This is a genomic window from Serratia sp. Ser99 (genome assembly GCF_024519545.1).
Classification (GTDB): Bacteria; Pseudomonadota; Gammaproteobacteria; order Enterobacterales; family Enterobacteriaceae; genus Serratia; species Serratia liquefaciens.
Genome location: NZ_JALJRT010000003.1, coordinates 137880 through 368565 on the forward strand (window position 1 = coordinate 137880; position 230686 = coordinate 368565).

Consider the following 230686-nt stretch of genomic DNA (forward strand, 5'->3'; position numbering starts at 1 on the left):
ACCAAAGGCAACCGCATCATCAATCACAAAGGTTACGCGTTGTCGCCGACGGTGAAAGAAGGCTACATCCTGCGGGTGGCGGAAGACTTGCTGCGGATTATGGAGATGACCAGCGGTCGTCCGGCGGTGACGTTCCCGATCACCACGCAGGACATTACGCCGTACGGCAATGGGGTGCATCACCTGAACAGTATTCTGCAACCTTCCACCGCGACTTCTGCGCCGGTGGTTGGCGTAGCGATCTGTACCGAGTCGGTGGTGCCGGGCTGCGGTACCGGTGCCAGCCATGAAGTGGATATTGCGCTGACCGTGAAGTTCGCGGTGGAAGTGGCGAAAGAGTTCGGGCGCGGTACCTGCCAGTTTTACCAGGCCGATGAATACGCGCAGCTTCTGGCGTTGTACGGCAGCCTCAGCCACCTGCAAAAAAGGAAATAACCGGATGAATGCCTCATTTGCCACGCTGACTATCGGCCAGGCGCCGCGTAACGACATCATGCCGCTGCTGTCGGCCTTTCTGCCCGCGGATCAGGTGAGGCATGTCGGGCTGTTGGATGGACTGAGCTTCGGCCAGATTGACCAAGGCTACGCTGCCATGGCCGGTGAGAAGGTGCTGGTTTCACGCTTGTTGGACGGTACGCAGGTGAGGCTGGGCGCCTCGCGGGTCGAAAAAGGATTGCAGCAGAAAATCCGTGAGCTGGAAGCCGAGGGCTGTGAAGTGATCCTGCTGCTATGCACCGGAGAATTTGGCCGACTGCACGCCGAACGCGCGCTGTTGCTGGAGCCGGATCGCATTATTCCGCCGCTGATTTCCGCCATTGTCAGCCAGCATCGGGTCGGCATTGTGGTGCCGGTAGCGGAGCAAATCAGCCAGCAAGCAGGCAAATGGCAACGGCTGGCGACGCCGCCCTGTTTCGCCGTGGCCAGTCCCTATCTGGCGGACGACGCGGTGCTGGAACGGGCGGCAAGTGAGTTGCAGCGACAAGGGGCGCAGGTGGTGGTGCTGGATTGCATCGGCTATCACCGCCAGCATCGCGATTTCCTGCAGGCGCGGCTTGAAATACCGGTGCTGCTATCCAACGTGCTGGTCGCCAAGTTAGCGGCTGAGCTAATTAACTGATTTAATATAGAATAAATCCTTAGCCTGGCGAATGACAGCGGCTGTCTGGCGCGTTTTTATCAGCGGATCCAGAGTGGCAGGCTGAGGAGCCATTGCCCAGCAGAATTTTACTCTGCGTCGCGATCGCATTTCGCGTGAAAAACCAGTGACAGATCAACCACAATCCCCCAATATGGATTTCCCATAAAGTTGATTACGCGGGTGCCAGTCTATGCTGAAAGTGAACGAGTATTTTGCCGGAAAAGTGAAGTCTATCGGTTTCGATAGTAGCAGCATCGGCCTTACCAGCGTCGGTGTGATGGAAGAGGGTGAGTACACCTTCACCACCGCACAGCCGGAAGAAATGACCGTGATTACCGGGGCGTTGAAAGTCCTGCTGCCGGGCTCGCCGGACTGGCAGGTGTTTATGCCGGGTGAGAAGTTCTTCGTACCGGGCCACAGTGAGTTCAACCTGCAGGTTGCCGATGCAACCGCTTATCTGTGCCGGTATTTGAGCAAGTAATTCATACCCTTCTTACTTGAAGCTGCTGCGTTGTTGGCTGCATGCGCCCACCCCAGTCACTTACTTGAGTAAGCTCCTGGGGATTCCCGCACTTGCCGCCTAGCTGCAACTCCAATTAATTTGGGTATGCTATCTGTGTTGCGAAGCTACTCATGTGGAACAAAGGCGCAGCGATTTGCGCCTTTGTGTACTTAACGCTGGGCTTCACCACCCAGAGCTTCGATGGTGTTTTTGATTAACGCCGCCAACTCACTGGTCATCAGGATGAAATCGGCATCAAAACGCTGGGCGAAGTCGTCACGATCGATATCGTCATTCTGCTCACGCAGCGTATCGGCGAACTTCAGACGCTTCAACGAGCCGTCATCCGCCAGCACCAGCTGAATGCGCTCTTGCCAGTCCACTGCCAGCTTGGTTACCAGTTTGCCGGCTTCAATATGTACCGCAATTTCATCGCTGATCAGGTTCTGCTTCTTGCAGCGGATCACGCCGCCGTCTTCCAGAATCGCTTTCAGTTCCGCCTCGTCCTGAATAATAAAGCCGGCCGGCAGTTCACCTGAACGCACCCATTCGGTCAGCGTCAGCTCGATCGGGCTTTCCATGGTCAATGGCACTACCGGCAGAGAGCCCAGGCTTTTGCGCAGCAGCGCCAGGGTATCTTCCGCGCGCTTGGCGCTGGCGGCGTCAACCATGATCAGATCGTTAACGGTGTCGATCCACATAAAGGTTTGGTTAAAACGGCTAAAGGCGCGCGGCAGCAGGCTGTGCAGCACTTCGTCTTTCAGCGCGTCTTTTTCGGTTTTCTTCAGTTTACGGTGCTGCTCGCCTTCGAGGCGTTCAATTTTGGCCTGCAGCTCTTGCTTGATGACCGGCGACGGCAGGATTTTTTCTTCCTTACGTGCGCAGATGACGATCTGGCCGTTAACCGCATGCGTCAATGCGTCGCTGTGGGAGCCCATCGGGGAGACCCAGCCGGTTTTCGCCATGTCCTGGCTGCCGCACGGGGTGAAAGCAAAAGCGCTGAGCTGTTTTTCCATTTCATCCGCGTTTAGCGCAACTTCGCGGCTCAAACGGTAAACCATCAAATTCTTAAACCACAGCATAATGTTATCCCTGGCTGGGCGTGCACCTGGCACGCTTATTCATCAAAAGCAGGGCGGCATAATAACGAATCAGAGGCGAAAAATCGCCTCATTCCCTCCGAATTGCGTCGCCGTCCGCGTTTGAACGTCGTGCTCGTTGCAGCGCCAACGCCAGTTGCCGCTGGCTGAAAGGCTTACGCAGCAGTTCAACGTTTGGCAGATTTTCTTCGTGCTGACGGCGGATGTCCTGGCCGCTGATCAGCAGGGCGGTAAGCTGTGGGTTAATCTCTCGCGCCAGTCCAATCACCTGTACGCCGTCCAGTTCGCCCGGCAGCATCAGGTCGCTGATCAGTATGTCTATATCCGGCGTCTGGCGCAGCAGCGCCAAAGCTTCCTGACTGTCCGCGCTGTCCAGCGTCAGGTAGCCGAGCTGGTGCAAGTGTTCGCACAGCGTATGGCGAACGTCATTTTCATCTTCCAGTACCAGCACCAGATTATCCGTGTTCTTGCATTCTTCGAGCTGCGGAGCGGGAACTTCCTCTATCGCCGCCGTAGGCGCTCGCGGGAGCTGCAGGCGCACCAACGTGCCTTTGCCCGGCGCGGTTTCAATTTGTACCCGTCCACCGGACTGGCGGACAAAGCCGTAAACCATCGACAGCCCCAGGCCACTGCCGCTGCCTACCGCCTTGGTGGTGAAGAAGGGTTCGAACACCTGAGCCTTCACCTCTTCCGACATGCCGCAGCCGGTATCAATCACTTCCAGCGCCACCATGTCCTGCTTTTTGCCGCCGCTGCGCACCACCCGTTGGTTGTAGATGCGAATATTCACCACCCCGCTGCGGCCTTCCATCGCATCCCGCGCGTTGACCACCAGGTTGATGAGCGCGTTCTCCAACTGATTGGCATCGATCCAGGCAGGCCAGCCAGGGCGCTGTGCCTCGATGCTCAGCGAGAGCGTGCTGGGCAGTGAATGGCGCAACAGCTCCTGCAAATTTTCCACCAGCGATTGCAGCGTGATGGCCTGCGGGTGCAGCGCCTGTTTTCGGGAAAAGGCCAGCAGCCGCTGGGTAAGCTGTGCGCCGCGTTCGGCGGCCTTCAGTGCCCGAATAATGCGCTGTTCGGTCTGTGCGTCCTGCGTTTGTTGAGTGGTCAGTTCCAGGCTGCCGATAATCACCGCCAGCAGGTTGTTGAAATCATGCGCCAGGCCGCCGGTGAGCTGGCCGACCGCCTTCATTTTCTGGCTGTGCAGCAGCGCTTCTTCCAGCGCTTTGCGCTCGGTGCGTTCCAGCACCACGTTAACCACGCCACGGTTCGGTACCGGACTGAAGCGTAGCTCTACGGTACGGCCATCGCTCAGGCGCAGTTCCTGCGGCTGTGGCAGTTCGCTAGACAGGTTGGCCAGCACCGCTTCCCAACGTTGACCCGCCGGTGGCGTAACCTGTTGCAGTAGCTCGCGGTAGTGCAAGCCGCGGTGCAGCTGGTGTTCGTTAAGCCCCAGCAGCAAGGGGTATTGCGGGTTCCACACCACCAGTTGACCGTCGTTATCAAACAGCGCAAAACCGTCGCGCATCGCCAGAAAGGTGGTTTCCAACTGGGTGCTTTTTTCTTTCAGCAGGCGGGAGGTCTGCTCCAGCGAGGCGGTGTTACGGGCAAAGACGTTAAATGCCCGAGCCAGCTCGCCCAGTTCGTCGCGGCGTTGCAGCGCCGGTACGCTGACGTCACGTTCGCCGCGCGCCAGCCTCGTCATGGCTCCGGCGATCGCCGTCAGGTTGGAACCGAGATTGCGGTAGATATACAGTCCGGCGAAGCCGGTAATCACCAGTGCCAGCAACGCGAACAGGCCGATAAACCAGCTTATGGAACTGAGCTCATGATGGGTCTGGTGGGTGCGCAGCTCCGACTCGTTGGCCACCTTTTGCACGTAAAGGTTGATATCGTCGTTGAGCATCGCGACTAACGCTTTGATATGGTAGGTGTAATAGGCCAGGGCCAGGTCGCTTTGCTCCAGCTCCAGCGTTTCGGGCAGCAGGCGCTGTTCGCTGAGCCGAAACTGCCGCATTTTCTCGTCTACCAGGACATCCGGGCTGTGTTGCGGCCAGTAGGCCATAACGTTGTCGAGCTGCTGGGCTGCGGCCTTGGGAGTAGGGGTCTGTATGGCGATCGCCAGCAACCGGTCGATCTGGCTAAGCAGCGGCTGCGAGGGCTGGTTGAGGTTATTGCGCTGATTGAGGGTGGCGATATGCCGTAGCGTGCTCTGCGACTGATACAGCCCGCTGAGCAGGATATTGCGCTGCAGATGCCGTTGGTGTCCCAGATCCAGCATGCGCGTTACGCTGCTTTCCAGCGCGTTGCTGCGGCTGATGATGCGCTTGACCAGCGCCGGTTCGCTGTGGGCCAACGGGGCGTCTGCCAGCCGGCTGAGTGAGGTTTGCAGCACCAGTTGCGTTTGCTTCAGCCGGGCGGATTCGCTCTGGTATTCCAGCGCACCCACCACTTGCGAGAGCCGAATAGCCGCGGTCGCCACGTTGGAGGTATCCCGGCTAAGCGCCATGCTGCCGTTCATTTCTGCCAGGGTTTGCGCCTGCATCTGTTCCTGCAGCTTGCCCGCATGGTAGAAACCGAAGATCGCCACGCCGCTGACCATCAGCGTCACCGCCACCACCAGCAGATTGAACATCAACAGGCGCCCACGCGCGCCGGCAAGGAAAGGCAGTCTGCGCATCGAATCCCCCGTAACTGACTGTTCGCAGTATAAATCCCCGTCCCATTAACAATATGACAAAGATGAACGGGCGCTGACATTTTGCATTTATTTATGCGTGGTTAACTGCATGCCATCCGAACCGCAACCTGAGGTATGACGATGAGCGCGACCCCGATTCTGGAAATGCACAACATCGCCAAGAGTTTTGGTCAGTTCTATGCGCTGAAAGGCGTCAACCTGACGGTATATCGCGGTGAGATCCACGCGCTAATGGGTGAAAACGGCGCGGGTAAAAGTACCTTAATGAAAATATTGGCCGGCGCTTATATCGCCAGCAGCGGGGAAATCTTTATCGATGGGCAGCCGTTCGCCATCAAGGGGCCAAAAGATGCCCTGGCGGCAGGCATCACGTTGATTTACCAGGAAATGAATTTGGCCCCGAATCTGACGGTGGCGGAAAACATTTTTCTGGGCAACGAGATCCAGCGTGGCGGCCTGGTGAAGCGCGGGCAGATGTTGCTGGAAGCGCAGAAGGTGATCGATCGTTTGGGGGCGCAGTTCAGCGCCGGCGATCGCGTGATGAAATTAACCATCGCCGAGCAGCAACAGGTGGAAATCGCGCGTGCGCTGCACCGTAACAGCCGCATTCTGGTGATGGACGAACCTACAGCGGCGCTTTCTTCACGCGAAACGCATCGACTGTTCGAGCTGATCAAACGGCTACGCGATGAAGGCATGGCAATCATTTATATCAGCCACCGCATGGCGGAGGTGTACGAGCTGTCGGATCGCGTCAGCGTGCTGCGCGACGGTCAGTATGTTGGCAGCCTGATGCGCGACAAGCTGTCCGCCAGCGAGTTGGTGCGCATGATGGTGGGCCGCCCGCTGAGCGACTTGTTCAATAAGGAACAGAGCATCCCGGTGGGGGAACCTCGCCTGACGCTGCACGGCCTGACTGACGGCAAAAAGGTGAAGCCGGTCAGCCTTCAGGTCCGCGCCGGTGAAATTGTCGGCCTTGCCGGGCTGGTGGGCGCCGGTCGTTCCGAACTGGCGCAGCTGATTTTCGGCGTGCGCAAGTCCAGTGGCGGTACGGTGGAAGTCGACGGCAAGCCGGCCAGTATCCACTCGCCGCGCGATGCCATTGCTCTGGGCATCGGCTTTCTCACCGAAAACCGCAAGGAGCAGGGGTTGTTTCTCGATCTGGCCGCGCATGAAAACATCGTGATGGCGACGCTGGAACGTGACGGTCGCTATGGCCTGCTCAATCGCCGCAAGGCGCAGCGTATCTCCAGTGACGCTATCGGCCTGCTGAATATCCGCGTGCCACATGCTCAGGTGCGGGCCGGCGGCCTGTCCGGCGGTAATCAGCAAAAGCTGCTGATTTCACGCTGGGTAGCCATTGGCCCACGGATCCTGATCCTCGATGAACCGACACGCGGTGTGGACGTGGGGGCCAAGAGCGAGATCTATCGCATCATGAGCCAGATGGCACAGCAGGGCGTGGCGATCCTGATGATTTCCAGTGAATTGCCTGAGGTGGTCGGCATGAGCGACCGGGTTTACGTGATGCACGAAGGCAGCATTGTCGGGGAACTGGGCGGCGGTGAGATCAGCCAGGAAAACATCATGACGCTGGCCACCGGCGTTGACACCACCCAACCGCAGGCGACTACCGCATGAATAATTCCATCCCTACGCTCAAGGAGCCGACCATGACTTCGAATCCATTGCCGCCAGGCGCAAAAAATCCGACGCTGAAACGGGCACTGTTGGGCGATATGATGCAAACCGTCGGTATCTTGCCGATATTGATCCTGATTGTCGCGGTTTTCGGCTTTGTTGCCCCGAATTTCTTTACCGATGCCAACCTGCTGAATATCGCCCGGCAGGCGTCGATCAACATCGTGTTGGCGGCGGGCATGACCTTTATCATCCTGACCGGCGGCATCGATCTTTCGGTCGGTTCGATGCTGGGCACCACCGCGGTGGTAGCGATGGCGGTGTCACTGATGCCTGGCATGGCTGGAATGTCGATCCCGCTGGCGCTGTTGGCCGGTTTGGGCATGGGGCTGTTTAATGGTTTTCTGGTGGCCTACGCTGGCCTGCCGCCGTTTATCGTCACCCTCGGTACCTACACCGCACTGCGCGGTGCCGCTTATCTGTTGGCGGACGGCACCACCATCATCAATTCCAATATCAGTTTTGAATGGATCGGCAACGCCTACCTGGGGCCTATCCCCTGGTTGGTGATTATTGCCTTTGCGGTGATTGCCGTGTGCTGGTTCATTCTGCGCCGTACCACGCTGGGGGTTCATATCTACGCGGTAGGCGGCAACATGCAGGCGGCGCGCCTGACCGGGATCAAGGTCGGTGCCGTGCTGCTGTTCGTCTATGGCATGAGCGGCCTGCTGTCCGGGTTGGGTGGGGTGATGAGCGCCTCCCGGCTTTACAGCGCCAACGGCAACCTCGGTATGGGCTATGAGCTGGATGCGATCGCCGCAGTCATTCTTGGCGGCACCAGCTTCGTCGGCGGCATCGGTACCATTACCGGCACGCTGGTAGGGGCGTTGATTATCGCCACCCTGAACAACGGCATGACGTTAATGGGCGTTTCTTATTTTTGGCAGTTGGTGATCAAAGGGGCGGTGATCATCATCGCGGTGTTAATCGACAAGTACCGCACCCGCAATTATCAACACTGATCTACCCGTCCTCTTTCAAGCCGCAGCGTTGTGACTTGCACTCGCTGCCACTGGAAATCCATAGGGCAAGGTTGAGTGAGAAAGAAAGGTTGGTTGGCGCCCACCGGGGCAGGTTTTTCGTATCTCAGAAAATAATGAGGAAAACACTATGCGTTTCAAACCATTGATTACCGCTTTGCTGGTTACCGCCGCGCTCGGCAGTGCTTCGTTGGTGCAGGCGAAAGAGTTGAAATCGATAGGGGTGACGGTGGGCGATCTGGCCAACCCGTTCTTTGTGCAGATCACCAAAGGTGCGGAACTGAAAGCGCGCGAACTGGCCGGTGACAAGGTTAACGTGACGCTGGTGTCGAGTGGTTACGATCTCGGTCAACAGGTGGCGCAGATCGATAACTTTATCGCCGCCAAGGTCGATATGATCATCCTGAACGCCGCAGATTCCAAGGGTATCGGCCCGGCGGTGAAACGCGCCAAGGACGCCGGCATCGTGGTGGTGGCGGTTGACGTAGCGGCCGAAGGTGCCGATGCCACCATCACCTCGGACAACACCCAGGCCGGCGCCATGGCCTGTAAATACATCAGCGATCGCCTGAAAGAGAAAGGCAACGTGGTGATCATCAACGGCCCACCGGTGTCCGCGGTACAGAACCGGGTAGAAGGCTGCATGACCGAACTGAAGAAACACCCGGAGATCAAGCTGCTGTCCTATAACCAGAACGCCAAGGGCAGCCGCGAAGGCGGACTGGAGATCATGACCGCGCTGTTGGCGGCCAATCCGAAGATCGACGGCGTATTCGCGATTAACGATCCTACGGCGATCGGCGCCGATCTGGCCGCCAAGCAGGCGCAGCGCAGCGAGTTCTTCATCGTTGGCGTAGACGGATCGCCGGATGGCGAAGAGGCGCTCAAGCGCGGCAACTCGCTGTTTGTGGCAACCCCTGCACAGGATCCGCAGGTGATGGCGGCCAAGGCGGTCGAGATCGGTTACGAAATTCTGCAGGGTAAACCCGCACCAACCGGGCCGGTGCTGATCCCGGTCACCATGATCGATAAAAACAATATCGGCAGCTACAAAGGCTGGACGGTGAAATAACCTGCTATCGGCGGGGTCTGCTACGCCAGGCCCCTCATTTCATCCCCACTTTCGGAGGCGATATGAACCGTTCCGCCGTGAACCAGATTCTGCAACAAACCCAGCATTTTTTTGCCCGCTTCGACGTCCATCTGCCGCCCTTTGCGCACTTTAGCCCAACCGTTTGGCGTCAGCTCGATCGTCAGCCGTGGCAGGAGGTATTCGACCTGAAGCTGGGTTGGGACGTCACGGCGTTCGGCGGCGAGGATTTTGCTCACAAGGGGCTGACGCTGTTCACGTTGCGAAACGGTTCGCCCGGCGGTCAACCTTATGCCAAATGCTATGCGGAGAAAATCATGCATTGCCGCGAAGCACAGGTGACGCCGATGCATTTCCACTGGCGCAAGCGGGAAGACATCATCAATCGCGGTGGCGGCAACCTGATCGTCGAGCTGCATAACGCCGATCCGCAGGAAGGGCTGGCCGACAGCCCGGTGACCGTGACCCTGGACGGTTGCCGACAGACTCACGCCGCCGGTTCACGCCTGCGGCTGGCGCCGGGGGAAAGCATCTGCCTGACGCCGGGCATCTATCACAGCTTTTGGGGCGAGGAAGGTTTCGGCGACGTGTTGGTGGGTGAGGTTTCGACGGTGAATGACGACGACAACGATAACCGTTTCCTGACGCCGCTCAGCCGCTTTAGCCAGATCGAAGAGGATCAGCCGCCCCAGTGGTTGCTGTGTAACGAATACTTGCGCTTTATCGATTAAGGAGATGCACCATGGCATTGATTTCACTGGCACAGGGGTTAGCGCACGCGCGTCAACACGGCTATGCGCTGGGTGCGTTCAACGTGCTCGACAGCCATTTCCTGCGCGCGTTGTTTGCCGCGGCGCAGGCCGCGCGATCGCCCTTTATCATCAATATTGCCGAAGTCCACTTTAAGTACGTGTCGCTGGAGTCTTTGGTCGCGGCGATCAAAAGTGAGGCGGCGCAGCACGACATTCCGGTGGTGTTGAACCTCGATCACGGTCTGCATTTTGAGGCGGTGGTGCAGGCATTGCGTCTCGGATTCAGCTCGGTGATGTTCGACGGTTCCGGCCTGAGTTATGAAGAAAATGTGCGTCAAACGCAGGAAGTGGTGCGCATGTGCCATGCGGTGGGCGTCTCGGTGGAGGCTGAACTGGGTGCCGTCGGCGGTGACGAAGGCGGTGCTCTGTATGGCGAGGCCGACAGCAATAAATTTACCGACCCGCAGCGGGCACGCGAGTTTGTCGAATTAACCGACATCGATGCACTGGCAGTGGCGATCGGCAACGCGCACGGTAAATACAAGGGCGAACCTAAGCTCGATTTCGAACGTTTGGCGGCTATCCAGCAACAGGCTGGCATTCCTTTGGTGCTGCACGGCGGTTCCGGCATCAGCGATGCAGACTTCAAGCGGGCCATCGGCCTGGGCATTCACAAAATCAACTTCTATACCGGCATGTCGCAAGCGGCGCTGGGGGCGATTGAACAGCGGATGACGCAGCGTCACGCGATTTATGATGAGTTTGCCGAAGTGCTGCTGGCGGTGGAGCGCTCGATCAGCGAAGTGGTGCAGCAGCAGATGCATATTTTCGGCAGCGCCGGGCGGTTGTGATGAGCCGGCGTGGCATTGTTTCTGCCGGTAACATGCTGGTGGATCATGTCCATCAAATTGCGCATTGGCCTCAGCCGGGCTGGCTGGTGGAGATTGAACATAGCCAGCGTGCCACCGGCGGTGCGCCGCTTAATGTATTGCTGACGCTGGCGCGTATGGAAACCGGGTTGCCGCTGGCGGCGCTGGGGCTGATCGGCTGCGATGCCGATGGTGACTATATTTTGCAAATGCTGGCGCAGTACCAAGTCGACAGCGGCCGGGTGCGTCGCAGCGAAACGGCGATGACCTCGATGTCGCAGGTGATGACCGAGCCGGGTGGACAGCGGACCTTTTTCCATGCGCCGGGCGCGAATCGGTTGTTGGACCTCGGCGATTTTGACGCGCTGCACAGCAATCATAAAATTTTCCACCTGGGCTATCTGCTGCTGCTCGACAGCCTGGATTGTCCAGACGAGGAATTCGGCACCCGTAGCGCACGCCTGCTGGCGCAAATGCAGCAGCGCGGTTACCAGACTTCGTTGGATCTGGTGTCGCGCCAGGGCGATCCTCGCTATCGGTCTTTGGTGTTGCCGGCGCTGCGCTGGCTGGACTATCTGGTGATCAACGAGCTGGAAGCCGGTGAGTTTACCGGACTGGCGCTGCGTACGGCTAATGGCTCGTTACAGCAGTCACTGATGGCGCAGGCCGCAGAACAATTATTGCAGGCCGGTGTGCGGCGGCGGGTGGTGATCCATTGCCCGGAAGGGGCTTACGGGCTGGAGAGCGGTGGTGAAGCGCGTTGGCAACCCTCATGGCAGATGAGGGAAGCTGAAATCGTCGGCAGCGTCGGCGCCGGTGATGCGTTCTGCGCCGGCGTGCTGTACGCCAGCCATGAAGACTGGCCTTTGGTGGAGACCCTGCAGCTGGCGCATGCCTGTGCGCGTTTCAACCTGCTGTGCGCCAATGCTATCGACGGTGCTCGGCCGTTGCCGGAACTGCAGGATTTTATCAGGCGGCAGCCACCGGCTGGCTGACGTCGGCGGCAAAGACGTAACCCAGCCCGCGAATGGTGCGGATCAGTTCGGGCTGGTGCGGATTGATTTCGATCTTGCGGCGCAGCCGCATGATCAGCACGTCGATAGTGCGATCGAAGACCTCCAGCGTTTCGCCGTGGGTCAGCTCCAGCAGGCGATCGCGCGTCAGTACTTTACGCGCATGTTGTACCAGCGCCAGCAACAAGCCGTATTCGCCCTGAGTCAGATCGACAGCCTGGCGCTGAGGGTTGTGCAGCGTGCAGCGGTTGGTGTCCAGACACCAGCCGTTGAACTGCCAGCCCTCCGCTCTGGTCTGGCCGACAGCGGCAGGTTCCAACGCCAGCGCACCGGTACGGCGCAAAACCGCCTTGGCGCGAGCGACCACCACGCGTGGATTAAAGGGTTTGGCGATGTAATCGTCGGCGCCCATTTCCAGGCCGACCACCACGTCGGACTCGGCACCGAGACCGGTCAGCATCACCACCGGCAGATCCGGACGCAGGCGGTGGATCTGCTGTAACACCAGCAGGCCGTTGGTGTCCGGCAGGATCAGATCCAGCAGCACCAGCGCAATATCCGGCTGCTGGCTGAGTAGCGTCAGCGCCTCGCTGCCCCGGTGGCAGGCATGTACGGTAAACACGTGCTCATTGAGCACGTCACAAAGCAGATCACAGATAGCGGGATCGTCGTCGACGATCAATATGGCAGGTTTCATCGCTGCTCTCCGAATTTTATGATGCGTAAAAATGTTATCAATAGGTTAACTGATAAAATCCAGTGTACCCGATGGCTAATTAATAAGCGGCAGCCGGTGCGGTTCTGATGCGGAAATTGCCATCGCCGTCACACTCGGCGTTAATGGGGTGATCCCGAAAGCCGGTTACATTAGGCTGTAGCAACGTTGTTGTGCATTGAGGAGAAAAATCGTGCGCATTGGTATCGACCTGGGTGGCACTAAAATTGAAGTGATCGCGTTGGCCAACGACGGACGGGAACTGTTCCGCCATCGTATTGCCACGCCGCGCCATGACTATCAGCAAACGCTGGAGGCCATCACCGGTCTGGTGAAACTGGCGGAAGAAAATACTGGGCAGCAGGGATCGGTCGGGGTGGGCATTCCCGGTACGTTGTCGCCTTATACCGGCTTGGTAAAAAACGCCAACTCGGTGTGGCTCAACGGCCAACCTCTGGACAAAGACCTGTCGGCGATGCTGGCGCGTGAAGTCCGCATCGCCAACGACGCCAACTGCCTGGCGGTTTCGGAAGCTACCGACGGCGCGGCCGCCGGCAAACAAACGGTGTTTGCGGTGATTATTGGCACCGGCTGCGGCGCAGGGGTGGCAATCAACGGCCAGGCGCATTCGGGCGGTAACGGCATCTCTGGCGAATGGGGGCATAACCCGCTGCCGTGGCTGGACGATGACGAACTGCGTTTTCGTGCAGAGGTTCCCTGCTACTGCGGCAAACAGGGCTGTATCGAGACCTTTATCTCCGGCACCGGCTTTGCCACCGATTATGCGCGCCTGAGCGGTAATCCGCTAAAGGGGCATGAGATCATGGCGCTGGTGGCGCAGGGAGATACCCTGGCGGAGCAAGCCATTAGCCGCTATGAGCTGCGGTTGGCCAAATCGCTGGCGCACGTGATCAATATTTTTGATCCGGACGTGGTGGTGTTGGGCGGCGGTATGAGCAATGTGGACCGTCTTTATCAGCGTGTGCCGCAGTTGGTGAAATCCTGGGTTTTCGGTGGCGAGTGTGAAACCCCGATCCGTAAAGCCGTTCACGGTGACTCCAGCGGCGTACGCGGTGCAGCTTGGCTGTGGCCGCAAGTGTAACTGTTGCAAAAAAGCGCGGGCCTGCTCGCGCTTTAATCCATTCACCGTATAAAAACCAGACGCGCTCTATGCTTTAGCTAACTTAGCTGATGAATGAGGCGTCTGCTGCTGGATACCCATGCGCTGCTGTGGTGTCTGACAGACGATGCCTGCCTGGGGAAAAGGCCAGAAAGCAAATCGCCGACCCCGCTAATCTGGTGTTTGTCAGCGCGGCCAGCATTTGGGAGATTTCGATCGCATGCTGCTCGCCCAGGCACAGGCCGAAGGGTTGACGTTGGTTTCCGCCGTACGGCATTCGGGTGTTTGACGCCCGTCGCTAAACCTATCTTGCCTCGCTTTCGCTGCGCACCCGTTCGATATGAATGGTCAGAAACATCATCTCTTCCCGCGTGAGTTGATGCTGATAGTTTTTTTCGATGTGTTGATTGATCTTGCCTGCGCAGGCGAAGGAGTCAGGGTACTTTTCTTTGACCACCAGATAGAGTGAGTCGTCATCGCTGTCGACGTAGTTTTTACCCAGTAGACGCTGGGCGAAGAACTTCAGGTGAGTGATAAAGCGGTGATAGCTCAGGGCTTCTTCGTTGTAGTCAAAACGGAAATGGTATTTGACGATATTCAGGATTTCCTGCATGACGCGAGTGATATGCAGGGTGTTGTGCATTTCATCGTTCAACTGGGCGTTGACCAGGTGCAGGGCAATAAACCCGGCTTCGTCCTCCGGCAGCGTGGTGCCCAGCCGTTCGGCGATCAGCGTCAGTGCCTCCAGCCCGACGGCAAATTCGGCCGGGTAGAGCTTCTTGATTTCCCACAGCAGCACGTTTTTGATGTCCAGCCCCTGGGCATGGCGCTGCAGCGCAAAGTGGATGTGATCGGTCAGCGTGATATAAACGATGTTATGCAGCTTGCCCGGCAAGCGCTGGCGGGCGAGGGTGATGATTTTGTCGGCCGTGGTCACGCAGGCCAGGGGGATCTCCGACAGCAGCGTTTTAAAGCGCTCAGCCATTTCGCTGCCGTTAAGGGTGAAGACCTTCTCGATCAGGTTTTCGTCCAGCAGATCGCCAGCCTTCTTTTTAAAGCCGATACCTTTTCCCATAACCACCGTCTCTTCCTGACGGTCGTCCAGCGTAATCACCACGTTATTATTAAGTATTTTTGCGATCTTCATGGTTTTTCCCGGATGTTTCAGCATGCTGAAAACGAAAAAACCTGACGTCCAGGAGCGATCCCGTGCGTCAGGTTTTGCCTGTATATTTACAGTAACAATCCTGTTATCGATAGCATCATAAACCTTGTCAGCGGCGGCTCAATGTTTTTGACCGGGGAGTGACGCCACGGTCACATTTCCGAGCTCAGGGTCACGTTATTCCAGCCGGAACTGCGGCTCCAGCCGGCTGATACCCAGGCCGTTCACCTTTTTCACCTTAATCTGCACTGGAATACGATCTTTCATGGCTTCAACGTGGCTGATCACGCCGATGGTTTTGCCGGAGGCGTTCAGGCTGTCCAGTGCGTCCAGCGCGGTGTCCAGAGTTTCCGCATCCAGCGTACCGAAGCCCTCGTCAAGGAACAACGAATCGATACTGGTCTTGTGGCTGACCAGATCGGACAGCGCCAGCGCCAGCGCAAGGCTCACCAGGAAGCTTTCACCGCCGGACAGGGTTCGAGTGTCGCGCAGTGCGTCCGCCTGCCAGGTGTCCACCACCTGCAATTCCAGTGCATCACTGGTTTTGCGCTGCAGCAGATAGCGGCCGTGCAACCGGCCCAACTGGTTATTGGCCAGGTACACCAGATGATCGAGCGTCAGTCCTTGGGCAAACTTACGGAATTTATCCCCCTCTTTGGAGCCGATGAGCTGATTGAGGTAGCTCCAGTCGTCGTACTGTTGCTGACTTTGGCTGATTTGCTCAAACAGCGACTGCTGATTGAGACGGCGCGCGGCATCACTTTCCAACTGGTTGCGCACTTCACCCTGTCGGAGCTGCAGAGTTTTGAGCTGCTGTGCCAGCGCGGCCAGATCCTGGCCCAGGGTTTGGGGATCGGCCTGGCTTTCATCCAGCCCTTCCGGACGCTGTTGGCGTTGCTGTTCCAGATTGGCTACGGCCTGGGCCAGCAGGGCGCTGGCTTCAACCTGCCGTTGCTGCAGCTGCTCTTTGCGCCGTTGCAATTGTTGGCGCTGATCGTCATTCAACAGGGCAGCGTTGAAGGCCGCTTCGTCGTCGAATTCGCTGGTGGACAACGCTTGCAGCCAATCTTGCTCCGCCTGTTGCAGCCGTTCGGCCAGGTGCAACAGCTGTTGCTGCAACCCGGTGAGTTGCCCGCCAAGACGATCGCGTTGTTCCTGCGCCTTCTGCCAGTGCTCTGCGGCCAGTTGTATAGCCTGTTCGCAGGCCGTCTGCCGGGCACGCAGCTGTTCACGCACCTGCACGATTTGCTGTTCGCCAAACAGCGCCAGCCGCTGCGTACGTTGTTCGCCCAGAGCTTGCTCTGCTTCTTGACGCTGTTGCTGCAGGCGTTGCTGCTGCGATTGGGCCTCGGCGTGGCTTTTTTCCAGCAGGCTGAAACGCTCGTCCAGCAGTGCCTTTTCTTGCTGCGCTTGTTGCTGCTGTGTCTGCAGTGCGGCCAACCGGTCTTTAGCCTGCTGTACCGCCTGGGCTGCCTGCTCGTGTTGCAGCAGACTGGCCTGAGCCTGACGCTCCTCATTGTCGCAGTCGCTTAACCACTGGCTAAGGCGAGCGGTGTCCTGCAGATCAAAATCAAACGCCAGAGGCGTGCTGAGGGTTTGCCATTGCTGACGATGAGCGGCCAGCTGTTGTTCATCTTGGCCGATAAGATGTTGCTGGCGCTGCAGTTGCTCTTTCAGGCTTTCGCAGCGGGTGCGCAGCTCGGTGCCCTGGGTGTACAAAGCCTCGGTTTTGACGCGCATATCGGCCAGACGCAGTGCTGTCTCAGAGGGTTTTACCGCCTGATACTGTTCGATGGCCGGATGTTCGGCTGAGCCGCACAGTGGACAAGGTTCGCCGGTTTGCAGGCGAGCGCGTTCCGCCTCCAGGCTGACGATGCGTTGCTCCAGCTCAAGGGCTTTCTCTACGTCCGTCTGATGTGCTTTTTGCTGTTTGTACTGCTGGCGTGTTTCTTCAAGCTGCTTTTCAAGCTCGCTGAGCTGGGTCTGACGGGCCGTGAACTCCTTGCGTTGTTGTTCCAGACGTTCGCTGACCTGGCCAAACAGCGAGGAGAGGGTAAATAATTGCTGGCGCACCGGACGCAGCTCGGCCAGTTCGGTCTGACGTTGGCGCAGCGCTGTTAGGGGGGCTTGGGCTTCCAGCGCATTTTGCTGCTGTTGCTGCGCTGCCAGTGCGGCAGTGAGGCCGTTAAGCTGCTCCTGCTGCTGTCCGGCCTGGGCGGTGAGCCGGGCTCGTAAAACCTCAAGTTGTTCCAGCTCCGCTTGTTGCTGAGCGTACTGTTGCGTGGCGGCATTGCAGGCCTGTTGCAGTTCTGTCTGCGTTTTTTGCAACTGGGTTATCTGGTGGTCGAGCGGGACGATCTGCTCGTCGATCAGACGTTGTTGGATCTGCTGGTGTTCGACATGCGCCTGCAGTTGAGCACGTGCTTGTTCCACCGCCTGCTGCAACGGGGTCATCTGGGCAAGCTGTTGCTCCTGTTGCTGCGTCAACTGGGCAATCTGCTGTTGTAGCGCCTGTTGATCGCTGCGGCAGCGGTTGCGTTCGTTGAGCAGTGGGCGCAGTTTCTCTGCCGGCTCGCTGCGCGCCAACTGCTGAAGTTGCGGTTCTGCCTCAGCCTGCTCCTGTTGTACGGCGCTCAACTGACGCTGGTATTCCTGCTGTTTCTGCTGCGTCTGCTGCCATTGCTGTAGCCAGTTTAACGCCCGTTGCTGACGCTGGGTCTGTTCGCTGAGGGCATTTTCCTGCGAACTGAGCTCCACGAGCTGGCTTTCCAGCTGTTGGCGCTGTTCTTCGTTCAGCAACTCAATGCCGCTGGCGCGCTGATGCAACGCGTCCAGATCGGTTTTGGCCTGTTTGTGCTGCTCGAAAACGCGCTCGGAAAGCTGGCCGTAAATCTCGGTGCCGGTCAACTCTTCCAGCAGTTCGGCGCGATCATTGGCATCGGCATTCAGGAAGGCAGCGAACTGCCCCTGAGACAACATCATCGATTTGGTAAAACGACCGAAATCCAGCCCGGTGATCGCGGCGGTAAGATCCAGCTTGTCGCGGACTTTATCGGCCAGGATTTTGCCGTCATCGCGCAGCGCCAGCTCCACCTTCGGCGCCTGCAGGTTGCCGTCCGGGGAGTTTTTGGCACGGCGCTGGCTCCAGAACGCGCGGTAACCGACACCTTTAACCTCAAACTCGACCTCCGCCAGCGACTCGGCGGTGTGGCGGGTCATCAGCTCATTTTGGCTTGGCGTGACATTCAGGCGCGGCGTCTGGTGGTACAGTGCCAGACAGATGGCGTCCAGCAGGGTGGTTTTACCCGCGCCGGTGGGGCCGGTGATGGCAAATAATCCGTTGCTGGCGAAGGGCTCGACGGTGAAGTCTATCTTCCATTCCCCCTGCAGCGAATTGAGGTTTTTTAATCTCAGGCTGAGGATTTTCATTGGTTCGGCTCCTGATCCTGGTGCCGTACGGCTTCGACCACCTGTTGGAACATCTGACTCATTCGCTGTTTGCGCGCTTCGGCCATCTCGGGTTCCTGCGCCAGCCGCCGCTCAAAGACCTCGGTGACGCTCAGTTCGTTGAGCGTTTCTTTGTCTTGCTGTTCAATGGCCTGACGACGCTGCTCCTTACTGCGGCGCAGCAGCACGACCTCTACCGGCAGTTGATCGACCAGCAGCTGAATGCGACGCTGAATGTCGCTAAGGTAATCCTGGGTCGCCACTTCGATATCCAGCCATACCGGTAATTCACCCTGATAATCGGCGAACAGCCGTAATTGTTGCTCGATCTGCGCCAAATCTCCCTTAATGAGCTGCATCGGTTGGAAGCTTGGGATCTCCAACGCGCTGACTTGCTGCAGGGCACCCGCCGCGAAATCCACCATAAACACGCTTTTGGCCTTGCCCAACTCGTCAAAACTGAGCGGGATAGGGGAGCCGCTGTAGCGAATATGTTCAGATTTGGCGACGTTTTGCGCGCGATGAATATGCCCCAGCGCGATGTAATCGGCCGGCGGGAACGCCTGTGCGGGGAAGGCGTCCAGCGTACCAATATAGATGTCGCGCACCGAGTCGGACGTGGTGACGCCGACGGTGGTCAGATGGCCGGTAGCGACGATGGGCAGCGGCAAGCCCAGCGCATCACGGCGCGCACAGGCGGCCTGGTACAGGGTGTGATAGTGGTCGGCGATAGACTCTTGCAGCGCCTGCTGTTTTTGCACCCCGGACTCACCGGCGCGGCTGGTGAGCAGATCGCGCGGGCGCAGAAAAGGAATGGCGCACAATACCGCACCCGGTTGGCCGTCGCGTTGATTCAGCACCAGCACCTGTTGTTCGATTTCGCTCTGCGCATTGGCGATCACGGTGGTATTCAGGCAGGAAAGTAATTCACGCGATTCATTTAAGGTGGCCACGGAGTCGTGATTGCCGCCCAACACCACCAACTGGCAGCCGGTACGCTGCAGTTCCACCACGAAGCGGTTATACAGCTCGCGGGCGTAGCTTGGCGGCGAGCCGGTATCGAACAGATCCCCGGCGACGATCAGCGCGTCCACCTGGTGTTGTTCGATCTGTTCGATCAGCCAGCGCAGAAAGGCCTGATGCTCGGCGGCGCGGCTTTTGGTGAAAAAGTACTGGCCAAGATGCCAGTCAGAGGTGTGGATCAGGCGCATGACACTCCCGGGGCGATAGGGTAATGGCGGTGATTATAAAGGGCGTTGCGGCGGCTGTCGTGACGCAATCATTATGACAACTGAATGATTTTTCTTTGACGTTGGAAATAATCGCTATGCTTACTGCCTATAACAGCCCGCTTTTTTCATAAAAGTGTCACAAAACTGACGCATAATGGCGCCCGCAATCAACTGTGATCGCTAACACATTGGCAGGATTGACGATGGCAAGACGCATACTGGTGGTGGAAGACGAAGCGCCGATCCGTGAGATGGTGTGCTTTGTGTTGGAACAGAATGGTTACCAACCGTTGGAAGCTGAGGATTATGACAGCGCCGTGACGCGCCTGTCTGAGCCGTTCCCTGATTTAGTGTTGCTCGACTGGATGTTACCCGGGGGATCCGGCATTCAGTTTATTAAACATATGAAGCGTGAAGCGCTGACCCGCGATATTCCGGTGATGATGTTGACCGCGCGCGGTGAAGAAGAAGACCGGGTGCGCGGCCTGGAAGTCGGGGCGGATGATTACATCACCAAACCCTTCTCACCGAAGGAACTGGTGGCGCGCATCAAGGCGGTAATGCGCCGTATTTCACCGATGGCGGTGGAAGAAGTGATTGAAATGCAAGGGCTGAGCCTGGACCCTTCCTCACACCGCGTGATGGCTAACGAACAAGCGCTGGATATGGGGCCGACCGAGTTCAAGCTGTTGCACTTCTTTATGACCCATCCTGAACGCGTTTATAGCCGTGAGCAGTTGCTTAATCACGTCTGGGGCACTAACGTTTATGTGGAAGACCGCACCGTTGACGTGCACATCCGTCGGCTCCGTAAGGCGTTAGAGACCAGTGGTCATGACAAAATGGTTCAAACCGTTCGGGGCACCGGCTACCGATTCTCAACGCGCTACTGATCGCGCCGCGCTGGAGAATATGCCGTGTTAGAACGTCTATCCTGGAAGAGGCTGGCCCTGGAGCTGGCCCTTTTCTGCCTGCCTGCCTTACTGTTGGGGCTGATTTTCGGTTATCTGCCCTGGCTGCTGCTGGCCTCCGTGCTGGCGGCGTTGGTATGGAATTTCTACAATCAACTCAAACTTTCCCACTGGCTGTGGGTTGACCGCAGCATGACGCCGCCGCCTGGCCGCTGGAGCTGGGAACCGCTGTTTTACGGCTTGTATCAGATGCAGCAACGGAACCGTCGTCGGCGTCGTGAGCTGGCGCTGTTGATCAAACGCTTCCGTAGCGGAGCGGAATCGCTGCCCGATGCGGTAGTGATGACTACCGTCGAAGGTAATATCTTTTGGTGCAACGGGTTGGCACAGCATTTGCTGGGTTTCCGCTGGCCGGAAGACAATGGCCAGCACATTCTCAACCTGTTGCGTTATCCGGAGTTCAGTCACTATCTGCAACAGCAGGAGTTCTCCCGCCCTTTGACGCTGCAACTGAATAACGAGCATTACGTCGAGTTTCGTGTGATGCCCTACTCCGAAGGGCAATTATTGATGGTAGCCCGCGATGTGACCCAGATGCGTCAACTGGAAGGGGCTCGGCGCAACTTCTTCGCTAACGTCAGCCACGAGCTGCGCACGCCGCTGACGGTATTGCAGGGTTACCTGGAAATGATGAGCGACGAAGAGCTGGATGGTTCGCTGCGCGGTAAGGCGTTGGGCACCATGCAGGAGCAGACTCGCCGCATGGACGGACTGGTCAAGCAACTGCTGACGCTGTCGCGCATCGAGGCGGCGCCTAACGTTGAAATGAACGAGCGGGTTGATATCCCCCTGATGTTGCGGGTGTTACAACGTGAGGCGCAATCGCTGAGCGGCGGCAACCACGAAATCACCTTCCGGGTGAATGAGCAGTTGAAAGTGTTCGGTAACGATGACCAACTTCGCAGTGCGGTGTCGAATCTGGTGTATAACGCCGTCAATCATACGCCGAAAGGCACCAATATTGAGGTCAGCTGGCAGCAGACGCCAAACGGAGCGCAGTTTCAGGTCAGTGATAATGGGCCGGGCATCGCGGCCGAACATATTCCCCGTTTGACCGAACGCTTCTACCGCGTTGACAAAGCTCGTTCACGCCAGACCGGCGGCAGTGGGCTGGGGTTGGCGATCGTCAAGCATGCGCTCAGTCACCACGATGCGCGGCTGGAGATCCTTAGCGAGCAGGGCATCGGCACCCGATTTATCTTTACCTTGCCTAACCGGTTGATTGTTCCCGCAGCTTTGTCAGAGAATGCGGTGAAAAATTAACGCGAGAGGCTGGCATGATCCGAATCACCCGAGGGCTGTTGCTTTGCCTGGCGCTGTTGGCAAGCCGAGGCGCGCTGGCACAGCCGGATGGCATGCTGTCCGGCAACCTGTCTAGCGTCGGCTCCGATACGCTGGCGAACCTGATGGCGCTGTGGGCGCAGGACTTCAGCCAGCATTATCCCAACGTTAATCTGCAAATCCAGGCCGCCGGTTCCTCCACGGCGCCAACCGCATTGGCGGCTGGTGCAGCGCAGCTTGGCCCGATGAGTCGCCCGATGAAGGCCGCGGAAGTCTCTGCATTCGAGCATCGTTACGGTTATGCGCCGTTGGCGGTACCGGTCGCGGTCGATGCGCTGGTGGTGCTGGTGCATCAGGACAATCCGCTGCGCGGTCTTAATCTGCAGCAGCTCGACCGAATTTTCTCCGCGACTCTGCGCTGTGGCGAGAGCCAGCCTTTGACGAGGTGGGGGGAACTGGGGCTGACGGGTGATTGGCAACAGCGTGCGCTGCAACGTTTTGGACGTAATTCGGCCTCCGGCACCTACGGCTATTTCAAACTGCGTGCGCTGTGTGGCGGCGATTTTATGCCGCGCGTCAATGAGCTGCCGGGCTCGGCTTCAGTCGTGCAGGCGGTGGCCGGTTCGCTGAACAGTATCGGGTATGCCAGTATCGGTTTTCGCGCCAGCGGCGTACGGCTGTTGCCGTTAGCGGAGACCGGCCAAAACTATGTGACGCCAAATGACGCCAACGTGCGTAACGGCAGCTATCCGTTGTCGCGCTATCTGTATATTTACATTAATAAAGCGCCCAACCAGCCGCTGGAGCCGCTGACGGCGGCATTTCTCGATCGCGTGCTGTCGGACACCGGGCAAAATCTGGTTAATCACGACGGCTATCTGCCACTGCCGCCACAGACTCTGCAGAAAACCCGCCTGGCGCTGGGCCTGCAATAAGCCTGCCTCTGGGCACCTTGAGTGCCCAACATGAATTTCTTTCATCCCCTGTGAAAATTCTTCCGTTGCCGCCCGTCAGTCGACGTGACAGCATGCTGATTATAAGTCATCTAGACGTCTGGAAGTCTATTTAATAACCCGGCGTAATAGTTCACACTGTAAATCACTGAGGCAAAGGCACGAGCTTTTGCCGGCTAGCGGGAGTCATATTATGTGCGATTGCAATTCTGCCTTTCACGCTGACGTTGTCGGCAGTCTGTTACGCCCTGCGGCGCTGAAAACCGCTCGCCAACAGTTTCTGCAGGGCGAGATTGATGCCCTTCAGTTACGGGAAGTTGAAGACCAACAGATCCGTCTGGCGGTGGCAAAACAGAAAGATCTCGGTTTGGCGGTCGTGACGGATGGAGAGTTTCGTCGAGCGTGGTGGCACTTCGACTTTTTGGAAGGGCTGGACGGCGTGGAAGGTTATGACGCGGAGCAGGGGATCCAGTTTAACGGCGTACAGACGCGGGCGCGCAGTATCAAGGTGGTCGGCAAATTGGGCTTCAACCCGCAGCATCCGATGCTGGAGGACTTTCGTTTTCTGAAGGCCATCGCCGGTGATGCGGTGCCGAAGATGACCATTCCAAGCCCGAGCGTGCTGCACTTTCGCGGTGGGCGTAAGGCCATCGACAGCCAGGTTTATCCGGATCTGAACGCCTATTTTGACGATCTGGCGCAGACCTACCGCGAGGCGATCAAGGCGTTTTATGATGCCGGTTGCCGCTATCTGCAACTGGATGACACCGTGTGGGCCTACCTGTGCTCTGACGATCAACGGCGACAGATCCGCGAGCGTGGAGAGGATCCGGATCTTCTGGCGCGCATTTACGCGGATGTGCTGAATGCGGCGATCGCCGACAAGCCGGAGGATCTGATCATCGGGTTGCACGTTTGCCGCGGTAATTTCCGCTCCACCTGGATCTCCGAGGGCGGCTATGAACCTGTGGCGGAGATCCTGTTTGGTCAGGTGAATATCGACGCTTTCTTCCTGGAATACGACAATGAGCGTTCCGGTGGTTTCGAGCCGCTGCGTTTTATCAAGCCGGGCAAACAGCAGGTGGTGCTGGGCCTGATTACCACCAAAAACGGGGAACTGGAAAACCCCGAGCAGGTGAAACAAAGGCTTGAAGAGGCGGCGCAGTTTGTCGATCGTCGACAGCTTTGCCTCAGCACCCAGTGCGGTTTCGCTTCGACTGAAGAGGGCAACAGCCTGAGTGAGCAGCAGCAGTGGAATAAGCTGCAAAGCGTGGTGAATATTGCCAAGCAGGTTTGGTAGGGCAAAAAATCGGTTCAGACCGCGCGGAAACTGGTGGTTTATTGGCGGTTTCGCGCGGTCATGAGGCATCTTCTTCACGTTTTGTGAATGCGTTGCTCAAAAATGATACAAATCATGTATTGTATATTTATTGATAGCCCCTATGATCGACTGGTGTCGAAAGATAATCTGGTCGATAGCTCTGCTTTTTGTCATGCGACTTGCCTTTCAACGCTATAAACGTTTAACTTAGCCTCCGTTGTCGGACTAAACCTCCATTTATAACTCCTAAAACTCTGCCCATCATCATGAGTGGTCACTTTCGAATAAGGACAAAACGCCGGACGTTATGCGTTTTCTGCTCTTATTGGTCTCGCGATGAAATGGCAAGCCGGCAACCGGATGGGGCTTAACGCTACCTCCATATCGGGCATTTTTTTTCATTTGAACAGGCAACACGACATCGTATGAGTCATCGTTTAACGTCAAAAGATATTATCGCATTGGGTTTTATGACCTTTGCCTTATTCGTCGGCGCCGGGAATATCATTTTCCCGCCGATGGTCGGTTTACAGTCCGGTGAACACGTCTGGACCGCAGCTATCGGCTTTCTGATCACCGCCGTCGGTCTGCCGGTGATGACCGTGATCGCCCTGGCGCGCGTCGGTGGCGGCATTGACGCCCTGAGCTCGCCGATTGGCCGTCGCGCCGGTCTGCTGCTGGCTACCGTCTGCTATCTGGCCGTAGGCCCGCTGTTCGCCACGCCGCGTACCGCGACCGTCTCCTTTGAAGTGGGCATTGCACCGCTGACCGGTGATGGCGCCATGCCGCTGTTTATTTACAGCCTGGTGTACTTCGCGTTGGTGATCGGCATCTCGCTGTATCCGGGCCGCCTGCTTGATACCGTGGGTCACGTGCTGGCACCGTTGAAAATTGTTGCGCTGGGCGCGCTCGGCATCGCCGCGCTGGTTTGGCCGGCAGGTACGCCTATCCCGGCGACCGACATTTATCAGAACGTTCCTTTCTCTTCCGGCTTCGTCAACGGCTATCTGACCATGGATACGCTGGGCGCACTGGTATTCGGCATCGTCATCGTTAATGCTGCGCGTTCCCGCGGCGTCAAAGATGCCGGTTTGCTGACGCGTTACACCATTCTGGCCGGGCTGATTGCCGGTGTGGGCCTGACGCTGGTTTATCTGAGCCTGTTTAAACTGGGCTCCGGCAGCGGCGTGTTGGTACCCGACGCGACCAACGGCGCGGTGATCCTGCATGCTTACGTGCAAAACACCTTCGGTGGGCTGGGCAGCTTCTTCCTGGCGGCGCTGATTTTCATCGCCTGTATGGTGACTGCGGTTGGCCTGACCTGCGCTTGCGCAGAGTTCTTTGCCCAATATCTGCCGTTCTCCTACAAGACGCTGGTGTTTATTCTGGGGCTGTTCTCGATGGTGGTGTCCAACCTGGGCCTGAGCCATCTGATCCAAATCTCCATTCCGGTGCTGACCGCGATTTACCCGCCGTGCATCGTGCTGGTGGTGCTGAGCTTCACCCTGCGTTGGTGGAACAGCGCGCCGCGTATTATCGCGCCGGTGATGTTAGTCAGCCTGTTGTTTGGTATCCTTGACGCGGTGAAAGCGTCCGCCTTCCAGCAAGTGCTGCCGGATTGGACCAATCACCTGCCGCTGGCAGAACAGGGTCTGGCATGGTTGTCGCCTTCGCTGTTGATGCTGGTGCTGGTCGCGATTTATGACCGGGTTTGTACGCGTTCCGAAGTGACCGCGCACTCCTAATCCCCCGGCTAAATTTTGGGCCACGGACTTGTCCGTGGCTTTTTTACGTTTAAAAAACACGGGTTATTTTCATGCAACAACAGTCACCCACCGCTCCCACGCCCAATAAGCTAAAACGCGGTCTTAGCACCCGTCACATTCGCTTTATGGCTTTGGGTTCGGCTATCGGCACCGGCCTGTTCTACGGTTCGGCGGACGCGATTAAAATGGCCGGCCCTAGCGTTTTGCTGGCGTACCTGATCGGCGGCATCGTCGCTTTTATCATCATGCGTGCGCTGGGCGAGATGTCGGTCAACAACCCGCAGGCCAGTTCGTTCTCGCGTTATGCACAGGACTACCTGGGCCCGATGGCCGGATATATCACCGGTTGGACCTACTGTTTTGAAATCCTGATCGTCGCGATTGCCGACGTGACCGCTTTCGGCATCTATATGGGCGTGTGGTTCCCTGAGGTGCCGCACTGGATTTGGGTGCTGAGCGTGGTGCTGGTGATAGGCGCCATCAACCTGATGAGCGTGAAGGTGTTCGGTGAGCTGGAGTTTTGGTTCTCCTTTTTTAAAGTCGCCACCATCATCATCATGATTGCCGCCGGTATCGGTATCATCATCTGGGGGATTGGCAACGGTGGGCAGCCGACCGGCATCCATAACCTGTGGTCTAACGGCGGCTTCTTCAGCAACGGCTTTATCGGCATGATCCTGTCGCTACAGTTGGTGATGTTCGCCTACGGCGGCATCGAGATTATCGGTATCACTGCCGGTGAAGCCAAGGACCCGAAAACCTCCATTCCCAAGGCCATCAACTCGGTACCGTGGCGTATTCTGGTGTTTTACGTCGGTACGCTGTTTGTCATTATGTCTATCTACCCGTGGAATCAGGTGGGTACCAACGGCAGTCCGTTCGTGCTGACTTTCCAGCATATGGGCATTACCGTGGCGGCGGGCATCCTTAACTTTGTGGTGATCACCGCGTCGCTGTCGGCGATTAACAGCGATGTGTTTGGCGTTGGCCGCATGCTGCACGGCATGGCCGAGCAGGGCCATGCGCCGAAGATGTTCAGCAAGGTGTCCAAACGCGGGATCCCGTGGGTCACAGTGGTGGTGATGATGCTGGCGCTGTTGCTGGCGGTGTATCTCAACTACATCATGCCGGAAAACGTGTTCCTGGTGATTGCTTCACTGGCGACCTTCGCCACCGTGTGGGTGTGGATCATGATCCTGTTCTCGCAGATTGCCTTCCGTCGCAGTCTGAGCAAAGAGCAGGTGAAAGGCCTGGCGTTCCCACTGCGCGGCGGGGTGTTTACCTCGGTGGTGGCGATCATCTTCCTGGTGTTTATCATCGGTCTGATTGGTTACTTCCCAACGACTCGCGTATCGCTGTACGCCGGGCTGGTGTGGGTGGCGGTGCTGCTGGCGGGGTATTACTTCAAGGTCAACCGCCAGAAGAAGCTGGCGACGCTGGCGCAGCAACAGGATTGAAGATGAAAACACCGGCCATGAGCCGGTGTTTTTTTAATGCTTTTCCTCAGGTTCGTCGTCACCGGAGGCGCGCGCTTCGATACGCAGGCTGCTGTCGTTCAGCCTTTCCTCTTTCCCCTCGCCGGCACAGCGTGCCAGCACTTCGCGAATATCCTGCATGCTGCTGCTCAGGGCGCTAAGCGACGGTTGCAGAGTACGGCTCATGCGGCTTTCATCCAGCGAAGCGCTGTGCAGACAGCCGATGAACAACAGCGTGGCCAGCAGGGTAAACAGCCGATGTTTTACCTGTTTCAGCAATGGCATCTCTTCTTTCCGGTGGCTGGGTGAGCGTATTAACACCGCTTTAGGTGGGCAAGAAAAGAGGCTGGAGATATCTGCTGGCAATTGGCGGAGAATAATTACCAGCAGAAACAGTTACGTCAGCCTGCGTCAGGAAATGTCTGCCGCCTGACGCAGAGGGTTCAGCATGCTGCGCATGTCGTTACCGGTCGGCGTTTGGTGCACCCGCAAATCGAATTCGTTAATCACCGCCAGGATATGGTCAAAGATATCCGACTGAATGCTCTCGTATTCAGCCCATACCGTGGTGTTGGTGAAAGCGTAAATCTCCAGCGGTAAACCTTCTGGCAGCGGTGCCAACTGGCGCACCATCAGCGTCATATTCTGGTGAATGCCGGGGTGAGCGCGCAGATAGGCCACCAGGTAAGCGCGCAGCGTGCCAAGATTGGTCAGGCGGCGGCCGTTGAGCGGTGAACTGAGATCTACACCAGTCTGTTGATTATGCTGGCTCAGCTCCTGCGTTTTATCGTTCAGGTAGCGTTGCAGCAGCGGGTTACGGTTCAGGCGCTGTTGTTCTTCCTCCGACAGGAAATGCACGCTGGTGGTGTCGATATTGATACTGCGCTTGATGCGACGGCCACCGGACTCCGACATGGATCGCCAGTTTTTGAAGGAGTCGGAGATCAGCGCGTAAGTCGGGATGGTGGTCACGGTATTGTCCCAGTTGCGCACTTTCACCGTGGTCAGGCCAATGTCGGTCACCGCGCCATCGGCGCCGTATTTCGGCATTTCCAGCCAGTCGCCGATGCTCAGCATGTCGTTAGCGGAAAGCTGGATGCCGGCCACCAGGCCGAGGATCGGGTCCTTAAAGACCAGCATCAGCACCGCAGTCATCGCCCCCAGGCCGCTGAGCAGCAGCAAGGGTGATTTTCCCATCAGCAGTGAAACGATCATGATGCCGATCAGGATCGCCGCGACCAGCTTCAGGCCCTGGAAAATACCGCGCAGCGGCAACTGATTGGAGATCGGGCTTTGGCGCAGCATTGCCAGCAGCGTATCCAGTAAGGAAAACAGCGACAGCAGGGCGAAGCCCATGATCCACACCTGAGCGGCGGTGACAATAATCGCCTGGGTCTCACTGCCGGCGTGCAGCCACAGCACCGCCTGCAGATTAATGATCACCCCTTGCAGCAACAGTGCCATGCGCTGGAACAGCTTGTACTGGGTGATCGCCTGCTGCCAGACACGCTGCGACCGTTGGCCACGGCGTTGGATTGCTGCCAACACCACGCGGTGCAACACCAGGTGGATCACTACCGAAATCAGGACGATCAGTCCCAGCACCATCAGCAGGGACATGACTCCGCTAAATTCCAGCCCGAATTTTTCCAGCCACAGGGTTATCTGTTGTTGCATTGCCGCTCCTTTAAAAAATGCGCAAAAAATATCCAATACACTCAAAAGACGTTAGCCTAATGGTTACGGGTCATAATGTGCGGCTGTTTACCCTTTTTTACATAGGGTTAGCGCTGACTGCTTATCTCCACCCCCCGGCTCCTCCCCGAGTTTACCGGCCAGAGAGGAGGGGGACTGACACTCAACGTGGCATTGTTCGTGGCATTGAATAACGTCGTCGATTTCGTTTTGTACAGCTGGAGGAAAGTCATGCTTAACGCCTGGCATCAACCGGTCCCGCCTTTTGTGGTGAAGAAGGGACAACGCCTGGATATCACGCTGTGGTTACAGGGCAATGAACTGCCTGAACAGGTTTTTTTACGCGCCGAGCCGGACAATGAAGAATGGCTGCTGATCATGAAAGGGCAGCAGGTTGGCGGGTTGCAGCGGTACCAGGCCAGCCTGACCCTGAATGAGGGCGAGGCAACCCGTCGTTACTGCTTCAAACTGGTCTGGGCCGACCGCCAGCAATGGTTCGGTCCACAGGGAGAGTCTCTGACGCCGCCGGGACAATTGACGCAATTTGTCGTCGACGTGCCCGACAGCAGCCCGCAATGGGTGGCCGACCAGATTTTCTATCAAATCTTTCCCGATCGCTTTGCCAGCAGCGGCGGCGAACACGGCATTCAGAGCGGCAGCTATCGTCACCATGCCGCCGGCTGCGATGTCGTTCGCTGTGACTGGCAGCAGCCGCTGGAGGACCGACACGCCGCGTCCACCTTCTATGGTGGCGACCTGGATGGCATTAGCCAAAAATTGCCTTACCTGCAGCAACTGGGCGTGACGGCGCTCTATCTGAACCCGATCTTTACCGCACCCAGCGTGCATAAATACGATACCGAAGACTATTATCAGGTCGATCCCTATTTGGGCGGCAACGTCGCCTTGCAACGTTTGCGAGTGAGCACTCACAAGGTGGGGATGAAACTGGTGCTCGACGGGGTGTTTAACCATACCGGCGATTCCCACCCGTGGTTTGATCGTCACCAGCAAGGCGACAGCGGCGCTTGCCACCACCCGGATTCTCCCTATCGTGGCTGGTTTAATTTCTACCCGGATGGCCGTGCGCTTGACTGGAAGGGCAACGCCAGCCTGCCGAAGCTCAACTTTGCCGAACCCCAGGTGGCGGAGGCGATTTATCGCGGTGAGGGCAGCGTAGTGCGCCATTGGTTACGCCCGCCCTACAGCATTGACGGCTGGCGGCTGGACGTGGTGCATATGCTGGGTGAAAACGGCGGGGCCACCGGCAACCTGCGGCATCTGGCAGGCATTTATCACGCGGTTAAGCAGGAAAATCCGCAGGCCTATGTACTGGGCGAGCATTTTGGCGATGCGCGGCGCTGGCTGCATGCCGGCGTTGAAGATGCGGCGATGAACTACATGGGCTTCGCCCTGCCGGTGAGGGGGTTTCTCGCCGGATTGGACGTCGCGCATCACCCGGTGCGGATGTCGGCGGCGGAGTGCGCACAATGGATGGACGGCTACCGTGCAGGCTTGCCGCATGGCCGCCAGTTGATTCAGTTCAATCAACTCGATAGCCACGATACCGCGCGCTTTCTGACGCTATTGCAGGGCAACCGGGCGCGGATGCAGATGGCGGCAGTGTGGCTGATGAGTTGGATCGGTGTGCCCTGTTTATATTATGGCGATGAAATTGGCCTGGATGGCGCCAACGATCCGTTCTGTCGTAAACCCTTCCCGTGGGATGAGAGCCACTGGGATCAGCCCCTGCTGGCTTTGTTCCAGCGAATGGCGGCGCTACGCAAACAGAGCCTGGCGCTGCGTCGCGGTGGCTGTCAGGTGCTGCACGCGGTCGGAGAGACCTTGGTATTTGTGCGTCTCTATCAACAAGAGCAGGTGTTAGTGGCATTGCAGCGTGCTGGCAGCGGTGCAGTGACGTTGCCGTACACGCCGTTGCTGGCCGCAGGCCAATGGCAGCGGCTGGAAGGAAAGGGCGAAATGGAAGAAACGCAGAATGCGATGACGCTGCAGCTGGGTGAAGAGTCCGTGACCCTGTGGCGGCGGCTGGGTTAAGGCAGGAAGGGCCGATATTCTGCAATGCTGTTCACTTAAGCCTGACGGGCATTTTTTATTCGGTCCCTGAAGGCTCAGTGCAGGCGGAATTGCCGTCAATATCCCGCATTTCTCTGCCGCCGCAATGAACGGCAATGGGAGGGGCCGTAGGCGCGGCCCCTCCACCCGCGCCCTCGCTTAACACCCTCTGTCCGCTGCGCGGATACCCTCGCTGCACCCACGTTGTCGGGCGGGTCGGCTACGACAAACCTCCCTGTTAGTCTCGCCTCAACCGGCCTTCCCTGGCCGGTTGCCCCTGACAACGCCGCCTTGCTCGGCAGAGGGTGATGCGCGCCAAGGTCAACACCCGCATCAGCAGCCACCGGGCAACTTATCCCCCTGAGTTTGACGTTGAGTGATGAAAGACAGTGAAAAGGGTGAGATGAGCACGTTGTTGGGTGCACTTGAAGACGTCGAACGCAGGAGCGGCGCATAGGCGAAACCGCCATGGACGGCGGTTTCAGGCGAGACAGGCAGGGACGCCTGTCGTAGCCGGCCGTGATGCGGCGTGATGAAGTGAGAGTCGTTGGCGCAGCCAACCGTCTGATAGGGCAAAGGCGCGGGTTGCAAGGGGCCGCGCCTACGGCCCCTTGCTCGGTCGGAGCTTCAGAACCTCATGGAGCTTTGCCCGTTTATCGACCGAAAAGAACATTGAACTGGCCTAAAAGAACACCTTAAGTGAACGACATTACGGTATCCCGGCCCTTAATTCAGTGAGTGGGCGTTCACACGCCCAATGAGCCGATCAATACCCCACGGCAGAACCGGCTGGGCGGCGAACGTCATTGGCACCGTACAGGTAGCCTTCGCGCACCTTGCCGGACACTGCTGAATCGTTGCCGGAGTTGGCCGGGCTGACTCCCGCGGCACCCGGCAGGCCCACCAGAATCAGCTCGGCCGCGCCCCACGGCGTTTGCTCAACCATCTTGTAACCCATACCGGCAAGGATTTTAAGCGTATCGGCAGAAACGCCGCGCTGCTCGTAGTAAACCTCATCCGGCAACCACTGATGGTGGATACGTGGCGCATCTACCGCCTCTTGCGGCGCCATGCCGTGGTCAATCACGTTGAGCGCGGTCTGCAGGGTGATGGTGATGATGCGGGAGCCGCCCGGCGAGCCGAGTACCATAAAGATTTTATTGTCTTTGGTCACCAGCGTCGGGCTCATCGACGATAGTGGGCGCTTACCGGGGGCAATGCTGTTGGCAGTACCCTGCACCAGGCCATAGAGGTTTTTCTCGCCGACCTTGACGGTGAAGTCATCCATTTCATCATTGAGGAAGAAGCCAGTGCCCGGTGCGATCACCACCGCGCCAAAGCGGCCGTTAACGGTATAGGTGGTGGAGACGGCGTTGCCATCATGATCGACAATCGAGTAATGGGTGGTTTCCGGCTTCTCGTGGGGTTCCATGCCGGGCTGTACGTTTTCCGACGGTGTAGCTTTGTCAGCGACGATTTTCTTGCGGATTTCTTCGGCATAGCTCTTGCTGACCAGCCTGTCGATCGGATTCTTGATGAACTCCGGGTCGCCAAGGTAGGTGTTGCGGTCCATATAGGCGTGGCGCATCGCTTCGGTCATGGTATGGATTGCCGCTGCCGAATTGAAGCCCATGCTTTTCAGGTCATAACCCTCAACCACGTTGAGGATTTCGCACAGCGTCACGCCGCCTGAGCTGGGTGGGGGCGCCGATACAAATTTATAGCCGCGATAGCTACAGGTGATCGGCGGGGTTTCGGTCACTTTGTAGTTGGCGAAATCGGCCGCGGTCAGGATACCGCCACCTTGTTTGGCTGCTGCCTCTACCGCTTGGGGAATTTTGCCTTTGTAGAAGGCGTCTGGCCCCTCTTTGGCGATAGCGGTCAGGGTGTTGGCCAAATCGCTTTGCACCAGGCGATCGCCCGGCTGCAGTGGCGTGCCGTCAGCGCGCAGGAAGATTTTGGCGGATTCCGGATCTTGCTTAAAGCGCGCGATGGTCGTATCGAGAATATCGGTGTCGGCACGGGTCAAGATAAAGCCCTCGCGCGCCAGTTTGATGGCCGGCGCCATGACCTGTTCGCGGCTCAGCTTGCCGTATTTAACGCGCGCAGTTTCCATTCCCAGTACCGTACCCGGCACGCCTGCCGCCAGATAGCCATACAGGCTGGCACCTTTCTTCACGTTGCCCTCGGCATCCAGATACATGTTGGCATTGGCCGCCGCCGGCGCGGTTTCACGGAAATTGATAAAGGTATCGGTGCCGTCAGCCAGGTGCACCGTCATAAAGCCCCCGCCGCCGATGTTGCCGCAGCACGGGTTGACCACCGCCTGCGCGTAACCCACTGCCACGGCTGCGTCTATGGCATTACCGCCCAGCTTCAGGATATCGACGCCGACCTGAGAGGCCAGATGTTGCGATGTTACCACCATGCCGTTTTTGGCTTCGACCGCCGGATTGGATGCGGCATACAGGCTGCTGCTGACCAGCAGCGCCGCCATGGTCAGCGGCTTGCTCCATTTCTGTAAAAACATAGTTATTCCTACCCTGTCAGTTTTCTTATTGTGTTTGGCTTGCCACCGGTGTCGTGCAAAGAGTGGGCCAGCGTTATTGATACTAGCTGCTGATAGGGATACGCGCGGAAAACCGCCGGGGAAATGTGAGCGGAAACAAGGAAATGAAGCACGATAACTGGGCAGTACGCCCTAATTTGGCGCAAAAAAAACCGGCCACAAGGGCCGGTTGATACGCTAATGGGCTGAAATTACAGCTTGGAAGCGTTTTCGGACAGGTATTTAGCAACGCCGTCTGGAGAAGCGCCCATACCTGCTTTGCCTTTTTCCCATTGAGCCGGGCACACTTCGCCGTGCTGCTCGTGGAATTGCAATGCGTCAACGGTACGGATCATTTCGTCGATGTTACGGCCGATTGGCAGGTCGTTAACAACCTGAGCGCGAACCACGCCGTCTTTGTCGATCAGGAAAGAACCACGCAGGGCAACGCCTGCTTCTGGGTGCTCGATGCCGTAAGCTTTCTGAATTTCACGCTTAATGTCAGCAACCATTGCGTATTTCACTTCCCCGATGCCGCCATTTTCGACTGGGGTTTTACGCCATGCGTTGTGGACAAATTCTGAGTCGAATGAAACGCCAACCACTTCAACGCCACGCTTCTGGAACTCTTCATAGCGGTGATCGAAAGCGATCAGCTCAGAAGGACATACGAAGGTGAAGTCCATCGGCCAGAAGAACAGGACGGCCGGTTTGCCGTTCAGGTGCTTCTTGAAGTTGAAGTTTTCAACGATTTCGCCATTGCCGAGTACGGCAGCTGCGGTGAAGTCAGGGGCTTGACGAGTTACCAGGACCATAATTACTCCTGTAATAGGTGTTAAGGGGTTGATGTAAAAACAAGGGCCAGTATAGGGGCCACGACTGGGTGAATAAAGGGTAAAAGACCAATCAATGAGATAGCTTTTACCTATCAAAGTCGTTGATTAAATTTAGCGAGCTTTAAAAATAACCTTTTCCCGTAAAAGGGCAAGGCTTAAAAAGCAATTTCTTGTAAAGCGTCGCATTTTCAATGGGTTTGGTTTGACCTTACAGCTTTTTCTCTTTTGCCTGCTGCATCATCTGGGGGTAAAACTGCCAGAACTGTGTTTCAAGCTGATGATAATTGCGCTCTACGTCGGCGAAAGATCCCGCCAGCGCCGCCAGGCGTGGACGACGGCTGGCCATGCCCGCCAGCACGTTGCCGATAAACGGCAGTTCGGCGTAGCGCTCCAGCCAGCGTTCCGGCCAGAGATAACCGTTCAAATTCTGAAAGCGCGCCGGCGTCAGTGGCAAATGCGGCACGATCTGGCTGCGGGCTTGCTGGGTAAAGCCGTGCAGGCTGAGGGACGGCTCCAGTTGCTGCCAGTGGCGAGCCAGAAAGTGATCCCAGACCACGTCGAGCGTGATTGGCGCTACGCGCCGGTGTTCTGCAGAGAAATAGTCGCGGCAGGCTTTGACCTGCGGCAGGCTGTCGGTCAATACGTCGACGCGGCGGTGCATCATAATGCCGGCCACCACCTCGGGATCGTACTCGCCTGCGGGGTTGCCGCGCACGAAGTCGGCCAACAGATTGCCCAGTAACGAGCTTTCCGCAAGCTGGGCCAAATGGAGATGAGCGAGAAAATTCATCCGGCAACTATACCTGAAGTCATGCAAATCCTCCTTATTTCTTGCCGCTGACCGCCCACAGCTTTAGACTAGGCCGCCTGTTTTTTATGACCAACATACCCGTCGCCTTTCAAGCCGCAGTGTTGTTGGCTGCACTTGCCCACTCCGGTCACTTACTCAAGTAAGCTCCCGGAGATGGGCAAGCTGGCCGCCTAACTGCAACTTGAAATGCATAGGGTATATACAATTGAAGAAGTGAATACCCATGCGCGTCGCCGATTTTTCATTTGAACTTCCCGAGTCCCTGATTGCCCGCTATCCCCAATCTGAGCGTAGCGGTTGCCGCTTGCTGCAGTTGGACGGGCCGAGCGGGGCGCTGACGCACGGCGTATTCACCGATCTGCTGGATAATCTGGAAGCCGGCGATCTGCTGGTGTTCAACAATACCCGGGTGATCCCGGCCCGCATGTTTGGCCGCAAGGTCAGCGGCGGCAAGATTGAAGTCCTGGTTGAACGCGTGCTGGATGACCATCGTGTGTTGGCGCACGTTCGCGCGTCGAAAGCGCCTAAGCCGGGCGCCGACCTGCTGCTGGGCGACGATGAAAGCATCGCCGCCACCATGGTAGCGCGTCACGATACGCTGTTCGAACTGCGTTTCAACGATGAGCGCGACGTGTTCACTATCCTCAATGCCGTCGGCCACATGCCGCTGCCACCTTATATCGATCGCCCGGACGAAGACGCTGACCGCGAGCTTTATCAGACGGTCTACAGCGAGAAGCCGGGTGCCGTCGCTGCGCCGACCGCCGGGCTGCACTTCGACGAGCCGCTGCTGGCCGCGCTGCGTGAGAAGGGCATCGAGATGGCCTTTGTCACGCTGCATGTGGGCGCCGGCACCTTCCAACCGGTGCGGGTGGAAACCATCGAAGAACACGTCATGCACGCCGAATATGCGGAAGTGCCGCAGGACGTGGTTGACGCGGTATTGGCCTGTAAAGCTCGCGGCAAGCGCGTGGTGGCGGTAGGCACGACCTCGGTGCGTTCCCTGGAAAGCGCCGCAAACGCCAGCAAGGAGGCGTTAATTGCCCCGTTCTTCGGCGACACCAGCATCTTTATCTTCCCCGGCTACCATTATCAGGTGGTTGACGCGCTGGTGACCAATTTCCACCTGCCGGAGTCGACGCTGATTATGCTGGTTTCCGCCTTTGCCGGTTATAAAAACACCATGAATGCTTATCAGCAGGCGGTGGCCGAGCAGTACCGATTCTTCAGCTATGGCGATGCGATGTTCATCAGCCGTAACCCGCAGGCGGAGCAAGAGTCCGTCGGCACCTGATTTTCTGGGCTGCGCATCTGGCGCGGCCCTGTTTTAACGACATCAGACTGTTTCTCTGATGCTGGAGGCTTTGTGAAGTACGAATTAGACACTACCGATGGCCGCGCTCGCCGTGGCCGCCTGATCTTTGACCGCGGCGTGGTGGAAACCCCGGCCTTTATGCCTGTCGGCACCTACGGCACGGTAAAAGGCATGACGCCGGAAGAAGTGAAAGAGACTGGCGCGCAGATCCTGCTGGGCAACACCTTCCACCTGTGGCTGCGCCCAGGCCAGGAAATCATGAAGCTGCATGGCGATCTGCATGATTTCATGCAGTGGCATGGCCCGATCCTCACCGACTCCGGCGGCTTCCAGGTGTTCAGCCTGGGCGCAATGCGCAAGATTAAAGAAGAAGGCGTTCATTTCCGTAACCCGATCAACGGCGACAAGGTGTTCCTCAGCCCGGAAAAATCGATGGAAATCCAGTATGACCTGGGTTCCGACATTGTGATGATTTTCGACGAATGTACGCCGTACCCGGCAGATTGGGACTACGCCAAGCGTTCAATGGAAATGTCACTGCGCTGGGCGCAGCGCAGCCGCCAGCGTTTTGACGAACTGAATAATAAAAATGCGTTATTCGGCATTATTCAGGGCGGTGTTTACGAAGATTTACGTGATGTTTCAGTAAAAGGGCTGGTGGATATCGGTTTTGATGGTTACGCTGTGGGCGGCCTGGCGGTCGGTGAGCCAAAAGAGGATATGCACCGCATTCTTGAACATGTTTGCCCGCAAATTCCGGAAGATAAGCCGCGTTACCTGATGGGCGTCGGCAAGCCGGAAGATCTGGTTGAAGGCGTGCGTCGCGGTATCGATATGTTCGACTGCGTGATGCCAACGCGTAATGCCCGTAACGGCCATCTGTTCGTGACTGACGGTGTGGTAAAAATCCGTAATGCCAAGCACAAGGATGATACTTCTCCGCTGGATAAAGACTGTGATTGCTATACGTGTCGCAATTACAGCCGCGCCTACTTGCATCATCTTGATCGTTGCAACGAAATACTGGGTGCCCGATTGAACACCATTCATAACCTGCGTCACTACCAACGCCTGATGGCGGGTTTACGCGAGGCCATTGAACAGGGTAAATTAGAGCTGTTTGTTGCGGATTTCTACGGTCGGATCGGTAAACCGATTCCACCTTTAAACGCTTGAATTAATAATTGATAACTTAATGAGGGAATTTCAATGAGCTTTTTCATTTCTGACGCCGTCGCATCCGCAGGGGCTCCGGCTCAGGGAAGCCCGTACTCTCTGATCATTATGCTGGTGGTGTTCGGTCTGATTTTCTATTTCATGATCCTGCGCCCACAGCAGAAACGCGCTAAAGAGCACAAGAAGCTGATGGACTCGATCGGCAAGGGTGATGAAGTGCTGACCACCGGTGGCCTGATTGGCCGCGTGACCAAAGTGGCTGACACCGGCATTATCGCCATTGCGCTGAACGACACCACGGAAGTGATGATCAAGCGTGACTTCGTGGCGGCCGTTCTGCCGAAAGGTACCATGAAGGCCCTGTAATTTTGTTTTCCCGAAGGGAATTGCCGTGCTAAACCGTTATCCTTTGTGGAAGTATCTGATGCTGATCGTGGTGATCTTCATCGGTCTGCTTTACGCGCTTCCCAACATCTATGGTGAGGATCCGGCTGTACAAATCACTGGCGCGCGCGGTGTCGCCGCCAGTGAAACTACACTGGACCAAGTCCGTACCGTATTAGAAAAAGACAAGATTACGAGCAAGTCGATTGCGCTGGAAAATGGCGCCATCCTGGCTCGCTTTAGCAATCCTGATATTCAGCTGCGTGCCCGTGAAGCCCTGATGGCGGAACTGGGTGACAAGTTCGTGGTTGCGCTGAACCTGGCGCCGGCCACACCAGCCTGGTTGGCCATGCTGGGCGCCGAACCGATGAAACTCGGTCTGGACCTGCGCGGTGGCGTGCACTTCCTGATGGAAGTCGACATGGACACTGCCCTGAGCAAGCTGCAGGAACAGACCATGGATACCCTGCGCAGCGAGCTGCGTGAAAAGGGCATTCCTTATGCGTCTATCCGCAAGCTGGACAACAACGGCGTGGAAGTACGTTTCCGTGACGATGCTGCCCGCGATCAGGCCATCAGCTACCTCAGTCCGCGTCAGCGCGATATGGTGTTCTCTGCCAACGGCAGCAACACCCTGAAAGCCAACTTGACGGATGCCCGTCTGAGCGAAGCGCGCGAATACGCGGTACAGCAGAACATCACTATCCTGCGTAACCGCGTTAACCAGCTCGGCGTTGCCGAACCGCTGGTGCAGCGTCAGGGCTCCGACCGCATCGTGGTCGAGCTGCCTGGCATTCAGGATACCGCTCGCGCCAAAGAGATCCTCGGCGCTACCGCTACGCTGGAATTCCGCCTGGTTAACACCAATGCGGACGTCACGGCTGCGGCAAATGGCCGTGTTCCAGGCGACTCAGAAGTGAAAGACACCCGTGAAGGCCAGCCTGTCGTGCTGTACAAGCGTGTGATCCTGACCGGTGACCATATCACCGACTCCACTTCCAGCACCGACGAATATAACCAACCGCAGGTGAACATCTCGCTGGACAGTGCCGGCGGCACTGCGATGTCCAACTTCACCAAGGACAATATCGGCAAGCCGATGGCGACCCTGTTTGTGGAGTACAAGGACAGCGGCAAGAAAGACGCCAATGGCCGTGCGATTCTGGTGAAACAGGAAGAAGTGATCAACGTGGCGAACATTCAGTCACGTCTGGGCAACAGCTTCCGTATTACCGGTATCGGCAACCCGAACGAAGCACGTCAGCTTTCGCTGCTGCTGCGTGCCGGTGCGCTGATTGCGCCAATCCAGATTGTGGAAGAGCGTACAATCGGCCCGACCCTGGGACAACAGAACATCACCCAAGGTCTGGAAGCCTGCTTGTGGGGCTTGGTGGCATCCATCGTGTTTATGGTGGTTTGGTACCGTAAGTTCGGCATGATCGCCACCACAGCGCTGGTCGCCAACCTGGTGCTGATTGTCGGCGTGATGTCCCTGCTGCCGGGGGCGACGCTGACCATGCCGGGGATTGCCGGTATCGTGCTGACGCTGGCGGTGGCGGTTGACGCCAACGTACTGATTAACGAACGTATCAAGGAAGAGCTGAAGAACGGACGTTCCGTTCAGCAGGCGATCCATGAGGGCTATAAAGGCGCGTTCTCCAGTATCGTTGACGCCAACATCACCACCCTGATCACCGCGATCATTCTGTACGCAGTAGGTACCGGTTCGATCAAGGGCTTTGCGATTACCACCGCAATCGGTGTGGCGACGTCCATGTTCACCGCGATTGTCGGTACTCGTGCCATCGTCAACCTGCTTTACGGCGGCAAACGCATTAACAAGCTGTCTATCTGAGGAGTGCGTTGTGGCACAGGATTATACTGTTGAACAACTCAACTACGGCCGTAGAGTCTATGACTTTATGCGCTGGGATTACGTGGCCTTCGGCATCTCGCTGGTGCTGCTGATCGCGTCAATCGCCGTTATGTCGGTACGTGGTTTTAACTGGGGTCTCGATTTCACCGGCGGTACGGTGATTGAAATCAGCCTGGAAAAACCGGCCAACCTCGATCTGATGCGCGATACGCTGGAAAAAGCCGGGTTCCAGGACCCGGTTATTCAGAACTTTGGCAGCAGCCGTGACGTGATGGTGCGTATGCCACCGGCGACCGGTACCGCTGGCCAGGAACTGGGTAACAAAGTGATCGGCGTGATCAACGATTCGGTCGACAAAAACGCTAGCGTAAAACGCATAGAGTTCGTCGGCCCGAGCGTGGGCACCGAACTGGCGCAAAACGGCGGCATGGCGCTGCTGGTGGCGTTGATCAGTATCCTGATCTACGTCGGTTTCCGCTTCGAATGGCGTTTGGCGCTGGGGGCGGTTATCGCGCTGGCACACGACGTGGTCATCACCTTGGGCGTGCTGTCGCTGTTCCATATCGAGATTGACCTGACCATCGTCGCTTCATTGATGTCGGTTATCGGTTACTCGTTGAACGACAGCATCGTGGTTTCCGACCGTATTCGTGAGAACTTCCGCAAGATCCGCCGCGGGACGCCTTACGAAATCATGAACGTGTCGCTGACCCAGACGCTGAGCCGTACTTTGATGACCTCCGGTACCACCCTGATGGTGGTGCTGATGCTGTACATCTTCGGCGGCGCGATGCTGCACGGCTTCTCTCTGGCTATGTTGATCGGTGTGTCTATCGGTACCGTATCCTCCATCTACGTGGCGTCCGCGCTGGCGTTGAAGCTGGGTATGAAACGTGAACACATGCTGCAGCAGAAAGTGGAGAAAGAGGGCGCAGATCAGCCTTCTCTCTTGCCGTAATCTGTCGGTGAGTTGAAATACGATGCCGGTCCGGTTTATCCCGACCGGCATTTTTTTGCCTGAAAATCGCTAATCCAGACTGGTTAGCGTTAGTCGGTTAAGCGCGTTCACCAGTTCTGCCAGGCTACCCGCCTGCATTTTTTCCATCACTCTGGCCCGATGCACTTCGACGGTGCGTACCGCGATAAAGTGATGTTCGGCGATCTGTTTGTTGGTCATTCCTGCGGCTACCGCACGGGCAATATCGCGTTCGCGCGGTGTCAGCGCGCCGAAAAGCTGTTGCCGTTGGCGTTGCTCAACCTGACGTTGCGAATGGATAATGCCGCGCTCCAGTGCTTCAATCAGCGGCGCGGCGGCGATCGGTTTTTGTAGAAAATCGACGGCTCCAAGCTTCATTTCCTCCACGGCCATGGCTATATCGCCGTGACCGGTGACGATCACCACCGCCAGCGTACTGTTTTGCCGCCGCAGCTGTTGATGAACCTGTTGCCCGTCAATCCCCGGCATCCGGATATCCAGCATGACGACGCCGCATTGATAGGGATCGATGCTGTCGATGAATTTTTGACTGTCGTGCCAGGTTTGTACCCGATAATTCAGCCCTTCGAGTAAAAAGCGGCAGGCGTCGGTAACGGCAAAATCATCATCAACCAGATGTATCAGCGCCATGGCTGGGATCCTTTTGAATGACAGGGAAGTGCAGAATCACGCGCAGCCCCTGTCGTTGTGGGGAAGCTAAGTAATTTTCCAGCGTCAGCTCTGCGCCTTGGCCCTTCAACAGCCGCTGGCAGATCACCAACCCTAAGCCGAGACCTTCCTGTTTGGTACTGCGGAAGGGCACGAACGGCATTGCCAGTTGTTCGGCGTTGAGCCCGCCGCCATCGTCTTCAATAAGCAACCGGTGCTGATGTGCGTCGGCTTCGTGGCGCAGCGTGATTTGTTGGGCACCCGCCTGCAGGCTGTTGCTCAACAGATTGGTGAGCACTTGCTCTAATAACGTCGCCTGGCTGTACAGCTGGCTCTGCGACGGGATGTTAATGGTTAATCGGCACTGCGGATGCTGTTGTTTTATTTGCATCAATTGGATGACGTGTTCCACCAGCGGGCGCAGTAACAGCCATTGTGCATTTTCGTCATGGGGTGTTTTGCTGGCCCAGCGTCGCAAGTTAACGATACTCTCCGCACCACGCTGTGCCTGCTGGCCAATCTGTTCGAGGATTGGCAGCAGTTCATGTTGGTTGTCGCTGCGTTCCAGACGGATACGACACCCTTCCGCATAGTGGCGGATCGCCGCCAGCGGTTGGTTAAGCTCATGGGCAAAACCGGAGGCCATTTCGCCCAGGGCGCTGAGGCGCTGCGCCCGGGCCAGAGCAGTTTCTCTGGCGCGTAGCGTCTGATGCATTTGTTCGAGTTGGCGCCCGCGGCGGCGTACCAGATAACCTACCCACAGATGATTGGCGCCGAGCAATACCATCACCCCGACAATGCCACTGAGCAGCAGCCAATGCTGCTGTGCCCAAAGGTACAGTTCCTGCCAGAGAGAACGCTGCGTCGGGTGGATATTCAGATCCTGCAGCAGCTGATTAACCTGACGTGATGACGCCGGGGCTCCCCAAACCGGCAAGCCGGGGGTGTTCATCTGCAGCAACTGGCGAGTTAATTCGTCTGCCAACCGGTCCGGCACGTGGTTTAAGGCGGCAAAGGACCAGTTAGGGTACAGTTCGGTACTGGTCAGGCAGCGCTGGCCGCTTTGCTTCGCCAGCAGTGCGCGATAATCACCGGCCTGCAGTAGTCCTTCCGCCTGCATTTTTTCCAACAGGCAAACCGGCACAATCACCGCATCCAATGCCCGATCGCGCAATTGATACAGTAGAGCATCCGCCGGGTAACCGCTGAAGTGCAGCTGCAGATCTTTCTCCGGGTTTAGGCCCGCGGAAAGCAGTTCTTTGTAACCCAGCAGGTAGCCGCCAAAAGCATCGGTAGCGACGGCACCAACGTTCTTTCCGGTCAGTTGGCGGGGCGTGGTTATTGGACTGTCGCTGCGCACCAGTATGACGCTGCCGACGACGTTGCTTGAGCCCTGCAGAGGGGGTTGGGCTGAACGCAGTGAAACCAGCCAGCGCAGTGGATAGCGGTTATCCAGTTGAACGTATTGAGCCGGGTTGGTGAGCAGAAAATCGACGCGCTCGCTGCGGACGGCCTCTTTCATACCGCTGAGGCTTACTGGCGACAGTTGGAAATGGTCTGCGGGAAACTGGCGGTTAAGATGATCGAGCAATGGCTGCCATTGGACCAGCGCATGGGCATCGCCACGCAGCGCCAGCACCGCTATCGTCCATTGTTCCGCCCAGGCTGAGCTCAACCAACTGCCCAGCAACAGAAGTAGCGCTGCTCTTATCACATCATCTCCGCTTTTATGATCCCCATCACCGGTCTGAATTGTCCTGGATCAAGCCGTCGACGGTAATGTGGTAAACCACAATATTGGCGACCGGTTGCCCTTTTTACACTCCCTTGTATCAGTTCCCCGGCAGGTACTTATTGGGAGAAATCAATGGACAGTGGGAAACGTCAGTTTTTACAACGGCTAGGTGCGCTCACCGCCGGCGCTGCGCTGGTGCCGCTGGCGCAGTCAGGTTGGCAGTTACAACCGGCCCGTCGCGAAGGCAACGGTGAAAAACGCATGGCGATGCTGATTGATTTGCGTCGCTGCATTGGCTGTCAGGCATGCACGGTCAGTTGCGCGGTGGAAAACCAACTGCCTCAGGGGCAATTTCGCACCAGTGTACTGCAATATCAGGTCACCCTGGAGGGCCAGGCATCGACCACCAACGTGCTGTTGCCACGGCTGTGCAATCACTGCGATAACCCGCCCTGCGTGCCGGTTTGCCCGGTACAGGCCACTTTCCAGCGGCAGGACGGCATTGTGGTGATCGATAACACCCGCTGCGTTGGCTGTGCCTATTGCGTACAGGCCTGCCCTTATGAGGCGCGCTTTATCAACCATGAAACTCAAACCGCGGACAAATGCACGTTCTGTGTGCATCGGCTGGATGCCGGACTGCTACCGGCCTGTGTCGAATCCTGTGTCGGGGGCGCACGGATGATTGGCGATCTTAACGATCGTCAGGGAGTGTTGAGGCGCACTTTGGAACAGCACCAGCCTCAGCTCAAGGTACTCAAGCCTGAGCAGGGCACGCATCCGCAGGTTTTCTATCTGGGGCTGGATGAGGCTTTCGTCAGCCATGTCCGGGGGCAACCGGCGTTGTGGCAGGAGGTGCACGCATGATCCGCGAAATCATGGCCCGTCCGCAGGAGATCGCCTGGCTACCCTGGGCGGTGCAGTATTTCTTCTTCATCGGTTTGGCCTGCGGCAGCGTCGTTATTGCCGTCTGGCTGCGCTGGCGTGAACCCAACAAAACGGTCCGGCTGGAACTGGCCGCCGTCTCGTTGGCAGTCGTGGGCGGCACAGTCGCGCCATTGGCTCTGAGTGCCGATCTGCACCAACCTGCTCGTATCTGGCATTTTTACGCGCACTTTACGCCCTGGTCGTGGATGTCGCTCGGCTCGCTGTTCTTGCCGCTGTTTACCCTGCTAGTGATGGGCTATTTCGCGCTGCTGATGCGTAGTCGGTTGAGAGCGGAAACCTTACCATTCTGGGCGCGTTGGTTGCAGATATTCCCGGCCTGGCGCGAGGAAAAATGGCTACGTTGGGTGGCGCTGGCCACCTTGCTTTCGGCAGCCAGCATCTTGCTCTATACCGGGCGCGAGGTATCCGTCCTCAGGGCGCAGCCGCTGTGGTACAGCCTGTGGTTGCCCTGGTTGCTGTTGCTTACCGCTGTGCAGGCCGTTCCGCCGCTGTTGGCCTGTTGGTTGCGGCACGAACCGCAGTGGCAGCCACGTCTGGCTGGCTATCAGGCAGTGAGTTTGCTGTTGCTGTGCTTCTCTTGCCTTGGCTGGTGGCTGGATGGCAGCACGTCCTCTGCCGCGTTGCATCGCTTGGCAAGTCAAGGCGTGGTTTGGCGTTTGGCCGGCATCGCCGTTGTCGTCTCGATCTTATTGTTGTTGGCGCTGGCCTGGCGAGTTCGCAGCCAAGCGCTGGGGGCAAAAGGGTTGCTGGGCCAGTGCATGGTCGCACTGTTGCTCTGCTGGGGTGTGCGTTGGCTGCTGCTGATGCAAACCCAGACGCTGCCTAAGTTCAACGTATTAGCCAACCCCTATGTGCTACCGCTCGGCAGCGAAGGGCTGTTGGCGATTCTGGGCACTTTGGGTTTGTGGATAGCGTTAATCATTGGGATCCGTGAATTACAGCATCAGTTGATGGAGAAAAAACATTATGGCTAAGTCAACGCGGCGTCAGTGGTTAAAAGGCGGCCTGGCCTTCGGCGGGTTGACGCTGTTCGGCGCCAGCTACAGCGAGATGGTGCAGAAGGTGTTTACCGGGCTGCGCGACGGCAGCAGCGGTAAATTGACGCTGGACAGGATCAGCGCCAACGCCTTGCCAACCGAAGGGCGTCGACACCCCGATGGCTGGCAGGCCAACCCACAGCAGGCAGTATCGATGACCCAGTGTTTTGGCTGCTGGACGCTATGCGGGGTACGGGTCAGGGTGGATCGCCAGAACCACCAGATCTTGCGGATCGCCGGTAATCCTTACCATCCGCTATCTCACGATCGTCACTTTCCCTACGCTTTGCCGGTGGCGGACGCGCTCAACCGTCTGGGGGGCGATGAGGGCCTTGAACAACGCTCGACGGCCTGCGCCAGGGGCGCGACCTTGCTGGAGGGATTAACCAGCCCTTACCGCGTGCTGGAGCCGATGAAGCGGGTAGGGCCACGCGGCGGCGGGCAGTGGCAACGCATCAGCTTTGAACAGCTGATTCAGGAAGTGGTGGAGGGCGGCGATCTGTTTGGCGAAGGGCCGATCGAGGGGCTGCGGGCTATCCGCGATCTCGACACGCCGCTCGATCCGGCTCAGCCTTCGTTGGGCCCCAAGGCCAATCAACTGTTGGTCACCAATGCCGGCGATGAAGGCCGGGACGCGTTCATAAAACGTTTCGCGCAAAACGCCTTCGGGACACGTAACTTCGGTCATCATGGCGCCTATTGTGGATTGGCCTATCGTGCCGGTTCCGGGGCTTTAATGGGCGATTTGGAAACCAATGCCCACGTCAAACCGGACTGGGATAATTTGCGCTTTGGCCTGTTTCTCGGCACTTCACCGGCGCAGTCCGGCAACCCGTTCAAGCGCCAGGGGCGTCAACTGGCCAATGCCCGCATGCGCGACGAGTTTCGTTACGTGGTCGTGGCTCCGGCATTGCCGTTGACCACGACCCTGGCCAACGATCACAACCGTTGGGTGCCGGTGTTGCCCGGTACAGACTCTGCGTTGGTCATGGGGATGATCCGCTGGATTATCGAGCAGGAACGTTATAACGCAGACTATCTGGCGTTGCCAGGCGAGGTGGCAATGCAGGCCGCCGGTGAAAAAAGCTGGACCAATGCCACGCATCTGGTAGTCACCGATGAAGATCACCCCTTGTGCGGACAGTTTTTGTGTCAGGAACATCTGGACGGCAGCACGCCAGGAGAGGCAGAAAGTTCACCTTTGGTATGGGATGAGCAGCGCGGTCAGCCGGTAGCGGCCAACCTGGCGCTGCAGGGGCCGTTGCGGGTGGATCAGCCATTACAGTTGGCTGACGGTTCGCAGGTTCGGGTGCGTTCGAGCTTCCTGTGTCTGCAACAAGCGGCTGAGCGCTTTACGCTGGCTGAATACAGCGCGCGCTGTGGCGTCAGTGCCGAGACCATTGCCGCACTGGCCAAAGAGTTTACCTCTTACCAACGGCAAGCGGCGGTGATTGCCCACGGCGGCATGATGAGCGGCAACGGCTTTTATAACAGTTGGGCGGTGATGATGCTCAACGCGCTGATCGGCAACCTGAACCTTAAGGGCGGTGTTTCGGTGGGCGGCGGCAAATTCAAAGAGTTTGCCGACGGGCCACGCTATAACCTCAAGACGTTTCCCGACATGGTGAAACCGAAAGGATTGGTGCTATCGCGCAGCAAGCAGGCGTATGAACAATCCGACGAATATCGCCGCAAGCTCGAGCAAGGGGAAAAACCTTACCCGGCGCGCGGGCCTTGGTACCCGTTCGTGGCCGGCCAGTTCACCGAACAGTTGGCACCGGCGCTGATGGGATATCCCTACCCGCTAAAAGCCTGGATCAGCCATATGGGCAACCCGTTGTATGGCGTGGCCGGTCTGCGTGAGGTGGTTGAGCGTCGGCTGAAGGACCCTCGGCAGCTACCGCTGTTTATTGCGATCGATGCTTTTATTAACGAAACCAGTGCGCTGGCGGACTATATCGTCCCGGATACGCATAACTTCGAGAGTTGGGGTTTTACCGCCCCCTGGTCCGGTGTGATGGTGCGGGCGAGCACTGCACGTTGGCCGGTGGTGCCGTCACGTACGGCGAAAACGGCCGATGGGCAGCCGGTGGCGCTGGAGAGCTTTGTCATTGCGCTGTCTAAAGCAATGGGTTTACCGGGCTTTGGCGACGGCGCATTGCAGGATCTACAGGGTAACCGCTTCGGGCTGCACAATGCCGAAGATTATTATCTGCGGGCGGCGGCCAACGTGGCCTTTGCCGGTGAACCGCTGCCCGAGGCGACGGAAAGCGAGCTGCGATTGACCGGGGTCGATCGCCTGCAACCGGCGCTGGATAGCGTGTTGAAAGCGGATGAGCGACTGCGTGTGGGCTATCTGCTGGCGCGCGGTGGGCGTTTTGCGCCTTATGAGCAGGCCTGGCGTGGCGATGAAACCGGCCCACAGTGGAAAAAGGGATTGAATATCTGGAACGAAGAGGTGGCCCGCCACCGCCATGCGATGACGGGAGAGCGCTATAGCGGCTGTCCGACCTATTACCCGCCGCGTTTTGCCGACGGCTCTGATGTCGGGGAGCACTATCCGCCAGAGGCATGGCCGTTCCGTTTGATGTCGTTCAAATCGCATCTGATGAGCAGCTCTACGGCACCGATCGACCGCTTGCGTGCGGTGAAACCGGTCAATCTGGTGGCGCTGAATCCGGCCGATGCGCGACGTTATGCGCTGCGGCATGGCGATCGGGTCAGGTTGCAGACCCCGGGGGGCAGCGTCGAAGCCCAGATCAGCCTGCTGGATGGTGTGATGCCTGGCGTAATTGCTATTGAGCATGGTTATGGCCATCGTGAGATGGGCGCGCGGACACACACACTGGATTGTCAACCGTTGGCCGCGGATGCACGCATTGCCGCCGGCATTAATCTCAACGACCTCGGTTTGCCCGATCCGACCCGCGAAATCAGCAATAGCTGGCTGGATTGGGTCAGCGGCGCGGCGGTGCGCCAGGGGTTGCCGGCAAGGCTGCAGCGGTTGAGCTAAGCGGTAGGCCCACGCTCGGTCAAGGCCGGGAGTGGGCATTCAAAAGCTTAGTGCTGAGGGACGGCGGCCGTAGTGGGCTCTACGCTGTGCAGCCGCACATAGCCTAATTGCTCTGGCGTCAGGCCGCTGAAACGCAGCTCAAAGCTGTATTCTGTTTTTGGCAGCAGCGAGTCCGCGGTGGCGATAGGTTGTGAAAGCGCATCGGCCGTCAGCGGTTTACCGGTGGCCGCATCTAGCTGGCCCCATTCCACTACCGCCTTGAACGCAGGCAAGGAGGCTTGTGACAAGGTGCGAACGTGCAACAAGGCCTGGGCGCCGTTAGCCTCGGTTTTTACGTGGCTAAGTGACACGCTCAGTTCGCCGAGATTGCTGTGCAGACGGGCGGCATTATTGGCAGCAGGCACCAGATAGACGCCGCTGGTGGAGTTCTGATTCAGCTGGTTTTGCTGTTCCAGCGCCGTGGCCTGATTGGTCAGGATGGTGAGTTTCTGATTCAGTTCAACCACCTGGTTACGCAGCTTCGGCACTTCGCGAGTTTGTGCGCATCCGGCCAGCAGAACCAGTGCGCTGAGCAGGCAAATTTTGGGGTAACGGGTTGTCATGACGGGTATTTCCTATTCAACATCTCCTGATATCAGCTTAGCCCGGCTGGTGGGGAAAGTCATGTTCGTCGCCTTTTGGGGCGCTATTTCGAAGAGGGGCTCGCAACAAATAACCGGCGGCCTTTGTTGTGACCGCACTTCGGGGTAAACTGTTCTTAACTATAAAAACGTTTATCAGGACGTGTTATGCATTGCCCTTTCTGCGCCGCCGTTGATACCAAAGTCATTGATTCTCGCCTGGTGGGTGATGGTTCGCAGGTGCGCCGTCGCCGCCAATGTCTGGTTTGTAATGAACGTTTCACCACCTTTGAAGTGGCTGAACTGGTGATGCCGCGGGTCATAAAAAGCGATGAAGTTCGCGAGCCCTTCAACGAAGACAAACTGCGTCGCGGCATGCTGAAAGCGTTGGAAAAGCGCCCGGTCAGCTCCGACGACGTGGAAAACGCGATTAACCACATTAAATCCCAACTGCGCGCCACCGGCGAGCGTGAAGTGCCGACTAAACTGGTGGGCAACCTGGTGATGGATGCGCTGAAAAAGCTGGATAAAGTGGCCTATATTCGCTTTGCCTCGGTTTATCGCAGCTTTGAAGATATCCGCGAATTCGGCGAAGAGATCGCCCGTCTGCAGGACTAAGGGAGCTTTGATGCATAACGACGAATTGTATATGGCGCGCGCCTTCGAACTGGCGCGGCTGGGGCGTTTTACTACGGCACCTAACCCTAACGTCGGCTGCGTGATTGTGCGCGATGGCGAAATCGTCGGCGAAGGCTACCATGTGCGCGCCGGTGAACCCCATGCGGAAGTGCATGCGTTGCGCATGGCGGGCGAAAAAGCCCGTGGTGCCACGGCTTACGTCACGTTGGAGCCTTGTAGCCACCATGGCCGCACGCCGCCTTGTGCCGATGCATTGGTCGCCGCCGGTATTACCCGTGTGGTTGCGGCGATGCAAGATCCTAATCCGCAGGTCGCCGGTCGTGGTCTGTATAAGCTGCAGCAGGCCGGGCTGGACGTACGCCACGGTGTGATGCTGGCCGAAGCCGAGGCGGTGAATCTGGGCTTCCTCAAGCGCATGCGCACCGGCTTCCCTTATGTACAACTGAAGCTGGGTGCCTCGCTGGATGGGCGCACGGCAATGGCCTCTGGCGAAAGCCAATGGATCACCTCTGAGCAGGCGCGTCAGGACGTGCAGCGGTTGCGGGCGCAAAGCGCCGCGATTCTCAGCACCAGCGCTACGGTGCTGGCTGATGATCCGTCACTGACGGTTCGTTGGGATGAGCTGGACGCCGAAACTCAAAGCATTTATCCGCGTGAAAACCTGCGCCAGCCGTTGCGCATTATCCTCGATAGCCAAAATCGCGTCACGCCTCAGCATCGGGTGGTTAATCAGCCGGGTGCAACCTGGTTGGCACGCCTGCAGGCGGACGCTCAAACCTGGCCGCAGGACGTCGAGCAACTGACGTTTCCGGCGCACGGCGGCGGAGTCGATCTGGTGGTGATGATGATGCAACTGGCAAAACGCCAGGTGAACTCGATCTGGGTAGAGGCCGGTGCACAGCTCGCCGGTGCCTTGCTGCAGGCGGGGCTGGTCGATGAGCTCATTTTGTACATCGCGCCAAAACTGTTGGGCGATAATGGCCGCGGTCTGTGTCAACTGCCGGGCCTTGAGCGTCTGGCCGATGCGCCGGAGTTTGTTTTCAGCGAAGTACGGCAAATTGGCCCCGATTTGCGGCTGCGGTTGAAGGCAAAATACTGAATTTAATGCCCGCGAGCCGGGGCGGTCAGCGTTTTACAAAACCGCTCGCGCAGGCAGATAAAGAATGTGATAGAATCCGCCCCCCTGCGGGGTATTGAACCCATTTTTAAGGAAAGCCCATGAAAGTTATCGAAGGTGTTGTTGCTACTCCAAATGCCCGTGTGGCGATCGCAATTGCACGTTTTAACAATTTCATCAACGACAGCCTGCTGCAAGGTGCTATCGATGCACTCAAGCGCATTGGCCAGGTTGCTGACGACAACATCACCGTTGTCTGGGTCCCGGGCGCTTACGAGCTGCCGCTGACTGCACGCGTGCTGGCTAACACCGGCAAATACGATGCGGTTATTGCACTGGGCACCGTTATCCGTGGGGGCACCGCGCACTTCGAATATGTCGCGGGCGAAGCCAGCTCCGGCCTGGGCAGTGTTTCTTTGAACACTGAAATCCCGGTTGCCTTTGGCGTGCTGACAACCGAGAGCATCGAACAGGCTATCGAACGTGCCGGCACCAAAGCGGGCAACAAGGGTGCTGAAGCTGCTCTGACCGCACTTGAAATGATTAATGTTATCAAAGCTATTAAAGCCTGAATTTAGTTAAGGGGAATTCCGTGAAACCTGCTGCTCGTCGCCGCGCTCGTGAGTGCGCTGTTCAAGCGCTTTACTCTTGGCAGTTGTCTAAAAATGACATTGCCGATGTTGAACACCAGTTCCTGACGGAGCAAGATGTCAAAGATGTGGACATCGCCTATTTTCGGGAGCTGCTGTCCGGCGTGGCGGTGAATGCAGGTCTGCTGGATGGCCTGATGGCACCTTACCTGTCGCGTCAGCTCGAAGAGCTGGGCCAGGTGGAAAGAGCCGTTCTGCGCATTGCGCTGTTTGAGCTGAAAATGCGTGAGGACGTGCCGTACAAGGTGGCTATCAATGAAGCGATCGAGCTGGCGAAAACCTTCGGCGCTGAAGACAGCCACAAGTTTGTGAATGGCGTGCTGGATAAAGCAGCACCAAGCATCCGCAAGAAAAAATAAAAAATTAAGGCCGGTATCCCCGGCCTTAATTTCTTCTATTGGAACATCGACCATGGCATGTGGCGAATTTGACCTCATTGCCCGCTATTTTGACCGGTTTAAGAGTCTGCGCCGGGACGTACAGTTGGGCATTGGAGATGACTGCGCACTCCTGACAGTGGCAGAAAAACAGCTTTTGGCCGTCAGTACCGATACCCTGGTTTCGGGCGTTCACTTCCTGCCGGACATCGATCCGGCCGATCTCGGCTACAAAGCGTTGGCAGTTAACCTGAGCGATCTGGCGGCTATGGGCGCGGATCCAGCCTGGCTTTCACTGGCATTAACCCTGCCGGAAGTGAATGAGCCCTGGTTGAAGGCGTTCAGCGACAGTCTGTTCGAACAACTTAATTATTACGGCATGCAGTTGATTGGCGGCGATACCACGCGCGGCCCATTGAGCATGACGCTGACGATCCACGGTCTGATCCCGGCCGGCCGGGCGTTGACCCGTGGCGGCGCACGTATTGGCGATTGGATCTACACCACCGGTACGCTGGGTGACAGTGCCGCCGGGTTGGCTGTTTTGCAGGATCGCCTGCAGGTGGCGGACGCTGACGCTCGCGATTACCTGATTGGGCGCCATCTGCGACCCCAGCCGCGGGTGCTGCAAGGGCAGGCGCTGCGCGATCTGGCCAGCTCGGCGATTGATATTTCGGACGGTCTGATTTCCGATCTGAAGCACATATTGAAAGCCTCCGAGTGCGGTGCGCGCATCAATTTGGATGAGCTGCCGCTGTCGCAGGCGCTAAGCAGCCACACCGATGCTGAACAGGCGTTACGCTGGGCGTTGACCGGCGGAGAGGATTACGAGCTGTGCTTCACCGTACCGGAGATCAATCGCGGCGCGTTGGAAGTGGCGTTGAGCCATTTGGGCGCGGATTACACCTGCATTGGTCAGATTGGCCCGCTTTCGGAAGGCATCAAGTTCTATCGCAACGATGAAGCGGTTGAGCTGCCATGGCACGGTTTCGATCATTTCAGCGAAGGGCAGGCGTAACATGGATGAAGCAACACGTCGCTTGCGGATGAGCAATCCGTGGCACCTGTTGGCAACCGGCTTCGGTAGCGGTTTGTCACCGGTGGTACCGGGCACCATGGGGTCGCTGGCGGCGATCCCGTTCTGGTTGTTGTTGATCCAACTGCCGTGGCAACTCTATTCGCTGCTGGTGATGTTCAGCATCTGCATCGGCGTTTATTTGTGCCACCAGACGGCCAAAGATATGAAGGTCCATGATCACGGCAGCATCGTCTGGGACGAATTTGTCGGGATGTGGATCACGCTGATGGCGCTGCCGGTCAACGACTGGCAGTGGGTTGCCGCGGGCTTTGTGATTTTCCGCATTCTGGATATGTGGAAGCCGTGGCCGATCCGTTGGTTCGATCGCAACGTGCACGGTGGCATGGGGATTATGATCGACGACATCGTCGCCGGGGTGATTTCCGCCGGTATCATCTACCTGATTGGTCATCACTGGCCTGCCGGGCTGTTCTGATGACAAGGGCGCAGTTCATCATGCTGCGCCCTTGATACTCACTGTACTATTCAAATCCTGTCACATGATGCGGCACATAAGCCGTTTCCAGCTCGGCTATCTCTTCCGGTGTTAATTCAAGATCGACGGCAGCGACGGCGTCTTCCAGGTGTTCATGACGTGACGCGCCGATGATTGGCGCACTGACGACCGGCTTGCTCAATAGCCATGCCAAAGCGATTTGCGCCCGAGATACGCCGCGTTCTTGCGCAATGCTTGCCACGCGTTCGGCGATGATGGCGTCAATGCCTTCGGTTTCATCGTACAAGTTTTTGCCGACCTGATCGGACACCAGTCGCGCGGTGGTTTCACCCCATGGGCGGGTCAGGCGCCCACGTGCCAGCGGGCTCCAGGGCAGCACCGCGATGCCCTCGGCGGCGCACAGCGGCAGCATCTCTCGCTCTTCTTCCCGCTGGATCAGGTTGTACTGATCCTGCATGCTGACAAAACGCGTCCAGCCGTGCAGATCGGCGGTATAAAGTGCCTTGGCGAACTGCCAGGCGTACATCGAAGACGCGCCGATATAACGCGCCTTGCCGGCTTTCACCACCTCATGCAGCGCTTCCAGCGTTTCTTCCAGCGGCGTTTCATAGTCCCAACGGTGGATCTGCAACAGATCAACGTAGTCGGTGCCCAGTCGCTGCAAGCTATCGTCGATGGACTGCATGATTTTAGCGCGCGATAGCCCAGACTCGAGATTGCTCATCGGGAAATAGACTTTGGTGGCGAGCACTACTTCGTCACGGCGAGCGTAATCGCGCAGCGCCCGGCCGACGATCTCTTCGCTGCTGCCATCTGAGTAACTGTTGGCGGTATCGAAGAAGTTGATGCCGGCATCCAGCGCCTGTTTCAGCAGCGGGCGACTGCTTTCTTCCGGTAGCGTCCAGGCATGGTTGCCACGGTCGGGTTCACCGTAGGTCATGCAGCCGAGGCAGATGCGGGAAACGTTCAGGTCGGTATTGCCCAGTTTCAGATACTTCATGCTTTCCTCCCGGTATCAGCACAGAACTTTAACTGTAGCGGGTTTTCGGGCGACGCAAATGAAAACGCCCCCGCAATGCGGAGGCGTCGGTCAAATCAGGCGCGAAAATTATTGCGCCAGCCAGACCTCAATCTTCTGCTGTATCCCTGCGGCATCCAGACCCAGATCGACACGCACCTCTTCCTGGCTGCCTTGTGAGATAAAGCTGTCCGGCAGGCCGATATTCAGTACCGGGATAGCGCGACGCTTGGCCATTAGCAACTCGTTAACACCGCTACCGGCACCGCCCATAATGGCGTTTTCTTCCAGCGTGACCAGCGCGTCATGGCTGGCTGCCAGCTCCAGCACCAGCTGTTCGTCCAGCGGTTTTACGAAGCGCATATCCACCAGCGTGGCATTGAGCGCTTCCGCCACCTGCGCAGCTTCCGGCAGCAAGGTGCCGAAGTTCAGGATCGCCAGTTTTTCACCTTCACGGCGGACAACGCCTTTGCCGATCGGCAGCGCGCTAAGAGGTTCCAGCGGCGCGCCGGTACCCGTACCGCGAGGGTAACGTACGGCGCTTGGGCCTTCGTTATAGTGATAACCGGTGTAGAGCATTTGGCGGCATTCGTTCTCATCACTTGGCGTCATGATTACCATGGTCGGGATACAGCGCATGAATGACAGATCGAACGCACCCTGGTGAGTCTGGCCGTCAGCGCCGACAATACCGCCGCGATCGATGGCAAACATCACCGGCAAATTTTGAATCGCGACGTCGTGGATCAGTTGATCGTAAGCGCGCTGCAGGAAGGTGGAGTAAATCGCCACCACCGGCTTGTAGCCGCCAATCGCCAACCCGGCAGCGAAGGTCACCGCGTGCTGTTCGGCGATCGCTACGTCAAAATATTGCTGCGGATAGTCGCGGGAGAATTGCACCATGCCCGAGCCTTCACGCATTGCCGGGGTAATCGCCATCAGTGAGCTGTCCTTGGCGGCGGTTTCGCACAGCCAATCGCCAAAGATTTTTGAATAGGTCGGCAGGCCGCCAGCGCTTTTCGGTAGGGTACCGCTGGCCGGATCGAATTTGGGTACCGCGTGGAAGCTGATCGGGTCTTTTTCTGCCGGTGCGTACCCACGGCCTTTTTTGGTCATGATATGCAGCAGTTGCGGGCCTTTCAGGTCACGCATGTTCTTCAAGGTAGCGACCAGTCCCTGAACGTCATGGCCGTCGACCGGGCCAATGTAGTTAAAGCCCAGCTCTTCGAACAGCGTGCCCGGCACGACCATGCCTTTCAGGTGTTCTTCGGTACGCTTGACCAGCTCTTTGATTGGCGGCAGGCCGGACAGCACTTTTTTACCGCCCTCACGCAGGGTGGAGTAAAGCTTGCCGGACAGCAGCTGCGCCAGATGATTGTTCAGCGCACCGACGTTTTCCGAAATCGACATTTCATTGTCGTTAAGCACCACCAGCATATCCGGATCGATGTCACCTGCGTGGTTCATGGCTTCAAATGCCATACCGGCGGTGATGGCGCCATCGCCGATAACGCAAACCGTACGGCGGTTTTTGCCTTCGCGAGCCGCCGCTACCGCCATGCCGAGACCGGCACTGATCGAAGTCGAGGAGTGGCCAACCGACAACACGTCATACTCACTTTCCGCACGCCATGGGAAAGGGTGCAGGCCATTTTTCTGGCGAATGGTAGAAATCTTGTCGCGGCGACCGGTCAAAATTTTATGCGGGTAAGCCTGATGACCCACGTCCCACACCAGATGATCGAAGGGGGTTTGGTACACATAGTGCAACGCCACCGTCAGTTCGACGGTTCCCAGCCCAGATGCAAAGTGGCCGCTGGAACGGCTGACGCTGTCCAGCAGGTATTGCCGAAGTTCATCACACAGTTTCGGCAGGCTCTCTTTCGGCAGCGAACGGAGTTCATCGGGATTTTCCGCTAGCGCCAGGGTCGGGTATTTGGCTATATCAAGACTCATTCGATACTCATATCAGAGGAGTTAACGTCACACGTTAATTGTCGCGTTCAATAATGAAGCTGGCTAACGCTCGCAATGGCGCTGTGTTATAAGATTGTGCTGCCAAAGTGTCTAATGCAGCTAAAGCTTCCTGATAGAGATCCCACGCTTTTGCTTTCGCGCTGTCAAGCCCGAGCAAAGCTGGATAGGTGCTCTTTCCGTGTTGCTGGTCCGCCCCCTGGCGTTTACCGATTTTTTCGGTTTCGCCGACCACGTCCAAAATATCATCCTGCACCTGAAAAGCCAGGCCTATCGCGGCGGCGTATCGGTCAAGCTGCGGCAGCGCTTTGCGGCCGGGTTCACCGGCGGCCAAGGCCCCAAGGCGAACTGCTGCGCGAATTAACGCGCCGGTTTTGTGGCGATGGATCTGTTCCAACGCTTCCAGACCTATCTGTTTATCTTCGGCTTCCAGATCCAGCGATTGCCCACCGCACATGCCGGCAACGCCGCTGGCGGTGGCCAGTTCGGAAACCATCGCCAACCGATCGCGCAGCGCCACATCGGGCATGTCGGCATCGGCCAGAATGGTGAATGCTAGCGTTTGAAGCGCATCTCCGGCCAGAATGGCATTGGCCTCGCCAAATTTGATGTGGCAGGTTGGCTGACCGCGACGCAAATCGTCGTCGTCCATGGCCGGCAAGTCGTCATGAATCAGCGAGTAGGCGTGGATGCATTCTACCGCAGCCGCGGGAGCATCCAAATTATTCAGTGATACGCCAAACATCTGCCCGGTAGTGTACACCAGAAACGGACGCAGGCGTTTCCCGCCCAGCAGTGCACCGTGACGCATTGCCGCCACCATATTGCCCTCGTTGAATGGCAACGGTGCGATAAAATCCAGCAGCGTGCGGTCGGCCCGCTGGCGCAAGGCCTGCAACTGGTCAGAAAAAGCGGTCTGTTGGACAGTTTCGGACATGGTGATTACTCGGCATCCGGTGTGAAAGGCGTCAGCGCAGCATCATCGGCGCTGTCGTTAAGCAAAATTTGTACGCGTTGCTCCGCCTGCTGCAGCTTCTGCTGGCCCTGACGCGCCAACTGCACGCCGCGTTCGAATTCATTCAGCGCGTCTTCCAGCGGTAACTCACCCGATTCCAGACGCGTCACGATGTTTTCCAGCTCGCTGAGGGAGCTCTCAAAGCTGACGTTTTGCTCTGTACTGTCTGATTGTGCAGGTTTTTTCGGCATAATTTTCTTTTTACATCATCATGTGAACAGTGGCGCCAGAGCCTATCCTAGCGGATCTTGATTGGCAAATCATGGCGCGCATGTGTGGTTTTGTGCACCGAGACTCACCAGATAGTGATATACTCTGCGCCGCAAATGCGATTGATAAAACATTCGGCAACCCCGTGGGTTTTATCAATCGCATATACATTGTAAATCCTTTTCCCTCGTAATTCTGACAATAAAGACCGCCATGAAGTTTATCATTAAATTGTTCCCGGAAATCACCATCAAGAGCCAATCTGTGCGCTTGCGCTTTATCAAGATCCTCTCGACCAGTATCCGTAACGTCCTGAAGCAGTATGATGAAACACTGGCGGTCGTCCGTCACTGGGATCATATCGAAGTTCGCGCCAAAGATGAAAACCAGCGGCCGGTAATTGCCGACGCGTTAACGCGCATTCCCGGCATTCATCACATTCTGGAAGTGGAAGACCGCGACTATACCGATATCCACCATATTTTCGAGCAGACGCTGGAAGCCTACCGCGAGCAACTGCAGGGGAAAACTTTCTGCGTGCGCGTAAAGCGCCGCGGCAAGCAGGACTTCAATTCGCAAGACGTTGAGCGTTACGTCGGTGGCGGTCTGAACCAGCACATTGAGAGCGCGCGCGTCAAACTGTCGCACCCGCAGGTGACGGTTAACCTGGAAATCGAAGACGACAAGCTGATGCTGGTCAAAGCCCGTCGTGAAGGCATTGGCGGTTACCCGGTGGGCACTCAGGAAGACGTGCTGTCGCTGATTTCTGGTGGTTTCGATTCGGGCGTTTCCAGCTATATGCTGATGCGCCGTGGTTGCCGCGTGCATTATTGCTTCTTCAATCTGGGCGGGGCCGCGCATGAAATTGGCGTGCGGCAGGTGGCTCACTACCTGTGGAACCGTTTTGCCAGTTCGCACAAGGTGCGCTTTATCGCCATCGATTTTGAACCTGTGGTCGGCGAGATCCTCGAGAAGGTCGAAGACGGTCAAATGGGCGTGGTGCTTAAGCGCATGATGGTGCGCGCCGCTTCACAGATAGCGGAGCGTTATGGCGTGCAGGCTCTGGTGACCGGTGAGGCGCTGGGACAGGTTTCCAGCCAAACATTGACTAACCTGCGTTTGATCGACAACGCATCCGATACGCTGATTCTGCGTCCGCTGATCTCCCACGACAAAGAGCACATCATCAAAGTGGCGCGTGAGATTGGCACCGAAGACTTCGCCAAGACTATGCCGGAATACTGCGGCGTGATCTCGAAAAGCCCGACGGTGAAGGCGGTCAAAGCCAAAATCGAAGAAGAAGAAGCTCACTTTGACTTCAGCATTCTCGATCGCGTGGTCAGCGAAGCCAAGAACGTGGACATTCGCACCATCGCCGAGCAGACGCAGGAACAGGTTACCGAAGTGGAAACCGTGGCGGCGTTTGGCGCTGACGAGGTGATTCTGGATATTCGTTCTAATGACGAGCAGGAAGACAAGCCGCTGAAGCTGGATCAGGTTGAGGTGAAACCGCTGCCGTTCTACAAACTCAGCACCCAGTTTGGCGATTTGGACCAGAGCAAAACCTACCTGCTGTACTGTGAGCGTGGCGTAATGAGCCGCTTGCAGGCGCTGTATTTGCTGGAGCAGGGCTACAACAACGTCAAGGTCTACCGTCCGTAATCAATCCAGGGGCGGGTTAACCGCCCCTGTGATTTAATCGCGAAAGTCGTACATCCCCGGAATCAAGACCAGCTGAGCGGCGATCTCCGCCGCTTTGGCTTTCCCCAGCAGCAAATCAATCAGCTTCAGCGCAAACTCCATCGAAGTTCCCGGCCCCTGGCTGGTGAGCAGGTTAACACGCGCATCGTATACCACACGTCGTTCCATCCATTTATCGGCCGGAATCTGTTCTTTCAGCCCTGGGAAGCCGGTCATATTGCCGACGGGGAACAGATCGTGATGTTGCAGCACCAGCGCGGGTGCGGCACAAATGGCGGCGACGATATTGCCCTGCAGATGCATCTGACGCACTTTCTCCACCAGCAGCGGGCTGTCGCGGAAACACTCGGCACCTTTCAGGCCGCCGGGCAGCACTATCGCGTCGAAGGGATCATCGACAATAGACACCAGCGCCGCATCTGCCAGCAGCTTGACGCCGCGTGAGCAGACAATAGTCAGGTCGCCATCGCCGGCTACGCTGGCTGTAGTGACTTTGATGCCCGCCCGAACCAACAGATCTATCGTGGTGACGGCTTCGATTTCTTCGCTACCAGGTGCCAGGCAGACCAGCGCCGATACGCTCATATTCATTTTCCTTTCGCTTAATCAATTCAAACAGTCGCGCGTTCTCCGGCAGAGTCACGCCGTGGCTGCGTGCGCGACGCAGCAGATAGCCGGTAATGTAGTCGATCTCGGTATGCCGCTGAGTGCGGATATCTTGCAGCATCGAAGAGACGTTGTCCGCAGTGCTCTGGATCACCTCCATCACATACTGCTGTAAGCCTTCGCAGGAGGTATGGTAACCCTCCATCGCCATCACGCCGGCGACTTCACGGCAGATAATCTCAATTTGTTCCGGATAGCGCTGCAAATCGCCATTGCGGCAGTTATACAGGGCCGTTAACGGATTAATCACACAGTTGACCGCAAGTTTGCGCCAGTTCGCCGAGGCAATGTTGTTGTGCCAGGCGACGTCAGGCAGTGCCTGATGCAGCACTTCCGCCAGGTGGCTGAGCGAAGTCGCCGCCGGAGATGTCGGGCCGATATGGGTGGTGCCGCCGGCAACATGGATAATAGTGCTGCCGTCATGGCGTGCCGCATGGGTGGTGGTGCCCTGCAGTATCGGCTGGTTGTTCGGCGGCAGCTCGTCCTGCGTGCCCATGCCGTTATGCAGCAGCAGGATGGCACAACGCGGGTGCAGCTTCGGCAGCAGGGCGCTGACCGCCCCAGAGACTTGCCAGGCTTTTAGCGTGACCAGCAACAGTTCGCTCTGGGCCAGATGTTCAGGATCGTTGGTGGGCAAATTACGGTTGAACGAGAGGCCTTCAGGCTCAATGACGTTCACTGCGCAAAAGGGTTGCGGTACTCGTAACCATCCCTGTACGTCATGGCCCTGCTGATAAAGCCGGGAGAGCCACAGCTGTCCGAGCGCGCCGCAACCAAGAACAGTTATTTTCATCCAGACTCCTTGGGGTAACGGGAAGAACGCCCAGTATCTATCCTATAATTATAGACTTTTCTGCTGCGCGGCGGGGCCGGCAAATTTTGTCTGAGGCGCTAAAGCGGTTATCATGCTCGGCATCGAAATCGCCTATCGCATTAGGCTCTAATTCAGGAGGAAGAAGTATGCCATCTTTCGACATTGTTTCCGAAATTGATATGCAAGAAGTACGTAACGCCGTTGAGAACGCCACGCGCGATCTTGGCACCCGTTGGGATTTCCGTAACGTACCGGCCAGCTTTGAGCTGAACGAAAAAAACGAAAGCATTAAAGTCGCCAGCGAATCTGATTTTCAGGTGCAGCAACTGCTCGATATTCTGCGTGAAAAACTCAGCAAGCGCAGCATTGACGGCGGCGCGCTGGAGATCCCCGAGGAGCTGACCCACAGCGGCAAAACCTACAGTGTGGAAGCCAAGCTAAAGCAGGGTATTGAAGCCGCCCAGGCGAAGAAAATCGTCAAGCTGATCAAAGACAGCAAGCTGAAAGTTCAGGTGCAGATCCAAGGGGATGAAGTACGGGTAACCGGTAAATCACGCGATGACCTGCAGGGCGTGATGGCACTGGTGCGCGGTGCCGATCTGGGGCAGCCTTTCCAGTTCAAAAACTTCCGCGACTGATCCTTTCGCCAAGAACAATATATTGATGGGGCCGGCTTGCCGGCCCTTAGTCTGATGACAAACACCCGAAAAACGTGGTTTTCGGATGTTTGGGGTAAATCAGAAGATATAATCCTTTGTTTTTATTAGCCCCAAGGTCAGGACTTTTAACTGCAAAGGACTTTGTCAGTAATCTGGGGGCCGGCTTGCCGGCCCTTTTCTTTACAGCGAATTCACCAGCGCTTCCAACTGACCGCGGTTGGTTTGCTTGGTATCGACCTTTACGTAGGCGCTGCGCTCTTCCGGCACCACAATCGCTTCTGCTACACCCGGCTGGGCCTTCAGGCGGCTTTCCAACGCCGAGTCTTTCACTGCCAGTTCCGACAGCGTAATACGCAGGCTGCTCACGTACGGCGGTTCCTGCATGGTACTGCTGACCATAAACCAGATGGCGGCTAAAACTGCCCCGGCGATAAAGACCAATCCCGCGCCCTGTAGGCCGTACAGAAATCCTCCCAGGCTGCCGCCAATCGCCACGCCGATAAACTGGCTGGTGGAGTAAACCCCCATGGCCGTGCCTTTATAGCCCGCCGGCGACTCTTTACTGATCAGGGAAGGCAGGATCGCTTCCATCACGTTGAACGCCATAAAGAACAACTGAACGCCGGCAATAATGCCCCAAAGATGCGCGCCAGACAGCCACAGCAGCACTTCAGCACAGAACAATACCGCCACGCAGCCCATAAACACCTGCTTCATGCGGCGCTTCTTTTCGGCATAAATGATAAACGGTACTACGGCGGCGAAAGACACCAGCATGGTGACCAGATAGACAATCCAGTGTTCGCTGGGCGCCAAACCGGCTTTTTCCATCGCTAATGGCAGTGCCACGAAGCTGGACATCAACAAGATATGCAGGCACATGATGCCGAAATTCAGTTTCAGCAGGCGGGAATTGCTCAACACCTTGCTGAAACTGCCACGGACTATACTGGATTCGCGGTTCAGCACGTGGCTGCTGGCGGAAGGCACGACCGCCAGGGTGATGACGATACCGGCCAATGCCAGCACGGCAATCATCCAGAACAGCGCATGCAGACCAAAAGCGTGGGTGACTATCGGGCCGACCACCATGGCGATGGCGAAGGTAATACCGAAGCTGACGCCGATGAATGCCATCGCTTTGGTACGGTTCTGTTCCCGGGTGAGATCAGACAACAGTGCCATCACCGCTGCGGCGATAGCCCCTGAGCCTTGCAATGCCCGGCCGAGGATCACCCCCCAGATGGAGTCGGTGGCGGCGGCGATCACGCTACCCAGCGCGAAGATCAGCAGCCCGCCGACAATCAGCGGCTTGCGGCCGATACGGTCGGAAATCAGGCCGAAGGGAATTTGGAACACCGCTTGCGCCAGGCCGTAAATGCCAATGGCGATACCGATCAGCGTTTCGCTGGCGCCGTTCAACGCCATACCGTAGGTGGTCAGTACCGGCAGCACCATAAACATGCCGAGCATGCGCAGTGAGAATACCGTTCCTAATCCCCAGGTCGCCCGTCGTTCCAGCGGGGTCATTGCATTATCGTTCATTAAAACCTCATTAAAAGCCATTCCGTCAGGTTATCGGTGATAACGCCTGATGGGATAGCTTCTGTTAAAACTGCGTCATTTTAGTGTGAAGGGCAGGGGGGGTAAATCTAATGTTGTTTAGCAGATATTACAGTTCGTCGGTTTTTCTGCGAGACAAATAAAATGGGCCGCTAAGCGGCCCATTCACAGACGATTTGGCTTACCAGACGTAAGTCATCAAGGTTTCCGGCGAGGCCGAAGCGCTGAAGTCGATAGACATCATCACGCTAAGAGAGGTAATGGCAACAATCGAGAACACAAACAGTTTGCGTGCCCAAACGCTGTCATTTTCGGCTTTGTAACCACGCAGCGCCATTCCCAGCCACCAAACGCTCACCGCCGCAGCGACGATCAGGTATTTGTAGCCGGCGTAGCCGCCCAAAGTCAGCATCAGCGTAGCAACCATAAATGCCACGATGTAGACGGTGATGTGGTTCTTCGCCACCGAGATGCCTTTGACGACAGGCAGTACCGGAATGTTGGCCGCCTGGTAATCTTTAAAGCGGAAGATGGCAATCGCATAGGAATGCGGCATCTGCCAGAGGCTAAAGATAGCCAGCAGGATCAACGCACCGGCATCGAACTCGTTGGTGACTGCACAGTAACCGATAACCGGTGGTGCAGCGCCCGACAAGCTGCCGATCAGCGTGCCATATACCGAGTGGCGTTTCATGTACAGGCTGTAGACGCCGACATAAACCACAAAGCCCATCACCGCCAGCCACATGGCCAGCGGGTTGGCGCTAATATACAGCAACGCAAAGCCCGCAATACCCAGGGCGGTAGCGTAAACCAGGCTTACACTCGGCGCGATCAGGCCTTTTACCAGCACCCGATTCTTCGTTCTCTCCATTTTCTTGTCGATGTCGCGGTCAATGTAGTTGTTAAACACACAGCCCGAAGCGACAACCAACGAGACACCCACCAGGGTGGCGAGAAACAGGGGATAGTCGATGCTTCCTTTGGAAGCCAACAGGAATCCCCCGACGACAGAAATTAAATTGCCGAAAATAATTCCTGGTTTAGTTACTTGCAGGTATTGCTTAATCATCACGTGCAGCTCGACTCTTAACTGACCATCATATTGATGTTGAGGTTGTACATAATCCAGAGTGAACCCACAACAACGATACCGATGATCATAGCGGTGAACAGCAATGCCACCAGGTTCCAGCGCTCTTCCGATGAGGTATTCATGTGCAGGAAGTAAATCAGGTGAACGACGACCTGAATCACTGCCATGCCAACAACAACCGCCAGGATGGTTGAGTGAGAGGCGGTACCGCTCATCACCATCGCAAATGGAATCACCGTCAGGATGATCGACAGAATAAAGCCGATCAGATAGGTCTTGACGCTACCGTGGCTTGCGCCGCCGTGAGAAGTTTCATGGGATGAATGACTCATGACATAACCCCCAGCAGGTAAACAACGGTGAAGACGCAGATCCAGACCACGTCCAGGAAGTGCCAGAACAGGCTCAGGCACATCAAACGGGTTTTGTTGGTTGCGGTCAGGCCACGCTTGCTGACCTGAATCATCATGATGATGATCCAAACCAGACCGGTAGTTACGTGCAGACCGTGGGTCGCAACCAGCGCGAAGAAGCTGGACAGGAACGCACTGCGATCCGGGCCATAGCCTTCAACGATCAGGTGATGGAATTCGTAGATTTCCATCGCGACGAAGCCCAGACCGAACAGGAAGGTCAGGAACAGCCAGGTGTTAACGCTGCTAACCTTGCCTTTGTTCATGCCGATCATCGCCATACCGTAGGTGATGGAGCTGAACAACAGCAGGAAGGTTTCAACCAAGACAAACTTCAGATCGAAGATTTCTTTGCCAGTGGGACCGCCAGCGGTCCCGTTCACCAGTACTGCATAAGTCGCGAACAAGCTCGCAAACAAAATACAGTCGCTCATCAGGTAGATCCAGAATCCGAAGACTTTGGTCTCTCCTGCGTCGTGGTGCCCATGCTCTGCATGGGCTGCGTTATGGTTAGTCAGAGTATCAGTTGACATGTTTCACGCCTGCTTTGCTGATTTGTTCATAGTGTTGGTTTTCAATGCGCTCGATCTCATCAACCTGCACATAGTAATCAACATCTTCATCGAAGCTCTTGGCAATCCAGGTCACGATCATACCTACGAAGGCAGCGATCGCCATCCACCAGATCTCCCAGATCATCGCGAAACCAAATACCAGGCTGAAGCCAGCAATAATCACACCGGCACCGGTATTCTTCGGCATATGAATCGGTTCGTATTTAGCCGGTTTCTTATAAGCTACGCCTTTTTCTTTCATGTCCCAGAATTCATCACGGTCATGAATCAGTGGCACTACGGCAAAGTTATAGAACGGCGGTGGAGACGAAGTCGACCACTCCAGCGTACGAGCACCCCATGGGTCACCGGTCAGGTCACGGTTCTGCTCACGGTCACGCACACTGACGAACACCTGAATCACTTGGCACAGGATACCGCAGGCAATCAGAGCCGCGCCGCCAGCCGCTACCAGCAGCAGTGGGTGGAACTCTGGGTTGATGTTCTGGCTGATACGACGAGTCATACCCATAAAGCCCAGAGCATACAGCGGCATAAAGGCAACGAAGAAGCCGATGATCCAGAACCAGAACGCACGGATACCCCATTTTTCGTTCAGCGTGAAGCCGAAGGATTTAGGGAACCAGTAGGTCAGGCCCGCGAAGCAACCGAACACCACACCACCAATGATAACGTTATGGAAGTGGGCAATCAGGAACAGACTGTTGTGCAGCACGAAGTTCGCGCCCGGCACGGCCAACAGAACACCGGTCATACCACCCACGGAGAAGGTGATGATGAAGCCGATGGTCCACAGCATAGCGGAGTTGAGCTGGATGCGGCCTTGGTACATGGTGAACAGCCAGTTGAAGATTTTCACCCCGGTAGGGATGGAAATGATCATGGTGGCAATACCGAAGAAGGCGTTTACGTTCGCGCCGGACCCCATGGTAAAGAAGTGGTGCAGCCATACGATGAACGACAGAACGGTAATCGCGATGGTTGCCCATACCAGTGAGGTATAGCCGAACAGACGTTTTCTCGAGAAGGTCGCGGTGACTTCGGAGAACACACCGAACACCGGCAGAACCAGGATATACACCTCTGGGTGACCCCAGGCCCAAATCAGGTTGATGTACATCATCATGTTGCCGCCCATATCATTGGTAAAGAAATGGGTGCCCAGATAGCGATCCAGGGTCAGCAACGCGATGGTTACGGTCAGAATTGGGAAAGAAACGATGATCAGGACGTTAGTACACAGAGCTGCCCAGGTGAACACCGGCATCTTCATCAGAGGCATGCCAGGAGCACGCATCTTCAGAATGGTGGCGAAGAAGTTCACACCGGTCAACAGGGTACCAATACCGGAAATCTGCAGACTCCAGATCCAGTAGTCGACCCCGACGCCAGGACTGTATTCCTTGCCCGACAGCGGCGGATACGCCAGCCAACCTGTCTGCGCGAACTCACCAACCCCCAGAGAGATGTTGATCAGCACTACGCCCACCACGAAGAACCAGAAGCTCAGGGAGTTCAGGAACGGGAAGGCAACGTCGCGCGCACCGATTTGCAAAGGTACCACTACGTTCATCAGACCGACTACGAAAGGCATCGCCATGAAGAAGATCATGATGACGCCGTGGGCGGTGAAGATTTGGTCGTAGTGGTGCGGCGGCAGGAATCCGGCCTCGCCGGCGGACGCAAGCGCCTGCTGACTACGCATCATGATGGCATCGGCGAAACCACGCAGCAGCATAACCATTGCCACGATGATGTACATGATACCAATTTTTTTATGGTCAACCGAAGTCAACCAATCGCTCCATAGCCATTTCCACTTGCCGAAATAGGTTATCAGCGCCAGCAGTGCCAGGCCCCCAATAACAATTGCAGCAACGGTGACCATGATGATCGGTTCGTGGTACGGAACCGCATCAATCGTTAATTTTCCCAACATCAGTTTATTCCTCGGCTCCGGCGTGAGCATGTTCACCCATGTCCATACCCTGGCTCATGTCCATACCTTCGTGCGCGGTAGCGCCTTTGTGCATGTCCATATCACCCATGAATTTGCCAATAGTTTCTTTGAACAAATTCGGTTTGACACTGGAGAAGTACTCGACCGGGTTGTTTTCACTCGGCTCTGCCAGTTTGTTAAAGTCGCTGGTGGCGTTTAGGTTATTCGACGATGCTTTCACCTTGGCAACCCACTGATCGAAGTCGCCTTCGGTTGGGGTGACAATGGCGGTGAATTTCATGCCGGAGAACCCGCGACCGCTGAAGCTGCTTGAAATACCGTCGTATTTGCCTGCTTCATTGCCGATCAGGTGCAGTTTGGTCTGCATCCCGGCCATCGCATAAATCTGCCCACCTAACTGAGGAATAAAGAACGAGTTCATTACCGAGTTAGAGGTGATCTTGAATTCGACTGGAACATCTTTCGGGAAGGCCAGCTCATTAACCGTCGCGATACCTTGTTCCGGGTAGATAAACAGCCATTTCCAGTCGAGCGACACCACTTCGATCGTCATCGGCTTCTTGTCAGTGACAATCGGCTTGAACGGATCCAGTTCGTGGGTAGTCTTCCAGGTAATGGTGCCCAGGATGGCGATGATAATGATAGGGATGGTCCAGACGACCGCTTCGATCTTGTTGGAATGTGACCAGTTCGGACTGTATTTGGCGTCTTTGTTGGAAGCACGGTACTTCCAGGCAAAGGCGAACGCCATAAAGATAACTGGTATCACCACGATCAACATCAATGCGATTGCAGTGATAATCAGTGTCCGTTGCTCAACACCAATTGCTCCTTTGGGATTCATCAATACCATATTGCAACCACTGAGCATTACAGTGGAGGCAATTAATGACAACATCCCAATACTTTTATTGTATTTCTTAAGTCTCATCTAACGACCTCAATTACAAAGGCTCTATTGTCGTTTCATGTGTGCGGGCATTTTACGGGAAGGTTGCAGTACTGTAAACATGCTTAAGGGAGTGTCAGCGCCTTGTTGACACTTTCTGTTAAGGGTGTCACAGATGTCACGCTACGTGACAATTTACTAATGGCAACAACGCGTTGGCGCGCTGAATCGTTCCGGGTAATTCGTATGTTAAGGAAAACTAAAGGTATGATGAATCTTGCAGGTGAAAACGCTTTTTTGAAATACGAATGAAAGGTTTATTTAATGTAAAATAATTGTGTCTTAAAGGTGAATTTAATTTTATTTCCGAGCGCCGTACTCGGATAAAAAAATAATTTGGACAGGAATTATATTTTTTAACTAAATAAATACATCACTCTGATGCGTTTTTGTCGACCGGCACGATGGCCGGTCGACTCGATCAGGCCAGCCGGGTTCGACGCAGTGCCAGATAGTCCAGCAGGCTCCCCATCGCAATACCTACCAGACTCAGCGCGGCGCCCATCTGCAGTAACCGATCGGCCAGGTTCGGCAAGAGGGTCCAGTCGAGCGCATTGGTGATAAGCAGGAGCAGCCACAGGCCCAGCAAGGAGCAGCCAACCGTCAGCAGGCGCAATGCCCAGCGGTAAAATTGGCGGAATTCGGTACGCGGCATGAAGTTATCTGTACGTTGAGTATATTCCAGCGTCTGACGGCACAGGTGCAACAGCAGCAGACCAGGCACCGCGGCAACGATCGAGAATAAATAGAACAGTGGCCAGCCGTGTGCTTCAACAAACCATCCGGCAATCGGCCCGACGTATACCCGTCCGACGGCAGATAACGCCGACAGCAGGGCAAACTGGGTGGCGGAAAATGACTTGTTGCATAGCGTCATCAGCAGCGCGACAAAGGCCGCAGTGCCCATGCCACCGCACAGGTTTTCCAGGAAGATGGCACTGCCCATGGTCATGATGTTTTTATCGGTGACCGCGAGGATCCAATAGCCGAGATTGGAAACCGCCTGCAGAATGCCGAACAGCATCAGGGCACGGAACAGGCTGAGGCGTTGCATCAGCACGCCGCCGAATAGTGCGCCGACGATGGTGGCGAACAGGCCGAGCGTTTTGTTGACCAAGCCGACTTCACCGGCATCGAAGCCAACGCCACGAATCAGGAAGGTGGTGCTCAGGCTGCCGGCAAAGGCATCGCCCATCTTGTACATCACGATCAGCAGTAAAATCAGCCAGGCATTGTTACGCGCAAAGAAATCACGCAGCGGAGCGACTACCGCCTGCTCCATGGTGCGCGGTGCCGGAATGCTGTCGTCGGGTTCAGGCGCCAGCAGGGTGGCAACAATACCGATCAACATCAAACCGGCCATCAACCAATAGGTCGACTGCCAGCCTAAGTAGCGGTCCGCCAGCCACAGCGCCAACCCACCGGACACCAGCATCGCCAGCCGGTAACCCAATACCGAGACGGCGGCACCGGTGCCGCGCTCTTCTGCGCTCAGCAGATCGGTTTTATAGGCGTCAAAAACAATATCCTGTGACGCAGAACAGAACGCCACCAGTACCGCCAATGCCGCCAGCCACCACAGGTGCTGTGCCGGCTGCATAAAGCCCATCGCCACAATCGACACCACCAGCAACAGCTGGCTGATCAGCAGCCAGCCGCGCCGACGCCCGAGAAAGGGCGGGGTGTAGCGATCCATAAAGGGCGACCAGAGGAATTTGAACACATAGGCCTGGCCGACCAGCGAAAAAATGCCGATGGTTTTCAGATCGATGTTTTCGACGGTCATCCAGGCTTGCAGCGTGCCGGAGGTCAGTGCCAAGGGCAGACCCGACGCGAAGCCCAGCAGCAGGAGGATGGCGGAATTACGCTGGGTGAAGATATTCAGATACTGTTTCGACATGAGTTCCCTGTCTGCACCGCCCGATGGTTCGGGCGGCACAAGGCGTTCGCGGATTAACGCGCGTTTTGCTTGATGAAGTCGTTGACGCTGGTGTCTTGCGCCATATCGGCAATAACGTCGCCCAACACGGTGTTGACCGCGTTAGTGATTTTCTCGTTGGTTGCCGTGAAGGCACCCTGAACGTTATAGGTTGAACGGTAGTTTTTCACCTGCTTGTTGCCGTTTTTGGCCTGGGCGGTAATAGAAATATCGGCCTTGGTGGTGATGTTGTAGCGCAGGTTGCCTTCGGAAACGTCTGCATACAGGTTATTGACCACGATTTGCAGATCAACTGCGCCGTCAGCGCCAATCATGTAGCCGCGTGCGCCCATTTGTTTCTCGAGCACTTCCTGCAGCAAGAAGCGCAGATCGCGTGATGGCGTCAACGTGACCAACTGGCCGTCGCGGTTCACTTTCGCCAGCGCCTGGTCCTGACGCTGATCCGCGCCGTTAATGCTGATGGTCACGCCCTGCAGGGTCGGATCCTGCTGCGGCAGGACGATCTTCGGCGTTACGTTCAGGGTGTTGCTGCTGGTGGCACAGCCGGCCAGCATCAGAGCGGCCAACAGTGGAAGGCAAAGTTTTTTTAACATAGTTACTGTCTCATTCTCGATGGATTTTAAGCCGCCGCAAACTGCCGATATTAACGAAGCGGGTTTGAGCAAGCTTTCTGTAATAATCAGAGCGGGATAGCCAACAACAAATTGTCGACATCATAGCATCGCCGCCGGCCGGAGGAAGCGCAGAACGCAATGGAGTGACAAATTTTTACCTGCCGTTGATAAAAACATGCTTTTTTGGCCGTCTCAATCAGATAAACCTCAAGCGACGGCGGATGTTGACCGTTTTTTGTCCGCAAAAAAGAGAAATTTACCTGAGGAATGGTCTAAAAGGGACGAAAGCGGCTAAGATTGAAATAGATGGGGGCGGTCCTCTGCCGGTGTAGTAAGGAGATCCTATGATTCGCGAGCAAATAGAAGCAAAGTTAAGGGCGGCGTTTGAGCCCGCGTATCTGGAAGTCGTTGATGAAAGTTATCGTCATAACGTTCCGGCGGGTTCAGAAAGCCATTTCAAGGTGGTATTGGTTAGCGATCGCTTCGTTGGCGAACGCTTCCTGACGCGGCATCGTTCGATTTACGGCGTGCTGTCAGAGGAGTTGGCGGATGGCGTACATGCGCTGGCGTTGCACACCTACACCCTGAAAGAGTGGGAAGGGTTGCAGGATACCGTGCCGGCGTCTCCGCCTTGTCGTGGGGCCGGAACCTTGGCCTGACGGCTAAATTTGCGGTATCAGTGGAACTTTGACCACGATTTGGGGTATTACTACAGACGAATTTTGGAACGGCCTGCGGGCCGTTTCTGTTTTTGACGACGACATAGCCGATGTGTAATGCAGCGAAGGCCGGGTCGGCTTCGGCGGCCTTTTGGCGATCAAATCGGCAAAAGTGTGAGTTTTAGCGCGCCGCCGCCGCCTTGCTTTCCTCGACTCGCTCCGCTTGCGCCGCTATAATGTCGCGTCTTATTTTTCCGGAATGGTTTCGGGACGCTTCTGTCATCAGGAAACTCGGTTCTGTAATGTAGCCGTCCTGGTTCTTGGAACGGAGTTGACCGAGCACTGTGATTTTTTTGAGGTAACAAGATGCAAGTTTCAGTAGAAACCACTCAAGGCCTTGGGCGCCGTCTCTCTATTACTGTACCCGCTGATACTATCAAGCAGGCTATTAAAAAAGAGCTGATCAACGCGGCAAAAAGCGTTCGTATCGATGGCTTCCGTAAAGGCCATGTACCGATGAACATCGTTGAGCAACGTTATGGCGCTTCCGTTCGTCAAGATGTGCTGGGCGAAGCGATGCAACGCAGCTTTGTTGATGCGATCATCAAAGAAAAGATCAATCCGGCCGGCGCACCAAACTACGTGCCGGGCGAGTACAAAGAAGGTGAAGATTTCACTTTCGCGGTTGAATTCGAAGTGTATCCGGAAGTTGAGCTGAAAGGCCTGGACAGCATCGAAGTTGAGAAGCCGGTTGTTGAAGTTAACGACGCCGACGTTGACACCATGCTGGACACCCTGCGCAAGCAGCAGGCGACTTGGAAAGACAGCGATCGCGCAGCGCAAGCTGAAGACCGCGTAACCGTAGATTTCTCCGGTTCTATCGATGGCGAAGAGTTTGAAGGCGGCAAAGCCTCTGACTTCGTACTGGCTATGGGCCAGGGCCGCATGATCCCAGGCTTCGAAGAAGGTCTGGTCGGTCATAAAGCCGGTGAAGAATTCACTATCGACGTTAACTTCCCAGAAGATTACCACGCTGAAAACCTGAAGGGCAAAGCGGCTAAATTCGCTATCGTTCTGAAGAAAGTGGAAGAGCGTGAGCTGCCAGAGCTGACTGAAGAATTCATCAAACGTTTCGGCGTGGCTGATGGTTCTATCGAAGGCCTGCGTGCTGAAGTGCGTAAAAACATGGAGCGCGAGCTGAAAGGCGCAGTGCGTAACCGCATCAAGACTCAGGCAATCGACGGCCTGGTCAGCGCTAACGAAATCGACGTTCCTGCTGCGCTGATCGACGGCGAAGTTGACGTTCTGCGCCGTCAGGCTGCACAGCGTTTCGGCGGCAACGAGAAGCAAGCGCTGGAACTGCCACGCGAACTGTTCGAAGAGCAGGCTAAGCGTCGCGTAGTTGTTGGCCTGCTGCTGGGCGAAGTGATCAGCACCAACGATCTGAAAGCTGACGAAGATCGCGTTAAGACGCTGATCGAAGAAATGGCCTCCGCTTACGAAGATCCAAGTGAAGTTGTTGAGTTCTACAGCAAAAACAAAGAGCTGATGAACAACATGCGCAACGTTGCTCTGGAAGAACAAGCGGTTGAAGCCCTGCTGGCAAAAGCGAAAGTGACTGAAAAAGCCACTACCTTCAGCGAGCTGATGAACCAGACTCAACAGGCGTAATGTCTGTACGCCAGGGCGCAATCTAACGCGCCTTCGGGGCTGGCTTGCCGGTCCCGGCGTTAAAAAAGCCCGTAACCTTCGGTTGCGGGCTTTTCTTTTTGCCACGTAGCTGATTAATCTCAGGTTAAGCGTGACAATATGCACTATATTTACCCTGTTGCTCTTGGGACAGTCTGGCATGATGGTCATCGTCGACAATGCTGGCCGCGTTAAAATACGCAGTTGGGCTTGAAATTCTGTCAGCGGCCCCAATCTGTAAAATGTATATATCCTATAGCTTTCAAGTCGCAGTCAGGCGCCCAGCTTGCTCATCCTCAGGCGCTTACTCGAGTAAGTCACTGGGGTGAGCGGCAAATCTGTCGGGAACAGATTTGAACGCGGCTTGCAGCGGCCCCTAAGGGGCAAGACCCACTGAGGAGTCTTGTAATCAGGTAACAACGCTGCGACTTGAAAGATGATGGGTATGGGCTGTTTGCCAGAGTGCGCGGTATGAGAAAAACCGTCGGGTACGTGTGGCGCGGGTCGAATGCTTGAGCATAGTCATCATGACCGTTCTCAAGTAGAATCGGTGTAATAGGGTGTAACCCTGGCCGCCAAGGCAATTTCTATTAGGAGACGGTAATGTCATACAGTGGCGAACGAGATCAATTTGCACCTAACATGGCCCTGGTGCCGATGGTGGTAGAGCAGACTTCACGCGGGGAGCGTTCTTACGACATCTATTCCCGCCTGCTGAAAGAGCGCATTATTTTCCTGACCGGCCAGGTCGAAGATCACATGGCCAACCTGATTGTGGCGCAGATGCTGTTCCTCGAAGCGGAAAGCCCGGAAAAAGACATTTACCTGTACATTAACTCCCCGGGTGGCGTGATCACCGCTGGCATGTCAATCTATGACACCATGAAGTTCATCAAGCCGGACGTCAGCACCATTTGTATGGGCCAGGCGTGCTCGATGGGCTCTTTCCTGCTGACCGCAGGTGCCAAGGGCAAACGCTTTTGCTTGCCGAACTCACGCGTGATGATCCACCAGCCGCTGGGCGGTTATCAGGGCCAGGCGACGGATATTGAAATCCATGCGCGTGAAATCCTGAAGGTGAAGGCACGCATGAACGAGCTGATGGCAGAACATACCGGCCAGTCACTGGAGCAGATCGAACGCGATACCGAGCGCGATCGCTTTATGACCGCGGAAGAAGCGGTAGAATACGGTCTGGTTGACGGCATTCTGACGCACCGCAAGTAAGTACCACGCGGCTGGCGAGGTATATGTGCGAGCCGATAGGCTATAGTAATCAGAGCGGGCGCAGCTCGCTCTGGTGAGCATAATCGGCGTTCCCGGTATGCGTTTTGGGCGCACTGCCGCCGTGATATTCCTGCGGGACAAAGACTAAAGAAGAGGTTTACTGATGACAGATAAGCGCAAAGACGGTTCAGGAAAGCTGCTGTACTGCTCTTTCTGCGGCAAAAGCCAGCATGAAGTGCGTAAGCTGATTGCCGGTCCGTCAGTGTATATCTGCGATGAATGTGTTGACCTGTGTAACGACATTATTCGCGAAGAGATTAAAGAAGTTGCCCCGCATCGTGAGCGCAGTGCGCTGCCGACGCCGCACGAAATTCGCCACCACCTGGATGACTATGTCATTGGCCAGGAGCAGGCGAAAAAAGTGCTGGCGGTAGCGGTGTATAACCACTACAAACGGCTGCGTAACGGCGATACCAGCAACGGTATCGAGTTGGGCAAAAGCAACATTCTGCTGATTGGCCCGACCGGTAGCGGCAAAACTCTGCTGGCAGAAACGCTGGCGCGCTTCCTGGACGTGCCTTTCACCATGGCCGACGCTACCACGCTGACCGAAGCCGGTTATGTGGGTGAGGACGTGGAGAACATCATCCAGAAGCTGCTGCAGAAGTGCGACTACGACGTGCAGAAAGCACAACGCGGCATCGTCTACATCGATGAAATCGACAAGATTTCCCGTAAGTCAGACAATCCGTCCATCACCCGTGACGTGTCGGGTGAAGGCGTGCAGCAGGCCCTGTTGAAGCTGATCGAAGGCACCATTGCCGCGGTTCCGCCGCAGGGTGGCCGTAAGCATCCTCAGCAGGAATTCCTGCAGGTTGATACCTCGAAAATCCTGTTTATCTGCGGCGGCGCATTTGCCGGCCTGGATAAGGTGATTGGTCAGCGCGTCAATACCGGTTCCGGTATCGGCTTCGGCGCGACCGTGAAGGGTGAAGCTGAGAAAGCGACCGAAGGCGAACTGCTGCTGCAGGCTGAGCCGGAAGATCTGATCAAGTTTGGCCTGATTCCTGAGTTCATCGGTCGTCTGCCAGTCGTGGCAACCCTGAGCGAACTGAGCGAAGAAGCGCTGATCCAGATCCTGAAAGAGCCGAAAAATGCCTTAACCAAACAGTATCAGGCATTGTTCAATCTGGAAGGCGTGGAACTGGAATTCCGTGAAGAAGCGCTGAACGCCATCGCCAAGAAGGCCATGACGCGTAAAACCGGTGCACGTGGTCTGCGCTCCATTGTAGAAGGCGCGTTGCTGGACACCATGTATGACCTGCCATCCATGGACAGCGTCGATAAAGTGGTGATCGATGAATCAGTTATCGCCGGCCAGTCCAAGCCTTTGCTGATTTACGGCAAACCGGAAGCACAGGCTTCAGGCGAATAATTCGCCAGTCAAACCAGAAAGTTAATGTCAAAATGGGGGATTTTATCCCCCATTTCTTTTTCCTGCATTCTTGCCGTTGAATGTAAGAGATTCATCCCCATATACTCATTAACCAGATTTTATGAAACGTTTGATGCTTGCGTCTCATGAGATTCCCCTCAACCTGGCGGAAGTTAAACTTAAGAGAGAGCTCTATGAACCCTGAGCGTTCCGAACGCATTGAAATCCCCGTCTTGCCGTTGCGCGACGTGGTGGTTTATCCGCACATGGTGATCCCGTTATTTGTTGGCCGGGAAAAATCGATTCGGTGCCTCGAAGCAGCAATGGATCATGATAAAAAGATCATGCTGGTGGCACAGAAAGAGGCCTCAACGGATGAACCTGGCATTAATGACTTGTTCTCTGTCGGCACCGTAGCGTCGATTTTACAGATGCTAAAACTGCCAGACGGCACGGTAAAAGTGCTGGTAGAAGGCCTACAGCGGGCACGTATTACTACGCTTTCCGATAGCGGGGAGCACTTTGCCGCCCAGGCAGAATATCTTGAGTCACCGGCGATTGACGAACGTGAACAAGAAGTCCTGGTGCGCACCGCAATCAATCAGTTTGAAGGCTACATCAAACTGAACAAAAAAATTCCACCGGAGGTGCTGACGTCATTGAACAGCATCGACGATGCTGCACGCCTGGCGGATACCATCGCCGCGCACATGCCGCTGAAACTCAGCGACAAGCAGTCGGTACTGGAGATGTTCGATATCACCGAACGTCTGGAATACCTGATGGCGATGATGGAATCGGAAATTGACCTGCTTCAGGTTGAAAAACGTATCCGTAACCGCGTCAAAAAGCAGATGGAAAAAAGCCAGCGCGAGTACTATCTGAATGAGCAGATGAAGGCGATTCAGAAAGAACTGGGCGAGATGGACGACGCGCCGGACGAGCATGAAGCGCTGAAGCGCAAGATTGAAGCGGCGAAAATGCCGAAAGACGCGCGTGAAAAAACCGAAGCGGAACTGCAAAAGCTGAAAATGATGTCACCCATGTCTGCGGAAGCGACCGTGGTCCGTGGTTACATCGACTGGATGCTGCAGGTGCCGTGGAATGCGCGCAGCAAGGTTAAAAAAGACCTGGTTAAAGCGCAAGAAGTGCTCGATATCGATCACTATGGCCTGGAGCGAGTCAAGGACCGTATTCTTGAGTATCTCGCAGTACAGAGCCGCGTAAGCAAAATCAAAGGGCCTATCCTGTGTCTGGTGGGGCCTCCTGGCGTAGGTAAAACCTCGTTGGGGCAGTCGATCGCCAAAGCGACCGGTCGCCAGTACGTGCGTATGGCGCTGGGCGGCGTGCGTGACGAAGCGGAAATTCGCGGTCACCGACGTACCTACATCGGTTCGATGCCGGGTAAACTGATCCAGAAAATGGCCAAGGTCGGGGTGAAAAACCCGCTGTTCCTGCTGGACGAAATCGACAAGATGTCTTCCGACATGCGTGGCGATCCGGCTTCTGCCCTGCTTGAGGTGCTGGATCCGGAACAGAACGTGGCGTTTAACGATCACTACCTGGAAGTGGATTACGATCTGTCCGACGTGATGTTCGTTGCTACCTCGAACTCGATGAACATTCCTGCGCCGTTGCTGGACCGTATGGAAGTGATTCGCCTGTCCGGCTACACCGAGGACGAGAAGCTCAATATCGCCAAGCAGCACCTGCTGCCGAAGCAGCTTGAGCGTAACGCCCTGAAAAAAGGTGAGCTGACGGTCGACGACAGCGCCATCATTGGCATTATCCGCTATTACACCCGCGAAGCCGGGGTGCGTAGCCTGGAGCGTGAAATCTCCAAGCTGTGCCGTAAAGCGGTGAAAACGCTGCTGATGGACAAGAAGATCAAGCATATCGAGATCAACGGCGACAACCTGAAAGATTATTTGGGTGTGCAACGCGTTGACTATGGCCGTGCCGATACCGAAAACCGAGTGGGTCAGGTCACCGGCCTGGCGTGGACGGAAGTGGGCGGCGATCTGCTGACTATCGAAACCGCGTGCGTGCCGGGCAAAGGCAAACTGACCTACACCGGTTCTCTCGGTGAAGTGATGCAGGAATCGATTCAGGCTGCGCTGACCGTGGTCCGTGCGCGTGCAGACAAACTGGGTATCAACGCTGATTTCTACGAGAAGCGCGATATTCACGTGCACGTACCGGAAGGTGCGACGCCGAAAGACGGCCCGAGTGCCGGTATCGCTATGTGTACCGCGCTGGTGTCTTGCCTGACCGGTAACCCGGTTCGTGCCGATGTGGCAATGACCGGTGAGATCACCTTGCGTGGTCAGGTACTGCCGATTGGTGGCTTGAAAGAGAAACTGTTGGCTGCGCATCGCGGCGGCATCAAAACCGTGCTGATCCCGTATGAGAACAAGCGCGATTTGGAAGAAATTCCGGACAATGTTATCGCCGATCTGGAGATTCATCCGGTGCAGCGAATCGATGAGGTTTTGAACCTTGCGTTGCAGAATCCGGCCTTCGGCGCACTGCCGGTAGCGGCAAAATAGTGACGAATCGCAAAAACCATTGATAAAACTTATGCTGGCAAGTCATTTCGGACTTGCCAGTCTTTTTTTGTACCGCTAAGTTAGAAAGCTGTCGGCCCGCGTTTTGTCACGCTTTCGGTGGCTTGCCAAGGTTCGATGGGATTGATATAACAGCTGCGCTGTCGCAACCGTAGGGATTTTCCGGTGCGACGATTGAATTCTAGAGGGGATGATAGAGTGAATAAGTCACAACTGATCGACAAAATTGCCGCAGGTGCTGATATTTCCAAAGCGGCAGCTGGGCGTGCTTTAGATGCAGTGATTGCATCTGTTACCGAATCCTTGAAGGAAGGGGATGACGTGGCGCTGGTTGGTTTCGGTTCTTTCACCGTGCGTGAGCGTTCTGCCCGTACTGGCCGTAACCCACAGACCGGTAAAGAGATCAAAATCGCGGCAGCCAAAGTTCCGGCCTTCCGTGCAGGGAAAGCGCTGAAAGACGCAGTAAACTGATTGTTTGCGTCTAACCGTTTAGCGTTGCAGGGTTTAGCAATAAACAATCACCTGACGCAACGGTGCTGGTAAGGTAAGATATAAGGCGCATCAGATTGATGCGCTTTTTTTATTTTTGTCGCAGGGAACGCGCCTGCACAAGGGTGTTTTTAATCCACATCACAGCGGAGTGTTGTCACACTATGATGGACAATTTACGCGCGGCAGCTAATCACGTCGTGCTCAAAATCATCCTGGGCTTGATCATTTTGTCATTTCTTTTGACAGGGGTGGTCAGCTATCAGGGGAGTGCCGGTGATTATGCAGCGAAGGTCAATGGCCAGGTGATCGAGCGTGCTCAGCTGGAACAGGCTTTCCAAAGCGAACGCAGCCGCATGCAGCAACAGTTGGGTGACCAGTTCTCCGTACTGGCGGGCAACGAAGGCTATATGCAGCAGATGCGCCATCAGGCACTGTCACAGCTGATCGACAACATGCTGCTGGACCAATATGCCAAGAAATTAGGCCTGAGCGTCAGCGACGATCAGGTGAAAGAAGCCATCCGTAAAGCGCCTTACTTCCAGACAAACGGCCAGTTCGATAACGCTAAATATCTCGATCTGATTAGCCGCATGGGTTACACCGCCGATAACTTTGCGCAGTCAATGCGTCAGCAGTTGGTTAATCAGCAGGTGATCCAGGCCTTCGGCGAGTCAGGTTTCATCCTGCCAACCGAAGCGCAAGGGATGACGTCACTGGTGCTGCAGCAGCGCGATGTGCGCCTGGCTACGCTGGATCTGAAAGCGTTGCAGGCCAAGCAGACCGTGACCGACGACGAGCTGAAAGACTACTACAGCCAGAACAAGAACAGCTTTATTGCGCCGGAGCAGGTCAAAGTAAGCTACATTCCGATGGACGCCGCCTCTATGCAGGACAAGGTGACGGTAGCCGATGCGGATATCAGCGCCTATTACGACCAGCACAAAAGCAGCTACGGCCAGCCTGAGCGCAAGAATTACAGCGTGATCCAGCTGAAAACCGAGGCGGAAGCCAATGCGGTGCTGGACGAGCTGAAAAAAGGCGGCGATTTCGCCACCCTGGCGAAAGAAAAATCCACCGACATCATCTCACGCCGTACCGGTGGCGAGCTGGGCTGGCTGGAACCGGACACCACGGCAGACGAGCTGAAACAGGCAAACCTGACCGAAAAAGGCCAGCTTTCCGGTGCAGTGAAGTCCTCTGTGGGCTATCTGGTCGTACGTCTGAACGACATCGAGCCGGAAAAAGTGAAGCCGCTTAGCGAAGTGCGTGATGCCATCGCTAAGCAGGTTAAGCAGGAGAAGGCGGTAGACGCCTATTATGCGCTGCAGCAAAAGGTGAGTGAAGCGGCGACCAGCGATAACGAATCTCTGGCCTCAGCCGAAGAAGCCGCCGGTGTGAAAGCGACTCAGACCGATTGGTTCACCCGCGACAACATTCCGGCTGCGCTGAACTTCAAACCTGTCGTCCAGTCGATTTTCGACGGTTCACTGATTGGCGAAGGCGGCTCTCCGGGCAGCAACTCCGATGTAATCACCGTTGATGGCGACCGTGCCTTCGTGATCCGCGTTTCAGGCCACAAGCCAGAAGGCATTGAGCCGTTCGATCAGGTAAAAGATCGCGTGGCGGAATTGGTCAAGCGCAACAAAGCCGAACAGGAAGCGAAACTGCAGGGCGAAAAGCTGTTGGTTGAGCTGAAACAGGGCAAGGGCGACGAAGCGATGAAAGCGGCCGGCCTGAGCTTTGGCAGCGTGCAGAAGATGGCACGCGCGCCGGAAGACAGCCAACTGGTGCAGAGCGTGTTCGCGCTGCCGCACCCGCAGGAAGGCAAACCGGTATACGGCATGTCGCAAGACCGTCAGGACAACGTAGTGCTGATTGCACTTGATGCCGTGACGCCAGGCAGCCTGTCGGCGGAAGAAATGAAAACCTTCGTCAGCAAAATGGAAGAAGGCGCTACCGGCGTCTCCTTTGACTCGCTGCTGGCCAGCTTGCGTAAAGAAGCCAAAATCACCATGGGCGCCGCTGAGCAGCAACAGCCTCAGTAACGCGCCGCAGTTTTCTGCAACGCAATGCAATTCCAAAAGGCCGCTTTCGCGGCCTTTTCCATATCTGTTATCCGCCAATTGCTGAAGTTCACCCGCTGCGGCAAGGTGAGCTTGCTGTTAAACACAAGGAGGATACAGCATGCAACTTGCAGAAATGAAAGCGGTTAATGGATATGGTTTCAGCCTCAAAGTTTTGCTGGCCGCAGCCCTGATAGGTTTGGCCGGGCCATCGATGGCCGCTGAGGAAAAGAGCACGACCGGTCAGCCGGTGTTATCAGCACCGGCGGTGAAAGCAGGGCAAGGCACTGAAGCCGCAGTCGGCATCGACGATGAGGCATCGGTCAGTATCAATCAGGCCGATGCCGAGCAGTTGGCCAGTGTACTGAAGGGGGTGGGTTTGAAGAAAGCGGAAAGCATCGTGCGCTACCGTGAGCAGAATGGTCCTTTTACGCAGATTGAGCAGCTTCAGGAAGTGCCGGGTATTGGGCCCGCCCTGTTTGAACGGAACCGTGCGCGGCTCAAAATGTGATATCTATCACGGCTGCATGGCAAAGTGCCGATGCAGCCCTTTTTCCTCTGCTACATTTTACAGGTCTTACCAGTTTGGCGACTTGACCAAACGGGTGAAGGAGCCATCAGTGGCTCCTTCTTTCTGTAATCACCAGGCAGGAGTGGCCGTTCCCTATGCATCAGACCTTTATCAAAGTCCGTGGTTATCATCTCGATGTTTACCAACATGTTAACAATGCGCGCTATCTCGAATTTCTCGAGGAGGCGCGCTGGGATTGGCTGGAGAACCAGGAGGGCTTCCGTTGGATGACGGAAAACAACATCGCCTTTATCGTGGTTAATATCAATATCAATTACCGCACGCCGGCGGTGCTGGGAGACAAGTTGCGTATCGACAGTCAGATGGTGCAGCTTAACGGTAAAAGCGGCGTGCTGAGCCAAAAGGTGACGCAGGATGCCACGGGCGCGCCGGTCGCGGATGCGATGCTGACCTTTGTCTGCGTCGATTTGAAAACTCAGCGGGCGTTGCCGATTGAAGGGCAACTGCGCGAACACCTTCAGGTGCTCACGCTGTCGGAAGAAGGGTAAAGCAACGAGCGGCAATGTTTGCCGCCGTTATTCACTCAGACCAGGCCGGTCTTCTGTTTCAGGCTCGCCATCACTTCCGCTTTGTTGATTTGGTATTGCGTCAGGCCGTTGGCGCGCAGGTGACAGGCGGCACATTCACCGCAGCCGTCGCCTTTAATACCGCTGTAGCAGGTCAGGGTTTCCTGCCGAACCAGATCCAACTGATGGTAGTAATCTGCCAGTGCCCAGGTCTCAGCCTTGTTCAGCCACATCAGTGGCGTTTCAAAACGGATATCGCGGGCGATGCCCAGTACTATTGCCTGGTTCAGCGCTTTGACAAATTCGTCGCGGCAGTCGGGATAACCGGAAAAATCGGTTTCGCAAACGCCGGTGATCACCGCCTCGGCTTCGACCTGGTAGGCATAAATCGCCGCCAGCGTCAGGAACAGAATATTACGGCCCGGCACGAAAGTGCTCGGCAACCCGTTGGCCTCGGTGCTGCCGTAAGCCGGAACCGGGATATTGTCACGGGTCAGGCTGCTGATCGCCAGTTCATTGAGCAGGCCAACGTCCAGCAGTTTATGCGCCTTGGCCCCAAGGGCCACCGACAGCGCTTGAGCCACCTCAATCTCGGCGCGATGGCGCTGACCGTAATCGAAGGTGACGCAGTGAACTTCGTCGTACTGCTGCAATGCCTGAATCAAGCAGGTCGTGGAATCTTGTCCACCGCTGAAAACGACAACCGCGCGTTTCATAAAATTACCTCAATTTAGTGCTGAGACCCTACCCGATGAACACTCGGGCGGTAGGATAAAAATGCGTTGCGGCAGCAATGGTAGCAGAAATAGCGGGTTACCGCTGGGCCGGGCCCATTAAGTCTGGGGAAAGCGGCTCTGTCGAGTCCAGCGGCGGCGGCAGCCAGGCCTGACAGAAATCGAACCAGCCATGGGCGGTCAGGGTAACCCCATGAATGCGCGGCGGTGCGCTGATCTGATACTGATAGTGAAACAAGGGCGTGATGATCGCCGCCCTCATCAGCTGCTGATAATACTCTTTCAACTGCTCATAACGCGGTTGCTGTACAGGTAACTGTTGGATCTGCTGCAGCGTCTGCTGCTGATGTCGCCAGCGATCGTCGGGCAGAATACCGCGCCACAGCGTATCTTGCCGCAGCCAGCTTTCCAGCGTCGCTTCCGGTGACTCACCGATCAGGTTATCGGCCAGCAGCAGGTCGGCCTGTTCGATTTGTTCGGCGCTTTGCCAGCGTTTACCCGCGTAATAACGCAGTTCCAGCTCGCAGCCGTGGCGTGCCAACAGCTGCTGCAGAGCCACAGTGACCGTTTCCAGTTCTACCGGTGGCCGATACAGCAGCGTCAATTTGGCGGGAAGGGCTATCTCATCATCGACCTGATGCCGAGGGATGGCCCAGCCTGGCAGCATTTCGTGGCTGGGGGTGATGACGCTGTTTGGTACCGGCAGATTGGCCAACAGGCCAGATTGCTGGATCAACATCAGCAGTTTTTGGCCCTGGGCTTCGTTGAGCACGCCGTGTTTCAAATTGACCGCCAGATAGCACCAGCCCAGGCTCATGCTGCGTTGCACCGGCCGTGCCAGCGCCATCTCTTCCTGCTGGCCGATGGTTATGCGCACCGGGTGCTGGCAACTGGTGTAAGCCGCGTCGACCTGTAGCTCCGGAGTGATCCAATACTCGATGCTCTCAAGATAAGGATGCTGCAAATGGTAAAACGGATGCTGTTCCAGCCGTACCAAATGCGCCTCGTTTAGCGTCAGTTTGAAAGGGCCAGCGCCAATGCCTGCGGCCTCCGGGTGGGTCAGCAGGCAAGGCAATTCCGCCAGACGATGCGCCAACCAGTAGTCGGGATGCTGTAAATCAAACTGCAGACACAGCGCATGCGGCAGGCTGATGGCCTTAACGTTGGCCAGGCTGGGGCGACTGCGAGGGTGTCGTTGCAGCTTTTCCAGCGTTTGCAACAGCTGCTGGCCGGTCAGCATTTCACCGTTGTGCCAGCGCAATTGGCTGCGCAGGAAGAACTGCCAGCGCAGGCCGTCATGGCTGATTTGCCAGTGATGGGCCAGATCGGATTGCGGTTCAGGATTGCCGGTAATGAAGCGCGTCAGGCCGGCATGCAGGGTGGCAACCAAATGTTGTTCGGCGCGGCCGGTCAGGGTCAGTGGATCCAGAGATTCCAGCGTGCGGTAATAGGGGATACGCAGCGTTGGGCTGCCTGCTTGCCACTGGCCGCCGAGATGCGGGCTGAGCAACTCCTGCAAATGCTGCGGCGCCAACTGCGCCATTTCCAACGCGCCCTGGTGGTCGCCGTCATGCAGCAAGCGCTGCAAGTGGGCGGCGCGCAGCTCGTCCGGGGTTTTCAAACACTGCAGGCGAGCCCGCTTGCCGCGACCGGGCTGTGACTGCCAGCTTAGCCAGCCCTGATCCTGTAGCTGTTGTACCAGCGTGCGAGCATGGCGCTCGCTGCAATAGAACAGGGCTGCGAGTTCGCCGATGGTGATGGCCACCGGCGCAGCGCCGAGCTGTTGATACAGGCGTTGATACTGGCTGAGACGATGGGTCAGGCGCATGATGGAAATCCGGAACAGTTTTCCAGAATTGTTCACTATTACTTCCGCAAATACCATCTCATACTGCAGGGACTGTAATCGCGTTCACATTCATGAGGTCTTTATGTATCGCCTGGCGGCTTTTGATATGGATGGCACATTGTTGACACCGGATCACCGGGTCGGGCCGGAAACTCTGGCGGTGCTAAAGCAACTGGTTGAACGGGAGATGGTTGTCACCTTTGCTACCGGGCGTCACTACCTGGACGCGCAGCCGATCATGGCGCAACTGGGTCTGCAAGGCTATCTGATTACCGGCAACGGTACGCGGGTTTACGATCATCAGGGGCAACAACTTCACGCCACCGATTTGCCTGCTGACATAGCCGAAGAGGTGCTGCACACCCATTGGCATACGGTTGCCAGCATGCACGTCTTCCGTGACGAAGGCTGGATGACCGAGTTTGCGGTACCGGAAGAAATGTTACGGGCTCATCATCTGAGCGGCTTCCGTTATCAGCTTACCGCAGTGCGTCGTTTACCGGCCTTCGGCAACAGCAAGGTGTGCTTCGTTGGACCACATGTGGAACTGCTTAAGCTACAGATTCAGCTACGAGAACAGTTTGGAACACGCGTTGATCTCTGTTTCTCTGCCTATGAGTGCCTGGAGGTCTTGCCGTTGGGGTGTAACAAAGGCACCGCGCTGGATACGTTGAGCCGCCATCTGGGGCTGAAGATGGCGGACTGCATGGCGTTTGGCGATGCCATGAACGACAGGGAAATGCTGGCGACGGTAGGGCACGGCGTGGTGATGGGCAATGCCCTGCCGCAGCTGAAGTCTTCACTGCCACAACTACAGGTTATCGGCCATTGCGAACAGCAGGCGGTGGCTCACTATTTGCAACATTGGCTGCGTTCACCTTACCTCACCTATTCCCCCGAATTATGAGGCTTTATTGGCAGCCGGCCGGGTATGACTTACCCGGCTTTTTTTCGCCTGCCGGGTGCGATTACAAGTCTGCCAGTTGCGCCAGATACGGGGTCAGATCGCCGATATTGTTTCTCACCCATTCAGGGTTGTAGTAGGTATCCAGATAGCGCTCACCGCTGTCGCATAGCAGGGTGACGATAGAACCCTGTTCGCCATTTTCCCGCATCTGTTTTGCCAATTGCAGCGCGCCCCATACATTAGTACCGGTGGAGGCGCCTACTTTACGGCCCAGTACCGTTTCCAGCCAATGAATGGTAGCAACGCTGGCCGCGTCCGGAACGCGCAGCATGCTGTCGACCACCGACGGGATAAACGAGGGTTCGGCGCGCGGGCGGCCAATACCTTCGATCCTGCTGCCACAGCTGCCGATCAAGGTGCGATCGCGCTGGTGGAAACAATCATAGAATACCGAGTTTTCCGGATCGACGACCGTCAAGCGGGTGTCGTGCCCCTGATAGCGAATATAGCGTCCCAGCGTTGCAGATGTGCCGCCGGTGCCCGCGCTCATCACGATATGTTTAGGGACAGGGAAGGGTTCACGCGCCATCTGGCGGAAGATGCTGTCGGCGATGTTGTTATTGCCACGCCAGTCGGTGGCGCGTTCGGCGTAGGTGAACTGATCCATATAGTGGCCGTTCAGTTCTTGCGCCAACTGCTCGGAGACCGCGTAAATCTGTGCCGCGTGATCGACGAAATGGCAGCGGCCGCCGTAAAACGCAATTTGCTCAACCTTGCGGCGTGCCGTGCAGGAAGGCATCACGGCAATAAACGGCAGGCCAATCAGCCGGGCGAAGTAAGCTTCGGACACGGCGGTGCTACCTGAAGAGGCTTCGATAATCGTGGTGTTTTCGGTTATCCAGCCGTTGCACAGGCCGTACAGGAACAGCGAGCGCGCCAGCCGATGCTTCAGGCTGCCGGTCGGGTGAGTGCTTTCATCTTTCAGGTACAGGCAGATACCGGGAAATTCGGGCAGGTTCAGGCGGATCAGGTGCGTGTCGGCGGAGCGTTGGAAATCCGCTTCTATTTCACCGATAGCATATTTTACCCAAGAGTTTGTCATCGTCTGGCCTCAGAATAGGGGGCTTATTTGCTGCATAATATAGCCTGCTGCCGGGAAAAAAGGATTGCCATTTTTCCTGTTTAATCGCTTAATGAGAGAAAATTTTTCTCCTGGTTGACGAAATGTTAGATAAAACAGACCGTAAGTTACTGTGCATGCTGCAACAGGACTGCACCCAGCCGCTGCAGGCGCTGGCCGATGCGGTCAATCTGACGTCGACGCCTTGCTGGAAAAGGCTGAAACGGCTGGAAGAGGAAGGCTATATCCGTGGGCGGGTCGCGCTGCTGGATAATGAAAAACTCGGGTTGGGCCTGACGGCATTTGTGCTGATCAAAACCCAGCAGCACAGCAGCGAGTGGTATCAGACGTTCGTGCAACTGACCCAGCAGATGCCGGAGGTGCTGGCATTTTACCGCATGGCGGGGGAGTACGATTACCTGATGCAGGTCGAAGTGGCAGATATGAAGAGCTACGACAGCTTTTACAAGCGTTTGGTGAACGGGGTACCTGGGCTGATCGACGTCACCTCCAGCTTCGCGATGGAAAAAATCAAATACACCACCGCCCTGCCGGTTCCTGAGTGAAAAGTTCACCAAATTGGCAAAGTAACGGTGGTATCCTACTCTGCTGAGGCAGATCGAGAGAAAAAACTATTACATCTACATCCTGGAATAAAACTGCGTGAGACTATTTACCCAAATCGGCTGGTACTTCCGCCGCGAGTGGCGCCGCTACCTGGGGGCAGTGGTGCTGTTGATCATCATTGCCATTCTGCAGCTGTTGCCACCCAAGCTGGTGGGGATCATTGTCGACGGTATTACCGAAAAACAGATGTCCAGCGGCGTGCTGATGGCATGGCTGGGGCTGATGCTCGGCACCGCCGTGGTGGTCTACCTGCTGCGCTACGTATGGCGAGTGTTGCTGTTTGGCGCGTCTTATCAGCTTGCCGTCGAACTGCGTGAAAATTTCTACCGCCAGCTTAGCCGCCAGAACCCGGCTTTCTATCTGCGCCACCGTACCGGCGATCTGATGGCACGTGCCACCAATGATGTCGATCGGGTCGTTTTCGCTGCCGGTGAAGGGGTGTTGACGCTGGTCGATTCGCTGGTAATGGGCTTGGCGGTGCTGGTGGTGATGAGCACCCAAATTAGCTGGCAGTTGACGCTGCTGTCGTTGATCCCTATGCCCATCATGGCGATCGTTATCAAGTATTACGGCGATCAGTTGCATCAGCGCTTTAAATCGGCGCAGGCGGCGTTCTCCAGCCTGAACGATCAGGCGCAGGAAAGCATGACCAGCATCCGCATGATTAAGGCGTTTGGTCTGGAGGATCACCAATCCAATCAATTTGCCGAAGTGGCCGCCCAAACCGGCGCCAAAAATATGCACGTAGCGCGGGTAGATGCGCGTTTTGACCCGACGATTTACATCGCTATCGGTACCGCCAATCTGTTGGCTATCGGCGGTGGCAGTTGGATGGTGGTCAATGGCTCTCTGACGCTTGGGCAACTGACCAGCTTCGTGATGTACCTCGGCCTGATGATTTGGCCGATGCTGGCGCTGGCCTGGATGTTCAACATTGTTGAACGCGGCAGTGCGGCATACGGTCGCATTCGCAGCCTGCTGGAGGAAGCGCCGGCAGTGACCGACGGTGAGTATCCATTGCCGGCGGGGCGTGGCAGCCTGGCCGTCGATATCCGATCCTTCCACTATCCTGGCAACCAGCACCCGGCGTTGCACGATGTCACGTTGAAGCTGGAGCCGGGTCAGATGCTTGGCCTGTGTGGCCCGACCGGTGCCGGTAAGTCAACGTTACTGTCGTTGATCCAGCGCCAGTTTGATGTGGATGATGGTCAGATTAGCTATCAGGGATTGCCGCTGACCCAGGTGAAGCTCGACGACTGGCGCTCGCGACTGTCTGTGGTGAGTCAGACGCCATTCTTGTTCTCGGACAGCGTGGCCAACAATATTGCGCTGGGGAATCCGGGCGCGACGCAGGAACAGATTGAGCGTGCGGCCCAGTTGGCCAGCGTGCATGAAGACATTATGCGCCTGCCGCAAGGCTATGAAACTGAAGTGGGTGAGCGTGGCGTGATGCTGTCCGGCGGCCAGAAACAGCGTATTTCTATTGCCCGTGCATTGTTACTGGATGCAGAAATCTTGATCCTCGACGATGCGTTGTCGGCGGTAGATGGTCGAACCGAACACCAAATCCTGCACAATTTGCGCAGTTGGGGACAAAACCGGACGGTGATTATCAGCGCGCACCGGCTTTCGGCACTGACCGAAGCCAGCGAAATTCTGGTGATACAACACGGCGGCGTGGCTCAGCGTGGCGAACATGCGTCCCTGGCGGCCCAACCGGGCTGGTACCGCGATATGTACCGCTATCAGCAACTGGAAGCGGCGCTGGATGAGGCACCGGAAAGCGGCGAGGAGATACTGGCCAATGAATAAGATGCAAAAGCTGTGGCCGACGCTGAAACGGTTGCTGGCTTATGGATCGCCATACCGCAAACCTCTGGGGCTGGCGGTGTTGATGTTGTGGGTTGCGGCGGCAGCGGAAGTCGCCGGACCGATCCTGATCAGTTATTTTATCGATAACTATGTGGCTAAGGGCCAGTTGCCGCTGATGATCGTCTGCGGGCTGGCGGCGGCCTATATTCTGCTGGAGCTGTTAGCGGCGGCGCTGCACTATTTTCAAGCGTTGTTGTTCAACCAGGCCGCGGTCGGGGTGGTTCAACGCCTGCGTACCGACGTGATGGACGCCGCGTTGCGTCAGCCGCTCAGCGCTTTTGATACGCAGCCGGTGGGGCAGTTGATCTCGCGAGTGACCAATGACACCGAGGTGATTAAAGACCTGTACGTCATGGTAGTGTCCACCGTATTGAAAAGCGCTGCGCTGATTGGCGCCATGCTGGTGGCGATGTTCAGCCTGGACTGGCGTATGGCGCTGGTGGCGATCTGCATCTTCCCGGCGGTGTTTGTGGTGATGGGCATTTACCAATACTACAGCATCCCGATTGTGCGCCGGGTGCGCAGCTATCTGGCAGACATCAACGACGGCTTTAACGAAGTGATCAACGGCATGGGCGTGATCCAGCAGTTCCGCCAGCAGATCCGCTTTGGTGAACGCATGAGCGCCGCCAGCCGTTCGCACTACACCGCGCGTATGCAGACTCTGCGGCTGGATGGTTTCCTGTTGCGTCCGCTGCTCAGCCTGTTTTCGGCGCTGGTGCTGTGTGGCCTGCTGATGTTGTTTGGCTTCAGCGGTGAGGGAAGCATTGGCGTGGGCGTGCTCTATGCCTTTATCAACTACCTCGGGCGTCTGAATGAGCCGTTGATTGAGCTGACGTCGCAGCAGTCGATTCTGCAGCAGGCGGTGGTGGCCGGTGAGCGTATTTTCGAACTGATGGATCGCCGTCAACAGAGCTATGGAACGGACGATCGCCCGCTCGAGAGTGGCCGCATTGATATTGAAGACCTGAGCTTTGCCTACCGCGATGACAAAAAGGTGCTGCAGCATATTTCGCTGTCGGTGCCGTCGCGGGGTTTTGTGGCCTTGGTGGGGCATACCGGCAGCGGCAAGAGCACGCTGGCCAACCTGCTGATGGGGTATTACCCGGTCAATCAGGGCGAAGTCCGTCTCGATGGTCGTCCGCTGGCCAGTCTGTCGCACCGTACGTTGCGGCAGGGGGTGGCAATGGTGCAGCAGGATCCGGTGGTGATCGCCGAATCGGTGCTGGCCAACGTTACGCTGGGCCGTAACATCAGTGAAGAGATAGTGTGGCAGGCGCTGGAAACGGTGCAATTGGCTGAGCTGGTACGCAGCTTCCCGCAGGGGATTCACACCCGGCTGGGCGAGCAGGGTAACAACCTGTCGGTGGGCCAGAAACAGCTATTGGCGATGGCCAGGGTGTTGGTGCAGGCGCCGCAGATCCTGATCCTCGACGAAGCGACCGCCAACATCGATTCAGGTACTGAGCAAGCGATTCAGCGTGCACTGCGTTTGATTCGTGAACATACCACGCTGGTGGTGATCGCTCACCGATTGTCGACCATTGTCGATGCCGATTCCATTCTGGTTCTGCACCGGGGTCAGGCGGTCGAGCAGGGCAATCATCAGCAACTGTTGGCTCAGCAGGGGCGTTACTACCAGATGTACCAGCTGCAACTGGTGGGTGAAGAATTGGCCGCTGCCAATCGCGAAGAAACACAACCCGCATGATCTGGGGGCCGTTTTAACGGCCCCTTTCTTTTGTCGCCACGCACCACAAACAGGCACAAGTCCGTTTAAAATCCCTCTCGCTGCACTTTTTCGACGCGCTACGCACCAAATTAGTGCGCAATATTTAATCAGCCCATCAGTTGGTCGCGCGCTATTAGCCGCTCGTCGCATGCCAGATCCCCATCCTGCCGGTTAATTTGCTGAATCCGCGTACAAAACCATTTGTGGCATAGCCTTTGCTTTATAAGTCTCGTACCGGGGTGAGTTTGGGCTTAATTCGTGGAGGGGCAATATGAAGCTGGTGACCGTGGTGATTAAACCATTCAAGCTGGAGGACGTGCGTGAAGCCCTATCCTCTGTAGGCATTCAGGGGCTGACCGTAAGCGAAGTAAAAGGCTTTGGTCGCCAGAAGGGGCACGCTGAGCTCTATCGCGGAGCCGAATACAGCGTCAACTTTTTACCTAAAGTAAAAATCGACATCGCTATCGCCGACGATCAGTTGGATGAAGTGGTTGATGTGATTAGTAAAGCGGCGTACACCGGCAAAATCGGTGACGGCAAAATTTTCGTTGCCGAATTGCAACGTGTCATTCGCATTCGCACCGGCGAAACAGACGAAGCAGCACTGTAATCACAGGCTCAGTAAAGTAATGGGGATGGATTGATAATGAAAAAACTTTTATCCATGTTGGGCCTGAGTACGGTAACCATGGTTCCTTCTTTGGCCCTGGCCGCTCCGGCGGTCGCAGACAAGGCTGACAACGCCTTCATGATGATTTGCACCGCTTTGGTGCTGTTCATGACCTTGCCGGGTGTCGCTTTGTTTTACGGTGGTTTGCTGCGCTCCAAAAACGTGCTCTCCATGCTGACCCAGGTCACCGTCACCTTCGCATTGGTGTGTGTTCTGTGGGTGCTTTATGGCTACAGTCTGGCTTTCAGCGAAGGTAATGCCTTCTTCGGTGGTTTCCAGACGGCGATGCTGAAAGGCATTGGCATTGACAGCGTCACCGGGACCTTTAGCCAGATGATCCACGTAGCGTTCCAGTGTTCATTCGCTTGTATCACCGTCGCGCTGGTGGTGGGGGGCTTTGCCGAGCGTATCCGCTTCTCGGCGGTAGTGATTTTCGCCGCTATCTGGTTCACCATTTCCTACCTGCCGATTGCCCACATGGTGTGGGGCGGTGGCTTCCTGGCCGCTGATGGCGCGTTGGACTTTGCCGGCGGCACCGTGGTGCATATCAATGCGGCAAGTGCCGGCCTGGTGGGCGCTTATCTGCTCGGCAAGCGTGCTGGTTTCGGTAAGGAAGCTTTCAAACCGCATAACCTGCCGATGGTATTTACCGGCGCTTCTATCCTGTATATCGGCTGGTTCGGCTTTAACGCCGGTTCTGCCAGCGCGGCTAACGGCATTGCGGCCCTGGCTTTCCTGAACACCGTAGTGGCAACCGCAGGCGCTATTCTTTCCTGGACTTTTGCCGAGTGGATTGTGCGCGGTAAACCTTCTCTGCTGGGGGCCTGTTCCGGCTGTATCGCCGGGCTGGTTGCCATCACGCCTGCTGCGGGTACCGTAGGGGTTGGCGGGGCGTTGATTATCGGCCTGGTCGGTGGCATTGCCGGTCTGTGGGGCGTGGTCACGCTGAAGAAATGGCTGAAAGTGGACGATACCTGCGATGTGTTCGGTGTACATGGCGTATGCGGCATCGTCGGATGCTTGCTGACCGGCGTGTTCACCTCCGCCTCGCTGGGCGGAACCGGGTACGCAGAAGGTGTTACCATGGGGCATCAGGTGTGGATCCAACTGTTGAGCGTGGTGATCACGCTGGTATGGTCTGGAGTGGCCGCCTTCATTGCCTTCAAAGTGGCAGGTGCTATCGTCGGGCTGCGCGTACCGGAAGAGCAGGAGCGCGAAGGTCTGGACGTCAACAGCCATGGTGAGAGTGCCTATAACCAATAAGCCTTGAAGAAGGGCAGTGCGCTAAATAACTCGAAAAATAATGATGATGCAGAAAGGGCGATGGAGACATCGCCCTTTTTCTTTTTTAACGATATTCCCCCTTTTTAAGTAATGCACTGTTTTTATTGACCTTATATTAATTGCATTATCAAGTGCTTTTTCTATAATGGCTTTGGTTTGTACTGTTTGTTTTATTTGTTTGTATTAATACGTATTAAGTGGGAGATAACGATGAAAGGAATAGTGAATTCTGTTTACCTAGGAAAAGTGGTTCCTTTCACTCGTCCTGACAGCTTTACCGGCATATTCAAAAAAGAGGTTAATCATCTGGTTTCAGTAGGTTATGAAGGCATTGAGGGTGATGAGATCGGCGACCTGAAGGTACATGGCGGACCGGAAAAGGCGGTACACGTTTATCCATTGGAACATTATAAAAAGTGGAAGGCAGAATTTCCCGACTGTCCCTTTTTCGAGAATGCCGGCGCATTTGGCGAGAATTTAAGCACTATCGGTTTGGATGAAAGTCAGGTCTTTGTCGGCGACATTTTTAGCATAGGGACGGCAGTAGTGGAGGTTTCACAAGGTCGATTACCCTGTTGGAAGTTAAATGACAGATTCGACATTCCCTATTTTTCGGAAATGCTACAAATTAACTACCGCACCGGTTGGTATTTTAGGGTGATTCAGCAGGGAAATGTCGGTTTGGGCGATGAAATTACCTTGATTAACAGGACCAATGATAAATGGAGTTTGCAGGAGATAATGAAAGTTATTTTTACCAAATCTCTTGATGAAGAAACCCTGACCAGTATGTTGGAATTACCCTTGGTTGCCTCTTGGCGGAAACTGTTTATGAAAAGATTGCTCACTGGGGCTGTTGAAGATTGGTCGCCAAGATTGCATGGAAAAAAGGATTAAAATGAAAGGGTACGTTGATTTTTTATCGCTGCTACGTACAAACCTATTCAAAATTGGGAAGCGGATGAGTGAAGCCAGTTTTTTTAACGTTCACTATATTTTTATTTTTATCCTGTGCAAGGCAAAGTCAATCGATCTGTCACGTTACCAGAAGAAGAACATCAAGGACTACAGCAGCTTCCAAGATTTTTTTTGCAGAGAGCTCAGCGAAGAAACAAAGAATAAAGTCAATTTATTGAATTCAACGGAGCTTTGTATGCCTTGTGATGGGCGTATGGGGGCCCATGGCGAGATAAAAGAGAATACGTTACTGCAAGCCAAGGGGGTTGAGTATTCCATCTTTAGGCTTTTTGGTTTTAATAATGAAATGACGCAGGGCTACAATGGCGGCCGTTTTGCGAATATATACCTGGCGCCGGAGGATTATCACAGGGTACATATGCCGTTCGACGGTTTCTTGATTAATACCATTTATTGTCCCGGAGATTTTAAATCGGTCAGGGAGAAGAGTGTAAAAAATGATAAAGAATTATATGTGGGTAATGAACGAATGATTTGTGAGTTTATGACGGAGCATGGCAGGATGTCCGTTATTTTTGTAGGCGCATTTATGGTGGGGGGGATAGTCACAGCTTGGGGAGGAAAGGTCAACTATAACCGGCTCTACACCCATGAGTCTTTTTATAATGATTGTTTGTTTTACAAGAAGGGCGAGGAGATAGGCTATTTCACTATGGGGTCAACAGTCATAGTTCTGTTTGATTCCTGCTGGGATCTCGATTTCAGTAGTGTAAATCAAGGGGATAGGGTTGAGTTTTCTGATGCTTTTGTCACCGTGATGAAAAAGTAAGCGTTAACTCTTCGCCGAACGATGAGGAAGTATTTTCATTTGAATAGGGAGTCAGAGCATGGCGAATACACATCACATGGGCAATCCCGCGTTATTGCCAGACGACCTGCCATGCCCGGTGGATGACGGTGCGGCCGATCATCTGGTCGGCATGCCGATGCCGGCCCTGCGTTTTCACTCAACGTTTGGTGAGAGGGTAGACTTGTCTATCTTGCCGGGGCGAACGGTTGTTTATGCCTATCCGAGGACCGGCGAGCCCCACGGCAATCTGCCGGCAGGTTGGGACGCTATCCCCGGAGCCCGTGGCTGCACAGCGCAAACTTTATCTTTTCAGGCCGAAAAGGAGGTGTTTACCACCTTCGGGATCAGGATCTTTGGGTTGAGCACGCAAACCACGGATTATCAGAGAGAGTTGTCTGACCGCCTCAGGCTGACTTTCCCCATCTTGAGCGATGCTGAATTTGCATTGGTCGACGCCTTGCGTTTACCCACGATGAACGTGGAAGGCATGCGGCTGATTAAGCGTTTAACGCTGATCATCAGGGATGGCACGATTGAACATGTGTTCTATCCCGTTTTCCCCGCGAACAGAGCGGCCGCTGAAGTCATCGGGTGGTTGAGAGACCATCCGGATTTGGCACCGGGAACCCTTGACTGAGCTGGGCCCGCCCATTTGTGAAGGCACAAAGCAAAAATGCCAGCCAACCTGACTGGCATTCCATTGAAAGGTTAATTGCTTAGGCTTCGCGCTGGCGGATGACGCCTTCCTGCACCGTAGTGGCAACCAGAACGCCGTCACGGGTATAAAATTGTCCGCGCACAAATCCACGGGCTCCGGAAGCTGACGTGCTTTCGACCACGTACAACAACCAGTCATCCATGCGGAAGGGGCGGTGGAACCACATTGAGTGGTCAATTGTCGCCACCTGCATGCCCGGCTCCAGGAAGCCTACGCCATGAGGCTGCAACGCCGTCGGCAGGAAGTTAAAATCTGACGCGTAACCCAGCAAATATTGGTGGATGCGCTGATCGTCCGGCATGGTGCCGTTGGCGCGGAACCAAACGTAGCGGTGCGGCTCTTCCACGCTGCCCTTCAGTGGGTTGTGGAATTTGACCGGGCGCATTTCGATCGGCTTCTGGCCGATAAACTTTTCACGCACTTTATCCGGCAGCATGTGCGACAACTTTTGGGCAATGTCCGATTCGGACATCAGTCCTTCCGGCGGCGGCACATCCGGCATGGTGTTCTGATGTTCAAACCCTTCTTCCGGGCTTTGGAAAGAGGCGGTCATATAGAAAATCGGCTTGCCATGTTGAATGGCGCTGACGCGACGGGCGCTAAAACTGTTACCGTCGCGCAGGATTTCCACGTCGTAGATAATCGGCTTGCTGCTGTCGCCTGGACGCAGAAAATAACTGTGAAACGAGTGTACGCTCCGCTCTGCGGGAACAGTCTGTTTGGCGGCATAAAGTGCCTGACCAACCACCTGACCGCCAAATACCTGACGTAGCCCCAGATCTTCGCTTTGGCCGCGGAACAACCCTTCTTCGATTTTCTCCAGATCCAGCAGATCAAGGAGGTTTTGCAGTGCCTGGCTCATAAAGTTACTACCCTTATAATAATCATTTTGCTCAGTGTGCGGAATATCACGGTAAGACGTCAATATATTGCGTTATGGCACAGAGAAAATTGGCTGAATACTGAACGTTATTAGGGGGGTAAGTGATTAATAGGCAGTGTTAAATGGATTTTTCAGTGTTTTGTGCTAACTTTAATGGGTGGGGTGGTGGAAGCCACCAACGTGTTGATAATAAAAAAGGAGACCGATCCATGAAACTCTGGCAAATCGTAGGTGGAGCTGCAGCATTAACCCTCACTCTGGCTGGCTGTGCCCAGAAGAGTGGCAATGTGCCTACTCCAACGGCGGGAAGCGCGGCGATTGCACAAACGCAGATTCAGGGCCCGGCGGTGACTGGTTCGGTTAACATTCGCCAGCGCATTGCGCTGCCGCCGGATGCGATACTGACCGTCACGCTCTCTGATGCTTCACTGGCGGACGCTCCGTCTAAAGTGATCGCCCAGCGTGCGGTACGTACTGACGGCAAGCAGGCGCCGTTTAATTTTGTATTGCCATTCAACCCGGCTGATATTCAGCCTAATGCGCGTATTATTCTGAGCGCGGCAATCACGGTTAATGGGCAGCTGATCTTTATTACCGACACAATCCAGGAAGTAGTTAACCGTAACGGCACCCGTGCCGACCTGCTGCTGGTTCCGGTGCAAGGCATTCCGGTTCAGGCAACGCCAACGGCGATGCCGTAATCCGGTGGTCCTGAAGCAGTAAGCTATCAACAGCCTTTGCGCTCCGGCCAAAGGCTGTTTTTTTATCACCAGCGCCAGCCGTAAACCAACAGATCCACCGTGCTGTGGGCGCCAAAAATGATCCCTTCCCCAAGCAATGCCTGACGTTGGCGTTGGAAGTCCTCGCCCTGCTGCGAAATCTGCCCGTGCCGGTTAATCACCCGATGCCAGGGCAGGCTGCTGCCTTCCGGTAGGCGGCGCAATACGCCGCCCACCTGACGTGCCGCACGTGGTGAACCGGCCAGACGCGCTACCTCACCGTAGGTCGTCACTTTGCCATAAGGAATGGCGGCCACGATGTGAAACACCCGCTGGCTGAATGAGGCGTCTTCTGATTCCATTTCTGTGTTCCTGCTGCGGCGAAATCCCAAGATCAAAGTGTGCCACAGCCGAGGTGGGCAAGAAAACAGCGGTTGGCCCCGGTTGGCTTGCTATTTAGCTGGCCATCACCGATAATGCCCACCGCTTCGCAGTACCAGAAGCCGTCAATGGGGGCCCTGTTGGTTCTCCCGCAACACTAACTTGTGAACTCGGTCAGATCCGGAAGGAAGCAGCCGCAGCAGGTGACGTGTGTGCCGGGATGTAGCTGGCAGGGCCTCCACCAATTTCAGCGCCGCATCATTCTTTCACTACTCTCTCGTATTTACTATCGCCCCAAAAATCTCGCTGCAGGAAAACTGCCGGCGCCGATTGCTCGCCAGCAATTCACCTCAGTGCTTCACCAGCGTAGCGAAATAGTACGCCAGCGGGATAGCCAACAGGTAAAGCCCGACCGGGACTTCACGCCATTTGCCTGCAATCACCTTGATGATGATATAAAACAGCAGCCCACCTGCGATACCGGTGCCGAAGCTGTTGGCAATCAGCGTGATCATCACCATCATCAGCACCGGCAGGCCGTCGGTAAAGTTGGCCAAATCGACTTTGCGCAATCCACTGAACATATTCAGGCCGATCAGGATCAATGCCGGTGCGGTAGCCTCTTTCGGGATCATCAGGGCAATGGGGGTAAACAGCAGCATCAGCAAGAACATGATGGCTGCCGCCAGCGCCGTTAATCCAGTCTTGCCACCGGCTTCGGCAGCGGCTGACGATTCGATCAGCGCCGTGGCGGCTGGAATGCCGACCCAGGGCCCGAGAGCCGCTGCGATCGAGTCCACCATAAACGGCCGGTTGATGTGCGGCATGTTGCCGTGCTCGTCCAGTAACCCGGCTTCACCGCCGACGGCGAGCGTGGTGCCCATGGTGGAGAAAAACTCTGAGGCGAAAAAGACAAACAGGTAAGGCAGGAAGGCGATATTCAATGCACCAATCATATCGACGTGGCCGAGCACAGGGGCCAATGAGTGTGGCATTGCCATCAGACTGGCTGGAAGGTGCGTGACGCCGAATGGAATACCCACCAGCGTCGCGACCAGGATCGCCCACAAAATCGCGCCCGGGATGCGTCGAGCCTGCAGGGCAATGGCCAGAAACAGGCCGCACAGGGCGATCAACGCACCGGGTGCCGTGAAGTCACCCAGCATCAGCGCATTGGATTTGGCATTGGCCAGTACCAGCCCGGCGTTACGGAACCCCAGCACCGCAACAAATAATCCGATAGAGGCGGTCAGCCCCAGCTTGATGGACTGCGGTACCGAGCGGGTAACCACCTCGCGCAGTCCAAGACGAGTCAGGGCAAAAAACAAAATGCCGGACCAGCAGGCGATACCCAGCCCAATCTGCCAACCTATGCCTTCGCTGCCCGCCAACGTCACGCCGACCAACACCGAACCGCCGATCCCTGGGCCAACGATAAACGGCAGATTACCGTAAAACGCCATAAGCAAGCTGCCGATCACAAACACCAGAATGGTGCCGGTGGTCACTGCGCCCTTATCCATGCCGCCGATGGCCAGCAATCCGGGGATTACCACCAACAAATAGGCCGCAGCCAGAAAACCGGTGATACCGGCCAGGCATTCGGTTTTGACATTGCTTTGCCGCGCATGCAGTTGAAAACGCCGTTGCAGCCAGCCCCCTGGTGTTGGAGCATTTACTGAATTCTCAGCCATATAGACAATCTCCGTTGCTACCCGTCGTATTTCAAGCCGCAGCGTTGTTGGCAACACTCACTCACCCCAGTAACTTACTTGAGTAAGCGCATGGGGTGAGTGGGCGTGCCTGTCTAGCTGCAACTAGAAATCCATAGGGTATGTATTGTTATTATGATTATTTTTACGCCGGGGTTTCCCAGCAGGCGATCAGTGGATCGACAATTTGGCGCGTGGTGCCGTCGGTCAGGCCGAGATCGGTCAGGTGCGGCCCGGCATTACACGCCAGACAGGTGCCCTCGATTGCCTTGAAAACCCGGTAGGGCGGTTCCCAATCGGCGATTTGTGCGCTCAGATCGCGCAGTTTTTTAAATTGTTGTGCCAGTTCCGCGGCAGGCAGATCTGAAAGCATGCCGGCAATCGGCATCGCCACCTGAGCCAGAATTTCCCCGTTTTGACTTAGGGCCATGCCGCCACCGCAGGCGATCAGGGCATTGGCCGCCAGCGCCATATCGGTTGCGTTACGGCCCAGAACCACCAGGTTATGCGAGTCGTGTGAGTAGCTGGTGGCGATGGCACCGCGCAGTTCCCCCCAGCCTTCCAACAGTGCCAGTTGCGGGGTGGCCTGGTGGCGACCATGGCGATGTTTCACCCAGATCAGGCTAAAGCCATCCGGTATCTGCACTTCGCCGTCGCGAACCTCGACGGTGGTTTCGTTCCACTGGGTAAAACGCGCGCCTTTAATGTGGCGCAGGGTGGCTTTACCGTGGCGGATCGCCGGGACTTTCAATATGAAATCTGCGGGAGTCAGTGGCGGGAGCCGCAGCGTATCGCGCGGCACCGTCACTTTCGGGTTTGCACTGAGCGGTGTCAGCATTTTTCCGTTCTGCGCCAGCAGCTTTCCTGCGACGTAGACCTGCCGCGCACTCAGTTGAGTGAGCGAATCAAAGACCACCAGATCGGCAATGCGGCCCGCGGCAATCAAGCCCAGATCGTTGCGTTGCAGGCGAATAGCGGCGTTAAGCGTCGCCATCCTCAATACGTCGGTTCCCGACATCCCCTGTTCGATCAGCATATTGAGTAACGCCACAATGCCGCCTTTTTGCAGCAGCATATCCGGCGGCACATCGTCGGTGCAGACGGTGACCTGCGAGGACAGGTGTGGCAACGTTTTTAGTGCCGCAACGATCTCGGGTAGCAGGTAAGGGTGAGATCCTCTGATCTCCAGCGTCAGTCCGGCGCGTAGTTTCTCCAGCGCATCGGCTCCGGAGGTCAGCTCATGGTCGGACGTCACGCCCGCGGCCAGATAGGCCTGAAGCTGAGCGCCGCTTAGCCCACGTGCGTGACCTTCGATCAACTTGCCGCTGTTCAGCCCGGCATTGAGGATATCCAGCATGCGTTCGCTGCCGTTCAGTACGCCGTGCATGTCCATCACCTCGGCAACCCCGCCGACTTCCGGCCAGGCCAACATGGTTTCCATTTCATGGCCGCCGAAATCAGCGCCGGACATTTCCAAACCTGGAGTGGAAGGGACGCTTGACGGTGCCGCACAGATCACCCTGAGCGGGAGACCACGGCTGGCGTCGACCGCGTAACGCACACCCTCAACACCGAGCACGTTGGCCAGTTCGTGTGGATCCCAGAAAATGGTAGTGGTGCCTTGGGCAACGACGATTTCGGCGTATTTTTCCGGCGGCAGGTGCGAGCTTTCAACGTGTACGTGGGTGTCGATCAGGCCGGGGCTCAGATATGCGCCGGCCAAGTCTTGCGTTTGAAGGGCTTCGGTCATAGTGCCACAGGGATGAACGCTGGCAATCAGTGCGCCGACGATGCCGACATCAGCGTTACGGATTTCACCGGTGGCCATATCAACCAGCGCAGCGTTCATCAGCAGCAAATCAAAAGGAAGTTGGCCTAATGCGGCCTTCACCGCGCGTTGGCGTTCGCCCGCGCTGGTGTAATGAGTGGTCATGGTAATTACCCGGCATGATGACAGGGTTGTTACTCTAGGGGGGCGGGCAGGCTTTGCACAGATGATTTAATTTATTGCCTGATAAGAAACGTTTATGCTGTCGCAAACGTTTACTTGGTTGGCGAATGGAAACCTGACATGTCTGAACCCTGGCGCCGCTTGCCCGCGCTGTCTCTGAAGCAGATTCAATATTTCGTTACTCTGGCGCGGCTACGGCATTTTACCGATACCGCGAACCGTTTGGCGATCAGCCAACCGGCACTGAGTAGCGCGCTGCGACAGATAGAGTTGGTGCTGGGTGGAAAATTGGTGAATCGCACGGCTTCCGCGGTGACGTTGACCGAACAGGGGGCGGCAATTCTGCCGCATGCCGAGCGGCTGCTGAATGTGGCGCAGGCGTCCTTTGACGATATGCAGCGCATTATGTTGGCGGGGGGAGATGGGACCTTGCGCATCGGGTTGGTACCTTCGGTCAGCCGGCTGTTGTTTCCGGCCGTGCCACAGCTGCTGGCGGCGAACTTTCCACGGCTGAGGGTAGAATTTCACGATCAAACTAATGATTCTCTGCTGCTGCAATTAGAGAACGGCATGATTGATTTTGGTATTGGGGCGCTCGATAGTTCCGTGCCGGAGTCGTTGGAGATATATCCGCTGCAGGAAGATCCCTTTGTGGTGGTTATGCGCCGTGATGACCCTTTGGCTGAATCACATCATCTGCCGTGGCGGCAATTAGCCCGGCGTGATATTGCGGTTTTTTCCAAGGGAAATATCAGCCGGCTGGTACTGGCATTGGCAGAAAGCCACCGTCTGAATTTAATCGCACGCTACCAGGTCGATTTTCTGGAGACGTTATACGGATTGGTACGTTCGGAATTAGCGGTCGCTATTTTACCTCAGCTTTACACCACCCATTTGAAAGACGATGAATTAACCGTGGTTCAACTGCAGCAACCGATGCTTAGCCGTACCGTGGCATTAATGCGCAGTGCACACAGAAATCACCCGGCATTAATTGAGGATTGTTTCCAATTGTTATTACAGGATTTTCAACGGCGGATGAAAGTGCAGTAAGTCAATGAGATAAATACGAGAATTTGCCTGACATTGAGGCCGATAGTCTATCGGCTCAACGCATCTCGAGCCTTGATTAACGTACGAACTTCCAAACGGCCGTTGGGATTTTATCGTAGAGCTTATTCATGGTGAGCTCAGCCAGACGGTGGTCAGCTGCAGAGTAAAACAGCTCCAATTCGTCATCCGAAAGCTCATACTTATTTTTTTCAATAACGCGTTCAAGGGTGTCAATAGTGGTGCATTTACGTAAACGCATCAGATAATCAGTTTTAGTCATGATAACCTTTGGTGTTATAAACCGTAGAATAGAATAATTTAGGGATAATTATCCCCTAAGATTTCATTGTCGTACAGATGCCCTCTCCTGAGAACATTCTGAATAATCGCGCCTTGGTTTTTTGCCAGCGACGCAGATCGGAATCATTGATACCGTAACTGCTGAACAGCGTGTAGGTATCATCGAGATATTCCTCGACTAACTCCGATAAATCACTTTCGTCCATGTATTTAATTTTATAACTCATCACAAACGAAGCAATATGTTCAATCAACTCATTAAGCTGGAGGTTGACGGAAGACGTTGGGTCGTTCACCCAGCCGTGGTGGCTGTCGCCCAGCGTGGCTATGCCTTCATCATACAAATTTTCGCACAAGAATTTCAGCTGAGCAATATCGTGCCTTTTAGGCGAATACTCATCCATATCATCCCCTCCGTAAGTCTTAATTTCGGTGTTGATAACACTCTGTGAGTAAGCTGATTTACATCATGGACAGAGGTAGCTTAATGACGGTGATAAAATAAACTTCCTATATAATGAATATAAATCATTTCTCCACGTCTGGCCTGCTGTTATTACGTAAACTTACAATTCATCTGCAGTAGATGGACGGGAGTTATCAATGATGTCAAAGCACAAGCTCGATTCAGTCACGCTAAAAATCACGCTTTCGTTGATGTATTCCTCGGCGTTGATATCCAGACAGGCGTTGAAAATTGTCCATTTATAGCGGTAACTCATTGAATACTCATGGTCGCTCAATTTATGAATATCAAGTATTTCTAATGAACCTTCACTATACCGTGCGCTTTCTGAATAAAAACTCAAGCCGCTGGTCAATGCCGGCACCAACTCTGACATTCTATCGTTAATCACTTTCTTTAGTTTTTTAACAGAAAGTGCTTCTATCATTGTGCTGTAGCTAAGAGTTACCTGCATTTAATGCCTGACCGTATAGCGATCCTATCTATTAATCTTACTCCTTTTTCATCCATACGTCGGTAAACTTTTCGTTAACCAGATGCTTTTTTACAGTAACTCAACGTTGTTTACCGGTTAATAACCCTGACGTTTCTCAGTATATCCCTGAAAGAGTTCCGCTGGTGTTCCAAAAATGGCGCTGGTCAACGTTGGTATCACTTTATTGTTACGTTCGGTTGCATTAATCACCGAGAGGGTGCTTGAGTCACAGAAGTGATTGTGATGTTATACTGTAACAGTAAATTCTCTCTCGTTTGGCCATGAAACTGACATCCACACCACAAGATGGCGATCTGCCGTCATTGAACTCGCTGTTCACCGCTTCCGCAGGCCTGCGCTGCGGTATTGCCGCTTTGCTGCTCGGCTTACTCTGGTTGGGCATCCATTGGGCGGTAGCGCTGCCATGATAACGCTACAAAAAGCCGTCATCGGCTATGGCGGAACGCCGTTGTTTCCCCCACTTAGCGGGCATTTCGCCGTAGGATCGCTGACCGCCGTGGTTGGCGTTAACGGCGCAGGTAAGTCTACGTTGCTGAAAACACTGGCTGGGCTTTTACCGCTGCAGGGCGGGAACTTACGTTTTAGCGGCAACAAATTACCGCGTATGGCGTATTTACCCCAACAGGCGGAACTGGATCGCCAGTTTCCGATCCTGGTGAGCGATCTGGTGGCGATGGGGAGCTGGCCGACCAGTGGGATGTTCGGTGGGTTGAATAAGCACGCGAAGCGGCAGATTAGCGAGGCGCTGGACAGGGTAAACATGACCGCTATGGCGCGCACTCCTGTCGGCGAGTTATCCGGTGGCCAACTTCAGCGGGTGTTATTTGCCCGATTATTGGTGCAGCAGGCACCGCTTATTTTATTGGATGAACCCTTTACCGGCATCGATAGTTCCACCGTTCAGTTATTGCTTCAGGTGATCGCAGGTTTGCATCAGCAACGAAAAACGGTAATTGCCGTATTGCACGATATGTCGATGGTGGCGAATCACTTCCCACAGGCGCTGTTGCTGACCCCAGAGTGTTGCCACTGGGGTAAAGCCGACAGCGTGTTGGAACATATTCCTGCGTTAAATATTGCCAGCGCTCCGCTGTGCGGCAGAGGAGGGCGCAGTGATGTTGCTTGAGACATTAATTGATCCCTTTGCTTCCTTCGGTTTTATGCGGCGTGCGCTGGTGGCCTGCTTTGCCTTGTCGATCAGCGCCGCGCCTTTGGGCGTTTTTTTACTGCTACGGCGCATGAGCCTGGTGGGTGATGCATTGTCGCATGCGGTGCTGCCGGGTGCGGCGATAGGGTATTTGATTTCCGGTATGTCGCTGGTGGCGATGGGCGTGGGGGGATTTATCGCCGGGCTCGCCGTGGCCATGCTGTCTGGGCTTGTCAGTCGTCGAACGCCGTTGAAAGAGGACGCCAGTTTTGCCGGTTTCTATCTGGGATCCTTGGCGCTGGGAGTCACACTTGTCTCCTTGCGTGGTTCTAGTGTCGACTTGCTGCACGTGCTGTTCGGCTCGATCCTTGCCGTGGATACGCACGCCATTTTCATGGTCGGGGCGATAGCCAGTTTTTCACTTTTGTCGCTGGCGGCGCTGTATCGCGCTCTGGTGATTGAGTCTTTCGACGCGACCTTTTTACGCGTTAGCGCCCCGCGCTGGTTAGCACTGATCCACGGGTTATTTTTAGCGCTGGTCGTGATCAATTTGGTGGCCGGTTTCCAAATCCTCGGCACCTTGATGTCGGTAGGGCTAATGATGCTGCCTGCCGCCAGCGCACGTTTTTGGGCCCGTAATCTGCCACATACGTTGGCGGTGGCGATGGGCATCGGCATGCTATCGAGTTTGATCGGCCTGGAGTGGTCGTATTACGCCTCGTTGCCTGCCGGCCCGGCTATTGTGCTCAGTGCCAGCGTGATCTTTTTTGGGTCGATTCTGTTTGGGATGCGTGGGGGGATCTTTTCCCTGGCGCGCCGTTGAGAAGTGTCATGTGCAAGGAGAAAGTATGAAACGTTTACCTATTACGCTGGCAGTCGCTGCTCTGCTGTCCAGCCCGTTGGCGATGGCGAAAACCGTAGATGCCGTTGCCAGTTTTTCCATCCTGGGCGATATCGTCAAGCAGGTAGGGGGGGAGCACGTTAAGGTCACCACCTTGGTGGGGCCGGACGGCGATCCGCACAGCTTTGAGCCTTCGCCTAAGGACAGCAAGGTGCTGTCACAGGCCGACGTGGTGTTCGTCAGTGGTTTAGGCCTGGAAGGTTGGATCGATCGGCTGGTTAGCGCCTCGGGGTATAAAGGGCAGGTCATCACCGCATCGCAGGGAATAAATTCGCGCCAGATGGAAGACGATGGCAAAGAGATCACCGATCCTCATGCCTGGAACAGCATGAAAAATGGTGTGCAGTACGCCACAAACGTGATGAACGCGCTGATTGCCGCCGATCCTGAAGACGCCAATTATTTCCGCCAGCGCGGCGCAGAGTATATCCAACAGTTGCAGAAGCTGGATTTGTGGGCCAAAACGCAGTTTGCCGCAGTACCGCAGCAAAAGCGTAAGGTGCTGACCAGCCACGATGCTTTTGGCTACTTTGGGCAAGAATATGGCGTCACCTTCCTTGCCCCGGTCGGTTTCTCTACCGAAGCAGAGGCCAGCGCCAGCGACGTGGCCGGTTTGATCAAGCAGATCAAACAGGAAAAGGTGACCGCCTACTTTATTGAAAACCAGACCGACCCGCGACTGGTGAAGCAGATTGCTGCGGCGACCGGGGCAAAAGCCGGTGGTGAGCTGTATCCTGAGGCGTTATCCCAACCGCAGGGGCCGGCAGCGAACTACGTGCAGGCATTTAAACACAATGTTGATACCTTACTGAGCAGTATGAAATAAACCCACATGTCCCCGTTATGATGGCGGGGACACTGATGACACTTCGGCTTTCTCCATAAAAAAAGCCCCGTTGAGCAGCAACGGGGCTTTGCGACAGATGACACTACGGAAGTTAACGCTTTTTCTTACGTCCCTGTACCGCTTTAAAACGCGGGTTGGTTTTACAGATCACATAGATGCGACCTTTGCGGCGCACGACTTTGCAATCCGGATGGCGATTCTTCGCCGAACGCAATGAACTCAAAACCTGCATGTTGATTCCCTTTTACTTCTTGCCAAGAAAACGGCCAAAACGCTGCTGGAAACGTGCAGTGCTGCCCTCTTTGGAGAACTCCTTCTGCTTGCCGGTGTAGTACGGATGCGAAGCAGAAGAGACGTCGATAGTGACATACGGCCAGTTTTCACCGTCCAACTCAATGGTGCGATCGGTGTTAATGGTCGATCCCACCTTAAAGTAGGCATTGGCACTCAGGTCGTGGAATACCACGGTACGATAATTTGGATGGATACCTGCTTTCATGATGCACTCTCATGTAATGTTATACTATAACAATAATTATGCGCTGCACGGCAGAGCGGATCAAGTACAAAATGCATCCGCAGCTAAATTAATGAGAGTGATTTGCATTAAGCAGATGAAGCAAAAGAAAAAGGCCGCATAAGCGGCCTTTTTTCAGGAGGGAAACAGCACTGAGTTATCAGTGATGCTCGACCGGATGGCTGTGTTCTATGTCTTCAGACTTCTTGCCGAAGCGGCGGCGAACCACCACGAAGAACACCGGAACAAAGAACAGGGCCAGCACGGTGGCGGTAATCATCCCGCCCATAACGCCGGTACCTACCGCGTTCTGTGCGCCGGAGCCTGCACCGTTACTGATAACCAACGGCAGTACCCCGAGGATGAAGGCCAGTGAGGTCATCAGGATTGGACGCAGACGCATACGTACCGCATCGAGCGTCGCTTCGATCAAACCCTTGCCCTCTTTCTCCATCAGATCCTTGGCGAATTCCACTATCAGGATGGCGTTCTTCGCCGACAGACCTATGGTGGTCAACAGCCCCACCTGGAAGTAAACGTCGTTGTTCATGCCGCGCATGGTTGCTGCCAGCAGAGCACCGATAACCCCTAGCGGCAGTACCAGCATGACCGAGAACGGAATCGACCAGCTTTCATACAGCGCTGCCAGACACAGGAATACGACCAGAATCGAAATGGCGTACAGCGCAGGCGCCTGGTTACCGGACAGACGTTCCTGATAGGACATACCGGTCCAATCGTAACCAATACCGCTCGGTAGTTTGGACGCCAGCTCTTCCATCATGTTCATCGCCTCACCGGTACTCTTACCCGGTGCCGCTTGTCCAAGAATTTCCATGGATGGCAGGCCGTTATAACGTTCCAGACGCGGAGAACCGTATTCCCATTTCGCCGTAGAGAACGCGGAGAAAGGAACCATCTGGCCGGTGCCGCCACGAACAAACCATTTATTGATATCTTCTGGCAGCATACGGAATGGCGCATCAGCCTGAACGTAGACCTTCTTCACACGACCGCGGTCGATGAAGTCGTTAACGTAGGTGCCACCCAGCGCGGTAGTCAGCGTACTGTTGATGGTGGTGATGCTCACGCCCAGCGCCTTGGCTTTCTCCTGATCGATGATCAGTTTGAACTGTGGCGTATCTTCCAGGCCGTTAGGACGCATGCCCACCAGCAGGTCCGGATGTTTGGCAGCCATGCCCAACAACTGGTTACGCGCTTCGGTCAGTTTTTCATGGCCTAAGCCACCCTGATCGATCAGTTCAAAGTCGAAACCTGTCGCAGTACCGAGTTCGATAATCGCCGGCAGGTTGAACGGGAATACCAGGCCTTCTTTAATCTGAGAGAACGCACCCATCGCGCGGCCGGCAATCGCAGGCACTTTATTGTGCTCACCGGAACGTTCGGACCAGTCTTTCAGGCTGACGAATGACAGACCGTTGTTCTGGCCGTTACCGTTGAAGCCGAAGCCCGCTACGGTAAACACCGAGACCACGTTGTCCTTTTCCTTGGTCATGAAGTAGTCGGTGACTTCTTCCAGTACTTTAGCGGTACGCGCTTCAGTCGCACCCGCCGGTAGCTGAACCATGGTTAACAGGATGCCCTGGTCTTCTTCCGGCAGGAACGAGGACGGCAGGCGCAGGAACAACAGGCCCATGCCAACGACGATCAGCAGGTAGATCACCAGATAACGCCCGGTACTGCGCAGAATATTGGCTACGCTGTCGGTGTAGTGGTTGGTGCTCTTTTCGAACATGCGGTTAAACCAGCCGAAGAAGCCTGTTTTAATCCCATGATCACCTTTCGGAACCGGTTTGAGCATGGTGGCGCAAAGTGCCGGTGTCAGGATCATCGCTACCAGAACCGACAGGGCCATCGCGGAAACGATGGTGATCGAGAACTGACGATAGATGGCACCGGTAGAACCGCCGAAGAACGCCATTGGTACGAATACCGCTGACAGCACCATGGCGATACCGACCAACGCACCCTGGATTTGGCCCATCGATTTGCGGGTGGCTTCTTTCGGCGACAGTCCCTCTTCGGACATTACACGCTCGACGTTTTCCACCACCACGATGGCGTCATCCACCAACAGGCCTATCGCCAGCACCATACCGAACATCGTTAGGGTGTTGATCGAGAAGCCGAACGCCGCCAGGATCGCAAAGGTCCCCAGCAATACTACCGGTACCGCGATGGTTGGGATCAACGTCGCACGGAAGTTCTGCAGGAACAGGTACATGACCAGGAACACCAGCAAGATCGCTTCCATCAGCGTTTTTACTACTTCGTTGATGGAGATTTTAACGAACGGCGTGGTGTCGTACGGATAAACCACTTTCATCCCCTGCGGGAAGAAGGGTTCCATTTTGGTCAGTGCATCTTTTACGCCTTTAGCGGTGTTCAGGGCGTTGGCGCCGGTGGCCAGTTTGATCCCCAAACCTGCTGCCGGTTTACCGTTATAGCGTGCGGTTACCGCGTAGCTTTCTGCACCGCGTTCAATGTGCGCAACATCACTCAGGCGAACCTGAGAACCATCACTATTCACCTTCAGCAGAATTTTACCGAACTCTTCAGGAGAGGTCAGGCGAGTCTGCGCGATGATCGAGGCGTTCAGCTGTTGCCCCGGTACCGGTGGCATACCGCCCAGCTGCCCTGCGGCGATCTGGTTGTTTTGCTCGGTAATGGATGAGGTGACATCCGAAGTGGTCAACTGGAAATTATTCAGTTTGTTCGGATCCAGCCAGATACGCATGGCGTACTGGGCACCGAACAGCTGCACTTCACCCACGCCGGATGAACGGCTGATAGGATCTTTGATGTTGGAAGCTACGTAGTCCGCAATGTCATCCTGGGTCATGTTCGGATCGTCGGAAACGAAGCCGGCCACCATCAGGAAGCTGCTGCTGGATTTTTCTACTTTCAGGCCCTGCTGCTGCACTTCTTGCGGCAGTAATGGGGTGGCCAACGACAGTTTGTTCTGGACCTGAACCTGCGCAATGTCAGGGTCGGTACCGGATTCAAACGTCAATGTAATGGTGACGCTACCAGAGGAATCGCTGGTGGAAGACATGTACATCAGATTATCGATACCGTTCATGTTCTGTTCGATAATCTGAGTGACGGTATCTTGCACCGTTTTGGCATCCGCGCCTGGATAGTTTGCGGAAATACTGACCGCCGGTGGTGCAATAGTTGGATACTGCGCAATCGGCAGTTTCATTATTGACAACACACCCGCCAACATGATGATGATGGCGATTACCCAGGCGAAAATCGGGCGATCTATAAAGAACTTAGCCATGTCTTACCGGCTCCTTTTTATGACTTCTGCGCTTCAGACTGCGGCTGCTTTTGCGCCTGAGTGTCAACTTCCTGCACTTTTACCTGAGCGCCCGGACGGACTTTCATCAAGCCGGTGACAATCACGCGGTCGCCGGCTTTCAAACCGTCGGTAACCAGCCATTTGTCGCCGATAGCCTGCTCGGCCTTCAGCGTACGCAATTCAACTTTGTCGTCAGCACCTACCACCAGTGCAGTAGCATCGCCACGTGGGTTACGCGTCACACCCTGCTGCGGTACCAGCAATGCGTCGCTGCGCACACCTTCGTCCAGACGGGCGCGAACGAACATGCCCGGCAACAGCGTATCGTTCGGGTTAGGGAACACCGCACGAATGGTGATGGAACCGGTGGTTTCATCAACGGTGACGTCAGAGAATTCCAGCGTGCCTTCCTGAGCGTATTGCGCGCCGTTTTCCAGCAGCAGTTTCACTTTGGCTTTGCCGTTCTCTTGCTTCAGCGCACCGCTTGCCAGTTCTTGTTTCAGACGCAGGAAGTCGTTGCTCGACTGAGTCACGTCGACGTACATCGGATCAAGCTGCTGCACGGTAGACAGAGCAGTGGCTTGGCCGTTAGTGACCAGTGCCCCTTCGGTCACGGCAGATTTGCCGATACGGCCGGAGATTGGTGAAGTCACCTTGGTGTAAGCCAGGTTGATGCGCGCGGTTTCCACAGCGGCTTTGGCAGCCACAACAGCGGCTTCCGCCTGCTGCAGGTTGGAGACTGCGGTGTCGTAATCTTGCTTACTGATGTAACTGGTACCCAGCAATGGTTTGTAGCGGTTAACCGTCACGCGTGCGATAGACGCGCTGGCTTGGGCTTTCGCCAAATCGCCTTTAGCGCTGTCATAGGCTGCCTGATAGGTAGCAGGATCGATTTGATACAGGGAAGTACCTGCCTTGATATCGCTGCCTTCTACGAAGTTACGTTTCAGGATAATGCCGCTAACCTGAGGGCGAACTTCGGCGATACGATACGCAGCGGTACGACCAGGAAGATCGGTGGTGATGTTGAGAGGTTCTGCCTTCAATGTCACTACACCCACTTCGGGAGCCGGTGCCTGGGCGCCTTGCTGTTGGGTTTCTTTATCGTTACATCCTGTTAGCACTAAGCTGCCTGAAAGCATCAGAACTGCCGCCAGAGGCGTTAACCCTCTGTTTTTGTTCATAGAAAAACCTCAAGTGTCCGATTTCAAAATGATCAATGGATCACAAGCTTTAAAACCCATTGCTGCGTTAATTATTAGTGCGTGCTATGGTACATACATACACGAATGTATGTAAATCTCACTTCCCCGAAAAAACAACGCCATGGCACGAAAAACCAAACAGCAAGCGCAAGAAACTCGACAGCACATTCTTGACGCTGCGGTGCGAGAATTCTCTGAACGTGGCGTTTCTGCAACGTCCCTCACCGATATAGCCACCGCTGCTGGGGTGACGCGTGGCGCAATTTACTGGCACTTCAAGAATAAGGTAGACCTGTTTAACGAAGTTTGGGAGTTATCAGAGTCGAAAATAGGCGATCTCGAACTAGAGTATCAGGCAAAGTACCCTGAGAATCCACTGCGTATTTTACGCGAAATTCTAATTTATATTCTGACGGCTACGGTAGATGACGCACGCAGGCGTGCCCTGATGGAGATCGTTTTCCATAAGTGTGAATTTGTCGGTGAGATGCTCCCGTTGCAAGATGCCCGTAAAGTCCTCTATCTGGAAGGTTACGACCGTATTGAGTCCGTGCTGCGCAACAGTATGCGCCACGGCCAACTGCCGGCTGATTTACATACCCGCCGCGCTTCTATCATTCTGCGCGCCTACATTACCGGCCTGATGGAAAACTGGCTTTTTATGCCGGAAAGTTTTGATCTGAAAGCCGAGGCGGCGGTGTTGATCGACTCATTTATCGAAATGGCCCAATTCAGCCCCACCTTGCGGATAAAACCGGAGGAGGGGGAGCTGGCGGCACAGCCGTTGAGTGCAGAACATCATCATTTATAGGAGAAATACCATGTCATCCGTTGTTTTGATCGCCAATGGTGCCGCTTATGGTCACGAATCGCTGTTTAACGCGTTGCGTCTGGCGATTGCGCTGAAAGACCAGCAGAGCGATCTCAACCTGAAACTGTTTTTGATGTCCGATGCGGTGGTCGCGGGCATTGCCGGGCAGCAGCCGCATGAAGGCTATCACCTGCAGCAAATGCTGGAAATTCTTACCGCGCAGCAGGTGCCGGTGAAATTGTGTAAAACCTGTGCCGATGCGCGCGGAGTCAGTCGGCTGCCGCTGGCAGACGGGGTGGAAATCGGAACGCTGGTGGAACTGGCACAGTGGACGTTGGCGGCGGAGAAAGTATTGACCTTCTAAGCCCGCGACATTTGTACATCACCCGCAACGCTTTTCTTATTCTTTGGCTCTCTGCGATCGTGATAATCTTTAGGCTTCTTTATTGATTCGAAGCCAAATCATGCATCGCAGGTTAGCCAAACGCCTTTTTCTGCCGCTCGTGTCGTTGTTCGGTGTGGAGTTCTCCCGCGCCTTCGCCCTGTTTTTGTTGATCGCTTTCTGTGCGGTTTGCCAACCTGCAGCCTCTGCGGCACTCAATGGCGATGTGCCGTCACGCAGTGAAATACAAAGCCAGCTTGATGCGCTGAATAAGCAAAAGACGCTGACGCCGGTCAATAAACTCACGCAGCAAGACCTTACCCGAACCCTAGAACTGCTGGATGCCATCGATCGCACCAGGCAGGATGGCGCGCAGCTTAAGCAACAGCTGCAGCTGGCACCGGGCAAATTGCGCCAGGTCACCGACGATCTGGCGGCGCTCAAAACGCCGGTCGACAGTGCGGCCGCCCGGGCCGAACTGCTGCAGCTTTCCCTGCGCCAATTGGAAACCCGGCTTTACCAGACGCTCGATGACCTGCAGACGGCGCAGGAAAACCTGTCCACCTATAACAGCCAGCTGGTTTCGCTACAGACTCAACCGGAACGGGTGCAGAGCAGCATGTATACCGCGTCTCAGCGGCTGCAGGAAATTCGTAACCAGATCAACGATCAGACGCCGGGACAAAACTCGTTGCGTGACAGCCAACTGGTGATGCTGGCCACCGAGCAAACGCTACTCAACGCGCAGATAGATCTGCAACGCAAAAGTCTGGAAGCCAACACTACCCTGCAAGATTTGCTGCAGAAGCAGCGCGATTATACGACCGGGCATATCGATGCGCTCGACCACAACGTGCAATTGTTGCAAGAAGTGGTCAACAGCAAGCGCCTGACGCTGTCGGAAAAAACCGCCAAAGAGGCGCAGAATCCGGAAGACGCTACGGATATCCAGCACGACCAGTTGGTCAGCAAAGAGCTGGACGTTAACCGCCAGCTCAGCCAGCGGCTGATTGCCGCCACGGAAGAGAGCAACGTACTGTTCCAGCAGAATATTCGGGTGAAGAACTGGCTGGATCGCGGCCTGCAGGCGGAGCGTAATCTCAAGGAGCAGATCCAGGTGCTGAAAGGCAGTCTGATGCTGTCGCGCATTCTGTATCAGCAGCAACAAAGCCTGCCGCAGGGCACGTTGGTGGCGGATATGGGCACGCGTATTGCCGATCTGCGCCTGGAACAGTTTGATATCAACCAGCAGCGCGACGACCTGTTCAAGGGTGACGATTACATCAACAAACTGGTCGCCGACAGCAAAGAAAAAGCCAGCGCCGACGTGCTGGATGCTCTGAATGAAATCGTCGATATGCGCCGTGAGCTGTTGGATCAGTTAAACAAACAGCTCAGTAATCAGTTGGCACAATCGATCAGCCTGCAGATCAACCAACAGCAGTTAACCAGCGTTAACAGCTCGCTGCGCGATACCCTGACTCAGCAGATTTTCTGGGTAAACAGCAACAAACCGGTCGATCTGGCGTGGCTGAAAGCTTTGCCAGGGGCGGTTAGAGATCAACTGGCTGCGCTCGATTTCAAAGTCGATTTCGGCAAAATATTGCAGGGCGGACTGAATTCACTGGTCATGCTGATCCCGCTGCTGTTGCTGATCGGCCTGTTGCGCTGGCGTTACAAGCTGATAGACACCCATTTGCAGAAACTGGCCAATGACGTGGGGCAGTTAAAGCGTGATAGCCAGATGCACACCCCCAGGGCCATTGTGTTGACTCTGCTGAAGGTTCTGCCCGGTTCGGCATTGCTGTTGGGGGTGGGGTTCTGGTGTTACCGTGCAGAAATCGGTCTCAGTGACTTTCTCTGGGCGTTGTCGCAACAGTTGGCGCTGTTCTGGCTGATATTCGGCTTTACCTACCGCACGCTGGCACCTGGCGGCATCTGCGAACGGCATTTCAACTTCGCCGCCGAGCTTTGTGCGCATTATCGTCGTCAGACGGTGCGCCTTGGGCTGGCGCTGCTACCGCTGATCTTCTGGTCGGTGCTGGGCGAGAAAGCGCCACTGCGGCTGGTGGAAGACGTTATCGGCCAGGTGGTGGTGATGTTGACCTTGGCACTGCTGGCAGTGCTGGTGTTTCCGTTGTGCCGCGACAGCTGGCGTGAAAAGGGCTCGCACGCGGTAAGGCTGATCATTGTCACCGCCATTGCCGCTACGCCGCTGATCCTGTTGGGGCTGATGTTCGCCGGCTATTTCTATACCACGTTGCGGTTAGCCGGCCGCTGGATCGACAGCCTGTATCTGTTCTTCCTGTGGAATATCGTCTATCTGACCGCCATTCGCGGGCTGAGCGTCGCGGCGCGCCGTCTGGCTTATCGCCGCGCGATAGCTCGTCGTCAGAGCCTGGCGAAGGAGAAAGAGGGGGCTGAAGGGGTTGAACCGGTTGAGGAGCCGCCTTTGGCGCTCGATCAGATCAACCAGCAGTCGCTGCGTCTGACCACCATGGTGCTGTTTATTATCTTCGCCAGCGCCCTGTATGGCATTTGGTCAGATTTGGTGACGGTCATTTCGTACCTGGACAGCATTACGCTGTGGCATTACACCACCACTGTCGCTGGCAGCATCGTGGCGCAGGCGGTGACGCTGGGCAACATGATGGTGGCGATAGCGGCGGTAATTGTCGCCTACGTGATGACGCGCAACCTGCCCGGTCTGCTCGAAGTGGTGGTGCTGTCGCGGCTGCAGCTGCGGCAGGGGACGTCTTACGCCGTCACCACCATACTCACCTACCTGATTACCACTGTGGGTGCAGTAACCGCGCTGGGGTCGCTGGGTGTCTCCTGGGATAAATTGCAGTGGTTGGCCGCCGGTTTGACCGTCGGGTTGGGGTTCGGGCTGCAGGAGATTTTCGCTAACTTTGTGTCCGGCCTGATCATTCTGTTCGAACGGCCGATTCGTATTGGCGATACCATTACTATTGGCACTTTCTCTGGTTCGGTCAGCAAAATCCGCATTCGCGCTACCACCATCACTGACTTTGATCGCAAAGAGGTGATCATTCCGAATAAGGCATTTGTGACCGAACGGCTGATCAACTGGTCGCTGTCAGACACCATCACCCGCGTTTTAATCAAGGTAGGGGTGGCCTACGGCTCCGATTTGGATAAGGTGAAAGCGGTGCTGCTCAAGGCAGCGCATGATAACCCACGCGTGATGAGCGATCCGGAACCGCAGGTGTTCTTCCTGAATTTCGGTGCCAGCACGCTGGATCATGAACTGCGCCTTTACGTACGTGAGCTTCGCGACCGCAGCTATACCGTTGACGAACTGAATCGCTCTATCGAACGCCTGTGTCGCGAAAACGACATCAACATTGCTTTCAACCAGCTCGAGGTCTATTTGCACAATCAGCAGGGCAACGAGGTGCAGGAAGTAAAACGGACGCTATCTTCGGATAAGGACGGCTCATCTGTAGGGGAGTAGAACGAGGATCCTGGGTTCAGCGCAGGCTGAACCCTTTTCACTGCCCGACAGGCAGATATGGGGAGGTAACGCCGTTGCGCTGCAGCTTTTCCTGGTAGTCCCGTTTGACAATATCCAGCGCCGCCAGCGCGGTGGCGGGATCGATCTCATTGCATTCCAGCAGGTAAATCAGATCTACCGCCAGTTGCAATTCTGGTGAGGCATTTTCTAGAGACATAAAACCCACGTTTTAATTGAGATGAATGATACTTCGTTCGGCTGAGTATAGTGAACAAGCCCGATTGGGGGGAATAATCATTAAAATATTGTGATAAATCTTCAAAAACCGTTTTCTTTACGTTCAATACTGCGCTCAATGCGCGTCAGCGCTTGACGGCAACGCGTCAGTCGGCCTTCTAACGCAGCCAGCTCATGTTGAAGCTTTTGCTGTGCCGCCAGCGTCGTCTGCCTTCCCAGCAGGCTTTCCCGATCCTGAATCATTGCAATGATCCGACGTTCATAATCCTGATGTTCGGCCAGCTTGTGATACAGATCGACCGCTGCCACCTCTTTGGGCTGATTCTTACGGCGCAGCGTCTGGGTTGCCAGCTCGCGTTGCAGGGCGGTGAGCTGTGCCAGCAACTTTTCTGCCAGAAAGGCCACCTGAGTGGTGCGATTGTCGTTGGCCGCCGTCTGCAGCTGGGCGAAGTTCTTTTGCACTTCGGCCAGATAATCGCGCAGCCGTGTACCGCGGTTAGAAAACAGCGCAGTATCGAAGCGTGCCTGAGGGATAGGCGCGTCGCCGCGTGGCGTGATCTCGCTGGCCAATACCTTGATTTGTTGTTCTAACGCTTCTAAAAGACGCTGGGTGCTCACGTCGGCTCCATTGTGGGGATAGTGGGCTCAGCTTGCCCGCGATCGCGTCGTGAAACAAGCGCCGTGCATAATTCCGCCCGTTGCGGCTGGTGGCACGGGGGAAGGCGGTGATAAAGTAACGCCAGACAGGTTGATGGACAAGGGCTCGCATGACGCGTTGGTTATTGATTATCCTCGGTTGGTTAGCGGTGGTGTTGGCGACGTTGGGCGTGGTATTACCACTGCTGCCGACGACGCCGTTTCTGCTGTTGGCCGCCTGGTGCTTCGCCCGTTCGTCACCACGCTTCCACAGTTGGCTGTTGTACCGCTCCTGGTTCGGGCCTTATCTGCGCCATTGGCAGCAGCATCGCGCCTTACCTCCAGGGGCTAAATGGAAGGCGGTGGTGGTGATTGTGCTGACATTCGCACTTTCGTTGTGGTTGGTTAAAATCTGGTGGGTGCGCGGAGTGCTGTTGCTGATGCTGGCTATTTTGCTGACCTTCATGTTGCGCTTGCCGGTTGTTGACTTATCGCAACAAAAACAGCGCTGATTGTGGCTTATGATATTCAATAGCTTTCAGGCTGCGTTTTGAAAGATGCAGGGGAAAGTTGCATTTGTCCGTCAGTTTGCATAGATTTGGGCGTTTTCGTGCGCGGGTGGCCTCCCATTCCCTGTTTATGCCGGGATCGGGTTCCAGACGATCGGCGCGCAAGTCATCAGGCAGTTTTATCAGGCAATAATTATGACCGCTACTGCACAGCAGCTTCAGTTTATTAAAGACAGTATCAAAACCATTCCGGATTACCCTAAGCCGGGCATACTGTTCCGTGACGTCACCAGCCTGCTGGAAAACCCGCTGGCTTATGCTGCCAGCATCGAATTGCTGGTTGAGCGCTTTCGCGAAGCGGGCGTGACCAAAGTGGTTGGCACCGAAGCGCGTGGTTTCCTGTTTGGCGCACCGGTGGCATTGGCGCTGGGCGTGGGCTTCGTTCCGGTGCGTAAACCGGGTAAGTTGCCGCGCGCGACGCTCAGCGAAAGCTATGAGCTGGAATACGGTACTGACCAACTGGAAATACACACCGATGCCATCAGTGCCGGTGATAAAGTGCTGGTGGTGGACGATCTGCTGGCAACCGGTGGCACCATCGAAGCCACCGCAAAACTGATCCGCCGTCTGGGTGGTGAAGTTAAAGACGCTGCTTTCATTATCAACCTGCCGGATCTCGGCGGTGAAGCGCGTTTGAACTCACTGGGTATTGAATGCTACTGCCTGGTCAACTTCGCCGGCCACTGATCTGCATTACCACAACGGCCTCGCGGATCGCCGCGGGGCTGTGTTAGCATGACCCTCCAGATTACTCGACTTTTCCGGTATTAATGAGCTATCAGGTTCTTGCCCGTAAGTGGCGCCCTCAAACGTTTGCAGATGTTGTCGGACAGGAACATGTCCTGACTGCGCTGGCTAACGGCCTCTCGCTGGGGCGGATTCATCACGCCTATCTGTTCTCGGGCACGCGCGGCGTGGGTAAAACCACCATTGCGCGCTTGCTGGCCAAAGGCCTGAACTGTGAAACCGGCATCACCGCCACGCCGTGCGGTCAATGCGACAACTGCCGCGAGATTGAGCAGGGCCGCTTTGTTGATCTGATCGAGATCGACGCCGCGTCCAGAACCAAGGTGGAAGATACCCGCGATCTGCTGGATAACGTCCAGTACGCACCCGCCCGCGGCCGCTTCAAGGTTTACCTGATTGACGAAGTGCACATGCTTTCGCGTCACAGCTTCAATGCGCTGTTGAAAACGCTGGAAGAGCCGCCTTCTCACGTCAAATTCCTGCTGGCGACGACCGATCCGCAAAAGCTGCCGGTCACTATCCTGTCGCGCTGCCTGCAATTTCATCTTAAGGCTCTGGATGTCGAGCAGATCCGCAACCAGTTGGAAACGGTTCTGCAGGCAGAACAAATCACCAGCGACCAGCGCGCGCTGCAGCTGATAGCACGTGCTGCCGACGGCAGTATGCGTGACGCGTTGAGCCTCACCGACCAGGCTATCGCGATGGGGCAAGGGCAGGTGACCACCACCACTGTCAGCCAAATGCTCGGTACGCTGGACGACGAACAGCCGCTGGCAATCCTCGAAGCGCTGGTGAGCGCCGATGGCGAAAAGGTGATGGCGCAGGTCGCGCAAGCCGCTTCACGCGGTGTTGACTGGGAAAACCTGCTGATCGAAACGCTGGCCTTGCTGCACCGGATCGCGATGGTGCAGTTACTGCCATCGGTACTGGACAATCATTACGCCGCCATTGAACAGCGGTTGCGTGAGCTGGCGCGTACTTTGCCGCCGACGGACGTACAGCTTTATTACCAAACCCTGCTGGTCGGCCGTAAAGAGCTGGCCTTTGCCCCGGATCGCCGTATGGGGGTTGAGATGACCCTGCTGCGTGCGCTGGCATTTCACCCGAAAGCGGTGATCCCTGAGCCGGTGGCGATGGTGCAAACCGCACCGGCGCAGATGGCGCAACCGCAGGCTCAGCAGGTGGCTCAGCCACCACAGTTTCAGGACGCGCCACCGCCGTTAGGCCAGGTTGCGCCACAGAATAATCAGCAGGCTAATTTACCGGATGCCACCGCGCAATTATTAAAGGCGCGCACCCAGCTGTTGCGGCAGGGAGCATCCACACCAAAAAAGAGTGAACCGGCGGCGCCAGGAAAAGCGCGGCCGGCAAACTCAGCACTGGAGCGGTTGGCTTCCGTGACTGAGCGCAGCCAGCAGCGCCAGGCGGAAAAACTTGTTCAGCAAAAACCGGCCAAGCCGGAAGCTTATCGCTGGCGTGCACAGACCGAGCCAGAGGCCGAGCCGGAACCGCTGGCGACGCCAAAAGCGCTGCGCACGGCTCTTGAGCATGAAAAAACGCCCGAACTGTCGGCCAAGCTGGTGGTGGAGTCGCTGGAACGCGATGCCTGGGCGGCAGAAATCGATAAGCTGAAAATTCCAAAACTGGTGCAGCAACTGGCGTTGAACGCGGTTAAAGAAGTGCTGGAACCAGGTAAAATTTGTCTCCATCTGCGGTCGTCGCAGCGCCATCTGAACTCGCCTTCGGCGCAGAAGGTGTTGACCGATGCACTCACCGAGCTGTACGGCAGTCCGGTTGAACTGACCGTGGTGGAAGACGATAATCCGGCGGAGCGGACTCCGCTGGAGTGGCGCCAAGCCATTTATGAAGAAAAACTGGCGCAGGCGCGCCAGTCGATCGTTGCGGATACCAATATCCAAACGCTGCGCCGGTTCTTCGACGCAGACCTGGATGAAGAGAGTATTCGCCCCATTTAAACGCCGCGTAAAGTGCGCGGCCCTAGCGACGAGAGACGACTATGTTTGGTAAAGGCGGTCTGGGCAACCTGATGAAGCAAGCCCAGCAAATGCAAGAAAAAATGCAGCAGATGCAGGAAGAAGTCGCCAAATTGGAAGTGACTGGCGAATCTGGCGCCGGTCTGGTGAAAGTCACCATCAACGGTGCGCACAACTGCCGTCGAGTGGAGATCGATCAGAGTCTGATGGAAGACGACAAAGACATGCTGGAAGATCTGATCGCCGCTGCGATTAACGATGCTGCGCGCCGTATCGACGAAACCCAGAAAGAGAAGATGGCGTCTGTATCCAGCGGCATGCAACTGCCACCTGGCTTTAAGATGCCGTTCTAATGCAGACCAGCCCGCTCCTTGAAACACTGATGGAGGCGTTGCGCTGCCTGCCGGGCGTTGGCCCGAAGTCGGCGCAGCGTATGGCGTTCCAGCTGTTGCAGCGCGATCGCAGCGGTGGGATGCGTCTGGCGCAGGCGCTGACCCGCGCCATGTCAGAGATTGGCCACTGTGCCGATTGCCGTACGTTCACCGAGCAGGACGTTTGCACCATCTGCGCCAATCCGCGCCGTCAGCAAAACGGTCAGATCTGCGTGGTGGAAAGTCCGGCGGATATTCACGCCATCGAGCAGACCGGCCAGTTTGCCGGACGTTACTTTGTGCTGATGGGCCATCTGTCGCCGATGGACGGCATTGGGCCCGGTGATATCGGTCTGGATCGGCTGGAGCAACGGCTGGAAAAAGAAAACATCACCGAAGTGATCCTGGCCACCAACCCGACGGTGGAAGGTGAGGCAACCGCCAACTATATCGCCGAGATGTGCGGCCAGTATGGCGTGGTCGCCAGCCGCATAGCCCACGGCGTGCCGGTGGGCGGTGAACTGGAAATGGTCGACGGCACCACGTTGTCGCATTCATTGGCCGGTCGTCACGTTATCAAGTTTTGATGTTTTCCTCTGATGGGGCTATTTGGCCCCGTCAGCTATCTGCAAAAATTTCCCGCCAGCCGCTTGAAAAACAACGCCCTTGTCCCCACTTAATCCTCATTGTTCGCTTTTGGTAGCTATTGTCTTTGAGGTAATCAATGAGTATGAAAGGTCAAGAAACCCGTGGTTTCCAGTCTGAAGTAAAACAACTGCTTCATTTGATGATTCATTCGCTGTACTCCAATAAAGAAATTTTCCTGCGCGAGCTGATCTCCAACGCCTCGGATGCCGCCGACAAGCTGCGTTTCCGCGCACTGTCGACGCCTGAGCTGTATGAAGGTGACGGCGAGCTGCGTGTGCGCCTTTCCTTCGATAAAGAACAGCGTACGTTGACCATCGCCGACAATGGTATTGGCATGAGCCGTGAGGAAGTGATTGAAAACCTGGGTACCATCGCCAAGTCAGGTACCAAAGCCTTCCTGGAATCCATCGGTTCCGATCAGGCCAAAGACAGCCAACTGATTGGTCAGTTCGGCGTGGGTTTCTACTCCGCGTTCATCGTGGCGGATAAAGTCACCGTGCGCACTCGTGCCGCGGGCGCTCCGGCCGATCAAGGCGTGTTCTGGGAATCTGTCGGCGAAGGCGATTACACCATTGCCGATATCAGCAAAGAAGATCGCGGTACCGAAATTACCCTGCATCTGCGCGAAGGCGAAGATGAGTATCTCGATGCCTGGCGTCTGCGTTCCGTGATCGGCAAATACTCCGACCACATTGCACTGCCGGTTGAGATTGAAAGCAAAAACGAAGAAGACGGCACCGTCACCTGGGAAAAAATCAACAAGGCGCAGGCCCTGTGGACCCGCAGCAAGGCTGACGTGACCGACGAAGAATACAAAGAGTTCTACAAGCACATCGCGCACGACTTTACCGATCCGCTGAGCTGGAGCCACAACCGAGTGGAAGGCAAGCAGGAATACACCAGCCTGCTGTACATTCCTGCCCAGGCGCCATGGGACATGTGGAACCGCGATCACAAGCACGGGCTGAAGCTGTACGTGCAGCGCGTGTTCATCATGGACGACGCTGAACAGTTCATGCCGAACTACCTGCGTTTCGTGCGTGGCCTGATCGATTCCAACGATCTGCCGCTGAACGTTTCGCGTGAGATCCTGCAAGACAGCCGTGTGACCCAGAACCTGCGCGGTGCGCTGACCAAGCGTGTGTTGCAGATGCTGGAGAAACTGGCTAAAGACGATGCGGAAGGCTACCAGAAGTTCTGGCAGCAGTTTGGTCTGGTGTTGAAAGAGGGCCCGGCGGAAGATGGTGGCAACAAAGAAGCCATTGCCAAGCTGCTGCGCTTTGCTTCCACCCACAATGACAGCTCGGCGCAAACCGTCTCGCTGGAAGAGTACGTGGGCCGCATGGCAGAAGGGCAGGAGAAGATTTATTACATCACCGCCGACAGCTATGCCGCCGCCAAGAGCAGCCCGCACCTGGAACTGTTCCGCAAGAAAGGCATCGAAGTGCTGCTGCTTTCTGACCGCATCGACGAATGGATGATGAGCTACCTGACCGAGTTCGACGGCAAGCCGTTCCAATCCGTCAGCAAGGCAGATGACGCGTTGGACAAGCTGGCAGACGAAACCGAAGAGCAGAAGGCCGCCGAGAAGCAGCTGGAGCCCTTTGTTGACCGTGTGAAAACCCTGCTGGGCGATCGCGTGAAGGACGTGCGTCTGACGCACCGTCTGACCGACACGCCGGCTATCGTTATCACCGATGCCGACGAAATGAGCACCCAGATGGCGAAGCTGTTTGCCGCTGCGGGCCAGGAAGCGCCGGCGGTGAAGTACATTTTCGAACTGAACCCGGAGCATGCGTTGGTCAAACGCGCATCCGATGTGGGCGATAACGAACAATTCGCCGAATGGATTGATCTGTTATTGGATCAGGCTCTGCTGGCTGAACGCGGCACCCTGGAGGATCCAAATCAGTTTATCCGTCGTATGAATAAACTGTTGTCCGCATAATTCCGAGTATATACGCCCAAAATCCGCGAATTTTGGGCGTATTTTTTTGTTTTTCCTGCCGATTTTCCGCGCTTTATTCTCTGTTTTCTCCCTTTGACGCCGCAATCGATTTCCTCGCGTACCTTGAGCCAGCCCCCCCTGAAATGGTATGGTTGAGCGTTTTCGCAATTTTATAAAAACTACATAGCAAGGGGATTTACGCAATGCGTATCATTCTGCTGGGCGCTCCGGGCGCTGGTAAAGGTACTCAGGCTCAATTCATCATGGAGAAATACGGTATTCCGCAAATCTCTACGGGTGATATGTTGCGCGCAGCCGTGAAGGCCGGCAGTGAATTGGGCAAGCAGGCGAAAGAAATCATGGACGCCGGCAAGCTGGTGACCGATGAGTTGGTCATTGCACTGGTTAAAGAACGCATCACCCAGGAAGATTGCCGTAAAGGTTTTCTGCTGGACGGTTTCCCGCGCACCATTCCACAGGCTGACGCGATGAAAGAAGCCGGCATCAATGTGGATTACGTGCTGGAATTTGACGTACCGGACGAGCTGATTATCGATCGCATCGTTGGTCGTCGCGTACATGCCCCTTCTGGCCGCGTGTACCACATTAAATTCAATCCACCGAAGGTGGAAGGTAAAGACGACGCGACCGGTGAAGAACTGACAACTCGTAAAGACGATCAGGAAGAAACCGTACGTAAACGTCTGGTGGAATACCATCAGATGACTGCACCGCTGATTTCCTACTACAGCAAAGAAGCTGCTGCAGGTAACACCCAATACCGTAAAATCGACGGCACCCGCAAAGTGACCGAAGTGAGCGCCGAACTGGCGAACATCCTCGGCTAATCGGTTTTTCATTGCTGTGCATAGCGCCAGGCCTCATCCGCCTGGCGTTTTTTTATTATTTACCCGCCGAATTGTGATCGCCGTGGCTTGTTGCGCCTGTGCCCTTTAATCCACCGAGAGAAATGGCGTATAACTCCCCCATCTTAATCCCCGGGGACAATCCGCATGCTCAGACCAACCCATTTGCTGGCAGAATCCACCGCACGCCAGATCGTACAGCGGGCGATGAGCATCATCAGCCATTCTGTCAATGTGATGGACAGCAACGGCGTCATCATCGCTTCCGGCAACCCCTCACGCCTGTTTCAGCGTCATGAAGGCGCTGTTCTGGCGCTGACCGAAAACCGGGTGGTGGAAATCGATGCGGTGACTGCCGCGCACCTCAAGGGAGTGCGGCCCGGCATCAATTTGCCCTTCAGTTTTCACAGCCAACAGGTAGGGGTGATCGGTATTTCCGGTGAACCCGGGCAGGTACGTGCTTATGCCGAACTGGTGAAAATGGCGGCCGAAATGATGGTGGAGCAGGCGGCGTTGCTGGATCAACATCAGTGGGAAAAACGCTACCGCGAGGAACTGGCCAATCAGTTGCTGCAACCGCAGCCGGCATCAGGCTCGCTGGAGGCGATGGCCGCCTACCTGGGGTTAGATCTGCAACAGCCACGGATTGTCTGGATCGCAGAATTACAGGACACGCAGCCGCACCTGCTGCGTGAATTGCTGACGGAGCTGGAGCAGACTCAGCGCGAAGCGCTGATCGCCATCACCGGGTTCAACGAAATGATCCTGCTGCGTCCTGCCAGTCTGGTGCAGGGGGAGTGGAATGTGAAGCAGGAGCGCAAACAGGCGCAGCAGTTGCAGAGCCAGCTTCAGTCGCGTTTCAACCTGCGGTTGATTGTCGGTGGTTTCTTTAGCGGCGAAGCAGGGTTGCACCGTTCAAGCCTGACGGCTCGTGCCACCCAGGCGATGGCGAAACGCTTGAAGTTACGGCACAAGACGCTGTTTTACCAAGATTATCCGCTACCGTCACTGCTGTGCGATCTGGGTGAAGACTGGCGGGCTCAAGAGCTTTCCCGCCCCTGGCAGGTTTTGGGTGAACAGGATGAGAAAGGGGTATTACGCAGCACGCTGAGGCACTATTTTTCGCGGAATTGTGATCAGACGCAGACCGCCGCCGAGCTTCATATTCACGTCAATACCTTGCGCTATCGCCTGCAGCGTATTGAAGCCATTACTGAGTTAAAAATCAATCAGTTAACGGACGCTTTGCAGCTGTATATCGGCATGCTGATGCACGGCTGAGTTGTGTAAAACCACAACTTTCCGCTGTGTGCGCACGCATGTTTTTGTGGCTTTCTCTCACGCCAATGTCCGGCGCTCAGGATATGTTTTCCCCACACCAACAACGGGGAAAACAATAATGACAACGGTATCCACGCTTGGGGCGCTGGTGGCATTGGTCGTCGCTATCGTCCTGATTTTACGCAAGGTCCCGCCTGCCTACGGCATGATTGCCGGTGCGCTGGCGGGCGGATTATGCGGCGGCGCCGATCTGGTGCAGACCGTGACGCTGATGATCACCGGTGCGCAGGGCATTACCAATGCCGTGATGCGCATTTTGGCGGCGGGGGTGCTGGCCGGGGTGTTGATCGAGTCTGGCGCGGCGCACACCATCGCTGAAACCATCGTCCGCAAAGTCGGGGAAACCCGTGCGCTGTTAGCGCTGGCGGTAGCTACACTGATCCTGACGGCGGTTGGCGTATTTATCGACGTCGCGGTGATCACCGTGGCGCCGATTGCCCTTTCCATCGCTCAGAAGGCCGGGATCTCGCGTGCGGCGATACTGCTGGCGATGATCGGCGGCGGCAAGGCCGGTAACGTGATGTCACCAAACCCCAACACCATTGCCGCAGCCGACAACTTCCACGTGCCGCTGACCTCGGTGATGATGGCCGGTATCGTGCCAGGATTGTGCGGATTGATCGTGGCCTATCTGCTGGCCCGCCGTTTGAGTGATAAGGGCGATAAGGTGATGGCGGAAGAGCTGACGCAGCAAGCCGAAGGCATTCGTCCGGGCTTTGCGGCGGCGATCAGCGCACCCTTGGTTGCCATTGTTCTGCTGTCGCTGCGGCCGATCGCCGGCATCGCTATCGATCCGCTAATAGCGTTGCCGCTGGGCGGTCTGGTGGGCGCATTGCTGATGGGCCGCATTCGCCAGTGCAACCAGTTTATGGTTTCCGGCCTGTCCCGTATGGCGCCGGTGGCGATTATGCTGCTTGGCACCGGTACGCTGGCAGGCATTATCGCCAACTCTTCGCTGAAGGACGTGCTCATCAGCGGGTTGACCAGCACCGGCATGCCGGCCTGGCTGCTGGCTCCGCTTTCTGGGGCATTAATGTCGATGGCCACCGCTTCGACAACCGCCGGTACCGCCGTGGCATCCGGTGTCTTCAGCAGCACTCTGCTGGAGCTGGGCGTCAGCGGGCTGGCGGGGGCGGCTATGATCCATGCCGGCGCGACGGTGCTGGATCACCTGCCGCACGGCAGCTTCTTCCATGCCACCGGCGGCAGCGTCAATATGGCCGTGCATCAACGGTTGAAGCTACTGCCTTATGAAACACTGGTCGGCTTTACCATCGCGGCCGTCTCGGCGTTGATGTTTGGCGTATTTAATCTGGCGGGATAAGGAAGAGTAATGAAAACGCTGAAAAAAGTGGTGATTGCGCCGGATTCGTTTAAAGAAAGCCTGAGTGCATTGGAGGTGGCGGAAGCCATCGAACGCGGCTTCCGCCAGATCTTCCCGCAGGTACAGTATGTGAAGCTACCCATGGCGGACGGCGGCGAAGGCACGGTGGATTCGATGGTGGCAGCTACCGGCGGGGAAATCGTCACGGTCGCGGTCACTGGGCCGTTGGGCCAGCCGGTACAGGCCTTCTATGGTTTGCTGGGAGAGGGAGAAACTGCCGTTATCGAGATGGCGGCGGCTTCCGGGTTGCATCTGGCTCCCAAGGCGCAGCGAGATCCGCGCATGACCACCAGTTATGGCACCGGTGAGCTGATCCAGGCTGCGTTGGATCGCGGCGTTAAGACGATTATTCTTGGCATTGGCGGCAGCGCCACCAACGACGGCGGGGCCGGCATGATGCAGGCGCTTGGGGCCAGACTGCTGGACGAGAATCGACAGGCTTTGCCGCCTGGAGGGGCCGCGCTGGCGCAGTTGGCCTATATCGATCTTTCCGGGGTGGATCCGCGTCTGCAGCAGGTGAGCATCACGGCGGCCTGCGACGTGGATAATCCTTTGTGTGGTGCTAACGGAGCCTCCGCGGTGTTTGGCCCGCAGAAGGGAGCCACGCCGGAAATGGTCACGCAGTTGGATGCGGCGCTGCGCCATTACGGCACATTGCTGGAACAGGCTACTGGTCGTGAGGTTATCAACGCGCCCGGTGCAGGAGCGGCAGGGGGAATGGGGGCGGCATTGCTTGGCATGCTAAACGCCCGGTTGCGCCCCGGCATTGAGATCGTGATCGAAACCCTTCAATTGGAAGAGGCGTTGCGTGATGCCGACCTGGTGATCACCGGCGAAGGGCGACTGGACAGTCAGTCTATCCACGGCAAAACGCCGATTGGCGTGGCGCGGGTGGCCAAACGCTTTGGTTTGCCGGTGATCGGCATTGCCGGCAGCCTGTCGAAAGATTATCAGGTGGTGCACCAGCACGGCATTGACGCCGCTTTTTCGGTGCTCGATCGCGTTGTCTCTCTGGAGGAAGCGTTGGCGGAAGCGGCCGATAACCTGGAGGTGACGGCGCGTAATGTGGCGGCGGTCTGGCGACTGGCGCAGAGTTAATATCATTCCCCTTTATCATGGGCAACGCCTGTTGCTGATATCGGTTCCGACGAGGCGCTTTTCCGTTACAATAGGCGCCATTAATCGACGTTAACCCCCTGACCCAGAACAGGGGGTTAGCTTGCAAGGAATCAAGGGGAACTGAGATGAAGCAAGAGAAACACGGGGTATTGCTGGTGAACCTGGGCACGCCGGATGCTCCGACCTCGTCGGCGGTAAAACGCTATCTGAAGGAATTCCTCAGTGACGACCGCGTAGTGGATACAGCCCCATTGATCTGGTGGCCGATCCTCAACGGTGCGATCCTGCCGATCCGTTCGCCGCGCGTTGCCAAGCTGTATAAGTCGGTATGGATGGACGAAGGCTCACCACTGCTGGTCTACAGCCGCCGCCAGCAGCGCGCATTGGCCGCACGTATGCCGAACACGCCGGTTGAATTGGGCATGAGCTACGGTTCACCGAGCCTGGGCGAAGCGATAGACAAGCTGTTGGCACAGGGCGTGACCAATCTGGTAGTACTGCCGTTGTACCCGCAATACTCCTGTTCAACCAGTGCAGCCGTGTGGGACGGCGTGGCGCGCATACTGAAAGGCTATCGCCGCCTGCCGTCGATCAGCTTTATCCGCGACTATGCCGAACACCCGGCCTACATCGCCGCATTGCGTCAAAGCGTGGAGCGTTCGTTTGCCGAGCATGGCCAACCGGACCGGCTGGTGCTGTCATTCCACGGCATTCCCAAGCGCTATGCACGCCTTGGCGACGATTATCCGCAGCGTTGTGAGGATACGTTTCGTGCATTGACCGACACTTTGCCGTTGGCGCCGGATCGGGTCATGATGACCTACCAGTCGCGTTTTGGCCGTGAACCCTGGTTGACGCCGTATACCGATGAAACCCTCAAGGGCCTGCCTGCGCAAGGCGTTAAACATATTCAGCTTATCTGCCCAGGTTTTTCGGCGGACTGTCTGGAAACGCTGGAAGAAATCAAAGAGCAAAACCGCGAAATCTTCCTCGAGGCGGGCGGCGAGAAGTTTGAGTACATTTCTGCGCTGAACGACGAACCGGCGCACATTGATATGATGCAGCAACTGGTGGCGCAGCACCTCTGATCCCCAGAGCGCAAAATAGTGACAGTCATCATCAATCGGGCAGGAATGTGCTAACATTCTCTGCCTGTTAACTGCCACTGCCGCCAAATAAATGAAATTTCCTGGTAAACGTAAGTCCAAACACTATTTTCCGGTGAACGCCCGCGATCCGCTCTTGCAGCAAGCTCAGCCTGAAAATGAAATCAGCACCTCCTATATCGTCGGTATCGATCAGACGCTGGTGGATATCGAAGCCAAAGTGGACGATGCCTTCGTCCAGCGTTACGGTCTGAGCCTGGGGCACTCCCTGGTGATTGAGGATGACGTCGCCGAGGCGCTGTATCAGGAACTGATCGACAATAATCTGATCACCCACCAATTTGCCGGCGGCACCATCGGCAATACTCTGCACAACTACTCCGTGCTGGCGGACGACCGTTCCGTTCTGCTCGGCGTGATGTGCAGCAATATCAAGATTGGCAGCTACGCCTATCGCTATCTGTGCAACACCTCCAGCCGTACCGATCTTAACCACCTGCAGGCGGTTGACGGTGCTATTGGCCGCTGTTTTACGCTGATCGGCGAAAGCGGTGAACGGACCTTTGCCATCAGCCCCGGGCAGATGAATCAACTGCGGCCGGAAAGCGTGAAGGAAGAGGTGATTGCCGGTGCTTCGGCGCTGGTGCTGACGTCATATTTGGTGCGCTGCAAGGAAGGGGAGCCGATGCCAGCTGCCACCATGCAGGCGATTGAATTTGCCAAAAAGCACGACGTGCCGGTGGTACTGACGCTGGGCACCAAGTACGTGATCGCCGATAACCCGCAATGGTGGCGCGACTTCCTGCAACAACACGTGTCGATCCTGGCAATGAACGAAGATGAAGCGCTGGAGTTGACCGGGTTGAGCGATCCATTGACTGCCTCTGACATGGCGCTCGAATGGGTGGATCTGGTACTGTGCACCGCCGGGCCAAACGGCCTTTATATGGCGGGTTATACCGAAGAGTCGAATAAGCGGGAAACCCAGCATCCGCTGCTGCCGGGGCATATTGCCGAATTCAACCGCTATGAGTTCAGCCGCGCCATGCGCCGTGAAAGCTGTGAAAATCCGTTCCGCATCTATTCGCACATCGCGCCTTACATGGGCGGGCCGGAGAAAATCATGAATACCAACGGTGCCGGCGATGGCGCACTGTCGGCGTTGCTGCATGATATCGCCGCCAACGGTTATCACCGCAATAACGTGCCTAATTCCAGCAAGCACGTTCGCAGCTATCTGACCTATTCCTCGCTGGCGCAGGTGTGTAAATACGCTAACCGTGTCAGCTATCAGGTGCTGAATCAGCATTCGCCGCGCCTGACACGTGGCCTGCCGGAGCGGGAAGACAGTCTGGAAGAGTCTTACTGGGAACGCTAAAAAGCAAAAGGTCCGGCAAGCCGGACCTTTTTTATATCGAATCGCCTATCAGATCGGGCAACCGCCCATCTTCTCTTCTTCGCTCAGCGTATCCAGTTTGAGAATATTCAGCATGCTGTTGGCGATTTCTCGTTCGCCCATCACCACCTGATTCGCCCCGCGATCGGAGATATAAGATACTTCGTCATCGTAGTGCGCACGGGCGATGATCTCGATGTTCGGCCGCTTGGTACGTGCCGAAGCCACGATTTCACCGGCCTCGTAACCGTTGGGAATGGTCAGCAACAGCCAGCGTGCACAGTCGAGTCGCGCCAGATCCATTACTTCAGGATTGGCGGCGTTGCCCAGCACCGTTTTGATGCCTTGTTCACGCAGGGCTTCCACCCGTGGGCGGGAGTTCTCGATCACCACCAGCGGAATACCGGCTTCGGCCAACTTTGCCCCCAGCAGGCTGCCGACGCGGCCATAGCCGACCACCAGCGCATGGTTGCACATATCTACCGGGATCTGCTTTTCTTCTTCCACCGCTTCTTCCATTATCTGGTCTTCCATGGTTTCGGTTTTGGCCAGATAACGCTCAAGCAGCGTGAACAGCAACGGATTCAACATAATCGACAAGATGGCCCCGGCCAGCACCAGATTGCGGCCGTGCTCCGACATCATGCCCAGTGTGATCCCAAGGCCGGCCAGAATGAAGGCGAACTCGCCAATCTGCGCCAGGCTGGCAGAAATAGTCAGCGCGGTGCGTTTGGAGTGGCCGAACATTTTCACCAGCAGGAACGCTGCCGCCGATTTCCCGAACACGATAATCGCCAGCGTTGCCAGCACCGCCAGCGGCTCGTTGATCAGGATCATCGGATCAAATAGCATGCCGACCGACACAAAGAACAGCACGGCGAAGGCATCGCGCAACGGTAAGGTATCGTGGGCCGCGCGATGGCTCAGCTCCGACTCGTTCAGCACCATGCCGGCGAAGAAGGCTCCCAGGGCAAAGGAAACGTCGAACAGCTTCACCGCGCCATAGGCAATGCCGAGCGCCAGTGCCAACACGGCGAGGGTAAACAGCTCGCGCGAGCCGGTGCTGGCGGTTTTCGCCAGGATCCACGGCACCAGCCGGCGGCCCACCACAATCATCAGCGCAATAAAGGCGATGACTTTACCAATGGTGATTGCCAGCTCAGTCAGCAACTGGCCGCTGCTGGCGTTGTCATTGCCCAGCATGTTGCCGAACGCAGGCAGCAATACCAGCGTCAGCACCATCGCCAGGTCTTCAACGATCAGCCAGCCAATGGCGATTTGCCCGCGCTGGCTGTCGATCAGTTGGCGTTCTTCCAGCGCACGCAGCAGCACCACGGTACTGGCGGTAGAAAGACAGAGACCGAACACCAGGCCGGAAATCAAATCCCAGCCGAGCAGCTTTGACAGCCCCATACCCAACAGAGTGGCGACGGCAATCTGTGCCACGGCACCGGGAATAGCGATATGTTTAACTGCCAGGAGGTCTTTAAGCGAGAAATGGAGGCCAACACCGAACATCAACAGGATCACGCCGATTTCCGCCAGTTCCGGTGCCAGCGAGGTGTCGGCAACAAAACCGGGGGTAAAAGGGCCGGCGAGCACGCCTGCGGCAAGATACCCCACCAGCGGGGAGATGCGCAGGCGATTCGCCAGCATTCCGAGGAGGAAGGCAAGTACTAACCCTCCGACAATGGTGGTGATTAAGGGTGTTGAATTATGCATCCAGACTCCTTCTAGCTATGCATGGCAGCAGAGGGGAAACGCAACAAAGTTACGAAAAGATACATTTAGTTTATTGCATTTGTTCGCGTCTTGCTTAGCTAAATTGAGCTTTTTTGCGAAAAAGCAGAGGATTCCGCTTTGGGCAGGGCAGTAAGGGGATTTAACACTAAATAAGTCAAATAACGTTGGTTTGTTCGGGAGATAACCCGACTGAGCGCAATGATTCAGCCGGGTTTTATCAGGGGTATTACGAGTTATGGTCCATATTAGGCAGTAATGCGGTGATAATGCCGATCAGTGGCAAGAAAGCACAGATTTGGTAGACCAATTCGATACTGGTCAAATCTGCGACATAACCAAGAACGGCTGCGCCTAATCCCCCCATACCAAAAGCAAAACCGAAGAATAAACCGGAAACCATACCCACTTTCCCGGGGATCAGCTCCTGTGCATAAACCAGAATGGCCGAAAATGCCGAAGCGAGAATTACCCCGATAATGACGGTTAAAATGCCGGTCCAGTAGAGAGAAGCATAGGGTAAAGCCAGCGTAAATGGCGCAGCACCCAGTATTGAGCCCCAAATGACATATTTACGCCCTATCTTGTCGCCGAGAGGCCCGCCAATTATGGTTCCTGCTGCTACGGCAAACAGGAATGCAAACAGGTGAAACTGCGCATTCTGCACGGAAACGCCGAACTTATGTATCAAATAAAAGGTGTAATAGCTGCTGATACTGGCCAAGTAGAAGTATTTGGAGAAAATCAGCACCAGCAGGATGCCCAGCGCATAGGTGACAGTACGTTTTGGCAGCGGTTTCACCGTTGAGGACACTTTTGGCTGACCTTTTGTTGCCCGGTGCTGATGTTGATACCATTTGCTGACTTGCAACAGCACCACAATAGCCAACAGCGCGGCCAGTGAGAACCAGGCCACGTTACCTTTGCCATAAGGCGCAATAATCAGCGCGGCCAGCAGGGGGCCGAGAGAGCTGCCAAAGTTACCGCCGACCTGGAACAACGATTGAGCCAGGCCATGTCGGCCACCGGAGGCCATGCGCGCAACGCGGGAGGACTCAGGGTGGAACACCGAGGAACCGGTGCCGACCAGCGCCGCCGCCAGCAGCACCAGCGGGAAGGTATTGGCGACGGACAGCAGCAGCAGCCCACACAGCGTAAAGCCCATGCCGATCGGCAACGAATAGGGCTGCGGGTGTTTATCCGTGTAGTAACCGATTAACGGTTGCAATAAGGAAGCCGTGAGCTGATAGGTCAGAGTAATCATGCCGATCTGCACGAAGCTCAGGCTGAAGTCAGCCTGCAGGATCGGGTAAATCGCCAGGATCAGCGATTGAATCATGTCGTTAAGCAGGTGAGAGACGCTGATGGCACCGAGAATCGAGAATGCAGTCCCTTTAACCGCGCTGCCCTTGGCCGGTGGCATGGCAGTATCGCTACGGTCGGTCATTTTATTATTAGCCTGGTAAGTTTTAGAGGACAGAGCAGATATCTTAGCAAGTTGTTCAATATTTGCCATATCCGACATAATTTGACGTATATCGCAAAAATTTGAAATCAAAGGGCTTTGTTTCGCGTTACAATTTCGGTCACCTCAAAAAAGCCGTTAATGATCATATGGAGTTCTGCCATGCGCTTTTCGTTAAAAACCACCGCATGCGCTTTGGCCGTATCCCTGACTTTCCTGTCGGGAGCCGCCAGCGCCTGGGAAAAGGATAAGACCTACGACATCACCATTTTGCACACCAACGATCACCACGGCCATTTCTGGCAGAACGATCATGGCGAATATGGCTTGGGTGCACAGAAAACCTTGGTAGACAGCATCCGTCAGGAAGTCGCGGCGCAGGGGGGCAGCCTGTTGCTGCTGTCGGGCGGTGATATCAACACCGGCGTGCCGGAATCCGATCTGCAAGATGCCGAACCGGACTTCCGCGGCATGAATCTGGTGGGTTACGACGCAATGGCGATCGGCAACCATGAATTCGACAACCCGCTCAGCGTACTGCGTCAGCAGGAGAAATGGGCGACTTTCCCTCTGCTGTCGGCCAACATTTATCAAAAAAGCACCCAGCAGCGTCTGTTCAAGCCCTATGCCTTATTTGACAAGCAGGGGATCAAGATTGCGGTCATCGGCCTGACGACGGATGACACGGCCAAGATTGGCAACCCGGAATATTTTACCGACATCGAGTTCCGTGTGCCTGCACAGGAAGCCAAACAGGTAGTGGAGCAATTGCGTAAGGACGAAAAGCCGGACGTGATTATCGCCGCAACGCACATGGGCCATTACGATGACGGCAATCATGGCTCCAACGCGCCGGGCGATGTTGAGATGGCGCGCAGCCTGCCTGCCGGCTATCTGGACATGATCGTTGGTGGTCATTCGCAGGATCCGGTCTGTATGGCGGGCGAGAACCACAAGCAGGTGGATTATGTGCCGGGTACACCGTGCGCGCCGGATCGTCAGAACGGCACCTGGATTGTGCAGGCGCATGAGTGGGGCAAGTACGTGGGCCGCGCCGATTTCCAGTTCCGTAACGGTGAGCTGAAGCTGGTGCATTACCAACTGATCCCGGTCAACCTGAAGAAGAAGGTGGAGAAAGCCGACGGCACCAGTGAGCGCGTGTTTTACACCCAACAGATCGCAGAAGATCCTTCCATGATGAAGCTGCTGACGCCGTTCCAGGAAAAAGGTAAGGCGCAGTTGGACGTCAAGATTGGCAGCGTCAACGGCAAGCTGGAAGGCGACCGCAGCAAAGTGCGCTTTGTACAGACCAACCTGTCACGCGTCTTGTTGGCAGCACAGATGGAACGTGCCGAGGCTGACTTTGCGGTGATGAGCGGTGGCGGGGTGCGTGACTCGATTGAAGGCGGCGATATCACCTATAAAAACGTGCTGAAAGTGCAGCCATTCGGCAATACGCTGGTCTACGTAGAGATGAAAGGCAGCGACGTGGAAAAATACCTGGCGGTAGTCGCCAACATGAAGGTAGATTCCGGGGCCTATGCGCAGTTTGCCAACGTTAGCCTAACGGCGGACGGTCAGGGCGTCAGCAACGTCAAGATCAAAGGGGAACCGCTGCAGGCGGACAAAACCTACCGTATGGCCACGTTGAACTTCAATGCGTTGGGCGGCGACGGTTATCCGAAGCTGGATACCCTGCCAAGCTACGTCAACACCGGGTTTATCGATGCCGAAGTCTTGAAGCAATACATCGAGAAGCACTCACCGCTGGACGCAGCGGCCTATGAGCCTAAAGGCGAGATCGTTTATCAATAATATTATGGCGGCTTTTACCGGTTAAAAGCCGCCGTCGATTTTCCCCGCATTACCACACTTCTAGTATAAAAGAATTCTAATATTATTAATTTCAATATTGTTTTCCCTGTCTTGCATAATTGTATTTCTATTTTCTTTGTCTATACCTTTAGGGTTAATGATTTTATCTTTCTTAAATCATAATTTTTCCAGGGAATAAAGATCAGCGAAATAATCGTGATTGAAGAGGAAATGAAATGTACAGGACAGCAGTGCTTTTATATGGCGTCGTCGGCTATTTTTTAGGGTTGGTTGGCTTTGTTTTGCTTATTTTATTACTTAACGGCTGGGGGCTGAGAAATATGGTCGCCGTTAGGGAGGATACCGACGTATGGCCCTGGCTGGTGAATATCGTTTTGCTTTTGCTGTTTGGCTTGGTGCATTCCGTTATGGCCCATGAGAGGTTCAAGGCCCGTTTGGCGTTGTCCCCGGCATTGGAAAGAAGCTCCTATGTGTTAATTGCCGGTGCGTCGTTGGCGCTACTGGCGCTTGCGTGGCAACCACTGCCGGGCGTCTTGTGGCGGTTACCGCCAGACAGTGTTGCCGCATGGGGGCTTAACGGTATTAGTGCGCTAGGGTGGCTCGTGGTCTTTGCGTCAACCTGCATGATCAGCCACACCGACTTATTTGGCTTGCGACAATCCTGGCTGCAATGGAGAGAACGCCAATATACCGATTTGCCTTTTCAGGTAAGAGGATTTTACCGGTTGACGCGGCATCCCATGATGACGGGAATGTTACTGGCATTTTGGTTCACTCCAGAGATGACCGCTGGGCGTCTATTATTTAATTCAGGTATGACATTATATATTTTGGTGGGTGTTTATTTTGAAGAACGTAGCCTGCTTAAAGCTTTAGGGGCGGATTATCAGCGGTATTGCCGACATGTTCCCATGTTGTTGCCGCGAATGGGGATACGGAATAAGCCGACGGAGTAATCAGATCCCGCGGCCGACGTTGGGACTGCGGCCGCGTCATCAGGCTACTAGTCGCGCTTGGCGATATCGGCGAAGCTGCCGGCCAACAGCCGGCAAAGATCTTGCGCCGCCAGTTCGATGTCCAGCCCGCGTTTACCGCCGGAGACATAAATGGTGGCGAACTGCTGTGCCGGGCTGTCGATCACCGTTGGCAGCCGCTTTTTTTGCCCCAGCGGGCTGATGCCGCCGACCAGATAACCCGTCACGCGCTGCGCCAGTAGCGGATCGGCCATCTCTGCCTTTTTGGCGCCGAGCGCACGTGCGACCTTTTTCAGATCCAACTGTGTAGCTACCGGCGTGACCGCCACTGCCAGATGTTTGGCGTCGCCGTTCAGCGCCACCAGTAACGTTTTATAAACGCGGTCTGCATCCAGCCCCAATTTTTTCACTGCTTCATCGCCGAAGTTGGTTTCAGCACTGTCGTGATGATAAGGATGAAGGGTAAAAGCGACTTTTTGTTTCTCAAGCAGGATCACTGCGGGCGTCATGTGTTTTCCTCTTCCCTGTTAAGCGGGAGGTTGCAAACGGATGCAACAAAATTACAAAAATATAACGGTAACAGCAACCTGAGTGGCAGGCGCGTAAAGCGGGTTGCCAAGATGTTCACTGGGTTGCTACCCTGTCTGTTGTAACCGTTAACACGGTTGCTATGCGTATAACTAAAATACAAGAAATTCCTCTTTGACTGGCCAGTAGCGATATTGGCCACTTTTTTACTGCGCCTGCAGCATCGCCGGCAGATTATCCTCGCCATACAGATGCAGTGCGCCTACCGCCACCACGTAATTTCCTGGCGGTAACGCCTCCAGCTTTTGTTGCCAGTCGCGATTTCGTTGGTGCATCAACACGTCATACAGATCGGCGCTGAATGTGGCGGGCAGGGTTTCGAGCATACCGCTGGGTTTTGCGTCTAGCCACCAACTCACCATGGTTTGCAGCAAGCGTGCGTTGGTGTGCCAGTGCTCCAGCGTGTCGCGCAGCAGCGCTATTCCTCCCTCCGGTAACTGTTCCAGCATACTCATCTGGTGTTCCGCCCCTTCCAGCTCAATCACCTTTTTATGCTGGTCTCTGGCCGCCTGCAACAGTTGATAATCCACGCCGTATTCGGCGCGTAATCCCAATCGCTGAGCCTGACGGGCTTGCATCATTAACGCTACCTGCCAGCCGGGCAGGGTGGAAAAACTGTCGGCGTCGGCACCCAGCTCCTGGCACAGCGTCAGCAATTGCTGAAATTCTGACTCTGAGAGCCGCTGTTCAAGCTCCGGTTGCTGTTCGATGTGGTCAAAGGGCGAGGCGGAACCGGTGATGTCGGCTTCAACAATCAGGGCATCTGCCTGTTTGAGGCGAGCTGCCAGCTTGGCCGGCAGCGGCGACATATCCACCGTGCCCATATGGATGCTGCCCACCAGATGGAACTGACGATCGCCGGGCAGCCGAATATCCAGCGCCGGGTAGGCGTAAGTCATCGGGGATATCAGGCCGAGAAAGGCGGCGATTCGGCGTAACAGTTGACCCATACAGCGTGGCTCCTGAATAGCGTGTTCACCCTTGGCTTGGCAAGGTGAGGATTCCCCATGCTAAACGCTATCCGCCGGACAAGAAAGCCTGAAGAGTGAAGGAATTATCCCAAAGAAAAAGGGGCGCACTATTTGCGCCCCTTGGGTATTTAGCGTTTGGGTTTAAAACGCAGCAGTCGGTTGGCGTTACTGACCACGGTAATGGAGGACAGCGCCATAGCAGCGCCCGCCACCACCGGGCTGAGCAGGGTGCCGGTCAACGGATACAGTACCCCGGCGGCAATCGGGATGCCGAGCGTGTTGTAAACAAAGGCCCCCAGCAGGTTCTGCTTCATATTGCGCAATGTGGCTTTAGACAGCTCAAGCGCATCGGCGACGCCGTTCAGGCTGTGGCGCATCAGGGTGATGGCGGCAGTCTCAATGGCGATATCGCTGCCGCCTCCCATGGCAATGCCGACATCGGCCTGCGCCAGCGCCGGCGCGTCGTTGATACCGTCGCCGATCATGGCTACGCGGTGACCCTGCGCCTGCAGCTGTTTGATCGCTTCGGCTTTGCCCTCCGGCAACACGCCGGCAATCACCCGGTCGATACCGGCCTCTTTGGCAATGGCGTTGGCGGTCACCGGGTTATCGCCGGTTAACATCACCAACTGATAGCCCTGACGGTGCAAGCGCTGTAGCGCTTCAACGCTGTCGGCGCGCAGCGGATCACGGATGGCGAACAGCGCGGCCGGCTTACCCTCGACGGCCAGCAGCACCGGCGTAATGCCGCGCTCTGCCTGTTGCTGCATCTGTGTGTCCAGCTCGGTGGTGGCCACCTGATGCTGTTGTAATAACGCAGCATTGCCCAGCAGCAACTTCATGCCGTCCACTTCGCCGCTAACGCCGGCACCGCGCAGGGTACGGAACTGCTTAACCTGCGGCAGCGCTTGTCCTTCGGCGTGATCAACGATGGCACGGGCCAGCGGGTGGCTGGCGCCCTGTTCCAATGCGGCAGCCCAGCGCAGTGCCTGCTGCTCGCTCGCCTGGTTAAACGTGAGGATTTCTACCACCCGCGGCTGACCTTCGGTCAGGGTGCCGGTTTTATCAAACACCAGGGTGTCGAGTTGGCTTGCCTGCTGCAAGGCATCGGCATGACGTACCAACACGCCAAATTCGGCGGCGCGGCCCACTCCGGAGATGATCGACATCGGCGTCGCCAAACCCAGTGCGCAAGGGCAGGCGATGATCAAGACCGTGGTGGCAATCACCAGTGTATAAACCAGCTGCGGTTGCGGGCCGAAGAAATACCAGATTGCGGCGCTGAACAGGGCGATAGCCACTACCGTCGGGACGAATACTGCAGAAATGCGATCCGCCAGCTTACCGATCTCAGGCTTACTGCTCTGCGCCTGACGCACCAGCTTGATGATGCGTGCTAGGGTGGTTTTGCTGCCGATAGCGCCGGCACGGAATAGCACACTGCCGTCATCGACCACCGTCCCGGCATGTACGGTATCACCCACGCTTTTTTGTTGCGGCACCGCCTCGCCGGTCAGCATTGCTTCATCCAGCCAGACTTCACCCTGAATTATCTCACCGTCTACCGGAATACGATCGCCGGTCGTCAGCCGCAGCGTCATGCCGAGCTGCACCTGCGCCAACGGGATGCTTTTCTCGCCATCGTCGGTCACCAGGCGCGCCGTCGGCGGCGTCAGATCCAACAGCCGTTCCAGCGCCTGCGATGAGCGTTGGCGAGCGCGTTGTTCCAACGCATGGCCCAGGTTTATCAGACCGATGATCATTGCGCTGGCTTCGTAGTACAGATGCCGCGCCGCCATCGGGAAGAAATCCGGCCACAGGTTGACGCTGATTGAGTAAAGCCAGGCGGCACCGGTGCCCAGTGCGACCAGGGTGTCCATGGTGGCGCTGCCGTTCATCAGCGCGCGCCAGGCATTACGATAGAAATGCCCGCCGGCGAACACCATCACCGCCAGCGTGAGCAGGCCGACCAGCAGCCACGGACGCTGAGTTTCCGGCGTCAGTGACATGCTGCCACCAAACAGCCCCCAGGCCATCAAGGGGATACCCAGCGCCAGGCCAAGCGCGGCTTGCCAGCGAAAACGCTTCATATTGGCCTGCGCAGTTTGCTGTTGGCGCTCGCGGCGTTCGGTTTCGTCCTGGATCATTTCTGCGCCGTAACCGGCTTTCTCGACCGCCGCGACCAGCGCTTGCGGATCGGCGCTGCCGGTGATCAGCGCGCTGCGTTCCGCCAGATTGACGCGCGCCTGATCTACACCGGATACGCTTTGTAGTGCATTTTGCACTTTACTGACGCAGCTGGCGCAGCTCATGCCACTGAGCAAAAGCTGCACGCTGTCATCATCATCGCCATTAGAGGTTGCCGGAAGGGGAGACGAGGCCGTTGCCTGGGTTTCCGGCAATACAGGGACTGATTCAGTCAACGGCTCAGTTTTTGGGGAGGTAGCGGCTCCGGCAAGGCTGGCGTGATAACCCGCGTCTTCAACTGCGGCGATCAACGCCTCGGGAGCGGCTTCACCGTAAACCTTGGCGCTGTCGATACTGACGTCGGCGGCAATCACCCCCGGCACCGCTTCCAGCGCTTTGCGGGTGCTGGCAGCGCAGTGCATGCAGCTCAGACCGTTCAACTGCAGCTCGGTATCCGGCTGTTGCGCCACGGCGGCCTGATAGCCGGCAGCGACTACGCTGTCGATCAGCGCCTCGCTAGACGCCTCGCCAGTGACTTTGGCATAGTGGACATTGACCTCTGCCTGTTCGACATCTTCGCGGCTTTCCAGGGCTTTTTTCACCCGCTGCGCGCAGTTCATGCAGGTCAGTCCCTGCAATGCCAGCACTGTGGTTTGTGACATGATTCGATTCCTCGCTCAGGTGCGGTGTTTAAAGGTTGACCGCTTAGCCTATTTTCACTAAGAATGGAGTCTAAACCTTCCAGCAAGGGGAAGGTCAAGGGGGATAAATGAATATCAGCGACGTGGCGAAAAAAACCGGTTTAACCAGCAAGGCAATCCGCTTCTATGAAGAGAAAGGGCTGGTTACCGCGCCGATCCGCACCGATAACGGCTACCGCAGCTACAGCCCGAAGCACATTGAGGAGCTGACGTTGCTGCGTCAGGCGCGGCAGGTGGGGTTTAACCTGGACGAATGCGGCGAACTGGTGGCGTTGTTCAACGATCCGGCCCGTCACAGCGCCGATGTGAAAGCACGCACCCTGCAAAAAGTGGCGGACATTGAAAAACACATCGCCGAGTTGGGTGAGATGCGCCAGCGTTTACTGGCGCTGGCGGATCAGTGTCCGGGGGATGACGGAGCAGAGTGCCCGATCATTAATAACCTGGCAGGGTGTTGCCACAACCATTAACGAATAACGGCGCGGATCACCAGCGTTATGCCTTCGACGGCGATCACTTCCACCTCGGTGCCCACCGCCAGATCGTCACTGGCCTGCGCACGCCAACTGCTGTCGCCGATGTTAATGCGCCCCATGCCGTTGTGCATGGGTTCCGTCAGCGTGGCGCGGGTGCCAATCAGCTGGCGGTTGCGCTGGTTCAGCACCAGCGAACCGCTGGAGGCCGCCGCCGGACGTTGGCGCAGCCAATACCACCACAGGTAGGCCACCACCACGGTCAGCACGGCAAAAATCACCCCCTGCCATTCCCAGGCCAACTGCGGCAACAGCCAGACGATCGCGCCGACCACCACCGCGGATACGCCGCTCCATAGCAGGTAGCCGCTGGCGCCGAGCATTTCGGCCGCCAGCAGCAGCCCGCCAAGGGAGAGCCAGAACCAGTGCGGGTTTGCTGCAATTTGTTCGAGCATGATTATTTGCCTTTGGTGTCTTTCAACAGCTCGGCAATGCCACCAATTGAACCGAGCAGGCTGCTGGCATCCAGCGGCATCATGATGACTTTACTGTTGTTGGCTGAGCCGATTTTCTGCAGCGCATCGGTGTATTTCTGTGCCACAAAGTAGTTCACCGCCTGGATATTGCCGCTGGCGATAGCATCGGAAACCAGTTGAGTCGCACGGGCTTCGGCTTCCGCGGCACGTTCACGGGCTTCCGCCTGCAGGAACGCAGACTGACGCTCACCTTCCGCCTTGAGGATTTGCGACTGTTTGTCGCCTTCGGCACGCAGGATAGCAGCCTGACGTACGCCTTCGGCCTCCAGAATATCCGCACGCTTGGTTCGCTCGGCCTTCATCTGGGCGTTCATTGCCGAGATTAACTCTGCCGGTGGACGTACGTCGCGGATCTCGATACGGGTGATTTTAATGCCCCAGGGGTTGGTGGCTTCATCGACAATGTGCAGCAGGCGACTGTTGATGCTGTCACGCTGCGAGAGAATTTCGTCCAGCTCCATTGAGCCGAGCACGGTACGGAAGTTGGTCATGGTCAGGTTGACGATCGCCAGTTCCAGGTTGCTGACCTCATAAGCGGCACGGGCCGGATCCACCACCTGGATAAAACACACCGCATCGATGGCCACATTGGCGTTATCGCGCGAGATGATTTCCTGAGATGGAATATCCAGTACTTGTTCCATCATATTGATTTTTCTGCCGATGCGGTCCATAAAAGGCACCACCAGGTTTAAACCTGGCATCAGCGTTTTGGTGTAGCGGCCGAAGCGTTCCACCGTCCATTGGAACCCCTGCGGAACAATTTTGACGCCGGCAAATACGATGATTAGCGCGACGACAATCACGATGGGAATAAGGGTAAACATGGCAAACCTCCTGTCGGACATATGTAAACGAATATTACGCCAGCTACCGTGCAAAGACTAATAAATCAGGGGTGTTGTGCCATTAACATTCCAAATTGGCATGTTTCCAATAATTTTAATTCATTTCATGACGTTGTCCGCCTTGGCTAGAGTAAAAAGCATTGCCGTTTTTCACTTCAAATATTTGTCATTTATATTTGCGACTATGCTTTTTGAAATGACATCTAGCGCCAAGGATTGTTATGGACTCAATCAGTGTTGATGAACTCGCCCCGAAAAAAGATCGTTGGTATCGCATTGTGGAGGAATTGTTGTCCTCTGCCGATGTGGCCATCAACGGCAACCGCGCCTGCGATATCAAGGTACATAATCCGGCGTTGTTTAAACGCATTTTGCAGGAGGGATCGCTCGGGTTCGGCGAAAGCTACATGGATGGCTGGTGGGACTGTGAGCGACTGGATGTGCTATTTACCCGCATTCTGCAGGCGGGCGTCGATGAGCGCTTGCCTAAAAACCTGAGCGACATTGCGCGCATCGCCTATGCCCGGCTGTTTAACCGTCAGTCGCGTAAACGCGCCTGGCAGGTGGGTAAGGAGCATTACGATATCGGTAACGATCTGTTCCGCGCGATGCTCGATCCCTATATGCAATATTCCTGCGGCTATTGGAAAGACGCTGACACGCTGGAGCAGGCGCAGCAGGCCAAGTTGAAAATGATCTGCGAGAAGTTGCAGCTGAAACCCGGTATGTCACTGCTGGACATCGGCTGTGGCTGGGGCGGATTGGCTCAATATGCGGCAGAAAACTACGGCGTGTCCGTGTATGGCGTGACGATTTCCGCCGAGCAGCAAAAGCTGGCGCAGGAACGCTGTCAGGGATTGGACGTAGAGATACAACTGCAGGATTATCGCGATCTTGACCGTCAGTTTGACCGCATTGTCTCCGTCGGCATGTTCGAACACGTGGGGCCGAAGAACTACGACACGTATTTCCGCGTGGCAGCGCGCAACCTCAAGCCCGATGGGCTGTTCCTGCTGCACACCATAGGTGCTAACCAAACCAATTTGCACGTCGACGCCTGGATAGACAAATACATTTTCCCCAACGGCTGCCTGCCATCGGTACGGCATATTTCCGAGGCCAGCGAAGGACGTTTTGTGATGGAGGATTGGCACAATATCGGCGCCGATTACGATCGAACGCTGATGGCCTGGTATGAGAATTTCAAACGGGCGTGGCCGCAGCTGGCCGAAGAGTATTCCGAGCGGTTCGAGCGGATGTTCACCTATTACCTGAATGCCTGCGCCGGCGCGTTCCGTGCACGGGATATTCAGCTATGGCAGGTGTTGTTCAGCCCGAAGGGGGTGGACGGTGGGGTTCGTGTTTACCGCTGATATCCCCTTCGTCTTTCCAGCCACATCGTTGTTGGCTGCACGCTCGAGCCCTGGTCACTTAGTTATCTAAGCTCCCAGGGCTTCTCGCGTTTGCCGCCTAGATGTGGCGGGAAATCCATTGGGGATCTGTCCCAAATAACTAAGGCCATACCCTAAATAATTGGAGTTGCATCACGGCGGCAAGTTTGTAAGTCCCCAGTCACTTACTTAAGTAAGTGACTGGGGTGAGCAAACGCAGCCAACACAGATGCAGCTTCAAGTATGACGGGTATTAATACAGTAATGAATACAACTGGCGGCGGTACTTAGCTGCTAATGCGTCGCCGGTGCCCAGCGCGGCCAGAATATCCATCAGCGTCTTGCGCGCGTTGCCATTGGCAGCGGCGAGATCTTTCTTCAGATGCCCCATCAGTAGCTCCAGCGCTTCTTCATTGCGCCCGACCTGATGCAGTTGCAGCGCCAGCTGCACGGCTAAATCGACGTTCTCCGGTTGCTGCTCCACCTGCTGTTGCAACTGTTGAATTTCCGGCGTGTCGGCAGCCTGCTTCAGCAGCTCAATCTGCGCCACCAGACCCTGATAGCGGGTATCACGATCCTGCAGCGGAATGGTCGCCAGCACGGTTTCGGCATCTTCAGTGCGGTTCAGCGCTATCTGGGTTTCTGCCAGTGTCAGGCCAATATCGCTGCGTTGCTGGCTGGCTTGCCAAGCGTCTTTCAACAGCGGTAACGCCTCAGTGGCATTGCCTTCGGCCAGCAATTCAGTCGCCTGCGTCAGCTTCAAATCTTCTTCTTTGGGCAGGAAACGCTGCAGGAATTCGCGGATCATCTCTTCCGGCTGCGGGCCCTGGAATCCGTCGACCGGCTGGCCGTCTTTGAACAGGTACACCGTCGGCAAAGAACGCAGGCCAAACTGGGCCGCGATGGCCTGTTCGGCGTCGCAATCCACTTTTGCCAGCACGAACTGACCGGCATATTCCGCCGCCAGTTTGTCCAGTATCGGGGTGAGCTGCAGACAGTGTTGGCTGCGATCCGACCAGAAGTAGAACACCACCGGCAGGGACATTGACTGTTCCAGCGTCTGGTGCAGGTTAGTTTCGTTAATATCAACAACAGCTTGAGCTAGCATGTATTTTCTCTCTGATCTTGCGGAGCCATTGGCTTTTAAATGGGGGCGGAGTGGCGTTCTTCAACCCCGCCGACCCAATTAACCGTTGCTGCGCAGCAGCCAGTCCAGGCAGCGGCCGGGCAGGATGCGACGCAATACGCTGAGCGCGTGCGCCAGCAGGGTCACCGGGTAACGCAGTTTAGCCCTTGGACTTTCCAGCGCGTGGCGCAATTTGGGCAAAATGGCTTCCGGCGGCAGCGTCAGGCGCTTGGCAATACCGGGGTTATGCACCGGTTTGTCGCTCTGCGCCTGATTGACGTTCTGGGTAAAGTGGGTAGATATGGGGCCAGGTTCAATCAGGCTGACCTGAATGCCGGTACCGTGCAGCTCCATGCGCAGAGCATCGGACCAGGCTTCCAGCGCAAACTTGCTGGCGGCATAGGCACCGCGTCCGGCGCTGGAAACCAGCCCCATCACCGAACTGGTCTGAATAATGCGCCCCTCGCCGTGCGGCAGCATTGCCGGCAACAGCAACTGGGTTAACTGATGGGTGCCAAACAGGTTGGTGGCGAATTGGCGTTCCAACTGCTGGCGCGAAATGCTGCTCAGCGGCCCATAAACGCCAAAGCCGCCGTTGTTGAACAGGCCGTACAGCCGATTGCCGGTCAGTTCGATCACCTGTGCGGCGGCACGTTCGACGCTGTCGCTGTCGTCCAGATCCAGCTCAATGCCTTCCAGCCCAAGCTGGCGCATGTTTTCCACGTCCTGCGGTTTGCGGCAGGCGGCCAGCACGCTGTAGCCGCGGTTACGCAGATCCTGTGCTGCAATCAATCCAATCCCGCTGGAACAGCCGGTTATCAACACTGCTTTTTGCATAACTTTACCTAGTGTACAACGCTATTTAGTTAGACTCATGTTTTACTAGAGGTTCCAGACGTTCCGCCATCCAGGTGGCGATAAACGGTTGGGCATCCTTATTGGGATGCAATCCGTCATCCTGCATCCATTCCGCTTTTACCACCACCTGTTCCATATAGAACGGCAGCAGCGGAATGTTGAACTGTTTGGCCAACTGAGGGTAAACCGCGCTGAAGGCCTCGGTATAACGGCGGCCATAGTTGGGCGGGATGCGGATCTGCATCAGCAGCGGCTGTGCGCCGGCCTGCTGTACCAAGGTGATGATTTGGCCGAGATCGCGCTGCAGGTCCTGTGCCGGGAAACCTCGCAGACCATCGTTGGCGCCCAATTCAATCAGCACCCAGCGCGGCTGGTGGTGTTTTAGCAATTCGGGCAGGCGGGCGAGCCCCTGTGCAGCGGTGTCGCCGCTGATACTGGCGTTGACCAGTTGCGGATCGCCCGGCTTTTTCTGCCATTGATCGGCCAACAGCGTCGGCCAGGCCTGCGCCACCGGCAAGCGATAACCGGCGCTTAAACTGTCGCCTAAAATCAACAGGGTATCGGCGGCGACAGCGCGTAAACTGAATAATCCCAACAGCAAAAGGAAGGGAAGATGCCAGCGGAAAACGTTCTTGAAGTTCATCATCTTAGTAAACACGTTGGTCAGGGTGAGCATCAGCTCTCCATCCTTACCGGAGTCGAGCTGGTTGTCAAACCCGCGCAGACAATTGCCCTGATTGGCGAGTCCGGTTCGGGCAAGTCAACGCTGCTGGGGATCCTCGCAGGGCTGGATGACGGCAGCGAAGGGGACGTGCATTTGTTGGGCGAATCGCTGACCGCGCTGGACGAAGAGGGCCGCGCCGCGCTGCGTGCCAAAAATGTCGGCTTTGTATTTCAATCATTTATGCTGGTGCCGACGCTCAATGCGCTGGAAAACGTGCAGTTGCCGGCGCTGCTGCGTGGTGAAAGTGACCGCCAGAGCCGTGAGCAGGCGGTGCAACTGTTGGAACAGTTGGGTTTGGGCAAGCGCCTTGATCATTTGCCGGCGCAGCTCTCCGGTGGCGAACAGCAGCGGGTGGCGCTGGCGCGGGCGTTTAGCGGGCGGCCACGGGTGCTGTTCGCCGATGAGCCGACCGGCAATCTCGATCGCCAGACCGGCGAGCGCATCGCCGATTTGCTGTTTTCACTCAACCGCGATTTCTCCACCACCTTAATCCTGGTCACTCATGATGAAACCCTGGCGGCGCGCTGCCAGCGGCGGCTGCGCCTGCGCGAAGGCAAGCTGTGGGAGGAAGCATGATCTGGCGCTGGTTCTGGCGTGAGTGGCGCTCGCCGTCGCTGCTGATCGTTTGGCTGGCGCTGACGCTGTCGATGGCCTGCGTACTGGCATTGGGCAGCATCAGCGATCGTATGGACAAGGGCCTGAGCCAACAGAGCCGCGATTTTATCGCCGGTGATCGTGTGCTGCGCAGCGCCCGGCCGGTACCGGAAGGCTGGCTGCTGGATGCGCAGCAGCAGGGGCTGAAGGTCAGCCGGCAGCTGTCGTTCACCACCATGACCTACGCCGGAGACCGGCCGCAGTTGGCGGACGTGAAGGCCACCGATCTGGCCTATCCGCTGTACGGCAAGCTGGAGACCCGTCCGGCTAATGCCAAGCTGACGCCGGGCAGCGTATTGGTCGCACCGCGTTTGCTGGCGCTGTTGAACGTAAAGGTGGGTGATACGTTGGACGTGGGCGACACCCAACTGCGGATTGCCGGTGAAATCATTCAGGAGCCGGATTCCGGCTTTAACCCGTTCCAGACCGCGCCGCGTATCATGATCAATCTGGCGGATGTGGATAAAACCGGGGCTGTGCAGCCGGGCAGTCGCCTGACCTACCGTTATATGTTTGCCGGAGCTGCGCAGGATATTCAGCGTTACGAAGATCGCCTGACGCCGCAGCTCGGCCCGGATCAGCGCTGGTTCGGACTGCAGGAATCCGGCAGCGCATTAGGCAAATCGCTGCAGCGTTCGCAGCAGTTCTTGCTGTTGTCCGCATTGCTGACTTTGCTGCTGTCGATTGCCGCCGTAGCGGTGGCGATGAGCCACTATTGCCGCAGTCGTTACGATCTGATCGCGGTGCTGAAAACGCTGGGTGCCGGTCGTAGTGCGTTGCGTAAGCTGATTGTCGGCCAGTGGCTGGCGGTGATCCTGCTGGCTGCGGTATGCGGGGGGATTATCGGGTTGGGATTTGAGGCGGTGTTGATCCGCCTGCTGGCTCCGGTGTTGCCGGGGGAGCTGCCTGCCGCCGGGACCTGGCCGTGGCTGTGGGCGATCGGCGCGTTGCTGATGATTTCGCTGCTGGTGGGGCTGCGGCCATACCGGCAGCTGTTGGCGACTCAGCCGCTGCGGGTGCTACGCCGCGATGTGGTGGCTAACGTCTGGCCGCTGCGCTACTTCCTGCCGGTGACGGCGGTGATTGTGATAGCGTTGCTGACCGCGCTGATGGGCGCCAGCACGCTGCTGTGGTCGATCCTGGCCGGTATTCTGGTGCTGGCCTTGCTGTTGGGCGCTATCGGTTGGGGCAGCCTGCTGCTGCTGCGTCGTATTACGCTTAAAAACCTGGCGCTGCGTCTGGCGGTCAACCGTCTGTTGCATCAGCCTTGGGTGACGGTGAGCCAACTGGCGGCCTTTTCGCTGTCGTTTATGCTGTTGGCGTTATTGCTGGTGTTGCGTGGCGATCTGCTCGAACGCTGGCAACAACAACTGCCGCCGGACAGCCCAAACTACTTCCTGTTGAACCTGACCGAAGCGCAGGTGCCGCAGGTGAAGACTTTCCTGCAACAGCATCAAATTGCACCTGAGACCTACTATCCGATTGTCCGTGTTCGCCTGACTGAGATTAACCAGCAGGTGGCGACCGAACGGGTGCACGAGGACGATCCGGGCGGTGAAGCGGTGAATCGCGAACTGAACCTGACCTGGCTGGCGGATTTGCCGGCCCACAATCCTTTGCTGGCGGGCAGTTGGCCGCCTAAGACCGGCGAAGTGTCGATGGATCAGGGTATTGCCGGGCGGCTCAAGATCAAGCTGGGCGATACGCTGACCTTCAGTGGCGATACCCAGTCGTTCAGCGCCAAGGTGACCAGCCTGCGGCAGGTGGATTGGGAAAGTCTGAAGCCGAACTTTTACTTTATCTTCCCGCCGGGTGCGCTGGACGGTCAGCCGCAAACCTGGCTCACCAGTTTCCGCTATGACGGGGACGGCCAGATGTTAACCCAGCTCAACCGTCAGTTCCCGACGCTCAGCCTGCTGGATATCGGCTCGATCCTCAAACAGGTGGGCGGCGTGCTGCAGCAGGTCAGCCGCGCACTGGAAGTGATGGTGGTGCTGGTGGTGTTGTGTGGCGGCCTGTTGCTGATGGCCCAGGTGCAGGTGGGGATGCGTCAGCGACGTCAGGAGTTGGTGGTGTATCGCACGCTGGGCGCAGGCAAGCGCCTGTTGCGCAGTACGCTGTGGTGTGAATTTGCCCTGCTGGGGCTGGTGGCGGGCATCGCCGCTGCGGTGGGCGCCGAGGCGGCACTGTGGCTGTTGCAAAGCCAGGTGTTTGACTTCCCGTGGGCACCGACACCGTTGCTGTGGTGGGCACTGCCGTTGCTCAGCGCGCTGTTGCTGTCGCTGTGTGGCGGTTGGCTGGGCGTGCGTTTGCTACGTGGTCAGGCGCTGTTCCGCAGCTACGACGGCTAGTTCCTTCAGGTTATCGACCGGCCCATTGTTCAGGGGCCGGTCGACGTTACTCTCCGCACGACCCGTTTCTCGTTAACACTACCGCTTTCAATCCCTGCCTCGATCTGTCGGCCATCCTCTTGGCCGAACCCTGCGTGAAATCGGTTACACTCTGCCTTCGAGTTACTCAATTTATTGGGAGCGGCTAAGGTAAAATGATATTGCTGTCACCGCCATATTAGGGCATGAATGCTTATGTTTAGCCTTTAAAATCAGTGATGAGTGTTGGTTTTAAGGTTGTGTTTCTGTTTTTATCTAAACAAATAATAAATGTAATCGTTTCCACTAATGTGATCGCACTCACTTCTCTCTGGCGAATTGCCTCCTATCATACGGGCAACTTAAGCACGTTATCGTTTGGAGGCTGTATGAGTACTACCGTCAAAGTGTCGGCGGCTGAAAAGAGTCAGAGCAATGCAGGGATGACTTTTTTCGTCTGTTTTCTGGCCGCATTGGCTGGGCTGCTATTCGGTCTGGACATCGGGGTTATTGCGGGTGCTCTGCCGTTTATCACCGACTCGTTTAACATCACCAGCTCCCAGCAGGAGTGGGTGGTCAGCTCAATGATGTTTGGGGCGGCGGTCGGCGCCGTGGGCAGTGGCTGGATGAACTTCCGTATCGGGCGTAAATACAGCCTGATGATTGGCGCCGTGTTGTTTGTCGTTGGTTCACTGTGCTCAGCCGCGGCTCCCAACGTGGAAATCTTGCTGATTTCTCGCGTGCTGCTTGGGCTGGCGGTGGGGGTGGCTTCTTATACCGCGCCGATTTATCTGTCTGAAATTGCCCCGGAGAAAATTCGCGGCAGCATGATCTCGATGTATCAGTTGATGATTACCATCGGCATTCTGGCGGCCTACCTGTCGGATACCGCATTCAGCTATACCGGCGCCTGGCGCTGGATGCTGGGCGTGATCACCATCCCTGCGGTATTGCTGTTGATCGGCGTGTTCTTCTTGCCGGATAGCCCGCGCTGGCTGGCTTCGCGCAATCGCCATGAGCAGGCGCGCCAGGTATTGGAAAAGCTGCGTGACACCAGCGCTCAGGCGCAGCACGAACTGAATGAAATTCGCGAAAGCCTTAAGCTGAAACAGAGCGGCTGGGCGCTGTTTAAAGACAATAAAAACTTCCGCCGCGCCGTGTTTCTTGGCGTTCTGCTGCAGGTGATGCAACAGTTCACCGGGATGAACGTCATCATGTACTACGCACCGAAAATTTTTGGCCTGGCGGGCTTTGCCAGTACCGCACAGCAGATGTGGGGGACGGTGGTTGTCGGCCTGGTTAACGTGCTGGCGACCTTTATTGCCATCGGGTTGGTTGACCGCTGGGGGCGCAAACCGACGCTGACGCTGGGCTTTGTCGTCATGGCGGTGGGCATGGGCGCGCTGGGGACCATGATGAATGTGGGCATGACCTCGCCGGCCGAGCAATACTTTGCCATCATCATGCTGCTGATGTTTATTGTCGGTTTTGCCATGAGCGCCGGCCCGCTGATTTGGGTGCTGTGTTCAGAGATCCAGCCACTGAAAGGCCGCGATTTTGGCATAACCTGTTCTACCGCCACCAACTGGATTGCCAACATGATCGTCGGGGCGACGTTCCTGACCATGCTCAATTCGCTGGGTAGCGCGCACACTTTCTGGGTGTACGCAGCGCTTAACCTGGTATTTATCTTCATCACGCTGGCGTTGATTCCGGAAACCAAAAATATCTCGCTGGAGCATATCGAACGCAATCTGATGGCCGGCAAACCGTTACGCAACATTGGTTCGCGCTAGCCGACAGGCTGGGCATAGGATATTCGTTCAGGCATCTGGCGTTAACGCCAGATGCTGACGACAGGAGGATATTATGGCGATTTTGGTGACCGGCGGTGCCGGATACATTGGTTCGCACACCGTATTGGCGCTGCTGGAACGGGGTGAGGATGTGGTGGTGCTGGACAATTTGGTCAATGCGTCTGAAGAGTCCTTGCGGCGCGTAGCGCAGCTGACGGGCAAAGCCGCAAAGTTCTATCGGGGTGATATACAGGACGCGGGCTGCTTGCAGCGGATCTTTAACGAGCAGCAGATTGCTTCGGTGATCCACTTCGCCGGTCTGAAGGCGGTAGGGGAGTCGACCCAGAAGCCCCTGGAGTATTATCAAAATAACGTGACGGGCACGTTGGTCCTGCTGGAAGCGATGCGTCAGGCCGGCGTTCACCGGTTTATCTTTAGCTCCTCCGCCACGGTGTACGGTGAAAATGCGCCGGTGCCTTATCGCGAGGATATGCCGATTGGCGGCACTACCAGCCCTTACGGTACCTCAAAATGGATGGTGGAGCAGATCCTGCAGGATTTTGCCAAGGCCGAACCGGCATTTTCGATTATCGCGCTACGCTACTTCAACCCGGTAGGCGCCCATGAGTCGGGGCTGATTGGTGAAGACCCCAGCGGCATTCCCAATAACCTGCTGCCGTATATCGCGCAGGTCGCTATTGGCCAGCGTGAAAGCCTGAGCGTGTTCGGCGGCGATTACCCGACCAAAGATGGCACCGGCGTGCGTGATTACATTCACGTGATGGATGTTGCTCAGGGCCACCTGGCGGCGATGGACCACTTAAAACAGATCGTCGGTTTCAAAGCCTATAATTTGGGCTCGGGGGTAGGGTATTCGGTGTTGGAAATGGTGCAGGCGTTTGAGAAAGCTTCGGGGGTAACCATTCCCTACCAGATTTTACCGCGCCGTGCGGGCGATCTGCCTGCCTTCTGGGCCGATGCCAGCCTGGCGAAACAGGAGCTGGGCTGGCAAGTGCAACGCGGCCTTGATCTGATGATGCGCGATACCTGGAACTGGCAAAGTAAAAACCCGCAGGGCTACCGCCAATAGTTTTTCATCGACAGTAACAAAGGGTTCAGCTTGCTGAACCCTTTGTTTTTAGTGCGGCGTAACGCTTAAGCCAGCTTTTGCTGCGCCCAGGCCAAACCGCTTTGGTATTCGGCCGGTAACAGCGGCGCCAAAGCCTGCAATGCCTGTTGCAACACACCGGCGTCGGGATCGTTCAGGTTGAGATGCCCAACCTTGCGGCCCTCGCGCACCTCTTTCTCGTACCAGTGCAGATGCACCAGCGGTAACGCCAGCCACTGCTGATTTACCGCGGTACCGATCAGGTTGACCATCACCGACGGGGTGCTCACGACCGGCTTCGGCAGCGGCAGGGCGAGAATGGCACGCAGGTGCAGTTCGAACTGGCTGATAGACGCGCCGTTCTGCGTCCAGTGGCCGCTGTTGTGTACCCGAGGCGCCAGTTCGTTAATCAACAGACGATCGCCAACGATAAAACACTCCATCGCCATGACGCCGACGTAGTTCAGTTCATCAAGGATCGCCGTCAGCATCTGTTCAGCTTGCTGTTGCAGCGCAGGATTGGGCAGCGGCAACGCCACGCTGGTGCGCAGAATGCCTTCTTCATGCAGGTTATGGGTCAGCGGATAGAACACCGATTTACCGTCGTGTCCGCGTGCGCCGACCAATGAGACCTCGCCGGAGAAGTTAATTCCCTGTTCGACGATGCATTCGCCATAGGCATCGGCCGGCAATTCGGCTTCCTGACCTGGGCGCAGGCGCCACTGACCCCGGCCGTCGTAACCGCCGACGCGACGTTTAACGATAGCCAGTTCGCCCAGGGTCGCGAAAACCTGCGGCCACTCGGCGACGTCGGTCAGCAACTGCCAGGGGGCAGTGGCCAGGCCGAGCTGATCGAGTAACTGTTTTTGCGTCAGGCGGTCCGCCAGACGGGGGAAAATATCGCGGTTAACGAAGCTGTTGTGGGTCGCCAGCTCACGCGTCAGCGCGGTTTCCGGCCAACGCTCGATTTCGGCGGTGATCACGCTGTTTTGATAAGGTACCGCTTCCGGCTCAGCGTCGAGGCCAACCGGATAGACGGCGATCCCCAGCGGCTCACCGGCCTGGCGCAGCATACGCCCCAATTGACCGTTACCCAGTACGCAAACCGGCTTCATGCTTCCTCCCGCGGGTCCGGGTTATTCAGCACCTCGTCAGTCTGCGCCTGACGCCAATCGGCCAGGCGTTGCGCCAACTCAGCGTCATGCAACGCCAGAATTTGCGCTGCCAGCAGTGCAGCATTGGCGGCGCCGGCCTTGCCGATCGCCAGGGTGCCTACCGGAATACCGCGCGGCATTTGCACGATGGAATACAGGCTGTCCACGCCGCTCAAGGCAGCGCTTTGCACCGGCACACCCAGCACCGGCACCAGGGTTTTCGCCGCCAGCATACCCGGCAGGTGCGCAGCACCGCCCGCACCGGCAATGATCACGTCGATACCCTTGGCGCTTGCCTGTTCGGCAAAGCTGAACAGCTTGTCTGGCGTGCGATGAGCGGAAACGACTTCGACATGGAACGGGACGTCGAGTGAGGTCAGGACTTCGGCCGCAAACTGCATGGTGGCCCAGTCACTTTTCGATCCCATTACAATTGCGATTTTAACCTCAGCGTGAGTGGCTGAAGCGGCGTTGGCTCCCATGGGTGTAAGGCTCCTGTAATTGTACAAACGACGGCCGATTGCCTGCGGCGGGAGGCCGAATGAGGGCGTAGAGCATACCATGAGCGAACGGCAAGGAAAACGGTTGCGTCGCCGGTTTTGATCGTCAAAAGCGCGAATTTTTATACCCGCGCGTGAAGTCAGAAGCTTAGAAAGGGAATTGGATCAGTTCGACGGCGTCGGCGCTGACTTTGATCAGCGAGCCTTCTTCATGCCAGGCACCCAGCACTAAACGGTGAGCTTTGCCGTTGCTCAGCGTCAGCTCATGCACGGCCGGACGATGCGTGTGGCCATGGATCATCCAGTGAACCTGGTGGTTCAGCATGGTTTGCTCAACCGCCTGCGGGTTGACGTCCATGATGGCGTCCGATTTGTATTGGTTGCTTTGCCGGCTGCGGGCACGCATTTTAGCGGCGATCTTAAGGCGCCAGCGTAAAGGCATTGCCAGGAACAATTTTTGAATCAGTGGGTTGTGTACTTTTCGGCGGAACTGTTGGTAGGCCCGATCGTCGGTACACAGCGTGTCACCGTGCAGGATCAGGATTTTGCGGCCATACAGGTCCAGCACCTTTTCTTCCGGCAGCAGTTGCATGCCGCTGGCACGGGCAAAGCGCCTGCCCACCAGAAAATCACGGTTGCCGTGGATAAAGTAGCAGGGCACACCTGCCTGTTGCAGCGTTTTCAGCGCCGCAGCGATTTCAGCATGCAGCGGTTCGGGATCGTCATCGCCGATCCAGGCTTCGAACAGATCGCCGAGTATGTACAGGGCTTCGGCGTGTATGGCATCTTGCCGCAAAAAACGCAGAAAACCGGCAGTAATTGCCGGTTCCTGTGCGCTTAAGTGCAGATCTGCAATGAACAGCGTGTTCATTCAGCTGCGATTACTCGCTGACGGTAACGCTGGTGACGATCACGTCTTCTACCGGTACGTCCTGGTGCATGCCGCTGCGGCCAGTTTTCACGGCTTTGATCTTGTTAACCACGTCCATGCCTTCAACCACTTCAGCAAACACGCAATAGCCCCAACCCTGGGCGTTTTCGCCGCGGAAGTTCAGGAAGTCGTTGTCTGCTACGTTGATGAAGAACTGTGCGGTCGCGGAGTGTGGATCGTTGGTACGCGCCATTGCCAGGGTACCGATGGTGTTTTTCAGACCGTTGTTGGCTTCGTTCTTGATGGTGGCTTTGGTGTCTTTCTGGCTCATACCCGGCTCAAAACCGCCGCCCTGAATCATGAAGCCATTGATAACACGGTGGAAAATGGTGTTGTTGTAGAAACCGTCACGGCAGTAGTTCAGGAAGTTTTCAACGGTAACCGGTGCTTTGTCCGCGAAGGTGTTGATAACGATGTCGCCGTGATTAGTGTGGAAAGTAACCATAGTTTTAGTCCTAACAAGATGAAGTGAGATGTCACATGGAGCGAGTGAACTATCAGACCGCCGTTATAACATATCTCCTGTAATGAGTCAGCAGCGGCTAAACCGCGCTCAGGCTGTGGTAAATGGCAATTTGTTATATTATAACATATGTGGCAATCGCTGATTTATCACCGTTTTCCACCTCTGAGCTCAGCAAAGCGCAGTCTTAACCTTGCATTAGATCAGGCTTCGGGTTTCAATACGCTGCTGGGTGAACAACCTTAACCCTGGTTATCATTTTTGTTATCACGCACACCACGGAATGTCCCGATGCTAAAGATTTTTAATACCCTGAGTCGTCAAAAAGAGGAATTTAAACCCATTCATGCCGGTAAAGTGGGCATGTACGTGTGCGGGGTAACCATCTATGACCTGTGTCATATCGGACATGGGCGTACCTTCGTTGCTTTCGACGTGGTGGCACGTTATCTGCGCTATCTCGGCTACTCGCTGAACTATGTGCGTAACGTCACCGACGTTGACGACAAAATTATCCGCCGCGCGACTGAAAATGGCGAAAGCTGCGATCAACTGACCGCACGCATGCTGGCGGAGATGCACGCCGACTTCGATTCTCTGCTGATCGAACGCCCGGACATTGAACCGCGTGCGACCCAGCATATCGCCGAGATCATTGAGATCACCCAGCGCCTGATCGATCGCGATCACGCGTATGTGTCCAGCAACGGCGATGTGATGTTCTCCATCGACAGCGATCCGCAATACGGTTTGCTGTCACGCCAGGATCTGGATCAGCTGCAGGCCGGTGCGCGCGTGGAAATCGACGACGTGAAACGCAACCCGATGGACTTCGTGCTGTGGAAGATGTCCAAGCCGGGCGAACCGAGCTGGGCGTCGCCTTGGGGTGCAGGGCGTCCGGGTTGGCACATTGAATGTTCTGCCATGAACTGCAAGCAGCTTGGTACCCATTTTGATATCCACGGTGGCGGTTCCGATCTGATGTTCCCGCACCACGAGAACGAAATTGCCCAGTCGAGCTGCGCCCACGACGGCCCGTACGTCAATTACTGGATGCACTCCGGCATGGTGATGATCGACAAAGAAAAAATGTCGAAATCCCTGGATAACTTCTTCACTATTCGCGACGTACTGGGTTACTACGACGCTGAAACCGTGCGTTACTTCCTGATGTCCGGCCACTATCGCAGCCAGTTGAACTACAGCGAAGAGAATCTGAAGCAGGCCCGTACCGCTCTGGAACGCCTGTACACTGCGCTGCGTGGCACAGATGCCAACGCCCAACCGGCCGGCGGCGACGTGTTTGAAGCCCGTTTCCGTGAAGCCATGGACGACGACTTCAACACGCCGGAAGCTTACTCGGCGCTGTTTGATTTGGCGCGTGAGGTTAACCGTCTGAAAGCTGAAGACCTGACGGCGGCGAACGGCATGGCTGCAGAACTGCGCAAGCTGGCGAAGGTGCTCGGTCTGCTGCAGCAGGAACCTGAACAGTTCCTGCAGAGCGGCGCACAGGTCGATGATGCTGAAGTGGCGGAGATCGAAGCCTTGATCAAGCAGCGTAACGATGCGCGTAAAGCCAAAGATTGGGCGTTGGCGGATGCCGCGCGCGATCGCTTGAATGAGATGAACATCGTGCTGGAAGATGGCCCGCAGGGAACCACCTGGCGCCGTAAGTAATCCGCTTTAGGCTACAAACAAAAAAGGCGCTGAGTTAATCTTCAGCGCCTTTTCTATGGAGCGGGGTTTACGGCTTAACTACAACCTTACCGCCGTTAAACTCCACGACCTGATCGGCAACGATTTTGCAGCGTTTGCGCGTTTCGACTTTGCCGTTCACTTTCACCTGCCCATCGGCGATGACTTCTTTGGCGGCACCGCCGCTTTCACACCAGCCCTGGAATTTGAGCAGGTCGCACAGTTCGACGTGCGGGTGATTATCCAGATTAAAAGTTTCCATACTGCCTTACTTATTTAGGTTGAACGTCGTGATATTCCTCGCAGGCCTGCAAGGTATTTTGGATCAGTGTAGCAACGGTCATTGGACCCACGCCACCCGGAACCGGAGTTATGTAGGCGGCGCGTTCGCTTGCGGCGTCAAAATCCACGTCGCCGACCACTTTACCACTTTCCAGACGGTTAATGCCGACGTCCACCACGATAGCGCCAGGTTTTATCCAGTCGCCCGGAATAAAGCCCGGTTTGCCGACCGCCACGACCAGCAGATCGGCGTTTTCAACGTGGTGGCGCAGGTTCTTGGTGAAACGGTGGGTTACGGTGGTGGTGCACCCGGCCAACAGCAGCTCCATGCTCATTGGGCGGCCGACGATGTTGGACGCGCCAACCACTACGGCATTCAGGCCATAGGTATCGATGTTGTAACGCTCAAGCAGGGTGACGATACCGCGTGGGGTGCAAGGGCGCAGTTTTGGCGCACGTTGGCACAGGCGGCCAACGTTGTACGGATGGAAACCGTCGACGTCTTTATCCGGATGAATACGCTCCAGCACTTTGACGTTGTCGATACCGGCCGGCAGCGGTAGCTGCACTAAAATGCCGTCGATCTCGCCGTCGGCGTTCAGCCGATCGATCAGCGCCAGCAGTTCAGCCTCACTGGTGGTGGCAGGCAGATCGTAAGAGCGGGAGAGGAAGCCCACTTCATCACAGGCGCGGCGCTTGCTGGCGACGTAAATCTGTGAGGCGGGGTTCTCGCCAACCAATACGACAGCCAGGCCCGGAGCGCGTTTTCCGGCGGCCAGACGTTGTTTAACTTGCTCAGCCACTTCGTTTCTAACCTGCTGCGCAATCGTTTTACCATCAATAATCTTTGCTGACATCAGTGAGGAAATCCATCAATTAAGAAAAGCGGGGGATGACACTATTTTGTCAGAAGCGGAGCGCGCTGTCAGGCGCTGAATCGCGATCGGCGGTGTTTGCCAGGTGTGATTTACGCTTTTTTTATGCCAACGACAGGATCCTCTACGCCTTTTTTACCGCTCGCTGCGTAAGCTGTGGCTATTCACACTGAGGACGGGAGTCAAAATCATGATGCTCATTACCCGGTTGCACTTTTTACACCTGCCTGTTGATAGCCAGGCATGCCAACCAAGACACGTGGGGGAAACGGTATTCGATTCGTCCTTGCATCCGGCTGACGTTGCGCAGCTGATTGCCCTGCATCAGCTTGCCGCACACAAAACGCCGCCTTCATGGAGAACGCGCCTGGGCGCATTGTGCCGGAGGTTGCGTGCATGAGAAACATCAAAGGGATGGGTTTTATGCTGCTGGTATGGGGGCCAATGGCGCAGGCTTCGTTAAATGCCGCACCGGTTAGCGCAGCCTTACTGCAGCCGTTATCGGCGGCTTGCAACCTGTTGGCGGCTCAGCATGCCGATTGGGGAAACATCAACGCGATGGTGCGCTCGGCTCGAGTTTGCCTGCAGCGTCCGGCAGAACAGCAACAGTCGGATCGTATGCCAGAACAGGCTGATGCCGGCCTGGTACAGCGTAACAGCAGCCTGTTACCGGACTTAACCCAAGGGAAATGACGCGGTTAACTCAATGCGGGGCGGCGGTAATGACTGAAAATTCATCATAAAGCACGGCTGCTGACGTAACGTCATGAAAAGGCATTGACTCAATGATCTCTGACCGTATAATCCAACCCGCAACTCCCGGTTGCCGCATCCCAATGCGCCCTTAGCTCAGTTGGATAGAGCAACGGCCTTCTAAGCCGTAGGTCACAGGTTCGAGCCCTGTAGGGCGTACCATTAAGAAACAATGACTTACAGCCATCACTCAAGCTTCTCAATTTCAATATGGGACAGATTTGGGACTAAGCCTCCAAAAATCGCATCGATCTGCCTCACATGTTCAGTTAAATGATTGAGTTCCAAATGCGCGTTACGCTGAACCATTTCAAGGCTTTCCCAGCCGCCCATTTCCTGAAGGGCTGATAAAGGTACCCCTGCCTGAACTAACTAGCTTGCCCATGTATGGCGAAGGTCATGAGATCAAAAATCAGTTATTCCAGTCCGCTGCTTATCTGTATTCCATGCTGAGTTATCGTCAACGCGCATTTGCTGGTGCCATACCTCCGTCAGGACGTTTGCGTGCTGTAATATGTACAAAAACATACCCCTAGTAGCGACCAATCTGATCCCGCACGTTTGTAAGCAGTATCGTTAGGAGCTGTACCAATGGTTTTCATCGACTCGTTTACGTCTGGGGCCGAATCCTATTGTCATGGCATTGTGATCTTATTTTTGTATCAGAGAGGGCACAACTCAACTAAATGGTAGGAAGACTAGGGTTTGTTTAACTTAAAAATGCAAGTTAACAATGAATTATCAAACATAGTTTATTAACTAATCCTAGTGAGGCTCAACATGAATAATATCTTTTCTGGTTTTGACGCTAAAATCTTGGCCGAGGCATTTGGTGTAAGCCGCGAAACAGCAGTGAAACTCCAACAGGAAAGCACCAAGCAAGGTAATTTGCTGACAGTCGTGCAGGCGTTGGTTCTTCAGAATCCGATTGGGCTGTAAGCAACCCAGAGTCAGGGGGCTGCGTGCAACTGAAGGAAGAATGCATAAAATTTCCCAAAACATAATTTAAGGCCGCATAAGCGGCCTTTTTCATTTCTATCACCCTGCATCGGGGCAGAGTCCAGGGAGGGGAAGTTATGGAAATGCCAAATGGTCACCATAGCTGGGATGACATCAGTGACATTCTCGCAGTTTTCTCACCGGCGGGAACTGGCTTGGTAACAAAACGCCGAGCAGGGAAATATGCTTGTGCAGCAGTCAGGACCGATCAGCATCTTGCACACGGAAGACACCCGAAATTGCGCAATCATGGCAAAACATCAGCAGAGAGAGCAGCCATTACATCAGGAGAGTGAAATCTATCAGCGGAAATCAGGATGCGATCAAAAACAATAAATGCGCTGCTGAGCGCATCCCTGATGAATGAGTGGAACGGATATAAACGTCGCCAGCGCCAATCGTCTTTCTGCTCCTTGAATTACTATTCAGCCTTACGAACAATCAGCGTTGCAAGGTGATATCAGGGTAATATCGGCAGTTATACGTTGGAATTGAAACCGGCTTTATCAATCTCACCAACCCAGTATCCAGTCTGATCCAATGGTGTGAGAATCGCACACATTGAAAAGAGCGTTCCATTAAATTGCAATATGATTTCTCTGCACTTGCCAATATGAATTATACGAATATGAATAATTAGCTTCTGTAAGGAGGGGGTCGTGGGATGCATTGTTTGTGAACTAAAGAGCTCAAATAACTATGAAGTGAAAACAGAAGAGGATTATAGGTTAGCTCTATCTCTTGCATCGGCAGGGTTGATCACTCTTTCATTTGGTGGGGAAGGGGCTTCGTGTTTAAAAATAAAAAATAAGTTCATCCCTGTATACATTTGTTCGGCGACTTATAAGTTAAAGATGATTTTGGGAAAAGACTTGATTTAGCGTTTAAATTTAGCATAAACAATTACTTGCATTTGGACGACGTTCTGCGATTAGCCTGATGGTATTGCAGGGGCATTCAGTGCGTGTCATCGACAATGCTGACGTATAATCCTCCTCAATAGTAGGATCCTATGTCATACAACCCCGGAAATTAACCAAAAGAAGAATATGGACAAGGTGAACCTGGATCTTACGGCGCCAGGTTTAGCGAACAAAGAGCGTATTAACCAGCCAGTGATAGCTATTAGGTGGAGAGAGCAGCCTAGAGATCTGCATGAATACTTTCTTGAGCGTGTGGCACATTGGACTACTTAGAGGTGAGTATAAGGCTATCAATAGGATCCGAGCCGATTTATCAGAAAATGGTAGAAGCCAACCATAATAAATAACAGAACCCGCTACGGCGGGTTTTTAAATGGGAGCAATTCATGGAAAAAAGAAAAGGATGAAAGCCATGAAAGGGCCATATCCTCCACTGCAGTTTATTTAAGGCCATCAGCTTACTCCATATATCGGCCAGATTCCTACGAACAAGGTGCGTGATTGGGGGCAACGATAATTCTTCAGCGATAGTTGAGCCGTTGTTCAGTCGTGGTTAGTGGTCGGTTACGAACGGAACTGCGTAATACGTTGCTGTATTTTTCACCGGGGCTTTATGTACAAATAACCATATATGATGATTGCCAACCTGTCGCCGCAGAATTGCGCGATAGGTGTCGTTGAGAGCGACAACTATCGCGCGGCCAGATTTGCTACCCTCTGAGCACCAGCCTTGGCAGCATGAACCTTGCTGCAAGTGTCAGCCCCCTAGACTTCTCGCACGAGCGCTAGCCAATACGACCCACAGAAAATGAATCTATAATGGCCGCCCTGAGCGGCTCATGATGTGTTAGTGCATTCAGACGCTTGCCTGCGGTTTGCCGGAGAATACTGACTAAGGGTTGTTTCTATTATCCAGACTAAACCCGCCAGCCCCTAAGAGAAACAGGGCGATAAAACCACCGGACATCGTGATGTTTTTCATCAGCATCAACTGACTTTGTAGGTCGGGACCACTGTGAAAAATCAGTCCTGAGATGATACAGAATCCGAAGAACAGAATGGCGACAATCCTCGTCTGAAAGCCCAGTAAAAGAGCCACACCGCCGCCTAGCTCGGTTAATATCACCAAAGGCAATAATATTGCTGGTACGCCCATCGACGCCATATACTCAGCTGTCGCGTTATAAGCCGAAATTTTACCTATTCCAGCAATAATGAATACAGATGAAAGAAGTACTCTCATTAAAACTGACACTAAACCGAAGAATAATTTGTTGTCGATGATATTGTCAATTTTGCCTTTTATAGACATTAACGCTTCCTCAAAATATTAAATAATATACACATTAAAAATCAACGGCCAGTTTGTAATTACACACCGGGCCGCGTATTCAATGGCTCGCTGATGGTGGTGGCTAAACCCTGGGCTGGGGGAGTAATAGTTGTGGCCTGAATAAAAGTAAAGAGTGCTTAAACAATAAACTAACGACGTTATTATCCCCCCGCATTACGCTCACATCTTCTTATTCTCAGTGCTCGCCTGCTTATTCATGATGTCGTGCTCAGCGGGAGGGCTACCATATAATTGACGTAAGGATTTTGGTATATGCCCATTGTTATCGATTATATTATAATGCTCACCCACTTCAGCCGTCAGTAATGTACTGCCGGATAAGGCCTTTAAGTTAGGGTCGCTAAATAGCGCCCAAACCACGCGTCCACAGAATTCAGGGCTCTCAAATCCTAATGTGTCACGGAGCGCGCGCGTTTTCGGGTCTGAGTTGGCAAGCTCAACCATCGTCTCTGTGGCTACGAAACCTGGCCATAGGGATACGGCGGAAACGTTAAAGGGGGCGAAGTGCTCGGCGTAGGAAGCGGCCAATTTATCCAGGCCTGCCTTTGAAGCGTAATAGGCTGGATCATGCACCTTCGCATCGGCATAGAAAGATACGTTGACGATTAACCCGCGCCCACCGGCAAGCAACAAGCGCGCCGCATGCCAAGTCGCAACATGATGGGAACGTAAGCCAACATCCAGTATATCGGCAAGATGGATGGTGGCTTCCCAAAAGGGTTTCACTCCCATTTGGCTGTTAAGCGTGGTGGCATTATTGACGAGGATATTGAGATAACCGTGCTTCTGCTCCACCTGTTTAAATAGGCGTGCTATCTGCGCATCGTCAGACATATCGCAAACAACCGCTACTCCTTGCCCCCCCGCGTGGGTTATTTCACTGACCACCTTTTCGACTGACTCCTGGTCACGACCGGTAACATAGACAATCGCACCTTGCCGTCCCAGTTCCTTTGCTATTCCCTTACCTATTCCCTTGCTTGATCCTGTAATAACGGCGATGACATCTTTTTCTGTTTGCATTATTTGCTCCTGATGACAAGGGCCAGGGCCTTCATCTTCGCTTAAACGGTGACAACAATTTTGCCTAGCTGGGCGTTCGCTTCTAGATATTGATGTGCCGCAACTATCTGATCAAACACAAAGGATTTCGCTATAACCGGCTTTAATTCGCCACGACTAAGCGCCGCCAAAATAAAGGTTTTAGCGTTGGCGAGGCGCGCCGCATTTCCTACAATTTCGCTGTAAGCAAATCCCCTGATTGTCAGGCCTTTCGGGATCGCCAAATTTGCCGGGAAAGGGGTGTTTTCACCGCTCAGATTGCCGTACTCTATCAGCGTGCCTCCGGGCGCCAAGATCTCGCATAGCGTGGGCACACCTTCCCCCCCAATACAATCGAAGATAACTCGCGGCGGCCTATCGCCGGTGATTTCTTTAACTTCAGCTACGCTTTTCTCACCCTGGGAAGTGACAACCCATGATGCACCGATATCGAGTAACGCCTGGCGTTTGGATTCGGTTCTTGAGGTTGCTATCACCCGAGCGCCAAGCATGTTGGCAATTTGAATCGCGGCGATACCAACGCTACTGGAAGCGGCAGTGACCATGACATAGTCGCCAGAGGTCACTTCTGCAACGTCAACCAGTGCCCCATATGCCGTGATGTACTGCATCCACGCCGAGGCTGCTTGCTCCCAGGATAAATTTTCCGGATGCTTAACCACGTAACGGGCTGGGTAGTGAATAGTTTCACCATAGGTGGGCCACCGATCCATAGCCAGTGAAGGGATAACACTCACCGCGTCGCCAGGGATAAGGCCTTGCACTTGTGCACCAACGGCGTCGATAATCCCGGCCGCTTCATAGCCCATTCGCTGCGGAAATACCGGAGGAAATGCATACTTACCGCGACGCAGTAGTGCCTCCGCCCGATTTAAACCGATAGCTTTCACCTTAATACTGACCTCATCGGCGGCTAAGGCAGGGAGATCCACGTCCACAATTTTTAATACATCTGGTTCACCGACACGATCAAACTGGATAACCCGCGCCATTTTGTTCCCCTTTATATAAAACACGTAAACTAATACGAATTTATGACTGGAGTTTTTGACACAAAAATAAGTGTAATTTTATGCCTGTTCCATTATTTCATGCGTATGACGGTTTTCCCCCGGTATCCTCCGCTCTTGACGGAGTCCAGCGCTAACGAAGTATCCTTTAAATAAAATACTCGCGGAGGCGTGAAGGGAATCTCACCTTTGGCAATCTCTTTCGCAATAGAATTCAATTTGGCAGGGTCAAATTTCATTTGAAAAAATGTCCCTTTTCCTGGTTGGCTGTCAGGTATTTTTTCTGCGATATCAACGGCAACAGAACTTACAATTCGGCCGTTTGGCGCCAGAGTGTTCCAGAGTGCTTCCAGGGAGCTTCCACCGACCAAGTCAAGAACGAGGTCAACTCCCTTTATCATCGATAAGGCATGAGCGTCGTTATAGTCAACGACATCTGTGGCACCCAATGACTTGACATAATCTCTGTTTTTTTGCGAAGCCGTAGCGATGACCTTTGCCCCTGCGCGATGAGCCAAAGGAACAGCCAAAGAGCCTACTCCGCCAGCCGCACCCTGGATCAAAACGGTTTGCCCAGCCGTTAATTCCCCGATATCAAATAACCCCGTCCATGCCGTCGAGCCGGCAACCGGCAGGGTTGCTGCGACGGTTTCGTCCAGATCATCGGGGATGGGGATTAACAGTTCCGGCTCAATTTCTATCGTTTCGGCAAATGCCCCGCGGTTCACAGGCTTCCCTATCACGCGATCGCCGACGTTGAAGGTGGTGACGCCAGCCCCCACTTCAACAATCTTTCCTGCGAACTCGCCACCCAAAATACAGGGAAAAGTTAATGGGAATATATGCTTAAGCAGGCCATCACGCAGTTTCCAGTCTAATGGATTAACCCCTGCGGCGGCGATCTCCACAATGACCTTGCCCGGTGAGACCTGGGGCCTGTTGATGGGCTGAATTTTGATCGTGCCCTCAGCGCCATAACTATACATAACTGCTGCTAATTGCTGATTCATGTTGATCTCCTAAGCTATTTTTTCACTATATCCGTACCAATAATAATTAATAAGATGCTAAATTATGGACGCCGCGGACCAAAAATGAGACAGCTCATGAATATGAATGCATTGCAGGACTTCATAAGTGTGATTACACACGGCAGCTTCAGCGCGGCAAGTCGCGCAACGATGACGCCTAAAGCCTCTATTTCACGGCGGATCCGTCAGTTGGAAGATGAACTGCAAACGCGCTTGTTTGAACGCACGAATACCGGTTTCACCTTGACCGCCGAAGGAACCCTGCTATTCGAGCGGATAAAGCCTTTGGTTAACGAGCTCAACGACATCAAAACTGACATGATGGAACAGACCGGTAGCCCCTCAGGAAAATTACGGATTAGCGTTCCTCCCGTTATTGCATTTGATACCTTGGGTAAACTGGCTGCTCGTTATAGAGCGCTTTACCCATTGGTCGAACTTGAACTTATTGCTGACAGCAGATTGGTTGATCCTATTCGAGAAGGTTTCGATGCCGTTATTCGTGTAAATCCGATGGCGGATGAAGAGATGATAGGTATAAAAATATTCAAAGAGACATTAATATTTGTTGCGTCACCGCAATATAGGGAACAACTGGCTTTGGGAGACCCGCTCACAGAACTTCCTTTCATCAGTATTGGAACGCACTGGAAACCGAATCAAATTAGTACCGTTTTGGATGGGGAACCACGACATTTCAATGTGAACACGGAGTTATATATCTCCTCTCCGTTTATCACCCGTTCCACCCTCATTTCGGGAGTCGGTTCCGCACTGCTACCGGAAGCTTTGGTCGCCGATGACATCAAAGCCGGCAGGTTGCTTCACCTGGGGGTAAGTGAACAGCCAGAGCTGATTTTATGGTGCCTCTATCCGAGTAGACGCTATGTCACCGGAAGATTAAGAGCCTTTATTGATTTATTGAAGGAAACATTTTCACAGGAAAGCAGTATTCATCATTAACGGTTCGAAAAACAAAACCGGCGATCCTGTCGGGTAAGCAGTGAATGATGGCTGCACTTAAGCGTGCAAGCAGCCATTGAACCGCCTGCAACGCTGTCCTCCAGTCCCTGGCTCGAAAATCCATTTAATTACCCGGCTAACGACTATGTTGGCTGCCGACGCTGTGCTAGTTTCTGTAGCAAATCATCAGAATGCAGGACATAACATGTTGAGTTTGTTTGTTTACGGGACGTTAGGGCCAGGGCGGCCAAACGCGCACATCATGGAAAGTATCGGCGGGGGTTGGGAAGAGGGCAGTGTGGGAGGAACGCTGCTGAATGCAGGGTGGGGCGCCGAAATGGGCTATCCGGGCATCGTGCTGGATAACAGCGGCAGCCGGGTTCAGGGTTTTCTGTTTCGTTCCGACAATCTTGCCGCCCACTGGCAAACTCTCGATGAATTTGAGGGAGAAGGGTATGAGCGGGTGGCCGTCAGTGTGACTACGGCAAGTGGCGACGTCGTCGATTCGTTTATCTACATGCTGAAGCAATAACGCCGCTGCCGTTGCTAATATTTAGCTCGGGAACGAGCCATCTCGTTCCCGAAATGCGGCGATTACCGGTTCGGCAAACAGAAAAACGACTGCGCGTTCTCACCCAAAATCTGACGCTTACTTTTCTCCGGCAAGGCAGAGCTGCTGACCAAATGGCCAATCTGTTGTTCCCCCAGCGGGAAGGGAGCATCGGAGCCCAGCATGACCCGTTCCGCACCCAGGGTATCCACCAGAAGCTCTAGCGCCCGTGGATCGAACACCGCGGAGTCGACGGAGAAGCGATCCAGATAGCTTGACGGTTTATGCGGGCAATCTTCACGCACGATATCGCGCTGCTCCCAGGCGTTATCAACCCTCCCCATCAGGTAAGCAAAGCTGCCGCCCCCGTGGGCAAAGCAGAGTTTCAGGCTGCGCGGCAAGCGTTCGAAGGCGCCTGAGAGGATCAAAGAGAGGATCGCCAATTGCGTTTCCGCCGGCATTGCCACCAGCCAGGGCAGCATCCATTTCTTCATGCGCTCCGCGCCGCCCATCATATCCCAGGGATGTACCAGCACCGGGATACCCTCGTGGGCGCAGTGGGTCAGAAAGACGATCAGCGATTCATGATCCAGATCCTTTGCCCCCACGTGATTACCTATTTGCACGCCAATATGACCACACTCTTTTGCCCGGCTGGCTTCGCGGCAGGCGGCTTCGCTGTCCTGCAGGGGAACCTGCGCCAGCACCTTCAGCCGTCGCGGGTTGGCAGACGCCATCTCCAGCGCCCGATCGTTCATCAATTGGACCCAGGGCAGGGCGCGATCGAGAGCGACGTCATAGGCAAACATGACCGGCGTGGCGCACATGATCTGAATATCGATATGCTGTTCATCCAGCTGTTCCAGGCGGCGTTCGGCATCCCACAGGGCGTCATAGACCGGCCGGAAAGGCTTATCATTGAGCATGATCTGGCCTTCGCGCCCGTGGGTTGCCAACCAGGGAGCCCGCTCAACATCCAGCCTGGCAGCCTCTTGTTGGCTGATTTTAGGGAAAAAATGCGAGTGGATATCTATTTTCATCGGTTTTCTGTTGCCTTCAGTGTGCGATGCCAGGTTTGTGCATCGCGGCTTGGGTGGATCTCGCCGCACTGGCTGCAGCGGCGTTCTTCATCGCTGGTTGCATAAAATTGTTCATAAACCGGGGGGAGATCCGCCACGATGCTCTTGAGGTTCATTTCATATCTTTTGATCAGGTTGCCGCAGGCCGCGCATGACCACTGTATGGCGTCCGGCTCATTTTCCGGGCGCATCCGTTCCAGCACCAGGCAAAGGCTGCCCTCTTCCGGGCGTTGAGGAGAATGAAGCACATGGGGTGCCATCAGGAAAATGTCCCCTTCACGCAGGTCGATGCGGTCGTAACGGCCGTCATCCCAGATGTTCAGATAGGCATTCCCTTTAAACTGGTAGAAGAACTCCTCTACCGGGTTATCGTGAAAATCGGTGCGCTGGTTCGGCCCGCCGACGACGGTGACCATGTAATCGCTGTCCTGCCAGATCTGTTGGTTATTGACCGGGGGCTTGAGCCGATGCGCGTTACTGTCTAGCCAAGTATTGAAATTGAGCGGAAATCCATATTTGAAGTTAGACATTGTTATTCTCCGATTCGTAGGGCAGAGGATATGCACAGGTTATTTTTGGGGCTTATAGGCGATGGCCTTGATTTCAATTAACAAGTGCGGGTGGGGCAGTTGATGCACCGCCACGGTGGTGCGGGTTGGGCCGTCGTAGTCAAAATAGTCGGCATAAACCGCGTTATAGCCAGCAAAATCGTTCATATTGACGAGAAAAGCGCTGATCTCGACAACATCATTCAGGTCGGCTCCGACACTGCGCAGGATGTCGCGAATATTATCGAGCACCGCGCGAGTCTGAACGTCGATAGCCAGGCGGGTTGCACCCATGGCATCGGCTTCGGCCCCGGCAATACTGTTGTCCGGCAATCTGGCACTGGTGCCGGAGACAAACAGAAAGTCGCCGGCCCGTTTCACGTGTGGAAAACGTCCGCGCGGGGCGGCTTTTCCTTTAACAACCACAGCCTGGTTAGTCATAGCTGACCCTCGGTATGAAATGCCGTTCGCCCAAAACCGGAAATATCGACGCTGACGTGTAGCCCGGGGCGTAAAGCTTCTGCTGCGGTTGCCGCACCAGCGAGGATCACCGAACCGGCAGGCAGTACGCGTTCTTGTTGATGCAGCAGGCTGGCGATCTGTACCAGTGCACGCAATGGATGCCCAAGAATAGCTGCGGTGCTGCCAACCTGCACCGGACGCCCATGAAAGTTCATCACCACACCAAGGTTATCGATGGCGCGCTGCGGGTTCTGCAAGGCCCCCACGACGAATTTGGCGGATGAGCAGTTGTCGGCAATCACGTCCTCAAGGGTGAAGCGGAAATCGCGGTAACGGGAATCGATAATCTCCAGCGCAGGGCATACCCCTTCAAGCACCCGGCCGGCTTCGGCCAGGGACAGCGGGCCATTGATCTCTTTGCCGGTGATAAAACAGAGTTCAGGTTCCACGCGCGGGTGGATCAACTCGCGCAGATCCAGTGTTCCTCCTTCTTCAATCTGCATGGCATCGGTCAGTTCTCCCCAAATAAGATGGTCAACGCCCATCTGCTGCATTTTGGCGCGGCTGGTGAAACCCAGCTTCAGGCCGACGCGACGCTCTCCACGCTGCTCGCGCAGCCGGATCCCTTCAGCCTGAATCCGATAGGCCGTGGGAAGATCCAGAGCCTGCTGTCCGGTTAACTGTGCGGTGGCTTGCTGGCTGAGTGTGGCCTGGTCTAGCTGAGTGGCCAGTGCGGTAAGATCCATGATTTTGCTCATGCAATGTTCTCCTGAAGCCTGTTTCGCTGGGCCAGCAAATCCAGGGCGACGTCAACGATCATATCTTCCTGGCCGCCGACCATACGCCGACGGCCGACCTCCAATAAGATATCGGCGGTTTTAAGTTGATACTGCTCCGCCGCCTTTTCGGCATGGCGCAGAAAACTGGAGTAGACGCCGGCATACCCCAGCGACAGGCTCTCTCGATCGACGCGTACCGGACGATCCTGCAATGGACGCACCAGATCGTCTGCCGCGTCCATCAGTTGCAGCAGGTCGCAACCGTGGTTCCAGCCCAAACGTTCGGCGGTGGCGATAAAGACCTCAAGCGGCGCATTGCCGGCACCGGCTCCCTGACCGGCCAGCGAAGCGTCGACCCGCTGACAGCCTTCCTCCACTGCGACAATCGAGTTGGCGACCCCAAGCGCTAAATTATGGTGAGCGTGCATGCCGATTTCCGTGTTTTCATCAAGCACCTCGCGCAGAGCGCGGAAGCGATCGCGGATATCCTGCATCAGCATGGCGCCGCCAGAATCGACCACGTACACGCAGGTGGCACCGTAGGACTCCATCAGTTTTGCCTGCTGTGCCAGATGTTTGGGTTCAGCCATGTGGGACATCATCAGAAAACCGACGGTATCCATCCCCAGCTCACGCGCAAAGCTAATGTGTTGGCGCGAAATATCCGCTTCGATGCAGTGAGTGGCGACGCGCACTACCCGTGCGCCGGCATCATAGGCATTACGCAAATCGTGAACGGTACCGATACCCGGCAACAGCAGCGTCGCGATCCGGGCATGGCTGACCGACTCTGCGGCAGCGGCAATCCACTCGACGTCGCTGTGCGCGCCGAAGCCGTAGTTGAAGCTGGAGCCGGATAGCCCATCACCGTGGGCCACTTCGATCGAGTCGACCCCAGCGCGATCCAACGCGGTGGCGATTTGTCTGACCTGTGGCAGCGAGTAACGGTGGCGTACTGCGTGGGAACCGTCACGCAGAGTGACGTCGGAGATATAGAGTTTTTTCATCTTCATGCTCCCTGACCTTGCAGCAAACGCCTTGCGATATGCTCACCGCAGGCCAGTGCGGCTGACGTCATGATGTCGAGGTTGCCGGCGTAGGCCGGTAAATAGTGAGCGGCCCCTTCGACCTCCAGGAAGATGGAGACTTTCAGGCCACCCTGCGGCCCCAGATCCGGGTAAAGGTGCGCATCGGCCGGGGCGATGGTTTCAAACTGGACTTCCTGCTTGAGCCGATAGCCGGGAACGTACTCTTGCACTTTGGCGACCATGGCAACCACCGCCTCGGTAATCGCTTGCCGATCGCTCGGTGGCGTCAGGCAGAAAACGGTATCGCGCATCATCAAGGGCGGTTCGGCCGGGTTGAGGATAATGATGGCCTTGCCGCGCCTTGCGCCGCCTACGCTTTGCAGTGCCAGCGCGGTGGTTTCGGTAAATTCGTCGATGTTTGCGCGAGTGCCGGGCCCGGCAGAACGGCTGGAGACCGAAGCGACGATCTCGGCATAGTAAACATCGGTGACGGCGGCGACGGCGGCCACCATCGGAATGGTGGCTTGTCCGCCGCAGGTGACCATATTCAGATTGGGGGCGTCGCCCTGAGTTGCCAGGTTGACTACCGGCACTATGTAGGGGCCGATGGCTGCCGGAGTCAGATCGATTACCCGTACACCGTACTGTTGCAACAACTTATTGTGGTGCGCGTGCGCCCCGGCCGAAGTGGCGTCAAAAACCACTTTGATTTCGCTGAAATCGGGCAGCGCGAGCAGGCCATCAATGCCTTCGGACGTCGCCACCACGCCCAGCCGATTCGCACGGGCCAGGCCGTCGGAGGCAGGATCGATTCCGACCATCGCAGCCATTTTCAGGTGCTGACCGTGGCGCAGGATCTTAATCATCAGATCGGTGCCGATGTTGCCCGAACCGATGATTGCAGCGGCAATTTGCGCTGAGTTGCTCATTGATCACCTCCTGCGGCAGGGGCGAAGCGGCCGCTGACCTGACCGAGGCCCTCAATGCGGGCGCTAAACACATCCCCAGCGCAGGCCGCTACCATCGGCCCCAATGCGCCAGTGAGGATGATATCGCCGGCTCGCAATGCGTTGCCGCGTTGCGCCAGCGTGTCCGCCAACCACAAGGCGGCAAGCAGCGGATTGCCCAGACAGGCCGCTCCGGCACCCACCGAAACCGGTTCGCCAGCGCGCTCCAGCACCATGCCGCAGCCCAGCAGATCGACGTCCTTCAACAGCACCGGGCGGTTGCCCAGCACGAACAGTCCGCAGGAGGCGTTATCGGCAATGGTGTCCGCCAGCGAGATATCCCAGCCGGCGATGCGGCTATCAACCACTTCGAGAGCGGGCAGCAGATAGGCGGTAGCGCGGATCAGGTCGGCGAGCGTGTTTTTTTCATGGGGCAGATCCCGTTCAAGTACCAAGGCGATCTCGGCTTCCACCTTGGGCTGTATCAGCCGACCAGCGGCAATCTCTTCACCGTCACACAGCGCCATGTCGGCGAACAGCTGGCCGAAATCCGGTTGATTAACCCCCAGTTGGCGCTGTACCGCCGCCGACGTCAGCCCGATTTTGCTGCCCACCGGCCGGTGCCCCTTTTGGATCCGCTCTTGGTTATTGACCCGCTGTATGGCATAGGCGGCATCGATATCCTGTGAACCCACCAGGTGGCGAACCGGCGCGCAGGGGCGGCCACTCTCGGCGGCCTGCCTGAGCATTTTGGCCGCTTCATGGTGTTCAGGCTTTAGTGAATTTGACACATGACTCTCCTGTTATGCGCCACGCGTGAACGTGGCCGTTTTCCCTGCGGCTGGGTATTGTCGTGAGTCATGCCCTTGAAGAAAGAGAGCGTTGGCGAACACGATTTAGCCAGCCGGCGAGAGTGGATACAGGGCAGTCTAATCAGATGGCCAATAAGCGAAAAATGAATAAAGTGGCTTTTGCTATTCCTTAAAGTTATGCCATAGTCGCCAGACTTGGTGCCTGGGCCAGACGATTTTTGGGAGTAAACGGCAATGAATGAACGTTCCCCTTTTAACGTGAGCGATATGATCCTGAACCGGCTCAAGCTGCGTCCACTGCTGATTTTTGACCGGGTATTACGCAATCAGTCGATTGCGCGTGCGGCTCGGGAACTGAATCTGACCCAGCCCGCCGTGACCAAAGCGATCCGCGAACTGGAACAACAGCTGGATACCATCCTGTTCGATCGTAATAATCGGGGCGTGACCCCAACGGACTGTGGTGTCTTGCTGGGAGAGCGGGTTAAATCGGTGATTGCCGAGCTGCGCTACCTGACCGATGAGCTGAACACCTTCAAGGGCGGCGTTACCGGCCATGTTGTGGTGGGAACGCAGATCTCGGCCAGCGCCCGTTTGTTGCCGCGCGCCATCTTGTTGCTGAAAGAACGAGCACCCAAAATTCTGGTCACCGTACGGGAAGGGCCGCAGGATTACTTATTTCCTGCATTAGCGACCGGTGAGCTGGATGTGGTGGTAGGGCGTTTGCCCGAGCCCGATGCGCCTCTGACCGCCCGCATGGCGCTGAGTCACCGGGCATTATATTGCAACAGCCTTTGCGTGGTGGCCGGCAGCCGCCATCCGCTGGTGCAAGAAGCCAATCTTAACCTTCAACACCTTGCGTCATGGCCGTGGATCCTGCCGCCGCTCGACTCGCCGGCCCGGCGTGTGGCCGAGCAATTCTTCAAGGAGTCCGGGCTGCCGGCCCCTGAAAATATCGTGGAGTCATTGTCGCTGCTGACCAACGTCAACCTGCTGGTGGATTCTTCATTCCTTGGCCTGATGCCGACCGCCGCGGCGCGGCGCTTTATTGCGGCCGGTCTGCTGTTCCAACTGCCGCTTGGCGACGTGGGCCCCTCCACCGAGGTCGGGTTTTCCATCCGTGAAGATAAGCCTTTGACGCCGGCGAGCAGGCAACTGATTGAATGCCTGAAATTGGCGGTTCAGGAAGACAATGCGTTGCCTGGCTATAACCAAACGGCATAGCAAAGCCCGCTTTATTCATTTTCACCTTATTTCTACGGCTCCCTACACTGCGTAACGATACCCGGTCGAAGCTCCCTTCCAACGGCGTTGTTTTCAGACGCCAATGGCAGGTTTCTTCGTGCCGCTTTGTGACTCAGGAGGAACAGTGCCGTGGCAATTTATCAATCCGCGCCGGATTTACCCTTGTATATCGACGGCCAGTTTGTCGATGGGATCCGGCAGTTCGACAATATCAGCCCCGTTGATGGACACCTCGTTTCGCGAGTTGCCGAAGCGGGGGAAGCGCAGGTAGCGGCAGCAGTCAAGGCCGCCCATGCCGCACTCTCCGGGCCTTGGGGGCAACTGAGCGTGCCGGAACGTGTGGCGCTATTGCACCGGGTGGCCGAGGGTATCGAAGCCCGTTTTGACGAATTTGTCGCGGCAGAAGTGGCGGACACTGGACGCCCCGAAAGTCTGGCGCGTACGCTGGACGTTCCCCGCGCCATTGCCAACTTCCGTACCTTCGCCGATCTGGCTGCAACCTCGGTCAATGAATGCTGCGAAACGCCACAGGCCGATGGTGGCCTGCTGTTCAACTATACGGTCCGCAAACCGCTAGGGGTGGTGGCCGTAATTTCTCCCTGGAATTTGCCGCTGCTGCTGCTGACCTGGAAACTCGGGCCAGCGTTGGCCATGGGTAACACCGTGGTGTGCAAACCGTCGGAAGAAACGCCCTCTTCGGCAACGCTGCTGGCGCAAGTGATGCACGCGGCCGGTTTGCCTGCCGGGGTATTTAACCTGATCCACGGTTTCGGACCGGGTTCCGCAGGCGAGTACCTTACCCGCCAGCCGGAGATTGCCGCCGTTTCCTTTACCGGCGAATCTCGTACGGGCAGCGCCATCATGAAAGCGGTGGCGGATGGCGTAAAAGAAGTCTCTTTCGAATTGGGCGGGAAAAATGCCGCGGTGGTGTTTGCCGATGCTGACTTTGAGGCGGCGGTCGCCGGCGTAGCACGCTCCTCATTTTTCAACACTGGGCAAGTGTGTTTGTGCTCTGAACGTGTCTATGTCGAGCGCCCGATCTTCGATCGTTTCGTCGCGGCATTAAAGCAACGGGCCGAAGCCTTGAAAATAGGTTATCCCGATGAGGAGGGCGTGGATCTCGGTCCGCTGGTGTCGCAAAAGCATCGGGACAAAGTGCTTTCCTACTTTGAGCTGGCCCGCACCGAGGGAGCCACCCTGATCACCGGCGGTGGGGTACCGGTATTCGGTGACGAGCGCGATAACGGCTCCTGGATCCGCCCAACCATTTGGACCGGGCTTAGCGACGATGCACGCTGCGTGCGCGAAGAGATTTTTGGACCGGTATGTCACATATCGCCTTTCGATAACGAAGAGGAAGTGCTGGCGCGGGTCAACGACAGCCAATATGGCCTGGCTTGCGCGTTATGGACCAGTCAGGTCGGGCGAGCGCATCGCCTGGCTCGGCGTGTTCATACCGGCATCGTCTGGGTTAACAGCTGGTATGCCCGCGATCTACGCACCCCGTTTGGTGGTAGCAAACTGTCCGGTATGGGTCGCGAGGGCGGGCGTCACTCTTTGGACTTTTATTCTGAAATCAGCAATGTCTGCATAAAACTATAATCGCTCACCGGCTGCCGACAGCCCGTGGCAGCCCGCAGAGTCCCTCTATTCGCTGACAGGAGCCTGACCTCATGTCTCATGGTGCATCTCTGGATATTGAAGCCTTTATCGATCAATCGCCATTTTCCCCGTTCCAATGGCTACTGCTTCTGCTGTGTTTTTTGGTGATTTTCATGGACGGTTACGACATGGCTGCGATTGCCTACGTGGCCCCTTCACTGCTGGACGAATGGGGAGTGCAGAAAGCCGAACTGGGGCCCGCCATGAGCGCGGCGCTGTTTGGCCTGGCGTTTGGTTCGCTGCTGTCCGGGCCATTGGCGGACAGGGTGGGCCGCAAACCGGCGGTGATCTATTCCGTATTGTTGTTTGGGGTGTTCAGTCTGGCAACCGCCTGGTCAACTTCGATAGGATCATTGACCCTGCTGCGTTTTATTACCGGATTAGGGTTAGGGGCTGCGATGCCCAATAGCATCACGCTGCTGTCCGAATACTGCCCCAGCAAACGGCGCACCATGATAGTCAGTGCCATGCTGTGCGGTTTCCCGCTGGGAGCGGCCGTCGGTGGCCTGCTGGCCGGTTACCTTATCCCTTCATTTGGCTGGCGTTCAGTGTTGGTGGTAGGGGGCGTGGTGCCTATCCTGCTGTGCGTAGCCTTACCTTGGTTATTGCCCGAATCGGTGCGTTATATGGTGCTTAAGCGCTATCCCAGCGCCCGTATTCGCGCCGTTTTACAGCGCATAAAGAAGGAAGGGGCCGAGCGGGCTGAGCACTTCGTCATTGCGGAAAAAATAGCCGACGGACATTCCGCTATCCGTGCCATTCTGACTTCGCCGCATCGCACCGTCACAGGGTTGCTGTGGCTGAGCTGTTTTATGAGCATGCTGGTGTTTTACATGATCGTTAGCTGGATGCCGCTGCTGCTAAAAGAGGCGGGGTTGTCGGTGCTGCAATTTTCCCATATCAGTGCGCTGTTCCCGTTAGGCGGTGGGGTGGGGTCAATAGTGATAGGTTGGGTGATGGATCGCCGTGAACCCAATAAGGTCCTGGCGCTGACCTATCTGGCCGCCGGGGTATTGGCCTATGGCGTGGGCCTGGCGGTCGGAAATGTCACTCATACTCTGCTGTTGGGTTCACTGGTGTTCTTGATGGGATTTGCTTCCGGTGGCGGGCAGTCTGCGCTGGCGTCACTGTCTGCTTCCTATTATCCCACCAGCTGCCGCGCCACCGGGGTGGGCAGCATGTATGGAGTAGGGCGTTTTGGCGCTATATTCGGCGTGCTCGCCGGTGCGGAACTGCTGCGTTACCAGTATCCCGCCGCGGCCATTTTTAGCCTGTTGCTGATCCCTGCCTGGTTGGTTTGCCTGGCGCTGATGCTGAAGTATTTCAGCGGACGGCGGCGAGAACTGCTGTTGGCTCGCTTGCCGGATAAACAGTGACGTTACGCTTGCGTTTGCGTTTGACACTGCAGCAGAGAAAGAGAAAGGCGTTACTTGTCGTCAGGAAGGAAATAGTGCCCGCATTTAGGGCAGATCATGGTGATGTTTTTACGCATTTTGCGACTGTTTTGTTCAGATACGTGAGCGCATTTCGGGCAGGTCACTTTTACTGATGAGTCGCTGAACATCTTAAGGGCATCAAAGATAGACATATCTTTCACCGGGTAGATGTAAGGAGCCTCAGTTTAGCATTGCTCGGGGTTAATAGCCCTTTATTGATTGTTTATTAATCATTTCTGCGAGGGCGGTGCCGGGACTTTGGCGCCGATGAACAAGCGGCGCCGCAGTAAAAATGTCACATTTCCATCCGAGGTTACATCTGTCGGAGCAACCTTACGCAGGCATGACAGTTCTATACATTGTGGCTGGTAATTTAACAGCTACCCGATGATGTTGTGTGTTATCCATTCCCTGTAGTGTATTACCCCATCCCTGTTAAGTTTATCCCGCCTTGTGCGGGATTTTTTTTACCTGCGCTCAATCATTTGCCCGCCAAACATAATGTCGCGCGTGGCCTGCAGCGCCAGAAAATCATGAGGGAAACCGAGCCCGATAGCACTGGCAGTTTCCAGCCGTTGCCATTGCTCTTCTGTGAGCCGGACGTCTAATGCCCCCAGATTATCTTCCAATTGCGCCAGCGTACGTGCGCCAATAATGGGGGCGGTCACCGCCGGGTTACGCAGCGTCCAGGCCAGGGCCACTTGCGAAGCGCTGAAGCCGGATTCGTCGGCCAGCGCCTGTACCTGTTCGGCAATCACAAGATTGCGTTCGGTCAGCATACCCTTATTGCGTACCATTGCGCGCCTTGTCCCGTTCTCTTCCCCCATGGGCTGCAAATCACGTCGGCTGTATTTACCGCTCAAGATACCGCCGGACAGCGGTGACCAAGGGATCACACCGAGGCCCATTTCCTGTGCCATCGGGATCAGCTCACGCTCTACGGTGCGTTCCAGCAGGCTGTATTCGATCTGCAGGCCAATCAGCGGTGACCAGCCACGTAAATCCGCCAGCGTCTGCATTCTGGCAGCCTGCCAGGCGGGGAGATCCGAAACGGCCAGGTACAGCACCTTGCCGGCGCGCACCAGGTCATCCATGGCGCGCATGATCTCTTCTACCGGAGTAGTGAAGTCCCAGGCGTGCAGATACAGCAGGTCGATATAATCGGTATTCAGGCGCTGCAGGCTGTCTTCCACCGAGCGCACCATACTCTTGCGATGGTTGCCGCCGGAGTTGGGATTATCAGGTTGCATGGGCAGCGTGTATTTGGTGGCGATCACCAACCGATCGCGGCGTCCGGCGGCGAACTCCCCGACAAAACGCTCGGCGCTGCCTTCGGTGTAGCGGTTGGCGGTATCGATGAAATTGCCGCCGCGCTCGACGTAAACGTCAAACAAACGGCGGGCCTCCGCCTGTTCCGCCCCCCAGCCCCAGTCGGTGCCGAAGGTCATGGTGCCGAGTGCCAGCGGCGAGACGCGCAGGCCGGAACGGCCCAGTAGACGGTAGTGGTTTAGGGCCAGTAATGTATGCATCGTGCATTCCTCTGTGGTTTTTCCCCAGAATAGGCCCCGCGATACTCTGATTGAATACGCTATAATCTTCATGAATTATTAAGCGCAGGAGGCATAATGAGAGGAAGTGACTTTGCAGAGCTGCGCGCTTTTGCTGCCATTGTGGAACATGGCGGTTTTGCCCGTGCCGCAGCGCAACTGGGTATGTCCGCTTCCGCACTCAGCCAGACTCAGCGTAATCTGGAGACCCGGCTTGGTGTTCGGCTGTTGAATCGCACCACTCGCAGCGTGGCCCTCACCCAAGCGGGGGAGCAGCTGTTAGCGCGCCTTTCGCCGGCCTTGGCCGAAATTGAGGCCGCGGTCACCCAGACGGCTGCGCTGCGTTTACAACCGGCGGGCACGCTACGCCTTAACGCGTCCGGTTTGGCGGCGATTTATTATCTGGCCCCGTTGTTAGCGCCGTTCAATGCACATTATCCCGATATTGTGGTGGATCTAAGCGTGGACGATCGGCTGGTGGATATTGTTGCCGCCGGTTTCGACGCGGGCGTACGTCTGCATGAGCGGCTGGAAAAAGACATGGTGGCGGTTGCGCTGGGAGGCGAGCAACGCATGTGCGTGGTCGCCTCGCCGACATACCTGGCTCGTTACGGCGTACCACAGACGCCGGAGGCGCTACGGCAGCATCGTTGCCTAAATACTCGCTGGCCGACCAACGGCAGTCTCTATCGCTGGGAGTTCGAGCGCGGTAGCGAAAAGCTGGAGATTGCAGTGGAGGGGCCCTTGATCGTGGATGAACCGCAGGTTCTGGTGCGTGCTGCTATGGATGGGCTGGGGATTGCCTACTTGTTCGAGAGCCAGGTGGCTGAAGCCCTGAGGGACGGCCGGTTGCTTTCGTTGCTCACGGGCTGGACGCCGCCTTTTCCCGGATTTTACCTTTATTATCCCGCTAATCGGCAAATGCCGCGGCCGCTGCGTGTGTTTATTGACTTCGCCCGGCAGCAGGGCTAGCTGGTGGTGGTGAGCTGACGAGTATCCGGTTTTTTTGAATAACTCTGTCAGATAAATTTGGTATTCACCCCGGAGACAGTTGATTAGATTGGATCAGAGTATCCCCGGGTGCCATAGGCACCCTTATACAACGATCAGGGAGTTTCTAATGGCGAAGACAGTGGTAATTTTTCACTCCGGCTACGGCCACACCGAACGTTTGGCAAACGTGGTTGCGCAAGGTGCCGAAGCTGAACTGATCGCTATCGATCAGGAAGGCAATATCAGCGATGAAGCCTGGCAAAAACTGGATGAGGCGGATGCCATTATCTTTGGTTCGCCGACCTATATGGGGGGCCCGTCCTGGCAATTCAAAAAATTCGCCGATGCCAGTTCAAAAGCCTGGTTTACCCGCAAATGGCAGGACAAGGTTTTTGGTGGCTTCACTAACAGCGCCAGCCTGAACGGCGACAAGCAGGTGACGCTAATCGCGCTGCAAACGCTGGCCTCTCAGCATGGTGGTCTGTGGGTCAGTCTGGGGCTGATGCCGGCCAATACCAAGGCGGCGCAACGTACCGATGTGAACAACCTCGGCGGGTCCGTTGGTCTGCTGGTGCAGACCCCAGCAGATGCCGGCGTGGATGAAATGCTGTCGGGCGATCTGGAAACGGCTACCCTGTACGGCCAGCGCGTTGCGGCATTTGCCGCCAAATTGGCTTAAGCATTATCCCCTTGCACGCGCAGGGGGGGGGGAGATTAGCCAGGTACGCTTTTATTCATACGCACGCTTTGGGGCGCTCATTTTTTCTACACAATTGGGGCGTAAATTAGTGTGCGTTATTAGCCTGCTTGGGCTAACACTGCATTTCGTACAAATATTCCCGGTTCCTAGGCCGGGTTTTTTGTTGCTAAGGTGGGCTTAAGCTTCCGGCGATACAATGAGCGGCAACAGGGTCATGCAATGATCGTGTCGTAACTGTCAATTAGCTGCTCTTCAAGCGAGCCCGCATTGCGCGGGCTTTTTTTATGAATTGCGCTTCGTTGCGTCTTACCGGAAAATAATAACCGGCAGCATGGCTTGAGCGGTAGGTAAAATACCCGTCTTATTATTATGGTTTTGGCGTTGTGATCATCGGTGATGGTTTACGCTATGCTGTTAGATATCCTTGAACATTATTTTCGGGCGGGTGAAAATCCGTTTCGCATTGCAGGATACCGGTGAGCGATGGCGTTAAGAGCATTCTGTTAATTAAAAACGAATCTATCTTTGTTGCTGATCTGTCTGTATTTTTTAATTTTAACTCTGATTGTTATGTCTTCCTCATCATGTCGGGCGAGGGAATATGCATAGAATTGCTCTGGTGATTATAAATATATGGGTAAGGCGATGAACGCCAGAATAAACGCCAAGCAGGGATTGCCGGTCGCCATCCAGTTGATCACGCTTTTTCTGCTGGCCTATTTACTTTCCCTGCTGGGTATTTTTACACGTCCAATAGGTTCGCTTTCTCTGTTTTGGCCGGTGAATGCGATTTTACTCGGTCTATTATTACGCAAACCGGCCTATGCCAGCCCTGCGGGGTGGTTGATCACCTATCTGGGGATGATCGCCGCCGATTTGACCAACGGCGAAAGCCTGTCGCTGGCGCTGTGGTTGAATGCCTGCAACATGTCCCTGATTGCTACCGGTTACGGTGTGATGCTGCTGTTGCCGCAGTCGCAGCGCCGGATGGGCAAACCCCAAGCAATCCTCTATATGTTCACCGCCAGCCTGAGCGGTGCGGCAGTGGCATCGACGCTGTCGATACTGCGCAATGACAGCCTGTACAACAACACGGCGATTATCGCCTGGCTGGCGTGGTTCAGCGAACAGTTCTCGACCAACCTGCTGTTGCTGCCGGTATTGCTGGCCGCCCCGCGGCTGAAACAACTGCTGCGCCTGCAGATCAATTGGCAGCTGCGTGCCAGTATGCCGCTATTGGCGCTGCTGTTTTCACTGGTATTTAGCGTGTATATCGGCGGGCCGGGGGCGATTGCTTTTCCGATCCCTGCGTTGCTGTGGTGCGCGGTCCGCTATCAGTTGTTTACCGTGACGCTGCTGACATTGCTAACCGGCATGACCGAGATCAGCAGTATTTCGGCTAACCTGATGCTGTATGAAACGCCGAACAACCATAATGCCTACCTCGATACGCTGATGTCAGCCCGTCTGGGCATTGCCATGTTGGTCATGGGGCCGCTGATCCTTTCCAGCTCAATCGCGGTTAACCGTAAGCTGCTGCGGCGCCTGGAACACAGTGCCAATCATGATTTCCTTACGGGCGTCTTGGCGCGTAATGCACTGACACGTAAGGCCGGTGAAATGCTGGAGCACAAATATAAATCGAAAGAAGCGGTGTCGCTGCTGTTGATCGATATTGATCACTTTAAACAGATCAATGATACCCACGGCCATTTGGCCGGCGATCAGGTATTGGCTTCGTTCGCCCATATTATTAGGCGCGAGCTGCGTCACGATCAACTGTTTGGGCGTTTGGGCGGTGAAGAGTTTGCCATTATGCTGCCGCGCGCGCTGGCGGCGCAGGGTGTGGCGTTGGCGGAGCATTTACGGCAATTGGTGCAAAAAACCGAGTTGTATCCTGGTGGCAAGGTTCCGCTAAAAATCACTATCAGCGTTGGCGTCGCCAATCTGGCGATGAATGAGGTGAAATCGCTGGAACAGCTGATGAATATGGCAGATATCGCGCTTTATCGCGCCAAGTCGCAGGGGCGTAACAGGGTGGAGTCGTTTAATGTGATCAGTGGCAACAGCGTGGACCACATTCTGTTTAAATAAAGGCGTCAGTTCTGCTTGGGTTCAAACTCGGTGCCGCAGTTTGGGCAGATCAGCATGACTTTTTGCCGCAGCATCGAGCACTTTTGAGTCGTCACATAGGCGCATTTCGGGCAGGCGATTTGGGTTGAGCGGTTGATGAAACCTTTAACACTGCTGGTATCAGACATAATAAATGGCCTGTGTCAGGTGAAAACCCACGCTAACACAGGTGATATCAAATTGCTTTGAATGTTTTTTATACGCCTGGAAAGGGATTACAGGCTTTTAAGCACTTTCAGCGTTTCGTCCATGTCGATCTCGTGCTCGGAGAAGGTATGGGTGTCGTTCTGGAAGGTGGTGATGGTCAGCATGCGCAGCGTTTGCATGGTCTGGGACGCGTCCTCAGACTGCGGGCGGATGCGGTTCATCAACAGGCCAACCGACAGCACGGTATTTTCTTTATCCACGTCCGCTTTCACCGGCACTTCCTTGGTGAAAGTATTGAAGGATTTGATGCTGGTGATTTTGATTCTTTCGTTGGCGATGATGATGTACTTGCTCGACGCCAGCACCTTGACCGCAAATGCCGACGGGCCTTTGGTGTTGTTGGTCGGTTCGAAAATCACCGCTGCGTTTTTCTTAATCAGCTCCGGGTTTTGCACTTTAATCACGTGAAAATAACGATTTTCCCCGTTCTCATCGGTAATAAAGCCGAAGCCTTTGTCTTCAAAAAAAGTCGTTATCTTGCCGTTCATCATCATTCTCATAAAGTCGTTCAATACAGTGCTTATGATAGCGCGGAATGCCTTGCAGTGACAGATTGCGTGCCCGGCATTTGATAATGCGATAACGGCATTTAGCCGCGTGGTGGCCGCATGCTATTTTCAGCCTGACTTTATTCATTTCTGAAAGGGAAAATCGATGGGAATTAAACGGCTTAACCACGCGGTGTTGTATGTCAGTGACGTGCAGCACAGCGCGGACTTTTATCATCAGGTGCTGGGATTCAAGCTCAAACCTTCAGGCAGCCCCGATAAAGCGGTGTTTACCCAGGCGGCCGATTCGGATAATGATCACGATTTGGCGCTGTTCAGCAAGAACCTGGGGCAGCAGCGGGCCGGTGTTTTTCGCGCCAACGGCGAGCCGCCGGCGGAAAACGAACCTCCGGCCGGGTTGTATCATCTGGCCTGGGAAGTCGATAGCCTGGAAGAACTGGAGCGCATTCGCGATCAATTGGCGCAGCGAGGCATTCTTGGGCTGGAGGAAGACCATGGCGTGCACAAGAGCATTTACGGTCACGATCCGGATGGGCTGTTGTTTGAAGTGACCTGGTTTATTCCGTCGGCGTTGCAGACAGAAGAAGATCGCAACCAGCGCGGCATCAAACCGCTGGATTTCGTCGCCGAAAAACGCCGTTTCGCGCAGGCATGATAGAACGGGGCGCCGTTGGGCGCCCTGCAGTTACAGAACCTTATTGAGAAAGTTGACGGTGCGGTGATGCTGTGGATGGTTCAGTACCTGTCGCGCATTCCCCTGTTCGACGATTTGCCCATCGACCATAAAGACAATCTGATCCGCCGCTTCGCGCGCAAAGCCAATTTCATGGGTTACCACCACCAGCGTAACTCCCAGATCCGCCAGCCCTTTGATGACGTCCAACACTTCACCAACCAGTTCAGGATCCAGCGCCGAAGTCGGTTCATCGAACAAAATCACCTTTGGATTCAGCGCCAGAGCACGAGCAATGGCGATACGCTGTTGCTGACCACCGGACAGGTGACGCGGGTAGGCATCCGCCTTGTGCCGCAGGCCGACGGTATCCAACAGTTGATAAGCGACCTCTTTGGCCTGGGCTCGCGAGTAAATCTTATGTACCACCGGCGCTTCAACGATGTTTTCCAGGACCGTCAGGTGAGGGAACAGGTTGAAGTTCTGGAACACATAGCCAACGTTGATGCGCTGCTTGAGAATGGCGTTTTCTTTCAGCTCATACAGCTTGTCACCCTTGCGTCGGTAGCCGACGTAGTCGCCGTCGATACGGATAAAGCCTTCGTCGACGCGCTCGAGATGATTGATGGCCCGCAGCAGGGTGGACTTGCCGGAACCTGAGGGACCAAGAATGACCGTGACGGTTCCCGGCTGCAGCGTCAGGCTGACGTCGTCCAGCGCTTTATGCTTGCCGAAATATTTGCTCACGTTGCTGATCTCAATCAGGCCGCGGGCCGGTACCGGGACAATGTTGCGCACCGGCGCTTCGCGCAGGGCATAATAATCAATGGCTTCAGACATGGGATCCTCCTAACGTTTTAACCAGCCGGCCAGTTTCTGCCATGGCGTTGGCGGCAGTTCGCGGACCGCGCCCCGGGCGAAATAGCGCTCAATGTAATACTGAATGACCGACAGTGCGGTGGTGATGAACAGGTACCAAATCGTGGCGACCATCAGCAGTGGGATCACCTGCTGAGTGCGGTTATAGATCACCTGAATGGTGTAAAACAGCTCAGGCAGCGCCAATACGTAAACGATGGAAGTGCCTTTCGCCAGGCTGATGATTTCGTTGAAACCGGTCGGAACGATGGAGCGCAGCGCCTGCGGCAGAATGATACGAAAGGTGCGCCGATAACCCGGCAGGCCAAGCGCCGCCGCGGCCTCATGCTGGCCGTATTCCACGCCGAGAATGCCGCCGCGGATGATTTCTGCGGTATAGGCCGATTGCACCAGCGTCAGCCCCAGCACCGCCACGGAGAACTGGCTGAGAATATCGATGGTCGGATAGCTGGCGAACACCACCGAAGTAAAGGGAATACCTAACGAAATCGCATCGTACAGGTATGAAAAGTTATACAAAATAATCAGCACCAGAATCAGCGGCAGTGAGCGGAACAGCCAGATATACCCCCACGCCAGCGAGGCCAGCAGATAAGAGCGTGACAGCCGCGCCAGCGCCAGCAGGGTGCCGAAGATGATGCTGAACAGGGTGCCAAGCAGCGTCAGCAGCAGGGTCTGCCCCAACCCCGACAGCACCGCCGGTGCAAAGAACCACTCGGCGAACACGCCCCATTCCCAACGTTCGTTAGCCGCCACCGACTGGACGATGGCCGCCAGAATAAAGACTGAAAACAGCGCGCCCACCAGCCGTAGCGGGTAGCGTGCGGGAACCACTTTTAACACTTCTTGTTTGGACATTGCAGATCTCCTGAAACAGATAAAAAAGGGTTAAGAAGGGGGCTTCCCCCTAGGCAATCTTCCTTTCCGGCGCGCAACAGAGTGCGTCCGCTGTTGTCAGGCTTTTGCGAAACGGCAGTCGGCCGTCGTAGGGTGGGCGGCTGTAGACCTCACTGTCGACGCTGGGATCGAACTGTGGCTGATAGCCGTTGCTCAAATACAGACCCACGGCCTCCGGCTGGCGAAAGCCGGTGGTCAGATAGAGCTGACGATAACCCTGTTCCAGCGCCAGCGTTTCCAACTGTTGCAATACCCGCTGCGCCAGCCCCTGTCGGCGCAGGTCTGTTCGGGTCCAGATACGCTTGAGTTCGGCAGTTTGCGGATCGTAGCGTTTGAAAGCCCCCATGGCGATGGGCTCTCCGGCCCGCAGCAGCACGATAAAGGCGCCCTGCGGTGGGGCGTACAGATCCAGCGTTTCCTGCTCCTGGTCACCAAAATAGTTGCCGTAGCGTCGGCGGTACTCGTCGAACAGTCCTGCGATCACCGGTTCGATCAGCGGATCGTCCGGCAGCGTTTGGATAAAAACGTCATTTGCCATCTGTATGCTCCTAATCGCCCAAGCCCTGTGGGTTGATCTCCGAGTGCGAAATGCGTTCGACGCTCTCACCCCAACGATTCAATACCTGATCGTATTGCCCCCCCTGGATCACCCCGTTCAGCGCTTCGTTCACTGCGTACACCAGGCCATTGCCTTTTTTGGTGGTGACGGCAATGTGCGCCACTTTTGGCCAGCCGCCGTCTACCGTGCCCGCCAGTTTGGTACGGCCATTGAGCGCAGCCTTGTAGGCACCCATCACATTGGGACCGAAATAAGCGTCGGCGCGGCCGGACTGGAGAGCCAGTGTGGCGGCGGCATCATCGGTGACGTAGACAGGCTGCAGCGGTTTCAGCCCTTGTTGTTGGTTCTGTTTGTCCCAGTCCAGCAGGATAGCTTCCTGGTTGGTGCCTGAGCCGACGATGATCTTCAACCCGGCGATGTCTTTGGCCTCTTTAATCGAAGTGATCTTGCCGTTCGATTTCACGTAGAAGCCGAGGGAATCGATGCGATAGGTGGCGAAATCAAAGCGTGTCTTACGCTCTTTGGTCACGGTGACGTTGGTGATGGCGGCGTCGTATTTGCCAGAGGCGACGCCCAGCGGCCAGTCCTCCCACGAGGTTTGCACCACGTTCAGTTCCAGGCCCAGACTGTCGGCGACCAACTGTGCGATGTCGGATTCGCTGCCAATCAACGTTTTATTGTCCGAGGCGAACAGCGCCAGCGGCGGGGTATTGAGCGCGGCAATCGCCACGGTGAACTTGCCCGGTTGCACGAAATGGAAACCTTGCGGCAGTTTGGCGATCGCCTGCGGGTTTTTAGCCACGTGAATGCGGGTTTCATTGGCTTTTAAATCGATGCCGGTGCCGGCTGCCAGCGCCGTGCCGGCCAGGCTTAACGAAGCCAGGAGTGCGGCAACGGCGGTGACGGTAAAGGTATTTCGCATAGCAGCTATCCCTGAAAATAATATTATTGTTATTGGGTAAATTGGTTCAGTGGCTGCTTCAGGCCAAGGTGATCGCGCAGCGTGTCGCCGTTGTAATCACTGCGGAACAGGCCGCGTTGTTGCAAAATGGGCACTACGCGGTCGACAAAGTGGCTGAATGAATTTGGCGTACCGCCGCTGATGATGAAACCGTCGGCGGCCTGGGTGTCGAACCAGTTTTGCAGGCCGTCGGCCACCGCTTCCGGCGTACCGCCGAATACCGGACGTGGTGAGGCCGCCTCCAGCGCCACTTCACGCAGCGTCAGATTGCGCTCACGGGCGTTGCGTTTGATGGCGTCGGTGGTGCTGCGAAAGCTGTTTTGCCCCAGGTCGCCAATATCTGGGAAGGGTTCATCCAGCGGGTGACGCGAAAAGTCATAATGCTCAAAGTAGCGGCCCAGATAATTGAGCGCATTTTCGATGCTGACCAGGCGCGCGGTTTCCCAATACTGACGCTCCACGTCTTCATTATCGTCACCGACGATCACGCTGACGCCCTGGAAGATCCGCAGGTCATCCGGTTCGCGCCCTTGTTCCACCAACTGTTTTTTGACGTCCTGATAAAATGCTTGCGCCTGTTGTTGCGATTCATGATGAGTGAAGATGGCATCGGCGTGTTTGGCCGCCAATTGCTTGCCGTCTTCCGAAGCGCCCGCCTGGAACAGGATCGGACGGCCCTGCGGCGTACGGCCAATATTCAGTGGCCCCTGAACAGAGAAGAACTCTCCCTGATGGTTTAGGGTATGCAGTTTTCCGGCACTGAAAAATTCGCCGCTCTGCTTGTTGCGCACGAAGGCGTCGGCTTCCCACGAGTCCCACAGCCCTTTGGTTACGTCGAGGTATTCGCTGGCAATGCGGTAACGCAGGCTGTGTTCCGGATGTTCGGCGCGCGAGAAATTTTTCGCGGATCCTTCCAGTGGCGAGGTGACAACGTTCCAGCCCGCCCGGCCTTTGCTCAGGTGATCGAGGCTGGCGAACTGGCGAGCCACGGTAAAGGGATCGCTGTAGGAGGTGGATAATGTGCCCACCAGGCCGATTTTGTCGGTCGCTGCGGACAGGGCGGCAAGCAGGGTTAGCGGTTCAAAACGATTGAGAAAGTGCGGGATGGACTTCTCATTGATATATAAGCCGTCTGCAACAAACACGAAATCCAATTTACCCTGTTCGGCTTTTTTCGCCGTGGCAATATTAAAATCGAGATTAATACTGGCGTCGGCGGTGGCATCCGGATGCCGCCAGGCAGACATATTTCCCGACGCGCCATGCAAAATGGCGCCAAGACGCAATTGCCGTTGATTATTCGCACTGTTGCTCATTGCTTTCACCCTGTTAAATGCCGGTGTGGCGCTCTCTTTAGAGCTCCACTATTGATTAGCGTCATCAGGATGTAAAACAACAAAACAGCATATTCAAATGTTGAAAATAGCAAATATAACGGTGAGGGAAATAATAAATCGCAGCGCAGAATACTCTACGCCGCGAAATAATAACCAGACAGGTTTACACGTTGCTGGTGGCTTTTTCCGGCACCGTGGTTAATTGTTGCAGCGTGCGCTCCGCCAACAGTTCGAAATATTGCGAAGCGGGGAAAATCGCCTGTTCATCCGGATTGAAACGCGGATGGTGCAGGCCGAACTCGCTTGCCGAACCGATGCTGACGAACACGCCCGGGACATGATGCAGATAAAGCGCGAAGTCTTCGCCACCCATTTGTAACTCGGCTTCTTCCACCCGGTAACCCGCTTCGGCCGCGACGGTTTTGCTGAACGCTGCCCAGCGTGGGTCGTTGATGACCGCTGGTGGCCCGGCCTGCCAACGCAATTCTGCTTCTGCGCCAAGCGAGGCGGCCACGCCGTTAATCACCTGGCGGATTTTATCCGGTACCTGACGGCGAACCGCATCACTGTGGGTGCGCACCGTGCCCTCCAGCTCTACGGTCTGCGGCAGAACGTTCCAGGTATTGCCGCCCTCGATACGCGTGACGCTTACCACCAGGGATTCCAGCGAACTGAAGCTGCGGCTGGGCAGGGTTTGCAATGCGGTAACGATCTGGCTGGCGGTGACAATGGTGTCGATCCCTTGCTCCGGCTTGGCAGCGTGCGCGCCCTTGCCGGTGATCAGAATTTGGAAACGATCGACGTTGGCGTAAAACGGGCCTGCTCGGGTGGCAAAGGTGCCGGTCGGTAACTCTGGCGCGTTATGTAAGCCGAAGACTGCCGCCACGTTATCCAGCGCACCGGCGTCGATCAGGTGTTGGGCACCGTTGAAGGTTTCTTCTGCTGGCTGGAAGAAAATACGCACCGTACCGGGCAGAGTCGCCTCACGCGCTTTCAACAAGTGCGCGGCGCCGAGCATGACCGACGTGTGAAAATCATGTCCGCAGGCGTGCATCACGCCGCTGTTTTGCGAGCTGAACGGCACGCCGGAAATTTCTTCGATCGGCAAGGCGTCAATATCGCCACGCAGCGCAATGATCGGCCCCTTGCCACTGCCGATTTCGGCCACTACGCCAGTCTTCAGCCCGAGCGGCAAAATACGGATACCGGCCTCTTCCAGCCAACGGGTGAGGCGGGCGGTCGTGGCAAACTCATGGTTGGACAGCTCAGGGTTCTGATGCAGTTCACGGCGATAGGCGATGATTTTTTCGGCCAGTTGGCTGGTCATAGTCTTGGCTCACAGTGGTTAACAAGTTTTAACCCTAGTGCAGCGCGGCCGGAAGCAAAAAGACTATATGGTTATATTTCATAGCGATTGTGTCTGCATCACGCCGTCAATACGCGTTGACGTCCCATCAAACAGGCGTTCGACCGCTGTTCGCTGGGGTTTAGAGAGGATTGGACTGCCCGTGGCGGCAATGGCCAAGGGGGGAGGCGGTTTACAGCGTCGGAGACGGATTTTTTCACTTTTTATCGTTTTTATGTGATCCAGGTTGTGGACAAAATCCCGTCTAATTGCTGTACTGTACTGGACACACGTTTTGTGTCTTACATTCACGTTAAAGGTAAGTTTGATGTCTAAGATTAAAGGTAGCGTTAAGTGGTTTAATGAATCCAAAGGCTTCGGCTTCATTACTCCGGAAGATGGTAGCAAGGACGTTTTCGTTCACTTCTCTGCCATCGCTAGCAATGGTTTCAAAACTCTTGCTGAAGGCCAGCGTGTAGAATTTGAAATCACGAACGGTGCCAAAGGGCCATCTGCTGCTAACGTTATCGCTATCTAAGCTACAGTAGCCGAAATTCTTAAAACCCGCTCTCAGAGCGGGTTTTTTATTGCCTTTTTACGACGATTTACGCCTGCGGTTTACGTACCAGCAGCTTAAACAGCACGATGGCGATGGCATAACAGCCGACGATGGTTAGCGCCATCGACACGCTGGAGGTACCGCCCAGGCCGGTAAGCGGCACGCTGCAGGCACCCAGAGCAAACATGCTCACGCCAATCAATGCGGAGGCGCTGCCGGCTTTGTCCCCTTGGCTTTGCATCGCCAAAGATGACGCCGTAGGGCCCACGATGCCGATCACCGCTACCGAGAAGAACAGCGGCACCAGCAATAGCACCAGCGGGGCGTGCAGGCTGGCAGCCAGCAACAGCAGCAGCGAGGAAACCGCAGCCAGCGTTAAGCCGCCTTTCAGCACCTTTCTTTCTCCCCAATGTATGCTCAGGCGACTGGAGATTTGCGCCGAAATAATCAGCCCGACGCCGTTGATGGCGAAGCACAGGCTGAACATCTGCGGGCTGAGGCCGTAAATCTGTTGCAGCACGAAAGGAGAGGCGCCGATGTAGGCGAACATCCCGGCCATGACGAAACCTTGCGTCAGACACAGGCCCATAAATTGGCGTTGGGTCAGCAAGCCGCCCAGCGACTGCAACATCGCCAAAATCCCGCCCTGGCTGCGACGTTCCGCGGGCAGTGACTCGCTGAGCTTCAGACTGGCTAGCGTAAACAGCAGCACTGCGATACCTGCCAGTACGCCGAAAATTCCTCGCCAGTCCATGAACTGCAGCATGGCTCCCCCCAGCACTGGCGCAACGATCGGCGCCAGGCCGTTAACCAACATCAGCAGGGCGAAGAAGCGTGTCAGTTCATGCCCGGAATAGAGATCGCGGGCTATAGCGCGCGAAATGACTGCACCACCGGCACCGGCCAGCCCTTGCAACAGGCGGGCAATCAGCAACTGGTCGATATTCGGCGCCAACGCGCACCACAGTGACGCGAACAGCAGCAGCGTTAACGACACCAGCAGCGGACGCATACGGCCGAGCTTGTCGCTGTAAGGGCCGAAAATCAGTTGGCCGACGCCTAACCCCAGCAGGCCGGCGGTCAGGCTGAGCTGTGCCGTGGCGGTAGAGGTATTCAGCTCTCCGGCCATCTCCGGCAGGGCGGGCAGGTAGAGATCGATACACAGCGGCCCCAGTGAGGCGAGCAGGCCAAGCACGAGCGCGTACACCAGACGTTGTCTGGCTAATGGTCTGGTCATAAGGATTAAGGTTTCCTGAACAGGTGAGAGATAGCTTGTTGGTATAAGCCGTTCAGCAAGCTGACGTCGGCTTTTTGTGTGGTGAGTATGCGATAGCCGGTGCCTTCGCTTAATACGGCAATAAATTCCACCCTGGCGGCAATTTCCTGCTCGCTGAAATACGGGTAGAGCCGACGCAGGCTTTGGCAAACATGATGAAACAAGCGCGTTTCCGCATCGCTGAGCATTTTCGCCACCGTCGGGTTACGGGTGGCTTCAGCGGTCACTTCCAGCATCAGCATGTGATCGGTTTCAGTTTCGCCCGGCTGCTGAAACAGGCTGCGTGCCGCCAGAGTGCCGGCGATCAGGTTGATATGGTCGCCGAGATCTTCCAGGCGGCGCATTTTACTGGCGATGATGCGGTTGACGATCTCTTCGATGATGGCGTCTTTATTGTCGAAATAGCGGTAGATCTGGCCAACGCTCAGCTGCGAGGCATGCGCGATTTCCGCCATACTGGCGGCGTGGAAACCGTGCTGGCGAAAGCAGAGTTTTGCGGCGTCGACAATCTGATCGCGGCGGGCCTGTACTTTAGCCTGCTTGCTGTCGCTGGTGGATATCATGTCCCGATCCTTTGCCAAGAAATGTGTTGTTCATCTTCTGGGTGTGAACGTTCATTCTCAATTGTAATGCAACAACGGCAATAGGCAATAGGGCAAGGGTAAAGGTGGGGAAGCGCTGCGGTTTAGGCGAACAGATATACCTTGATAAAGGCGACAACAACCAGCAGGCACAGCAGGGTTGCGGCAACTTCAGTGACGGTTCTTGGCAGGCTTGGCATCTGAGTTCTCATCCAGTTGGGGTGACTGGATGAGATTATGCGCACGGGAGATTAAGGAAACATTAAGGCAGCGAAATCACTTATTGCCCGTTGACCCAGATGACCAGCATAAACGCCAACAGGGTCATCGCCAGCGATCCCGCCAGGTTGAGCAGCATATTGCCCAACGCCCAGGCGAAACGACCATCCTGCAGCAAATACACCACTTCCAGAGAAAAGGTGGAAAAGGTGGTCAGGCCGCCGCAAAAACCGGTGGTGATCAGCAGTTTCCAGGTCGGATCCAGGTGTGTCATCCGGGTGAATATCGCCATAGCCAGGCCGATGATAAAACCGCCCAGCAGGTTCACCGCCAGCGTACCCAGCGGGATGTGCGCATTGAGCGGGTTCATCTTCATGCTTATGGCCCAGCGCAGCACGCTGCCGACACCACCGCCAATAAAAACTGCCAGTAAAGAACTCAACATGGTCGAAACTACCTTTCATTCAAGGGGAAATAAAACTCAGAAAGGTTCAGGCGTAACGCTACGCACCCCTCTGAGAGGTTACGTAGACATCATCAGCCTGTGAGGGCGGTTATGGAGGAATGTCATCTCCGTCGTTCGGCACGGCTGTTTGGCTGTGCATAGGGGATGTTACACCCAGCGCAGCCCGTTTTGTAGTAGCAAAAGTGACAGAAAAAACGGAAGTCGTCACTCTGGGCGTCAATGGCCGGGTACGGCCAGCTCCAGGCGATTGCGGCCGTTGTTCTTGGCGCGGTACAACGCATTGTCTGCGGCTTTCAGCCAGTCCAGATAGCCGCTCATCTCGCCGTGATAATCCGCAATGCCGGCGCTGATGTTGAGCCGCAGTTGCGGGGCTTCGCGAAAAATGACCTCATTGAGCCGTTCCTGAATGCGCAATAACGCAATGCTGGCCTGCTCGGCGCTGGTGTTGGGCAGCACTGCGCCAAATTCGTCGCCGCCGTAGCGTCCGACAATATCTACGGCGCGCAGACCAATTAACAGTTCTTCCGCCAGCACTGCCAGCGCTTCGTCCCCCAACGCGTGGCCGAAGGTGTCGTTGATGGTTTTAAAGCGATCGATATCCATCAGGATCAGGGTTGCGGTGTGCTGATAACGGCGACAGCTGTCAAATTGATGATGCAGCAAATGCTCCCAGTGGCGGCGGTTGTACAACCCGGTAAGCCCGTCACGCATGCTGATGCGCAGCAGCTCCTGTTTCTTTTCCGCCAGCCGTTTGGCGGTGCGGTAGGTGACTAACCCCAGCAGTATCGGATAGAGGTAGATCATTGGCAGGCACAGGTAGACCTGCGACGCCGTACTTTCCGGCTGAAAGGGAAAGCCCATCAGGGCGCCGATCGTCAGAGCGCCAGCCAGTTGTGCCGCCAGGCCTTTGAAGAACAGCGGTTTACCCGCAGCGGCTATGTTGTTCATTCCCATCATCGATAAGATTACCACCGACGGCAAGGCGTTGAAGGCCATCATCGCCACCCACAGGCCGCCGAAAAACGAATCGACCAGCAGGTTACGGATTTCGGCCTTGAACGGCTGGGAGGAACGTCGTGCCCATTGATAGGCGAGGTGTGGCCAGATAAAGCCGTGCAAAATCAGCAGGACCCACAACCATGGGGCGGTGTTTTGGGTGTAGAAAACTGAAAATACGCACAGAGAACCTATGCCCAGGCCGACGATGCGCGGCAGATAGGTGCGTCTGGCAAAGCTAAGGCCGGATTTTCGGGTATCTATGACTGATGGCTTGTACATCCGGCAACTCCATGATGAGCAGGGTGACAGCGTACCACGCGGCTTCTAAACTCAGAATAGTCTGATTAACGCCCAGTGCGGATAAAATCGAGCCGTGGTGGGGATCTCACTCTGTTACATGTTGCTGTTGTCTTGCTCCGGAGAAAGTAGGTAAATACCCGCAGGCAAGGTTTGTTTTCTCGCTGCATTCGCAGCGCTATATGAATAAGAAGGTGAGTATGGAAGGGATCAGTATTACCAAACTTCTGGTGATTGCGGTGTTGATCATCTTGCTGTTCGGTACCAGCAAACTGCGCACGTTGGGCGCGGATTTAGGTGCGGCGCTGAAGGGCTTTAAAAAGGCCGTGGGCGACGATACCACCCCACCGCCAGCCAACACCGCAGAAAGCCAGGCCAACCCGCAGAGCGTCGAAAAGAAAGACGTTTAATCACGCTTTCTGCCAGGCAATAAAAAACGGATGCCGCGAGGACATCCGTTTTTTGCCGTTTCCGCAGGGGGAAACGTAACAAATCATTGCTACGATTACTTCACTTCCATCCCTTTTGCCTGCAAATCGGCATGGTAGGAGGAACGAACAAACGGACCGCAGGCTGCATGGGTAAAGCCCATTGCCATCGCTTCTTCTTTCATTTCATCGAATTCGGCAGGGCTGACGTAACGCTGCACCGGCAGGTGATGACGGCTTGGCTGCAAATACTGGCCCAAGGTCAACATGGTGACGCCATGGCGACGCAGATCGCGCATGACCTCAACGATTTCCGCATTGGTTTCCCCCAGGCCGACCATCAGGCCAGACTTGGTTGGGATATGCGGATGCGCTTCCTTGAACCGCTCCAGCAGCTTCAGTGACCACTCGTAGTTAGCGCCCGGACGCACCTGGCGATAAACACGCGGCACGTTTTCCAGATTGTGGTTAAACACATCCGGCGGCGTTTCGGTCAGAATCTCCAGTGCGCGATCCATACGGCCGCGGAAGTCAGGCACCAGGGTTTCAATCTTGATGGTTGGGTTTTTCGCGCGGATGGCAGCGATGCAGTCGGCAAAGTGCTGGGCACCGCCGTCACGCAGGTCGTCGCGGTCAACCGAGGTGATCACCACATAGCGCAGGCCCATATCGGCGATGGTCTGAGCCAGTTTCTCCGGCTCGTTGGCATCCGGGGCTACTGGACGACCGTGGGCTACGTCGCAGAACGGGCAGCGACGGGTACAGATTGCGCCCAGGATCATAAAGGTCGCGGTGCCGTGGTTGAAACACTCAGACAGGTTCGGGCAGGAAGCTTCTTCGCACACCGAATGCAGACCGTTTTTACGCATTGCGGCTTTAATGCCCTGAATGCGCGTAGAGTCGGCAGGGAGTTTGATTTTCATCCACTCGGGTTTACGCAACAGCTCCTGCCGTTCGGTGACCACCGTTTTAATCGGGATCAACGCCATTTTGTCTGCATCGCGGTATTTGACGCCGCGTTCCATCTGAATTGGTTTACTCATAATCGTGCAGGTTCCAGTTACGAAGCTCGACCTTCGGGTAGCCGAGTAAATGAACAAATTCCTGTACCAGGACGGGGTGTACGTCTTCTATGCCGACGCCGGGCGCCAGCGCGCTGACCTGCGCCATCTGCATGCCGGCGTAACCGCAAGGGTTGATACGCTGGAAAGGGGTGAGATCCATGGCCACATTCAGGGCCAGGCCGTGGAATGAACTGCCTTTGCGGATCCGCAAACCCAACGAACAGATCTTTTGCTCCCCCACGTAAACACCGGGCGCATCCGGACGGGCACGCGATTCAATGTGAAAGTGGGCGAGGGTATTAATAACGGTATCTTCGATAGCCGTGACCAGTTGGCGAACGCCAACCTTGCTGCGTTTCAGATCGACCATCACGTACATCACCTGTTGCCCCGGCCCGTGGTAGGTTACCTGGCCACCGCGATCGCTCTGGATCACCGGAATGTCACCCGGCATTAACAGATGCTCCGCTTTACCGGCCTGGCCCTGAGTAAATACGGGCTGATGCTGAACCAACCACAGCTCATCGGGCGTGGCTTCGGTTCGGCGATCGGTGAAGTTGTGCATGGCTTGGGATACAGGCTCGTAGGGCTGCAACCCCAGCTGACGCAAAATGATCTTGTCTGGTTGCAAAAGAGTCATCGTCAGGTTACAGAAGTGGTAAAGCCATTATACCGGGCGCTCTGGCCCGCGACCAGCATTTATACCCTTCATGCTTGAAGCTGCCTCTGTGTTGGCCACGATTTCTCACCCGAATCACTTACTTAAGTAAGCTCAGCGGTATTCGGCCGCTTGCCGCCTTGATGCAGCTCCAATCATTTTGGGATAGCTGACCCAAAATGCGCAACCCGGGCAGAGGATGCTCTGGCCCGGGTTGAAAAGCAGAGGATTGTGCTGGAATTACAGCACCATGCGGACAATTTCAAGGTTGCCCAACTCATCATATAAGGTTTCCACCTGGTCAATATGGGTGGCATTGATGGTGATGGACACGGAGTGGTAATTGCCTTTGCTGCTAGGTTTAACCTGCGGGTTATAGTCCCCAGGAGCGTGGCGCTGCACCACTTCAACCACCTGGTCTACCAGCTCGGGTTGTGCCAGGCCCATTACCTTGTAGGTAAATGAGCAAGGGAATTCGAGCAGTTCGTTCAGTTTAGTTTTCATGTGCGCTCCAGAGTGCGGCTATCGATATAGCGAGTCTATAAATTATAACTCCCGCCGGAGCGGGAGTTAATGTTAATCAGTATATGGGGGCAATTTTGCCCATTTCAACTGTTAACCGAACCAGTGGTGGAACATCAGTTTGATGTAATCGACGATACGGCTGAAGAAACCGCCTTCTTTCACTTCGTTCATCACTACCAGCGGACGCTGGTCGATGGTTTTACCGTCCAGCTGGAAGTTGATGCTGCCGACAACCTGGTTTTTAGCCAGTGGCGCATGAATTTCCGGGGTGTTCAGCACGTAGCTGGCTTTAAGATCTTTCATGCGGCCGCGTGGGATGGTCAGGTAAACGTCTTTGTCTACGCCCAACTCAACGCGATCTGCATCGCCGAACCAGACTGGCTCAGACGCAAACTCTTTGCCTACTTTCAGTGGCGCAACGGTTTCGAAGAAGCGGAAGCCCCAGGTCAGCAGTTTCTTGCTCTCGGTTTCGCGGCCCTTGTAAGTACGACCGCCCAGCACTGCGGAGATCAGACGCATCTGGCCTTCGGTCGCAGAAGCCACCAGGTTATAGCCCGCGGCGTCGGTATGGCCGGTTTTGATGCCGTCCACGTTCAGGCTGGTATCCCACAGCAGACCGTTACGGTTCATCTGGCGGATATTGTTGAAGGTGAACTCTTTTTCTTTATAAATAGCGTATTCGTCCGGCACGTCGCGGATCAGCGCCTGGCCGATCAACGCCATATCGCGTGCGGAGCTGTACTGACCCTGTGCGTCCAGGCCGTGTACCGTTTGGAAGTGGGTGTTCTGCAGGCCCAGCTTGCTGACGTAGGTGTTCATCAGGTTAACGAATGCGTCCTGGCTGCCGGCCACGTAGTCGGCCATGGCCACGCAGGCGTCGTTACCTGACTGCAGGTTGATGCCGCGGGTCAGCTTGGAGACCGGTACGCGGTCGCCAGGCTTGAGGAACATCAGGGAAGACCCTTTGAATACCGGGTTGCCGGTTGCCCAGGCGTCTTGACCTACGGTCACCAGATCTTCCTGGCCGATTTTGCCTGCTTTCAGCGCTTGACCGATGACGTAGCTGGTCATCATTTTTGTCAGGCTGGCAGGGTCACGGCGCGCATCGGCGTTCATTTCCGCCAAAACTTTACCGGAATTGTAATCAATCAGGACGTAGGATTCCGCATCGATCTGCGGCACGCCTGGGATCATGGTCTTGATATTAACGTCATCGGCATGCGCAACGGTGGTTGCACTCATCGCGATAACGGTGCCGAGCGCTATGCTCTTGATTAAGCGAAAAGAAGTTACTTGTTTCATGATCGAGACTACAACATCCATGAGGGTAAAGTTAAAAAACGAGCCACACTATAACAGATGAGATCCTGGCAGGCATTAGTCAATCCTCTGACTTATCACGCTTTACAAGCTTTTGCTGAAAGAAAATGTTTCAGCTAAAAATCAGCTTATCGGTCGCGATTGCCCGCCGGTCTATGTTTAGGGTGCGGCAGTGACAAAAGATTGTTGCTGCGCTTCAGTGGCCAGGCGCTGCTGCAGCTGAGCCGCTTGCTGACGATCGCTGAACGGGCCGAGCTGTACGCGGTAGACGCTGCCGTTGGCGGCAACTTTACCCGGTACACCGAATTTTTGGCTCAGGCTTTGCTGCCAGCTTTGCGCGCGCTCGGCACTGCTCAGCGCGCCGACCTGCACCACATAGCCGCCTGTTGAAGAGGCGCTGCTTGCTGCAACGGCGGCGGTCGCGGCGACCGGTGCGGCAATGGCGACGGGTTCAGGCTCTGAGCCTTCCAACACGCCGGCCGGTACGGCGCTTGGCGCGCCGAGGAAGCCGCTGCGGCTATTGCCGGCGCTGCTTGCCGGAGCCGCGTCGCCGGTGTTCAGGCTGCTGTTGTCAATCGGGCGCACGGCGGCACCGCTGGCCACTGGGACGTCCTGTTGAATGGGAGTTCCCATGCTGCTGGAGCCCAGATCCGGGCGAGCGGGCAGGGCATAGCTTTGTTTGGCGACGGTAGTGCCGATGGTGCCAGGGCCACTGAGGGTGCCATCCGGGGCAACGTTGATGAAATCAACCTTGACCTTGGTGTTGTTGGACAGGTTCAGACGATCGGCGACGGCTCGCGACAAATCGATGATGCGACCTTTGGTGTAAGGCCCGCGATCGTTAACGCGCACTACCAGCTGGCGACCGTTGGCCAGGTTGGTCACGCGTACGTAGCTTGGGATCGGCAGCGTCGGGTGTGCGGCGGTCAGGCCGTTAGGATCAAACTGTTCCCCCAGCGCGGTGGTATTCCCCCTGGCTTCTTCGCCATAGGAACTGGCCAGACCGGTCTGCGAGAAGTTCTGAGGATCTTTTACAATGCGGTAAGTGTCGCCATTAACCTTATAATCCTGCAGGTTATTAGGGTTATAGGGTTCATATTGAGGCTCAACGCCACCGATTTCCACCACCGGTCCGTTATACGGCTGCTGCGGCGGCGCTTGCTGTTCCGTGGTCGGGGCGGTACAGGCGGAAAGCAATACCGCGACTACGCCGACCCAAAGCCATTCCTTACGCATTACTCACCTCTTATAAACTTTTAGACATCATTTTCCGATGCGTGTGGATCGACATGATAATGCCGAACCCAGCCATAAGCACAATCAGCGCCGAACCCCCGTAACTGACCAGAGGCAAAGGTACGCCAACTACCGGTAAAATACCACTGACCATACCAATGTTAACAAACACATAAACGAACAAAATCAGCATCAGCCCGCCGACCATCACTCGGCCGAAGGTGGTTTGCGCCTTGGCGGCGATCATCAAACCGCGGATGATCACCAGCAGGTATAGCGCCAGCAGCACCAGTACCCCGACCAGCCCCAGCTCCTCGGCCAGCACCGCAAAGATAAAGTCGGTGTGGCGTTCCGGCAGAAATTCCAGCTGTGACTGAGTACCATGCAGCCAGCCTTTACCGGACAGACCGCCTGAGCCGATGGCAATTTTCGACTGAATAATGTGGTAGCCGGCGCCAAGGGGGTCGGTTTCCGGATCGAGCAGCATCATAACGCGGTCGCGCTGATAGCCGTGCATCAGGAAGAACCACAGCACCGGGATAAAGGCCGCCAGCAGCACGGCGGCTACGGCGATCAGCTTCCAGCTCATGCCGGACAGGAATAGCACGAACAGGCCGGAGGCGGCGATCAGAATCGAGGTACCCAAATCCGGCTGTGCGGCAACCAGCAGCGTAGGCAGGAAAATCAGTACCAGCGCAATCGCCGTATTCTTCAAAGAAGGGGGGCAGACGTCGCGGTTCATAAAGCGCGCTACCATCAGCGGTACCGCGATTTTGGCGATCTCTGACGGCTGGAAACGCACGAAGCCGAGATCCAGCCAGCGCTGGGCGCCTTTACTGATCTGGCCGAAAGCGTCTACCAAAATCAGCAGTATCACGCAGAAAATATACAGATACGGTGCCCAGCTTTCATAGACCCGCGGCGGGATTTGCGCCATGACGGCCATGACGATCAACCCCATGACAATCTGGCCGATCTTGCGCTCCATCATGCCGATGTCCTGGCCGCTGGCGCTCCACATCACGAAAGCGCTGTAGACCAGCAGGGCCAGAATTAACAGCAGGAATGTGGGGTCGATATGGATTTTGGTCCAGATCGACGCTTTTTGTTGGCTTTCAGTCATGTTCTACCTTAATCACCTTCTACACCAGGCGGCAGCGGAGCCGCGTCCGGTAATTGCGTATTGTTGTCGCCCAGCAAGATATGGTCGAGGATCTGACGAGTGATCGTCCCGACCGCTGGACCGGCACCGCCGTTTTCCAGAATGATGGCGACCGAAACCGTCGGATTATCGAAGGGAGCGAAGGCCGTCATCAGTTTGTGGTCACGCAGGTGCTCTGCGAGTTTGTGGGCGTTATAGGTTTCGTAACCGAATACCTGCGCGGTCCCCGATTTCGCCGCGGCTTTGTATGGCGTACCTGCAAAGTACTTGCGTGCCGTCCCATTTGGGCGGTTGGCCACGCCATACATGCCGTCTTTGGCAATTTCCCAGAAGCCGGAATGAATATCGCCGATCTGCGTGCTCTCTTCCTGCTGGAAAGGCACCAGCACGCCATTGATACGGGTGCTCTGCAGCAGGTGCGGCGTTTTGACGTTGCCGTCGTTAATCAGGGTGGTCAGCGCCTTGGCCATCTGGATCGGCGTCGCCGTCCAATAACCCTGGCCGATACCTACCGGAATGGTGTCGCCCTGATACCAGGGTTTTTTATAGCGCTTGAATTTCCAGTCACGAGTCGGCATCAGGCCGGAACGCTCTTCTGACAGATCGATGCCGGTATATTCGCCGTAACCGAACTTGGTCAGCCAGGTTGAAAGGCGATCGATGCCCATGTCGTAAGCGACCTGATAGAAGAAGGTATCCGCGGACTCTTCCAACGCTTTGGTGACGTTCAGGCGGCCGTGGCCCCATTTTTTCCAGTCGCGGAAGCGTTTTTCCGAGCCGGGCAATTGCCACCAGCCGGGATCGAAGACGACGGTGTTCTTGGTGATCACCCCGGCGCTGAGCGCCGAAACGGAAATATACGGCTTCACCGTGGAGGCGGGTGGGTAGAGCCCTTGCGTGGCACGGTTGATTAGCGGCCGGTTCGGATCGTTGAGCAGCCCCTGATAATCCTTGCTGGAGATGCCGTCGACGAACAGGTTCGGGTCATAGCTGGGGTTGGACACCATAGCCAGAATGCCGCCGGTGCGCGGATCGCTCACCACCACTGCCGCACGGCTGCCCACCAGCAGCTGCTCGATATAGCGCTGCAGGTTGAGATCCAGCGTCAGATAGACGTCTTTGCCGGCGGAAGGCGGTTGCTCATGCAATTGGCGGATCACCCGGCCACGGTTGTTGACTTCAACCTCTTCGTAGCCGGTTTTGCCATGCAGGGTTTCTTCGTAATAGCGTTCGATGCCCAGCTTGCCGATGTCATGCGTCGCAGCGTAGTTGGCCAGCTTGCCGTCTTTATCCAGGCGTTCGACGTCACGGTCGTTGATCTTCGACACGTAGCCGATCACATGGGTCAGGGCGGAACCATAAGGGTAATAGCGACGCTGGTAGCCTTTGACCTCTACGCCGGGGAAGCGGAACTGGTTAACCGCAAAACGCGCCACCTGCACTTCACTCAGGGCGGTTTTCACCGGGATAGAGACGAAACGGCGCGAGCGCTTGCGCTCTTTTTCGAAGTTGGTGATGTCATCATCGGTCAAATCGACCACTGAACGCAGCGCCTGTAGCGTGGCTTTCAGGTCATCGACCTTTTCCGGCATCAACTCCAGTTGGTAGATGGTGCGGTTGAGCGCCAGCGGAGTGCCGTTGCGATCGTAAATAATGCCGCGGCTGGGCGCGATCGGCACCAGTTTGATGCGGTTTTCGTTGGAGCGGGTGCGGTAATCCTCAAAGCGGACGATTTGCAGGTTATACAGATTGGCGATGAGGGTGCCGGTCAGCACCAGGATGACCAAGAACGCCACCAGGGCGCGGCGTACAAACAGGGCGGATTCGGCCGTATAGTCGCGAAAAGGGTTACGTTCTATTTTCATCCCGCTGCTTTATTTCACTCTGTCACTATTACCACCGGTTATTCCCGGTGGTAAGGATGATTTGTTGTAATGCTCCAGGCGCGATAGAGGCTTTCAGCCACCAGCACGCGCACTAAAGGATGCGGTAATGTCAACGGTGAGAGCGACCAACTCTGTTCGGCGGCGGCCTTACACGCCGGGGCCAGCCCTTCCGGGCCGCCAATCAGCAGGCTGACGTTGCGGCCGTCCTGCTTCCAGCGTTCGAGTTGTTGCGCCAACTGCGGCGTTTCCCACGGCGTACCGGGAATATCCAGCGTGACAATGCGATTGCCTTTGCCTACCGCAGCCAGCATCTGCTCGCCTTCCTTTTCCAGAATGCGTTTGATATCGGCATTCTTGCCGCGCTTGCCCGCCGGGATTTCGGTCAGCTCAAACGGCATGTCTTTCGGAAAGCGGTGCAGATAATCCATAAAGCCGGTCTGCACCCAGTCTGGCATTTTAGTGCCGACGGCTACCAGTTGCAGTTTCACCGCTTAGCTCCAGAGTTTTTCCAGCTCGTACAACTGACGGCTCTCTTCCTGCATCACGTGAACGATCACGTCACCCAGGTCGACAACGATCCAGTCGGAGGCTTCCTGGCCTTTCATGCCGAACAGTTCCATACCGGCGGTGCGGGCTTCCTGCACCAGGTGGTTGGCGATCGACATCACGTGACGGGTAGAGGTCCCGGTGCAGATGATCATGCAATCGGTGATGCTGGATTTGTCTTGTACATCCAGAGCGATAATGTCTTGGCCTTTCAGGTCATCAATTTTATCGATGACGAAATCTTGGAGCGCTTTACCTTGCAAAGGTTCCCCCTCGGGTGTGTTCTGTTCATTCGACTGCGGCGGGCAACTTGCCCGTTTTGCGGCCTGAATCAATGATAAGTCGGCAGGATGCCGCTGAAAGCCAGCTGGTGACTGCCCGGCCAGCTAAGGATTCCGGGGTTTTCAGCGAATACCTGAAAAATAGCGGCGCAGTATATCACGCGGCTGTTGCTAGCGATATAAACCCTGTAACTCGATATAGCGCTGTACTGAACGCGGCAACAGGTCGTCACAGTTGAGTCCCTGATGGCGGCGCTGACGAATTTCCGTGGCCGAAATCTCCAGCTGTGGCGTATCGGCCAGATAAATAAATCCGTGAGGATGCCGGCTGAGCTGGGCGGGATCGCTCACCTGATGTTGCTCCAGCCACTGCTGTAGCTCAGGCGTATCCATGCGATCGTTGTACCCAGGGCGAGCGAGCACCAGCAGATGACAGGTATCCAGCAGCGACTGCCAGCGGTGCCATTTGTGCAGCGTCAACAGCGAGTCCTGGCCAATGATAAACGCCAGAGGCAAGGCGGCGCCACGTTCTTTACGAATGGCTTCCAGCGTCTCGATGGTATAGGAAGGGGTGGTGCGATGCAGTTCACGATCGTCAACCGCAAACAGCGGGTTACCGGCAATGGCCAATTCCACCATTTTCAACCGTTGCTGAGCGTTCGCTTCGGGCTGAGGGCGGTGCGGCGGAACATGGTTCGGCAGCAGCGTGACCCGGTTCAGACCAACCTCTGCGGCCAGCGCTTCCACCGGCCGCAGATGGCCGTAATGGATAGGGTCGAAGGTGCCGCCAAACAGGGCGTGCAGAACGGGAGTGCCTTGCGGATTAGTGGACATCTGAAAAACTCGTGGCCAGAGGTTTGCCGCACAGCAGCATCGACAGGGTTTCCAATTCAGACCAGACCGACTGGCCGTAATCCTGCTTAAGGGTGATTTCTATCTGCGTCAGCAGATGAACCGCTTGCCGCAGCTGGGCGCCGGACAGCCGTTGCAATGCCTGAGTTACCAGGTTACGGCGGTTTTGCCAAACCTTGTATTGATCGAATAGCGTACGCAAAGGCACTGTCGCCATGCGGCGTTGCAGGTTGAGCAACTGCAGCAGTTCCCGTTGCAGGGTTCGCAGCAGGATCACCGGCTCGACATCTTCCTGCTGCATCTGCTGCAGGATATGCCAGGCGCGTTTGCTTTTTCCGGCCAACAGGGCGTCCAGCCAGTGGAATGGCGTGAAGTGGGCGGCATCGTTCACGGCCAGTTCAACGCGCGGCAGCGTGAGTTTGCCATCCGGATGCAGCAACGACAGCCGCTCCAGCGCCTGCGACAGCGCCAGCAGGTTGCCTTCGTAGCAGTAACACAGCAGTTGGTTTGCCGCGTCGTCCAGTTCCAGCTTCAGGGTTTTGGCTCGTTGAGCGACCCAGCGGGGGAGCTGCGCCTGTTCCGGCGTCTGGCAACTGACGTAAGCGCCGTGCGGGCTGAGCGCCTTGAACCAGGCACTGTTTTCTTGCGCTTTGGTCAGGCGTGGCCCACGCAGCATCAGCAAAATGTCGTCATGCAGCAGTGCGGCCAGTTTGATCAGCTGTTCGCCGATCGGTGCCGTCGGCCCGTTCTCAGGGAAGATCAGCAGCAGCGTCTGACGGCTGGCGAACAGGCTCATGGCCTGACAGATGCTGAAGATGGCATCCCAATCGGTATGGGCGTCGAGCGAAATGCTGTAATGCTCGGTGAACTGCTGCTCTTGGGCCGCGTGGCGGATCAGATCCTGGCTTTCCTGCAGCAGCAGCGGCTCGTTGCCAGTCAATAAATAACAAGCGCGCAGCCCCTCTCGGAGCTGCGCGGCAAGTTGTTCAGGGTAAATACGAATCATTGATCTACGCGACTGGCCGCTTTTTCACCGGCGGCAGCGGCTTTCTGTTGGGTTTCTTCTTCCGCAGCGTGCACCGTCAGCAGCTTACGTACCAGCTGTTGGGCGGCCTGCTCGCGCATTTCCTGGCGAATAATTTCCTGTTCGGAATCTTTTGCCAATGCGGTCAACGGGTTATCGAAGAACGAACGGAAAACTTTAACGTTTAGCGGATACAGATCGTGACCCGGGATCAGCACCTGTGCCTGAACGGTCAGTACCATTTGGTACTCAGCGGTTTTACCGTCCTGGAAGATAGAGGCGGTATCCTGGCTCTCCGTGGCGCCAATGATGCGCAGGGAAGGGAGATCCTTACGCTTGGCATCCTTGACGATGGTCACGTCGCTGAGACGTAACTGCTCACGCACCGCGCGGGTCAGCGGACCATAAGGGTCCGAGCTGTCCAGCAGCAGCGTCTTCATTTCCGAAGGGACCTGCGTGGTACCACGCAGGTGAAAACCGCAGCCGGCGGTGACCAGCACCGCCAACCCCAGCAACAACGTCAGAATACGATGTCGCACAACGCCTCCTTGTGTTAACCCACAACCAGGTTAAGCAATTTGCCCGGAACATAGATCACTTTACGAACCGTGACCCCGTCCAGATATTTAGCGACCAGATGCTCCTCAGCGGCACGCGCACGTACCTGCTCTTCGGTTGCATCGGCAGCCACGGTGATTTTAGCGCGAACCTTACCGTTGACCTGCACCACCACCAGCTTGGAGTCTTCGACCATGGCCTGCTCGTCGGCTTGCGGCCAGGCTGCGGTATCCACATCGCCTTCACCGCCCAGCGCCTGCCACAGTGAGAAGCACACGTGCGGAGTGAACGGATACAGCATGCGAACGACTGCCAACAGCGCTTCCTGCAGCAGGGCGCGATCTTGCTCGCTCTCTTGCGGTGCACGGGCCAGCTTGTTCATCAGTTCCATCACGGCGGCAATCGCGGTGTTGAAGGTCTGACGACGGCCGATATCGTCGGTCACTTTGGCAATGGTTTTGTGCAGATCGCGGCGCAGCGCTTTCTGATCTTCACTCAGCGTTGCCACGTTCAGCGGCTGAACGGCGCCTTTTTCCAGGTGTTCGTAGGCCAGTTTCCACACGCGTTTCAGGAAGCGGTTTGCCCCTTCTACGCCGGATTCCTGCCATTCCAGCGTCATTTCTGCCGGTGAAGCAAACATCATGAACAGACGGACGGTATCTGCGCCGTATTTCTCAACCATCACCTGCGGGTCGATGCCGTTGTTTTTCGACTTCGACATTTTGCTCATGCCAGCATAGACCAGTTCACGACCTTGTGGATCGGTGGCTTTGATAATGCGGCCTTTGTCATCACGTTCAACGTTGGCGTCGACCGGGGAAACCCAGACGCGTTCGCCGCTGTTGCCGGTGTAATAGAAGGCGTCTGCCAGCACCATGCCCTGGCACAGCAGGCGTTTTGCCGGCTCGTCGGAGTCGACCAGGCCAGCGTCACGCAGCAGCTTGTGGAAGAAGCGGAAATACATCAGGTGCATGATGGCGTGTTCGATGCCGCCGACATACTGATCGACCGGCAGCCAGTAGTTGGCAGCGGCTGGATCCAGCATCCCCTGGTCGTACTGCGGGCAGGTATAGCGCGCGTAGTACCAGGACGATTCCATAAAGGTGTCGAAGGTGTCGGTTTCGCGCAGCGCCGGTTGGCCGTTAACGGTGGTTTTCGCCCACTCGGGATCGGCTTTGATCGGGCTGGTAATGCCGTCCATCACCACGTCTTCCGGCAGGATCACCGGCAGCTGGTCTTCTGGAGTTGGCATCACGGTACCGTCTTCCAGCGTGACCATCGGGATTGGTGCGCCCCAATAACGTTGGCGGGAAACGCCCCAGTCGCGCAGACGGTAGTTAACCTTGCGCTGACCAACGCCTTTGGCGACCAGTTTGTCGGCAATGGCGTTGAAACCGTCTTGGTGATCCAGACCGTCAAACTCGCCGGAGTTGAACAGCGTGCCTTTCTCGATCATCGCTTCGGCTTGTACATCCGGCTGGCTGCCGTCGAGGGCCAGAACGACCGGTTTGATTGGCAGGCCGTATTTGGTGGCGAATTCCCAGTCGCGCTGATCGTGAGCCGGAACCGCCATCACCGCGCCGGTACCGTATTCCATCAGCACAAAGTTGGCGACCCAAATTGGCACTTGCTCGCCGGACAGCGGATGGATGGCGAACAGGCCGGTCGGCATGCCCTTTTTCTCCATCGTCGCCATTTCGGCTTCGGCCACTTTGGTGTTGCGGCACTCTTCGATAAATTCAGCCAGCGCCGGGTTGTTCACCGCGCCTTGCTGCGCCAATGGGTGACCTGCGGCTACGGCCACGTAGGTCGCGCCCATAAAGGTGTCAGGACGGGTGGTGTAAACCGTCAGCTTTTCATCGCTGCCCGCTACGTCAAAGGTGATATCAACCCCTTCGGAACGGCCAATCCAGTTGCGCTGCATGGTTTTCACCTGTTCTGGCCAGCTTTCAAGCGTGTCCAGATCGTTGAGCAGCTGATCGGCGTAGTCGGTGATTTTGATAAACCACTGTGGGATCTCTTTACGCTCAACCTTGGTGTCGCAGCGCCAGCAGCAGCCGTCGATCACCTGCTCGTTGGCCAGCACGGTCAGATCGTGCGGGCACCAGTTCACCGCGGAAGTCTTCTTGTAGACCAGGCCTTTTTCGTACAGCTTGGTGAAGAACCACTGTTCCCAACGGTAGTAGTCCGGATCGCAGGTGGCGATCTCGCGATCCCAGTCATAGCCGAAGCCCAGCAGTTTCAGCTGGTTCTTCATGTATTCGATATTGTCGTAGGTCCACGGAGCCGGTGCAGTGTTGTTTTTAACCGCAGCGCCTTCCGCCGGCAGGCCGAACGCATCCCAGCCAATAGGCTGTAGCACGTTTTTACCTAGCATGCGCTGGTAGCGCGAGATCACGTCGCCGATAGTGTAGTTACGAACGTGCCCCATGTGCAGACGGCCTGATGGGTACGGCAGCATGGATAGGCAGTAATACTTTTCCTTGCTCGCATCTTCGGTAACTTTGAAAGTTTGCTTCTCTTCCCAGTGAAGCTGTACGTTCGATTCTATGTCTTCTGGACGGTATTGCTCTTGCATGGCGGCTGGTGGTCCTGTAGGTGTAAAACAGCTCCCCCTTCATCTTTCAAGCCACAGCGTTGTTGGCTGCGTACACTCAACCCAGTCACTTACCTTTGTAAGCTCTTGGGTTTCACGTACTGGCCGCCTGGCCGTGACTCGAAACCTATCGGGGGGATTTCTGTAGCATTCTGTTGAGTACTTATAGATCCGCATAGCATAGCTGATAAGACCTCCCGGCAACAACACCAAGCGCCCGACTCGACGTATTTAAAAAATACCGGCCATGATAAGACTCACATCTTGAGGAAACCATGTCTTGCCAAGTGACATCAGCAATTTACGGCTAAAATGATAAGGGATAGTTTATACCCATCATCTTTCAAGCTGCAGCGTTGTTACCTGCTTACAAGGCCCATCCATGGGTCCTTGCCCTTTCAGGGCCGCTGCAAGCAGCGTTCAAATCTGTTCCCGACAGATTTGTCGCTCACCCCAGTGACTTACTAAAGTAAGCGCCTGGGGATGAGCGAACTGGGCGCTTAGCTGCAACTCGAAAGCTATAGGGTATGGGAGGTAGGCCCAGTCACGTAAGTTCATCGAGGAGAGATTATGAACAAGGTTGCTCAGTACTACCGCGAATTGGTGGCATCCCTGACAGAACGCCTGAAAAATGGCGAGCGTGATATTGACTCGCTGGTCGCGAGCGCAGAAAAACGGCTAAACGAAGCGGGTGAACTGACGCGCGACGAAGTTGAGCAGGTTACACAGGCGGTACGGCGCGATCTGGAAGAGTTCGCTCGCAGTTATCAGGAGAGCCGGGACGAGTTCACCGACAGCGTTTTCATGCGGGTTATCAAGGAAAGCCTGTGGCAGGAGCTGGCGGATATTACCGACAAAACTCAGTTGGAATGGCGCGAGGTGTTCAAGGACGTCAGCCACCATGGCGTTTACCACAGCGGTGAGGTTGTCGGGCTGGGTAATCTGGTGTGCGAAAAATGCCACCATCATTTGGCGTTTTACACGCCGGAAGTGCTGCCGCTGTGCCCGAAATGCGGTCATGACCAGTTCCAGCGTCGGCCTTTCGAACCTTAAGCTTGCTGCGCGCCCTGGCCTCTCCGCTAGAAAAGGTCAGGGCAGGCGCTGCTCTTAGCCAAACAGTTTTTTCATCAGGTTGCCAAGAAAGCTTCCGCCAGCCGAGGCCGTAGCCACTTCAGCCTGCGGGGCTGTTTCGATTTTGGCGGGCACTTTCTGTGCCACCGCAACCCGGCTTTCCTGTGCGGCTTTTTCTGCTGCTTCAGGGCCGTAAGCAAAGCCTTCCGCCAGCACGAACTCGACGTCGGTAATGCCGATAAACGCCAGGAACAGCTTCAGATATGGCGTGATCAGATCGGTTGGCGTATCCGCGTGGATACCGCCGCGGCTCGAGATCACAATCGCTTTCTTGCCGGTGACCAGACCTTCAGAGCCTTCAGAGGTGTAGCGGAAGGTTTGGCCGGCGCGCGCCACCAGGTCGAAATAGATTTTCAACTGCGTCGGGATGTTGAAGTTGTACATCGGCGCGCTGATGATAATGGTGTCGTGCGATTTCAGCTCGGCGATCAGCTCATCGGAAAGTGCCAGCGTCTTTTGCTGATGCGGTGTTAAAGGTTTGTCACCGGCGCTAAACCCGCCAATCACTTCTCCATCCAGCTCCGGCAGTGTCGGGTTGGCTAAGTCGCGAACCGTAAAGCTGTCATTGGGGTGTGCTTCATGCCACTGTTGAACAAAAAAATCGACTAATTTTCCAGACTGGGAGTAATCACCCAGGATACTTGATTTCAGGACCAGTATACGACTCATTGGGCTATCTCCAGGCTTGGTCTAAGGTATCAGCGATGCTGTGCGTTTAACAGCATCTTAGAGGCAAGCCTGGGCCAGTGATAGCGTAAAAATTCGCTGAGTTAAATCAAAAATATTGAATATCAGGGCGGTTTCCCGCCCGGTGGTCAATAGCGGGCTACGCGCTCGGCCAACAGATCGATAAAGCCTTCGCGATCGATATCGGTCAGCACTTCAACGTTGGCCGGCTTGCCGTTCTGGCCGAAGGTATCCACCACGGTCATGCCGAGGGTATATTCCCCTTTGGTTTCCACGCCGACCCAGCGTTCGATACTGTCAAACAGCTGTGGCGCCAGCAGCCAGGCGATGGTGCAGGGGTCGTGCATCGCGGCACCGGGCAGCCCACGCGGATGGCTAAGGTACAGCGGCAGGTAGAAGTCGAGCATTTCGGCCACCGCCTGCGCCACCGGGTTGTTTATCTGACGGATGCGTTCGATATCCTGTGGCAGCACCAGCGCCTGGTGAGTCACGTTCAACCCGGCCATGGTCAGCGGTACGCCGGATTTCAGTACCATTTCGGCGGCTTCGGGATCGACATAGATGTTGAACTCTGCCACCGGGGTGGTGTTGCCGGCATTCATGCCTCCCCCCATAAACACGATGCGTTCAATGTTGCCTTTCAGCTCTGGGTGTTGGGCCAGCAGCAGGGCGATATTGGTCATGGGGCCAGTGACCACCAGCGTGATCGGCTGCGGACTGCTGCGTAGCAGGCTGGCGATCAGCTCTACGGCAGTTTGCGCCACCGGCTGGATGGCGGGCGTTGGCAGATGGGTATTGCCCATGCCGGTTTTGCCGTGAACGTAGTCGGCAATCACCAGGTCTCGCATCAACGGCGCGGCAGCACCGGCAGCGACGGGAATGTCTTCACGTTTCATCAACGTCAATAGACCCAGCGCATTGTGCAGGGTTTTTTCCGGCGTCTGGTTACCGGCGGAGGTGGTAATGGCTTTAACGTCCAATTCTGGTGAACTCAGCGCCATGGCAAGGGCAATGGCATCGTCCAGACCAGGGTCGCAATCGATAATGATAGGGCGGGGCATGTTTATCTCCTTATTTGTTATCCAGTGAGCATCGGATCAAAATCGGAGAGAAACAAGTGCTTTTAGTGCCGGAAAGAGGGAATGAAACTGCGCCCCGGGCGGGGCGCAGGCGAGGGATCAGTGCAGGATTTTCGCCAGGAAGTCCTTCGCCCGTTCGGACTCCGGATTGTTGAAGAAGTCGTCTTTATTGCGGTCTTCGACGATTTTGCCTTCATCCATAAAGATCACCCGGTTCGCCACTTTACGGGCAAAGCCCATCTCGTGGGTTACCACCATCATGGTCATGCCTTCATTGGCCAGTTCGACCATAACGTCCAGCACTTCGTTGATCATTTCCGGATCGAGCGCCGAAGTGGGCTCATCGAACAGCATGGCGATAGGATCCATGCACAGCGCTCGGGCGATAGCCACGCGTTGCTGCTGGCCGCCGGAAAGCTGGCCGGGGAACTTGTTGGCGTGTGCGGTCAGGCCGACGCGCTCCAGCAGTTTCAGGCCTTTCTCGCGCGAGGCGTCTTTGTCACGCTTGAGCACTTTCACCTGCGCCAGCGTCAGGTTATCGATGATCGACAGGTGCGGGAAAAGCTCGAAGTGCTGGAATACCATACCGACCTTGGAACGCAGCTGCGCCAGATTGGTTTTCTTGTCGTTGACCGGAGTACCGTTCACCAGGATATTGCCCTGCTGGATCGGCTCCAGACCGTTGACGGTTTTGATCAGGGTAGACTTGCCCGAGCCTGAAGGACCGCAGACCACCACCACCTCGCCTTTTTTTACTTCGGTGGTGCAATCGGTCAGAACCTGAAAGTGACCGTACCACTTAGAAACATTTTTCAGGGATATCATCAAACAGTCCTTTTCTTCAAATAGCTTACCAGCGCCGAGGCGGCGAGACTGATAACAAAGTAGACAAAGCCGGCAAACAGGATCATTTCAACCTGGGTGCCGTCGCGCTCGCCAATGGTCGAGGCGGTACGGAAGAAGTCAGCCAGGCTCAGTACGTACACCAGGGAGGTATCCTGGAACAGTACGATGCCCTGGGTCAGCAGCAGCGGCACCATGGCGCGGAACGCCTGCGGCAGGATCACCAGCTTCATTGACTGCCATTGGGTCATGCCCAGTGCCAGCGCGGCGGAGGACTGGCCGCGTGAGATGCTGATGATACCGGCGCGGATAATTTCCGAGTAATAAGCCGCTTCAAACAGGGAAAAGGCTACCATAGCCGAGATCAGGCGAATATCGGTTTTCGGCGACAGCCCTAGAACCTGTTGTAATAAGCTTGGAACCACCAGATAGAACCACAGCAGCACCATCACCAGAGGGACGGAGCGGAACAGGTTGACGTAAACGGCAGCGAACCAGCTGATCGGTTTGATGGGCGACAAGCGCATTACCGCCAGAACGGTTCCCCACAGAATACCGACGACGATGGCGGTCACGGTGATCTTCAGCGTGATCAACAGGCCCTGCAGCAGATAAGGGAAACTTGGGACAATCGATGCCCAGTCAAATTCGTACATTATTTACTCCCCAAGTTGCCGGGCAACTGCACTTTTCTCTCTACCAACCGCATAAACAGCATGATCACGGCGTTGATGGCGATATAGGCCAGCGTAATCGCGGTAAAGGATTCATAGGCATGCGCAGAGTAGTCCAGCAGTTTGCCGGCCTGGGCAGCCATGTCGACCAACCCGATAGTGGAAGCGATGGCAGAGTTTTTGACCAGGTTGAGCATTTCCGAGGTCATCGGCGGCACAATCACCCGGTAGGCATTCGGCAACAGCACGTAGCGGTAGGTTTGCGGCAGCGTCAGACCCATCGCCAACCCGGCCGCTCTTTGACCGCGTGGCAGTGACTGAATGGCAGCACGTACCTGCTCGCAGACGCGAGCGGCGGTAAACAGCCCGAGGCACAGCATCGAGGAAACAAAGAATTGCACGTTAGGATCGAGTTCGGTTTTGAACCACATGCCGATATTCGCCGGCAGCAGTTCCGGGATCACCAGATACCAGGTAAAGAATTGGACGATCAGCGGCACATTACGGAACAGTTCGACGTAACAGGTACCGAGAGTGGAAAGAAAGCGGTTGGGCACGGTACGCAAAATACCGAATAGCGAACCGACAAAGAAAGCGATAATCCATGCACAGACGGAGAGGGCTACCGTGACCTGAAAGCCGGACCAAATCCAGCCGAGGTAGGTGGTATTCCCAAACGGGGCCTGCTGCAGGAAGATACCCCAGTTCCAATCTATTGACATAACAAACTCCGTTAAGCGGGCGCAGAGCGCCTAAAGATTGATGACTATTCAACGCCGAGGGCGCCGCGGCCAGTCGGGCTGACTTATGTGTGCGGGCATCGGTAATGCGTTATGGGAAAAATACGGGAGGGGAACGGCCTCCCGTATTCCTGTCTGTCCCAGCCATCAACAGGGCTGGTTTGGCCTGGCGGCCGCCCCAGCTCTTGTTCTATTAGTTCAATGCTTTATCGTTAGGCTCTTTGAACAGTTGCTTCATGTCGTCGGACAGTTCGAAGTTCATGTTGAGGTTCTTCGGTGGAATAGGCTGTTTGAACCACTTATCAAACCATTTTGTTGCTTCGCCTGAAGTTTGAGCTTGAGCGATGGTGTCATCGACCAGTTTCTTGAACTCAGGATCGTCTTTACGCAGCATACAGCCGTAGGCTTCTTTCGACTGCGGTGTGCCCAGAATTTCCCATTGGTCCGGCTTCTTCGCTTTCGCGCGTTCACCCGCCAGCAGGGCGTCATCCATCATAAAGGCTACTGCACGACCGCTTTCCAGGGTACGGAAGGAGTCGCCGTGGTCTTTGGCGCTGATGATGCGCATGTTCATCTTGCCGCTGTCGTTCAGTTTATTGAGCAGCACTTCAGAGGTAGTGCCTGAGGTCACCACGACAGGTTTGCCCGCCAGATCCTTGAAGTCTTTGACGTCAGAGCCTTTTTTCACCAGCAGACGGGTACCGACCACGAAGATGGTATCGGAGAAGGCCGCCTGTTTTTGGCGTTCGAGGTTGTTGGTGGTCGAGCCGCATTCGAAGTCAAAAGTGCCGTTTTGCAGCAGTGGGATACGGTTCTGTGAGGTGATCGGCAGCATTTTGACCTGCAGATCAGGAGCGTTCAGTTTTTTCTTAACCGCTTCAACGATTTGGTTGGAGTAGTCCTGGGAGTAACCCACAACTTTTTGCTGGTTGTCGTAGTAGGAGAACGGCACTGACGATTCGCGGTGGCCGACAACGATCACGCCGTTGTCTTTGATTTTCTTCAGCGTACCGGTCAGTTCTTCCGCATGGGCTACGTTACCTGCCATACCGATCAGCAGTAACGATAACGCCAATTTACGCATTTGCATGGTCCAACTCCTTTGCTGTTGTGGTGGCTCAAATTCAAAGAGCATCAGATTCTAAATGGAGATTTATTGCTCAAGTATAAAGATAGTCTTAGAACACATAACCGTTAGAAAATAGCCGATTGTGAATGGATTGAAACTAAAATGTTTCTTTTTTTGAGACGCCACGCGCACCAAATTAATGCAACAAAACCCCAATGCACCTTTGTGGTGCCGGTCATGCTCTTGAGTTGTGCACAGGTGCGACAAAACGTCAGTAAAAGTAAATCGGCTCTCTATAACAGCGTAATTAAAGCAAGGAGTGTGCCAGAAGCATTGATTTGGCGATGCTTTATGCTAGCCGCGTGGGAGAGTGCGGCGTGGAAAGCTGCAAGGTGGATGAGGGAAACGGGGCGCTGACGGGCAGCGCCCCGGGGGCTTATTTACGGCGCAGGCCGAGGATCAACGCCAGGCCGCCAAGCAGCAGGGTGATTATCCACAACGGCGTGGCGCCAAAACGGGCATAAGGCGTTATGCCGGTGGTTGGTGTGACTTTCACCTCCAGCACCTTGCGGGTGAACTGAGGGATCTCTGCGATCACCTCACCGTTGGCGTCTACCGCGGCGGTGACGCCGTTATTGGTGCTGCGCAACAGAGGGCGACCCAGCTCCAGAGCACGCATGCGCGCCATCTGGAAGTGCTGCCATGGGCCGATGGAATGGCCGAACCAGGCGTCGTTGGAGATGGTCAGCAGGAAGTTGGTGTCCGGCCGGAAGTTGTCGCGAACCTGCTGGCCGAGAACAATCTCATAACAGATCGCCGCCGTCAGGTTATAGCCTTTCACGCTGAGCTGTGGCTGGACGTAGTCGCCACGACTGAATGAAGACATCGGTAAATCGAAGAACGGTGCCAGCGGGCGCAGCAGCGTTTCCAGCGGTACAAACTCGCCAAACGGCACCAGATGGTGCTTGTTATAGCGGTCCTTGGCCGGATAAACGTAAGGCGTCGGCTCGCCCAGCACGATGGCGCTGTTGTAGATTTGCTGGCCCTGCGGCGTGGCACGCACATCAACGATACCGGTGATCAGGCTGCTGTTTTTGGCGCGCATCAGGTCATCCATCATGGTCAGGAAGCCGTTCTGGCTGGCTTCGTAATCCGGAATGGCAGACTCCGGCCAGATGATGATCGGCGCTTTGCCCATATAAGGACGCGTTTCGTCCAAATAGGTTTGCAAGGTGCTGACCAACGCTTTCGGATCCCACTTCATCGACTGAGCGATATTGCCCTGCACCATCGCGACGTTGACCGCCTTGTCCGGTTGCGGGGTAAACCAGTGCAGCTGGCGCAACGGCCACGGCAGCAACAGCAGTGCGACGGCAACCCCAGCCGCGGCGATCCGACGCTGATTGACGGCGTACACCAACAGCCCGGCGATCGCCATCAGCATAAAGGTGATGGTATCTACCCCGAGCAACGGCGCCACGCCTTTCAGCGGGCCGTTAATCTGGCTGTAGCCAAACTGCAGCCAGGGGAAACCGGTCAGCACCCAGCCACGTAAAAACTCGGTGACTTGCCACAACACGGGGGCGGCAATCGCTAAACGGTACCAACTGGTGGTCGGCCACAGACGTGCCAGTAACCCGGCGAACAGCCCGGTATACAGCGACAGGTAAGCCGCCAGCAGCACAACCAGGAAAATGTTGATGGAGAAAGGCATGCCGCCGAAGTCGGCAATGCTGACGTAAACCCAGTTGATTCCCGTCCCGAACAGACCGAAACCCCAGCAAAAACCGAGCAAGGCAGACTGTTTGGTGGTGCGGTTCAGGGTTACGGCCAACAGGCCGAACAGAGAGACAAGGGCCGCCGGCCAGATATCGTAAGGAGAAAACGCCAGCGTGCCGCTGGCGCCGGTCAACAGCGCCAGCAGGGCGCGAACCCACTGGCGTTCAAGGAAAGAGGCTTTAGCCATGTTTGATTTATTCTTCCAGTTTCGGTTGCGGAGAATCGTCCGGAATTTTTACATGAACCTGGATGATACGTCGACAGTCCGCCATCGCAACTTTAAATAGGTAACCTTCGATTTCAATGGTTTCCCCGCGTGCAGGCAGGTGACCGAAGGCCTGCATCACCAGGCCGCCGATGGTGTCGACCTCGTCGTCGCTGAAGTGGGTGCCGAAGGCTTCGTTGAAGTCTTCAATCGGCGCCAGCGCTCGCACGGTATACATATGGCGGCTGAGCTGGCGGATATCCAGATCGTCTTCGTCGTCATATTCGTCTTCGATTTCGCCGACAATCAGTTCCAGAATATCTTCGATGGTGACCAGGCCGGACACGCCGCCGAACTCGTCAATGACAATCGCCATGTGATAACGCTGGGAGCGGAACTCCTTCAGCATCCGGTCTACTCGCTTGCTTTCAGGCACCACCACGGCGGTGCGCAGCACCTTGTCGATGCTGAATTCCTCGGATTCCGCGCGCATAAACGGCAGCAGATCCTTGGCCATCAGAATGCCTTCGATGTGATCTTTATCTTCGCTGATCACCGGGAAGCGCGAGTGGGCGGATTCAATGATCACGTCCAGGCACTCTTCCAGCGTTTGGTTACGCTTGAGCGTCACCATCTGGGAGCGCGGGATCATGATATCGCGCACGCGCTGCTCGGCGATATCCATCACGCCTTCCAGCATGTCTCGGGTATCGGGATCGATCAGGTCGTTTTGCTCGGAATCACGGATCAGCTCTACCAGATCGCCACGGTTTTTGGGTTCGCCGTGGAACAGCTGGTTAAGGATAAGAGTAAAGAACCCCTTCTTGGGACTGGGGCTGTCATTGCTTTGTGAATGGTCGTCGCTCATGGCGTTTTAGTTAATATCACTCATGTCAGAGTTAGGGGAGTCAGCGGCAGCCCCATACGGGGGCTGCGGGGAAATCAGCTGACGTCAGAGGGGGTCTTTTTCCGCCAGGTACGGGTCCGGGTAACCCAGTCCGTGCATGATTTCGGTTTCCAAAGACTCCATTTCTTCGGCTTCATCGTCTTCGATGTGGTCATACCCTAGCAGATGAAGGCTGCCATGGACAACCATATGCGCCCAGTGGGCCTCCAGCGCCTTCTCTTGCTCGATGGCTTCCTGTTCAACCACCTGACGGCAGATGATCAGATCGCCCAGCAGCGGCAGCTCGATACCCGGGGGAGCTTCGAACGGGAAAGACAGCACGTTGGTCGGTTTGTCCTTGCCGCGATAGGTCAGGTTCAACTCGTTACTTTCCGCTTCATCCACAAGGCGAATGGTGACCTCGGCCACCTCCTGAAACTGCGGCAGCACGCCTTCCAGCCAGCGCTGGAAGGTGGCTTCATCCGGCAGGCCGTTGCTGTCTGCACAGGCAATCTGCAGATCCAAAATCACCTGACTCATGGTGTCTCCTGCTCGGAGGCGATGCTCGCCTCGCGTTTACGTTGTTCGGCAATCGCATCTTTGCGTTTTTGTTCGGCGGCTTCCCAGGCTTCATAAGCGATGACCACGCGGGCCACCACCGGATGGCGTACCACGTCTTCGCTATGGAAGAAATTGAAGCTCAGTTCTTCGACGTCAGACAGCACTTCCACCGCGTGGCGCAGGCCGGATTTTTGGTTGCGCGGCAGGTCTATCTGCGTCACGTCACCGGTGATGACCGCCTTGGAGTTGAAGCCAATACGTGTCAGGAACATCTTCATCTGTTCGATGGTGGTGTTCTGGCTCTCGTCGAGGATGATAAACGCGTCGTTCAACGTACGGCCGCGCATATAGGCCAGCGGCGCGACTTCTATCACGTTACGTTCGATCAGCTTCTCCACGCGCTCAAAGCCCAGCATTTCGAACAGGGCGTCATACAGCGGGCGCAGGTAAGGATCGACCTTCTGGCTCAGATCCCCCGGCAGGAAGCCCAGTTTTTCGCCGGCTTCAACCGCTGGACGGGTCAGCAGAATGCGGCGGATCTCCTGGCGTTCCAATGCGTCCACCGCAGCGGCGACCGCCAGGTAGGTCTTGCCGGTACCGGCCGGGCCGATGCCGAAGGTGATGTCGTGATCGAGAATATTAGCAATGTATTGCGCCTGATTCGGCGTGCGTGGTTTCACCATGCCGCGTTTGGTTTTGATGGTCACCGCCTTGCCGTAATCCGGCACGCTGTCGGCAACCTGTTCCAGCACCCGGCTTTCTTTGATCGCTAAATGGATCTGCTCCGGGTCGATATCCGGGATCACGCCGCGAATGGGGGCGGTGTCCACATACAGATGGCGCAAGATATCGGCGGCGGCAACCACGCACGGGTTCTTGCCGACCAGCTTGAAACGGTTGTCACGGCGGTTGATCTCAATGCCCAACCGGCGTTCGAGTTGTTTGATATTGTCATCAAACGGGCCGCACAGGCTGAGCAATCGCTTATTGTCTGCCGGCTCTAACAAAATTTCTTGTGTTGCGACGTTCAAACTATTCCTCAAGGCTCATATCGGGCCTGGTTGGTTTTCGGTACGCGCGTCCAGGGCCAAGCCTGAACTCTTTACCTTGAATTATTCATGGTGCGCCGCACTGGCGCAAGTTTACCCATGATCTATCTGTGCGTCGGCGGCAAAATTCAAGGGCCGAAGGAGGAAAAACGCGGCTAAAACAGCCGCGTAATGCTTTGGAGATTCAGGGCTGGCGATCAGTTCTTTTTCACGAATTCGGATTTCAGCTTCATCGGGCCAAAGCCATCGATCTTGCAGTCGATGTTGTGGTCGCCTTCCACCAGGCGGATGTTCTTCACTTTGGTGCCGATTTTCAGCATGGAAGAGCTGCCTTTGACCTTGAGGTCTTTCACTACGGTCACGGCGTCGCCGTCGGCCAGCAGGTTGCCGTTGGCGTCTTTGACAATCAGCGTATCGCTGTCGTCCGCCGGCGCGCTGTCGCTCCACTCGTGGGCGCACTCAGGGCAGATAAACAGGTTGTTATCCTGGTAGGTGTATTCGGAGTTGCACTTCGGGCAGTGTGGGAGTTGCATGTTATGTCGCCTCTTAATCAAAAAAATAAAAAAAAGAAAATGGCCGGGCATCGAGACCCGGCTGATAAGTCATAAGGATAATCGCTGACGTGGCGTCGGGCGCCACGGCTTACTGCACTGCGGAGAGGGCGTCAGGGCTGATAAATGCCGACGCCCAGCGCGTTCTCTTTTCGGGTTCGGGCGATGACTGACTGCGGGGATTCATGCACGCGCAGGTCCATCTGCTGTTCGGTACGCACCACTGCGCCACGCAGTGTGTTGGTCAAAACCTCGGTGATTTCCACATCAACGAACTGACCGATCATATCCGGCGTGCCTTCAAAGTTCACCACGCGGTTGCAGGCTGTCCGGCCCGCCAGCTCCATCACGCTTTTGCGGGAAGTGCCTTCCACCAAAATACGCTGTACGGTTCCGAGCATCCGGCGGCTGAACTGCAGCACCTGCTGGTTGATGCGATCCTGCAGGATATACAGACGCTGTTTCTTTTCCTCTTCGCTGACGTCATCGACCATATCGGCCGCCGGTGTGCCAGGGCGGGACGAGTAGATAAAGCTGAAGCTGGTATCAAAGTTGATCTCGGCAATCAGATTCATAGTCTGTTCGAAATCGGCCTGGGTTTCACCCGGGAAGCCGATAATAAAATCGGAGCTGAGCTGGATGTCCGGCCGCGCCTTGCGCAGCTTGCGAATGATCGCTTTGTATTCCAACGCGGTATGCGTGCGCTTCATCATGGTCAGTATACGGTCTGAGCCGCTTTGTACCGGCAGATGCAGGAAGCTCACCAGCTCCGGCGTGTCTTCATAAACCGCGATGATATCGTCGGTGAATTCAATCGGATGGCTGGTGGTGAAACGGATGCGGTCGATACCGTCGATGGCCGCCACCAGGCGCAGCAGTTCGGCAAACGAGCAAATTTCGCCGTCGTAAGTCGCGCCGCGATAGGCGTTGACGTTCTGGCCGAGCAGGTTGACTTCGCGTACGCCCTGCGCCGCCAGTTGGGCGACTTCAAACAGGACGTCATCGCTTGGGCGGCTGACTTCTTCACCGCGGGTATAAGGCACCACGCAGAAGGTACAGTACTTGTTGCAGCCTTCCATGATGGAGACGAAGGCGGTAGGGCCTTCGGCACGCGGTTCCGGCAGACGATCGAATTTTTCGATTTCCGGAAAGCTGATGTCGACGATGGGGCTGCGGGTGCCCTGCACGTGGTTGAGCATTTCCGGCAGGCGGTGCAGGGTCTGCGGCCCGAACACGACGTCGACGCAGGGCGCGCGGCTGCGAATGTGTTCGCCTTCCTGTGAGGCCACGCAGCCACCGACGCCGATGATCAGCGCCGGGTTCTTTTCTTTCAGCAGTTTCCAACGCCCTAACATGGCGAAAACTTTTTCCTGCGCTTTCTCGCGGATCGAGCAGGTATTCAGCAGCAGCACGTCCGCTTCTTCAGCGTTGTCGGTCCATTGGTAACCGTGTGTGCTTCCCAGTAAGTCCGCCATTTTCGATGAATCATATTCATTCATCTGGCAGCCCCAGGTTTTGATATGTAGTTTTTTGGTCATTGACTTGCCATTACTCAGTGCGGACGAAAGTTGCGATACGCGACATGCAGGGCGCTTATTGTAAACATTTGACGCCGTTGTGACCAGCGCGGGGAAAACACCATGCGACCTGAAGCCAAATTAAAAATCCGTTACACTGGAGCCAAACGCCATGCCGGTGGGAATGGCGATAATTCACTAAGAAAACATAGCCAATATGAACGTATCTCAAAAACGGTATGACGCCGTGGTGGTAGGCGGCGGAATGGTCGGCGCGGCCGCCGCATTGGGGCTGGCGCAGGCCGGTTGGTCGGTGGCCTTGCTGGAACATCAGGCGCCGCAGGCGTTCGATGCGCAAACCCCGCCGGATCTGCGTATTTCCGCCATCGGCTGCACCTCGGTGGGGTTGCTGAAACAACTCGGCGCCTGGCCGGCGGTGCAAGCGATGCGCTCGGCGCCTTACCGCCGATTGGAAACCTGGGAGTGGGCCTCTTCACTGGTAGCGTTTGACGCCGCCTCGCTCGGCCTGCCGGAGCTGGGTTTTATGGTAGAAAACCGTATTTTGCAACTGGCGCTCTGGCAACAGCTGGAGCAGTGCGAAAATCTGACGCTCTATTGCCCCGCCAGGCTGCGTTCGCTGCAGCGGAATGACGACCACTGGCAAGTGACGCTGGACTCTTCACAGACGCTACAAGCGCGTTTGGTAGTGGGGGCCGATGGAGCCAACTCGCAGGTGCGCAATTTGGCCGCTATCGGCACCAGCGGCTGGCAGTACCGCCAGTCCTGCATGCTGATCACCGTCGATACCGGCGCGCCGCAGCAAGATACGACCTGGCAGCAGTTTTTCCCTTCCGGTCCCCGGGCTTTCCTGCCGTTGTATGATCAATGGGCCTCGCTGGTGTGGTACGACAGCCCGCAGCGCATCCGCCAGCTGCAGGCGATGCCGCCAGCGCAGCTTGATAAAGAGATCGCCGAAGCCTTTCCTGCCCGCTTAGGGGAAGTGAAGGTGCATGCGGCCGGATCTTTCCCGTTAGCGCGCCGCCATGCACAACGCTACGTGTTGCCGGGGTTGGTGTTGCTCGGTGACGCGGCACATACCATCAACCCGTTAGCCGGGCAGGGAGTAAACCTGGGGTATCGTGACGTAGAAGCCTTGCTGGCGGTTTTGTGTGATGCACGCGAGTTGGGTGAAGACTGGAGCAGCGAAGCGGTGCTGATGCGTTATCAGCGTCGCCGTCGCACCGATAACTTGCTGATGCAAAGTGGTATGGATCTGTTTTATACCGCTTTCAGCAATAATTTGTCGCCGCTTTGCGTGGCGCGCAATATTGCGTTGATGGCGGCCCAGCGGGCGGGCAAGTTGAAGGAACATGCGCTGAAATACGCGCTGGGGCTGTAGGCAGCCCTTATCCTGCAAGGGCGCAGTTCAATGTCGCGCCCTTATTCATCCGGTCTCGCCAAATTCCAGATAGCAAAAAGCCCGCCGAAGCGGGCTTTTCTAAATGTGGCTGGGGTGCCAGGATTCGAACCTGGGTATGCTGGTATCAGAAACCAGAGCCTTACCGCTTGGCGACACCCCAATGGTGTAACAGTAAAATATGGTGGCTACGACGGGATTTGAACCTGTGACCCCATCATTATGAGTGATGTGCTCTAACCAGCTGAGCTACGTAGCCATTTTTCGATATTTTACTTTAAAAGTCAACAGCATTGGTATGGCTGGGGTACCTGGATTCGAACCAGGGAATGCTGGTATCAAAAACCAGTGCCTTACCGCTTGGCGATACCCCATCAACACGTTTAACTTTTTTTTGCAACATCCCCATCCTAAAAAAGATGGCTGGGGTACCTGGATTCGAACCAGGGAATGCCGGTATCAAAAACCGGTGCCTTACCGCTTGGCGATACCCCACCTGTTGCCTGCAACTCGATGAAAAGAAATGGTGCGGGAGGCGAGACTTGAACTCGCACACCTTGCGGCGCTAGAACCTAAATCTAGTGCGTCTACCAATTTCGCCACTCCCGCAAAAAAGATGGTGGCTACGACGGGATTTGAACCTGTGACCCCATCATTATGAGTGATGTGCTCTAACCAGCTGAGCTACGTAGCCATCTTTTTTCGCGCAACCTTCATCGGCGTTGCGGGGCGCATTATGCGTATATGGCCGTTTTGCGTCAACAAGTTTTTTCCCGAAAAAGCGGCTGGATGTGTCGTTTGTCTGGGTTGTGAACAGTATGGCGATAAAAGCATCAGTTCAGGCAATTAATGGTTGAAAACATCAGCAAAAAGGCGGGCCCGGAGGCCCGCCTTGGGGAGAAAAACCCGGCGTGATTATTTGTAGGCGGACTGGTGAACGCCGACTGCACGACCAGAAGGATCGTCCATTTTCTTGAATGACTCGTCCCATTCGATGGCTTTGGCTGAGGAGCAGGCCACTGACGGGCCGCCAGGCACGCATTCTGCCGCGCTTGGCAGCGGGAACAGCTCTTCGAAAATTTCGCGATACAGGTAGCCTTCTTTGGAGCTCGGCGTGTTGTACGGGAAACGGAAACGTGCGGTTTCGAGCTGTTGATCGCTGATCTGCTTGGCAGCGACCTCTTTCAGCGTGTCAATCCAGCTGTAACCCACACCGTCGGAGAACTGCTCTTTCTGGCGCCAGGCGACGCTGGCCGGCAGATAGGATTCAAAACATTCGCGCAGGATATGTTTTTCCATTTTGCCATTGCCGCACATTTTGTCCTTAGGGTTGATGCGCATAGCCACGTCGAGGAATTTTTTATCCAGGAAGGGCACACGGGCTTCCACACCCCAGGCGGACATCGCCTTGTTGGCGCGCGCGCAGTCAAACATATGCAGTGCTAACAGTTTACGTACGGTTTCGTCGTGGAACTCACGGGCATCCGGCGCTTTATGGAAGTACAGGTAGCCGCCGAACACTTCGTCCGCGCCTTCGCCAGACAGCACCATCTTGATGCCCATCGCCTTGATCTTGCGTGACATCAGGTACATCGGGGTGGAAGCGCGAATGGTGGTAACGTCATAGGTTTCGATGTGATAAATCACGTCGCGAATGGCGTCCAGACCTTCCTGTACGGTGAAGTGGATCTCATGGTGCACGGTGCCCAGGTGGTTTGCCACTTCCTGCGCGGCGCGCAGATCCGGTGAACCCTCCAGACCCACGGCGAAGGAGTGCAGCTGTGGCCACCAGGCTTCGCTGCGCTCTTGATCTTCGACACGGCGTGCCGCGTACTTTTTGGTAATGGCGGAGATCACCGAAGAATCCAGGCCGCCGGACAGCAGGACGCCATAGGGTACGTCGGACATCAGGTGGCTTTTCACCGAGTCTTCCAGCGCGTTGCGCAGGGCATTGGCGTCGGTCACGTTGTCTTTAACGTTGTCGTAATCGAACCAGTCACGTTGATAATATTCGCGGATCTCGCCGTCCTGGCTCCACAGGTAGCTGCCCGCCGGGAATTCTTTGATGGTGCGGCAAACTGGCACCAGCGCTTTCATTTCAGAGGCGACATACAGGTTGCCGAATTCGTCATGGCCCATATACAGCGGAATAATGCCCAGATGGTCGCGGCCAATCAGGTAAGCGTCTTTCTCTGAATCGTACAGCGCGAAGGCGAACATCCCTTGCAGTTCGTCGAGGAAGTCAGGGCCTTTCTCCTGGTACAGCGCCAGAATCACTTCACAGTCGGAGCCGGTCTGGAATTGGTAGCGATCGCTAAACTGCTGGCGCAGCGCCTGATGGTTGTAGATCTCGCCGTTAACGGCCAGAACGTGAGTGTGCGCAGCGTTGTACAGCGGTTGGGCGCCATTGTTGACGTCGACAATCGACAGGCGCTCATGCACCAGGATGGCTTTATCGCTGGCGTAAACACCGGACCAATCCGGGCCGCGGTGGCGCATCAGACGGGACAGCTCCAGCGCTTTCTTACGCAATTCAACGGGATCGGACTTCAGATCGAGCACACCGAAAATAGAACACATATACCGACTCTCCTAACGACTTTTTTATACCTGTCATACTTCAAGTGGCTTGGGTGTTGGCTGCCTTCACTCACCCCGGTTTCTTACTTGAGTAAGCTCCAGGGGCTTCGCTCAGTTGCTGCCTACAAGCAACTCGAATTATTTTGGGCATAGACTGTGATGTTGTATTTGCTGTTATAGGCAGCATGGCCGCTGCATCAGCGATGGCGCGGTTTTGCTGCGTTGTGTTTATGAAAATGCGTCAAAACCGGCAGGGGATGCAAGCGTTTTAGCGCTGCGCCGAAAAATAGTTGTTTGGGGGAGGTCGAAAATTAGCGGATGTTCAGTTAAATGATATAAAAATTGATGAATATTCATTTTTTCAATCAATGGATGAGTTGCCGGGTAATTTTACCAGCAACTCATTGCCGACTATCAGGCGATCAACTGCCACAGGGTGAAGGCCGCATCCGGCGTCCATCCCGCATTGGAGGTGTGCGCCTGCAGGCAGGTGTATTTCTTGCCTTTATACGTCACCACGTCACCGGCCTTATAGCTGTGGTTGTTCTGCCACTCGGCCACGCCCGGATCGGGAGGCGTACCGCCGTCCGAGGTTTTAACTGCCAGCGCACTGCTTGGCAGCGACGTATTGCCTTGGTTGTCGGTGGCGGTGATAAAATAGCTGTACTGTGTGGCAGCCGTCAGGCCGCTGTCTTGCAGCGACAGGCCACCGGTTTGGCCAATGGCGCTGCCGTTACGGTAAACCGTATAATGGCTAATCGGTTTGACGCTGCTTGCCGCAGCCCAGTTCAACGTCAGCGACGTTGCGGTAATCGCACTGGCGTTCAGCGCGGTAGGCGCTTCAGGCTTTCCCGGCGGCGGGGTGACTCCTCCCTGAATCAGCGCGGCATAACGAGTTTTGAATTCCCAGTTATAGGCCACGCCAGCCTTACTCTTGCCATTGTCCCAGTTCACCGACCAGGTCATCAGGCCCTTGATCGACAAGTTTTTGGCGTCAAGGCGCGCGAAAGCGTTATAGACCGCCTGTTTGTCGACCACATAACCGGTGGCGGCGGCATCATTGTTGGTAGGTAAACCGATCACAAATTTGGATGCCGGGATTTTGGTGTAGCCGCGGGTGCCGGTAACCAGGCTTTCGGTCAGGTAATACAGAAAGTCTTCTTTCATCGCGTCGTTATTCTGGGTGATCCAGGCGCCTTTGCCGCCATTGGCTTCATCGACCCAAATACCGTCACCGCCCTGGTTATAATATTGCGGTGCAATAAAGTCATAAAACCCTTCGAGAGCGGTAATATAATCCAGGTAAGTCCCATTAGTCCGCAAATAAGGGAATTCTGGCGCCATGCTGACAATAAAGTTTTTACCTTCGGCGGCATAATGCGCTTTTACTTTTTTCAGTGCGGCAGGCAAAACGGTTTTATTATTGGCTGCACCGATAGCCGCCTGTTCCAGATCGATATCCAGACCGTCAAAACCGTAGGTTTCCACCAGACGGATAATTTCATTGCTCAGTTTGTCTTCGTCGCCGGTTTTCAATTCGATATGCGCGTCGGCGCCGCCCAGAGAAATCAGTACCGCGCGGCCCTGACTGTTCAGAACGCCGACCTGGCGACGGAACTCGGCATCGGACAGGTTGTAAGGCTTGAAGGTTGGGATACCCACGCCCTTCATAAAGGCTACGGCCACCACGTTATATTCGGCCGGGATATCGGTCAGGTTCATATTGGCGAATTGGCCCTGCTGATAACCGTCACTGGCGCCGGCGGCCCAGTTGTGCCAAAAACCCATCATGATTTTTTTATTGGACATATCCGGCATGGCGGCTGCGTCATCTGCAACGTGTGCATTGATAATGTTATCGGAGCTCATAGTAACCTCGTTATTTTAGGTAAGATTAATTCCACACGCCGTCAATAGGGATTATTGACGGGGCGTAAATACATAGTGCGGATTTTTAACGAGGGCGGGGTGAAACCTTTTCGCGACAATAATAAATTAAATTCAAATTGGCGCGAAAATAAGGTGGCCGCGATGGCCACCTCAGCGATTAGAAAATATTGATATCGGCAACGGAAGGGAAGATGTAGCTCGGGCGGAACGGCATGGTTTCCACGTCGTTCAACGTCGAGACGCCGGACAACACCAGCACGGTTTCCAGACCGGCCTGGAAGCCCGCCAGGATATCGGTGCGCAGGTTGTCGCCGACGATCACCGTTTCTTCCGAATGCGCCTGCATTTTGTTGAGCGCGGCGCGGATGATCCACGGGCTGGGTTTGCCGACGTAAAACGGCTTGCGGCCGGTGATTTTCTCGATCGGGGCGCACAGCGCGCCGCAGGCAGGCACAAAGCCATGGCCGTGAGTATCCGGGTTGGTCGCGATAAAGCGCGCGCCGTTATTCACGAAGTAGGCGGCCTTATGCATCATGTCCCAGTTGTAGGAGCGGGTTTCCCCGACAATCACGAAGTCCGGGTTGATGTCGGTAATGGTGAAACCGGCTTTATACAATTCATGGATCAGCGCGCCTTCGCCCACCACGTAGGCCTTTTTGCCTTCCTGACGGCGCAGGAAATCGGCGGTGGCCATGGCGGAGGTATAAAACGCGCTTTCCGGGACTTCAAGCCCGGCGGCGGAGAAGCGGTTCGCCAGATCCTGCGCCGTCTGCGATGGGTAGTTGGTCAGCACCACCAGCGGCATGCCCTGTTCCTGAATCCGCGCCAGGAAAAGATCGGCGCCGGGAACTGGCGTGTTGTCATGCAGCAGCACGCCGTCGATATCACATATAACGTTTTTGATTGTCATTGTTGCTGTTTCTCATGATTGGCGGCAGGCAAAACGCGAAGATAACACACCTGCCTTAGGCGGCGGATCAGCTTTCCAGCAATCGCTGCAATAGCACGCCGTTGAGCATTGCTCGCTTGGCCAGGGCGAAAGCCCCGATCGCCGAGCGATGATTGAGTTCGGAGGTGACCACCGGCAGGTTCTTGCGGAAGTCCTTCAGCACCTGAGTATTGATGCAGCTTTGGATTGCCGGCAGCAGCACTTTTTCCGCCTCGGTAATTTCACCGGCGATTACCACTTTCTGCGGATTAAACAGGTTAATGGCAATGGCCACGGCTTTGCCGAGGTAGCGGCCGACGTGTTCGATTACTTCGCTGGCCAGCAGATCCCCGCGGTTGGCGGCCTTGCAGATGGCGGAGATGCTGCAGTCGTCGAGTGTCAGCTTGCTCGGGTAGCCCTGAGTCAGTAACTGGCGCACGCGGTGTTCAATCGCGGCATTGGCGGCGACGGTTTCCAGACAGCCGAAGTTGCCGCAGTGGCAGCGTTCGCCCAGCGGGTCGATTTGAATATGGCCGATTTCGCCGACGTTGCCGTTATTACCCAGGAAAATCTGACCGTTGACGATAATGCCGGCACCGGTGCCGCGGTGCAGACGCACCAGAATGGAGTCTTCGCAGTCGCGTGTGGCGCCAAAATAGTGCTCGGCCAAAGCCAGGCTCCGGATGTCATGGCCGACAAAGCTGGTGACGTTAAAACGTTGCTGTAGGTTGTCTACCAGCGGCCAGTTGCTGACGCTGATGTGCGGCATATAGCGCACCACACCGAGCGCCGGGTCAACCAGACCTGGCAGGATCACCGCGATGGCGATCAGTTCGCGCAGCTTGCGCTGGTAGTCTTCGATAAATTGCGCAATGGCGGTGAACAACGCATTTTCCAGTGTTTCCTGGGTCCTTTCCGGCAGCGGATAGTGCTCTTCACCGAGCGATTTTCCGCTCATGTCGTACAGGGTGATGGTGGCATCGTGACGCCCGAGGCGAACGGCCACGGTGTGGAAATGCCGGGTTTCGGAGACAATGGAAATGGCGCGGCGGCCGCCGGTGGAGGCCTGCTGATCGACTTCTTTGATCAGCCCGCGCTCCAACAGCTGGCGAGTAATTTTAGTGACGCTGGCGGGCGCTAGCTGGCTCAGTTCGGCTATTTGAATGCGCGAGATCGGACCCTGTTGGTCGATCAGGCGGTAAACTGCCGCGCCGTTGAGTTGTTTGACTAAGTCAACGTTCCCTATCTGTGCCTGTCCGCCAGTACTCATCAATAATTTTACTCGCTGTTCATGAAATTAAACCTCGTTACCGTTAACGAGCGTTTTGGTGATGCTAAAGTCGCGGGTAAACGCGGTCAGGTTTGCCACCTTACCGGCTTCGATCGTGCCTAAACGATCGTCCACGCCGATAGCACGCGCCGGATAGAGTGTCGCCATACGCAGCGCTTCATCCAACGCGATGCCGACGTGTTCAACGCTGTTTTTCAACGCGTCAATCATGGTCAGCGCAGAGCCGCTCAGGGTGCCGTTCTCGTCCACGCACAGCCCATCGCGATAGTATATTGTTTTACCGGCAAAAATAAATTGGTCAATATCGGCACCCGCCGGGGCGGTGGCGTCGGTGACCAGCACCAATTTATCACCTTTCATGCGTTTGGCGTTACGGATACTCGCCCAGGCCACGTGATGGCCGTCGGCGATAATGCCGGTGTAGACTTCAGGCGTGTCGAAAATTGCCCCCATCAGCCCCGGTTCGCGCCCGGTGATATACGGCATGGCGTTATACAGGTGCGTGGCGAAAGTGATGCCGGCAGCAAAACCGGTGCGGGCCTGTTCGTAAGTCGCATTCGAGTGACCGGCGGACACCACGATGCCGGCGTCGGTCAGTTGCTTGATAAAGTGCGGCTCTACCATTTCCGGTGCCAGCGTCACCTTGGTGATCACATCGGCATTCGCGCACAGGTAGTCGATCATCTCGCTGGTTGGCTTGCGGATAAACGCCGGGTTATGGGTGCCTTTTTTCAACGGGCTAAGGTACGGCCCTTCAAGGTGCAGACCCAACGCCTGATTCTGGTGTTTTTTCAGATAAGCGCGCATCACTTCGATGCTGTGCTTCATAAATTCGTCGCTGCTGGTGATCAGCGTCGGCAGATAGCTGGTGCAGCCGGATTTTTCGTTGGCACGCTGCATAATTTCCAGCGTCTCTTCCGAAATGGCGTCCAGCGAATCGTTAAATTGCACGCCGCCGCAGCCGTTAAGCTGCACGTCGATCAAACCGGGGGCCAGGATAGCGCCACCCAGATCGCGCGTTTCAATGCCGGCCGGCAGTTCAGCCAGCGGGCAAACTCGTTCAATCAGCCCATCAGCGATTACCACTGCATGGTCGTCAAGTACGTCGTGGCCGGTAAAAATACGGCCGTGGGTTAAAGCGAACATCGTAGCCCCCTGCAGGAATTAAAGACTCTTCACGCTTTCCGCTTCTAATTCGCGGAAATACTTAACGGTTTTGACTTTCAGCTCCATGGTGGATGGCTCATCGCACACCACAACGGCTTTGGCATGCAACTGCAGGCAACTGATGGTCCACATGTGGTTGATGTTGCCTTCCACAGCGGCTTCCAGCGCCTGAGCCTTGGCGTGGCCGGTCACCAGAATCATCACTTCCTCAGCGTCGAGCAGCGTGCCCACGCCCACGGTCAGTGCAAACTTCGGTACCAGGCTAACGTCGCCGCCAAAGAAGCGGGAGTTGGCGATGCGGGTATCTTCGGTCAGGGTTTTGATGCGAGTGCGCGAGGCCAGAGATGAAGCCGGCTCGTTAAACGCGATATGACCGTCGATGCCAACGCCACCCATGAACAGGTTGATCTTGCCGTAGGATTTGATTTTCGCTTCGTACTGGCGGCACTCGGCGTCAACGTCCGGTGCATTACCATTCAGCAGGTTGATATTTTCGCGTGGGATATCAACGTGATCAAAGAAATTACGGTACATGAAGGT

At 55.8% G+C, this 230686-nt stretch carries 213 protein-coding genes, 7 tRNA genes, 1 other RNA gene, 2 pseudogenes, 1 riboswitch and 1 other annotated feature (2 of these 225 only partly in view); of the genes and pseudogenes, 99 read left to right on the forward strand and 124 right to left on the reverse strand.

What is annotated here, in order from left to right; genetic code table 11:
- The 3 genes from NR114_RS08360 to ppnP form a co-directional block, all read left to right on the forward strand.
- Positions 1-435 carry the end of a DUF1177 domain-containing protein gene (locus NR114_RS08360; RefSeq protein WP_046374380.1) on the forward strand. It extends 495 nt beyond the left edge of the window, so 435 of the gene's 930 nt are visible here — the last part of the coding sequence; the start codon falls outside the window, past its left edge; the stop codon is at positions 433-435.
- Between the two features lie 4 nt (positions 436-439).
- Entirely contained in the window at positions 440-1117 is a 678-nt protein-coding gene (locus tag NR114_RS08365; RefSeq protein ID WP_149573575.1) for an AroM family protein, read from the forward strand.
- Positions 1118-1328: 211 nt separating this feature from the next.
- A complete protein-coding gene (gene ppnP, locus NR114_RS08370; RefSeq protein WP_020825434.1) occupies positions 1329-1619 on the forward strand; it encodes a pyrimidine/purine nucleoside phosphorylase in 291 nt (96 codons plus the stop codon).
- Between the two features lie 191 nt (positions 1620-1810).
- Here the strand turns inward: ppnP and rdgC are convergent, their stop codons facing one another.
- Together rdgC and NR114_RS08380 are read right to left on the reverse strand one after the other, a co-directional pair.
- Positions 1811-2722: a recombination-associated protein RdgC gene (gene rdgC / locus NR114_RS08375; RefSeq protein ID WP_020825435.1), complete on the reverse strand. Its 912-nt coding sequence runs from the start codon at positions 2720-2722 to the stop codon at positions 1811-1813.
- An 88-nt stretch (positions 2723-2810) separates the two neighbouring features.
- Positions 2811-5423, reverse strand: a complete 2613-nt coding sequence (locus tag NR114_RS08380; RefSeq protein ID WP_020825436.1) for an ATP-binding protein — start codon at positions 5421-5423, stop codon at positions 2811-2813.
- A 141-nt stretch (positions 5424-5564) separates the two neighbouring features.
- Between NR114_RS08380 and NR114_RS08385 the strand changes: the two genes are divergently transcribed.
- The 6 genes from NR114_RS08385 to NR114_RS08410 all read left to right on the forward strand — a co-directional run bounded on the left by NR114_RS08385 (position 5565) and on the right by NR114_RS08410 (position 11831).
- The gene (locus NR114_RS08385; protein WP_234528969.1) at positions 5565-7085 is read left to right on the forward strand and encodes a sugar ABC transporter ATP-binding protein; all 1521 of its coding nucleotides are present in this window, start codon (positions 5565-5567) and stop codon (positions 7083-7085) included.
- A 32-nt stretch (positions 7086-7117) separates the two neighbouring features.
- A complete protein-coding gene (locus NR114_RS08390; RefSeq protein ID WP_044548626.1) occupies positions 7118-8107 on the forward strand; it encodes a ribose ABC transporter permease in 990 nt (329 codons plus the stop codon).
- A gap of 148 nt (positions 8108-8255) precedes the next feature.
- Complete coding sequence (locus tag NR114_RS08395; protein WP_048759639.1) at positions 8256-9197, forward strand: ABC transporter substrate-binding protein; 942 nt, start codon at positions 8256-8258, stop codon at positions 9195-9197.
- Between the two features lie 62 nt (positions 9198-9259).
- On the forward strand, positions 9260-9946 hold the full coding sequence (locus NR114_RS08400; protein ID WP_234528968.1) for a D-lyxose/D-mannose family sugar isomerase: 687 nt from the start codon (positions 9260-9262) through the stop codon (positions 9944-9946).
- Between the two features lie 11 nt (positions 9947-9957).
- Entirely contained in the window at positions 9958-10818 is an 861-nt protein-coding gene (locus NR114_RS08405; RefSeq protein WP_020825441.1) for a ketose 1,6-bisphosphate aldolase, read from the forward strand.
- A complete protein-coding gene (locus NR114_RS08410; protein ID WP_234528967.1) occupies positions 10815-11831 on the forward strand; it encodes a carbohydrate kinase family protein in 1017 nt (338 codons plus the stop codon). The genes NR114_RS08405 and NR114_RS08410 overlap by 4 nt, the downstream gene beginning before the upstream one ends.
- Here the strand turns inward: NR114_RS08410 and NR114_RS08415 are convergent.
- A complete protein-coding gene (locus NR114_RS08415; RefSeq protein WP_046374374.1) occupies positions 11806-12546 on the reverse strand; it encodes a response regulator in 741 nt (246 codons plus the stop codon). The two genes, NR114_RS08410 and NR114_RS08415, sit on opposite strands and share 26 nt — an antisense overlap.
- Before the next feature lie 211 nt (positions 12547-12757).
- Here NR114_RS08415 and mak point away from each other — a divergent pair, with 211 nt between their 5' ends.
- On the forward strand, positions 12758-13666 hold the full coding sequence (gene mak / locus NR114_RS08420; RefSeq protein WP_048759636.1) for a fructokinase: 909 nt from the start codon (positions 12758-12760) through the stop codon (positions 13664-13666).
- 322 nt (positions 13667-13988) lie between these two features.
- Here mak and licT read toward each other — a convergent pair whose 3' ends face one another.
- From licT to sbcD, 3 genes are all read right to left on the reverse strand, one after another.
- The gene (gene licT, locus NR114_RS08425) at positions 13989-14831 is read right to left on the reverse strand and encodes a BglG family transcription antiterminator LicT (protein ID WP_041415225.1); all 843 of its coding nucleotides are present in this window, start codon (positions 14829-14831) and stop codon (positions 13989-13991) included.
- A gap of 195 nt (positions 14832-15026) precedes the next feature.
- Complete coding sequence (sbcC, locus tag NR114_RS08430; RefSeq protein WP_234528966.1) at positions 15027-18278, reverse strand: exonuclease subunit SbcC; 3252 nt, start codon at positions 18276-18278, stop codon at positions 15027-15029.
- Complete coding sequence (sbcD, locus tag NR114_RS08435; RefSeq protein WP_234528965.1) at positions 18275-19507, reverse strand: exonuclease subunit SbcD; 1233 nt, start codon at positions 19505-19507, stop codon at positions 18275-18277. The genes sbcC and sbcD overlap by 4 nt, the downstream gene beginning before the upstream one ends.
- A gap of 224 nt (positions 19508-19731) precedes the next feature.
- Between sbcD and phoB the strand changes: the two genes are divergently transcribed.
- From phoB to proY, 6 genes are all read left to right on the forward strand, one after another.
- Complete coding sequence (gene phoB / locus NR114_RS08440) at positions 19732-20421, forward strand: phosphate response regulator transcription factor PhoB (protein ID WP_020825449.1); 690 nt, start codon at positions 19732-19734, stop codon at positions 20419-20421.
- Positions 20422-20445: 24 nt separating this feature from the next.
- The gene (phoR, locus tag NR114_RS08445; RefSeq protein WP_046374371.1) at positions 20446-21762 is read left to right on the forward strand and encodes a phosphate regulon sensor histidine kinase PhoR; all 1317 of its coding nucleotides are present in this window, start codon (positions 20446-20448) and stop codon (positions 21760-21762) included.
- A gap of 14 nt (positions 21763-21776) precedes the next feature.
- On the forward strand, positions 21777-22715 hold the full coding sequence (locus NR114_RS08450) for a PstS family phosphate ABC transporter substrate-binding protein (protein ID WP_046374370.1): 939 nt from the start codon (positions 21777-21779) through the stop codon (positions 22713-22715).
- 211 nt (positions 22716-22926) lie between these two features.
- Positions 22927-24033 carry a cobalamin-independent methionine synthase II family protein gene (locus tag NR114_RS08455; protein ID WP_234528964.1) on the forward strand — a complete coding sequence of 369 codons (1107 nt, stop codon included), beginning with the start codon at positions 22927-22929 and terminating at the stop codon, positions 24031-24033.
- Positions 24034-24479: 446 nt separating this feature from the next.
- On the forward strand, positions 24480-25799 hold the full coding sequence (gene brnQ, locus NR114_RS08460) for a branched-chain amino acid transport system II carrier protein (RefSeq protein WP_020825453.1): 1320 nt from the start codon (positions 24480-24482) through the stop codon (positions 25797-25799).
- 71 nt (positions 25800-25870) lie between these two features.
- A complete protein-coding gene (gene proY, locus NR114_RS08465) occupies positions 25871-27277 on the forward strand; it encodes a proline-specific permease ProY (RefSeq protein WP_020825454.1) in 1407 nt (468 codons plus the stop codon).
- Positions 27278-27310: 33 nt separating this feature from the next.
- Here proY and NR114_RS08470 read toward each other — a convergent pair whose 3' ends face one another.
- Together NR114_RS08470 and NR114_RS08475 are read right to left on the reverse strand one after the other, a co-directional pair.
- Entirely contained in the window at positions 27311-27574 is a 264-nt protein-coding gene (locus tag NR114_RS08470; protein ID WP_020825455.1) for a hypothetical protein, read from the reverse strand.
- A 132-nt stretch (positions 27575-27706) separates the two neighbouring features.
- Positions 27707-28972 (reverse strand): mechanosensitive ion channel family protein, encoded by a 1266-nt coding sequence (locus tag NR114_RS08475; RefSeq protein WP_046374368.1) that lies wholly within the window; start codon positions 28970-28972, stop codon positions 27707-27709.
- A gap of 249 nt (positions 28973-29221) precedes the next feature.
- On the opposite strand from NR114_RS08475, the gene malZ reads away from it, so the two are divergent.
- On the forward strand, positions 29222-31045 hold the full coding sequence (malZ, locus tag NR114_RS08480; RefSeq protein WP_234528962.1) for a maltodextrin glucosidase: 1824 nt from the start codon (positions 29222-29224) through the stop codon (positions 31043-31045).
- A 784-nt stretch (positions 31046-31829) separates the two neighbouring features.
- Here the strand turns inward: malZ and ggt are convergent.
- From ggt to NR114_RS08495, 3 genes are all read right to left on the reverse strand, one after another.
- Positions 31830-33593 (reverse strand): gamma-glutamyltransferase, encoded by a 1764-nt coding sequence (gene ggt, locus NR114_RS08485; protein ID WP_020825458.1) that lies wholly within the window; start codon positions 33591-33593, stop codon positions 31830-31832.
- A 230-nt stretch (positions 33594-33823) separates the two neighbouring features.
- Positions 33824-34426 (reverse strand): peroxiredoxin C, encoded by a 603-nt coding sequence (locus NR114_RS08490; RefSeq protein WP_020825459.1) that lies wholly within the window; start codon positions 34424-34426, stop codon positions 33824-33826.
- A 229-nt stretch (positions 34427-34655) separates the two neighbouring features.
- Positions 34656-35237, reverse strand: a complete 582-nt coding sequence (locus NR114_RS08495; RefSeq protein ID WP_020825460.1) for an ACP phosphodiesterase — start codon at positions 35235-35237, stop codon at positions 34656-34658.
- A gap of 244 nt (positions 35238-35481) precedes the next feature.
- Here NR114_RS08495 and queA point away from each other — a divergent pair, with 244 nt between their 5' ends.
- From queA to secF, 5 genes are all read left to right on the forward strand, one after another.
- Positions 35482-36552: a tRNA preQ1(34) S-adenosylmethionine ribosyltransferase-isomerase QueA gene (gene queA, locus NR114_RS08500; protein WP_234528961.1), complete on the forward strand. Its 1071-nt coding sequence runs from the start codon at positions 35482-35484 to the stop codon at positions 36550-36552.
- A 72-nt stretch (positions 36553-36624) separates the two neighbouring features.
- Positions 36625-37749, forward strand: a complete 1125-nt coding sequence (tgt, locus tag NR114_RS08505) for a tRNA guanosine(34) transglycosylase Tgt (RefSeq protein WP_020825462.1) — start codon at positions 36625-36627, stop codon at positions 37747-37749.
- Between the two features lie 33 nt (positions 37750-37782).
- Positions 37783-38115, forward strand: coding sequence for a preprotein translocase subunit YajC (gene yajC, locus NR114_RS08510; protein WP_004949246.1), 333 nt, complete (start codon positions 37783-37785; stop codon positions 38113-38115).
- Between the two features lie 25 nt (positions 38116-38140).
- On the forward strand, positions 38141-39988 hold the full coding sequence (gene secD / locus NR114_RS08515; protein WP_071844576.1) for a protein translocase subunit SecD: 1848 nt from the start codon (positions 38141-38143) through the stop codon (positions 39986-39988).
- Positions 39989-39998: 10 nt separating this feature from the next.
- Positions 39999-40967, forward strand: coding sequence for a protein translocase subunit SecF (gene secF, locus NR114_RS08520; protein ID WP_020825464.1), 969 nt, complete (start codon positions 39999-40001; stop codon positions 40965-40967).
- Positions 40968-41036: 69 nt separating this feature from the next.
- Here the strand turns inward: secF and ttrR are convergent, their stop codons facing one another.
- Positions 41037-41636, reverse strand: a complete 600-nt coding sequence (ttrR, locus tag NR114_RS08525) for a tetrathionate respiration response regulator TtrR (RefSeq protein ID WP_115059871.1) — start codon at positions 41634-41636, stop codon at positions 41037-41039.
- Positions 41614-43368: a tetrathionate respiration histidine kinase TtrS gene (ttrS, locus tag NR114_RS08530; protein ID WP_234528960.1), complete on the reverse strand. Its 1755-nt coding sequence runs from the start codon at positions 43366-43368 to the stop codon at positions 41614-41616. Before ttrS ends, ttrR begins: the two co-directional genes overlap by 23 nt.
- 153 nt (positions 43369-43521) lie before the next feature.
- Here ttrS and ttrB point away from each other — a divergent pair, with 153 nt between their 5' ends.
- Genes ttrB through ttrA form a run of 3 tightly spaced genes read left to right on the forward strand, consistent with a single transcriptional unit; the run spans position 43522 to position 48387 of the window.
- Complete coding sequence (gene ttrB, locus NR114_RS08535; RefSeq protein WP_129982662.1) at positions 43522-44256, forward strand: tetrathionate reductase subunit TtrB; 735 nt, start codon at positions 43522-43524, stop codon at positions 44254-44256.
- On the forward strand, positions 44253-45311 hold the full coding sequence (ttrC, locus tag NR114_RS08540) for a tetrathionate reductase subunit TtrC (protein ID WP_234528959.1): 1059 nt from the start codon (positions 44253-44255) through the stop codon (positions 45309-45311). The genes ttrB and ttrC overlap by 4 nt, the downstream gene beginning before the upstream one ends.
- The gene (gene ttrA / locus NR114_RS08545) at positions 45304-48387 is read left to right on the forward strand and encodes a tetrathionate reductase subunit TtrA (protein WP_256814077.1); all 3084 of its coding nucleotides are present in this window, start codon (positions 45304-45306) and stop codon (positions 48385-48387) included. The genes ttrC and ttrA overlap by 8 nt, the downstream gene beginning before the upstream one ends.
- A gap of 47 nt (positions 48388-48434) precedes the next feature.
- Here the strand turns inward: ttrA and NR114_RS08550 are convergent, their stop codons facing one another.
- A complete protein-coding gene (locus NR114_RS08550) occupies positions 48435-48989 on the reverse strand; it encodes a DUF3251 domain-containing protein (RefSeq protein WP_020825470.1) in 555 nt (184 codons plus the stop codon).
- A 186-nt stretch (positions 48990-49175) separates the two neighbouring features.
- Here NR114_RS08550 and nrdR point away from each other — a divergent pair, with 186 nt between their 5' ends.
- From nrdR to pgpA, 6 genes are all read left to right on the forward strand, one after another.
- On the forward strand, positions 49176-49625 hold the full coding sequence (nrdR, locus tag NR114_RS08555) for a transcriptional regulator NrdR (protein ID WP_004949256.1): 450 nt from the start codon (positions 49176-49178) through the stop codon (positions 49623-49625).
- Between the two features lie 10 nt (positions 49626-49635).
- On the forward strand, positions 49636-50745 hold the full coding sequence (ribD, locus tag NR114_RS08560) for a bifunctional diaminohydroxyphosphoribosylaminopyrimidine deaminase/5-amino-6-(5-phosphoribosylamino)uracil reductase RibD (RefSeq protein ID WP_129941081.1): 1110 nt from the start codon (positions 49636-49638) through the stop codon (positions 50743-50745).
- Between the two features lie 119 nt (positions 50746-50864).
- On the forward strand, positions 50865-51335 hold the full coding sequence (ribE, locus tag NR114_RS08565; RefSeq protein ID WP_012005513.1) for a 6,7-dimethyl-8-ribityllumazine synthase: 471 nt from the start codon (positions 50865-50867) through the stop codon (positions 51333-51335).
- Between the two features lie 20 nt (positions 51336-51355).
- Positions 51356-51772 (forward strand): transcription antitermination factor NusB, encoded by a 417-nt coding sequence (nusB, locus tag NR114_RS08570; RefSeq protein ID WP_020825472.1) that lies wholly within the window; start codon positions 51356-51358, stop codon positions 51770-51772.
- Between the two features lie 52 nt (positions 51773-51824).
- On the forward strand, positions 51825-52808 hold the full coding sequence (gene thiL, locus NR114_RS08575) for a thiamine-phosphate kinase (RefSeq protein WP_048759611.1): 984 nt from the start codon (positions 51825-51827) through the stop codon (positions 52806-52808).
- 1 nt (position 52809) lies between these two features.
- Positions 52810-53304 (forward strand): phosphatidylglycerophosphatase A, encoded by a 495-nt coding sequence (pgpA, locus tag NR114_RS08580; RefSeq protein WP_041414271.1) that lies wholly within the window; start codon positions 52810-52812, stop codon positions 53302-53304.
- Between the two features lie 46 nt (positions 53305-53350).
- Here pgpA and NR114_RS08585 read toward each other — a convergent pair whose 3' ends face one another.
- The 4 genes from NR114_RS08585 to xseB all read right to left on the reverse strand — a co-directional run bounded on the left by NR114_RS08585 (position 53351) and on the right by xseB (position 57523).
- Positions 53351-54325 (reverse strand): aldo/keto reductase, encoded by a 975-nt coding sequence (locus NR114_RS08585; RefSeq protein WP_115059858.1) that lies wholly within the window; start codon positions 54323-54325, stop codon positions 53351-53353.
- Positions 54326-54433: 108 nt separating this feature from the next.
- Positions 54434-56299, reverse strand: coding sequence for a 1-deoxy-D-xylulose-5-phosphate synthase (dxs, locus tag NR114_RS08590; RefSeq protein ID WP_020825476.1), 1866 nt, complete (start codon positions 56297-56299; stop codon positions 54434-54436).
- Positions 56300-56333: 34 nt separating this feature from the next.
- Positions 56334-57254 (reverse strand): (2E,6E)-farnesyl diphosphate synthase, encoded by a 921-nt coding sequence (gene ispA / locus NR114_RS08595; RefSeq protein ID WP_046374357.1) that lies wholly within the window; start codon positions 57252-57254, stop codon positions 56334-56336.
- A 5-nt stretch (positions 57255-57259) separates the two neighbouring features.
- Complete coding sequence (gene xseB / locus NR114_RS08600) at positions 57260-57523, reverse strand: exodeoxyribonuclease VII small subunit (protein ID WP_020825478.1); 264 nt, start codon at positions 57521-57523, stop codon at positions 57260-57262.
- Positions 57524-57755: 232 nt separating this feature from the next.
- Between xseB and thiI the strand changes: the two genes are divergently transcribed.
- On the forward strand, positions 57756-59204 hold the full coding sequence (thiI, locus tag NR114_RS08605) for a tRNA uracil 4-sulfurtransferase ThiI (RefSeq protein ID WP_115059856.1): 1449 nt from the start codon (positions 57756-57758) through the stop codon (positions 59202-59204).
- 33 nt (positions 59205-59237) lie between these two features.
- On the opposite strand, the gene yajL is transcribed toward thiI, so the two are convergent.
- A complete protein-coding gene (gene yajL, locus NR114_RS08610) occupies positions 59238-59828 on the reverse strand; it encodes a protein deglycase YajL (RefSeq protein WP_020825480.1) in 591 nt (196 codons plus the stop codon).
- Positions 59791-60702: a 2-dehydropantoate 2-reductase gene (gene panE, locus NR114_RS08615; RefSeq protein WP_122077492.1), complete on the reverse strand. Its 912-nt coding sequence runs from the start codon at positions 60700-60702 to the stop codon at positions 59791-59793. Before panE ends, yajL begins: the two co-directional genes overlap by 38 nt.
- Before the next feature lie 167 nt (positions 60703-60869).
- Between panE and NR114_RS08620 the strand changes: the two genes are divergently transcribed.
- Positions 60870-61361 carry a YajQ family cyclic di-GMP-binding protein gene (locus NR114_RS08620; protein WP_020825482.1) on the forward strand — a complete coding sequence of 164 codons (492 nt, stop codon included), beginning with the start codon at positions 60870-60872 and terminating at the stop codon, positions 61359-61361.
- Between the two features lie 201 nt (positions 61362-61562).
- Here the strand turns inward: NR114_RS08620 and NR114_RS08625 are convergent, their stop codons facing one another.
- The 8 genes from NR114_RS08625 to NR114_RS08660 form a co-directional block, all read right to left on the reverse strand.
- The gene (locus tag NR114_RS08625) at positions 61563-62927 is read right to left on the reverse strand and encodes an MFS transporter (RefSeq protein ID WP_020825483.1); all 1365 of its coding nucleotides are present in this window, start codon (positions 62925-62927) and stop codon (positions 61563-61565) included.
- A 199-nt stretch (positions 62928-63126) separates the two neighbouring features.
- Positions 63127-64017, reverse strand: a complete 891-nt coding sequence (gene cyoE / locus NR114_RS08630) for a heme o synthase (protein WP_234528993.1) — start codon at positions 64015-64017, stop codon at positions 63127-63129.
- A 17-nt stretch (positions 64018-64034) separates the two neighbouring features.
- Positions 64035-64373, reverse strand: coding sequence for a cytochrome o ubiquinol oxidase subunit IV (locus tag NR114_RS08635; protein WP_020825485.1), 339 nt, complete (start codon positions 64371-64373; stop codon positions 64035-64037).
- Positions 64370-64987, reverse strand: a complete 618-nt coding sequence (locus NR114_RS08640; protein WP_041414272.1) for a cytochrome o ubiquinol oxidase subunit III — start codon at positions 64985-64987, stop codon at positions 64370-64372. Before NR114_RS08640 ends, NR114_RS08635 begins: the two co-directional genes overlap by 4 nt.
- The gene (gene cyoB, locus NR114_RS08645; protein WP_234528984.1) at positions 64977-66968 is read right to left on the reverse strand and encodes a cytochrome o ubiquinol oxidase subunit I; all 1992 of its coding nucleotides are present in this window, start codon (positions 66966-66968) and stop codon (positions 64977-64979) included. The genes NR114_RS08640 and cyoB overlap by 11 nt, the downstream gene beginning before the upstream one ends.
- Positions 66969-66972: 4 nt before the next feature.
- A complete protein-coding gene (gene cyoA, locus NR114_RS08650; protein ID WP_041414273.1) occupies positions 66973-67920 on the reverse strand; it encodes a cytochrome o ubiquinol oxidase subunit II in 948 nt (315 codons plus the stop codon).
- Between the two features lie 439 nt (positions 67921-68359).
- Positions 68360-69838: a muropeptide MFS transporter AmpG gene (gene ampG, locus NR114_RS08655; RefSeq protein ID WP_020825489.1), complete on the reverse strand. Its 1479-nt coding sequence runs from the start codon at positions 69836-69838 to the stop codon at positions 68360-68362.
- A 53-nt stretch (positions 69839-69891) separates the two neighbouring features.
- Positions 69892-70470, reverse strand: a complete 579-nt coding sequence (locus NR114_RS08660; protein ID WP_006319785.1) for a lipoprotein — start codon at positions 70468-70470, stop codon at positions 69892-69894.
- Positions 70471-70835: 365 nt separating this feature from the next.
- On the opposite strand from NR114_RS08660, the gene bolA reads away from it, so the two are divergent.
- The 9 genes from bolA (at position 70836) to NR114_RS08705 (ending at position 81703) form a co-directional block, all read left to right on the forward strand.
- A complete protein-coding gene (gene bolA, locus NR114_RS08665) occupies positions 70836-71150 on the forward strand; it encodes a transcriptional regulator BolA (RefSeq protein WP_004940361.1) in 315 nt (104 codons plus the stop codon).
- Between the two features lie 366 nt (positions 71151-71516).
- Positions 71517-72821: a trigger factor gene (gene tig, locus NR114_RS08670; RefSeq protein ID WP_020825490.1), complete on the forward strand. Its 1305-nt coding sequence runs from the start codon at positions 71517-71519 to the stop codon at positions 72819-72821.
- A gap of 621 nt (positions 72822-73442) precedes the next feature.
- A complete protein-coding gene (gene clpP / locus NR114_RS08675; protein ID WP_020825491.1) occupies positions 73443-74066 on the forward strand; it encodes an ATP-dependent Clp endopeptidase proteolytic subunit ClpP in 624 nt (207 codons plus the stop codon).
- Positions 74067-74229: 163 nt separating this feature from the next.
- Positions 74230-75501 (forward strand): ATP-dependent protease ATP-binding subunit ClpX, encoded by a 1272-nt coding sequence (clpX, locus tag NR114_RS08680; RefSeq protein WP_020825492.1) that lies wholly within the window; start codon positions 74230-74232, stop codon positions 75499-75501.
- 194 nt (positions 75502-75695) lie between these two features.
- Positions 75696-78050, forward strand: coding sequence for an endopeptidase La (gene lon, locus NR114_RS08685; RefSeq protein ID WP_020825493.1), 2355 nt, complete (start codon positions 75696-75698; stop codon positions 78048-78050).
- A 216-nt stretch (positions 78051-78266) separates the two neighbouring features.
- On the forward strand, positions 78267-78539 hold the full coding sequence (gene hupB / locus NR114_RS08690; protein WP_006319790.1) for a nucleoid-associated protein HU-beta: 273 nt from the start codon (positions 78267-78269) through the stop codon (positions 78537-78539).
- Positions 78540-78721: 182 nt separating this feature from the next.
- Positions 78722-80605 (forward strand): peptidylprolyl isomerase, encoded by a 1884-nt coding sequence (gene ppiD / locus NR114_RS08695; RefSeq protein ID WP_046374348.1) that lies wholly within the window; start codon positions 78722-78724, stop codon positions 80603-80605.
- Positions 80606-80744: 139 nt separating this feature from the next.
- Entirely contained in the window at positions 80745-81134 is a 390-nt protein-coding gene (locus NR114_RS08700) for a ComEA family DNA-binding protein (protein ID WP_115059846.1), read from the forward strand.
- A 155-nt stretch (positions 81135-81289) separates the two neighbouring features.
- On the forward strand, positions 81290-81703 hold the full coding sequence (locus tag NR114_RS08705) for a thioesterase family protein (RefSeq protein WP_020825496.1): 414 nt from the start codon (positions 81290-81292) through the stop codon (positions 81701-81703).
- Between the two features lie 35 nt (positions 81704-81738).
- On the opposite strand, the gene queC is transcribed toward NR114_RS08705, so the two are convergent.
- Positions 81739-82437, reverse strand: a complete 699-nt coding sequence (gene queC, locus NR114_RS08710; RefSeq protein ID WP_020825497.1) for a 7-cyano-7-deazaguanine synthase QueC — start codon at positions 82435-82437, stop codon at positions 81739-81741.
- Positions 82438-82534: 97 nt separating this feature from the next.
- A complete protein-coding gene (locus NR114_RS08715) occupies positions 82535-84283 on the reverse strand; it encodes an SgrR family transcriptional regulator (protein WP_234528994.1) in 1749 nt (582 codons plus the stop codon).
- Positions 84284-84386: 103 nt separating this feature from the next.
- Between NR114_RS08715 and cof the strand changes: the two genes are divergently transcribed.
- Positions 84387-85211 carry an HMP-PP phosphatase gene (cof, locus tag NR114_RS08720; protein WP_234528985.1) on the forward strand — a complete coding sequence of 275 codons (825 nt, stop codon included), beginning with the start codon at positions 84387-84389 and terminating at the stop codon, positions 85209-85211.
- A gap of 61 nt (positions 85212-85272) precedes the next feature.
- On the opposite strand, the gene NR114_RS08725 is transcribed toward cof, so the two are convergent.
- A complete protein-coding gene (locus tag NR114_RS08725) occupies positions 85273-86313 on the reverse strand; it encodes a PLP-dependent cysteine synthase family protein (protein WP_020825500.1) in 1041 nt (346 codons plus the stop codon).
- Positions 86314-86435: 122 nt separating this feature from the next.
- Between NR114_RS08725 and NR114_RS08730 the strand changes: the two genes are divergently transcribed.
- The 8 genes from NR114_RS08730 to NR114_RS08765 all read left to right on the forward strand — a co-directional run bounded on the left by NR114_RS08730 (position 86436) and on the right by NR114_RS08765 (position 94921).
- Positions 86436-86897 carry an Lrp/AsnC family transcriptional regulator gene (locus NR114_RS08730; protein ID WP_044548705.1) on the forward strand — a complete coding sequence of 154 codons (462 nt, stop codon included), beginning with the start codon at positions 86436-86438 and terminating at the stop codon, positions 86895-86897.
- A 97-nt stretch (positions 86898-86994) separates the two neighbouring features.
- On the forward strand, positions 86995-88770 hold the full coding sequence (locus tag NR114_RS08735; protein WP_046374345.1) for a SmdA family multidrug ABC transporter permease/ATP-binding protein: 1776 nt from the start codon (positions 86995-86997) through the stop codon (positions 88768-88770).
- Positions 88763-90541 carry a SmdB family multidrug efflux ABC transporter permease/ATP-binding protein gene (locus tag NR114_RS08740; RefSeq protein ID WP_020825503.1) on the forward strand — a complete coding sequence of 593 codons (1779 nt, stop codon included), beginning with the start codon at positions 88763-88765 and terminating at the stop codon, positions 90539-90541. The genes NR114_RS08735 and NR114_RS08740 overlap by 8 nt, the downstream gene beginning before the upstream one ends.
- A gap of 292 nt (positions 90542-90833) precedes the next feature.
- Complete coding sequence (glnK, locus tag NR114_RS08745) at positions 90834-91172, forward strand: P-II family nitrogen regulator (protein WP_012005549.1); 339 nt, start codon at positions 90834-90836, stop codon at positions 91170-91172.
- 36 nt (positions 91173-91208) lie between these two features.
- Positions 91209-92495, forward strand: a complete 1287-nt coding sequence (gene amtB, locus NR114_RS08750) for an ammonium transporter AmtB (RefSeq protein ID WP_020825504.1) — start codon at positions 91209-91211, stop codon at positions 92493-92495.
- 231 nt (positions 92496-92726) lie between these two features.
- Positions 92727-93413: an MOSC domain-containing protein gene (locus tag NR114_RS08755; RefSeq protein WP_048759592.1), complete on the forward strand. Its 687-nt coding sequence runs from the start codon at positions 92727-92729 to the stop codon at positions 93411-93413.
- A 1-nt stretch (position 93414) separates the two neighbouring features.
- Positions 93415-94263: an archaetidylserine decarboxylase gene (gene asd / locus NR114_RS08760; RefSeq protein ID WP_256814075.1), complete on the forward strand. Its 849-nt coding sequence runs from the start codon at positions 93415-93417 to the stop codon at positions 94261-94263.
- A gap of 58 nt (positions 94264-94321) precedes the next feature.
- A complete protein-coding gene (locus tag NR114_RS08765) occupies positions 94322-94921 on the forward strand; it encodes a peroxiredoxin (RefSeq protein ID WP_232103163.1) in 600 nt (199 codons plus the stop codon).
- A gap of 79 nt (positions 94922-95000) precedes the next feature.
- Here NR114_RS08765 and tesB read toward each other — a convergent pair whose 3' ends face one another.
- Positions 95001-95864 (reverse strand): acyl-CoA thioesterase II, encoded by an 864-nt coding sequence (gene tesB / locus NR114_RS08770; protein ID WP_020825508.1) that lies wholly within the window; start codon positions 95862-95864, stop codon positions 95001-95003.
- Between the two features lie 230 nt (positions 95865-96094).
- Here tesB and NR114_RS08775 point away from each other — a divergent pair, with 230 nt between their 5' ends.
- The gene (locus NR114_RS08775) at positions 96095-96586 is read left to right on the forward strand and encodes a YbaY family lipoprotein (protein ID WP_020825509.1); all 492 of its coding nucleotides are present in this window, start codon (positions 96095-96097) and stop codon (positions 96584-96586) included.
- 65 nt (positions 96587-96651) lie between these two features.
- On the opposite strand, the gene NR114_RS08780 is transcribed toward NR114_RS08775, so the two are convergent.
- Entirely contained in the window at positions 96652-96966 is a 315-nt protein-coding gene (locus NR114_RS08780) for an MGMT family protein (protein WP_048759573.1), read from the reverse strand.
- 157 nt (positions 96967-97123) lie between these two features.
- Here NR114_RS08780 and ffs point away from each other — a divergent pair.
- Positions 97124-97220: signal recognition particle sRNA small type (gene ffs / locus NR114_RS08785), an RNA gene on the forward strand.
- A 115-nt stretch (positions 97221-97335) separates the two neighbouring features.
- On the opposite strand, the gene NR114_RS08790 is transcribed toward ffs, so the two are convergent.
- Together NR114_RS08790 and NR114_RS08795 are read right to left on the reverse strand one after the other, a co-directional pair.
- The gene (locus tag NR114_RS08790; RefSeq protein WP_020825511.1) at positions 97336-98679 is read right to left on the reverse strand and encodes an NCS2 family permease; all 1344 of its coding nucleotides are present in this window, start codon (positions 98677-98679) and stop codon (positions 97336-97338) included.
- A gap of 163 nt (positions 98680-98842) precedes the next feature.
- Positions 98843-100630, reverse strand: coding sequence for an adenine deaminase (locus NR114_RS08795; protein ID WP_115059829.1), 1788 nt, complete (start codon positions 100628-100630; stop codon positions 98843-98845).
- Positions 100631-100768: 138 nt separating this feature from the next.
- Between NR114_RS08795 and NR114_RS08800 the strand changes: the two genes are divergently transcribed.
- Positions 100769-101701 carry a LysR family transcriptional regulator gene (locus NR114_RS08800; RefSeq protein WP_020825513.1) on the forward strand — a complete coding sequence of 311 codons (933 nt, stop codon included), beginning with the start codon at positions 100769-100771 and terminating at the stop codon, positions 101699-101701.
- 76 nt (positions 101702-101777) lie between these two features.
- Here the strand turns inward: NR114_RS08800 and NR114_RS08805 are convergent, their stop codons facing one another.
- From NR114_RS08805 to NR114_RS08815, 3 genes are all read right to left on the reverse strand, one after another.
- Positions 101778-101981, reverse strand: a complete 204-nt coding sequence (locus NR114_RS08805) for an HHA domain-containing protein (RefSeq protein ID WP_020825514.1) — start codon at positions 101979-101981, stop codon at positions 101778-101780.
- Between the two features lie 55 nt (positions 101982-102036).
- A complete protein-coding gene (gene tomB / locus NR114_RS08810) occupies positions 102037-102405 on the reverse strand; it encodes an Hha toxicity modulator TomB (protein ID WP_020825515.1) in 369 nt (122 codons plus the stop codon).
- A 162-nt stretch (positions 102406-102567) separates the two neighbouring features.
- Positions 102568-102921 (reverse strand): hypothetical protein, encoded by a 354-nt coding sequence (locus tag NR114_RS08815; RefSeq protein WP_020825516.1) that lies wholly within the window; start codon positions 102919-102921, stop codon positions 102568-102570.
- Positions 102922-103223: 302 nt separating this feature from the next.
- On the opposite strand from NR114_RS08815, the gene NR114_RS08820 reads away from it, so the two are divergent.
- The 4 genes from NR114_RS08820 to NR114_RS08835 are packed head-to-tail and all read left to right on the forward strand — an operon-like array spanning position 103224 to position 105837.
- Positions 103224-103370, forward strand: coding sequence for a hypothetical protein (locus NR114_RS08820; RefSeq protein WP_020825517.1), 147 nt, complete (start codon positions 103224-103226; stop codon positions 103368-103370).
- On the forward strand, positions 103367-104089 hold the full coding sequence (locus NR114_RS08825; RefSeq protein ID WP_046374340.1) for a metal ABC transporter ATP-binding protein: 723 nt from the start codon (positions 103367-103369) through the stop codon (positions 104087-104089). Before NR114_RS08820 ends, NR114_RS08825 begins: the two co-directional genes overlap by 4 nt.
- Positions 104076-104933 (forward strand): metal ABC transporter permease, encoded by an 858-nt coding sequence (locus NR114_RS08830; protein ID WP_256814074.1) that lies wholly within the window; start codon positions 104076-104078, stop codon positions 104931-104933. The genes NR114_RS08825 and NR114_RS08830 overlap by 14 nt, the downstream gene beginning before the upstream one ends.
- 25 nt (positions 104934-104958) lie before the next feature.
- Positions 104959-105837: a metal ABC transporter substrate-binding protein gene (locus NR114_RS08835; RefSeq protein WP_020825520.1), complete on the forward strand. Its 879-nt coding sequence runs from the start codon at positions 104959-104961 to the stop codon at positions 105835-105837.
- Positions 105838-105949: 112 nt separating this feature from the next.
- Here NR114_RS08835 and ykgO read toward each other — a convergent pair whose 3' ends face one another.
- From ykgO to sdeX, 4 genes are all read right to left on the reverse strand, one after another.
- Positions 105950-106090: a type B 50S ribosomal protein L36 gene (ykgO, locus tag NR114_RS08840; protein WP_012005563.1), complete on the reverse strand. Its 141-nt coding sequence runs from the start codon at positions 106088-106090 to the stop codon at positions 105950-105952.
- A 12-nt stretch (positions 106091-106102) separates the two neighbouring features.
- Positions 106103-106357 (reverse strand): type B 50S ribosomal protein L31, encoded by a 255-nt coding sequence (locus tag NR114_RS08845; protein WP_020825521.1) that lies wholly within the window; start codon positions 106355-106357, stop codon positions 106103-106105.
- A gap of 178 nt (positions 106358-106535) precedes the next feature.
- Positions 106536-109682, reverse strand: coding sequence for a multidrug efflux RND transporter permease subunit SdeY (gene sdeY / locus NR114_RS08850; protein ID WP_046374338.1), 3147 nt, complete (start codon positions 109680-109682; stop codon positions 106536-106538).
- 17 nt (positions 109683-109699) lie between these two features.
- Complete coding sequence (gene sdeX, locus NR114_RS08855) at positions 109700-110887, reverse strand: multidrug efflux RND transporter periplasmic adaptor subunit SdeX (RefSeq protein WP_234528988.1); 1188 nt, start codon at positions 110885-110887, stop codon at positions 109700-109702.
- A gap of 142 nt (positions 110888-111029) precedes the next feature.
- Between sdeX and acrR the strand changes: the two genes are divergently transcribed.
- The 3 genes from acrR to mscK all read left to right on the forward strand — a co-directional run bounded on the left by acrR (position 111030) and on the right by mscK (position 115579).
- Positions 111030-111719, forward strand: a complete 690-nt coding sequence (acrR, locus tag NR114_RS08860; protein WP_020825525.1) for a multidrug efflux transporter transcriptional repressor AcrR — start codon at positions 111030-111032, stop codon at positions 111717-111719.
- Positions 111720-111729: 10 nt separating this feature from the next.
- Positions 111730-112083, forward strand: coding sequence for a DsrE/DsrF/TusD sulfur relay family protein (locus NR114_RS08865; RefSeq protein WP_048759565.1), 354 nt, complete (start codon positions 111730-111732; stop codon positions 112081-112083).
- 100 nt (positions 112084-112183) lie between these two features.
- A complete protein-coding gene (mscK, locus tag NR114_RS08870; protein WP_256814073.1) occupies positions 112184-115579 on the forward strand; it encodes a mechanosensitive channel MscK in 3396 nt (1131 codons plus the stop codon).
- Positions 115580-115616: 37 nt separating this feature from the next.
- Here mscK and rsmS read toward each other — a convergent pair whose 3' ends face one another.
- Both rsmS and priC read right to left on the reverse strand, forming a co-directional pair.
- Positions 115617-115796, reverse strand: coding sequence for a pleiotropic regulatory protein RsmS (rsmS, locus tag NR114_RS08875; protein ID WP_020825528.1), 180 nt, complete (start codon positions 115794-115796; stop codon positions 115617-115619).
- A 101-nt stretch (positions 115797-115897) separates the two neighbouring features.
- On the reverse strand, positions 115898-116434 hold the full coding sequence (gene priC, locus NR114_RS08880; RefSeq protein WP_020825529.1) for a primosomal replication protein PriC: 537 nt from the start codon (positions 116432-116434) through the stop codon (positions 115898-115900).
- A 149-nt stretch (positions 116435-116583) separates the two neighbouring features.
- Between priC and NR114_RS08885 the strand changes: the two genes are divergently transcribed.
- The 12 genes from NR114_RS08885 to NR114_RS08940 all read left to right on the forward strand — a co-directional run bounded on the left by NR114_RS08885 (position 116584) and on the right by NR114_RS08940 (position 129923).
- Positions 116584-116964, forward strand: a complete 381-nt coding sequence (locus NR114_RS08885) for a DUF454 family protein (protein WP_020825530.1) — start codon at positions 116584-116586, stop codon at positions 116962-116964.
- 192 nt (positions 116965-117156) lie between these two features.
- A complete protein-coding gene (apt, locus tag NR114_RS08890; RefSeq protein ID WP_020825531.1) occupies positions 117157-117708 on the forward strand; it encodes an adenine phosphoribosyltransferase in 552 nt (183 codons plus the stop codon).
- A gap of 83 nt (positions 117709-117791) precedes the next feature.
- Entirely contained in the window at positions 117792-119744 is a 1953-nt protein-coding gene (gene dnaX, locus NR114_RS08895; protein ID WP_046374335.1) for a DNA polymerase III subunit gamma/tau, read from the forward strand.
- Positions 119077-119141: a sequence feature (DnaX frameshifting element), on the forward strand. Its footprint overlaps the gene before it by 65 nt.
- A gap of 41 nt (positions 119745-119785) precedes the next feature.
- Positions 119786-120115 carry a YbaB/EbfC family nucleoid-associated protein gene (locus NR114_RS08900; RefSeq protein ID WP_020825533.1) on the forward strand — a complete coding sequence of 110 codons (330 nt, stop codon included), beginning with the start codon at positions 119786-119788 and terminating at the stop codon, positions 120113-120115.
- Entirely contained in the window at positions 120115-120720 is a 606-nt protein-coding gene (recR, locus tag NR114_RS08905) for a recombination mediator RecR (protein ID WP_129941065.1), read from the forward strand. Before NR114_RS08900 ends, recR begins: the two co-directional genes overlap by 1 nt.
- Positions 120721-120863: 143 nt before the next feature.
- Positions 120864-122729: a molecular chaperone HtpG gene (htpG, locus tag NR114_RS08910; RefSeq protein WP_020825535.1), complete on the forward strand. Its 1866-nt coding sequence runs from the start codon at positions 120864-120866 to the stop codon at positions 122727-122729.
- A 203-nt stretch (positions 122730-122932) separates the two neighbouring features.
- On the forward strand, positions 122933-123577 hold the full coding sequence (adk, locus tag NR114_RS08915; RefSeq protein WP_020825536.1) for an adenylate kinase: 645 nt from the start codon (positions 122933-122935) through the stop codon (positions 123575-123577).
- 165 nt (positions 123578-123742) lie between these two features.
- A complete protein-coding gene (locus NR114_RS08920) occupies positions 123743-124876 on the forward strand; it encodes a sugar diacid recognition domain-containing protein (RefSeq protein ID WP_234528990.1) in 1134 nt (377 codons plus the stop codon).
- Between the two features lie 118 nt (positions 124877-124994).
- Complete coding sequence (locus NR114_RS08925) at positions 124995-126260, forward strand: GntP family permease (RefSeq protein ID WP_020825538.1); 1266 nt, start codon at positions 124995-124997, stop codon at positions 126258-126260.
- Positions 126261-126269: 9 nt separating this feature from the next.
- Complete coding sequence (locus NR114_RS08930) at positions 126270-127418, forward strand: glycerate kinase (protein ID WP_174573838.1); 1149 nt, start codon at positions 126270-126272, stop codon at positions 127416-127418.
- Between the two features lie 146 nt (positions 127419-127564).
- Positions 127565-128527 (forward strand): ferrochelatase, encoded by a 963-nt coding sequence (hemH, locus tag NR114_RS08935; RefSeq protein ID WP_044548739.1) that lies wholly within the window; start codon positions 127565-127567, stop codon positions 128525-128527.
- A 91-nt stretch (positions 128528-128618) separates the two neighbouring features.
- Entirely contained in the window at positions 128619-129923 is a 1305-nt protein-coding gene (locus tag NR114_RS08940; protein ID WP_020825541.1) for an inosine/guanosine kinase, read from the forward strand.
- A 48-nt stretch (positions 129924-129971) separates the two neighbouring features.
- Here NR114_RS08940 and ybaL read toward each other — a convergent pair whose 3' ends face one another.
- Positions 129972-131663, reverse strand: a complete 1692-nt coding sequence (ybaL, locus tag NR114_RS08945) for a YbaL family putative K(+) efflux transporter (RefSeq protein ID WP_041414282.1) — start codon at positions 131661-131663, stop codon at positions 129972-129974.
- A 247-nt stretch (positions 131664-131910) separates the two neighbouring features.
- A complete protein-coding gene (locus tag NR114_RS08950; RefSeq protein WP_116691045.1) occupies positions 131911-133128 on the reverse strand; it encodes an MFS transporter in 1218 nt (405 codons plus the stop codon).
- 180 nt (positions 133129-133308) lie between these two features.
- On the opposite strand from NR114_RS08950, the gene ushA reads away from it, so the two are divergent.
- Both ushA and NR114_RS08960 read left to right on the forward strand, forming a co-directional pair.
- Positions 133309-134961: a bifunctional UDP-sugar hydrolase/5'-nucleotidase UshA gene (ushA, locus tag NR114_RS08955; protein WP_020825544.1), complete on the forward strand. Its 1653-nt coding sequence runs from the start codon at positions 133309-133311 to the stop codon at positions 134959-134961.
- 236 nt (positions 134962-135197) lie between these two features.
- Positions 135198-135938 carry an isoprenylcysteine carboxylmethyltransferase family protein gene (locus tag NR114_RS08960; RefSeq protein ID WP_234528991.1) on the forward strand — a complete coding sequence of 247 codons (741 nt, stop codon included), beginning with the start codon at positions 135198-135200 and terminating at the stop codon, positions 135936-135938.
- 47 nt (positions 135939-135985) lie between these two features.
- On the opposite strand, the gene ybaK is transcribed toward NR114_RS08960, so the two are convergent.
- From ybaK to copA, 3 genes are all read right to left on the reverse strand, one after another.
- On the reverse strand, positions 135986-136465 hold the full coding sequence (ybaK, locus tag NR114_RS08965; protein ID WP_020825546.1) for a Cys-tRNA(Pro)/Cys-tRNA(Cys) deacylase YbaK: 480 nt from the start codon (positions 136463-136465) through the stop codon (positions 135986-135988).
- Positions 136466-136690: 225 nt separating this feature from the next.
- Entirely contained in the window at positions 136691-137494 is an 804-nt protein-coding gene (locus NR114_RS08970; protein ID WP_115059820.1) for a TraB/GumN family protein, read from the reverse strand.
- Positions 137495-137643: 149 nt separating this feature from the next.
- A complete protein-coding gene (gene copA, locus NR114_RS08975; protein WP_234528992.1) occupies positions 137644-140364 on the reverse strand; it encodes a copper-exporting P-type ATPase CopA in 2721 nt (906 codons plus the stop codon).
- Positions 140365-140471: 107 nt separating this feature from the next.
- On the opposite strand from copA, the gene cueR reads away from it, so the two are divergent.
- The gene (gene cueR, locus NR114_RS08980) at positions 140472-140873 is read left to right on the forward strand and encodes a Cu(I)-responsive transcriptional regulator (protein WP_020825549.1); all 402 of its coding nucleotides are present in this window, start codon (positions 140472-140474) and stop codon (positions 140871-140873) included.
- On the opposite strand, the gene NR114_RS08985 is transcribed toward cueR, so the two are convergent.
- Positions 140870-141331 carry an NfeD family protein gene (locus NR114_RS08985; RefSeq protein WP_256814071.1) on the reverse strand — a complete coding sequence of 154 codons (462 nt, stop codon included), beginning with the start codon at positions 141329-141331 and terminating at the stop codon, positions 140870-140872. The two genes, cueR and NR114_RS08985, sit on opposite strands and share 4 nt — an antisense overlap.
- 2 nt (positions 141332-141333) lie before the next feature.
- On the reverse strand, positions 141334-142239 hold the full coding sequence (locus NR114_RS08990; protein ID WP_020825551.1) for an SPFH domain-containing protein: 906 nt from the start codon (positions 142237-142239) through the stop codon (positions 141334-141336).
- A gap of 242 nt (positions 142240-142481) precedes the next feature.
- Between NR114_RS08990 and cfa the strand changes: the two genes are divergently transcribed.
- Positions 142482-143633 carry a cyclopropane fatty acyl phospholipid synthase gene (gene cfa, locus NR114_RS08995; RefSeq protein WP_046374327.1) on the forward strand — a complete coding sequence of 384 codons (1152 nt, stop codon included), beginning with the start codon at positions 142482-142484 and terminating at the stop codon, positions 143631-143633.
- A gap of 271 nt (positions 143634-143904) precedes the next feature.
- Here the strand turns inward: cfa and NR114_RS09000 are convergent, their stop codons facing one another.
- From NR114_RS09000 to tesA, 3 genes are all read right to left on the reverse strand, one after another.
- A complete protein-coding gene (locus NR114_RS09000) occupies positions 143905-144759 on the reverse strand; it encodes a co-chaperone YbbN (RefSeq protein WP_234531049.1) in 855 nt (284 codons plus the stop codon).
- A gap of 78 nt (positions 144760-144837) precedes the next feature.
- Positions 144838-145614: an SDR family oxidoreductase gene (locus NR114_RS09005; RefSeq protein ID WP_234531048.1), complete on the reverse strand. Its 777-nt coding sequence runs from the start codon at positions 145612-145614 to the stop codon at positions 144838-144840.
- Between the two features lie 25 nt (positions 145615-145639).
- Positions 145640-146278, reverse strand: coding sequence for a multifunctional acyl-CoA thioesterase I/protease I/lysophospholipase L1 (gene tesA, locus NR114_RS09010; RefSeq protein ID WP_234531051.1), 639 nt, complete (start codon positions 146276-146278; stop codon positions 145640-145642).
- Between tesA and ybbA the strand changes: the two genes are divergently transcribed.
- From ybbA to galE, 4 genes are all read left to right on the forward strand, one after another.
- Positions 146249-146935, forward strand: coding sequence for a putative ABC transporter ATP-binding protein YbbA (ybbA, locus tag NR114_RS09015; RefSeq protein ID WP_004949414.1), 687 nt, complete (start codon positions 146249-146251; stop codon positions 146933-146935). The genes tesA and ybbA overlap by 30 nt on opposite strands.
- A complete protein-coding gene (ybbP, locus tag NR114_RS09020) occupies positions 146932-149364 on the forward strand; it encodes a putative ABC transporter permease subunit YbbP (protein ID WP_256814070.1) in 2433 nt (810 codons plus the stop codon). Before ybbA ends, ybbP begins: the two co-directional genes overlap by 4 nt.
- Positions 149365-149771: 407 nt before the next feature.
- The gene (locus tag NR114_RS09025) at positions 149772-151178 is read left to right on the forward strand and encodes a sugar porter family MFS transporter (protein ID WP_130016219.1); all 1407 of its coding nucleotides are present in this window, start codon (positions 149772-149774) and stop codon (positions 151176-151178) included.
- Between the two features lie 73 nt (positions 151179-151251).
- Positions 151252-152268 carry a UDP-glucose 4-epimerase GalE gene (galE, locus tag NR114_RS09030; RefSeq protein ID WP_234530497.1) on the forward strand — a complete coding sequence of 339 codons (1017 nt, stop codon included), beginning with the start codon at positions 151252-151254 and terminating at the stop codon, positions 152266-152268.
- 65 nt (positions 152269-152333) lie between these two features.
- Here galE and purK read toward each other — a convergent pair whose 3' ends face one another.
- From purK to ppiB, 4 genes are all read right to left on the reverse strand, one after another.
- Positions 152334-153401 (reverse strand): 5-(carboxyamino)imidazole ribonucleotide synthase, encoded by a 1068-nt coding sequence (gene purK / locus NR114_RS09035; protein WP_234530496.1) that lies wholly within the window; start codon positions 153399-153401, stop codon positions 152334-152336.
- On the reverse strand, positions 153398-153922 hold the full coding sequence (purE, locus tag NR114_RS09040; RefSeq protein ID WP_020825561.1) for a 5-(carboxyamino)imidazole ribonucleotide mutase: 525 nt from the start codon (positions 153920-153922) through the stop codon (positions 153398-153400). The genes purK and purE overlap by 4 nt, the downstream gene beginning before the upstream one ends.
- 166 nt (positions 153923-154088) lie before the next feature.
- Positions 154089-154811: a UDP-2,3-diacylglucosamine diphosphatase gene (gene lpxH / locus NR114_RS09045; RefSeq protein ID WP_234530495.1), complete on the reverse strand. Its 723-nt coding sequence runs from the start codon at positions 154809-154811 to the stop codon at positions 154089-154091.
- 10 nt (positions 154812-154821) lie between these two features.
- A complete protein-coding gene (gene ppiB, locus NR114_RS09050; RefSeq protein WP_020825563.1) occupies positions 154822-155316 on the reverse strand; it encodes a peptidylprolyl isomerase B in 495 nt (164 codons plus the stop codon).
- Positions 155317-155625: 309 nt separating this feature from the next.
- Here ppiB and cysS point away from each other — a divergent pair, with 309 nt between their 5' ends.
- Positions 155626-157011, forward strand: a complete 1386-nt coding sequence (gene cysS / locus NR114_RS09055) for a cysteine--tRNA ligase (protein WP_256814069.1) — start codon at positions 155626-155628, stop codon at positions 157009-157011.
- Positions 157012-157078: 67 nt separating this feature from the next.
- Here cysS and ybcJ read toward each other — a convergent pair whose 3' ends face one another.
- Both ybcJ and folD read right to left on the reverse strand, forming a co-directional pair.
- Positions 157079-157291, reverse strand: coding sequence for a ribosome-associated protein YbcJ (gene ybcJ, locus NR114_RS09060; protein WP_012005606.1), 213 nt, complete (start codon positions 157289-157291; stop codon positions 157079-157081).
- Between the two features lie 10 nt (positions 157292-157301).
- Entirely contained in the window at positions 157302-158168 is an 867-nt protein-coding gene (gene folD, locus NR114_RS09065) for a bifunctional methylenetetrahydrofolate dehydrogenase/methenyltetrahydrofolate cyclohydrolase FolD (RefSeq protein ID WP_020825565.1), read from the reverse strand.
- A gap of 414 nt (positions 158169-158582) precedes the next feature.
- Here folD and NR114_RS09070 point away from each other — a divergent pair, with 414 nt between their 5' ends.
- The gene (locus tag NR114_RS09070; protein WP_020825567.1) at positions 158583-158879 is read left to right on the forward strand and encodes a hypothetical protein; all 297 of its coding nucleotides are present in this window, start codon (positions 158583-158585) and stop codon (positions 158877-158879) included.
- A gap of 145 nt (positions 158880-159024) precedes the next feature.
- Positions 159025-159101, forward strand: a tRNA-Arg gene (locus tag NR114_RS09075).
- 24 nt (positions 159102-159125) lie between these two features.
- Here the strand turns inward: NR114_RS09075 and NR114_RS09080 are convergent.
- Positions 159126-159559, reverse strand: a pseudogene (locus tag NR114_RS09080) (tyrosine-type recombinase/integrase); the annotation flags it as partial.
- A 160-nt stretch (positions 159560-159719) separates the two neighbouring features.
- Between NR114_RS09080 and NR114_RS09085 the strand changes: the two are divergent.
- Positions 159720-159878 (forward strand): hypothetical protein, encoded by a 159-nt coding sequence (locus NR114_RS09085; RefSeq protein ID WP_234529949.1) that lies wholly within the window; start codon positions 159720-159722, stop codon positions 159876-159878.
- A 1109-nt stretch (positions 159879-160987) separates the two neighbouring features.
- Complete coding sequence (locus NR114_RS09090; RefSeq protein WP_169534190.1) at positions 160988-161134, forward strand: DNA polymerase III subunit theta; 147 nt, start codon at positions 160988-160990, stop codon at positions 161132-161134.
- 337 nt (positions 161135-161471) lie between these two features.
- Here the strand turns inward: NR114_RS09090 and NR114_RS09095 are convergent.
- From NR114_RS09095 to NR114_RS09115, 5 genes and pseudogenes are all read right to left on the reverse strand, one after another.
- Positions 161472-161579 (reverse strand): annotated as a pseudogene (locus tag NR114_RS09095) (hypothetical protein); the annotation flags it as partial.
- A 174-nt stretch (positions 161580-161753) separates the two neighbouring features.
- The gene (locus tag NR114_RS09100) at positions 161754-162173 is read right to left on the reverse strand and encodes a DoxX family protein (RefSeq protein WP_217330899.1); all 420 of its coding nucleotides are present in this window, start codon (positions 162171-162173) and stop codon (positions 161754-161756) included.
- Between the two features lie 201 nt (positions 162174-162374).
- Positions 162375-163238, reverse strand: coding sequence for an SDR family NAD(P)-dependent oxidoreductase (locus NR114_RS09105; protein ID WP_234529953.1), 864 nt, complete (start codon positions 163236-163238; stop codon positions 162375-162377).
- Positions 163239-163279: 41 nt separating this feature from the next.
- Positions 163280-164269, reverse strand: coding sequence for a zinc-dependent alcohol dehydrogenase family protein (locus NR114_RS09110; RefSeq protein WP_234529956.1), 990 nt, complete (start codon positions 164267-164269; stop codon positions 163280-163282).
- 92 nt (positions 164270-164361) lie between these two features.
- Positions 164362-165297: an NADP-dependent oxidoreductase gene (locus tag NR114_RS09115; RefSeq protein WP_234529957.1), complete on the reverse strand. Its 936-nt coding sequence runs from the start codon at positions 165295-165297 to the stop codon at positions 164362-164364.
- 96 nt (positions 165298-165393) lie between these two features.
- Between NR114_RS09115 and NR114_RS09120 the strand changes: the two genes are divergently transcribed.
- On the forward strand, positions 165394-166281 hold the full coding sequence (locus NR114_RS09120) for a LysR family transcriptional regulator (RefSeq protein WP_234529959.1): 888 nt from the start codon (positions 165394-165396) through the stop codon (positions 166279-166281).
- Positions 166282-166486: 205 nt separating this feature from the next.
- The gene (locus NR114_RS09125) at positions 166487-166813 is read left to right on the forward strand and encodes a gamma-glutamylcyclotransferase (RefSeq protein ID WP_256824830.1); all 327 of its coding nucleotides are present in this window, start codon (positions 166487-166489) and stop codon (positions 166811-166813) included.
- A gap of 62 nt (positions 166814-166875) precedes the next feature.
- Here NR114_RS09125 and NR114_RS09130 read toward each other — a convergent pair whose 3' ends face one another.
- The 7 genes from NR114_RS09130 to NR114_RS09160 are packed head-to-tail and all read right to left on the reverse strand — an operon-like array spanning position 166876 to position 172423.
- Complete coding sequence (locus NR114_RS09130) at positions 166876-167871, reverse strand: amidohydrolase family protein (protein WP_234529961.1); 996 nt, start codon at positions 167869-167871, stop codon at positions 166876-166878.
- Complete coding sequence (locus NR114_RS09135; RefSeq protein WP_020825584.1) at positions 167868-168440, reverse strand: 3-hydroxyanthranilate 3,4-dioxygenase; 573 nt, start codon at positions 168438-168440, stop codon at positions 167868-167870. The genes NR114_RS09130 and NR114_RS09135 overlap by 4 nt, the downstream gene beginning before the upstream one ends.
- A 39-nt stretch (positions 168441-168479) precedes the next feature.
- A complete protein-coding gene (locus NR114_RS09140) occupies positions 168480-168899 on the reverse strand; it encodes a RidA family protein (protein WP_020825585.1) in 420 nt (139 codons plus the stop codon).
- Positions 168896-169678, reverse strand: a complete 783-nt coding sequence (locus tag NR114_RS09145; protein WP_020825586.1) for a 2-keto-4-pentenoate hydratase — start codon at positions 169676-169678, stop codon at positions 168896-168898. Before NR114_RS09145 ends, NR114_RS09140 begins: the two co-directional genes overlap by 4 nt.
- A complete protein-coding gene (gene dmpG, locus NR114_RS09150) occupies positions 169675-170712 on the reverse strand; it encodes a 4-hydroxy-2-oxovalerate aldolase (RefSeq protein WP_234529962.1) in 1038 nt (345 codons plus the stop codon). Before dmpG ends, NR114_RS09145 begins: the two co-directional genes overlap by 4 nt.
- Entirely contained in the window at positions 170709-171656 is a 948-nt protein-coding gene (locus NR114_RS09155) for an acetaldehyde dehydrogenase (acetylating) (RefSeq protein ID WP_256814068.1), read from the reverse strand. Before NR114_RS09155 ends, dmpG begins: the two co-directional genes overlap by 4 nt.
- Positions 171653-172423 carry a 2-keto-4-pentenoate hydratase gene (locus NR114_RS09160; protein ID WP_149573900.1) on the reverse strand — a complete coding sequence of 257 codons (771 nt, stop codon included), beginning with the start codon at positions 172421-172423 and terminating at the stop codon, positions 171653-171655. Before NR114_RS09160 ends, NR114_RS09155 begins: the two co-directional genes overlap by 4 nt.
- Before the next feature lie 297 nt (positions 172424-172720).
- Here NR114_RS09160 and NR114_RS09165 point away from each other — a divergent pair, with 297 nt between their 5' ends.
- From NR114_RS09165 to NR114_RS09175, 3 genes are all read left to right on the forward strand, one after another.
- Positions 172721-173710, forward strand: a complete 990-nt coding sequence (locus tag NR114_RS09165; RefSeq protein ID WP_256814067.1) for a LysR substrate-binding domain-containing protein — start codon at positions 172721-172723, stop codon at positions 173708-173710.
- A gap of 150 nt (positions 173711-173860) precedes the next feature.
- Positions 173861-175333: a 2-hydroxymuconic semialdehyde dehydrogenase gene (locus tag NR114_RS09170; protein ID WP_256814066.1), complete on the forward strand. Its 1473-nt coding sequence runs from the start codon at positions 173861-173863 to the stop codon at positions 175331-175333.
- Positions 175334-175404: 71 nt separating this feature from the next.
- Positions 175405-176769 carry an MFS transporter gene (locus NR114_RS09175; RefSeq protein WP_116691020.1) on the forward strand — a complete coding sequence of 455 codons (1365 nt, stop codon included), beginning with the start codon at positions 175405-175407 and terminating at the stop codon, positions 176767-176769.
- Positions 176770-176819: 50 nt separating this feature from the next.
- Here the strand turns inward: NR114_RS09175 and NR114_RS09180 are convergent, their stop codons facing one another.
- Together NR114_RS09180 and NR114_RS09185 are read right to left on the reverse strand one after the other, a co-directional pair.
- Positions 176820-176981, reverse strand: coding sequence for a YnfU family zinc-binding protein (locus NR114_RS09180; protein ID WP_216641657.1), 162 nt, complete (start codon positions 176979-176981; stop codon positions 176820-176822).
- Between the two features lie 315 nt (positions 176982-177296).
- Positions 177297-178358 carry an aldo/keto reductase gene (locus tag NR114_RS09185; protein WP_256814065.1) on the reverse strand — a complete coding sequence of 354 codons (1062 nt, stop codon included), beginning with the start codon at positions 178356-178358 and terminating at the stop codon, positions 177297-177299.
- 96 nt (positions 178359-178454) lie between these two features.
- Between NR114_RS09185 and NR114_RS09190 the strand changes: the two genes are divergently transcribed.
- From NR114_RS09190 to NR114_RS09200, 3 genes are all read left to right on the forward strand, one after another.
- Positions 178455-179348: a LysR family transcriptional regulator gene (locus tag NR114_RS09190; RefSeq protein WP_115059663.1), complete on the forward strand. Its 894-nt coding sequence runs from the start codon at positions 178455-178457 to the stop codon at positions 179346-179348.
- 148 nt (positions 179349-179496) lie between these two features.
- On the forward strand, positions 179497-180048 hold the full coding sequence (locus NR114_RS09195) for a flavodoxin family protein (RefSeq protein ID WP_020825595.1): 552 nt from the start codon (positions 179497-179499) through the stop codon (positions 180046-180048).
- 666 nt (positions 180049-180714) lie between these two features.
- A complete protein-coding gene (locus NR114_RS09200; RefSeq protein WP_020825596.1) occupies positions 180715-182163 on the forward strand; it encodes a GGDEF domain-containing protein in 1449 nt (482 codons plus the stop codon).
- A 5-nt stretch (positions 182164-182168) separates the two neighbouring features.
- Here NR114_RS09200 and NR114_RS09205 read toward each other — a convergent pair whose 3' ends face one another.
- Together NR114_RS09205 and NR114_RS09210 are read right to left on the reverse strand one after the other, a co-directional pair.
- Positions 182169-182330 carry a YnfU family zinc-binding protein gene (locus NR114_RS09205; protein ID WP_020825597.1) on the reverse strand — a complete coding sequence of 54 codons (162 nt, stop codon included), beginning with the start codon at positions 182328-182330 and terminating at the stop codon, positions 182169-182171.
- Positions 182331-182417: 87 nt separating this feature from the next.
- On the reverse strand, positions 182418-182897 hold the full coding sequence (locus NR114_RS09210) for a cold-shock protein (protein ID WP_256814095.1): 480 nt from the start codon (positions 182895-182897) through the stop codon (positions 182418-182420).
- A gap of 166 nt (positions 182898-183063) precedes the next feature.
- Here NR114_RS09210 and NR114_RS09215 point away from each other — a divergent pair, with 166 nt between their 5' ends.
- Positions 183064-183573 (forward strand): VOC family protein, encoded by a 510-nt coding sequence (locus NR114_RS09215; protein ID WP_187962434.1) that lies wholly within the window; start codon positions 183064-183066, stop codon positions 183571-183573.
- Positions 183574-183603: 30 nt separating this feature from the next.
- Here the strand turns inward: NR114_RS09215 and NR114_RS09220 are convergent, their stop codons facing one another.
- The 6 genes from NR114_RS09220 to NR114_RS09245 form a co-directional block, all read right to left on the reverse strand.
- On the reverse strand, positions 183604-184431 hold the full coding sequence (locus tag NR114_RS09220) for an amino acid ABC transporter ATP-binding protein (RefSeq protein WP_020825600.1): 828 nt from the start codon (positions 184429-184431) through the stop codon (positions 183604-183606).
- A gap of 9 nt (positions 184432-184440) precedes the next feature.
- Positions 184441-185328: an amino acid ABC transporter permease gene (locus NR114_RS09225; RefSeq protein WP_020825601.1), complete on the reverse strand. Its 888-nt coding sequence runs from the start codon at positions 185326-185328 to the stop codon at positions 184441-184443.
- Between the two features lie 49 nt (positions 185329-185377).
- On the reverse strand, positions 185378-185905 hold the full coding sequence (locus NR114_RS09230; RefSeq protein ID WP_046374299.1) for a GNAT family N-acetyltransferase: 528 nt from the start codon (positions 185903-185905) through the stop codon (positions 185378-185380).
- 10 nt (positions 185906-185915) lie between these two features.
- Positions 185916-186848: an ABC transporter substrate-binding protein gene (locus NR114_RS09235; RefSeq protein ID WP_046374298.1), complete on the reverse strand. Its 933-nt coding sequence runs from the start codon at positions 186846-186848 to the stop codon at positions 185916-185918.
- Positions 186849-186877: 29 nt separating this feature from the next.
- Entirely contained in the window at positions 186878-188203 is a 1326-nt protein-coding gene (locus tag NR114_RS09240) for an LLM class flavin-dependent oxidoreductase (RefSeq protein ID WP_020825604.1), read from the reverse strand.
- 184 nt (positions 188204-188387) lie between these two features.
- Entirely contained in the window at positions 188388-189551 is a 1164-nt protein-coding gene (locus tag NR114_RS09245; protein ID WP_046374297.1) for a M20 peptidase aminoacylase family protein, read from the reverse strand.
- Between the two features lie 346 nt (positions 189552-189897).
- Here NR114_RS09245 and cspE point away from each other — a divergent pair, with 346 nt between their 5' ends.
- The gene (cspE, locus tag NR114_RS09250; protein ID WP_002210315.1) at positions 189898-190107 is read left to right on the forward strand and encodes a transcription antiterminator/RNA stability regulator CspE; all 210 of its coding nucleotides are present in this window, start codon (positions 189898-189900) and stop codon (positions 190105-190107) included.
- Positions 190108-190174: 67 nt separating this feature from the next.
- Here the strand turns inward: cspE and NR114_RS09255 are convergent, their stop codons facing one another.
- From NR114_RS09255 to NR114_RS09270, 4 genes are all read right to left on the reverse strand, one after another.
- Complete coding sequence (locus NR114_RS09255) at positions 190175-191365, reverse strand: multidrug effflux MFS transporter (protein WP_174573864.1); 1191 nt, start codon at positions 191363-191365, stop codon at positions 190175-190177.
- Between the two features lie 5 nt (positions 191366-191370).
- A complete protein-coding gene (locus tag NR114_RS09260) occupies positions 191371-191967 on the reverse strand; it encodes a TetR/AcrR family transcriptional regulator (RefSeq protein ID WP_020825607.1) in 597 nt (198 codons plus the stop codon).
- 298 nt (positions 191968-192265) lie between these two features.
- A complete protein-coding gene (gene crcB / locus NR114_RS09265) occupies positions 192266-192649 on the reverse strand; it encodes a fluoride efflux transporter CrcB (protein WP_020825608.1) in 384 nt (127 codons plus the stop codon).
- Positions 192650-192725: 76 nt separating this feature from the next.
- Positions 192726-192788: riboswitch (Fluoride riboswitch) on the reverse strand.
- 98 nt (positions 192789-192886) lie between these two features.
- Positions 192887-193948 (reverse strand): diguanylate cyclase, encoded by a 1062-nt coding sequence (locus NR114_RS09270; RefSeq protein ID WP_256814063.1) that lies wholly within the window; start codon positions 193946-193948, stop codon positions 192887-192889.
- 218 nt (positions 193949-194166) lie between these two features.
- Between NR114_RS09270 and tatA the strand changes: the two genes are divergently transcribed.
- A complete protein-coding gene (tatA, locus tag NR114_RS09275; RefSeq protein ID WP_020825610.1) occupies positions 194167-194376 on the forward strand; it encodes a Sec-independent protein translocase subunit TatA in 210 nt (69 codons plus the stop codon).
- Between the two features lie 95 nt (positions 194377-194471).
- Here the strand turns inward: tatA and lipA are convergent, their stop codons facing one another.
- The 13 genes from lipA to leuS form a co-directional block, all read right to left on the reverse strand.
- Positions 194472-195437 carry a lipoyl synthase gene (gene lipA, locus NR114_RS09280; protein WP_020825611.1) on the reverse strand — a complete coding sequence of 322 codons (966 nt, stop codon included), beginning with the start codon at positions 195435-195437 and terminating at the stop codon, positions 194472-194474.
- The gene (gene lipB, locus NR114_RS09285; RefSeq protein WP_020825612.1) at positions 195430-196098 is read right to left on the reverse strand and encodes a lipoyl(octanoyl) transferase LipB; all 669 of its coding nucleotides are present in this window, start codon (positions 196096-196098) and stop codon (positions 195430-195432) included. The genes lipA and lipB overlap by 8 nt, the downstream gene beginning before the upstream one ends.
- 258 nt (positions 196099-196356) lie before the next feature.
- Positions 196357-196620 (reverse strand): DUF493 family protein YbeD, encoded by a 264-nt coding sequence (ybeD, locus tag NR114_RS09290; protein ID WP_020825613.1) that lies wholly within the window; start codon positions 196618-196620, stop codon positions 196357-196359.
- A gap of 111 nt (positions 196621-196731) precedes the next feature.
- Positions 196732-197943: a D-alanyl-D-alanine carboxypeptidase DacA gene (gene dacA, locus NR114_RS09295; RefSeq protein WP_020825614.1), complete on the reverse strand. Its 1212-nt coding sequence runs from the start codon at positions 197941-197943 to the stop codon at positions 196732-196734.
- A 177-nt stretch (positions 197944-198120) separates the two neighbouring features.
- Complete coding sequence (gene rlpA, locus NR114_RS09300; protein WP_130015899.1) at positions 198121-199197, reverse strand: endolytic peptidoglycan transglycosylase RlpA; 1077 nt, start codon at positions 199195-199197, stop codon at positions 198121-198123.
- Positions 199198-199207: 10 nt separating this feature from the next.
- The gene (gene mrdB / locus NR114_RS09305; protein WP_020825616.1) at positions 199208-200320 is read right to left on the reverse strand and encodes a peptidoglycan glycosyltransferase MrdB; all 1113 of its coding nucleotides are present in this window, start codon (positions 200318-200320) and stop codon (positions 199208-199210) included.
- An 8-nt stretch (positions 200321-200328) separates the two neighbouring features.
- Positions 200329-202224: a peptidoglycan DD-transpeptidase MrdA gene (gene mrdA / locus NR114_RS09310; protein WP_115059646.1), complete on the reverse strand. Its 1896-nt coding sequence runs from the start codon at positions 202222-202224 to the stop codon at positions 200329-200331.
- 38 nt (positions 202225-202262) lie between these two features.
- On the reverse strand, positions 202263-202733 hold the full coding sequence (gene rlmH / locus NR114_RS09315; protein WP_004949595.1) for a 23S rRNA (pseudouridine(1915)-N(3))-methyltransferase RlmH: 471 nt from the start codon (positions 202731-202733) through the stop codon (positions 202263-202265).
- A gap of 3 nt (positions 202734-202736) precedes the next feature.
- On the reverse strand, positions 202737-203054 hold the full coding sequence (gene rsfS / locus NR114_RS09320; protein ID WP_020825618.1) for a ribosome silencing factor: 318 nt from the start codon (positions 203052-203054) through the stop codon (positions 202737-202739).
- Positions 203055-203243: 189 nt separating this feature from the next.
- A complete protein-coding gene (nadD, locus tag NR114_RS09325) occupies positions 203244-203906 on the reverse strand; it encodes a nicotinate-nucleotide adenylyltransferase (protein ID WP_048759491.1) in 663 nt (220 codons plus the stop codon).
- The gene (holA, locus tag NR114_RS09330; protein ID WP_234529973.1) at positions 203896-204930 is read right to left on the reverse strand and encodes a DNA polymerase III subunit delta; all 1035 of its coding nucleotides are present in this window, start codon (positions 204928-204930) and stop codon (positions 203896-203898) included. The genes nadD and holA overlap by 11 nt, the downstream gene beginning before the upstream one ends.
- Positions 204927-205487, reverse strand: coding sequence for an LPS assembly lipoprotein LptE (gene lptE / locus NR114_RS09335; RefSeq protein ID WP_046374290.1), 561 nt, complete (start codon positions 205485-205487; stop codon positions 204927-204929). Before lptE ends, holA begins: the two co-directional genes overlap by 4 nt.
- 14 nt (positions 205488-205501) lie before the next feature.
- Positions 205502-208084 carry a leucine--tRNA ligase gene (gene leuS, locus NR114_RS09340; protein WP_234530529.1) on the reverse strand — a complete coding sequence of 861 codons (2583 nt, stop codon included), beginning with the start codon at positions 208082-208084 and terminating at the stop codon, positions 205502-205504.
- Positions 208085-208672: 588 nt separating this feature from the next.
- On the opposite strand from leuS, the gene NR114_RS09345 reads away from it, so the two are divergent.
- Positions 208673-209155, forward strand: a complete 483-nt coding sequence (locus NR114_RS09345) for a zinc ribbon-containing protein (protein WP_020825623.1) — start codon at positions 208673-208675, stop codon at positions 209153-209155.
- 54 nt (positions 209156-209209) lie between these two features.
- On the opposite strand, the gene NR114_RS09350 is transcribed toward NR114_RS09345, so the two are convergent.
- From NR114_RS09350 to miaB, 12 genes are all read right to left on the reverse strand, one after another.
- Positions 209210-209902, reverse strand: a complete 693-nt coding sequence (locus NR114_RS09350; protein WP_234530528.1) for an FMN-dependent NADH-azoreductase — start codon at positions 209900-209902, stop codon at positions 209210-209212.
- 146 nt (positions 209903-210048) lie between these two features.
- Positions 210049-210981: a pyrimidine-specific ribonucleoside hydrolase RihA gene (gene rihA, locus NR114_RS09355; RefSeq protein ID WP_020825625.1), complete on the reverse strand. Its 933-nt coding sequence runs from the start codon at positions 210979-210981 to the stop codon at positions 210049-210051.
- 117 nt (positions 210982-211098) lie between these two features.
- Positions 211099-211824, reverse strand: coding sequence for an amino acid ABC transporter ATP-binding protein (locus NR114_RS09360; RefSeq protein WP_020825626.1), 726 nt, complete (start codon positions 211822-211824; stop codon positions 211099-211101).
- Complete coding sequence (gene gltK / locus NR114_RS09365; protein ID WP_020825627.1) at positions 211824-212498, reverse strand: glutamate/aspartate ABC transporter permease GltK; 675 nt, start codon at positions 212496-212498, stop codon at positions 211824-211826. Before gltK ends, NR114_RS09360 begins: the two co-directional genes overlap by 1 nt.
- Positions 212498-213238, reverse strand: coding sequence for an amino acid ABC transporter permease (locus NR114_RS09370; RefSeq protein WP_017891917.1), 741 nt, complete (start codon positions 213236-213238; stop codon positions 212498-212500). The genes gltK and NR114_RS09370 overlap by 1 nt, the downstream gene beginning before the upstream one ends.
- A 211-nt stretch (positions 213239-213449) precedes the next feature.
- A complete protein-coding gene (locus NR114_RS09375; protein ID WP_020825628.1) occupies positions 213450-214346 on the reverse strand; it encodes an amino acid ABC transporter substrate-binding protein in 897 nt (298 codons plus the stop codon).
- A 415-nt stretch (positions 214347-214761) separates the two neighbouring features.
- Positions 214762-216291 carry an apolipoprotein N-acyltransferase gene (gene lnt / locus NR114_RS09380; RefSeq protein ID WP_046374286.1) on the reverse strand — a complete coding sequence of 510 codons (1530 nt, stop codon included), beginning with the start codon at positions 216289-216291 and terminating at the stop codon, positions 214762-214764.
- A 7-nt stretch (positions 216292-216298) separates the two neighbouring features.
- The gene (gene corC / locus NR114_RS09385; RefSeq protein WP_256814062.1) at positions 216299-217177 is read right to left on the reverse strand and encodes a CNNM family magnesium/cobalt transport protein CorC; all 879 of its coding nucleotides are present in this window, start codon (positions 217175-217177) and stop codon (positions 216299-216301) included.
- Positions 217178-217261: 84 nt separating this feature from the next.
- Positions 217262-217735: an rRNA maturation RNase YbeY gene (gene ybeY, locus NR114_RS09390; RefSeq protein ID WP_256814061.1), complete on the reverse strand. Its 474-nt coding sequence runs from the start codon at positions 217733-217735 to the stop codon at positions 217262-217264.
- Positions 217732-218787 carry a PhoH family protein gene (locus tag NR114_RS09395; protein ID WP_046374285.1) on the reverse strand — a complete coding sequence of 352 codons (1056 nt, stop codon included), beginning with the start codon at positions 218785-218787 and terminating at the stop codon, positions 217732-217734. The genes ybeY and NR114_RS09395 overlap by 4 nt, the downstream gene beginning before the upstream one ends.
- 215 nt (positions 218788-219002) lie before the next feature.
- Positions 219003-219338 (reverse strand): zinc ribbon domain-containing protein YjdM, encoded by a 336-nt coding sequence (locus NR114_RS09400; RefSeq protein ID WP_020825632.1) that lies wholly within the window; start codon positions 219336-219338, stop codon positions 219003-219005.
- 131 nt (positions 219339-219469) lie between these two features.
- On the reverse strand, positions 219470-220894 hold the full coding sequence (gene miaB / locus NR114_RS09405; protein ID WP_256814060.1) for a tRNA (N6-isopentenyl adenosine(37)-C2)-methylthiotransferase MiaB: 1425 nt from the start codon (positions 220892-220894) through the stop codon (positions 219470-219472).
- Positions 220895-221090: 196 nt separating this feature from the next.
- On the opposite strand from miaB, the gene ubiF reads away from it, so the two are divergent.
- Entirely contained in the window at positions 221091-222272 is a 1182-nt protein-coding gene (gene ubiF / locus NR114_RS09410) for a 3-demethoxyubiquinol 3-hydroxylase (protein WP_256814059.1), read from the forward strand.
- A 106-nt stretch (positions 222273-222378) separates the two neighbouring features.
- On the opposite strand, the gene NR114_RS09415 is transcribed toward ubiF, so the two are convergent.
- From NR114_RS09415 to nagB, 12 genes are all read right to left on the reverse strand, one after another.
- Positions 222379-222453: transfer RNA gene (locus NR114_RS09415), tRNA-Gln, on the reverse strand.
- A 19-nt stretch (positions 222454-222472) separates the two neighbouring features.
- A tRNA-Met gene (locus NR114_RS09420) sits at positions 222473-222549 on the reverse strand.
- A gap of 40 nt (positions 222550-222589) precedes the next feature.
- Positions 222590-222664 (reverse strand) — tRNA-Gln (locus tag NR114_RS09425).
- A gap of 46 nt (positions 222665-222710) precedes the next feature.
- Positions 222711-222785: transfer RNA gene (locus tag NR114_RS09430), tRNA-Gln, on the reverse strand.
- A 29-nt stretch (positions 222786-222814) separates the two neighbouring features.
- Positions 222815-222899 (reverse strand) — tRNA-Leu (locus tag NR114_RS09435).
- A gap of 8 nt (positions 222900-222907) precedes the next feature.
- Positions 222908-222984, reverse strand: a tRNA-Met gene (locus NR114_RS09440).
- A 221-nt stretch (positions 222985-223205) separates the two neighbouring features.
- Entirely contained in the window at positions 223206-224870 is a 1665-nt protein-coding gene (gene asnB, locus NR114_RS09445; RefSeq protein WP_020825635.1) for an asparagine synthase B, read from the reverse strand.
- A gap of 414 nt (positions 224871-225284) precedes the next feature.
- Complete coding sequence (locus NR114_RS09450) at positions 225285-226739, reverse strand: carbohydrate-binding protein (RefSeq protein ID WP_256814058.1); 1455 nt, start codon at positions 226737-226739, stop codon at positions 225285-225287.
- A 178-nt stretch (positions 226740-226917) separates the two neighbouring features.
- A complete protein-coding gene (locus NR114_RS09455) occupies positions 226918-227670 on the reverse strand; it encodes an HAD-IIA family hydrolase (RefSeq protein ID WP_020825637.1) in 753 nt (250 codons plus the stop codon).
- Between the two features lie 67 nt (positions 227671-227737).
- Positions 227738-228958 (reverse strand): N-acetylglucosamine repressor, encoded by a 1221-nt coding sequence (locus NR114_RS09460; RefSeq protein ID WP_020825638.1) that lies wholly within the window; start codon positions 228956-228958, stop codon positions 227738-227740.
- A gap of 27 nt (positions 228959-228985) precedes the next feature.
- Positions 228986-230125 carry an N-acetylglucosamine-6-phosphate deacetylase gene (gene nagA, locus NR114_RS09465; protein WP_020825639.1) on the reverse strand — a complete coding sequence of 380 codons (1140 nt, stop codon included), beginning with the start codon at positions 230123-230125 and terminating at the stop codon, positions 228986-228988.
- An 18-nt stretch (positions 230126-230143) separates the two neighbouring features.
- On the reverse strand, positions 230144-230686 hold the 3' portion of the coding sequence (nagB, locus tag NR114_RS09470) for a glucosamine-6-phosphate deaminase (RefSeq protein WP_020825640.1). It continues 258 nt past the right edge of the window; the window shows 543 of its 801 coding nt (coding positions 259-801); the start codon falls outside the window, past its right edge; it ends in the stop codon at positions 230144-230146.

Bases quoted from the DNA above. Each gene is read 5' to 3' on its own strand.
- recR (WP_129941065.1), top strand. From the start codon at position 120,115: ATGCAGACCAGCCCGCTCCTTGAAACACTGATGGAGGCGTTGCGCTGC.
- NR114_RS09105 (WP_234529953.1), bottom strand. From the start codon at position 163,238: ATGCAAACAGAAAAAGATGTCATCGCCGTTATTACAGGATCAAGCAAG.
- NR114_RS08450 (WP_046374370.1), top strand. From the start codon at position 21,777: ATGATCCGAATCACCCGAGGGCTGTTGCTTTGCCTGGCGCTGTTGGCA.
- ybaK (WP_020825546.1), bottom strand. From the start codon at position 136,465: ATGACGCCCGCAGTGATCCTGCTTGAGAAACAAAAAGTCGCTTTTACC.
- NR114_RS09230 (WP_046374299.1), bottom strand. From the start codon at position 185,905: ATGGCAAATGACGTTTTTATCCAAACGCTGCCGGACGATCCGCTGATC.
- NR114_RS09345 (WP_020825623.1), top strand. From the start codon at position 208,673: ATGAACAAGGTTGCTCAGTACTACCGCGAATTGGTGGCATCCCTGACA.
- rdgC (WP_020825435.1), bottom strand. From the start codon at position 2,722: ATGCTGTGGTTTAAGAATTTGATGGTTTACCGTTTGAGCCGCGAAGTT.
- crcB (WP_020825608.1), bottom strand. From the start codon at position 192,649: ATGTTGAGTTCTTTACTGGCAGTTTTTATTGGCGGTGGTGTCGGCAGC.
- NR114_RS08390 (WP_044548626.1), top strand. From the start codon at position 7,118: ATGACTTCGAATCCATTGCCGCCAGGCGCAAAAAATCCGACGCTGAAA.
- NR114_RS08950 (WP_116691045.1), bottom strand. From the start codon at position 133,128: ATGACCGACCGTAGCGATACTGCCATGCCACCGGCCAAGGGCAGCGCG.
- ykgO (WP_012005563.1), bottom strand. From the start codon at position 106,090: ATGCAGGTTTTGAGTTCATTGCGTTCGGCGAAGAATCGCCATCCGGAT.
- NR114_RS08385 (WP_234528969.1), top strand. From the start codon at position 5,565: ATGAGCGCGACCCCGATTCTGGAAATGCACAACATCGCCAAGAGTTTT.
- sdeY (WP_046374338.1), bottom strand. From the start codon at position 109,682: ATGGCTAAGTTCTTTATAGATCGCCCGATTTTCGCCTGGGTAATCGCC.
- NR114_RS08865 (WP_048759565.1), top strand. From the start codon at position 111,730: ATGTCATCCGTTGTTTTGATCGCCAATGGTGCCGCTTATGGTCACGAA.
- mrdB (WP_020825616.1), bottom strand. From the start codon at position 200,320: ATGACTGAAAGCCAACAAAAAGCGTCGATCTGGACCAAAATCCATATC.
- NR114_RS08940 (WP_020825541.1), top strand. From the start codon at position 128,619: ATGAAATTTCCTGGTAAACGTAAGTCCAAACACTATTTTCCGGTGAAC.
- NR114_RS08395 (WP_048759639.1), top strand. From the start codon at position 8,256: ATGCGTTTCAAACCATTGATTACCGCTTTGCTGGTTACCGCCGCGCTC.
- NR114_RS09460 (WP_020825638.1), bottom strand. From the start codon at position 228,958: ATGAGTACTGGCGGACAGGCACAGATAGGGAACGTTGACTTAGTCAAA.
- NR114_RS09090 (WP_169534190.1), top strand. From the start codon at position 160,988: ATGGACAAGGTGAACCTGGATCTTACGGCGCCAGGTTTAGCGAACAAA.
- NR114_RS09240 (WP_020825604.1), bottom strand. From the start codon at position 188,203: ATGAGCAACAGTGCGAATAATCAACGGCAATTGCGTCTTGGCGCCATT.
- NR114_RS08495 (WP_020825460.1), bottom strand. From the start codon at position 35,237: ATGAATTTTCTCGCTCATCTCCATTTGGCCCAGCTTGCGGAAAGCTCG.
- NR114_RS09160 (WP_149573900.1), bottom strand. From the start codon at position 172,423: ATGCTCAGGCAGGCCGCCGAGAGTGGCCGCCCCTGCGCGCCGGTTCGC.
- asnB (WP_020825635.1), bottom strand. From the start codon at position 224,870: ATGTGTTCTATTTTCGGTGTGCTCGATCTGAAGTCCGATCCCGTTGAA.
- folD (WP_020825565.1), bottom strand. From the start codon at position 158,168: ATGTCAGCAAAGATTATTGATGGTAAAACGATTGCGCAGCAGGTTAGA.
- glnK (WP_012005549.1), top strand. From the start codon at position 90,834: ATGAAGCTGGTGACCGTGGTGATTAAACCATTCAAGCTGGAGGACGTG.
- NR114_RS09135 (WP_020825584.1), bottom strand. From the start codon at position 168,440: ATGTCTAACTTCAAATATGGATTTCCGCTCAATTTCAATACTTGGCTA.
- NR114_RS09115 (WP_234529957.1), bottom strand. From the start codon at position 165,297: ATGAATCAGCAATTAGCAGCAGTTATGTATAGTTATGGCGCTGAGGGC.
- NR114_RS09370 (WP_017891917.1), bottom strand. From the start codon at position 213,238: ATGTCAATAGATTGGAACTGGGGTATCTTCCTGCAGCAGGCCCCGTTT.
- mrdA (WP_115059646.1), bottom strand. From the start codon at position 202,224: ATGAAAATAGAACGTAACCCTTTTCGCGACTATACGGCCGAATCCGCC.
- NR114_RS08900 (WP_020825533.1), top strand. From the start codon at position 119,786: ATGTTTGGTAAAGGCGGTCTGGGCAACCTGATGAAGCAAGCCCAGCAA.
- lnt (WP_046374286.1), bottom strand. From the start codon at position 216,291: ATGGCTAAAGCCTCTTTCCTTGAACGCCAGTGGGTTCGCGCCCTGCTG.
- NR114_RS08625 (WP_020825483.1), bottom strand. From the start codon at position 62,927: ATGAACGATAATGCAATGACCCCGCTGGAACGACGGGCGACCTGGGGA.
- NR114_RS08705 (WP_020825496.1), top strand. From the start codon at position 81,290: ATGCATCAGACCTTTATCAAAGTCCGTGGTTATCATCTCGATGTTTAC.
- pgpA (WP_041414271.1), top strand. From the start codon at position 52,810: ATGGATGAAGCAACACGTCGCTTGCGGATGAGCAATCCGTGGCACCTG.
- ppnP (WP_020825434.1), top strand. From the start codon at position 1,329: ATGCTGAAAGTGAACGAGTATTTTGCCGGAAAAGTGAAGTCTATCGGT.
- NR114_RS08490 (WP_020825459.1), bottom strand. From the start codon at position 34,426: ATGGTCCTGGTAACTCGTCAAGCCCCTGACTTCACCGCAGCTGCCGTA.
- NR114_RS09200 (WP_020825596.1), top strand. From the start codon at position 180,715: ATGAACGCCAGAATAAACGCCAAGCAGGGATTGCCGGTCGCCATCCAG.
- cof (WP_234528985.1), top strand. From the start codon at position 84,387: ATGTATCGCCTGGCGGCTTTTGATATGGATGGCACATTGTTGACACCG.
- NR114_RS09005 (WP_234531048.1), bottom strand. From the start codon at position 145,614: ATGCAAAAAGCAGTGTTGATAACCGGCTGTTCCAGCGGGATTGGATTG.
- NR114_RS08790 (WP_020825511.1), bottom strand. From the start codon at position 98,679: ATGGCTGAGAATTCAGTAAATGCTCCAACACCAGGGGGCTGGCTGCAA.
- NR114_RS09000 (WP_234531049.1), bottom strand. From the start codon at position 144,759: ATGCTAGCTCAAGCTGTTGTTGATATTAACGAAACTAACCTGCACCAG.
- NR114_RS09235 (WP_046374298.1), bottom strand. From the start codon at position 186,848: ATGCGAAATACCTTTACCGTCACCGCCGTTGCCGCACTCCTGGCTTCG.
- NR114_RS09100 (WP_217330899.1), bottom strand. From the start codon at position 162,173: ATGTCTATAAAAGGCAAAATTGACAATATCATCGACAACAAATTATTC.
- ushA (WP_020825544.1), top strand. From the start codon at position 133,309: ATGCGCTTTTCGTTAAAAACCACCGCATGCGCTTTGGCCGTATCCCTG.
- lpxH (WP_234530495.1), bottom strand. From the start codon at position 154,811: ATGAACACGCTGTTCATTGCAGATCTGCACTTAAGCGCACAGGAACCG.
- licT (WP_041415225.1), bottom strand. From the start codon at position 14,831: ATGAAGATCGCAAAAATACTTAATAATAACGTGGTGATTACGCTGGAC.
- phoB (WP_020825449.1), top strand. From the start codon at position 19,732: ATGGCAAGACGCATACTGGTGGTGGAAGACGAAGCGCCGATCCGTGAG.
- NR114_RS08715 (WP_234528994.1), bottom strand. From the start codon at position 84,283: ATGCGCCTGACCCATCGTCTCAGCCAGTATCAACGCCTGTATCAACAG.
- clpP (WP_020825491.1), top strand. From the start codon at position 73,443: ATGTCATACAGTGGCGAACGAGATCAATTTGCACCTAACATGGCCCTG.
- ybbP (WP_256814070.1), top strand. From the start codon at position 146,932: ATGATCTGGCGCTGGTTCTGGCGTGAGTGGCGCTCGCCGTCGCTGCTG.
- NR114_RS09245 (WP_046374297.1), bottom strand. From the start codon at position 189,551: ATGACCAGCCAACTGGCCGAAAAAATCATCGCCTATCGCCGTGAACTG.
- NR114_RS09145 (WP_020825586.1), bottom strand. From the start codon at position 169,678: ATGAGCAAAATCATGGATCTTACCGCACTGGCCACTCAGCTAGACCAG.
- NR114_RS09025 (WP_130016219.1), top strand. From the start codon at position 149,772: ATGAGTACTACCGTCAAAGTGTCGGCGGCTGAAAAGAGTCAGAGCAAT.
- clpX (WP_020825492.1), top strand. From the start codon at position 74,230: ATGACAGATAAGCGCAAAGACGGTTCAGGAAAGCTGCTGTACTGCTCT.
- NR114_RS09350 (WP_234530528.1), bottom strand. From the start codon at position 209,902: ATGAGTCGTATACTGGTCCTGAAATCAAGTATCCTGGGTGATTACTCC.
- NR114_RS09175 (WP_116691020.1), top strand. From the start codon at position 175,405: ATGTCTCATGGTGCATCTCTGGATATTGAAGCCTTTATCGATCAATCG.
- ttrC (WP_234528959.1), top strand. From the start codon at position 44,253: ATGATCCGCGAAATCATGGCCCGTCCGCAGGAGATCGCCTGGCTACCC.
- ribE (WP_012005513.1), top strand. From the start codon at position 50,865: ATGAAAGTTATCGAAGGTGTTGTTGCTACTCCAAATGCCCGTGTGGCG.
- tig (WP_020825490.1), top strand. From the start codon at position 71,517: ATGCAAGTTTCAGTAGAAACCACTCAAGGCCTTGGGCGCCGTCTCTCT.
- NR114_RS09220 (WP_020825600.1), bottom strand. From the start codon at position 184,431: ATGTCTGAAGCCATTGATTATTATGCCCTGCGCGAAGCGCCGGTGCGC.
- sbcC (WP_234528966.1), bottom strand. From the start codon at position 18,278: ATGAAAATCCTCAGCCTGAGATTAAAAAACCTCAATTCGCTGCAGGGG.
- malZ (WP_234528962.1), top strand. From the start codon at position 29,222: ATGCTTAACGCCTGGCATCAACCGGTCCCGCCTTTTGTGGTGAAGAAG.
- NR114_RS08780 (WP_048759573.1), bottom strand. From the start codon at position 96,966: ATGGAATCAGAAGACGCCTCATTCAGCCAGCGGGTGTTTCACATCGTG.
- ppiB (WP_020825563.1), bottom strand. From the start codon at position 155,316: ATGGTTACTTTCCACACTAATCACGGCGACATCGTTATCAACACCTTC.
- NR114_RS09155 (WP_256814068.1), bottom strand. From the start codon at position 171,656: ATGAGCAACTCAGCGCAAATTGCCGCTGCAATCATCGGTTCGGGCAAC.
- thiL (WP_048759611.1), top strand. From the start codon at position 51,825: ATGGCATGTGGCGAATTTGACCTCATTGCCCGCTATTTTGACCGGTTT.
- sdeX (WP_234528988.1), bottom strand. From the start codon at position 110,887: ATGAACAAAAACAGAGGGTTAACGCCTCTGGCGGCAGTTCTGATGCTT.
- NR114_RS08660 (WP_006319785.1), bottom strand. From the start codon at position 70,470: ATGTTAAAAAAACTTTGCCTTCCACTGTTGGCCGCTCTGATGCTGGCC.
- NR114_RS08640 (WP_041414272.1), bottom strand. From the start codon at position 64,987: ATGTCAACTGATACTCTGACTAACCATAACGCAGCCCATGCAGAGCAT.
- NR114_RS09195 (WP_020825595.1), top strand. From the start codon at position 179,497: ATGGCGAAGACAGTGGTAATTTTTCACTCCGGCTACGGCCACACCGAA.
- NR114_RS08415 (WP_046374374.1), bottom strand. From the start codon at position 12,546: ATGAAACCTGCCATATTGATCGTCGACGACGATCCCGCTATCTGTGAT.
- dmpG (WP_234529962.1), bottom strand. From the start codon at position 170,712: ATGAAGATGAAAAAACTCTATATCTCCGACGTCACTCTGCGTGACGGT.
- NR114_RS08800 (WP_020825513.1), top strand. From the start codon at position 100,769: ATGTCTGAACCCTGGCGCCGCTTGCCCGCGCTGTCTCTGAAGCAGATT.
- sbcD (WP_234528965.1), bottom strand. From the start codon at position 19,507: ATGCGCCTGATCCACACCTCTGACTGGCATCTTGGCCAGTACTTTTTC.
- miaB (WP_256814060.1), bottom strand. From the start codon at position 220,894: ATGACCAAAAAACTACATATCAAAACCTGGGGCTGCCAGATGAATGAA.
- ubiF (WP_256814059.1), top strand. From the start codon at position 221,091: ATGAACGTATCTCAAAAACGGTATGACGCCGTGGTGGTAGGCGGCGGA.
- NR114_RS08970 (WP_115059820.1), bottom strand. From the start codon at position 137,494: ATGGGTCAACTGTTACGCCGAATCGCCGCCTTTCTCGGCCTGATATCC.
- NR114_RS08585 (WP_115059858.1), bottom strand. From the start codon at position 54,325: ATGAAGTATCTGAAACTGGGCAATACCGACCTGAACGTTTCCCGCATC.
- ggt (WP_020825458.1), bottom strand. From the start codon at position 33,593: ATGTTTTTACAGAAATGGAGCAAGCCGCTGACCATGGCGGCGCTGCTG.
- hemH (WP_044548739.1), top strand. From the start codon at position 127,565: ATGAAGCAAGAGAAACACGGGGTATTGCTGGTGAACCTGGGCACGCCG.
- NR114_RS09260 (WP_020825607.1), bottom strand. From the start codon at position 191,967: ATGATATCCACCAGCGACAGCAAGCAGGCTAAAGTACAGGCCCGCCGC.
- NR114_RS09375 (WP_020825628.1), bottom strand. From the start codon at position 214,346: ATGCAAATGCGTAAATTGGCGTTATCGTTACTGCTGATCGGTATGGCA.
- NR114_RS09455 (WP_020825637.1), bottom strand. From the start codon at position 227,670: ATGACAATCAAAAACGTTATATGTGATATCGACGGCGTGCTGCTGCAT.
- rsmS (WP_020825528.1), bottom strand. From the start codon at position 115,796: ATGTCTCTAGAAAATGCCTCACCAGAATTGCAACTGGCGGTAGATCTG.
- proY (WP_020825454.1), top strand. From the start codon at position 25,871: ATGCAACAACAGTCACCCACCGCTCCCACGCCCAATAAGCTAAAACGC.
- gltK (WP_020825627.1), bottom strand. From the start codon at position 212,498: ATGTACGAATTTGACTGGGCATCGATTGTCCCAAGTTTCCCTTATCTG.
- NR114_RS09110 (WP_234529956.1), bottom strand. From the start codon at position 164,269: ATGGCGCGGGTTATCCAGTTTGATCGTGTCGGTGAACCAGATGTATTA.
- lipA (WP_020825611.1), bottom strand. From the start codon at position 195,437: ATGAGTAAACCAATTCAGATGGAACGCGGCGTCAAATACCGCGATGCA.
- corC (WP_256814062.1), bottom strand. From the start codon at position 217,177: ATGAGCGACGACCATTCACAAAGCAATGACAGCCCCAGTCCCAAGAAG.
- NR114_RS08805 (WP_020825514.1), bottom strand. From the start codon at position 101,981: ATGACTAAAACTGATTATCTGATGCGTTTACGTAAATGCACCACTATT.
- queA (WP_234528961.1), top strand. From the start codon at position 35,482: ATGCGCGTCGCCGATTTTTCATTTGAACTTCCCGAGTCCCTGATTGCC.
- purK (WP_234530496.1), bottom strand. From the start codon at position 153,401: ATGAAGCCGGTTTGCGTACTGGGTAACGGTCAATTGGGGCGTATGCTG.
- ybeD (WP_020825613.1), bottom strand. From the start codon at position 196,620: ATGAAAACTAAACTGAACGAACTGCTCGAATTCCCTTGCTCATTTACC.
- nagA (WP_020825639.1), bottom strand. From the start codon at position 230,125: ATGTTCGCTTTAACCCACGGCCGTATTTTTACCGGCCACGACGTACTT.
- NR114_RS09270 (WP_256814063.1), bottom strand. From the start codon at position 193,948: ATGTACAAGCCATCAGTCATAGATACCCGAAAATCCGGCCTTAGCTTT.
- NR114_RS09165 (WP_256814067.1), top strand. From the start codon at position 172,721: ATGAATGAACGTTCCCCTTTTAACGTGAGCGATATGATCCTGAACCGG.
- ispA (WP_046374357.1), bottom strand. From the start codon at position 57,254: ATGTCCGAAACTGTCCAACAGACCGCTTTTTCTGACCAGTTGCAGGCC.
- ybbA (WP_004949414.1), top strand. From the start codon at position 146,249: ATGCCAGCGGAAAACGTTCTTGAAGTTCATCATCTTAGTAAACACGTT.
- NR114_RS09215 (WP_187962434.1), top strand. From the start codon at position 183,064: ATGGGAATTAAACGGCTTAACCACGCGGTGTTGTATGTCAGTGACGTG.
- NR114_RS08550 (WP_020825470.1), bottom strand. From the start codon at position 48,989: ATGACAACCCGTTACCCCAAAATTTGCCTGCTCAGCGCACTGGTTCTG.
- NR114_RS08920 (WP_234528990.1), top strand. From the start codon at position 123,743: ATGCTCAGACCAACCCATTTGCTGGCAGAATCCACCGCACGCCAGATC.
- NR114_RS08960 (WP_234528991.1), top strand. From the start codon at position 135,198: ATGTACAGGACAGCAGTGCTTTTATATGGCGTCGTCGGCTATTTTTTA.
- dacA (WP_020825614.1), bottom strand. From the start codon at position 197,943: ATGAAACAAGTAACTTCTTTTCGCTTAATCAAGAGCATAGCGCTCGGC.
- NR114_RS08990 (WP_020825551.1), bottom strand. From the start codon at position 142,239: ATGTTTACCCTTATTCCCATCGTGATTGTCGTCGCGCTAATCATCGTA.
- NR114_RS08885 (WP_020825530.1), top strand. From the start codon at position 116,584: ATGACGCGTTGGTTATTGATTATCCTCGGTTGGTTAGCGGTGGTGTTG.
- dxs (WP_020825476.1), bottom strand. From the start codon at position 56,299: ATGAGTCTTGATATAGCCAAATACCCGACCCTGGCGCTAGCGGAAAAT.
- cyoB (WP_234528984.1), bottom strand. From the start codon at position 66,968: ATGTTGGGAAAATTAACGATTGATGCGGTTCCGTACCACGAACCGATC.
- NR114_RS08740 (WP_020825503.1), top strand. From the start codon at position 88,763: ATGAATAAGATGCAAAAGCTGTGGCCGACGCTGAAACGGTTGCTGGCT.
- apt (WP_020825531.1), top strand. From the start codon at position 117,157: ATGACCGCTACTGCACAGCAGCTTCAGTTTATTAAAGACAGTATCAAA.
- NR114_RS08775 (WP_020825509.1), top strand. From the start codon at position 96,095: ATGAAACTCTGGCAAATCGTAGGTGGAGCTGCAGCATTAACCCTCACT.
- asd (WP_256814075.1), top strand. From the start codon at position 93,415: ATGAAAGGGTACGTTGATTTTTTATCGCTGCTACGTACAAACCTATTC.
- holA (WP_234529973.1), bottom strand. From the start codon at position 204,930: ATGATTCGTATTTACCCTGAACAACTTGCCGCGCAGCTCCGAGAGGGG.
- NR114_RS09450 (WP_256814058.1), bottom strand. From the start codon at position 226,739: ATGAGCTCCGATAACATTATCAATGCACACGTTGCAGATGACGCAGCC.
- NR114_RS08700 (WP_115059846.1), top strand. From the start codon at position 80,745: ATGCAACTTGCAGAAATGAAAGCGGTTAATGGATATGGTTTCAGCCTC.
- leuS (WP_234530529.1), bottom strand. From the start codon at position 208,084: ATGCAAGAGCAATACCGTCCAGAAGACATAGAATCGAACGTACAGCTT.
- queC (WP_020825497.1), bottom strand. From the start codon at position 82,437: ATGAAACGCGCGGTTGTCGTTTTCAGCGGTGGACAAGATTCCACGACC.
- NR114_RS08845 (WP_020825521.1), bottom strand. From the start codon at position 106,357: ATGAAAGCAGGTATCCATCCAAATTATCGTACCGTGGTATTCCACGAC.
- copA (WP_234528992.1), bottom strand. From the start codon at position 140,364: ATGTCACAAACCACAGTGCTGGCATTGCAGGGACTGACCTGCATGAAC.
- NR114_RS09400 (WP_020825632.1), bottom strand. From the start codon at position 219,338: ATGCAACTCCCACACTGCCCGAAGTGCAACTCCGAATACACCTACCAG.
- ribD (WP_129941081.1), top strand. From the start codon at position 49,636: ATGCATAACGACGAATTGTATATGGCGCGCGCCTTCGAACTGGCGCGG.
- cueR (WP_020825549.1), top strand. From the start codon at position 140,472: ATGAATATCAGCGACGTGGCGAAAAAAACCGGTTTAACCAGCAAGGCA.
- tomB (WP_020825515.1), bottom strand. From the start codon at position 102,405: ATGGATGAGTATTCGCCTAAAAGGCACGATATTGCTCAGCTGAAATTC.
- ybcJ (WP_012005606.1), bottom strand. From the start codon at position 157,291: ATGGAAACTTTTAATCTGGATAATCACCCGCACGTCGAACTGTGCGAC.
- ampG (WP_020825489.1), bottom strand. From the start codon at position 69,838: ATGTCGAAACAGTATCTGAATATCTTCACCCAGCGTAATTCCGCCATC.
- NR114_RS08825 (WP_046374340.1), top strand. From the start codon at position 103,367: ATGATAACGCTACAAAAAGCCGTCATCGGCTATGGCGGAACGCCGTTG.
- galE (WP_234530497.1), top strand. From the start codon at position 151,252: ATGGCGATTTTGGTGACCGGCGGTGCCGGATACATTGGTTCGCACACC.
- NR114_RS08925 (WP_020825538.1), top strand. From the start codon at position 124,995: ATGACAACGGTATCCACGCTTGGGGCGCTGGTGGCATTGGTCGTCGCT.
- ttrA (WP_256814077.1), top strand. From the start codon at position 45,304: ATGGCTAAGTCAACGCGGCGTCAGTGGTTAAAAGGCGGCCTGGCCTTC.
- NR114_RS09085 (WP_234529949.1), top strand. From the start codon at position 159,720: ATGAATAATATCTTTTCTGGTTTTGACGCTAAAATCTTGGCCGAGGCA.
- dnaX (WP_046374335.1), top strand. From the start codon at position 117,792: ATGAGCTATCAGGTTCTTGCCCGTAAGTGGCGCCCTCAAACGTTTGCA.
- NR114_RS08635 (WP_020825485.1), bottom strand. From the start codon at position 64,373: ATGAGTCATTCATCCCATGAAACTTCTCACGGCGGCGCAAGCCACGGT.
- yajL (WP_020825480.1), bottom strand. From the start codon at position 59,828: ATGAGCGTATCGGCGCTGGTCTGCCTGGCACCTGGTAGCGAAGAAATC.
- tesA (WP_234531051.1), bottom strand. From the start codon at position 146,278: ATGAACTTCAAGAACGTTTTCCGCTGGCATCTTCCCTTCCTTTTGCTG.
- adk (WP_020825536.1), top strand. From the start codon at position 122,933: ATGCGTATCATTCTGCTGGGCGCTCCGGGCGCTGGTAAAGGTACTCAG.
- nadD (WP_048759491.1), bottom strand. From the start codon at position 203,906: ATGTCCACTAATCCGCAAGGCACTCCCGTTCTGCACGCCCTGTTTGGC.
- lipB (WP_020825612.1), bottom strand. From the start codon at position 196,098: ATGACTCTTTTGCAACCAGACAAGATCATTTTGCGTCAGCTGGGGTTG.
- ybeY (WP_256814061.1), bottom strand. From the start codon at position 217,735: ATGAGTCAGGTGATTTTGGATCTGCAGATTGCCTGTGCAGACAGCAAC.
- mscK (WP_256814073.1), top strand. From the start codon at position 112,184: ATGCATCGCAGGTTAGCCAAACGCCTTTTTCTGCCGCTCGTGTCGTTG.
- NR114_RS08620 (WP_020825482.1), top strand. From the start codon at position 60,870: ATGCCATCTTTCGACATTGTTTCCGAAATTGATATGCAAGAAGTACGT.
- NR114_RS08455 (WP_234528964.1), top strand. From the start codon at position 22,927: ATGTGCGATTGCAATTCTGCCTTTCACGCTGACGTTGTCGGCAGTCTG.
- cysS (WP_256814069.1), top strand. From the start codon at position 155,626: ATGCTAAAGATTTTTAATACCCTGAGTCGTCAAAAAGAGGAATTTAAA.
- yajC (WP_004949246.1), top strand. From the start codon at position 37,783: ATGAGCTTTTTCATTTCTGACGCCGTCGCATCCGCAGGGGCTCCGGCT.
- cyoA (WP_041414273.1), bottom strand. From the start codon at position 67,920: ATGAGACTTAAGAAATACAATAAAAGTATTGGGATGTTGTCATTAATT.
- NR114_RS08475 (WP_046374368.1), bottom strand. From the start codon at position 28,972: ATGCAACAACAGATAACCCTGTGGCTGGAAAAATTCGGGCTGGAATTT.
- NR114_RS08405 (WP_020825441.1), top strand. From the start codon at position 9,958: ATGGCATTGATTTCACTGGCACAGGGGTTAGCGCACGCGCGTCAACAC.
- NR114_RS09125 (WP_256824830.1), top strand. From the start codon at position 166,487: ATGTTGAGTTTGTTTGTTTACGGGACGTTAGGGCCAGGGCGGCCAAAC.
- ppiD (WP_046374348.1), top strand. From the start codon at position 78,722: ATGATGGACAATTTACGCGCGGCAGCTAATCACGTCGTGCTCAAAATC.
- NR114_RS09190 (WP_115059663.1), top strand. From the start codon at position 178,455: ATGAGAGGAAGTGACTTTGCAGAGCTGCGCGCTTTTGCTGCCATTGTG.
- NR114_RS09255 (WP_174573864.1), bottom strand. From the start codon at position 191,365: ATGACCAGACCATTAGCCAGACAACGTCTGGTGTACGCGCTCGTGCTT.
- NR114_RS09140 (WP_020825585.1), bottom strand. From the start codon at position 168,899: ATGACTAACCAGGCTGTGGTTGTTAAAGGAAAAGCCGCCCCGCGCGGA.
- cspE (WP_002210315.1), top strand. From the start codon at position 189,898: ATGTCTAAGATTAAAGGTAGCGTTAAGTGGTTTAATGAATCCAAAGGC.
- NR114_RS08820 (WP_020825517.1), top strand. From the start codon at position 103,224: ATGAAACTGACATCCACACCACAAGATGGCGATCTGCCGTCATTGAAC.
- NR114_RS09225 (WP_020825601.1), bottom strand. From the start codon at position 185,328: ATGTCCAAACAAGAAGTGTTAAAAGTGGTTCCCGCACGCTACCCGCTA.
- cyoE (WP_234528993.1), bottom strand. From the start codon at position 64,017: ATGATTAAGCAATACCTGCAAGTAACTAAACCAGGAATTATTTTCGGC.
- NR114_RS08755 (WP_048759592.1), top strand. From the start codon at position 92,727: ATGAAAGGAATAGTGAATTCTGTTTACCTAGGAAAAGTGGTTCCTTTC.
- NR114_RS08725 (WP_020825500.1), bottom strand. From the start codon at position 86,313: ATGACAAACTCTTGGGTAAAATATGCTATCGGTGAAATAGAAGCGGAT.
- NR114_RS08815 (WP_020825516.1), bottom strand. From the start codon at position 102,921: ATGCAGGTAACTCTTAGCTACAGCACAATGATAGAAGCACTTTCTGTT.
- purE (WP_020825561.1), bottom strand. From the start codon at position 153,922: ATGGGAGCCAACGCCGCTTCAGCCACTCACGCTGAGGTTAAAATCGCA.
- nrdR (WP_004949256.1), top strand. From the start codon at position 49,176: ATGCATTGCCCTTTCTGCGCCGCCGTTGATACCAAAGTCATTGATTCT.
- xseB (WP_020825478.1), bottom strand. From the start codon at position 57,523: ATGCCGAAAAAACCTGCACAATCAGACAGTACAGAGCAAAACGTCAGC.
- NR114_RS08730 (WP_044548705.1), top strand. From the start codon at position 86,436: ATGTTAGATAAAACAGACCGTAAGTTACTGTGCATGCTGCAACAGGAC.
- NR114_RS09205 (WP_020825597.1), bottom strand. From the start codon at position 182,330: ATGTCTGATACCAGCAGTGTTAAAGGTTTCATCAACCGCTCAACCCAA.
- ttrB (WP_129982662.1), top strand. From the start codon at position 43,522: ATGGACAGTGGGAAACGTCAGTTTTTACAACGGCTAGGTGCGCTCACC.
- NR114_RS08365 (WP_149573575.1), top strand. From the start codon at position 440: ATGAATGCCTCATTTGCCACGCTGACTATCGGCCAGGCGCCGCGTAAC.
- NR114_RS08795 (WP_115059829.1), bottom strand. From the start codon at position 100,630: ATGACCACTCATTACACCAGCGCGGGCGAACGCCAACGCGCGGTGAAG.
- panE (WP_122077492.1), bottom strand. From the start codon at position 60,702: ATGAAAATAACTGTTCTTGGTTGCGGCGCGCTCGGACAGCTGTGGCTC.
- NR114_RS09070 (WP_020825567.1), top strand. From the start codon at position 158,583: ATGAGAAACATCAAAGGGATGGGTTTTATGCTGCTGGTATGGGGGCCA.
- amtB (WP_020825504.1), top strand. From the start codon at position 91,209: ATGAAAAAACTTTTATCCATGTTGGGCCTGAGTACGGTAACCATGGTT.
- NR114_RS09130 (WP_234529961.1), bottom strand. From the start codon at position 167,871: ATGAAAATAGATATCCACTCGCATTTTTTCCCTAAAATCAGCCAACAA.
- acrR (WP_020825525.1), top strand. From the start codon at position 111,030: ATGGCACGAAAAACCAAACAGCAAGCGCAAGAAACTCGACAGCACATT.
- NR114_RS09360 (WP_020825626.1), bottom strand. From the start codon at position 211,824: ATGATATCCCTGAAAAATGTTTCTAAGTGGTACGGTCACTTTCAGGTT.
- tesB (WP_020825508.1), bottom strand. From the start codon at position 95,864: ATGAGCCAGGCACTGCAAAACCTCCTTGATCTGCTGGATCTGGAGAAA.
- NR114_RS08380 (WP_020825436.1), bottom strand. From the start codon at position 5,423: ATGCGCAGACTGCCTTTCCTTGCCGGCGCGCGTGGGCGCCTGTTGATG.
- tatA (WP_020825610.1), top strand. From the start codon at position 194,167: ATGGAAGGGATCAGTATTACCAAACTTCTGGTGATTGCGGTGTTGATC.
- NR114_RS09120 (WP_234529959.1), top strand. From the start codon at position 165,394: ATGAATATGAATGCATTGCAGGACTTCATAAGTGTGATTACACACGGC.
- ybaL (WP_041414282.1), bottom strand. From the start codon at position 131,663: ATGCATAATTCAACACCCTTAATCACCACCATTGTCGGAGGGTTAGTA.
- bolA (WP_004940361.1), top strand. From the start codon at position 70,836: ATGATTCGCGAGCAAATAGAAGCAAAGTTAAGGGCGGCGTTTGAGCCC.
- thiI (WP_115059856.1), top strand. From the start codon at position 57,756: ATGAAGTTTATCATTAAATTGTTCCCGGAAATCACCATCAAGAGCCAA.
- brnQ (WP_020825453.1), top strand. From the start codon at position 24,480: ATGAGTCATCGTTTAACGTCAAAAGATATTATCGCATTGGGTTTTATG.
- rlpA (WP_130015899.1), bottom strand. From the start codon at position 199,197: ATGCGTAAGGAATGGCTTTGGGTCGGCGTAGTCGCGGTATTGCTTTCC.
- NR114_RS08835 (WP_020825520.1), top strand. From the start codon at position 104,959: ATGAAACGTTTACCTATTACGCTGGCAGTCGCTGCTCTGCTGTCCAGC.
- NR114_RS08765 (WP_232103163.1), top strand. From the start codon at position 94,322: ATGGCGAATACACATCACATGGGCAATCCCGCGTTATTGCCAGACGAC.
- NR114_RS08400 (WP_234528968.1), top strand. From the start codon at position 9,260: ATGAACCGTTCCGCCGTGAACCAGATTCTGCAACAAACCCAGCATTTT.
- rihA (WP_020825625.1), bottom strand. From the start codon at position 210,981: ATGCCCCGCCCTATCATTATCGATTGCGACCCTGGTCTGGACGATGCC.
- htpG (WP_020825535.1), top strand. From the start codon at position 120,864: ATGAAAGGTCAAGAAACCCGTGGTTTCCAGTCTGAAGTAAAACAACTG.
- lon (WP_020825493.1), top strand. From the start codon at position 75,696: ATGAACCCTGAGCGTTCCGAACGCATTGAAATCCCCGTCTTGCCGTTG.
- NR114_RS09180 (WP_216641657.1), bottom strand. From the start codon at position 176,981: ATGTCTATCTTTGATGCCCTTAAGATGTTCAGCGACTCATCAGTAAAA.
- NR114_RS08930 (WP_174573838.1), top strand. From the start codon at position 126,270: ATGAAAACGCTGAAAAAAGTGGTGATTGCGCCGGATTCGTTTAAAGAA.
- NR114_RS09185 (WP_256814065.1), bottom strand. From the start codon at position 178,358: ATGCATACATTACTGGCCCTAAACCACTACCGTCTACTGGGCCGTTCC.
- ttrR (WP_115059871.1), bottom strand. From the start codon at position 41,636: ATGGCGCTGATACATCTGGTTGATGATGATTTTGCCGTTACCGACGCC.
- NR114_RS09210 (WP_256814095.1), bottom strand. From the start codon at position 182,897: ATGAACGGCAAGATAACGACTTTTTTTGAAGACAAAGGCTTCGGCTTT.
- cfa (WP_046374327.1), top strand. From the start codon at position 142,482: ATGGACTCAATCAGTGTTGATGAACTCGCCCCGAAAAAAGATCGTTGG.
- NR114_RS08985 (WP_256814071.1), bottom strand. From the start codon at position 141,331: ATGCTCGAACAAATTGCAGCAAACCCGCACTGGTTCTGGCTCTCCCTT.